Below are 230,686 nucleotides of genomic sequence, written 5' to 3' on the forward strand. Positions count from 1 at the left end.
TATAGACGTTCCCTTCACCGAATCCTTTCCCTTCCATACCTCCACTACCTACAGCTAAAATCGATTGCTGTGTTTGATAGCCTTGATCTGTATGTTCAAATGGATCTAACCAACCTAAAATTCGTGATTGTTGGTGAGGTTTTAACAAAGTAACTAATTTATTAAAGAAGAAATCTGGATATTTTACGTAAATAAATATTAACGTAGATAATATGGTCACCGGAATGACTGTACATAACGCAATCAACTTCTTTTGAATCCCAGACATAAATAAAATACACGCAATAGCAGCGGCATATAAGAACACCATACCTGTATCTGGTTGGCTATATACAACTGCCGTAGGAGGAATAGATACTAGCATAACCTTTCCTACTAATGTTAAGTCTGTTTTAAATGTTCGAACCATATACTGTGCATTATGCTTTACTGCTAAATTTGCTACTAACATAACCAGTGCAATTTTGAAAAACTCCGACGGTTGAATAGATCCAATTAGTGGAAATCTAAACCATCTTTTTGCTCCTAGTATCTCCGGTGTCAAGGTTGAAACCGGTAATATTTTCAGTAGAATAATTGACAAAAACGTTGCAATATACAATGGCCATGATAATTTTTGTAGCTGATCTGAATCAACACTTGCAACAAGAAGCAACATTACAATCCCAATTATATAGTTAACCCCTTGTTTCAAAGCAAAATTTTCAGCTCCATATTGTCCAGTTTGCTGACTGCTATATATAGCGGCTATACTCGTAACACATAGTGCAAACAAAATTAAAATTAATTTTACATCTAAGCTTTTTAGAAACTCGGTACTTCTTTTCATGACATCCTCCTGAAACATTGGTACGGCAAAATAAAAAACCAGGAGTCAACACTCTTCATGTTTTGACGACTGATTACACATTATCTATAAAACACTAATATAGAATAACTCTCTTTTTCATACAATACAATATATTATACTACAGTTTCGTCAGTAAGATTTGCCAAAAAAATTATTCTTTTCTTATTTTATATCTATATACCATATATCAGCAATGTATTTTCGCAAATTCCTTATACATGATTATTCATTGTAAGATTAATGGGAAAGGTTTGTACATATTGTAGGATGCAAATGAAGAAATAAGATGATAAAAAGCTCGCATAAGCGAGCTCTTTATTAATATACAGATGTATTATTTTCTGACATGTTTTCTAAAATTTCTTTTACACGTCCTAAGAACTTACCACAAATTAAACCGTCAAGCACACGGTGATCAAGTGATAAACATAAGTTAACCATATCACGTGCACCGAACATACCGTTATCCATAATTACTGGGCGTTTTACAATTGATTCTACTTGTAAAATAGCCGCTTGTGGGTAATTAATAATACCCATAGATTGAACAGAACCGAATGATCCTGTGTTATTAATTGTAAATGTTCCGCCTTGCATTTCATCAGCTTTTAATGATTTCGTGCGTACTTTTCCTGCAAGTTCTGTAATTTCGCGAGCGATACCTTTAATTGTTTTTTCGTCCGCTTGCTTAATTACTGGTACAAATAGTTCTTCCTCTGTTGCAACAGCGATAGAAAGGTTAATGTCTTTCTTCTGAACGATTTTATCGCCAGCCCACATTGAGTTAATTTGAGGATATTCTTTTAACGCTTGTGCTACTGCTTTTACGAAGAAAGCAAAGAACGTTAAGTTAAAGCCTTCACGCTTTTTGAAATCGCCTTTAATTGAGTTACGGTATGACACAAGGTTTGTCACATCTACTTCAATCATCATCCAAGCATGAGGTGCCTCGTGTTTACTGCGTAACATATTTGCTGCAATTGCTTTACGCACACCTGTTACCGGAATCTCGATATCTCCAGGCATTGTCGGCACAGAAATTGGTTTTGCAGCTTCTACTTTTTGCGCTACCGGTGCTACTGCCACTGATTTTGGTGCTTCTGGACGCTCTGCTACTGCAACAACTTCCTCTTTCTTCGCACCTGCTTGCGGAATATTTCCAGATTCCACTAGCTTTAAAATATCTTTACGAGTAATACGGCCATTTGATCCTGTACCTTCTACTAGATCTAAATCAACATTATGCTCACTCGCAAGTTTTAACACAGCTGGTGAAAAACGTGGTTTTCCATCAGTTGGTTGTTTCGCTTTCGGTGCTTTTTCAGGCGCAGTTACTTCTGTCTTTGATTCTTCTTTCGTTTTTTCCTCTACAGCTGTTGCAGCTACTTCATCTGCACCTTCTACTTGAATGACACAAACAACTTCACCTACAGCTAACGTATCACCTTCACCAGCGATTAACTCTTTCACAATACCAGTGAAAGAAGATGGTACTTCTGCATTTACTTTGTCAGTCATTACTTCTGCAAGCGGATCATATTTATTTACGTGATCGCCAACATTAACGAGCCATTTGCTAATTGTACCCTCTGTAACGCTCTCCCCGAGCTGAGGCATTGTGATATTTTCTACAGCCATGTATAGTCCCCCCGATTAAAATTCCGCAAGTTCACGCATTGCTTTTTCAACTTTATCTGGATTTACCATAAAGAATTTTTCCATTGTTGGTGCATATGGCATTGCTGGAACGTCTGGACCTGCAAGACGTGCGATTGGCGCATCTAAATCAAACAGGCAATTTTCAGCGATAATAGCTGCCACTTCACTTATAATACTTCCTTCTTTATTGTCTTCTGTTACAAGAAGAACTTTACCAGTTTTTGAAGCTGCTTCAATAATTGCTTCTTTATCTAATGGATATACCGTTCTTAAATCAAGAATGTGTGCAGAGATGCCATCTTGTGCTAACTTCTCAGCTGCTTGAAGAGCAAAGTGAACACATAATCCGTAAGTGATAACAGTAATATCATCACCTTCGCGTTTCACATCTGCTTTTCCGATTGGTAATACATAGTCATCTTCTGGCACTTCACCTTTAATTAAGCGATATGCACGCTTGTGCTCAAAGAATAATACTGGATCTTCATCACGAATTGCAGCTTTTAATAAGCCTTTTGCATCATATGGTGTAGAAGGGATAACAATTTTTAAACCTGGTTGGTTTGCAAACATCGCTTCTACAGATTGTGAATGATACAACGCACCGTGAACACCGCCGCCAAATGGCGCACGAATTGTAACTGGACAAGTCCAATCGTTGTTAGAACGATAACGAATTTTTGCTGCCTCAGAAACAATTTGGTTTACTGCTGGCATGATGAAATCAGCAAACTGCATTTCAGCGATTGGACGCATACCATACATTGCCGCACCAATTGCTACCCCAGCAATTGCAGATTCTGCAAGCGGTGCATCAAGCGCACGATCTTCACCAAATTGATCATACAAACCGTGTGTTGCTTTAAACACGCCGCCTTTTTTACCAACATCTTCTCCTAATACGAATACTTTCTCATCGCGTTCCATTTCTTCGCGCATTGCTAATGTAATAGCATCAATATAAGACATTACAGCCATGAAAAGTTCCCCCTATTCTGCGTATACGTGCTTCAATGCATCTTCAGGTGCTGCATACGGAGCATTTTCTGCATATTCTGTTGCTTCATTTACGATATGCATAATTTCGTCTAACATTTGTTTTTCAAATTCCTCAGTTAACACGCCAATTTCTTTTAAATAAGCTGCAAATGTTATAATGGAATCTTTTTTCTTCGCTTCTTCTACTTCTTCTTTATCACGATAAACACGATCATCGTCGTCACTAGAATGTGCTGTTAAACGATATGATACTGCTTCAATTAAAGTCGGACCTTCACCACGACGGCCACGGTCTGCGGCTTCTTTTACAGCTTTATATACTGCAAGCGGATCGTTTCCGTCTATTGTATATCCAGGCATACCGTAACCAATTGCACGATCTGATACATTTTTACATGCTAATTGTTTTTCAACTGGAATAGAGATTGCATATTTGTTATTTTCACACATGAAAATAACAGGTAGTTTGTGTACACCAGCAAAGTTTGCCCCTTCATGGAAGTCACCTTGGTTTGAAGAACCTTCTCCAAATGTAACAAACGTTACTAAATCTTTCTTCTCCATTTTTCCAGCTAGTGCAATACCAACTGCATGTGGTACTTGTGTTGTTACTGGAGATGACCCTGTAACAATGCGATTTTTCTTTTGACCGAAGTGACCAGGCATTTGACGACCACCAGAGTTTGGATCTCCAGCTTTCGCGAAAGCAGACAACATAAGCTCTTTAGCGGTCATACCAAACGCTAGTACAACACCCATATCACGGTAGTATGGTAATGCATAATCTTTCTCTCTATCAAGAGCGAACGCTGCTCCAACTTGTGCAGCCTCTTGTCCTTGACAAGAAATTACGAATGGAATTTTACCTGCACGGTTTAATAACCACATACGTTCGTCGATTTTTCGCGCAAGTAACATCGTACGATACATTTCTAATACTTGCTCATCACTTAAGCCAAGCTCTTCATGGCGCTTTTCTTTTACTTCTGCCATTTTTCATAACCTCCTAAATCCACATTTTTATGCGTGTAACGCTCTTCCATCTACAGCTAATGCAGCTTCACCAATCGCCTCAGATAATGATGGATGCGGATGAATTGTATGTGCTACTTCCCAAGGTGTTGCATCAAGTACTCTTGCAAGACCAGCTTCAGAAATCATATCTGTTACATGTGGTCCGATCATGTGAACACCAAGAATGTCATTTGTTTCTTCATCAACTACAAGTTTTACAAAACCGTCTGATTCTCCGTATACAAGTGCCTTTCCGATTGCACGGAATGAGAATTTACCTACTTTTAACTTATAGCCTTTTTCTTTCGCTTCTTGTTCTGTTAAACCGACAGAAGCAACTTCTGGACTGCTATATACGCATTTCGATACCATAGAATAATCAATTGGTGTAACTTCTTTACCAGCAATATGTTCTACAGCAACAATTCCTTCATGCGAAGCAACGTGAGCAAGCTGCAATCCACCGATTACATCTCCAATTGCGTAAATATGAGATTCCTTCGTTTGATAAAACTCATTTGTTTGAATGTATCCTTTTTCCACAACAATATCTGTGTTCTCTAAGCCCATATTTTGCGTATTCGCTTGTCTTCCTACAGATACAAGCATTTTTTCTGCTTTAAATGCTTTATTCTCACCGTTATGTTCAGCTTGAATTGTTACTCCATTATCTTTTACCAATGTTTCTGGTAATACTTTTGCACCAGTTACCACTTTAATACCTTTTTTCTTGAATAGACGCTGCATTTCTTTTGAAACGTCATTATCCTCTAGTGGTAATATGTTTTTCGCATACTCTAATACTGTAACTTCTACACCGAAGTCAGCAAGCATAGATGCCCACTCAATACCGATTACACCGCCACCAACGATAATGATCGAACTAGGAAGCGTTTCCATTTTTAGGGCATGATCCGAAGACATTACATACTCTCCGTCTAACTCTAATCCTGGTAATGAATTTGGACGAGAGCCTGTTGCAACAAGTACATTTTTTGGAATTAACATTTCATTCTCTTCTCCACTTGCAAGTTCAACTGAAATTGTACCTGGCATTGGAGAGAAAATAGATGGGCCAAGAATACGGCCAATACCTTCAAACACATCAATTTTACCTTGTTTCATTAAATGCTGAACGCCTTTATGAAGCTGCGTTACAATCTTCTCTTTACGCTCTTGTACTTTAGCAAAGTTTAGTTCTACATTACTTGCAATAACTCCGAACTCTTCTCCTTTTTTAGCAGTTGCGTATACTTCCGCACTACGTAAAAGAGCTTTACTAGGAATACACCCTTTGTGTAAACAAGTACCACCAAGATTTTCTTTTTCAACAAGTGCAGTTTTTAACCCTAGTTGTGATGCACGAATAGCAGCAACGTATCCACCAGTACCCCCGCCAACGATGACTAAATCATATTCTCTTGCCATTATCTCAACCCCTAGCTACTGTTTGTTTTTCTCGTACAACATACTCTTTCGGCGCTTCTTCTTCACGTAATACACGAAGTGCTCCCTCTGCTAACGCTTGTAATTCATCTTCTCCTGGATGTACGATAACATCTGCAATCCAGTGAACACGTTCTTTTATTTCATCGACAAGAATTTTACTGTACGCAAGTCCACCAGTTAATACGATTGCATCGATTTTTCCGTGAAGTACAGCACTAGCTCCGCCAATCTCTTTTGCAACTTGATATGCCATCGCTTTATAAATAAGAGTTGCTTCAGGATCACCTTTTTCAACCATTTGTTCTACTTTAATTGCATCGTTTGTACCGATAAGACTTACAAGTCCACCTTGTCCGACAAGTTTTTTAACCATTTCGTCTCGGTAATACTCACCAGAGAAACACATTTCAACTAATTGTCCTACTGGTACTGTACCAGCACGCTCTGGACTAAATGGTCCTTCTCCGTTTAAGCCATTATTAACATCGATAACTTTTCCTTTTTTATGAGCACCAACTGTAATACCGCCGCCCATATGTGTAACTAATAAATTTAAATCCTCATATTTGTGATTTAATTCGTCAGCTACTTTACGAGCAACCGCTTTTTGGTTTAATGCATGGAAAATACTTTTACGTTCCATACCAGCAATACCGCTAATACGAGCAATCGGCTCCATTTCATCTACAACGACAGGATCCACAATGAATGCAGGAATATTTAATCCAGAAGCGATTTCATAAGCTAGAATGCCTCCGAGATTTGAAGCGTGATGACCGCTAAATCCGTTTTTTAAATCTTCTAACATTGCATTGTTTACTGTGTACGTACCGCCTTCAATCGGACGAAGCAATCCGCCACGACCGCAGACAGCGTTCAATTTTGAAATATTGATACCGTGAGAATGTAGAACTTCTAAAATTGTTTCTTTTCGAAACTCATATTGATCGATAATTCGCTTATATTTTCCGATTTGTTCTTCATCATGACGAATTGTTTCTTCTAAAACGGGTCTTTCATTATCAAAAACACCAATTTTTGTGGATGTACTACCCGGATTAATAACAAGAATTCGATTTAAGGACAATGTTGCTACCTCCACTAATAAATTTAAAAGGAAGTGGAAACCTCATAAGAGGTAACCACACCTTTCTTAAAAGTTGCATATGAATGATTAGCGACGGCTAATAATATCGTGACCGTTGCGTAAGTATGTGCTACGAGTGTTTTTCAAGCTTGCAATGCGCTCTTCAGCTAGACGATCCGCTGCTACATAAGTTGCTATGCCATCGCGTTTTGAAATTTCGATTACTTTTGCAATTGTGTCATAAATAGACTCAACACGTTTTAATGCACGTTCTCTATTGTATCCATATAATTCGTCTGCTACGTTAATTACGCCACCTGCATTAATAACATAGTCTGGTGCGTATACAATACCCATTTCATGAATTGTGTCACCGTGATGGTTTTCTTTTAATTGGTTATTTGCAGAACCTGCGATTACTTTTGCTTTAAGTTGCGGAATAGTTTCATCATTAACTGTTGCGCCTAATGCACATGGTGCGTAAATATCACATTCAACACCGTAAATTTCATTTGGCTCAACTGCTGTTGCACCAAATTCTTCTACTGCACGTTGTACAGCTTCTTTATTAATATCTGTAACGATTAATTTTGCCCCTTCAGCGTGTAAATGTTTGCATAGGTGATATGCTACGTTACCAACACCTTGAACAGAAATTACTTTTCCTTCTAGATTATCTGTACCGAACGCTTCTTTTGCAGCTGCTTTCATACCACGGTAAACACCGTATGCAGTTACTGGAGATGGGTTACCAGAAGAACCGAATGATGGTGAAATTCCTGTTACAAAATCAGTTTCTTCATGGATAATATCCATATCATCTACTGTTGTACCAACATCTTCAGCTGTAATGTAACGTCCGTTTAGCCCTTGAATATAGCGTCCTAATGCACGGAACATCGCTTCGCTTTTATCTTTACGTGGATCACCGATAATTACTGTTTTTGCACCACCTAAGTTTAAACCAGCTGCTGCATTTTTGTATGTCATCCCTTTTGCAAGACGCAATGCATCTTCAATCGCCGCTTCTTCAGAATCATATGTCCACATTCTTGTTCCACCAAGAGCTGGTCCAAGTGTTGTATCATGAATTGCAATGATTGCTTTTAAACCAGATTCTTTATCTTGACAAAATACCACTTGCTCATAATCATATTTCTCTAAGTATTCGAAGATTTCTAATGTCATTATCGTTTCCCCCTAATTGTTTTACCCTTTTGGTTTATTTTGAAGCAGTCGCAACTGCCAATGCTAATGAATATACTTTTGTTTCTGCTGAATCAGCACGTGATGTTAAAACAATCGGTGCTTTAGCGCCAGCAATCATCGCTCCTACCTTTGCATTTGCAAAATAGACGAGTGATTTATATAGCACATTTCCAGCTTCAATCGTTGGGACGAGTAAAATGTCTGCCTTACCTGCCACATCACTTACTATGCCTTTATGTTCTGCTGCAATTTGTGATACTGCATTATCTAAAGCAAGTGGCCCATCAACGATACAGTTTTTAATTTGTCCGCGGCGATTCATTTGTGTTAACATCGCTGCATCAATTGTCGCTTGCATCGCAGGATTAACAACCTCTACCGCTGCAATTGGTGCCACCTTTGGCAACTCAATTCCTATTGCCTGAGCAACTTCTACAGTATTTTGTATAATAGCAGCTTTTTGTGTTACATCAGGTGCAATGTTCATCGCTGCATCTGTAACAAAAATAAGACGATCGTAATTTGGAACTTCAAACGCTGCAACGTGTGAAAGTACGCTACCTTTACGAAGTCCCCACTCTTTATTTAATACAGCTTTCAAAATATTCGCTGTCGGGATATTCCCCTTCATAAGCACATCTGCTTCGCCATTTCTTACAGCTTTAACAGAAAGTTCTGCAGCCTCAGCACTTGACGCTGCTGCAATCACTTCAATATGTTCTGAAGTTTGTAACCCATGTTCTTGTAGCATCCCTATTATTTTCTCTTGATTTCCATATAGACGAAATTGAGCTAGCTGTAATTTGATTGCTTTCCCTACAGCTTCAATTACTTCATGATCTTCAGCTACTGCTACAGCCACAGTTTTTTTAGACTGTCCTGCTGCTTGATCAATTAAGTGTTCTAACTTCATATTCTGTAATCAACCCTTTCCGTCGTCCCTCATCTATTTATAAAGCAAATACCGTGCCAACTTTTAAAAGTGGTCTTACCAATAATGAAAACGCATTCAAAACGCAGTAAAATCAATACTTTAGGAAACAACGCAATATTCTGTCTTGTTTTGTCGCTTTTTGTATACCATGCAATAAATTGCATGGTACGCAATTTATTGCATGCTATTTTTTGCACAGTCGTACTTTTCTAGCTTGTAATATAAGTTTCGAACTGAAATTCCTAACGCTTTTGCAGTCTTCGTTTTGTTCCCATCAAATTTCTCTAGATATTCACGGATAATATTCCCCTCAAATTCTGTCACTAGGTGTTCAAGGGCCTTCTCTTCTAATTCAGGTAATAACTTATTTTGTTTCGTCTCTACTTGTTCTTCTTTGTGTAACGGCGGTAAATGATGTACATCAATATATATCTCGTTATAATTCATAAAGATAATAGCTCGTCCTAAAATATTTTCAAGTTCCCTAACATTTCCTGGCCACTCATATGATTGTAAAAACGCAACGGCTGAATCGGTAAGTCCTTCTATATTACGACCATAATCTTGGTTGATTTTTTGAATTAACCTTTCTGCAATCGCTGGTATGTCTCCTTTGCGCTGACGAAGGGAAGGAATTTGAATTGGGATTTTATTTAAACGATAATATAAGTCCTCTCTGAACTTCCCTTCTAAAATAGCTTTTTCTAAATTCACATGCGTCGCCGCGATTACTCGGACGTTAATAGGTATCGCTTTCGTTCCCCCTACTTTCACAATCTCTTTTTCTTGTAACACACGAAGGAGCTTCGCTTGCGTATTTGCAGATAACTCTCCAATTTCATCTAAAAATATACTTCCATTATTCGCTTCTTCAAAAAATCCTCGTTTCCCGCCTCTTTTCGCTCCAGAAAACGCACCTTCCTCATAACCGAATAATTCACTTTCTAATAAGGTCTCAGAAATAGCTGCACAGTTTACTCGCACGAACTTATTGTATTTTCGATTACTACCGTTATGAATAGCGTGTGCAAATAACTCTTTCCCCGTACCAGATTCCCCTCTAAGTAATACTGTTGCTGGTGTATTCGCTCCAAGCTTTGCCTGTTCAATAGCCGCCGTCGTTTCATCTGAATCGCCAACAATATCATCAAATGAATATTTCGCTTCTAACGTGCGAATAATCTGTCTTGCCCTATTCAATTCATTTGTTAATTTTTGAATTTCTGATACGTCGCGAATTACCCCGACGCTTCCTTTCAATATTCCATCAACAATAACCGGTGCTACATTTACAATTACATCCCGCTTCTTTTGCCCAATCTTCATATGTATTCCTCGTACCGCTCGGCGCGTCCGAAGTACTTTCATATGCATACTTTCACCTTCTACAATATCAGTTGTAGCCGGCTTCCCTATAATATCCTCTTCGGTTAAACCCGTTAACTTCGTATAAGCAGGGTTTATGACTAACCCTCGTCCTTTCTCATCTACAACTGAAATAGCTTCCTCAGATGAGTTGATAATCGCCTCAAGTAGCGTTTGAATTTCTTTTAAATCTGTAACTTCTTCCGCCAAATCTACAACTTCTGTAATATCTTTAAAAATCGCAAATGCGCCTTGAACTTCTCCATCTTCTTTTAATATCGGGATACGCGTTGTAATAATCTTTTTTTCATTCTCTAACGTCAGTTCATGATTCACTTCTATTTTTTTCGTGCGTATAATACGAAGCAACTTACTCGTTGGAATAACTTCTAAAATATATTTTCCTATCGCCTCTTCTTTCTTATATCCGGTAATACGCTCTGCACTTTTATTAAACAGACGAACTTGTCCCTCTTGATCTATAACAATCATACCGTCATGCGTTGAATTTAAAATTAAATTCCCTTGTTGCGTCTGTTCTTCCAGCTTTCCAATTAAGCCTTCCTTCTCATGCGCTAATCCCGTAACAATCTTCGCAATATCCCCCGGAATAAGAAGGGTATCTTTATGCTTGTTCTCCAATAAAACTTTATGTAAATTGTAATCACCTGTCATATCAAACATTACATCAATATGCATAGAAAGAAATGGAGCTACACTCTCACCAATCGGAATCCCATATTCCTTAGCAATTTGCAGTCCTTTCGCCATTGGATTAATATCAATAATCCCTATCATTTGAAATATATTCGAATTTTGTAACAGACTCAGCAGTGTACTTCCACCTTCACCCGCTCCAACAATTAAAACTTTTTGTTTCATACATTACACTTCCTCTCGAAGTATCTCTGCAAAATTTTTCACACCCTTATCTTACTCGTTCAGCAACCTCTTGACAAACCCCCTTTTCATATAACATCATTGAAATAAACAAAAAAATCTGAAAAGGAGCGTTATGTATGCAGCGTTACCTCGCTCTATTATTAGCACTCATCCCGATTTCATTAGCCGTGCTTGGTATTAAACTAATGAGAGATACTCTATTTGGGATTTTATTCTCCCCAATCCCTATATTATGGTTACAATTTTTAATCGGCGCTCTTTGCTTTGCACTAGGGTTTTATATCTTCGGTGGCTTCGTCTTACACAGAGATCGTAAGAAAAATAAAGTACAAGCCCGCTTTAGAAGATAGCACAAAGTTTTCGCAAATCTATAAATAAAAAAATGAGACCGTTATATTCGGTCTCATTTTTTTATTGGTAATAAAGTTCTTGCTGTTTCAGGATAATCAGTAATAATCGCCGATATGTTCATATCAAAATATTTACGCATAAGCGTTTCTTCATTTATCGTGTAAGGACGAACCTCTACACCACTTTCCATTGTTAATTCAGCGACGGCATCTTGAAGATAATGATAATTCGGATGCACTGCAGTAGCACCCATCTTTTTTGCATATGCCCACGGGCTATGCAAACCTTCGCGATACAAAATAGCTGTTTGAATATCAGGAGCCATCATATGGCACTTCTTCATACTGTAGTGATTAAAAGAAGAAAAAATAGTCCGATTCTCTAAACTAAACTTACGTACAAGTGTTATAACCTCTTCTTCTAAACCTCTGTATGGAATTTTATTATTTTTAAGCTCAATATTGAGTAGCAATTGCGTTTTTGCGAGCCATTCTAATACCTCTTCTAGAAGAGGTATTTTGCAAAAACCTACTTTGTCACCGAATTTATAACTCGCATCCAACTTACATAAATCCTCATATAAATAATTTCGAACCGCACCTTTTCCATTTGTTGTCCGATCCACCGTTTCATCATGAATGACGACAACTTTTCCATCTTTCGTTAATTGAACATCGAGTTCAATTCCGTCTGCCCTAAAAGCCTCCGCTGCTTCAAATGAAATCATTGTATTTTCCGGATACGTTCCCGCCGCACCACGATGTGCAAATATAAGAGTCATCCTCACTCCCCCAATCTTATGCTATACTATACGAAAAAGGAGGTACTTCTATGAGACCATTACAAATTTCTCCAGACACTGCAGTCCGCCTATCAAAAGCGTTAGGTGTTCCACTTGAACAACTCATGCATATGCCACAGCATATTTTAATCCAAAAGTTAGTTGAATTAGAAAAACAAAATAAAGACGAAGAATAATATAGTCCTGTTTTGCAGGGCTTTTTATTATCACCTATTATATCACGGATAACTTACCCACTAAAATTATGAATACATGGAACAACAAAATAAAAAGCCCCTATAGAGAAGCTGACGAACTAGAAAGAGCTGCGGAAAAATTTCGCACGGCAGATGCTGAATACGACGGCAATCTAGTTGAAGGTGAGATCGTAGCTAATGCGTCTTCTTCAGAAAAAGGCGAGCCAACAGTCAATGCATCTTCTTCAGATCAATGTACTCTCTCAATAAAACGGATGTTTCATGAAACGGAAGAATGCGCTCATCTTGGCGCTTTTCTTTCCGTTTTTTCATGGGTACAGACGTTAATATGTAATTGGCGTATGATTTCACTCATGCGATTATACGAGCCCTTTTGCATCTTTCTTAATAAGCTTATAGTTCAAATCGAACGTAAGTAACATATAAGACTCAGTTCCATTTCCGTTACCTATATAATTGAACACAATCTCTTTCTTATAATCCGCTATAGTACGCGGGGATGTTTCGACAATCTGAGTTACCTGATCGGCTGTCATTCCGATCTTTATCGATTCGAACATATCTAGAGAAACTGGATGTGATTGCTTATTGACATCTGTGTTATACGGGGAATGGTCGTCTGATTGATGACGAAGTCAGACAACAAAAAACCCCCTAACTATTGGAATCAAAATTTCAATCCAATAAATAGAAGGTTTTTAAATTAACCGCCAATTACCTATGTACTTTATTGCCTACATACGTAATTCGTTGGTTATTAAATTTTGTTGTGAAATACGCTTAATACCTTAATACTACAGCGTTTACGAAGCCTTATGTTCAAGTCTCAGCTTATCCGCAACCATTGCAATGAACTCGGAATTCGTAGGTTTTGCTTTTGACATCGATACAGTATAACCAAATAAGGACGAAATAGAATCAATATTCCCACGGCTCCAGGCTACTTCAATTGCGTGACGGATTGCGCGCTCGACACGACTTGCTGTTGTATTATATTTCTTTGCGATATCTGGATATAATACTTTCGTAATAGATCCTAGTAATTCGATATCATTGTACACCATAGAGATTGCTTCTCGTAAGTACATGTACCCTTTAATATGAGCGGGTACACCAATTTCATGAATGATACTTGTAATACTCGCATCTAAGTTTTTCGGTTTTCCATCGATCGTTGTTGCTGATCGGAAAGATGGTAATGGACGTTTAATAGTAGTACTTTCCTTACCACTAACTTGACGAATATGACTTGTTAAATTCTCCATATCAAATGGTTTTAATATGAAATATGATGCCCCTAAATCAACCGCTTTTTTCGTCACATCTTCTTGTCCGAATGCTGTCAACATAATAACGCTAGGTTGTCTTAACCTTTCAATATGTCGCATTTTCTCTAGCACAGCTAGACCATCTAAATGTGGCATAATAATGTCTAAAACGAGTATATCAGGCTGCTTTTCTTTCAATAAGTTTAAACATTCTTGACCATTGTAAGCAGTTCCGATAACTTCCATATCATCTTGGGCAGCAACATAGCTCTCTAGCATCGATACCAATTCTTTATTATCATCCACAAGACATACTTTAATTTTTTCCACAGTTTTTCCTCCCTTACCGAATCGATCCTTCCGACATGTGTAAGCTTCTAGGCTACATGAATTGTTCGACAATTGTGTGAAAATTCCCTTTAAAGTTTCTTACTTTCCGATAAAATCACAAAAAAATATGTTTATCGTTCATTTTTTTCCTTTCGCAACACATTCCATCATAGAATTACAGCGAAACGTTCAACCCTTTTCTTATATCTTACAACAAAAAACAGCTCTTGCGGAGCTTTTACAAAATTTCAACGAATTTTTCAAAAGAAAAGCGAGCTAATATGTATTAGCTCGCTTTTTTCTCTTGATCATAAATATTAATTCCAGCCTCATGTAACATCCATTCAATATGAACACCATATCCTGACGTTGGATCATTTACAAATACATGTGTAACCGCACCAATTACTTTCCCATTTTGTACAATCGGACTTCCACTCATTCCTTGTACAATACCACCCGTTTTTGCTAGTAAACGTTTATCTGTCACTTTTATAACCATACCTTTTGTAGCCGGGAACTTTTGTGGTACCGTACTAACAACTTCAATATCAAACGCTTCCACCTTATCTTGATCAATAACTGTTAATATTTTCGCTGGCCCTTCTTTTACTTGATGGGATAATGCGATAGGCATTGCTTTATCCATTATGCCGTTTGTCATATTTGTGTTTAATTTCCCAAAAATACCATACGGGCTATTTATTGTAATATTACCAATCACTTCACGATCCGGTGAAAATCTTGCTAATTTTTCTCCCGGGCTCCCGTGACTTCCTCTTTCAATAGACGTTACTGTCGAACGCATAATTTGTCCATCTTCTACTTGAATTGGCTTTTTTGTATCATTATCGGAAATTACATGACCAAGCGCTCCATATTTCATAGAATCTGGATGTACAAATGTCATCGTTCCAATACCAGCTGCTGAATCACGAATATACAGTCCAATTCGGTAAGAGGATTCACCATTGTCTTTTTGTGGTGTTAGCTTAGCACGAATATATTTTCCATCTCTTAATAAAACAAGATTAAGCGGTTCACCTGTTTCTCCACTATTATGAATAAATGGTGCTACATCATTCATTCTTTCAATTGTTTTACCATTGATTTCAGTAATCATATCTCCAATCTGTACACCAGCTGTTTCACCAGGAGATACTTTACCCTTTTCAGTTTGAATTAAATGATGGCCTACAACAAGTACACCTTTTGTGTTCAATTTTACACCAATCGATTGTCCACCTGGAATAACTTTAAAATCTTTTAATACTTTCACATTTACTTTTTTCACTGGAAAACCAGCAAGTTGAAACACCATATCAGCTTCACCATTTTGGTGAGAATTTACCATAAGCTCTTGTTTATTTGAACTTACAGTAAATACATTACGATTTGTAGATGCAGCCTTAAAAACTGGTAATGATGCTATTTCTGATTGTTGTCCTTCAAAAACAACAAGTTGCTTCGGCGATGAAATAAACGTTCGAAGCGGTTTAAAACATCCAATAAAAACTAGAGAAACAAGGAGACAAAGACCTATTATTTTTCGAAATCTTTCTAATTTCAATTTGTTCACTCTCCTCGCTCCTACCCCACATTCAGCCTCTTGGCTTCACTTTTTAATCTCTCCTTGCAGTGCTTTATTTATAACCGGAAGAATTAAGAAATCGTCATTTGAGAAAAAAAAGCTATCCATTACTGGATAGCCTCTGCTGTCTGTTTGAAATGATGCGCTTGCGTAAGTAACTCTTTCGCATGCTCTGTCGTTAAATCTGTAATTTCAACACCAGAAATCATCCGAGCAATTTCTGTTACTTTTTCATCCGTACTTAACACAGTAACCGATGTAATCGTCCGATCATTCGCCACTTGTTTTCTAATAAATAAATGAGAGTCCGCCATTGAAGCTACTTGAGGTAAGTGCGTAATACAAAGTACTTGTGAGTTTACTGATACACGATAAATTTTTTCCGCAATAGCCTGTGCAACCCGACCACTCACACCCGTATCCACTTCATCAAAAATAACAGATGCAACACCTTGATGCTTAGAAAAAATACTTTTTAAAGCTAAAATAATACGAGATAACTCTCCGCCAGAAGCGACCTTTGAAAGTGGCTTTAACGGTTCACCCGGATTCGTTGAAATATAAAATTCCACATGATCGTAGCCATCCGCCGTAAGTTTTACCGGTGTTCCTTCCACGAGAGGTTCTTCTACATTTCCTACCCTCTTCATAATTCTCACTTCAAATTTCGTTTTTTCCATATATAGTTCTTTTAATTCTTGATGAATAGCGCTTGTAAGATGATTTGCAAGCTCATGACGCATAGTACTTAACAACGTTGCTTCTTTTACAATAACACCTTCTAATTTCGTTAACTGCTTTCTCGTCGTTTCAATATGTACGTCTTTATTTTCAATCGTAAAAATTTCTTGTTCAATTTTATCAGCATACGCTAAAATCTCTTCTACAGTATTTCCATACTTTCTCTTTAACATACGGATTTCATTCAAACGTGTTTCAATTTCATCTAGACGTTTCGGATCATATTCCATCATATCTAATTTTTCTCTAAGCTGGTATGCAACTTCTTCTAATAAGTAATAACTATTTGCAATAGAATCATGATTTTCTTGATACGCTTCATCTAAGTGCGTAATACTCTCCATTTGTCCCATTGCATTTCTTACGTGATCTAATCCCTGTCCGTCTCCACTTAACGAACGATACGCATCTCCTAATGCTTTATAAATCTTTTCAAAATTGGAGATTTTTAATCGTTCCTCAGTCAATTCATATTCTTCATCCATTTTTAAATCCGCCTTACGAATTTCTTCATGCTGGAATTGAATTAAATCTAGACGATGGGCCATTTGTTGTTCATTTTCACTTAAAGATTTCAGCTGTTTTTTTAACTTCTCATAGTCTGTATATACATTTTGATATATGTTCAATTGTTTAACAATTCGATTTCCATCAAAATGATCAAGCATAAACATATGACGCTCTTCATTCATTAAATCTTGTGTTTCATGCTGTCCATGAATATCAACTAGCGTTTTTCCAATCTCTTTTAATATGCTGAGTGTAACAAGTTTCCCATTTACACGACAGACACTTTTTCCGTTCGCAGCGATGTCACGCTTCAAAATAATCATGCCATCTTCTATTTCTATATCTAACTCTTCTGCCTTTGCGATACATGGATGCTTGTCATCTTCTACATAGAATAATCCTTCTATCTCAGCCTTTTCTGTTCCATATCGAACAAATTCTGCTGAACCACGGCCACCAACAAGCAAACTAATTGCATCAATAATAATGGATTTTCCAGCTCCTGTTTCACCACTTAAAACGGTTAAACCTTTTTGAAAAGAAATATTTAATGCCTCAATAATAGCAAAGTTTCTGATCGATAATTCCGATAACAATGCCCCATTCACCTCGTTATAAACTAATCCCCTATTAAGGGCTTTTCTCAGTATTCTTCATTCAAATAGTTATACTATATGTTTGTATGTATAAATTACTCTTCTAACCCGCTCCATTGTACCAAACATTCGTTTTACGGGTCAATCCACCTATTTTCTAACTTCATTCAAAAAAAATAATGTATTGTATTTGAAAATCCGTATTTTTCGCCAATAAAAATATCTTGTTTACTTTCCACTTTACAGAGGAAAGTAAACAAGATTTTTCTGTTACAGCATATTTAAGAAACGATCAGAGACAACACCTGTATCTTCAGGTGTACGGCAAATAATTAAGCAAGTATCATCACCACAAATGGTTCCGACGATCTCATCCCACTCTAAATGATCAATAAGTGCCCCAAGTGAATGAGCGTTACCAGGCAATGTTTTTAGCACAAGCATATGTCCTGCCGTGTCTAATTTTACAAATGAATCCACTAGATTTCGTTTTAATTTTTGCAACGGATTAAATCGTTGATCTGCTGGCAAGCTATATTTATAGCGACCATCATGTAACGGCACCTTCACTAAGTGCAGTTCTTTAATATCGCGCGATACTGTTGCTTGCGTTACATTAAACCCCACATTACGTAAAATATCAACTAGTTCATCTTGTGTTTCAATTTCTTTGTTCGCAATAATTTCCCTGATTTTAATATGGCGCTGACCTTTATTCATACATTTGCACCTCACACTATCTCTTACCATAGTTTAAACATTGGTATACTTCATTTATTTATGTTAACGTATAATCCGTTACTTGTACACAATTGTTTTTACAATTGTTTTTACAATTATAAAAACAATCATTATACGATTACAACAAAAAGAGGAACAACATATGTTATTCCCCTTTCCCTTTTTGTTTTAGAACATCATGCGCTTCTGTAACAACTTGCTCAATAGAAACCGGAGAATGATTTTCGCCATTCTCACGCTCACCGTGCCACTTTAGATGAATTAAAAATTCAATATTTCCATCCCCGCCCGTAATTGGTGAGAATGTTAAACCTTCGACATTATAGCCTTCCTTAAGAGCAAAATCGACAATCATTTCCACGACAGCTTCATGTACTTTTCTATCACGAACAATGCCTTTTTTCCCGACTTGTTCTCGTCCAGCTTCAAACTGAGGTTTAATCAATGCAGCTACATCACCATTTGGCATAAGCATTGTTTTTAAAACCGGCAATATAAGCCTTAATGATATAAATGAAACATCAATACTTGCAAACTGCGGTAAACCACGCTCTAAATCTGCCGGTGTCACGTAACGGAAGTTCGTTCGTTCCATCACAACAACACGCTCATCTTGACGCAATTTCCACGCAAGTTGATTATATCCTACATCTAATGCATAGGATAACTTCGCCCCATTTTGAAGCGCACAGTCTGTAAAACCACCAGTTGATGAACCAATATCTATCATAACTTTATCTTGTAAATCAAGTTGAAATGTTTCTAATGCCTTTTCAAGCTTATAACCACCACGGCTTACATACGGCATAACTTGCCCTTTCACCGTAATCTCTGTATCTTGCGGGATTTTCTCCCCTGGCTTATCGAGTCTCATTTCATTCGCATATACGAGCCCTGCCATAATAGCACGTTTCGCTTTCTCACGCGTTTCTATAAGTCCTTGCTCTACTAATAGTACATCTACTCTTTCTTTTTTTACGCTCATTTGTTACGCCCTTTTTTGTTTTGATGGAATCATTGTATGAATACGGTCTACAACAGCATCTGTCGTTAAACCAATTTCTTCTAACAGTTTTGTTACACTACCATGCTCTATGAAGCGATCAGGAATACCCATTCGTTCAATTAAAGCACTATGGTATCCGTTCTCAGAAGCAAATTCAACTACTCCCGTTCCAAAGCCACCGATTAAACAAGCCTCTTCAATCGTTAAAATCGGTATATTTTTCTCTAAAAGCTCATGTAAATATGCTTCGTCCATCGGCTTAATAAAGCGAGCATTCACTACTTTCACTGATACTCCAGCTTGTTCAAGACGCTCAGCTGCTTCCATTGCCATCGGGATTGTCGTACCAAACGTTAAAATTGCTGCTTGTGTGCCTTCTTTTAACGTTTCCCATGTACCGATTGGAATCGCCTTTAATTCTTCATCCATTTGAACGCCAAGTCCATTGCCGCGTGCATAACGTAAAGCAATCGGTCCATCTTCGTATTGCATCGCTGTATATACTAAATGTTGTCCTTCATTTTCATCTTTCGGCATCATAAGTACCATATTCGGCAAATGACGTAAAAACGAGATGTCAAATACACCTTGATGCGTTTCACCGTCTGCTCCAACTAATCCAGAACGATCTATTCCAATGAAAACATTTAAATTTTGGCGACAAATATCATGAACAACTTGGTCATATGCTCTTTGTAAAAACGTTGAATAAATTGCTAAGAATGGCTTCATTCCTTGCGTTGCCATACCAGCCGCCATTGTTGTAGCATGCTGTTCTGCAATACCTACATCAATCATACGATTCGGAAATTCTTTTTGGAATTTCTCAAGTTTCGATCCAACAGGCATTGCAGGCGTAATTGCAACGATACGTTCATCCGTTCTCGCTAGCTTAAGCACTGTTTCACTAACAACAGTACTCCATGCTGGTGCAACTTCCTTCGGTTTAACGAAGTCACCTGACTCAATTTTATACGGTCCTGTTCCATGCCAAGTTCCAATAACGTCACTCTCAGCTGGTTTATAACCTTTTCCTTTTTTCGTAATAACATGGACAAGTACTGGGCCTTTTGTTTTCTTTGCATATTGCAACGTTTCGAATAACTTTTCATAATCATGCCCATCGACCGGACCTAAATATGTAAAGCCTAATTCTTCAAAAAAGACGCCTGATACTAGTAAATATTTTAGACTATCTTTTATTTTCTCTGCTGTCGCAGCAACTTTCCCGCCGACTGCTGGGATTTTCTTCAATATATACTCTAGTTCATCTTTTACCCAATGGTACTTCCCTGCGGTACGTAAACGACCAAGTACATTATGAAGTGCACCGACGTTTGGTGCAATTGACATTTCATTGTCATTCAAAATAACAATCATGTCCGTTTTTTCATGCCCAATATGGTTCAATGCCTCTAAAGCCATTCCGCCTGTTAATGCACCATCGCCAATGATTGGTATAACGTATTCTTCCGTTTTCTTTAAATCACGTGCTAGAGCCATTCCCATTGCAGCAGATAACGACGTCGAACTATGACCAGTTTCCCAAACATCATGCTCACTCTCACAGCGTTTTGGAAAACCACATAGACCTTGGTATTGCCTTAATGTGCCGAATTCTTTCGCACGCCCTGTTAAAATTTTATGTACATAGGATTGATGTCCTACGTCCCATAAAAACTTATCTTTCGGACTATCAAATAATTTATGCAGAGCAATTGTGAGTTCTACTACACCTAAATTAGGTGCAATATGTCCACCTGTTTGAGAGAGCTCTTCAATTAAAAACTTACGAATATCCTCACTCAACCCCTCTAGTTCACTGATAGACATATCTTTCAAAAAACTAGGGTTTTGAATTTGCGTTAGATCCACATGGATCACTCACTTTCATTTCATAATCTGTCAACATGTCAAATATTATAAGAAACATTTACACAACACAAGAAATTATCTTTTCTATTCTTTTTATCTTGTCCTGCTTTCAGAAAACACTTCCATTTTTTCACTTATCATATTATACATCATATTTCTTTACGTGATGAAAAAAATAGCCGCTAACACGAAGTGATAACGGCAATGTAATCTACATATATTTTTGCCAATAACAAGAAAAGAAAAACCTTTTCCTACATTTATATCATAAAATGATGAATGACTCAACAAATGAAAACGCTGTTATATTAGTTATTACGTTTTGCGATTAAATCACAAATAGATAGTAAATATTCATCTTGTAATTGTAAGGAGCTAATAGAATCTTTTGCTTTTGCAATTTTCTCCTCTAAAATAGATTTTGCTCTATCTACAGTAAATAACGTCGTATATGTGCTCTTTTCGTTGGAAGCATCACTACCAATCGGTTTTCCAATCTCTTCTTCTGTTCCTTCTACATCCAAAATATCATCTCTAATTTGGAAAGCTAGACCGATATATTTCGCAAATGCAAGTAACTTCTCTTCTTGCTCTTCTGTAGCATCAGAAAGTATCGCTCCTGCAAGTACAGCAAACTCAAGTAGTTTACCTGTCTTATGATTATGGATGTACTCTAATTCATTAATTGTAAGTCGTTTTCCTTCAGCTTCCATATCTGCGACTTGTCCAGCAACCATTCCTTCAGGTCCTGCTGCTTTCGCAAGCTCAAGTACAAGTCTTACTTTTTTTTCAGCAGAGATTTCTTTTTGCTCATATGCCATAATAACTTGAAAAGCATATGTCAACAAACCATCTCCCGCTAAAACTGCCATTGCTTCACCAAATACTTTATGATTTGTAGGCTTTCCTCGTCTTAGATCATCATCATCCATACAAGGTAAATCATCATGAATTAACGAATATGTATGAATCATTTCAAGGGCACAAGCTGCACCCACTCCAAGATTTCTTTCTTTCCCAAACGCTTGTAACGTTGCAAATAAAAGTAACGGGCGGAGACGTTTCCCACCCGCTTCCAAAGAATATGCCATCGCTTCACGAAGCACATTTGGACATTGTAATTCATTTGCATAGCTTACAAGCTTTTCTTCTACGAAAGTTTTACTCTCTTTCAAAAAAGCATCAAAAGCTATATGTGTCACTATGCTTCATCTCCTAAAGCAGTAAACGGTTTAAGCTCTCCATCTTCCCCAAGGATAACTGCCATTTGTTCTTGTACATCTTTCAATTTCTCATCACAAAGCTTAGATAATTCCATGCCTTCCTTAAAATAAGAAATCGCTTCCTCTAAAGGTACATCACCTTGTTCAAGCTTAGAAACGAGATGCTCAAGCTGCGAAATTGCTTCTTCAAAGCTTAACTTATTTTCCATTATTCAATTCACGCTCCTCTATGCTTGATACGCTACAATCTAGTATTCCATCTTGTAATTGAACCGAAACAGCATCTCCAAGGCTAACATCTTTCACGCTTTTTAATACTTGTTTCTCTTCATCGTATACAAGCCCATACCCTCTCATCATTACTTTAAGCGGGCTTAATACCTCAAGCTTTTGAGCCGCTCTCACAAATACGAACTCCTTCGTTTGAAGTAATGTTTGCATTTCACGTTGCAACTGCTTTTGCAACGTTTCAATTGCCGTTTTCGTTTGTATAATTTTTTGAGATGGGTGGTGCTTTTCTAAATAAAATGAAAGTTGCTTTAATTGATTTACTTTTTTATCTATATAACGCTCTTTCGCTAAAACAAGTTGTTCAAGAGCCCTGTCTAACTGCTCTTCTTTTTGCTCGTACACTTGCCTTGGATAACGGAACGCATAAGATTTTTGTAACACTTGCAGTTTTTCTTCTTTTTTATGTACTCTCTCTCTCATTGCTCTTTGCAATCTCAGAGTTCTTTGCAATACCTTTTCTTGTAACTCTATAGTATTAGGTACCGCCAGCTCAGCTGCTGCAGTCGGTGTTGGCGCACGTAAATCCGCGACAAAATCTGCAATTGTAAAATCTGTTTCATGGCCTACAGCCGAAATAATCGGAATCTCACTTGTAAAAATTTCTCTTGCAACTACTTCCTCATTAAAGGCCCATAATTCTTCAATAGAGCCTCCACCACGTCCAACAATTAAAACATCAATATCTCCCATTGCATTCGCTGTACGAATTGCTTGTACAATCGAGGGAGCTGCTGACTCCCCTTGTACAAGTACAGGAAACACAATAACATTTCCAATTGGATAACGACGTTTAATTGTTGTTATAATATCGCGAATCGCTGCTCCTGTTGGCGACGTAATAACACCAATCGTTTTTGCATATGCAGGGATTGGACGCTTATAAACTTGAGAAAACAGTCCTTCTTCTTCTAAACGAACCTTTAATTGTTCATAAGCTAAATGAAGATTTCCAACTCCATCAGGCTGCATGTCTTGAATATAAATTTGATAAGAACCACTCGCCTCATAAACGGAAATTTTCCCTTTCACAAGTACTTTCATTCCATTTTCCGGTCTGAATTTAATGTTACGATTATGACCCGCAAACATAACCGCTGCAATTCTCGCATTTTCATCTTTCAATGTAAAATACATATGACCACGACTATGATATTTAAAGTTGGAAATTTCTCCTTTTAACCAAACAGACTGTAAATGCGGATCATACTCTATTTTTGTTTTAATATAGCGTGTTAATGCTGTAACGGTTAAATATTGTTTCTCCATTGCTCTCTCCTCATAGCCGATTCAAATTATTGACAAACAACACCTGCACGCTTTGCAGACTCCACAGTGTTGTGAAGAAGCATTGTAATAGTCATTGGGCCGACCCCTTTTGGCACAGGCGTAATGTAACCTGCAACGTCTAATACATTGTCAAAATCAACATCACCACAAAGTTTGCCTGTTTCTAAACGGTTAACACCAACATCAATTACAACCGCACCTTCTTTAATATAGTCAGCTGTTACCATTTTCGGTCGTCCAACGGCTACGATTAAAATATCAGCTAACTTCGATAATTCTTTTATATTTTGCGTCTTAGAATGACAATATGTGACAGTTGCATTTTCATTTAAAAACAGTTGCCCCACTGGTTTACCAACAATATTACTTCTTCCAATTACAACAACATGCTTTCCAGAAATATCAAGATTCGTTTCTTTTACTAATTCTAAAATGCCATGCGGTGTACATGGAAGGAATGTGTCTTGTCCCGTCATCATACGTCCTACGCTGATTGGGTGAAATCCATCTACATCCTTTTCCGGTGAAATTCTTTCAATGATAGCTTTTTCTTCAATATGTTTTGGTAAAGGTAATTGTACCAATATGCCATTAATGCGGTCGTCTCCATTTAAGCGATCGATTTCAGCAACCAAACGCTCCTCAGTAATCGTTTCAGGAAGTTCAATTAGCTCTGAATAGATTCCTACTTGCTCACAGCCTTTTTCTTTTCCTTTTACATAAGAACGAGATGCTGGATCTTCTCCAACTAAAATAACTGCTAATCCTGGTACAATCCCTTGCTCTTTTAACTTCACAACTTCTTCTTTTAATTGTGCTCGTTTTTTCTCCGCAACTTCATTTCCTTTGATGATTACTGCTACCATTTTAAGTTTCCCCCTTAAAGAAATTACAGTGTATCTTTTATATTAGATAAAACGCCGTTAATAAAACGACGAGATTCCTCATCCCCAAATGTTTTTGCGATTTCAATTGCTTCGTTAATTGTTACATTGTGCGGAATTTCTTCCATGTATTTCATCTCACACACAGCTACACGTAAAATACTGCGATCAACAATACTAATACGTTCCAACTTCCACTTTTTTAAATTTTGACGAATTGCTGCGTCAATCTCTTCTTTGTTGTCTACAAATCCTACAACAAGTGATTCTAGAAACTCATTTGTTTCTTCACCTTCATCTAGCGTATTTTCCACCGCTACTTTCGGTTCTAATTCTCCTGTAATATCCATTTGATATAATGCTTGCATTGCTCTTTCTCTAGCCGTCCTACGTTTCATTGTAACTCTCCTTTATACTTCAAGTCTTTCCTTATGCTTTGTTATATTATTATAATTTATAAGCCGTCAATTCACTTACTCTTGCAGTTTTCATTGATTTTCCAACCTTATAATACAATGATAATAACACAATTTATCGTTTCACACACGGGGTACAAGGCTGAAAAATAATAAAAAGATTAACTTCAAGTTCCATATCTTATCACAATGTACGTTTTTTGGAAAAATGAAACATTCCCTTTTACATTTCTTATTTTTTGAAATAGTATAATAATTAGAGGGTTTTAATTTGTGAAGAAATGAAACGATAAAAAAGATGCCTATTTTACTAGGCACCTTTTTTCACTCTTACACTGGTTCGATTTCTGTTTTTTGTGTTTCGAATGTTACGCCAACGATGTGAACGTTCACTTCTTTTGGCTCAAGTCCTGTCATTGTAAAGAGTGCTTGGCGAATATTGTCTTGAATTTTTTGTGCAACAACCGGAATTGCTACACCAAAATACATCACAACATAAAGGTCAACAATAATATCTTCGTTTGCTAATTCAACCTTTACACCTTTACCATGATTTTTCTTACCTAACTTCTCAACAACATCTGTAGCAAAATTACCACGCATTGCCGCTACACCTTCTACTTCAGCAGCTGCAATACCTGCAATTACTTCGATTACTTCTGGTGCAATTTCTACTTTTCCAAGAGTTGTATCTTGACCCATATCTAACATATGTTCAGCCATGAAAAAAACCTCCTTTAATGTATCACTGCGTCACAAGTTCATGCTCTTCCAAAAATTTCGTGTTAAACTCACCTTTTACAAAATCAGGATGATCTAGCAATTGCAAATGGAACGGGATTGTTGTATGTACGCCTTCAATGACAAACTCACTGAGCGCTCGCTTCATTTTTGCAATTGCCTCTTCACGTGTTTTTCCGTGAACAATTAATTTAGCAACCATCGAATCATAGAAAGGTGGTATTGAATATCCCGGATATACAGCTGAATCGACGCGAATACCAAATCCGCCTGGTGGTAAGTACATTTCTACTTTACCTGGAGATGGCATAAATTTTTTGGCAGGGTTTTCCGCATTAATTCGACATTCCATTGCCCAACCATTAAATTGTACTTCTTCTTGCTGTAACGATAACTTTTCTCCAGAAGCAACAAGAATTTGTTCTTTAATTAAATCCATCCCTGTTACCATTTCAGTAACTGGATGTTCAACTTGGATTCTCGTATTCATCTCCATGAAATAAAAGCTTTTCGTTTTATATTCATAAATAAACTCAACCGTACCAGCACCTGTATAATCAACCGCTACCGCCGCTTTAACTGCTGCGTCACCCATTTGCTTGCGAATATTCTCATCAAGTGCAGGTGATGGACTTTCTTCTAATAGTTTTTGCAGACGGCGCTGAATTGTACAATCACGCTCTCCTAAATGAATGGCATTTCCATGTGTATCTGCCATTATTTGAATCTCAACATGGCGGAAATCTTCAACGTACTTCTCCAAGTATACACCAGGGTTCCCAAAAGCGGTACTAGCTTCTTGCTGTGTAATTTGAATTCCTTTTACAAGCTCTTCTTCATGGCGCGCAACACGAATACCTTTTCCGCCGCCACCCGCAGTCGCTTTAATGATAACTGGATATCCAATTTGATTAGCCAGCTCGATCGCTTCTTCGGTATTTTTAATAATCCCTTGTGAACCTGGTACAATTGGAACCCCTGCTTCTTTCATTGTATCACGTGCAACGTCTTTTGTGCCCATCTTTGAAATCGCTTCTGGGCTTGGACCGATAAAAATCAAGTTACACTCACGGCATAATTCTGCAAAATCTGCATTCTCTGCTAAAAATCCATATCCCGGATGAATTGCATCACAACCTGTTAATTTCGCAACACTAATAATGTTCGTCAAATTTAAATAGCTTTCTTTTGAAATCGTTGGTCCAACACAATACGCTTCATCTGCAATTTGCACATGAAGTGACTCTTTGTCTGCTTCTGAATAAATTGCAACTGTTTCAATATCCATTTCTTTACAAGCACGAATAATTCGTACAGCAATTTCCCCACGATTGGCTATTAATACTTTTTTTATCATCACAAAGACTCCCTTATTACGCTTTTACAAGAAATAGCGGTTGTCCATACTCAACAAGCTGTCCGTTATTAACAAGAATCTCAACAATTTCTCCATCTACATCTGCGTCAATTTCGTTAAATAACTTCATAGCCTCAACAATACATACGATAGAATCTTTCGATACTCTGTCCCCAACACTTGCATACGGAGGTGTATCAGGCGAAGCAGAAGAATAAAATGTCCCTACCATGGGCGATGTAATTTTATGTAGATTTTCATTTTGAACAGCTTTCTTCTCTTCTTGTTTTGGCGCTTCTACTTGCGCTGCCGCTGCCGCTACCGCTGTTTCCACTTCTACAGCTGCTGGTTGTACTACTTGTTTCGTTACCGGTGCTTGCACAGTAACGACCTCATTACCGCGTTTTTTCATTTTGATTGTTGTACCATCTTTTTTGTATTCAAATTCATCAATATTAGAGCTATCAATTAATTTAATTAATTCACGAACTTCTTGAATTTTAAACATGTAAAATCCACTCCCATACTCTTGTTTGTCCCGTTTTTACAGATTGTTATCAATAAAACTAGATTGACTGTAAAAATACGATGCATTCTATTAGAAAATTTATTCCTATGACATTTACTAATAGAAATATTTACTATTCCTATCTTACGCTAAATTTTTTAAACATTCCAATTTATATTTCTTTATAAGAAATCAAAACTCCTGTAAAAATATTATTCCACTAAAAATTTATTACCTAGTAATAATACCAAGTTTCACACAAAATTGGCAAGACCACTTCCTAAAAAACATTCTTTACTTTTTCAAAACTGTACACCGTAAACACATCATTCCCTCTCTGCTCTTCATTTTATCTTCTGTAAAAAACATATTTTTACCAAATATTATTTTTTTGTTTACACGCCGTTCATTCTTCCTTCATATAAGAATAGTATGTTCAAAGTGTAGAAAATATATTGTAATGAGGTGTGGACATATGATATGGCTCATCCTGTTCTTGCCTGCCGTAATGATTTGGACATTGGTCCTCTTCATCCACGTCAAATCTGGAAAAAGTAATCATCATTATCATGAACCATTAATCTTTTACTCGCAGCGTATTTCCCCGTTCCCAATTGAAAATACTAAAACCAACTACAAAGACGAAATAGAAAAAGGCTATCGAAAACGATAGCCTTTTTCTACTATTCTTTTTATCTAATTTGAAGGGCAAAAACCTCTTACAATTATCCCGCGTTAACGAACAGTAAAACTCCTACCTCAAAATACAGCGTAAGCGGGAGGGCCAAATACCCGTATGGTTCAACTAATAATCAGTGGGGGGATGGCCCCCACTGATTAAAGTTTCATTTTATTTTACTGATGGATCAAATTTCACACCTACATCTTTTGAACCACCTTCACTTCTTACGAGCTGAATAATTTTATTCGCTTCTTTTTGTGAATGCTTTGCCGATTTAACTGTTACTTTAATGTCCGTTCCATCAGCTCTTACAAGAGCATCCTTATATCCACCTTGAGATTTAATCACTGTCTCAAGTAATTGTTGCTTCGTTTCCATTGTAGTAATTGCATCAAGATTATCTTTCGCTTTACTCTTTTCTTGTGCTGAAGAATTTGATGACTTCATTACATTTTGCAACTTTTCTTTCTCTACACTACGTTGATCTTCCATTTGCATACGTAACGCTGTGAAATTCTCATCACTTGATTGAACTGATACGCTAGCCTCTTTTTTACTTGTTTCTTTTTTATCATTCTCTTTTTTGTCTGTTTCTTTATTTGTAGTTTCCTTGCTTGTACTTTCTTTTGTTGTTTCTTTCGTTGTTTCTTTTGTAACTGCTTTATCAGCACCTTGCTTTTCTTGTCCCATCTTTTCACCCGTTGCCGGTGCTGCTGTATTCATTTTTTCAGGAGTTGTTACGTAATAAACAGATAGTACAACCACTAAACTTAACATCGTTAATAGCCAAACCGTTTGTTTTTTTAACACTTTATTTCCTCCCTATCAATTTTTCGGTGATACTGAAACGCGATGAGCTGGCACATCTAATAATCGCGTCACAGCTTCTTTTACCATTGCTTTTATTTGTATATTATCCACTCCCTTTGCTACGACCAGAACACCTCGTACTTTCGGTTTCTCTGTTCGCAAAACAATTGGAGTTTCTTTATCACCTTCGCGTATAATGACGGTCTTTTCATCAAGAGACTCGTCTTCTACTTCCCTTTTACCGCCTGCTTTATCAGTTTCACCTGTCGTTTGTGAACGTTTTACTGTATTTTTCTCGAGTATTTTTTCTTCAGATGAATCTAAATTCACTTTAATCGTTACGTCTTTTACTCCGGCTATCTCTTCTAAAGAAGCTTTCAATTCTTGTTCATACGCTTTTTCATATTTTTCTACATTTGACATATTATCATTGTTTTTTTGTCCGAAAGTTGGTACATCTTTATCTTGGCTTTGACTTGTCTTTTCTTTAAACACAGGCACTTCTTCTTTTTTAGGTGATAAGAAATTACTAGAAAACATAAGCGCAATCCCAAGTATAAGTAGGACAAGCAAAAACTTAGGTGTTACCTTTTTCCCCTTCTCATTACTTTCTTTTCCATCCCCATTTAATAGGTTTCGAAAAAATGAGAACCTCGAATTTTTATCTTTATTGTCCATTTACGCTACCTGTCCTCCCTTCCATCTGAACTTGGATTTGTTTATCCTCTAGTTGCCACCTGCTTGAAAAGAAATCTTTCATTTCTACATTCGTTTCTTCTATTTTTTTTGGAGGTTCTTTCATATTAATTTCAATTGGCTTTACTGTTTCGATTGCATCATTTTTACTACGTTCTTTTTCTTTCAACGTCACAACAACAGATTGAATATCTTTCGCTGACTTTACTTCTCCTGCATGTTCCACTGCGACTATTTGTATTTCAGAGACTGTCATACCATACTTTTTCTCAAACTCTTTTCCAACTTCTTTTTTCATTTTGGTAGCCATCTCTTCTAAACTATATGCACGTGTTAGAGCTTGTATTTCTTTTTTCTTCGAATCTATCGAATTTTTTACAGATCCATCTGCTACGTACTTTTCTTCATTGAAATTTGCGATAACTTCATTTACATCTGTTTGTAACAACTTAAATAGAGGCGTTAAAATTAATACGACTAACAATAGACTTACAACGAATTTAACGTATTTTTGCAAATTTGAATTTGGAAGAATAAGATGAAGCATTGTCGCTAAGAGTAAAAAAACGATAATATTTCTAATCCACTCTGTAACAAATTGCACACTCTTCACCTCCTACCGCATCATGAGCGTAATGTTCCCGGCAGCAATAATAATTGTGATACTTAAAAAGAACATAAATGATACGATCGCTAAGCAAGCAAATACGTAAATGATACTTCGTCCAATGATATCTAAACATTGAATAATTGCTCCGCCGCCTACTGGTTGCAATACTGCTGCTGCAAATTTATAAATAAACGCGATACAAAAAATTTGAATCGCTGGGAAAGCGACAATTAAGCATAAAATAACGAGCCCGATAATTCCGACTGTATTTTTTAATAATCCAGATGCACTAATAACAGTATCCGCCGCCTCAGTAAACATCCTTCCTACTACAGGAATGAAGTTTCCTGTTACAAATTTAGCCGTTTTCACAGCTATACCATCAGCAACGGCTGACGCTGTTCCCTGTACAGATAATACGCCTAAAAAAATCGTCAAAAAGATACCAATAATCCCAACACTAACGTTTTGCAAAAGCTTGGACAATTTCGTAACTTTATATTGATCACTCATCGTGCTTACAATACTTAATATAGTTGCAAGTAATAAAAGTGGTAGAACGATATAGTTCATAAGAAGCCCACTCGTATTCATTAAGAAAATGATGATTGGATGAAAAAATGATACAGAAACAACACCGCCGCCTGTTGCTATGAGTGCAAGTAAAATTGGTAATAACGCTAGTATGAAATCTACCATTGTTTGTATCGTCTCTCTTGCATATGTCATGACGACATAAAAACTATTTAAAGCGAAAATAATAAGTACCATATATACGACTGCGTCCGCAATTTTACCTACACTACTCTTTGAAAAAGCAGATTGCAGTGATTGCAGCAATGCACTAAAAATTGTGAGCATAATGAGCGTTCCAAGTAACTTTCCATTTGCAACGAGTTCGTGAAATAAATATTTTAATAAACCTATCATCCACTCTTTTATGGAGAATTCTTTTTCTCCCTTTACAAACTCCATAAAGCTTCCTTTTTGACTCTCTGGTAAATAACCCCCATATTTTGTAACAAGTCCGTCCCAAAACTGCTTCACATCTTCAATTCCTAGCTTATCCAATTGTTGATCAACGACGTTTGTTTCTATAGGAGAAGCTTGTACAACAATCGGTAAAGAAAAGAAAAGGAAGCAAGCAAATAATAGCTTAGCTCCAAACTTCCTCAACATTCACTCCCCCTTATCCCGTAGGTAAAAAACCGAGAATTGTTTCAATTACAACCGTCAAAATAGGAATTGCCATGACGAGAATTAAGATTTTCCCAGCTAATTCAATTTTCGAAGCGATTGCACCTTGGCCAGCATCCTTTGTAATTTGCGCACCAAACTCAGCGATATAAGCAATCCCTATAATTTTCAATAACGTTTCTACATATACGTTGCTAACCTTGGCTTCACTCGCCACTCTCTCAATCATTTGTAAAATAGAATGAATTTGATCGATTAAGAGAAGAAACATCATGCTACCAATGAACACAATAAATAACGATGTAATACTAGACTTATGCTGATTTAAAACAGCAGCTAAAAATGTAGCAACGAGGCCTAATCCGACAATTTGTATAATTTCGATTCGAACCGCCTCCTTTACTGGAAGAGAAAGACACTTTTAATCTTGTCGAATAGAGTATTAATTAAAAATGCAACATGAAACAAAATAACGACAAAACCGACAAGGATAACCCAATTTGCAATATCCTCTCGCTTTAATTCTTTTAGTACAGTATGAATGAAAGCTAAAACAATGCCGATTCCGGCGATTTGAAATATTAACCCTACATCAATGGACATCGCCTTTCTCCCCCCCTATAGCAGTAAAATTACGATAAGTAGCCCTGCTAGTACCCCTAAACTCTTTATCATTTTTTCATATTGTAGTTGTAATGCTTTCGCTTCTCCTTCTTCTCTCTCCAAGTGTGTAATACATAAGCGAATATGCTTTTGCTGTGATTCACGATCATGTTGTCCAAGTGTTTCACCAAATTGTTGCAGTATTTCATACTCGGTTTGTTTAAACGCCGTTAACGTCCAGTTCTCCTTCAAACTATCAATCCAAGCTTCTCTAACTGTTTGTTCCCCGTCCTCTAGCCGTTTCGAAAAGCTTTGAAATATCCAATTTAACGGCTTCGGCATTTGTTTGACTAAACGCTCTGCAGCCTCAGATAACGGCGTGTGTCCATACATAATTTCAGCTTCTAATGATTGCAATGCTGCCTTCAATAACCTAAGCTGCCGCGGTCTCTCACTGTACCTTTTAGCGTATGAAAATCCGAAAAAAGTGCTAACAGCAACTATTAATACCGCACCAAATATTTTCACCATACGCCTTGAACCTTTCTATGGGATAATACTGGTTTTCCATCTCTATCTTTCACTTGCATAACTGTTCCTGGCCCTCTCGCTTTTGATAATTCCACAAACCTATCAAATACACCAAGTTCCAACACCGCCTGCAGCGATGGACGTTTCACAACATCATCATAAGAAAATCCGTGTGCACTTATAAAAAGCTGAACACCTGCATGTACCGCCTCCATAATCGCTTCACTATCTTCTTTACGTCCAATTTCATCTACGATTAATACGTCTGGGCTCATAGAACGAATCATCATCATCATTCCTTCAGCTTTTGGACAAGCGTCTAATACATCTACTCGCACGCCAAAGTCATATTGCGGGATTCCTTTCACACAGCCCGCAATTTCTGATCGTTCATCAACAATCCCCACTTTACATGAAGGAATTTTCGAAGCACTTACACCTTGACTCATACAGCGTGCTACATCTCTTAAAAGTGTTGTTTTCCCAGTTTGCGGTGGGCCAATTACCATCGTGTTTAACCATCGTGACTCATAAAGATATGGCAGAAGCGGCTCAGCAATCCCTATTTTTTGACGGGCAATACGAATATTAAAAGAAGAGACATCTCGAATCATTTTCACTGCACTTTTTTCTGTAATGACTTTTCCAGCTAGGCCAATTCTATGTCCTCCTCGTAGTGTCACATATCCACGTTTCAATTCCTCTTCCATCGTATAAATTGAAAATTGACTTAATTTATTCAATAAATGGATTGCATCTTCCGCTGTAGCGATATAGTCATAGAAAAACACTTCTCCATGTGCAATACACTCTAGTGGCCTTCCAATTCGAACACGAATTTCCTCTAAAGTATCATATTGCTTACAACCTTCAACTAACTGTTTCATCGTTTTCGGTAAAACTTCTAATACTTCTTTCATAAGCTTCTCCCCACTATACTCGACTTACTATTTCAACAACGCGATAAAAATGCAGCCAATTCCAAGTGCTAGAAAAAAGAGTTTCAAGAAAGAAATCTCACTTGCTACACTCGCTATGCCAATTGTCATTGTTAAAATTAATACGGTCGGTCCAACAAACGCCAACATACCATTTATAAACAATGCTTTCTTCGCATCATTCACGTAAAGCATAAGCAAAGCGGCGAATATTTCCGCGCTACCTGAAAACAACCGAAGTAACCCCATAACAAGCACGGATGTTTCCATGGCCGCTAGCCACTGTTTCATTCTCCCACCTTCTCCCATAACAGTTACTACTTCCTTATTCTGAAAAAGAATATATTTGTACAACCATATGCAGAGGTTGTCTATTTCAGAAGTAAAAACATAATTTTTCTCTATCGACTTTATTAAAATCTGAATATTCTCATTAATTTACGGTATATTTAATAGAAAAGGAGCATAGACGATGAAGCAAGTTACTTTATTACCACTCGATTTACGATATGCAAATGTGATTTTTGAGCTATCCAGCAATCCACATGTAAAAAATGCATTAGGGATAAAAGTAGAATCAGTGGGAGATACAAAGGCATTCATTCTTTTTGCAATTGGAGAGGAACGAAAAAAACACTCCTTATCAAGAGTGATTGTAAGTGAGGAAAATGAAATAATTGGCCTCACGACACTTAAACATATTAATTACGAACAAAAGCACTCACATATTGGAAGTTGGCTCGGCTATCAATATTGGGGAAGAGGATATAACGAAGCTGCTAAAAAAGAGATCTTTAAAATCGCTTTTTTAGACTTGCAACTTACATACGTATTTGCCGGTGCTAAAACGAATAACATTCGCTCTTTAAAAGCACAAGAGAAACTACCTTACATTTCATTACATGTGGAAAATCAATTTCCAGACGAACATGTCGCTTTGGAGAAAGAAGTAAAATCACCTTGCGTACTGCATGTTGTATCATGCGAAAAATTTTCAAATTGGTTGGAATTACAAAATGAGGGGGGAAAATATGAAGGGATTGAAAATTAGCTTAACAATTGTAGTAGAATTAGCCATTATTTATCTTTTTTCAAAAATGGTCGACTGGTCATTTATGGAGAGCTTTTTCCTTGGCAGTCTAGCAATATTTGCAATTACGTGGTTAATTATTATGAGTACCTTTAGAAATAACAATATGGATCATGCAACGAATAAAACTTTTACCGGTGTTGAAACTGGTGAAATACGACCATTTCAAATTGTTTTGACTCCATATATTATGGGTACCCTTTCACTCGTCACAGTTAGTTTTGTTATAACCGCAATTTACTATCTTCCCTATTTCCTATAAAAAAAAGCACTCGTGATAATCACGAGTGCTTTTCTACTATGCACGAGAAACGTATTTACCTTCACCAGTGTTGATGATAAGCATTTCGCCTTCGTTGATGAAGATTGGTACTTGTACAACAAGACCAGTTTCTAATGTAGCTGGTTTTGTTACGTTAGAAGCTGTGTCACCTTTAATACCAGGTTCTGTTTCTGACACTTTTAATTCAACTGTGTTCGGAAGTTCAACACCAAGTACTTCATCTTGGTATGTCATAATAGATACTCCCATATTTTCTTTTAGGAATTTAAGTTCGCGCTCGATTTGGTTTTCGCCAAGTTCGATTTGCTCATAAGTTTCGTTATCCATAAATACGTGAGACTCACCGCTCGCGTATAAGTATTGCATACGACGGTTTTCGATGTGTGCTTTTTCTACTTTTTCACCTGCACGGAATGTTTTCTCTTGAACAGATCCTGTGCGAAGGTTACGTAGTTTAGAGCGAACGAATGCAGCACCTTTACCTGGCTTTACGTGTTGGAAATCCATTACTTGCCAAAGGGCATTGTCCACTGAAATTGTTAAACCTGTACGAAAATCGTTTACTGAAATCATGTAAAAAAATCCTCCTGTGTATTACAAAATAATAAGTTCTTTTGGTGATTTCGTTATTACTTCATTACCTTCACTTGTTACAATGATATCATCTTCAATACGTACCCCGCCAACACCTGGAATATAAATACCTGGTTCTACTGTTACAGCCATACCTGGTTCAAGTACTGTATCAGAACGGAACGCTAAACCTGGTGCTTCATGGATTTCAAGACCGATTCCATGACCAGTAGAGTGTCCGAAGTATTCACCATATCCTTTTTCCGTTATGTAATCACGCGTTAATGCATCAGCCTCACGACCCGTTAAACCAGCTTTAATACCGTTCACACCACGTAGTTGTGCTTCTAAAACGATATTATAAATTTCTTTTAATTTATCAGATGGTTCACCGACTGCAATCGTACGAGTAATATCAGAGCAATATCCTTTGTAATAAGCGCCGAAGTCTAATGTAACGAAATCTCCTGTTTCTATCACTTTTTCAGATGCCACGCCGTGCGGTAATGCCGAACGAAGACCTGAAGCAACGATAATATCAAACGAAGAAGATGTTGCTCCTTGTTTTCTCATGAAAAATTCAAGTTCATTTGACACTTCAATTTCAGATACTCCCGGGCGAATGAATGATAGAATATGCTCAAAGGCAGCATCTGCAATCTGTGCAGCTTCCTTTAATATCTTAATCTCTGAATCAGTCTTTATCAAGCGTAACTTTTCTACAAGCCCAGAAGTTGGGATGAATTCAGCTTCGATCGCTTCATTATGCGTTACGTAAGAGCTATATGTAAGAGTATCTTGCTCAAAGCCTAGCTTTTGAATTCCAAGTTCTTTAACTTGTTTCGCAACTTCATCAAGAATTAATCCTGTGTGCTGCACGATTTCGTATCCAACCGCTTGCTTACTAGCTTGCTCTACATAACGAAAATCTGTAATAAATAGAGCACGCTCTTTTGAAATTAGTACAACACCAGCTGTTCCTGTGAAATTCGCCATATATCTACGGCTATGTTCATTCGTTAATACGATACCGTCAATACCAGCCTCATCAAACGCACTTCTTAATCTCTCGATCTTTTCCATTACTTTATGCCTCCCTCAATTTCTCCATTAATGCAAATAACGCTAGCTTATAACCGTAAAAACCAAATCCAACAATTTGTCCCGCACAAACAGCCGCTGTCACAGATTCATGACGAAACGACTCACGCTCGTGAATGTTAGAAATATGTACTTCAATAACTGGAATCGAAACACTTGCTATAGCATCTCGAATCGCGTAGCTATAATGCGTAAATGCACCCGGATTTAGAATGATTCCTTCATATATGTCATCAGCCTCATGAATAATATCAATAATAGCTCCTTCATGATTCGATTGAAAACATTCTAACTCCACTCCCATTTTCTCTGCTTCTTGTTTCATATCTGTTTCAAGCGTCGCTAACGTTCCTTTTCCGTATACATTTACTTCCCTAACGCCAAGGCGATTTAGGTTCGGACCGTTTACGAGGAGTAACTTTTTCATTTTCTTAAAACCCCTTAATATTAAAGAATGTCTATACGACATTTTAACATAGGAATCACTTATTTGAATAGTTTGTCTTCTCGAGCCCTTCTCCTCTATTTGTATTATTCGATTCGAATGCTACAGAATACGAAATAAAAACACCATATAATATAAAGATACATACTGTCGTTACAATTGTTTCTTTTGGTAAATGGAGTGCACTTTTAATAACAGGTGCCATTAGCCCCATCCCCAGAAATAATAATGCCCACCAAAACAAACCGTATAGTACGCCAGGTAATACTCCTTCAAACTTTTTAAAAAGAGCTTTATAGAGAAATGCCACTAAAATTGAAAGAAGTCCCATACAAACGATACCTAGTACATTTCCCCAAACCCCTTCTTTCCAATCTCCAAATGCAAACGGTAAAAGTAAATAGTTAGGGCCAGCTTCTGTAAATGAGAATATATGAAGGAAATACCATATACCTCCCCAAAATAAGCCACCAAATAAACCGATTTGTACAAAGTTTCTTATTGTTGATTGCTCTTGATTCACATTGACACCTCCGCTCAATAGTATGCCCGAAACTATTTTGAAGCATGTTTAAATCCTGCAAAATTTGTCTATAAAAAGAATAAGAAATGTCCGACTCTCGTAACATTTTCCCTTGTCATCTACCTGTATTTGTCGATAAAATAAAGGAAACTCGGTGATTGTCTTATTTCAAGATGACAGAACCAAGTATGACAATTGCCTCTTTTTCTACATAAGAGAGAAACAAATACAGGTTGGTGTTAACATGGCAGAAGAGTCAAAACAAATATATGGCGGGCAGGCAGTCATAGAAGGAGTTATGTTTGGCGGTAGAGAATATACTGTTACAGCGGTTCGTCGTAAAGATAAATCGATTGAATTTTATCGTTTACCACGCGTTCGTAATAAAGCATTGTCTCTACTAAAGAAGATTCCATTTTTACGAGGTATTGCCGCTATTGTGGATGCAAGTGCGAATGGAGCGAAACATTTAAACTTTGCTTCAGAACGATTTGATGTCCACCCAGAAGAAGATGAACAATTTGCAAATAAAAAAGAAGAACAATCAAAATTAACGATGGTATTAGGAGTTGCAGCAGTTGGCGTTTTATCGTTCATATTCGGTAAAGTAATTTTCACAGCAGTTCCTGCACTTTTAGCTGAATTAACCAGACCGATTTTCCCATCTCATACAGGGCAAATCATTGTCGAAAGTGTCATTAAGCTCATGCTATTATTGAGCTATATATACTTCATTTCTTTAACCCCACTTATTAAGCGGGTATTTCAGTACCACGGTGCGGAACATAAAGTAATCAATGCTTATGAGAATAATCTCCCACTGACTGTAGAAAATGTTCAAAAGCAAACTCGCCTCCATTATCGCTGTGGCAGTAGCTTTATTATATTTACGGTCATTATTGGAATGTTTGTCTATTTCCTCGTCCCTACAGATCCGCTTTGGGCAAGGGTAGTAAACCGAATTTTATTAATTCCAGTTGTTCTCGGTATTTCTTTTGAGGTATTACAATTTACCAATCGATTACGAGATGTCCCTGTTTTACGAGTACTTGGATATCCAGGATTATGGCTGCAGCTATTAACAACGAAAGAACCAACAGATGATCAAGCGGAAGTTGCAATCGCATCGTTTGAAGAATTATTACGTTTAGAAAACAAACAATAATTATTTAAAAATGGTGTTCAACTCCTTTCCTCATCGTTAATATACTAATTTTAATATATGTTTTTAGGAGGTGTCCCTTATGAACGGTCGTTCGTTTACATTCGCTATATTTGTGCTTATTATCGGATTAGCAATATTCGGCCTTGTTTCATCTGTTATTACAAATCCAATGGAAGTATTGAAAAACATTGGTATCATGTTGGCTGTCGCTGGTATCTTTTACTTACTCTACAAAATGTTTACAAACTCTAGTGGTTCTGCAAATTCGCAAAGCTCATATAAGCGTGCAGCGAAACAATCGAACCGCAAACACGGGAAACAAAATGTAGCACCCCTAAGCAATTCTTTCTTGAAACGAAATGCTTCTGATGACAAGGGGAAAAAGGGTAATTCTCCATCGTTGAAAAGAAAAAGAAAACAATCTCATTTAACTGTCATTGAAGGTAAAAAAAACAAAAAGAAAGACCGTGCTTCCTTTTAGGAAATACGGTCTTTTTTTATCCCGGTTGGTACGGGGCTAATAATCAGTGAAAGATGAGAAAAACCCTTACTGATTAAAGTTTCACTTTATATGTTGAAGCACTTCTTTCAAACTTTTTTCTTTCATACTTTCGATACGAAGGTGATGATTTTCAAATTGTAAATTTCTTGTCACATCATTAGGCACGACGACACACTTTAATCCTGCTGCAATCGCTGCTCTCAATCCATTTAATGAATCTTCAAATACAACAGCTTCTGACAGTTCAATTCCTAATTCCTCTATCGCAACTCTATAAAGTGCTGGATCTGGTTTTACCTTCTCGACATCTTCTCTCGTTTTAATCACTTCAAAATAATCTCTAATTTGTAGCTCTTCTAAAAAACGAACAACCCACTCTCTAGATGAACTAGAGGCTAATGCGATTTTCAATCCAAGTTCTTTCGCTTCTTCTAAATATTCTTTTACCCCGTCACGCGCTTTTGGTATTTTCATTTTCTCTTTATGTAAATTTGTTACTTTTCCCTTTAATTCATGCTCGTTAAATTTTTCTTTTAATTGCTCTTTTAAATATGCATAAAGCACTTCATCTGTCGTTCCAATACATTTTGCAAATTCCTCTAAAGGTAACTCTCCGCCGTATTCACGAACAGCATCTCTGAAAGAGTGAAACCATATTGTTTCTGTGTCCACAATTAGTCCATCAAAATCAAAAATAATTGCTTTCATTATTCTCCCATCCTTTTCGATTGAAATAAAAAAGGAAACGCCATACGTTCCCCTTAATTACTTTTCTCTTCATTTGCTTTTTGAACACCACGAAGTGTTTCTACTCGGACTTCATCTTGTTCAAAGTATTGTACTAAATCACCGATACGGTCAATTGATTCCCAACTTAAATGATGTTCAATTCCTTCTACATCATTATAAATTTTACTTTCATCCACACCGATAATGCGCATAAACTGTTCTAACAATTCATGACGATATACGAGACGTTCTCCGATTTTTTTACCTTTTGATGTTAATACAAGCCCTCTATATTTTTCATAAATTAGATATTCGTCTTTGTCTAATTTTTGTACCATTTTTGTTACAGAGGATGGATGTACACTAAGCGCTTCAGCAATATCAGATACACGGGCATAACCCTTTTCATCAATCAACAAATAAATTTGTTCAATATAATCTTCCATACTAGGGGTTGGCATCGGTTTCCTCCATCCAATTTCATTTTGCTTATTCCGTACGAAGCAATCAATAAAATGATACACCAGAAAGAATAACGTGACAAGGTAGAAACAAGCCTAAATCTGCAAAAGAGAAAAGAACCTGCATTCAAATACAAGTTCATTTCATGTAAAATATTGAATTTCTGCGTCATCTTTTTATAGACGTATTTCCCAATGCCGTATCGTCCCCATTTATATTTCCGCTTCTCTTCATCCATTTCAAGCTTCGTATTCGGATACCGCACTTGAATGACCTTTTTTGCCGGTTTCGTAAAGCGATGCTGAATTAATTCGAACGTTAAATTGGGTATCATCATGTCTTTCAACGCATTGTACAATCGTTCAAATAATTCGCGGTATCCTTCTTCCCACCCTTCATGCATATAAATTGGCGCAACTATAAACCCAAGCCGATATTCGAGTGCCTTCGGTTCAAAGTAAACGAGTTTTGGCATAAACGGTTTCATACGCTTCCCTCCTTTCGTTAGTATGGGAAGCAAAGAAGAATTAACACCGATTAAAGTTTTCCACGTTTTAACAGCCTTTCAAAAGGCTGTTTTTCTTTTGTCTAATTTTACAAATTGAAAAATTTCATAAAGAAAATAAGAAAAATGCAAAATAATTAAAGTTAATTGTTGACGTGATGCTTTTATTATCGGTATCATAAATCTTCGTGAGCAATTATTTTTCGTTATACGATTTTTTTATTATTACTGAATTTTTGAGAGGAGAAATTTGATGTCAGTTAAGAAGAAAACGCAAGTACGCACCGGCAAAATGGTACGTGAACTAATGTTAGCAGACGAAGATGTAAATGCTTCGCTAATTATGGTATATAGTGAAAACGGTGTAAACGCAGAAATTAAAATCGAGGGCTTAACGCCGAAATGTAACGAAGAATTATTTTTGAGCGGAAACGTGGATTGGAACAAGAGTGTTATTTATAAAATTGTTGATTTCACTGGGAACGCGGAAGTTGGTAAAGTTACATTAACAGCGATGAATAAGAACAATGTTTCTCTAGAAATTGAACGCGTTATGTGGAGCAAAGAAAATAAAGAAGCTGCTGAGCAAGAAGAAACAGTTGTAGAAGCTACTCCGAACAAAGAAGTAGTTGTAGAGGCTCCTAAAGCAGTTACACCTGCTCCAAAACCTGTTACGCGTGTAGAAACACCTGCTGTAACACCTAAACCTACTCCGGTACCAACGCCGAAGTCAGTAAGTGTTGAAGCAGCTGTAGAACTATCTACTCCAGCACCTGTGAAAAAAGCAGTACCTACTCCAGTTACAAAGCAAGAGACAGCACCGGTTACTCCTGCAAAACCGAAGCAACCTGCTTTGACTGAAACAAATACAAAACTACAAGAAAATTATGTTAAACTTGTGAAAAAGACAATTGAAGTTTGTCAAGATTACGAGCTTGGCATCGACATAGATGATTCTATTGAAGGATTAAAAAAAGAGCTACAAAGCCAAGGTATTAGCGTTACATTCGACAAAGAAATTATGGACGTTGTAAATCGCCTTCGTTCTTTACAAGATAAAGGAATCAAAGTAGAAAAAGTACTTAATTTACTATAAAAATAAGGAGATGGCGGTCGCCATCTCCTTATTTTTTATAATTCCATTCATTACTTTCATACTTCTCTTTTGCTAAAGTTTGAACTTCATGAAGCTGTTCTTCTGTTAGTTCATACGGCACAAGCTCTATATCTAAACCTTTTTCAAATCCAGTTTCAAATGCTTTAATTAACTGTTCAATCGTAAATGTACGGTCTGTCAATTCATTAATTGCTACCGCTTTAGAAGAAAACATGTTTTTCATACGCTCTTTTACACGTTCATTTGGGAATAAAAATAGGTCGTATAATTCATCTAAATCTATTTCTAACGGAATCGATCCATGCTGTAAAATAACACCTTTTTGACGTGTTTGAGCACTACCTGCGATTTTTCTTCCTTCAACTACAATTTCATACCAAGATGGTGCATCAAAACATACTCCTGAACGCGGATTTTTTAAATTCTCACGATCCGCTTCTGTTTTCGGAACTGCATAATACGCTTCTAATCCTAATGCCTTAAAACCGTCTAATAAGCCTTGCGAAATAACGCGGTATGCTTCTGTAACTGTTTTTGGCATATTCGGATGATCTTCAGACACAATAACACTGTACGTTAATTCTTTGTCATGTAGTACACCCCTGCCGCCTGTTTGACGACGAACGAATCCATATTTCTTTTCGTTAACTACATCCATATTTATATCTTTTTCAACACGCTGGAAATACCCGACTGTTAATGTTGGTACTTCCCATTCATAAAAACGAATTGTTGGTGGCATTTTCTTTTCACTTTGCCAATTTAATAAACATTCATCTAACGCCATATTAAATGCTGGTGAACATTGACCAGAGTTAATATAACACCATTTTTCTTTTCCCATCCTGCACCTCATATAACCAATTATTTTTCACATTCTCTAGTCTACCAAATTCGACAAAATTTGTGAAAGAATACGAAATTTCTTCTTATATACAAATGAATCTGTTGCATAAATACATATGGGCATTATAATATTGAAAGTAGGATAAGAAAAAAGGGAGCGATAGAATCGTGTCAACAAACTTGATTATTATACTAGCCGCAATTGCAGCATTCATCGGCTACACTGTATGGATGTATTTCTATCAGAAAAAATTAATTAAAACACTTTCAGAAGAAGAATTTCGCGCTGGCTACCGTAAAGCACAGCTTATCGATATTCGCGAAGCAGATGAATTTAACGCGGGACATATTTTAGGTGCGCGTAACATTCCATTATCACAAATTCGCCTTCGCTACAAAGAACTTCGCCAAGATCAACCGGTTTATTTATATTGCCAAAGCGGATTCCGTACAGGTCGTGCAGCTCAATACTTAAAAAAACAAGGCCACCAAGATTTCTACCAATTAAAAGGTGGATTTAAATCTTGGTCAGGCAAAATTAAAAAGAAATAATATACAAAAAACTAGCTGCACGATACAGCTAGTTTTTTCATTCCATATTGTTCGCAATGTACAGTAGATTTTGTTTAATCACATCTTCATCTTTCTCATCTACATTACGATATAATAGCTGATATTCAATCCCCTTCTCTTTCCATATAAGCGTAGCAAATTCGTCCCCTCGCTCGTAATCATCCTTATTTTTAAAATAAGCAGGTGCTCCATTATTCAATTTCATTTGTTCTTGAAATCGATTCTCTTCTACGAGGTATGGAAAGCTGTAAGAAAAGTTGGCCACTGTTAATTCTATATAATCGTGCCTTCCTTTCTCTTGTTGCTTATATTTAATCGTTAAGACAGCATTTTTCTTTCCCATCGTTCTTACCTCTCCCTTCACATCACTCGTAATGTCATAAGGTAAAAACGTTGGAACTTTAAACTTCGCCGGAAAATATTTTGGAAGTTCCTTTAGCGGAATCGGATCAGTAACACGGTCCTTAGCCCCTCCTGTTGTTCCTACAAATGTTTTTTCTTCTTGCATCGTTTGCTGAAATGAACATGAGCTAAGTATTACACTAGAAAACACGAAACAAATGATTCTTTTTTTCAATTTGTTTCCGCCCTTTCATACCGCTCTCTTAACGAGCGAAGCGTTTATACTCTCTTCTATTCGCTTCGTTATCAAACACCTCCTCCGAAAACTTTCCACGTTATTCTCACACATTTTGACAAAAACTCTTTGCAGACATACAAAAAAGACCTCGCTATTCTTACGCCCAAATAAAAAGGTTACGCGAATAACAAAAGTCATGCTTATAACATAGATTGTGAAAAGCTTTTCAGGTCAAGATTTTTTCATTCTTATTATTTTCCCCTTATAATTAAGTAAAGAGGTGATACATATGGCCAATATAAAACAAATTGCAAAAACTGCTGGTGTATCCATATCAACGGTTTCCCGTGTCCTTAATAATCATCCTTACGTAAAAGAAGAAAAACGTAAGCGTGTTCTAGATGCAGTTGAAGAATTGAACTATGCAAAAAATATAAATGCTGTCCATTTAATAAGAGGTAAAACATATACAATTGGCGTTATGCTACCTTTTATTAATCTTCCGTACTTTAGTACAATCATTGAAGGAATCGGAAACGAAGCGTTAGCAGCTGGATATCATATTAATTTATGCCAAACGAATTACGATAGTATTGAAGAAATTCGCGTTCTTGAAATGATGAAAATGAAGCAATTTGACGGGATGATTATTTGCTCTCGAACGAGTTCATGGGAACAAATTGAACCATTCGCAAAATTCGCCCCTATTATTTCATGTGAAAAAATGAACCATCCCCTCATTTCATCTGTCTATGTAGATCATTATGAAGGATTCCGTCTCGGTACTGCATTTTTACTAAGTAAAGGTCATGAAAAAATCGGCATTTGTTTAGCAAGAAAAACAAGTGTTAATTCAATCGAGCGTGAAAAAGCTTTCGCCGATACTCTTCGTCGCGAAGGAAAAACAGTGCACCCTGATTGGATTTTTCATCAATGTTATACGATGCAGGACGGGGCAAAAATACTTCATCGTATTTTAAACATGAAAAATCGTCCAACCGCTATTTTCACAGCGAACGATCAAGTAGCTGCTGGTTTATTAACAGAGGCAAAAAAACATAGCATTCGCATACCTGAAGACCTCGCTATCCTGGGATTTGATAACCATGAAATTTCAAAAGCATTAGAAATTACAACTATTGAACACCCTGGTCTCACGATGGGATCACGTGCTTTTTCTTTATTTCATAAACAGATGCAAAACGAACACATTATTGGAAACTCAGAAGAACTTTCATTCCATTTAATTGAGCGAAAAACAGTCTGAAAAAGGAGCGTTAATTATAGTGCTCTTTTTTCAACTCTTCACCTATTGACTTTATATTTTGCATCTCATATAATTAACCTAACGAACGGTAGGTAGGGGATGAAAATGACAGCAAACCGCATTAAAGCTGTAGCACTTTCTCATTTCGCGCGCTACGGCTATGAAGGAACTTCATTAGCAAATATTGCTCAAGAAGTTGGGATTAAAAAACCATCGATTTACGCACACTTTAAAGGAAAAGAAGAGCTATATTTTACATGCTTAGAATCAGCTCTTCAAAAAGATTTGCAGAGCTTCACAGACGATATCGATTTTTTTTCAAATTCGTCCACTGAAGAATTGCTCTTACATTTGTTAAAAGGCTATGCAAAACGATTTGGTGAAAGTGAAGAATCAATGTTTTGGTTACGAACTTCTTATTTTCCGCCGGATGCATTTCGCGAACAAATTATTGATAAAGCGAATACACACATCGAAAACGTCGGAAAGCTTTTATTCCCTGTGTTTAAAAGAGCAAGCGAACAAGATGAACTGCATAACATTGAAATAAAAGACGCTTTAGAGGCTTTTCTATGCTTACTTGACGGTCTTATGGTTGAACTATTGTACGCAGGTTTAAATCGCTTTGAGACTCGTTTAGACGCTTCTTGGAAAGTATTTTGGCGCGGCCTTTCAAACTGACGGATTGCACCTTTGCAATGCGTCAGTTTTAAGCCCTTTACCTAACGACTGGTAGGAAGGAGAAATGACATATGGCATGGATTTATGTAATCTTAGCTGGTATTATTGAAATTTTTTGGGTGATTGGACTAAAACACGCGGAGACACCACTTGAGTGGATAGGTGTCGCTCTATTAATTACAGTAAGTTTCGTCTTATTATTTAGAGCTTATAAAGATTTACCTGTTGGCACCGTGTACGCTGTATTTACAGGTATCGGAGCAGGCGGAATCGTTCTTACCGAAATTTTTGTTTTCGGAGAACCTTTCTCTATCGTAAAAGTTTTATTAATTGGTTTAATCTTCTTCGGAGTAATCGGCTTAAAACGAGTAACAGAAGAAAAAGAAGCGAAGGAGGCTGCATAAAATGGCTTGGGTATTTTTAATTCTAGCTGGTATTTGTGAAATTATTGGTGTACTCTTTATGAAAGTAGCCACTGAAAAGAAAGGCTGGGCACCAAAAGTTATTTTAATCGCTAACTTCGGCGTAAGCTTCTTCTTCTTATCACTTGCAATGGACACATTACCGATGGGAACTGCTTACGCAATTTGGACTGGAATCGGAACTGCCGGAAGTGCACTTCTAGGCATTCTTATTTTCCGCGAATCAGCGGATTGGCGCCGCCTTGCCTTCTTAAGCTGCATTCTATGCGGTGCTGTTGGCTTAAAATTATTAGGCTAACGTGAGGTGAATGTCATGTGGAAAGAAAAAGGAAAACAAATCTTAACATGGATCACACTCGGGATTATCATTCTATTGCAAATAAGTTTTCATATAATAGAGTGGTTGTTTCATAAAGTATTATCCATTCTTACATTCCTTCCGAACATGGCGCTTGAAATTGCCTCTATCGCTTGGTCAATTATCGCTTCCATTACGATCATAATTATATGGAGTATCGCCAAGCTTTGGAATAAGTTATTTAAAAAGGACAGTTACTCTGAAAAAGAGTAACTGTCCTTTTTATGTCTATTTAGATTTTCTATAGAAATTTGATGCAATAAGACAAAGCAGGCCAATTATGGCAACACTCATACCGATCCCTTTATGCAAATTAGGAAATAGTGGTGGTATATCCGAATAAAAATTTGCTAATATGAGACCGATAGAAAATAAAAGTACCCCTATTCTATATAACCATTTTCTTTTGTTCATCATTCTCCCTCCTAAAATTTTTCATACCCTCCTTTCTTTTGGACATACTATCTAAAAAAGGAGTGGATCATATGCAAAATTCTATACATAAGCAGATCCTATTTTTATTTTTCCTCTTTCTCATTTTCGTTATCGTTTTCAGCTTTATATTACATACTCCGAAAGATGTACCTAATAGTGTTTCTTTTTATAAACTTTTGCTCTCGTATTGCCGTTATTGAAGAAGGTGCCTTTTACGAGGCACCTTTTAAAATTCTCTCTTCTCGTATAATTTTACTGAAACGAAGAAAGATGCTATGAACATGCATATTGAACTAACGAACAATAAGCTATTATATAGTTGAATTTGTTCCAGGTTGATTTGAAAGAACGTCTCCAAAATAACAATCGGTGCCATAAATATTAATATCGTAATAAAAACAGTTTTTTTATACCCTAGCCAAAACGATATCGGTAAGACAACGCTTAAATATACTAAAATAAAGCTAATACTAGCAACCACTGTCGTTTCAATAAATTCAAATACATTAGCTCCATTCTTCATTCCCATCGTGAAACAACCGATTGTTACGCTTATAAAAAGAATACTAATCGCTACGACATATTTTGCAAATACAATTTCTCTTTTCAATATTGGTAAACTATTTAATATAACTTCACTCTCATTTTTATTATCCTCATTAAACGTTTTAACGGTTGCCATAACTGTAAAAATGACTGACATAATTATGAATAAATTTTTCGTATCTGTTAAGGCCATATAAAAGAAAACAGGGTACAGTATATACCAAATTAAAAATTTCCATTGGACGATGAAATCTTTTAACATTAGCTGTTTCAACGCTATTTCCCCCCTCTCATAAATCACGCTCATTATACAAATGAATTGAGAATACCATCGACATAATATATAAAAGAAGCAGCCCTGCTATAAAACAAATATTTATGACTAGACTCGTGTTCCAAGCATTCTCTACATCTAACCATACGTTACTAACAATCAGTCCGCTTAAATACCCAAATGCAATTCCGATAAAAGGAGCAATTTGTTTTGCACTACTATAACCTACTGAAAATTCAATAGGAAGTACGATCATGCTATAAACAAAACCACCTGTTATTCCTCCGAGAATCGCTCCCCACAACATAAATACAGTTGTATGTTCATTTTGTAACTGAAGTAAACTAACGGCAAATGAGAAAATCCCACCTACAGTAACTAACATGCTTGAAAATATGTATTTGGCTATGACAATTTCTTTACGCTGAAACGGTAAACTATTTAATACCATTTCACTTTTATTTTTCTCCTCATAACTCATTGACAGCATCATGCCAAGAATAGGCATAAACATGCAAAACGTCATAAGGAAACTATCGCTACTAAAATCAACAATGACAAGAAAAAACAAACATATAAGATAAACAAAACTTAACTTTCTTTGCAACATCATATCTTTTAAGACTAGTTGCTTGATCATTTATTACACCTCCTAGTATTAAAAGAACCTCTTCTATAAATCACGCGTTTCATAAATTTTAATTGTAAGAAACATAGAAGCAATATATACACTAGCTAATATCATGCCTCCAACTATAAACACACCAAGATGTGATAGATTCATAATCCAATCAATGAATGATACAGTAGTACTTTCTCCGTCACCAATAAACATTCCAGTAATAACACCTATTCCAGCGGCCCCACCTGAAAATATTCCACGTGCTATTTTTGATTTTGTCCCATAATAACTAGGGAACAATGCTGTAATATAAACTAAAGAATATATAGCCCCTCTGACTACTCCATACCAAGGAATTTCGATATACAAATTAGGATGATTAACTCCAATATCACCAATGACAGTGATGCCTCTTATAAGAAAAACAACTAGCATAGTAGAGATCATGCCACCTACAATGAATATTGCACTGGAAATATATCTAGCAATAATGATATCCTTTCGTCTTACAGGTAAACTATTTATCATAACATCACTTTTATTTTTTTCATCCATCGCTATTAATATCATAGAAGATGATATCGTTATGAGTAAGCAACTCAACGGAAATAACAATTCACCATCTGGCTCTAACCCAAAGAAAACAAGGGGCATAATAAAATACACTAACCAAGTTACTCGAAAAAAGAATAAATCTTTATATATGAGCTGACGCATAGGCACCTCTCCCTTTCGCAGTGTAAACGATGATATCATCCAAAGTCGGTTTTTCTAATACCACTTCTTGCCCAAACCAATCTACAATTGCTTGTTTGTCCTTCGTCAGCCCTTCAAATCCGAATTTATTTTTGCGTAAGCCAACGAATAACTCTTTTCCTTCCGGATCTAATAAATCATTACTTCCCTTTACGATTACATAGTTCTCCATTAATTCGTCTTTCTCACCAGTAAATATAATTTCTCCATCATTGATAAACGTAATATAATCTGCGATGCGTTCTAAGTCTGTAGTAATGTGCGTTGAGAATAATACAGATACTTCATCCTCCATTACAATTTCTTGCAACATATCAAGTAATTCACTCCGTACAACTGGATCTAATCCCGCCGTTGGTTCATCCATAATGATAAACTCTGCGTGGTGCGACAATGCAATTGCAATCGCAAACTTCATTTTCATCCCTTTAGATAGTTCTTTAATTTTTTTATACTTCGGAACTTGTAATCTGTGCATATACGATTTGTATTGCTCTTCGTCCCACTTTTTATATAACGGTGCAATAATACGCTTCATTTGTTCACACGTTAAATCTTCATAATAATGATTTTCATCATATACAAAACCGATATTTTGTTTTATTTCTTTTTCGGATTTCTTATTGTCCTTGCCAAAAATTTTTATATCGCCGCTATCTTTTCTTATTAAATTCATAATCATTTTGATTGTTGTACTTTTCCCGGAACCATTCGGTCCGACAAACCCCATAATATATCCACGTGGCAATGTAAAGCTTACACTTTTCACAGAAAAATCCAAATAATTTTTACAAACGTTTTTTATCTCTAACATCTTCCTTACTCCCCCTTATATAAAAACGCTATCATTTGTTGTAATTCTTCAAGCGAAAGCTGTAATAGCTTACTTTCATTCACAATATCTTCTGCTTTACTTTCTAATAAACGTAATCTCTGTTCTCTTATAAGTTCATTGTTTTGCTTTGAAACATACGTCCCCTTCCCAGCAACGGTTTCAATATACCCTTCTTTTTCAAGTTCTTCATACGCACGCTTCGTCGTAATTACACTAATTTGTAATTCCTTCGCTAAGCTACGAATAGACGGTAATTGATCTCCACCCTTTAAACCACCATTTAAAATGAGTTGGCGTAATTGCTTCCTTATTTGCGCATAAATAGGGTCTTGGGAAGAATTTGAAATAATAATATTCATGTTTTCCTCCAGTGTGTATATACTGTGTATACTTTATATACACAGTATATACACGATATCCTATTTTTGGCAAGAAAAAAAGACCAACATTTTCCTGTTGGTCTTTCGTATATGTATCACTTTTCAAAGCGATCTAACATTTCGTCTCTCATTCCGAAACTAACAACCGCAATTCCTACATACATAAAAAGAAGGAATGCTGGATGAACTGTATTGTACCAGCTGCTATCAACAATTAAATAAATTGTTAATGCCACAACAAGAACAAACGCTAAAATAAACATATAAAAGTGTCTTGTATTACCCATGATAAACTCCTCTCTTCTCTCTTCACCATTCAACAGTATATTGTATCGAATAATTCGATATGACTCAAGGTTAACTTTCTGTTATGTAATCAAGTTCTACCTTTACAATGTCCTCACACGCTATTGAAATGATTGTTCCTTGTTTATCAATCGCTGTCACTTCTCTATTATCCATTACACGATGTGCTACTCTTTCTAGCACTTTTCCTTGGTCTCGATAACAAAATTCTTTTATATCTTTAATTGTCTCTCCATTTTCTAAATGGTATACCATTCTATAACATCGATATCCCACACTTCCACCCCCACCTTGTTCGCTTTTTCACATATACATAAAATGAGTAATTTTTGCCTCATCACATCTTCTTAATTTCAATAAAATTCTAACAAAAATAAATACTTTTATCAAACCGACTTTTTCAACAAAATCACCCATGAAACTGCATCATTACAGCAATATGAAACAAAAAATATTAATTTTTAACATTTTTTTCATTCTATCTGCACCAATTTTACAAAAAAAAGAACTCGCATGTAGCGAGTTCTTTTTGCTTTATTCCAATCAGACTTGTACAGGTGCTAGCTTTTCATAACGTAAAACTGGTTTACGAGCAGCCAATGTTTCATCCAAACGTTTAATTACCGTTGTATGTGGCGCTTCTTGTACAACTTCTGGATTTTCTTCTACCTCTTTAGCAATTTGAATCATCTTATCAATGAAACCATCTAATGTTTCTTTTGATTCTGTTTCTGTTGGCTCAATCATAATACATTCTTCCACATTTAATGGGAAGTAAATTGTTGGTGGATGGTAACCGAAATCAAGCAGACGTTTTGCAATATCTAATGTACGTACACCAAGTTTCTTTTGACGACGACCTGATAATACAAATTCATGCTTGCAATGTCTATCGAACGGAAGATCATAGAATGGTGCTAATCTTCTCATCATATAGTTCGCATTTAATACAGCGTATTCAGTTACTGCACGTAGTCCATCTGGACCCATAGAACGAATATATGTGTATGCACGAACGTTAATTCCGAAGTTACCATAGAATGGTTTCACACGCCCAATTGCTTCTGGACGATCATAGTTGAAGTGATAGCCATTTTCCGTTTTCTCTAAAATCGGTTTTGGTAAGTACGGAATTAAATCAGCTTTCACACCTACTGGACCAGAACCTGGGCCACCGCCGCCGTGCGGACCTGTAAATGTTTTATGAAGGTTTAAATGCACAACGTCAAATCCCATATCTCCTGGGCGTGCTTGGCTTAATACAGCATTTAAGTTTGCACCATCATAGTATAATTTACCGCCTGCGTTATGGACGATTTCTGCCATTTCTAAAATATTTTCTTCGAATAGGCCTAATGTATTTGGATTTGTTAACATAAGTGCTGCTGTTTCTTCGTTTACAACACGTTTTAAATCATCTAAGTCAACAAGACCATGTTCGTTTGATTTTACTGTAATTGTTTCAAAACCAGCTACTGTTGCAGACGCCGGGTTTGTTCCGTGAGCAGAGTCAGGAACAATTACTTTCGTACGGTTAAAGTCACCATTTGCTTCATGGTATGCACGAATCAACATTAAACCTGTCCATTCGCCGTGTGCACCAGCTGCTGGTTGTAATGTAACAGTATCCATACCTGTAATTTCAATTAAATGTTCTTGTAAATCGTACATTAATTCCATTGCACCTTGCACTGTTTTTTCATCTTGAAGTGGATGAATATTTGCAAAGCCTGCGAAACGAGCTACATTTTCATTAATTTTCGGATTATATTTCATCGTACAAGATCCAAGTGGATAGAATCCAGAATCCACGCCGTGGTTACGGTTTGAAAGCGCTGTGTAATGGCGCATAATATCAAGTTCAGATACTTCTGGAAGCTCTGCATCTTCAACGCGAATATAATCACTCTCAAATACATCTTCTAATTTCACTTCTTCTACATCTAATTTGGGTAAGCTATATCCTACGCGTCCTTCTTTAGTCACTTCAAAAATAAGTGCTTGGTCTTGGTTCTTCATTGGATAGCCCCCATTTCGTTTACAAGTGTGTCAATTTCCTCTTTTGTACGAAGCTCTGTTACTGCTACAAGCATATGGTTTTCATGCTCTTTATAATCACGGCCTAGGTCGTAACCACCGATAATATTCTTTTGTAATAATACATCATTTACTTCTTTAACTGGACGTTTACAGTCTACAACAAATTCATTGAAGAATGGTCCAGTGAATGTTACTGTGAAACCTTTCGCTTCGAATTGACGTTTTGTATATTGTGCTTTAGAAATATTTTGACGTGCCATTTCTTTCACACCTTGTTTTCCAAGTGCAGTCATTGCAACTGATGCTGCTAATGCATTTAACGCTTGGTTTGAACAAATGTTAGACGTCGCTTTATCACGGCGAATATGCTGTTCACGTGCTTGTAACGTTAATACAAACCCACGTTTACCATCTGAATCTACAGTTTGTCCAACAAGACGTCCTGGAATTTTACGCATAAATGCTTTCGTTGTTGCAAAATAACCACAATGAGGTCCACCAAACTGCGTTGGGATACCAAATGGTTGTGCATCACCGATTACAATATCAGCACCAAATTTCCCTGGTGGTGTCAATGCGCCTAATGATAATGGATTTGAAGAAACGATAAATAATGATTTTTGTTGATGAACGATTTTTTCGATATCAGCTAACTTTTCAACTTGTCCGAAGAAGTTTGGATATTGAACGATTACACAAGCAACTGTATCATCTACTTCACTTTGTAATACGTCTAAATCTGTTACACCGTTTTTATGATCAATTTCAACAACTTCAAGATTTTGACCTTTTGCATATGTTTCAAGTACTGCTCTTGATTCTGGATGAACTGCTACTGATACAAGAATTTTCTTTTTGCGAGTATGACCAGCCGCTAACATTGCCGCTTCAGCTAAAGCTGTACCTCCGTCATACATAGAAGAGTTTGCTACGTCCATTCCAGTTAATTCACAAATCATTGTTTGGAATTCAAAAATTGCTTGTAATTCCCCTTGTGAAATTTCTGGTTGGTATGGCGTATAAGCTGTATAAAATTCTGAACGAGAAATAACATGATCAACAATTACTGGAGCGTAATGATCGTATACACCTGCTCCTAAGAAAGAAGCGTATTCTTTTAAGTTCGCATTTTTACTAGCCATATGAGATAGCTCTTTTAAAAGCTCTGTCTCTGATTTTGCTTCTTTAATTTTTAAATCCCCTTTAAAACGAACACTCTCTGGAATATCAGAGAATAACTCATCAATCGTTTGAACGCCGATTGTTTGTAACATTTCTTTTTTGTCTTCTTCTGTCATTGGAAGATAACGATGCAACATGAAATCTACCCCTCTCCCCGTTACTTTGAACGTTTATAAAATGGTGTTGGAACAACTACTGCTTTGACGCGTTTATTACGAATTTCAATTTCTACTTCTGTATCAACTGCTGCGTATTTTACATCAATTAGTGCTAAACCAATGCTTTTCTTTAACGTTGGAGATTGTGTACCACTCGTTACTTCCCCGATTTTTTCTTCTCCTATAAATACAGGGTAATGCGTACGAGGAATACCGCGTTCGATTACTTCGATGCCGACTAATTTACGAGATGCACCGTTTTCTTTTTGCTCTTTTAACGTTTCTTTTCCAAAGAAGTCTGCTTCTTTATTTGGTTTTACCGCAAAGCCAATTCCCGCTTCAATCGGTGTAATATCTTTTGATAACTCTTGTCCGTATAACGGAAGTGTTGCTTCGAAGCGAAGTGTATCACGAGCACCTAAACCACATGGTTTTAAGCCCTCTTCTGCTCCCACTTCAAGAAGTTTCTCCCAAAGTTTTGCTGCATCTTCACTCTTACAGTAAATTTCGAATCCATCTTCACCTGTGTAACCTGTACGAGATACAAGTGCAGGAATTCCATCTACAAGAATATTATTTTTAAATTTAAAGAACTTAATTTCTTTCAAATCTTCTGACACAACTTTTTGTAAAATGCCTTCTGCTTTTGGTCCTTGAATTGCAAGTTGCGCAACTTCATTAGAAACATTGACTACCTTTGCATCGCCTATTACATGACTTGCTAACCATTCGTAATCTTTCTCGATATTTGATGCATTGATTACTAATAAATAGTCTTCTTCACCACGTTTGTAGATTAATAAATCATCTACTGTGCCACCATTTTCATAGCACATAGCTGTATATTGTGCGCCTCCTACCTTTAAGGTAGATACGTCATTTGTAACAACACGTTGTAAAAATGCTAAACTATCTACACCTTTTACCTCTACTTCTCCCATATGAGATACATCGAACAAACCTGCTCCTGTACGTACAGCTTCATGTTCTTCTTTAATGCTTGAAAATTGAACTGGTAATTCCCAACCACCGAAGTCGACTGTTTTCCCACCATACTTCGCGTATACATCAAATAACGGTGTACGTTGTAATGTAATCATGCTCTTTCCCCCTTATGCTCTGACAAATCAATAAAAGTTGCTTCCCATATCTAAACATTCTCATTCTGAAAAGATAGGATATACGGAATCTCACTATATTTTTTTATGAAAGCGTAAATAAAAAAGTGCTTTCTTGGATAAAATACGAAAGATTCCACACATTTCACACCATTATCCTAACATCATTCGCTATATTTCATCAATATTCTAGCATAAAAAATAATTTAGAATTTTTTATTCTTAATCTTATTAAACACAACTTTTGAGATTTAGATCTTTATCGTTGCTTTTTCTTTATCTTTTAGTAATTGTGATAGCGCCTTATTACAAGGCTTATAATAAAGGTTTTTTTAATAATCACTTTAATTTATAAAAGGTGGGAGAGTCTTAATGAATGTCGATATTTCCGTAGATCGAACGTGGCAAAACAATTTTTTAAAAAGAATTGATGAAGATGGTCCTTGGACAAATTGGGATTTATATCATTTAGCTTATAAAACAGAGAAATCGTTACTCGTCCCTACTTTTGATGGATTGCAAGCACCGAAACACTTATCACATTTCACCCCGCTTCCACATCAATTAGAGGTCGCTCAAAATGTCATTGAACAAATGAATGGTAAAGCGATTCTAGCAGACGAAGTCGGACTTGGAAAAACAATCGAAGCTGGCCTTATTTTAAAAGAATATATGGTGCGCGGACTTGTAAAAAAAGTACTCATTCTCGTTCCAGCTTCTCTCGTTTCTCAGTGGGCGTATGAATTAAACACAAAATTTTTTATTCCTGCGGTCGCTCAAAAGAAAAGTTATTCTTGGGAACAAGCTGATGTCATCGTTTCATCAATCGATACTGCGAAACGCTCGCCGCATCGCGATATCGTTTTAAACTTAGAGTATGATCTTATTATTATCGATGAAGCACATAAACTAAAAAATAATAAAACAAAAAACTATGAATTTGCACAGCGATTAAAAAAGAAGTTTTGTTTATTGCTTACCGCAACTCCTGTTCAAAATAAAATTGATGAAATCTTCAACCTCGTTTCTTTATTAAAACCAGGTCATTTAGGCAATCAATCTAATTTTGACGAATATTACGCTTCAAAAAATCGTTCAGCTGAATCCGATGAAGATTTAAAAGCTCTTATCAATAAAGTAATGGTCCGAAATAGACGCCATAACACTGGCATTGATTGGCCTAAGAGGCATGTACGAACAATCTTCGTTGAATTTAATAAAGAAGAACAAGCTTTGTATAATGAAATTGAAAATTGGCGTGGACAAGATGCCGTCACATCTGCTTTCTCATCCTTAACTTTAAAACGGGAAGCATGTAGTAGTCGTGAAGCTGTTTACTATTCGTTAAAAAAACATGTAGAAAAAAGGCAGAAAGAAAATGAGCATTACATAAAGGACCCACATATTGATGTGCTGATGGATAAAATTAATCATATTCCGTTCAACTCAAAAGCAAATAAAGCACTAGAGCTTATAAAAGAAATTGACGATAAAGTCATTATTTTTACTGAATATAGAGCTTCACAAATGTATTTACAATGGTTCTTACAACAACATGGCATTTCCTCTGTCCCATTTCGCGGTGGATTTAAGCGCGGGAAAAAAGATTGGATGAAGGAGCTTTTCCAAACTCATGCCCAAGTATTAATCGCGACCGAAGCTGGTGGTGAAGGAATTAACTTACAATTTTGTAGCCATATGATTAATTACGACTTACCATGGAATCCAATGCGACTTGAGCAAAGGATTGGACGTATTCACCGCCTTGGACAAAAAAATGATGTTCATATTTATAACTTAGCAACAAAGCATACTGTTGAAGAGCACATTTTAAAACTACTGTATGAAAAAATTAATTTATTTGAACGTGTAATCGGTGAACTCGATGAAATTTTAACGAGAATCAACATGAAAAATATTGATGCGCATATTCAAGAGATTTTCGCGCAGTCAAAAAGCGAAGGTGAAATTCGAATCAAGATGGAAAATTTAACATCTATTATCGACTTTGCGAAGCGAAGTGAAGCTGAGGTGCAGGGCTATGCAGCAAAATGAAATTCATAATTACTTATACAACTTTTTTGAGGCGAATAACTGCGAAATTTTAGAGCGTTCCTCTCACCTATTAGACGTGCAGTTAACAATTGAAATGGATAAATTATTAATGAACCGCCCTTTCTATTGGCACTATCTTGAAAAAACAGGAGGCGTTCCGAACCCGATGCGCCTTACTCTTATTACAAATCCAGAAAACGAAGAAAACGACGGTGAACTTATTCATTACGGTTCACCACGTTTGCATCAAATATTTGAAACAACAAAAGAACTAGGTTCATATATACGTTTATATGAGGAAGTGAAACATAGCGGGGCAACTCATACCCCCCTTCATCCTTGGCTTGGTGTAAATATAAAAGTATCTTATCAATGCGACCGAAAAAAAGACATACTTCATTCCATCGGTATTCATCTTATTTCCGGGACAATGATTGCAAACTTTCATGACACTTTAGCAGAAATCAAACTCACACCGAAAATACCTGATTTTTGTTTTACGCTCTCACCTATCATTAAGCCACAAAGTGGCTTACAACGTATAGAGGATGCTTTAAAAAGTATAATCGCTGAAGATGACCACACGTGGGCAAAAGAAGCGAGAGTGCGTTGGAATCACGATTTAGACCTTTTAAATCGATTTTACGAAGATAGCGATGAACTTCCAGAAAGCTATGAAATTGAAAAGCAAGCATTACAAGAACAATACGAACCACGCATTACAATGCAAATTATAAATGGTGGTCTCTTCTATATTACGGCAAATCATTTTCTATCTTAAAGAAAGCTCCTTCAGATTGAAGGAGCTTTCTTTTAAGATATGTTCCCAGCCTATTCTCTATCGTCATTACGCTCTTGTTGTTTTTTCTCTGTCATACGTTTTTGATATGCACGATCCTTTGCGCTTACATGGTTTGCATCAGTTGGAAGATTCTCTTTTGAACGACCAATTCCATTACTCATCTTTTTCGCCTCCTTTTTGCATGTTTCAAAATGCATCTTTATTTTCAGCTAGAGGCACAATCCTTATACAAAAAAATAAGAGCAGCAATTGGCTGCTCTTACTCACTCACGTATTTTTGAAACATATCATGGATGCCTTGATTTACGAGGTTCGAGATCTGTTCGTCAGATTTATTCGGATAACGATCACGTAATCTGATAGATGCCTTCACCATTAAATTTTCTAATACAGAACGGCCACCTTCTCCATAAATAATTTCAGCATACTTAACAAGCCTTCCATCCTCTAATGTTGCTGGATTATGATTGAAGAAAAATTTACTCATTGTCTCCACCTCTCTTTTTTGATAACGTTTACATTTATATATTTTATTTATGTTATTTATTTCACAATATTGTATGCATGTATATATAATTAGTTTCATTATAAAGCAACATATCGATAGTAAATATGTGATTTTCCGTCCATTTTGTGAACAAACTCAAAAAAATGAAAGCGTTTCCTTTATTATATACTAAAAAAACTTACTACGCTAGGGACAATTTTTTAAATCTACTAATCATCTACTTTTCTTTTTTTTATTAAACCTTATACAATTTTCAGAAATTATATTATAAAATATATGTATGACTTAAGGAGGATTTGTATGAATCAAAATAAAAAAGCTATATTAGATCTTGTCTTTTATCTCGTATTCCCATTCCTTATTTGGAAATTTGCAAAACCTTATATCGATCCTTATTACGCAATGTTAATTTCCTCTGTTCCGGGGATTATTTATACACTGTATACCTTTAAAAAAGAAAAACAGTTTAACGTTACAGGGTTCTTTATTTTAATTACACTCATTTCTAATACAACGGTAGACTTAATATCTGGATCAGCGGAACGAATGTTATGGAACGATGCTTATTATCATATCTTGCTCGGCATTATCGTCATATGTACAATTTTTATAAAAAAACCACTCATGTTATATTTCGCAGCTGATATCGCAGCGCTGCAAGGCCATGACCGCGATAAAAGTCGTGAGCTTTACCGGGATAGTCGCATATATCCAGCACTGCAATATTTAACACTATTTTTCGGTCTTCAATTTATATTAAAAAGTTTCTTGAAAATCTATTTCATCTCTGTTTTCGGTGTAGATGGATATGGTGAAATGAGAGCGATTATGACCGCTGTTGGCTGGGGGATTTCTATTTGTATCGGAATAGGGTTTGTATGGGTAAATAATAAGATACATGCGGTTACTGAAGAAAAAGAACCTGTGCAACAATAAATAAAAATCCCCTAGCAGCTTGTTGCACTAGGGGATTTTTGTTTTGCGAGACATATTACGAAAAAGTTAGCTTGATTTTTTTCTTTTATTTTTTACATTTCGATAAAACAAAGCAGCGCTCAGTGGCATAACACCAAACCATTTGTTTAAGAATGGCTCTTTCTCCGCACGACGTTGTTGTTTCTGTTGTTTTCGATCCTCTTTTGGAGCATCCATATATGACACAAATTGCTGTGTCACAAAGCGTACATAATCATTAGTAGACATATTATCATCACCTCTACTTGATTAGTATGTCCACTTTTCTATTCATTAATCTTTTGCTTTAATTCATTCATAATTTGCTTTACCGACTTATTTGTCGTATCGATATGAATATCCGCCTCTTCATAATAAGCTCGGCGCGATTCAAATTTCGTTACAAATGCCTCTATATCTTTCTTCTGAAATAGTGGACGTGTCGTATCTTCACGAAGCCTTTCTGCAATTACATGTGGATCACAATATAAATACACAACAGTTCCATTTTCCTTCATCCACTTTCGATTTTCCTCTCGTTCAATAATCCCTCCACCAGTTGTAATAATTACATTCTGAACCGGTAGTGAACGTAACATTTCACTTTCATATTCCCGAAAAATCATTTCGCCTTCTTCTGCAAAAATATGCCGAATCGCTTTCTCTTTCTGCTTTTCAATTTTTTGATCTGTATCTACAACTTGCATATGGAGTTCTTTACTTAACGCTCTCCCTATCGTTGTTTTCCCAGCTCCCATATAGCCGGTTATGTATATAGATTTCATTTTCGTTCCTCTCAATCGTCATTTATTAATTGTTATTATAACGAAAGTTATTACTTTGTTTAATAAAAAAACGTTTTGTTCTTCTTGTGCTATGAAGAACAAAACGTAACATACTCGCTTTTACTTATAAGTACCTCTTCTCACCCACTGCGTTGCAATCCATTTCTCACCTTTCGTTACAGGTGCTCCTCCATGTAACGTAAGCTCATTTAGTGATTGATCTTGATAAAAATACTCAAAGTATACTGCCATTCCCTTTCTAGGGTGTACAGAAAGATTTAATTTCGGAAAGAATGTTTCCCCGCCTTCTTCTACATCATTTAAGTACATCACAAGAGTACTTATACGATTATTAGCAGCTGATCTACTATGTTCCGCAAAATAATCATAGTGCGCCTTATATTCTTGATCCACTTCATAATTTAAAATGTGCAATCCTTCTCCATGCGCCACAGGAACATTCATGATAGATGAAATTCGTTTTTCAATCTTCGAAGTAAGTTCATTCTCTTCCAAAAATGCACCACTACTTGTTCGAATATCATTTACATTACGTGATGAACCAATTGTAGAACGTTTTATTTTATTTTTAGACAATTCGATTAATTCATCGCATTCTTCATCACTTAATACATTTGCTAATACGACAATAAGAGGTTCTTCGAATTTTGAAATAATTTGTATTTCCCTATCCTCTGTCATAATCGTATTTCCTTTATGATCAAAAATAGTTTGTTCCTTATTTTCATCTATTTGATTGTTATTTGTCATTTCCTTATCTCCCTAGAAAAAATGATTGGATAGCCTGAATATATCATATTCTTCCTACCTTTCTCTTTTTTGAGAAAATTTAAACTTTTGATCATCGTTTTTATCCCTCTCCACAAAGAAATCGACTCACTCCACAATAGAAGTTCATGGTTCTTCCCCATATATTTTACATACTATCCTTCTACCCAATCCAATATTTTATTATCCCTTTTCCTATAGCGAAAGCTCACTGTATAGAAACCTCTCTGTTTTGTAACACATTGCAACGAAATGATAATACCATCATTTTCAAAAACGTACTTTCCACTCACTTCTCCTCTTTCATACTGAAATAAAAAAACATCCCCTTTTTCTTTTTGCTGTAAGTCTCTTTTTATATCTGAAATCGCTCGATCAATAAGTTCCTCCATGAAAAAACTTTGTTCTATTTCAGAATAGAATTTTTTATCCGAAAGTAACATATTCGTTTCGTACATCAAAAAAGAAATGAATAAAATAAGAAAAATAATTGTTCCTGGCATTGCAAATCCATCTTGTTTTCTCATGTTTCTATCTCAATTTCACTATAGCGCACAGCCACGCCTTCATATATTTCACCACTTATATCTTTCACATATATATATAGCAAATGAGGTGTTAATTTATACGAAATCGCTTCAATCCTTTGTAATATAAATTCCCTTCCGCGCATATTTACTTTTCTTATTAAATTACTATTCACTTTTTCATACGTCACCTGATCACCATTACGAAGTTGGAAGCGCAAAATATTCCCACCATTTTCTAGCGCTATCTTCCTCCCACTTGATACTTCACGAAACTCGAGTTGCATTTGTCCTAAAAACACATCCCACTCCCAGTCATTTAATCCTTTTGAATGTGTATTTTCTATCCCCATAATATGAAGACGTGGTAAAAGTAAAAAGAACATTGATAAAAGCAACAAACATGCAATCATTTCTATTAATGTAAATCCCGCTTCTTTTTTATTTTTCCTTTGCATAAAGGCATTGCTCCATCGCTTTTCCTCTCATATCTTTCCACATCGTACAAACTTCATCTCCTCTCCAATATGTGTAATATACAATTCCTTTTATGACTTTCTCTTTTACTCGCTTTTCCTCATTCTCATACTTAAATAAGGCCGCTTCTTTTTTTAATACTATTAATGCTTTATAGCTCATTTTTATATTTTTTCTTTCTTGCATAATTAATAATGTTTGCGGGAGCAATAACGATACCGCCATCATTATTAAACTTAACGCTACAACCATTTCAACCATTACTGATCCTTTTTGACACTTCACGATACGTAAATCTCCCTCTTCCAAGCTGAAATACAATCTCATACTTATACCCCCGATAGGAAAGTAGAATCGTACCACCTCTATTAATATTTCCACTCGGATTATATGTCATTGGATTTGGAAAGGTATGCAAATCAATTTGGACATCTTTATCATATTCTCTCTTAGCAATTAAAAAGTCCGTCTCTGATTCCGAAATATAATACATATGTTTCTCTTTAAACCAGCGTAACGTATAATGTTTTTGACGCTTAATCGCTAACTGTTGCATATACAAAATATCATTTGAAAACTGTTTCAAAAACTGCTCAACTTTTTGCCTTTCATGTAATGAAGTAACGTTAAAATGCGTAACAACACTCAGTACAGAAATAGCAAATAAGACAAGTAGCATTTCTAAAAGCGTAAAACCTTTTTGCTTCACGATTTCCCAGCTGATACCGTGCCATCATCGGAAATATGGATTGGTTCACCTTTCGGGCAAGTTTTAGACGTAATATACTTTCCTGTTTCAAGTTCCTCTATTGATGGAATCTTATTATGTTGCAAGTGATATGCTTGTATTTGTGCTTCTATAGATTTCACATAGGCTGCACATCCTTTTCCTTGGACGGACGAGCGCTGCGTAACTACATTTGGAATAATTAATAGTAATAATACAGTTATGACAACCATAACTAATAACATTTCTAAAAGAGTAAAACCCTCCTCATTCTGCATGTAAATGCCCCCTAAATAGAATTCATCATTTGAAACATCGGCATAATCATCGCTAAGTACATCAAAATGACTATAACACCAAGGCATGTAAATAAAATGGGTTGAATCACAAATAACATACGTTTAATTTTTTGTTCTACCTTTTCAATAATGAGCTCACTGTAATCACCAAGCTCATTTGCTAAATTACCGTTTGCTTGTCCATGCGTAATGATATAAGAAAGTTCTTTCTCGTAATAACCGCTTTTATCAATAATAGATTGTAACGGTTCTCCTGCAATTAATTGCCGCTCAATTCGAGCTGCTTCATACTGAAAAAACGGATGATACTTTTGCTTCATCATTATTGTTAATGCTTCGTGTACCGACAATCCACCGTGTAATAAGCCACTTAATTGAGCGGAAAAATAATGCGAATGCTTTAAAATAAGAAATGTTTTCATAAGGGGAATACGGATCATAATCTTTACCTTTTGAGTAGGTGGAAGTTTTCGGAAATAAAATATATATAAACTAAATCCCGTTATAACGATAAGAAAAATGATATAAATGAAGTAGGGTAATAATTTAATTGCAACTAAAATTTGCTCCGTAAGTGGTGGTGCTGTAGAACGTAAAGAACTATACATCATTTCAAACTGAGGCAATAAAATGAGGTTAAAAACAGAAAGCATAATCATTAAAAAAAATGATAAAAACATAGGATATTGCATTACTTTCATCATATCTTTCCTATATTTATCTTTCTTGTAAAGAAGTACGCTCCCTTGTTGCAAAGCAAAAGAAATGTCACCGTGTCGCTCTGCATAAAACAAATAACTTAGCACCTCTGGATGAAACATTAATTGGTGAAAAGAAGTGTGCAAGCTTTGTCCATTTTTCAATCCCTCGATCATACGCTGTAACTGTAATTTCTTCCCTAATGGTAGTTGAAACTGCAAAAATTCTAACGCCTGTAAAAGTGAGTAACCTTTCTCTAATAAATCACTTAATCTTTTCCATAATGATACTTGATCACTTAAACTCCATTTTCTCTTAAACATATACATCTTCTTCTAAAAAGCCTAAAGCATACCCTTTTCGCACCGACGATTCCAACGTTTCATAGTGATACGTAACATGTTCTCCACTTGCTTCTTTAATCGCTTGTTTTAATTCATATCCATATAACAGTTCATAAATGCTTGCCTGTCTCACTTGCCTCATTGATTTACATAAAGTTGAACACTTCCCTCTGCAAAACGGACATTTTAATTCAACGAGTCGCTGAGCAGCTACAGCCAATAATGATTGTTCAATTTCTTGCCTTGTAATACCATAATCCATAAATCGTAGTATCGCTCCTTTCGCATCATTTGTATGCAAGGTTGTCATCACTAAATGTCCCGTCAAACTGGCCCTTACAGCTACTTTTGCTGTTTCTTCATCACGAATTTCGCCGACTAAAATAATATCTGGATCATGACGCAAAATAGCCTTTAATCCCGTTTCATATGTGATACCAGCTTTTTCATTTATTTGAATTTGTAATAAACCGTCTTTTCTTCTCTCAACTGGATCTTCCAGAGTAACGATGCGACGTGTTTCTCCTTTTCTAGCTACTTCTAATAACGCATACATTGTCGTCGTTTTTCCAGAACCAGTCGGCCCAGTAAACACGAGTAACCCATGCGAATGCTTTAAAAAAGAAAGTAATTTTTCCGCTGTACTTGGAAATAACGAAAGATGCGACAATGGCTGAACAGATGCTTGCAAATGGAGACGAATAACTAGACTTTCTTGATATACTGTTGGAAGGGTTGAAAGGCGTAAATACACTTCTGATCCATCAATTTGCAAATATAATGAACCATTTTGAGGCTTTCTCCTCTCTCCTATATCCATTGATGCTAAAAATTTAAAGTGCGAAACAAGCTTTTCTCCAAATTCCTTTTCAATACACCGTTTCGTAATTAAATCTTTTCCTATACGTAATTGAATCGCCACATCCTTCTGCCTGGGCACAATATGTAAGTCTGATGCTTGCACCCTACAAGCTTCTTTCATAATCATATTTGCAAAAAGCTCGACACTATTCATCAAGTTTCCCTCCTCACTATGTATATATCATGAAAAAATGCACAAGAAAAATTAGGGATTTTGTATTTTCACTAAGAGAAATAGGAAAAATATGTTTGTGAAATTATGAACAATTTCTGAACTATTGTCTGAAATTACCTATATAGAAGTTTATCTGTATTATAATGTTAATATCTTGGATAAAGTGATAAAGGTGGAGATCCTCATGGAACAAGCTTTAAAAATTACAGGTGTGTTATCTGACCCTACTCGTTATTACATTTATAAATATATTTCTCAAAAGCATAATTACGTAACTGTACAAGAAATTGCAGATGAGTTTAACATTCATCCAAACGTAGCGCGTTTACATTTATCTAAATTAGAAGATGTTAATATGCTCAAATCAGAAACAAAAAAAACTGGGAAAGGCGGCAGACCAAGCAGACTATACGTCTTGTCTCAAGATGTCATCCAGTTACAATTCCCATTTCGCGATTATCAATTATTAGCACGGATAGCATTTAATTCACTGCTAAGCTTAGGTAGCGCTGGTGAAAAAGCGCTATATGAAACTGGGAAACAATTCGGCAAAGAATTAATGCAACAACATATGCATCGCTTAAATGTAAGTGCAGAAGCATTGACGATAGAACAAAAAATGCAAATCGCAAAAGAAGCATTCTCAACAGCTGGTTTATCTCCTGCTTTTGAATTAAGTACAGATGGCACAAAAATTTTCTATGATGTACACAATTGTCCGTTTAAAGAAGTTGCTGCGCATCATCCGACTGAAATTTGTAATATGCACGGAGATATGATGAAAGGGATTTTTGAAATCCTATTCCCTAACGTGGAATTAACACGAAACGATAGTCTACTAGATGGATGCAAATCTTGTAACTATAAAGTTCAAATTTAGTTTTTCAACTAAGAAGAAGTCAATATTATAATTGGCTTCTTTCTTTTATATGAATGAATATTTACAATAGTTAGAAAAATAAACTATAATGAAGAGAGGTTTTACTTTTTCAAGAAAAGGAGGGAGATGGCATGGAGCGCATGTTTCGCGTTCTCGGCTTTTGGACTGGAATTTTCTCGGTTATGTTTTACGTAGGGGATATGCATTCGACCGCACTATTATTTTTAGGACAAACAGGATTCTTCGTACTTTTAAGTTATTTAAAATTAACAGAGCGTATGTATATATACGTATTCGGGGCATATTTAACCGTTTTCTTCATCGGATTTACATGGTACACAACATTTTTACTTGTCCCTGGGGCTGGGCATTAAGAGATGGCAATTTGCCATCTTTTTTTAATTCCGCAATTCCCTAGTTGACTTATAGGTTTTATTACCTTATATTCTATATAACAGATTGGAATTAGGGGGAATTATCATGAATACACTGCTTGTCGGAATTAACGTTGCAGTCATGCTCATTTTAGTTGGCGTATTATATTATATGCAACGTAAGCATGTATCTTTTAATAAACGTGTATTTACTGCTTTAGGAGTCGGAATTATTTTTGGTCTTATATTACAATTTATTTATGAGCCTACTTCTAAAGTAATTATTGAATCAAATACTTGGTTTGGCTTAATCGGTAACGGTTATGTAAAATTACTTCAAATGATCGTTATGCCACTTATTTTAGTATCTATTATTTCAGCATTTACAAAATTACAGTTAACGAAAAATCTTGGTAAAATCAGTGGTCTTATTATCGGAATTTTAATTCTTACTACAGGAATTGCCGCAGCTGTCGGTATCGCTGCAAGTGCAGGATTTGATGTATCAGCAACAGGTTTACAACAAGGTGATGCAGAATCTGCTCGTCTGAAATTAGTAGAAGAAAGATTTACTTCTATTGAAAAGACAACAATTCCAGACAAATTATTAGAATTGTTGCCTACAAATCCATTTCTTGATTTAACAGGCGCTCGTCCAACATCAACAATTTCTGTTGTAATATTTGCAGCCTTTATCGGTATCGCCTTTATCGGTGTAAAACGAAAATATCCAGAACAAGCAGAGCTATTTAAAAAGATGCTTGATGCTGTATATGCAATCGTAATGCGCATGGTAACATTAATTTTACGCCTTACTCCATACGGCGTATTAGCTCTTATGGCAAAAACAGTTGCTGGTAGCGATATTAACGCTATTTTAAAACTTGGTAACTTCGTGTTAGCATCTTACGTAGCACTTATCGTAATGTTTATCATTCACTTATTATTAATCGCGCTATCTGGTTTAAATCCAATTCAATATTTGAAAAAAGTGTTCCCTGTATTAACATTTGCATTTACATCTCGCTCTAGTGCTGGTGCAATGCCATTAAATATTGAAGCACAAAAAGAAAAGCTTGGTATTTCTGAAGGAATTGCAAACTTCGCAGCTTCATTTGGGGTATCTATCGGACAAAACGGTTGCGCAGGTATTTATCCAGCGATGCTTGCAATGATGGTCGCTCCAACTGTAGGAATTGATCCATTACAACCTCAATTTATTTTAACTTTAATCGCTGTTGTAGCTATTAGCTCATTCGGCGTTGCCGGCGTTGGTGGCGGTGCAACATTCGCAGCGTTAATCGTACTATCTACAATGAACTTACCAATCGGCATTGTCGCTCTTGTTATCTCAGTTGAACCATTAATCGATATGGGCCGTACAGCTCTTAACGTAAGTGGTTCTATGACAGCAGGTCTTATTTCAAGTAAATGGCTTGGTGAATTAGATCAAGATACGTACAATCAAGATGAGACAAAAACTGGCGAAATTGCTTCATAATAAAAAGGACGCTAACAATTTATACTGTTAGCGTCCTTTTTTATTATGCGCCACCACTATACAACTTATCTTGAAAGTTATCACTCCAAGTATTCTTCTAGTTGCTCTTTTAACTCCTCCTCAATCTCACAGCAGGATTCATCAACAAGTTCCCCTATTTTCTTACTCCCAAAAATTCTCAATTGAATTGGCATTCCTAAAAAAATATTTTCGCATTTCCAAATTGGAATTGTGTAAAATTCAATCATCTCACCTTCTGCATCTAATACCGCTATGGAAACTGATGAATAATAGCCCATTTCAAAGGGATTCTCTTTTTCTCTTTCAAATCGCATATCTAATTTCATGTTTTTTTCTATGTATAAATGCGAATAATCTTTATAAAGTTTAAATGTTACTCGTTCTATTTCCTTTTCCATACATTGAATTTTCTCTTTCAATTCCAATGTAAAATCTTGTTCTTTATACTTCATCTCCATCTCCTTAAACATAGAAAAAGAGAATACAATAACATATTCTCTTTTCTCAAATATATTTCATTATCTCACAGCCCGTCCTTTTACAAATAACCATTTTGCTCGCACCATTTATGAAATTGTCCTACATCTACTCCAACTAACACGATATCCTTTAGCTCTACAGCAATACTTTGTTCCCCAATTACAATAGCAAAGTGGGATTCTAATTGTTTTTCATTTTTCTTTACAGTTCCAATTCGGTTCCGATGCGGTCCATCTTTTATATATGCTTTTTGTCCTACAATATCAAAGTTCAAGATCATCACCTCTTTTACTGCGCTCAAATTGGAAATACGAATTCAACTTCGGAAAATTTCCTTTCATTGCACTATTTCTCTATATATATGACGAAACAATAAAAGAGTCCTTCCTTCTTTACAATTATTTTTTCTTTGTTTCATTTTTATGATTGAAACGTAAAGTTTATAATAAAATACACTTGGAAGCGCTTTCTACGTAATTTTTTATGTTATAATATATAAGTAGAACTTCGTAAAGAGGGTTAAAAAATGAATACAAAAATGATTGAAAAAGTAATTGAAGCATTAAAAGTATATGGCTTTCAGGATGTATCATTCTGTGAAGAAACGAAGCAATTTTTATTTCATAACGAAACAGATATTATGAGCGGCTATGCAGAAATAACATATAGTAGTCAATTCGAAAAATTCAACGTACAAATTCACCCAATTGAAACGCATCACCAAGCAGAGTTACAAGAGGTTGAAAGACATATACAAGCTTGCATACGGAAAGTAGAGTATTTAAATGCACTTCTTACTGGACAAACAAAGCTAGATGATAAAATTATTATTATGTAAAAAAAAAGAACGTGAAGCTATCACGTTCTTTTTTTTAAACACCCATCTTTTCTTTTAAATGTAAACCTGTTACAGACTCTAATACATCCATTGTTTCTTCAAGCTTCATATCAAAAATTGTCTTCTCTTCTATATATGGAAACTGTCTAAAACGCTTTTCTAACATTTTCACCGCATCCGATGTGAAATTTGCGCTATCAACGCCAAATTCTGTTTCAAGAAGCACGATCCAATCTAACACATGAAAACCTAATCCATTTACAAATGAAATAAGTTTTTCTTCTGGCTGTGAAGATAAGAATACGTTTCGCTCCATCTCACTAAAAAGTTCTTCTCCTAAAATTCCTGCTAACTCATCATCATGTCCGCGTTCAATAATCTCTTCATAACCGTAATCATCAACAAGCTCTTCTACTTCTTCACTATCCGCAAAAAGCAATTGACTAAGAATTGCATCTTTCTTAAATTCACTGTTTTGTACAACCTCTAAAAAACTCGTTTCCCAACCATTTTCTAATTTCATATTTAATAACTCCTTTATATACTTTACTTATAATAACTGTGCCCAAAATAGACTAATGGTAACCTTCACTCTTTTTTGCAAGAAATATTTCTGGCTATATTCCCACTTCTAACATTCCACTTTATTCAATATATATGAGACAAGCCCCTCAATTTCTCCTTCAAAAACATCAACTTCTTGTAAATGGTAAAACGTAGTTTGCAATTCATTGCTCTTGTGATATATATAAATTTTCTTTTCTAAAGCAATTGCCATCCCTAACTCTGTATGACTTCCATTCCCACCCTCTAGTATGAGTAAGAAGACATCAGCTTCTCGTATCGCCTTTTGTTCTTCTTCACCAATCTTTTGCAATTGTTCTCTATTGGTTGCTCTTTCATTTTTCGTCCAATCATATGTATGCTGCCATCCCACTTCTTTCAACTGGCTTGATACGAAACGTACAAGATGTTTATTTTGAAATCCCGAAGCAATATAAAACTTCATTTATATCCACTCCTTAAATATGTATGGGGAAACTCCTTTTTTAGCGTTAATGGGATTTTTTCAAAAAAAAACCCATCTTTAAAACTTATTTGCGTTTAAATGATGGGGTGCCTCATGATCTTCTTTTATTTTTTGTTTTTTATAACTTTCATCAGCTAACATTTCTAATTCAGCTGTTATTTCTGATTTTTCAAGCTCTCGTTCTTGTGAAAATTTCCGTGAAATATAAACAATAACACTACCAACGTACAACACAAAGCATATAATAAGTGCAGTATTTTCATAGAGACTTAGCTCCAACACAGTCACTCCTAATCCATTCGTATTTTCACGCTTAATCAATTGGAATTTCCCTATTAACCATTTGTTATTGTAACATAAAAATATCAATTCTTGGAATCTTTCATCCTATTAAAAAAGACATGATTGTTTCATCATGCCTCTGAAATATGGTGAATGATAGTTTTAATCGCTTCTTTTCCATTGTATTTTTTTAATGCCGTTTTATACGCCTCATTATTTTGATGCAACTCTTCGATATGCTTTATAAGAGATTTCACAGTTACATCTTCTTCATACAACACGGAGGCATACCCTTGTTTTTCAAAGGACTCTGCATTTAAAATTTGATCTCCACGACTGGCAAATTTCGATAACGGAATTAAAACCATTGGCTTTTGCATTGTTAAAAATTCAAAAATCGCATTGGATCCCGCACGTGAAATAACAAAATCTGTTGCTGCTAATATATCCGGCAACTCTCCATGTACATATTCAAATTGTCTATATCCTTCTTTATTTTGTAAGGATTCATCAAGATTCCCTTTTCCGCAAAGATGCACAATTTGATAATTTTTCAGAAGATCTGGAAGTGCCGATCGAACAGTTTCATTAATTTTCTTTGCTCCTAAACTTCCTCCCATAACAGTAATAACTGATTTCTTACGGGAAAACCCTAGAAACTTTAAACCTTTTTCAAGATTTCCTCTTAGTACTTCTTCACGTACTGGTGATCCTGTATATACTACTTTCTCTTTCGGTAAGTGCTTCGCAGCTTCTTCAAATGTAACAAATATTTTCGAGGCAAAACGGAGCGCAATTTTATTTGCTAGTCCAGGTGTCATATCAGATTCATGTAGCAAAACTGGCACCCTATTTAACCATCCTCCAATTACAACTGGTACAGATACGAAACCACCTTTTGAAAAAATCACATCCGGTTTTAGTTTTCGAATCCTTACATACGCATCCATAACACCTTTCATTACAAGAAAGGGATCTTTTATATTTTTTAAATCAAAATAACGACGTAGCTTTCCGCTTGCAATACTATAATACGGAATGCCTTCCTTTTCTATAATCGTTTTCTCGACCCCTTGATGAGAACCAATATAAGAGATGTCCCAATTTTCTTCCTGTAAATGTGGAATAATGGCTAAATTAGGCGTTACATGCCCTGCCGAACCGCCACCTGTAAAGACTATTTTTTTCATACGTCTCCCCCTTCAACACTATAATACACTAAAATATCTTGCCTCAGGGTGAGAAAATACCATAGCCGTTACAGATGCTTCTGGCTCCATCATAAATCCTTCTGTTAATGAAATACCTATTTCTTCTGGATGAATTAAGCGAAATAATTTTTCTTGATCAGCCAGTTCTGGGCATGCTGGATAACCAAATGACACGCGTATTCCTCTATATTTCGTGCGGAAGCGTTCTTCCATCGTCAGTTCAGGTGAATCTGGAATTCCCCAACGATCACGAATGAGCATATGTGTTTTTTCAGCAAGCCCTTCTGCTAATTCAAGTGCTAACGATTGAATTGCATGACTGCGTAAATAATCTCCCTTCGCCTTCCATTCCTCTGCAATATCTCGAACCCCTTCTCCAACGGTAACAGATAAGAAAGCAACATAATCCATCTCATCTCCAATAGGGCGTATATAATCTCCTAAAGTACGGTATGGTACTTTCCCTTGTCTCGGGAATGTGAAACGCTCTATAATACGCGTATGATCTTCTGGGTCATATATTACAATGTTTTGTCCGTCGCTTTGCGCTGGGAAAAATTGATACACCGCTTTTGGGCGTAACCAAGATTGTCCTTCTTGTAATAATTCATCAATTAAATCATTTAGCTCATGCGCTCTTTTATCCCCTTCTTGCAGGAGTTTTTTTACGTTTCCTTTTAACCCAAGATGGTGTCCAATTAACATTTGTCTATTTAAAAACGGTGCAAGATGAGAAACAGGAATATCTCGTAATACAACTCGTTTCGTCGAATCTGGTATCATAACAGTTGCTTTTGGCAACGGCTCAATAACTGCTGGAATTTCTATTTTTTTCTCCTCTTGTTTCACAATATGAAGATGGCGTTCCTTTTTATCTCGCTTCATCTTCTCACGTTCTTCTTCTTTTTGTAATTTGTTAATAATATCAAGACCTGTCATTGCATCACTTGCATAGCATACGAGCCCTTTATATGATGGAGAAATACGATTATCTGTGAACTTTCTCGTTAGTGCTGCACCACCTACAACAATTGGAATATCAATATTCGCTGCTTTTAAATCTTCGGCAGTCGTTACCATTTGTTGTGCGGATTTTACTAACAAACCAGAAAGACCAATAATATCAGGTTTCTTTTCTTGTACTTCTTGAACAATTCGATCCGAACGAACATTAATTCCTAAATTAATAATTTCATATCCGTTATTTGATAAAATAATTTCAACGAGATTTTTCCCAATATCATGTACGTCCCCTTTAACGGTCGCTAATAATACTTTCCCTTTTTTCGCACTATCACTAGATTCCATATGTGGCTCTAAATAGCTTACAGCAGCTTTCATACTTTCAGCACTTTGCAATACTTCAGCAACGATGAGCTCATTACCATTAAATAATCGCCCTACCTCATCCATTCCTGTCATAAGCGGCCCGTTAATAATATCAAGAGGTTTTCTTCCTTCTTCAAGTGCAAGGCTTAAATCTTCGTGTAGTCCTTGCTTCGTACCTTCTACAATATAGTTTGCCAGTCGTTCATCAAGCGTCAGCGTTTCTTGTGTAGCGACTTCTTTCTTTTTAGCAACACGATAAAAGTTTGTAAATTTTTCTAACGTCTCTTTCGTCGTTTCAAATAATAATGCATCGGCAAGACGTTTTTCTTCCTCTGGAATTGACGCATAGCGCTCTAATTTTTCCGTATTAACAATTGCATAATCTAATCCTGCCTTCGTTGCATGGTATAGAAAGACTGAGTTTAATACTTCCCGTCCAGCTGGTGGTAAACCAAAAGATATGTTACTCACACCTAGAATCGTTAAACATTCTGGTAACGCTTCTTTAATAAGACGAATTCCTTCTATCGTCGCTGCCGCTGAACCGATATATTCTTCATCACCTGTTCCTACAGGAAACACAAGCGCATCAAAAATAATATCAGATGGGCGTATACCATACTTCTTCGTTAGCAATTCATAGCTTCTTTTAGCAATTTCTATCTTTCGTTCTGCACTAACCGCCATACCATCTTCATCAATTGTTCCTACAACTATAGCGGCACCGTATTTCCGAAGAAGAGGTGTCACTTTTTCAAAACGTTCTTCTCCATCTTCTAAATTAATAGAGTTGATAACAGCTTTTCCTTGAATATAAGTAAGAGCTCTCGCCATAACATTTTCATCTGTTGAATCAATCATAATCGGTACTTTTAACACTTTCGTAACTTCTGCCAAGAATTTTTCCATATCTTCTATTTCATCACGGTCAGGGTCTGCCATACAAATATCAATAATATGAGCATTTTTCTTCACTTGTGCTCTTGCCACTTCAGCAGCCTCTTCGAATTTCCCTTCTGCTACTAATCTTTTAAACTTACGCGATCCAATTACATTCGTCCTTTCTCCAACAAATAGGGGCCTCATAGAATCATCGTATTGCAACGCTTCTAGTCCACTAATTCCATGTCCAACTCGCTTATGATGCTCACGAGGATTAATCGAGGCAAGCGCCGATTTCATTGCACTTATATGTTCTGGTGTTGTGCCACAACAACCACCAATAATATTAATCCATCCTTCTTCAGCAAAACGTTTTACTTTTTCAGTAAGTGACGCCGGAGATTCGTGATAATGCCCATCTTCATCAGGAAGACCAGCGTTTGGATAACAAGAAATATAACACTCCGATAAATCAGATAGAGAACGAATATGTTCCCTCATAAATTCTGGACCAGTAGCACAGTTTAATCCAACCGATAATGGCTTCATATGCTCTACCGATAAATAAAAGGCTTCGATCGTTTGACCCGCTAACGTCGTTCCCATCGGTTCAATTGTTCCGGAAATCATAATAGGTACTATTTTGTTTAGTTCTTCAAACGCCGATTGAATTCCAAGGTACGCAGCTTTCACATTACGCATATCTTGACTCGTCTCAACGAGCAATACATCAACTTCTCCTCTTAATAATCCTCTCGCTTGCCTTGTATAGGCTTCGATTAACTCTTCAAAAGTCACACCGCCTGTAACACTAATTGCTTTCGTCGTTGGTCCCATTGCTCCCGCAACATACACTTCTTTCCCGCTTTCTTTAACCGCTTGCTTCGCCAAAAGCGCTGCCCTTTCGTTTAACTCTTCATCTAAATGAGACAATGCATAATCACTTAATACAATATTCGTTGCGCCAAATGTATTCGTTTCAATAATATCTGCGCCAGCCTCAATATAGGCTTTATGAATATTTAAAATAACGTCTGGTCTTGTTTTCACTAAATATTCATTACAACCTTCGTATTCTTCTCCTCCGAAATCTTCCGCTGTTAAGTCTTCTTGCTGAATCATCGTTCCCATTGCACCATCTAATATTAAAATTTCATGTTGTAATCTCTCTTCTATTCGTTTCATCAATTAATACCTTCTTTCACTTCTTGCTTTTCTCTCACATATTTCACGAGATGTTCTGTAATTTCATATTTTAAAAACGGTGTAATAAGATAAATACCGTTAAAGTATTTCATCGCCGCATCTATCAACTCTTGTGAAATACGAATTCCTTCCTCTATGGCTGCCTCTTTCGTTTCATGTCCATCCATTCTTTGTCTTATCTCTTCAGGGAGCGTAATACCCGGTACTTCAAAATGAAGAAAATCTGCATTCCGCTTACTTACTAACGGCATAATTCCAATAAAGATAGGTTCTTCCAAATGCTTTGTCGCTTCATATACTTCTTCTATTAAAGCAACATCATATATCGGCTGTGTTAAGAAATATTCTGCTCCAGCATCAATTTTTCGTTCCATTCGTTTTACCGCTGCTTTTAAATGCCTTACATGAGGATTGAATGCCCCTCCGACAGAAAACCTTGTTGCCGGACCAATTGATTTCCCTAAAATAGAGCGACCGTCGTTCATCTCTTTAATCATTTTAATTAGTTCTATCGATGACAAATCATATACAGAAGTTGCACCTGGAAAATCACCAACGCGCGCTGGGTCACCAGTTAAAGCTAACACTTCCTCCATACCTAATGCTGATAATCCAAGCAAATGAGACTGCAGTCCAATGACGTTATGATCTCTACACGTTAAATGCGTCAATACTGGAATATCATGCTTCGTTAATAATGCACCCATAGCCATATTCGAAACGCGAGGAGATGCTAATGAATTATCTGCTAGAGTAGTAGCATCCGCTCCAGCCCTTTTCAGTGCTCTTGCCCCTTCAAAAAACCGCTGCGTGTCTAACGTTTTCGGTGGATCTAATTCCACTACAACTGTCGTTTGTTTCTTTGCCTTCTCTGCGAGAGTAACATGGGCTCTCGAACGCTTCTCATGTGTATGGACCACTTTAGGCCTTTGAATCGTCTCCTTTGCTATTACAGGTACAACATTTGCAATAGCACGTTTCATTCCTTCAATATGTTCCGGGGTAGTACCACAACAACCACCTAATAAACGAATACCTTGTTCAATAAAGTTTGGTGTCATCTCTTCAAAATACGCTGGACTTCCCTCGTATACGTAACGCCCCTCCACATAATTCGGGAGACCTGCATTCGGATATGCTGATAAATAGCCATTTTGAGGAATCGATATCATTTTGAAAGCTTCCGTCATATGAAGTGGCCCTAGTTGACAGTTCAATCCAACAACATTGGCACCGTAATCTAAAAGCTGTTTTAATATTTCATTGACATCATTCCCATTTTGAGTCGTACCTGCCTCATGTAACGCTAACTGAGCAACAATCGGAATATTCGTTTGTTTACGCAATACTTTAACGGCATGCAATAATTCAAATTCATCATAAAAAGTTTCTAGTAGTAATCCATCAACCTGTTCTTCTAGTAAAGCACCTGCCTGCTCAAGTAACATAAACTCTCGCTCTATATCAGTCGTTGTAACAGCACCAATATGTTTCATACCTCCAATTGTCCCTAAAATTGCATTCCGCTCTGTTACTGATGCTTTCGCAATATTCACTGCCGCTTTATTAATTTGGACAACTTGATTTTCTAATCCATACATACGTAATTTTGCTTCATTTGCCCCATACGTATTCGTTTGAATAACATCCGCTCCAGCAGCTACATATTGTTTATGGATCGATATAATTAAGTCTGGATCAGACAAATTCAATTCTTCAAAACTACTTTGTAAACCATGAGAATGTAATAAAGTTCCAACCGCACCATCACCTATTACAATTCCTTTTGATAATAAATCTAGTAATTTCACGAATCCCCCTCATTTCTATCAATATAAAAACCCCCTCTTCACTTTGAAGAGGGGGACATAATTGTTCCTCCTCTTATTATGCAAAACACACGTTTTGCAGGTTTTAGCACCGTTTCAAACATTTAGTTTGAAGGTTGCCGGGTTTCACAGGGCCTTTCCCTCCACCGCTCTCAATAAGAGTTTGTCTTTATTATTTTATTTATGTAGCTAAAAGGAAATGCGTTCCCCTTTTAACAATGTTTGTTAATTTTTTATAAATTTAGCACGCACTAAAATAAAAGTCAATGACACTTGCGGAAAAATAAAAATTATTTAAAATAAAGTTGCAATTCAATTATCTTTTGTTGTAAAGTTAAAAACATAATAAAAATTTCATACGAACATTCTTATCTAGAGAGGTAGAGGGACTGGCCCTATGACGCCTCAGCAACCATTAACATTCATTCGTTAATAAGGTGCTAATTCCAGCAAATTGTGAAAGATTTGACAGATGAGAAGAAGACTCTATTCAAACCAAAAGCCTTCTTCTTAGAAGGCTTTTTTTATTTTACATTCACTTAGTCGTTCACTTTAAAAAGGGGGAATTTTCACATGTCAACAATCGAAACAAAACTAGCACAAATCGGGAACCGTAGCGAAGCTACAACAGGAACTGTTAATCCACCTGTTTATTTCTCAACTGCTTATCGTCACGAAGGAATTGGTAAATCTACTGGCTTTGACTATTCAAGAACTGGAAATCCGACTCGCGGTCTTTTAGAACAGGCAATTGCAGACTTAGAAAGCGGTGAGCAAGGGTATGCCTGTAGTTCAGGAATGGCGGCTGTTCTCCTTGTCCTTTCACTATTCCGTTCCGGAGATGAACTTATCGTATCCGAAGACTTATACGGAGGAACATATCGTCTATTTTCCGAACATGAAGGCAAGTGGAATATTCGATGTAAATACGTAGATACACAATCTATTAAACAAATTGAGCAAGCAATCACATCTCAAACGAAGGCTATTTTCATAGAAACACCGACTAATCCATTAATGCAAGTAACTGATATCGTAAGTGTAGCAAGTGTAGCCAAAAGGCACGGACTACTTCTTATTGTAGATAACACGTTCTATACACCTTATATACAGCAACCATTAACAGAAGGTGCAAACATCGTCCTTCATAGCGCAACTAAATATTTAGGCGGACATAACGATGTACTAAGCGGACTTGTCGTTGCGAAAGGGAAATCTCTTTGCGAGGAGCTTGCTCATTATCATAATGCCTCTGGTGCTGTCTTAAGCCCGTTTGATTCATGGCTATTAATTCGAGGCATGAAAACTTTAGCACTTCGCATGAAGCAGCATGAAGAAAATGCTCATGCAATTGTTGCTTATTTAAATGATGAAGATGGTGTGACAGATGTATTTTATCCAGGAAGAGGTGGTATGATTTCATTTCGCCTTCAAGATGAAACTTGGATTAATCCTTTCTTACAATCTTTATCCTTAATTACATTTGCTGAAAGTCTTGGCGGCGTCGAAAGTTTAATGACTTATCCAGCAACGCAAACCCATGCCGATATTCCTGAAGAAGTTCGAACAGCACGTGGTGTGTGTAATCGTCTTCTCCGTTTTTCAGTCGGCATCGAAAATAGCAATGATTTAATTCAAGACTTAAAGCAAGCAATTAAAATTGTAAAAGAAGGTGTAAGAATATGAGTTATTCCATAGATACGCTTTTACTGCATAATCAATACAAGCATGACACACACACAGGAGCTGTTAACGTTCCCATCTATAACACATCAACATTTCATCAGTTTGATGTAGATGCTTTCGGAAAGTATGACTATAGTCGCTCAGGAAATCCAACGCGTGAAGCTCTTGAAGATATCATTGCTTTATTAGAAGACGGGACAAAAGGATTCGCCTTTGCATCAGGAATTGCAGCAATTTCTACTGCATTTCTCCTTCTTTCACAAGGCGATCACGTACTCATTTCAGAAGACGTATATGGAGGCACTTACCGAATTATAACTGAAGTTCTCTCTCGTTACGGTGTTTCACATACATTTGTTGATATGACAAATGTGGAAGAAGTAAAAGAAAACATTAAACCAAATACGAAGCTCTTTTATGTAGAAACACCTTCTAACCCACTTTTAAAAGTGACAGATATTCGTGCTGTTTCTAATCTTGCAAAATCTATTGGTGCTCTTACTTTTGTTGATAATACATTTTTGACACCACTATTCCAGAAGCCACTTAATCTTGGCGCCGATGTCGTTCTTCATAGTGCAACAAAATTTATTGCTGGTCATAGTGATGTCACCGCCGGATTAGCTGTCGTAAAAGATGAAGAACTCGCTCAAAAGCTCGGCTTTCTACAAAATGCTTTTGGTGCTATTTTAGGACCGCAAGATTGTTCTCTCGTGCTTCGCGGTCTGAAGACATTGCATGTACGTCTCGAACATTCAGCTGCAAATGCCAACAAAATCGCACATTTTTTACAAGAGCACTCTAAAGTTCAAAATGTCTATTACCCTGGATTACAATCACATCTTGGCTATAGTATTCAACAAAATCAAGCAACATCGGCTGGGGCTGTTTTATCTTTCACCTTACAATCAGAAGATGCACTGCGCCAATTCTTATCAAAAGTTAAACTGCCCGTTTTTGCGGTTAGTCTAGGAGCTGTTGAATCTATTCTTTCATATCCAGCAAAAATGTCACATGCAGCCTTATCACAGGAAGCACGTGATGAAAGAGGGATTTCCAATTCATTACTCCGTTTATCGGTTGGTCTTGAAAATGTTAACGATTTAATATCCGATTTCGAAAATGCTCTTTCTTATGTAGAAGAACCTATAAATGCATAAATGGAAGAAACGAAGATTCATCAGTTAAAATCAAACAACTTTATTGCCATTATAAAGAAGCTGATCATAATCAGCTTCTTTTCTTTTAACCTGTTATATATTCTATATATAACATTATGATTCCTTTTTCATATTATTTTAAAAATTTTGTATATTCATTTGAAAGAATAAGAAAATCATGATAAAATTGTGTTACGAATATATCTATATCTTTCAATTTTTGAAACGCATCAAAATTTTCACCCAAAAATGTCATTTTACAAAACTGTGCAAATTTATCTATTTTATTTACATCAGGGTCTCTTTTCTTACAATTTCTTTACTTTAGGACTTTTTTTCTGCAACAACTGTTTTCTTTTCTTTGATTTTTTGGTATGTATAGTATGGTATAACAGCTCACACGGAGGTGGAAAAGAACATGTTAGAAACCTTTCAAAAAGAAATAGAACTATATGAAAGCAATGCAGAATTATTGAAAGTGCTTGCTCATCCTGTTCGCTTATGTATTGTAAAGGGATTAATTGAACGTGGCCCAAGCAACGTTTCTACAATGTACACAGGCTTAAACATGCCACAATCTACAATTTCACAGCATTTAGCAAAGTTAAAAAGTGCTAAAATCGTTTCTAGTGAAAGAAAAGGATTGGAAATTTACTACAAAGTAGAAAACGAAACAATTATTCAACTCGTTCGCGTATTATTAGGTTAGGGACCTATAGACAGAGAAAAAGAGCGTATTCTATATTTTCCATCTCATATCTTTAATATAAATATATATCATGAGAGAAAATATATAATGCTACATAATTAAAAGTCGTATTAAAAAACAAGACACAGAAAATACTGTGTCTTGTTTTTTTCATATGGTTAAATATTGATTCAAAAGTAAATTCTTCATATCTTTCGTGTGTATAACAACATCGAAAGCATTACCTAATCCTCCGTTCAAAATCATAGAGCGAATAGCTCTATTTAGTTTTTGAGTTTCAGAAAAAGGGTTGGTATCTTGATGACTAGCAAGCTGATCTAATATTCCTGCTGCTAACAAAAACTCTGATTGCTTCCTATGCCATATCGTATTAATTCCTTGTAGCTCAAAATTCATCTTCAACTCATCCCAATGAACATGCGTAGTAAGGTCCATTTCTCCTGGATATGCAAGCGGATTATGAATTAACTTATGCTTATAATATCCTCTTAAACTTCCTTCATGATGTGCAGGATGCATCCATTCTTCTTTTGTATATCCATAATCAACTGTAATACATATACCTTTCTGAAACCATTTCGCAATCTCTTCTATATACTCTTCCATTGCAATAGGCACTTCAAAGCGCTGTCCCTCAGCAATATGAATGTTATATTTCAATAAGTAACGGCCGACTCTTTTCTCTATCGGTCTAAATACTTCTGTAAGGTTTCCCTCATCTGTATATGTGATACGTACTTCATACAAAATTCCATTTCTTTTCTCAACTATCTCAACAGGAAACGCATCAAATAATTCATTCGAAAAAATAATTCCTTCGAAAGACTCTCCCATTTCAATATAAGATGTATAATACGACACATTATCAAATAAGCAAAGCCTCTCCTGTTGTAATCTTCTATGAAAAGGGCTCACTTCAATAATTGAATAGTTTAAATTGATAAAGGTTTCCGGAGATAATTGTTTCCATTCTTGTAAAACATCATAGGCAAACTTTCCTGTTCCCCCACCAATCTCACAAATATTTGGAGAAACTTCTCCCTTTTCAACAAGCCGAATAAAAAACTTAGCAAAAGTCTTCGCAAATACAGAAGATACATTGCTACTCGTAAAAAAATCTCCCTGTCTTCCAATTTTTTCACGTTCTCTCATATAATACCCATGTTCCTCTGCATATAATACGAGGTTCATATACGTACTATATGAAATCGAATGATCCTTTTCTTTTCCCATCCATTCTCTTAAATTGAGCTCCATCCCCATAATGACTCCTTATTGTAAAAATGGATTATTTTCTTTTTCAAAACCAATGCTTGTTTCTGGACCGTGTCCACATAGCACCGCTGTTTCATCTGGTAATACAAATAATTTCTCTTCAATACTTCCAATTAATTCAGCAAAACTTCCACCAGGTAAATCCGTTCTTCCAATACTCATTTGGAACAATACATCTCCAGAAAATACAGCATTCGCCTCTTTACTGTAATAAGAAATACTTCCTGGAGAATGTCCTGGTGTCTCAAAAATTTCAAAACTAAAAGAACCGATCGTTAATGTACCCTCTTCGTCAACAATATGATCTGCTGGTTTTGCTGTAATACTGCGGTTCATCATAAAAATTTGCGAGCCATTCACAGTTGCATCGCCTAACCAATCCGCTTCTTCTTTATGTACGTATACAGGAATATGAAAAGCGTCCCTCACCGCATCAACAGCACCGATATGATCGAAATGAGCATGTGTTAATAAAACCGCAAGTGGTTTTAACTGTGCTTCTTGTAAATATGTAACAAGTTTCTCTCCTTCATGGCCAGGATCAAAGATAATACACTCATTTTGATCATTCGTTAAAATATAAGCATTTGTTTGTAATGGGCCTAACGGCATTTGTATCCATTTCATATGAAAATCTCCTCCAGTTATTTAATTTACTTTTAATGATACAACATTTCTTTCTCTTAGGAAAAGAAGGGGTGTTATCTCGACAATCATTTTTAAAACATGTACAATATAAAAGAGTAAATATTCTAAAAACTCATCCTACGGAATGAGTAGACAGAGGAGGATATTGTATGGGCCTTGTTATTATTTTTACGCTAGTCACTCTGTTAGCTGTATTTGCTACGCTTAGAACACTTCGCGAAAAAAACTTATTCGCGGGCGGCTTCGCTATTGCAACTGTACTTGTTTTCGGATGGTTTACAATCATGACTGTTCTATATAATGGGTACCCACCAACAGCTTAATCCATTTACATTTTTATTCTCCAACAAGATCTTGCATAAAAAGAGGAAGGGGGCCCCTTCCTCTTCTCATTATTCACAACTTATATCATCTTCGCCTCGTATTTGTGCTTCTTTACAAGCCACGCTCCTCCAATTACACCTGCATCATTACCAAGTATTGCAATTGCTAACTTTGTGCTCTTTACAGCACGAGAGAAAGCATATTGCTCGAAATAACGTTGAATTGGCTCTAATAGTGCATCTCCAGCTTTAGATACGCCACCACCAATTACGATTTTCTCTGGGTTCAACGTACTAGCAAGGTTCGCTACAGCTAATCCTAAATAAGAAGCTACTTTTTCCACTACTTCACCTGCTAGTTCGTCACCTTGTCCAAGCGCTTCAAACACATCTTTTGATGTAATAAGCCCTTCTTCTGCTAACATAGAACGTAAAACACTTTCTTTATCTGTCTCTTGTATTTTTTGCATAGCAACACGCACAATACCTGTTGCAGAGGCTACCGTTTCTAAGCAACCCGACTTCCCGCAATTACATGGAAAAGCGTTCTCTGTAACAACTGTAATATGTCCAATCTCACCAGCAGCACCGCTTATACCATGTACAATCTCACCATTGGCGATAACACCACCACCAACACCAGTGCCAAGTGTCATACAAATTAAATCTTTTGCTCCTTCACCAGCACCTTTCCACATTTCACCAAGCGCCGCTAAGTTTGCATCATTATCAATAACAACAGGTAATCCCGTTTCTACTTCTAGTAAATCTTTTAACGGATAGTTTTTCCATCCTAAATTAACCGCTTCATAAATCATTCCAGATGCCACATGTACAGGACCAGGAGCTCCCATACCAATACCAATTAACTTGCTTTTTAATTCACCTAATTCTTCTAACTTTTTATCAATAGCTTTCGCTACATCAAGTGTAATATGTTTTCCTTGTTCATTTGTATTCGTAGGGATTTCCCACTTATGTAAAATTTCACCGTACACATTAATAAATGCTAATTTAATCGTTGTACCACCAAGGTCAACACCAACTAACCATTTCTCTTCCATGTTACGTACCTACCTTTATCTAATTCTTATTTATCTCTTTTTGAATTTCTTGCTTCAACAAAAATAAAGCTGTTTGATAGTCTTGTGGATCGATTAGTTGTGATTGATTTAATTCACGCAATTCATCTTGCATTAATTGTAAATCGGCGATTCGATCACCCGTATAAATAATCGTACCAAATTTCTTTAGCAATTGCTGAATATCATAAATGGATATCATTTCATCACCCTCTATGCTCACTTACTATAAAAAAATTATAATAAGAAAACGTTCACATATTTTATTATAATCAAGAAGAAAAAGTCTCGTCAATTTTTATTTGTCTATACAAGCCCATTTATAACCATTGTTCCTTTTTCTGTAATAATTTTTTCTACATTTTTATCAAATGGCTCTACCGGAATATGTTTTACAATTTGAAAATCATAAGCTAATGATAGCGTTTTCCCTTTATAGTGCACGAGATAACGATCATAGTAGCCACCGCCATATCCAATCCGTTCCCCTCGCTGTGTATAAGCTACTCCTGGCACGATAAGAAGATCAATTTCACACGCATTCACTTCTTCCGTAAGTGCTGGAATCGGTTCACGTAAATTCATATATACTGTTTCTAATTGATTTAAATTACTAATTTGTCGAAAAGACATCGTTCTTGTCCCTTTATTACACTTCGGAACAACAATTTTCTTTCCTGCTTCCCAAGCTTTTTCGATAATAGGATATGTATTCACTTCATGCTCCATCGAGAGAGTGATTCCAATTGTTTTAGCTTCAACCCACTCTTTTTGTCCATACACCGAAACTGCAATTTGTTCCGATAAAGTTGTATACTGTTCTTCAGATAAAGAATTCATGTGTTCTATTACTTGTTTGCGTAAACGTATTTTCTCTTCTTTCACACACTTTTCCCCCTTGCAGTGACACTTTACTCTACGAAGATAGTGTATCACTTTTACGTAGGAATCGCATAAAAAAAAAGAAACAGTAGGAAAATATTCCTACTGCTTACTTTGTTTCACGGTGTAACGTAGACTTCTTGTCACGCTTGCAATACTTTTTAAGCTCGATACGCTCAGCGTTGTTACGTTTATTTTTCTTTGAGATATAGTTACGATCTCCGCATTCTGTACATGCTAGAGTAATATTCACACGCATTCTTATTTCCCTCCAGTCACTAATAACTTAAATCAGACTATACTATAATACCACTTTTAAAATAAAAATTCTACACCTTTTGATATTGTCTAATTTTTTCTATAAGATTTTTCATGTTTTCCCTTGCTATTACTGGGTTTCTAGCATGTGAATACACCAAAAATTTTGGTTGTTTTGTATCAGAAACGATATAAGACCACTCTTTTTCTGTATATTTGAACTGTATTCCTTCAAATATACCTTCTTCTTTTCTTTCCATATCGGCCAATAATTTCCTCATTACTTTCCCTTTTTCCTTCCATGAACATACAACTTCATCATAAAGTAGATACAGTGGCGGTGATTGCTCTGCTATGCTAAGTAATGTTTTTCCTTGCAATGCTATTAATTCAAATAATTTTCCAATTCGATATAAAATATCTCGCTTCCATCTTAATTGAAAAGAGTTTTTTTCATTATGCATATAAAAGAGGAGATAACATTCCCCTAATTTCAAAGACATCGGGTAAACATTATCTGCTGATTCGAGTAATAAATCTGGAATATCTACTTCTTCAAAATCAGTTCCTTGGTAAATATTGCTGTGAGTGTCATATAATTCGAAGCGATTTCCGTGTTCAGAAAACATAAGCGCCATATTTGCTTTACTCGATTTCATCAAAGCTTTCACATGATCTTTTTGTTCACTCGCATAAATCCATGTAACTGTGCATCCAATCCTTTGTAGAAAGAGCATAAGTAAATGTTGTAACATATCATTTCTCTTATTAATAAGAAGATGAAACTTCTGTTTTTGTATCGTTTCAATATCAATACGCTCTAACACAGCTTCTACATAATTATTTACAGAAACGTGAACTAGCTTATTTCGCCCCATTTCTTTCTCACAAGCGTAATAAAACGACTCAGACATATATACTTGTTCTATCGCTTTTTGCTGCTTATACGTTAAAAACGAGCCCTCCTTACCATACAGTTGTATAACAATCCCTCTTTCGTTTTCCACTTGAACGAAAACTCCACCTGCACATTGCAAATTATGAATGGCATACTGAAAAAGCGACTCATTCATTTCTTTACATTCCATCGTATGAATCCCGCTGCCATGAATGGCATGGAGGAATAAATTTTTAAAGGACGTTGTTTCTATATTTTCCTGACTTCCAATCAATATACTCTCTCCTTTGGCAAAAAGAGATCCATAAGCCATTGCAACTTTCACAATAAATTGAGGAGTAATTTCAACATTACCCCTTCCTACAATCCGGCTTTTTTGTAACCATCCTGCACTCTTTTCACTCTCTTTAACACCGGCAGAACCTACTATCGAATGACTATCTATCTCCTTATATGGCCATATTTTTCCTTTTTGCTTAATTACTGTACTTTTCCCTATATGACAATGATCCGCTACAATACTTTTTTGAAAAAGTGTAACATCATCTTCGACCATTGTATGATCTCCTATTGTTGTTTCTAACAACTCACAATTTTTTCCTATATGAGAGTTTGCAAAAATGATGCTTTTTTGAAGATGAGAATAACTTGAAACGATACTATTTTTCCCGATAATAGAGTACGGTTCAATTACAGCCCCTGCACCAATCATTGCTCCTTCTCCAATAAAAGAAGGACCATGAATTTTCGTCCCTTTTCCTATCGTTACACCTTCTCCCATCCACACCATTGGTAATACTTCTGTATATGGAATAGGCACCTTCAATTTTTTCGTCAACAAATCGAATTGAGCTTGCCGATATTGATCAAATGTACCAATATCTAGCCAATAGTCTTCTGATAAATATGCAAATAAAGCATTTTTATTCGCCAATAACGGAAACACATCATGACTGAAATCCGAAAATTCCATGGATGGTATGTAAGAAAAGATTTCTGGCTCCATTATATAAATACCTGTATTCACAATATTAGAAACTACCTCATTCCAGCTCGGTTTTTCTATATATCGTATAATTTCTTGTTCTTTATTCATTACAACTAACCCAAATGAGAGTGGGTTTTCTACTTCTTTCGCAAACATCGTTACCATTCTCTTCTTCTGTTCATGAAATGCAATTCCTTCTGATAATTGAAAGTCAGTTAATGCATCCCCACTAATAACAACAAATGTTTCATCTAAAAAACTTTCCGCTTGCTTAATGCTCCCTGCTGTTCCAAGCGGAGGAGAATCTTCAAAATAATACAAGTTAACTCCCCACTTACTACCATCACCAAAGTATTGCTTAATGGCAGTACTCATATATTGAACTGTAATTGCAATTTCACGAATACCATGCTGACGTAATAATTCAATATTATATTCAAGAACTGGTTTTTCTAACAATGGTAACATCGGTTTTGGAGTATTACATGTTAATGGTCTAAGACGTCTCCCTTTTCCTCCAGCTAAAATAACCCCCTTCATATACTTCAGCCTCCACTTATATAATGTTCAAGAACTCCGTATATCATTTATCCCACATTAACTGCAGGAAAATTCCGGTTTGGTAAATCTAACAATCAGTGAGAGGCAGCCCCACTAATTAAAGCCTCACTTTATGAATAAATGTACCTTTTAACTCCCGATAAAAAAAGAAAGCGCTTACCATTAACTTAGTAAAATAATTAATTAGACGTAACTAACACATATGTACTTCTTTTTCCATTAATTATGATACATCTTATCATCATAGACTAAAGGAAACAACGAGCTTTTTTTGTCATGTTTTGACAAAAAAAGTAGGTGATTTCTCATCACCTACTTTTTCCCCTACTCATTCAATAAATAATGCTTTCCTTTTACTAAATAAAATACATTCTCAGCAATATTTGTAACATGGTCTGCTACACGCTCAATATATCTTGCAACAAAGGATAGTTGTGTAATTTGTGTAATCGCTTCTGGTTGTCCAGGGACAGAGGAAATAAATTCACGAATCGCTTTCCCATAAATTTCATCAACTGAATCATCCATTTCAGCAATTTGTTTAGCAAAAGTTAAATTTTCTTGCTCATATGCTTCTAATGCTAAATTTAACATCTTATGAGCAATCTCAAACATTTCCTCAAGATTACGCAAGCTAACGACCACTTCTTTTTCACCAAGACGAATTGTTGATTTCGCAATATTAACAGCATGGTCTGCAATACGTTCTAAATCTGTCGCTGTTTTAATTGAAATGAAAATCCTTCTTAAATCACTTGCTACAGGCTGCTGCTTTGTAATAAGCATAAGCGCAAGGTCATTTATTTCCTCTTCTAAATTATCCATGCGATAATCCCCATCAATGACTTCTAACGCTTTCTCTACATCCCTGTGGTGAAGACCTTCCATAGCAATCAATAAAGCTTCCCTTGCTAACTCACCAAGCTCGATCACCTTTTGCTGTAACGTTTTTAAATCACATTGAAACTGTTCTCTTACCATCGTTTCTTCCCCCTCAATATTATGTGCCATTATATATAAAGTGAAACTTTAATCAGTGTGGGGTTTTTTCATCCCCCACTGATTATTAGTTGAACCAATCGGGCGTTTATGGGCAGTTGATCTCCCAACTAACTTCTTTGTTCCAGCCGAGTTTTGAGTTGGGAGTTTTACTGCCCGTTAATGCGGGATAAATCCCCTACCCAGCCTCTTGTACGTTTATTAAGCCTTGAGAAAAGAGAAATATTACTCCCCTATTAGAATGAGGTGAAAGTGAGAAATGCCCTCTGTTAAGGGGGCATTTCCTCTTAGCCTTACAACAATATCAACCAAATCGTCCTGTAATGTAGTCTTCTGTACGCTTATCTGTAGGTGTTGTAAATAATTTGTTCGTATCTGTATATTCCACAACTTCTCCACTTAAGAAGAAAGCAGTTTTATCTGAAATACGTGCTGCTTGTTGCATGTTGTGCGTCACGATAACAATACTAAAGTCTTTCTTTAACTCCTGAATTAGCTCTTCTACTTTTGATGTTGAAATTGGATCTAGCGCCGATGTTGGTTCATCCATTAAAATTACGTCTGGCTCAATCGCTAAGCAGCGTGCAATACATAGGCGCTGTTGCTGTCCACCTGATAAACCATATGCGTTATCGTGCAAACGATCTTTTAACTCATCCCAAATCGCTGCTCCGCGCAAGCTCTTTTCAACGATTTCATCAAGTGTTTTTTTGTCACGAACACCATGGATTTTCGGGCCATATGCTACATTTTCATAAATAGATTTTGGGAATGGATTTGGCTTTTGGAATACCATACCCACATGCGTACGTAATTCTTCAACCGGATATGACTTTTCGAATATGTTTCGTTCTCTATATTCGATAACGCCCGTAGTTCGAACGATAGGCACTAACTCTACCATACGATTTAGTGTTTTTAAGTACGTTGATTTACCACAACCACTTGGACCGATAATCGCTGTTACTTCATTCTCATGAATACTTAAGTTGATATCTTTTAAAGCGTGGTCTTCTCCGTACCATAAATTTAAATTTTTCGTATCAAATACCACTTTTTTTGGTTCTGTCTCAATCTTTTTCTCGTTTTTCACCTGTACATTTACTACTGTTGCTACCATTTGAATTCCCCTTTCATCCACTTCCAACTTATTTTCGATTTCGTAACCATAAGACAAATATATTTATAAAGAGCAGCAACCCTAACAAAACAATCATCCCAGCTGCTGCTACATACTGAAATTCTTCTTGTGGTCTACTCATCCAATTAAAAATTTGAATTGGTAAAACCGTAAATCTATCAAACATGCTGAACGGAACATAATTTGCAAAGGCAAGAGCCCCAATGACTAATAATGGTGCTGCCTCACCAATTGCTCTCGATACCGCTAACGTACATCCCGTTACAATCCCTGGTAAAGCTACTGGCAATACAATTTGATACATCGTTTGCCACTTCGTAGCACCTAATCCGTAAGAAGCCTCTAGTAATGAGCTCGGCACAGTTCGAATCGCTTCTTGACTAGCTACAACAACAGTTGGTAAGACGAGTAAACTCATCGTCAGTGCCGCTGCAATTATGCTCTCTCCTAAATGGAGAGCGTATACGAAAATAGTTAACCCGAGTAAACCAAACACAACGGAAGGTACCCCTGCTAATGTTTGATTATTTAATTCAATTAACTTTTTAAAAACGGACTCCTTCGCATAATGCTCTAAATAAAGAGCTGTTCCGACTCCAAATATAAAAGAGACCGGTATAACAATGCTCATAAATAGTATTGTTCCTGACAAAGCAGCGACAATCCCAGCTTCTCTCGGATTACGTGAGGCGAAGTTTGTAAAGAAATCTATTGAAAGATAACTTATACCTTTTTCAAAAATTTGAAAAAGCAATATAAAAAGTATTACTACCGAAAACAAAATTGCTATATAAAACAAACACTTGTAAATCCGATCCTTTAAAAAACGCGATGCCATATTTTCTTGTATTTTTTTATGGTTTAACATTCTCATATTATGTCACCCTCCTAAAACGGCGCATAATATATTGCGAAATGATATTCATAATAAAAGTAAACATAAATAACGTTGCACCTACAGCATACATGCTGTAATAAGTAATCGTTCCATGCGGAGCATCACCTAAACTCACTTGTACAATATAGGCTGTTAATGTTTGAATAGAATGAGTCGGATCTATCGATACATTAGGTGTGGATCCAGCTGCAATAACAACAATCATCGTTTCACCAATCGCTCGAGAAGCTGCTAATATAATCGCTGCCATTATGCCCGTAAAAGCCGATGGAAACACCACTTGTTTTACCATCTCAAAACGAGTCGCTCCTAGCGCTAATGAGGCTTCTTTAATTCCTTTTTCTACAGCTCTCATCGCATCTTCAGAGAGAGACGCAATCGTCGGGATCATCATGAACCCTATAACAATCCCCGGACTAATAGCATTAAAAAACTGCAAATCTGGTATAACGCGTTGTAAAAGTGGTGTGACAACTGTTAACGCGAAAAAACCATATACAATTGTCGGGATGCCGGCTAGTAGCTCTAACAACGGTTTTAATATTTTCCGAGCGCCATTCGAAGCGTATTCGCTTAAAAACACGGCACAACCTAAACCAATAGGAATTGCTACGAACATGGCAATTGCTGTTACAAGGATTGTTCCACATATAAGTGGTAATATACCGAATTTCGGATCTTCAAAAAAAGGTAACCATTCTTTCTCTGTCAAAAAAGAATACAATGATATCTTTTGAAAAAACATGATTGTTTCATTTGCCAACGTAATAATAATTCCAAGTGTCGTTACAATGGACACGCTAGCAATGACTTTTAGTATTAACGGAACAATTCGATTGATTCGCTGCGTTTTTTTTCTTCTATTTGTATTTCTCTCAATCAAATGTTGTACAGAAAATGTAATTTGACTTTTGTCATTATGAGCCAAAGATGAAAACCCCTTTCCACCCTGACATTACCTTTTTATTTCTGTTAACATTCGCAGTTGTTCATTATATTTTTCTTTTGGTAATTTTACATATCCGACCTCTTCAGCAAGGCTTCCAACATGCTTAATCATAAACTCAACATAATTTGCTACATTAATTTTATTTCTGATAGATGCATGATTCACATACGTAAATAGCGGCCTAGATAATGGCTTATACGTACCCGATTGAATGGTCTCTTTCGTTGGAAATACACCATCCACCTGTATTGCTTTTACCTTATCTCGATTGGCCATATAATAAGCATATCCTACAAAAGCAATGGCATTTTTATCATTCATTACCCCTTGCATAATAACTTGATCGTCTTCAGACAAAGAAACCGTTTTTACAAGGCGATTATTTTGTAAGACAACATTTTGAAAATAATCATAAGTACCAGAGTCTACGCCTGGCGCATAAAATTTAACTTGTTCACGTGGCCATGATGAATGAATTTGTGACCATCGTTTCAATCTTCCATTTTCACTCCATAATAGACGTAACTCGTCTATCGTCATATTGTTTACCCACGTGTTTTGACGATTCACAACAATCGTTAGACCGTCATAAGCAACCTCAAATGGTGTAAATTGAATGGAGTTTTTCTGCATTACATTTTCTTCTACCGGTTTCATCAATCTCGAAGCATTGTTTATATCTACTTCTCCTTTACTGAAACGATTAAATCCTCCTCCTGTCCCAGAAATACTAATAGAAATTTTCACGTTTGGATGGGCCTTTGTATATTCCTCTGCTACTGCCTCTATAATAGGAAAAACCGTTGAGGATCCATCAACTCTCACTTCTCCCATTTCATTTGTAGCGAATGCAGTAGACATATTAAAACAAAGGAAACATGTCGATAATGTCAAAACTTTAATCGATGCGCTCATCCATTTCACGTGTTCTTCCTCCTAGAAGTAACCGGAAATAACAGGATTACAGATATAAGAATACTGCTAAACTATTAATTCGGTTTTAATTGTTTGTAAAAGTTTTGTAAAGTTCCACAAAAACAACTGTATACACAAACTTTATTTTCACTTTTGTACTTTAGATGCAGGAAATTTTCTAATCATCCATAAAGTGAAACTTTAATCAGTGGGGGTTTTGTTCATCCCCCACTGATTATTAGCCTTCACCAATCGGGCGTTTACGGGCAGCAGGGCTCACACCTAACTTCTTTGCTCCAGCTGAATTTTGAGGTTGGAGTTTTACCGCCCTCAAATAGCGGGATAAAGCTGCTATCTCCTATCACACAAGACAAACTTAGAGCGTATGCACTAATCTTATTGTGTTCATCGTTTTTGAAACTACATGTTTTTTCAATATTTTACGCTTGTCCACATTTACTAGACCATATGCATAAAGCATAAAAAAAAGTACACTATCTTTTCAGATAGTGTACTTTTTTTACAACTTTTTTATTCATCATCTTGATTTTTATTTTTTTTCTCTTTTTCATCTTTTGGAGCTTCACCAGTTATTGCTTGTTGTTTTAACTCAAAATAAGCATCCATAATTTCACGACCAATATATCCGTTAATTCCTGTTTTATCATCATGTACCCATGGTACAACAACAGAAAATGCTACTTCTGGATCTTCAAGTGGCGCATAACCTACTAATGTTAAATTATATGTTTCACGACGCTCACCTTTTGCATTTCTACCAATCTCTTTATCTCCGCCATATACAGTTTGAGCTGTACCTGTTTTCCCAGCGGCTTTATATGGTGCGCCTGCAAAGTATTTTGTAGCTGTACCACCTGAATCATTATACACTTGTCTAAATCCTTCTTGAACACGTTTAATTTGCGATTCAGGCATATCAATGCGATTTAATACTTTCGGTTCCATTGATTGAACAACTTTTCCAACTTCCTCTGGCTTCGTAGCTGGCTCGCGGATTTCCTTTACAACTTGCGGTTGCATACGATATCCACCATTCGCAATCGTCGAAATATATTGTGCTAATTGAAGTGGTGTATACGTATCATACTGTCCAATTGATAAATCTAATAAGAAACCTGGTATCTGATCTGTTCTACCTCTTTGTCCAGCCGTTTCATTCGGTAAATCAATGCCAGTTTTTACACCAAGTCCAAATTGACCGAAATAGTAACGCATAGTATCATATGATTTTTGTGGTATATCTAACGTACCGCCTCGCACATATGGAACCCCAGCGATATTCATCGCTGTTTTAAACATATAAACGTTTGAAGACATTTTTAACGCTGTCAGGTCATTAATGTATCCCATCGTTTTCCATGATGATTTTGTTTGTGTACCTTTTAATTTAATTGGTTCATCTAACTGTACAGATCCAGGTTGAATCGCGCCAGTTTGATATCCCGTAAGTACTGTCGCACCTTTTACAGTTGAACCCATCGGATAAGAACTCGTCATCGTTCCTAATGCAAAATCTTCTACTTTCGTTTCGCCGTCTTTATCCACTAATTGTTTCCCCGCCATAGATAAAACTTCACCATTTTTCGGGTTCATCATTACAACGAATGCACGGTCTAAAAGAGGTTCGCTCCCTTTAAATCTCATTAAGTTTTTCGTAAGAATTTCTTCTACGCGCTTTTGTAATTCCATATCGATTGTTAAATTCAGGTCGTTACCTCGTTGTCCTTGTGACACATTAATAGTTTCTAAAATATTACCATCTTTATCTGTAACATTTCTAACTTCAGCTTTTGTACCGTGTAAACTATCTTCGTACTGTTGCTCAAGGTAACTTTTCCCTACGCGATCATTACGATTATAATCACGAACAAGATAGTAATCTAATCTTTCTCTCGGCAACCCTTCATCAGAAGAAGTTACACCACCAAGTACACTTCGGAACGTATCGTCATACTTATATTTTCGCTCCCAGTCAACATTCGTATCTACGCCTGGTAATTTCGCTAAATTTTCACTAATAATCGCATATTCTTCCGGGGTTGCATTTTTTTTAACGATTTGCGGCGTCATTGCATATCCGCTTTCCATCTTACTTTTAATCGCCAATATTTCTAGATCTTTTGCTGACAGTTGATTAATCTCTTCTTCTGTTACACGATTTCGTTGACGTTCATCTAGTTCTTTATCGTCAATTTTATTCACTTTAAACTCTTCACGATCTTTTTTTGTGATTTTTGCTTCTGCTTCTTCTTTATGTAAAGCAAGCCAATAATCTTTTTTATCGCGATCTGTTAACTTATCTGTTGGGACTTCAATTAAATCTGCTAACTTTTTCGCCGTTTCTAAGCGATCTGCTGCAGTTGATCCCTTCATTTTTGTAAATGTAATTGTACGAATAGGCTCATTATCTACGACCGCTTCTCCATTACGATCAAATATTTTCCCGCGTGGTACAGGATTACTTATCGTTGAATTTTCTTTTTTCTCAACTTCATTTTTATATTCCTCACCACGAACAATTTGTACGTATCCAAGCCTTACAATAACCGCGGAGAACATTAAAAACACGCAAAAAAACAACACGTTTAACCGAAAGGGAACGTGGGTCTTTATCTTTGTCTGGTTCTTTTTCTGCTTCTTACTCATACAAACCCCCTCTACCAACAGCTATGTAATGTGAAAGGGACACCTTCATACAGGTGCCCTCACTGCTGTCTTACATCTTTTTCTATTCTAGCATAAAACAAACGATAAGTTAACCTTCTGGTTCAGTTTGATTCTGCGTGGTTCCTTGCGCTACAACGCTGGTTTTGTTCACATTTCCCTCATCATATTTGACATTTTTAACTGCAAAATAAATAAGAAAATGTCCAGCTCCTAAAATACATAGTAAGAACGGTAAACTTTTTTCAGGAGGAAAAAATATGACAGCACATAAAAAACTTAAAATGGAACAAATTCTTCCGGCATTTAACCATAATTCCCTGACAACTACATATTCTACACGCCATTCTCTCGCCTGTTTTGCTCTACCAATTACATCGTATGTCATGGATCCGTACGGAACGAGTAAAATGGGATATGCAACCGCGATACATGCTGCATAAATAAGTAATTTCGTATATGTAACATTGAAAATAACTAAGAATACGACCGCATATAAAATAATGCCACCAAGTAAAATTGCTTTTTTTCGCCATTCTTTCTTTAACAGACGAGCAACTAAATAATAGCATACAAATGATACTGCAGAATTCACTAAACTATACTTCCCTAGTGCTAACTCGCTACCAGATGCTAAATAGACGTATACCGAAATAACGAAAATAAACGTTCCCTCTCTCAAACCTTGGAAGAAATGAGCACGCGTAATTCTTCCCCAGTTTTCATCAACTTGCCGCTCTTTCAATACTTGCACAATTTCATAGCGTCCTTCACATTCCCTCTTCGATAAAAAAAAGCTTAGAACGACTGCAACCGCAAATAGCATTAACGAGAGGAAGAAAACGACAGTATAACCGCTCCATTTTTCCATACGTGAAATTGTATATCCTGCAGCTATCGGTCCAATCATTCCAGAGAAAGATGTAAGAAGTCCGAGAAAACCGTTAAAAAAATCTCTTGTTTCTGGTTCTGTAATCTCAAATGTCAACAAGTTAAAAGCGAGCCAATAGAAACCATAACCAACTCCTAAAAGGGCTCCCATTAGTAAAATATAGTGAGATGCACTTTTTCCCGCTACTAAAACGACGATAAAAAAAACAGCTAACGTGCCTACACCTATTCGTAGTAAAACCGAGCGATCAATACGTTTCGCTAATTTCCCGCCCACAAGAAATGTTAGAGGCTGCAATACAACGCTGGCCAAATTATACAAGCCCAGATTTACATAATTTTGTGTTTGCTTCCATAAATAAATGTTTACAAACGTATTCGATAAAGAAATTGCGAGCGTGTATAAACCTCCTATAACGAGCAATAATACTAAATCCCGATTCACTTCAACATCACCAATTACATGTTTCCACTTCATACACAACTCTCCTTTACTTCATGTTCTAGTCTTCCAAAGACAAGCTCAATTATGTAAAAGGAGAGCATAGAAAAAAGCTAGGAGAAAACTCCTAGCTTTTTTCTAGCTGTATTAACTTTAATTATTTTGCTTCTTGATAAAGTTTTTCAGCAACGTTCCAATCTACAACGTTCCAGAATGCACCGATGTAGTCAGGACGACGGTTTTGGTAATTTAAGTAGTAAGCATGCTCCCAAACATCTAAACCGATAACTGGAGTTTTACCTTCAGTTAGAGGAGAATCTTGGTTTGGAGTGCTTGTTACTTCTAACTCACCATTGTTTACTACTAACCAAGCCCAACCAGAACCGAAGCGAGTTGCGCCAGCTTTTGCGAATTCTTCTTTGAATGCATCAAAGCTACCGAATTTCGCTTCAATCGCAGTTGCAAGTTCGCCTACTGGTTGTCCCCCGCCGTTTGGAGATAGGATTGTCCAGAAGAATGTATGGTTAGCATGTCCGCCACCATTGTTACGTACTGCTGTACGGATTACTTCAGGTACTTCGTTTAAGTTTGCAACTAATTCTTCAACGCTTTTGTCAGCTAATTCTGCATGACCTTCTAAAGCAGCGTTTAAGTTTGTAATATACGTGTTGTGATGTTTTGTATGATGGATGTTCATTGTTTCTTTATCAAAGTGAGGTTCTAAAGCATCATACGCATAAGGTAAATTTGGTAATTCGTGTTTTGCCATTGTTATATTCCTCCCGGTTTATGTATTGTCACTACATATGTGACCTACAACTTCATTCTACCCTAATTGCCATAGGGTGCAAACAAATAAATCGCTTTGTCTTGCTATCATTAAAGTAGCAAAATTCCCACTTCTTTTCAATTAAAATGCTCATATATCCCGTAAAAAAAGCTTCCTTCTACAAGGAAGCTTCCAACTGACACAATAAACATGTGAAATGGATATGGACCCTGTAGGACTCGAACCTACGACCGGACGGTTATGAGCCGTCTGCTCTAACCAACTGAGCTAAGGGTCCACGATTATGTATGTAACATTAAAAACAACTAAATTCCCATCGAATATATCGTTTGAAAAATGTAAGATAAATTTACCATATACAAAAGAAAAGTGTCAATTGTATTTTTCTCTACTAAAAGAAGTAAATTAATAAGAAGAAATTTAGTCCTCTCTACTATATGTAAATATAATATATCTTGAGCTTCTCTCGATTCGTACGTTACAATGATTTTATACATACATAAAGGAAGTGAATCTATGTCCATTTTTACACAGCTAGCAAAAAGCGTTTATTCGCCTAAAGATATGGCGCTTTTCCGTTTTCAAAAAATTGGTAAAACCATTTTGTATATTATGCTTCTTTGCCTAATCACTACTATTCCAAGAACTTTCTTGTACGGTAGCGTCATCCAAGATGGTGTTAACATGGTAAATAAAGTAATCGAAAAAGATTTACCTGATTTTAAAATCGAAAACGGCGAGCTACAAGCTGATATTGATCAACCTATCGAAAAAGAAGATGGAAATGCCCTTTTCGTATTTGATCCAAATTCGACAGACTTAGAAAAATATCAAAATAAAACAGGTTTATTTGTTTTAAAAGATAAAGTAGTCTCCATGGGGAACGGTCAAACACAAACATACTCCTATAATGACTTATTAGGCGCATCTCTTGAGAAAAAAGATTTACAAGATTTCATTTCGTTATTTGACAGTATTTATCCAATCTTATTATTCGTTATTGGGTTCTTACTGTACTTGTTCCAAGTATTTATTACCTTTGTAGGAGTTACATTGCTTGCCTTCATCGGTTCTGCGATGAGCGGTCAACGCAAATTATCTTATAAACAAATTTGGACATTAACTGCTTACAGCTACACAATTCCAACAATCTTCTTTATGATTATGGATTTATTCAAAATAAACGTACCTGGTGCAACATTCATTTACATTGCAGTTGTTTTAATCGTTCTATACTTAACAATTAAAGAAGTTCCAAAACCAAAAGATAAACAAGAACTATAAAAAAAATGCCTAAATAGGCATTTTTTTTTTGGACAAGCATATATTCCTAGCAAAGGAGTGAAGGATATGAAGAGATTAGGTGTACTCTTATTCGTGCTTGTCCTCGGTTATATATTTTATTACGACATAAAAATCGGTACTTTACCGATGTTAAGTTCATACAAAAAAACCTCTGCTGCCCAAGCGATAAAACAAGAAAATACAGATACAAAACAAAATAAAGAGAAAGAAACAGAAAAAGAAACGGATACAGCTTATAAAGCAATCGAAGTAAAAACTGGCGATACAGTTCTTTCTATTACAGAAGCGATTAATAAGAAAAAAATTCCTTCTATTGAAAAAGTAATTGATGATTTTAAGCAATTAAATAAAAATACATCTGCTACAAAAATCCAAGTTGGAAAGTCTTATAAATTCCCGTTATATCAATAAGCAATCACTTAATCCTTGTCAATTACATAAAGGCGCTGATACAATAGTAAAAGTGAAACCAAGTACTTTGGTTTCTATAGCCCTTTCTCACACATACTATCATTGATGTAAGGGACTAAAATAAGAAACTTCTTTTATAAGGAGAGCGATCAATTCGTGAATGAAATGACTCAACGCACAAAAACACGTCCAGTTAAAGTCGGTAATTTAACAATTGGCGGTAACAATGAATTAATTATACAAAGTATGACGACAACAAAAACACATGATGTTGAGGCTACAGTTGCTGAAATTAAACGTTTAGAAGAAGCTGGCTGTCAAGTTGTTCGTGTTGCTGTTCCAGACGAACGCGCAGCAAATGCTATTGCTGATATTAAAAAACAAATCAACATTCCACTTGTTGCTGATATTCATTTTGATTATCGCCTTGCTTTAAAAGCAATCGAAGGCGGCATTGATAAAGTACGTATCAATCCAGGTAACATTGGACGTCGCCATAAAGTAGAAGCTGTTGTAAATGCAGCGAAAGAGCGTGGCATTCCAATCCGTATCGGTGTAAATGCCGGTTCATTAGAACGTCATATTTTAGAAAAGTATGGATATCCAACTGCTGATGGTATGGTCGAGAGCGCACTGCACCATATTAAAATTTTAGAGGACTTAGATTTCCACGATATTATCGTATCAATGAAAGCCTCTGATGTTAACTTAGCAATTGAAGCATACGAAAAAGCTGCTCGCGCTTTTGATTATCCACTACATTTAGGTATTACAGAATCAGGAACATTGTTTGCTGGGACTGTAAAAAGCGCCGCCGGTCTTGGAGCAATTTTAAGTAAAGGCATCGGAAATACACTTCGTATTTCTTTAAGTGCTGATCCAGTTGAAGAAGTAAAAGTTGCACGTGAACTATTAAAGTCATTCGGTCTTGCATCTAATGCCGCAACACTTATTTCTTGTCCAACTTGTGGTCGTATTGAAATTGACCTAATTAGCATTGCTAATGAAGTCGAAGAATACATCTCTACACTTAAAGTTCCAATTAAGGTTGCAGTACTCGGCTGCGCCGTAAACGGTCCTGGTGAAGCTCGTGAAGCTGACATCGGTATTGCCGGTGCACGCGGAGAAGGTTTATTATTCCGTAAAGGGCAAGTCGTTCGTAAAGTACCAGAAGAAACAATGGTAGAAGAACTGAAAAAAGAAATTGATGTAATCGCTGCTGAAATGGCTGCCGAACGAGAAAAAGAAAAAGAAAAAGAAAAAGAAAAAGAAAAAGAAAAACAAGAACAATAAAAAAGAAGGTTGCCCACAATTTTTGTGAGCAACCTTTTTTTACATTTAAATTAAAAACTCGTCAGTTATATAACCGACGAGTTCTCTTATTTTGCACATTTTGGACAACGACCATATATTTCGAACTTATGTCCCGTTACCTCATAACCTTTAAAATCTTTATTCATAAAATCCATTGGACAAGAAGTGATTTCTTTCGTACCACCACAATCTAAACAAATGAAATGATGATGATGTTCCATAATAGAGCACATAAAACGAAAATGTTTTTCACCATTTAATTCTGTTTGCTCTAAAACACCAATTTCAGCAAAAACCGTTAAGTTACGATAAATCGTATCGAAACTAAGTCCTGGATAATCATCCTTCATATGTTCTAAAACATCTTTTGCGGTTAAATAACGATTATTCGCCGCGAATAATCTTAGCATCTCTTCCCTTTTCCCCGTATGTTTATATCCTTTTTCCTTCATTAGGCGTAAAGCTTCTGTTAGATTCATACCTACCCCTACTTTATGCAGTTTTTTTCTTCTTCCATAAAATCGCACCGATTAAAATAAGAACCGCTATCATAACAATTGTACCACCTGGTGCTAAATCAAGTTGATACGAAGCAAACATTCCACCAATTACTGCAATTTCACCAAATAAAATGGAAAAGAAAATTGTTTGTTTAAATCCTTTTGCAATACGAATACTTGCTGCAACTGGTAACGTCATTAAAGATGATACGAGAAGAACACCTACAACCCGCATTGAGACTGCAATTACAAGAGCAACTAATATAATGAAAATAAAGTGAATCCACTTTGCACTCAAACCGGTTGATACAGCGTATTCCTCATCAAATGATAGTAAAAACAGCTCTTTGTATAATAAAACAATCGTTATAATAACTACAATTGCTACTACACCAATAATAATTAAATCCGCACTTGTCACAGCACTTACACTACCAAATAAATAACTAAATAAATCCGTATTGAATCCATTAGCAAGTGAAATGAAGATAACTCCAATCCCCATCCCTGCTGAAAGTATAATCGGAATTGCTAACTCTTGATAATGTTTATATACAGTACGTAATTTTTCAATTAGCAATGCTCCACCGATTGAAAAAAACATTCCCATATATAAAGGGTTTAAAAACCCACCAGTAAAGATTGTCTTTTCAAGTAATAAACTAGCTGCAATTCCTGATAACGTCACATGACTTAATGCATCTGCTATAAGCGACATGCGGCGAATTACAACGAACACGCCGATAAGTGGTCCGACAAGCCCTATTAAAACACCAGCGTATAAAGAATTACGTAAAAAATCATATTGTAAAAAATCCTGTATCATTATATCCTCCCGTGATGCCCATGTTCATGTTCTAAGCGATGAACATGATGTCCATATAAAATCGACATTTCTGCATCTTCTAACTCTCGGAATTTCTCTACATTCCCATGGAAATGTAGATGCTGATTTAAACATGCAACATGCGTCACCTTCTCTGTTACAGCGCCCATATCGTGCGTAACAAGAATTAAAGTGATCCCGAGCCTTTTGTTTAAATCCGCTAGTATCTCATAGAAGCTTTCCACATTTTTCACATCGATTCCAACAGTAGGTTCGTCCAAAATAAGCAATTCCGGATTACTTACAAGTGCACGAGCAATAAATACACGCTGTTGTTGTCCACCAGAAAGTTCTCCAATGTTGCGACCTTGAAACTCACTCATACCTACATCAGCAATCGCTTTTTCTACTTTCGCATTATCGTCTTTCGTAAAAAAGCGAAAAAGCCCCTTTTTCGAGACGAGCCCCATTGAAACAACTTCAAAAACAGTTGCCGGGAAACCTGAGTTAAAACTACTTGCCTTTTGGGATACATAACCGACTTTATTCCACTCTTTAAATTTCTTACTATCAATGCCAAACAATCTAATACTTCCTTGCTTTGGTTTTAAAACACCCAATAAACATTTAAGTAAAGTCGATTTCCCTGAACCATTTGGTCCAACTAAACCTAAAAAAGCTCCCTTCGGAACTTGCAAATTAATATCTTCTAACACGTTGCGATCTTCATATCGAAACGTTAATCCTTCTATTTCCAATATATTATTCATATCATCTCACCTATTTTAATTCAGAATGATTCCGATTTATCTCTATTTGAATTATAGTACAGCTTATTATAGTTGTAAACCAATCTGCCTAAAATATATTCTTTATTTCAAGAAACCATATTATTATAACAAAAAGCAGAGAAGAATTCTCTGCTTTCAAAAGATATTACAATTAACTTTTTAATGAATTGCTGATTTAAACTTACCACCATTTGTCTCTTGTGTATTCATAATCGTAACAAATGCGTTTTCATCAATTTCATGCACAATTGATTTTAACTTCGTCACTTCCAGACGTGTTACAACTGCATAAATAACTTCTTTTTCTTTATCTGTATAGCCACCTTTAGCAACAAGTTTTGTTGTTCCACGACCAAGGCGGTGTAAAATTGCATTTGATACTTCCTCATATTGATCGGATACTATTAAAACTGCTTTCGTTTCGTCCAATCCTTGAATTACCGTATCAATTGTTTTGAATGCGATATAGTACGTCATAACAGAATACATCGCTTGTTCAACACCAAAAACAAATGCCGCCCATGCAAAAATGAATAAGTTCACAAACATTACGAATTCACCAACAGAAAACGGTAATTTCTTCGTTAATAGAATTCCCATAATCTCCGTTCCGTCTAACGATCCACCATGACGAATAACAAGTCCTACACCAATCCCTAAAATAAGACCGCCAAAAACTGTTGCTAAAATTGGCTCTGTTGTAAATGGCGGGATAGCATGCAACGTTGATTCAATAAATGCTAAAGCTACAATTCCAAATGCTGAAGATAACATGAATGTTTTTCCAATTTGCTTATATCCAGAGTACATAAACGGAATGTTGAGGACAACAACTAAAGTAGAAAAACTTAGCCACCAAATATTAGGAGTAAGATAATCTAAAATAAGAGAAATACCAATAATTCCACCATCAATAATTTTATTTGGCATTAAAAATAGTTCAATCGCTACCGCCGCACACGCTGCCCCAAAGACAATCATAACTAAACGATATACAAGATGAATAACACTTTCTTTTCGATGTTGCTTTTTTTCCATAAGTCCTCCTTATACTCTTTATCTATAGTTTTGTTCTTATATTATAACATAAGCTTCTTTTCCCCATTGAAAAAATGCACCTTGATACGAATATGTACAAGCTATACGTACATATATTTCGATAGAAGAACGTGTGAAGGAGGACAACACGATGAACCTCATTAAACAAATTGTGAACAAAAAATTAAATCATATTTCTACAAAAGAGTTATTGAAATATAGTAAAGAATACGAAGTTCCAATCACAACTGCACAAGCTGATAAAATCGTTTTACTTATGAAAGGGAAAAACATTAACATTTACGATAATACCGAGCGACTAGATTTGTTAAAACAAATCGCTAAAGTAACTACTCCTGCCACTGCCCAACAAGTAAATATTTTATTTCAGCAGCTATTAAAATAAGGAGGGGAAAATCCCCTCCTTATTGCGCTTTAATTTTTTCAAGAATTCTTTCATCAAAAGTACCATTTTTCAGCATTTCGATTTCTAATTTATATGGTGGCTTCTTATCTTTTTTATCTTCACCTACATACGGTGTTTCAAGAATTTTTGGTACGTGCATAAGTTGTGGGTGATGCACAATGTGATGCAATGCCTTATAGCCAATATGACCAAAACCAATATTTTCATGACGGTCTTTTCCAGCTCCGCGTACATTTTTGCTATCGTTAATATGAAGTACTTGTAAACGATTTATCCCAACAATTTTATCAAATTCGTTTAACACACCGTCAAAATCATTTACAAGGTCATAACCTGCATCATGCGTATGACACGTATCAAAACATACAGATAGTTTTTCATTATATTTCACACCATCAATAATTTTCGCAATTTCTTCAAAGCTACGACCACATTCTGTTCCCTTTCCTGCCATCGTTTCTAGCGCAATATTAACCGTTTGTTCTGGCGTTATTACTTCATTAAGCCCTTTAATAATTTGTTGAATACCAGCATCGGCTCCTGCACCAACGTGAGCTCCTGGGTGAAGAACAATTTGTCTTGCTACCCCTAATGCTGCCGTTCTTTCAATTTCCATACGCAGGAAATCAACACCTAATTGGAACGTCTCAGGTTTCGTCGTATTCCCAACATTAATAATATACGGAGCATGGACGATAATTTCCTCGATACCGTTTAGTTCCATATGTTTTCTTCCTGCTTCTATATTCAATTCTTCAATTGGTTTTCTTCGTGTATTTTGTGGCGCACCTGTATAAATCATGAACGTTGTTGCACCGTATGAAACAGCCTCTTCACTTGCTGCTAATAACATCTTCTTACCACTCATTGAAACATGAGATCCAATCTTTAACATACAATCACCTCTTCAATATACAATAGATATAATGATAGCATAATTTGTAGAAATATGTAGCGAATTGTTTGTTCCCACAAAAGGCACTACACAAATTAAACTGACTATTTAAAAAGTCTGCACTCTACACTTAAATTAACTGGATAAAGTGAAACTTTAGTCAACGTTTTTTCTATCCCTCACTAATTATTAGTCCGAATTAATCGATTTCCTCTCAAGTAGTGAGATAAAAAAAAAATAAGGGAAATCCCTTATCTTTTTTTATCGCTATATTTTTTCTTCACTTTGTCACGTTCTGTTGCAAGTTTTCGTTTATAGTTTGGTTTTACTTTTTTCGGCTTTTTAACAACTTTTGTTGCCATAACATCTAGTCCATCATTTGGTTTTTTACGGCTCTTACGACGACGACGGTCACCTAAATCCGCCCACTCATCTCCGCGTAAATCTACATGCTTAAACTCGATATGACGTTGTTTTTCCAAACTATCTAACGCTTCTTCATTCGCTGGATCATAAATCGTCACAGCAATACCTGAATGACCCGCACGTGCAGTTCTTCCAACGCGGTGAACGAAGAAATCTAAATCTGGTGGAAGTTCATAGTTAATAACATGACTAATTCCTTCAATATCAATACCGCGTGCCGCTAAATCTGTTGCGACAATGTATTGGAACTCTAAATCACGAACTTGTTTCATCATTTTTCTACGATCACGTGGTGATAAATCACCGTGTATACGCCCTACTTTTAACCCACGTTCTGCTAATCCATCGGCTACTTCATCAGCCTTCTTCTTTGTGTTTGTAAAGACAATTGCTAAGTACGGTTTAAATTGAAGTAGCATATTTTTCACTAATTCAATTTTATTACGGTGTCTTGAAGGCACAAGGTAATGTTCAATATTTCCTGCTGCAACTTGCTTCGGATTAATATGAATATGTTCTGGATTTTCCATATATTTCTTCAAAAATGGTTTTAATTTTTGAGGAATTGTTGCAGAGAAAACTAACATTTGCAAGTTTTTCGGCATACGTGCTGCAATTTTATCTACATCTTGAATGAATCCCATATCAAGCATTAAATCCGCTTCATCGACAATAATAGTATCCGCTTTATAAACAAATAGCGCTTTTTCTTCTACTAAGTCTTTAATACGTCCTGGCGTTCCAACTACAATATGAGGTTGTTTTTTCAACTTTTCAATTGATCGTTGTTTATCAGTTCCACCAATTAAGCAACGTGCTGTAATCATTTGATCTTCTGCACAGAACTTTGTTAATTTCACAATTTCTTGATAAATTTGTTGTGCTAACTCACGAGTAGGCGCTGTAATAACAAGTTGTACTTCTTCACGACTTGCATCAATTCTGTTTAATGTAGGAAGTAAGTATGCATGTGTTTTCCCAGAACCCGTTTGGGATTGTCCAATTACACTCACACCTTTTTTCACGACTGGGAAAATTTTCTTTTGAATTCCTGTCGGCTCTGAAAAGCGTAGTTCACGAATTGCATCTATTAAAAATGGTTTAAAATCATACTGTGTAAAAGTTTGTAGTGCCATAAGTTACACCTTCTTTCTAAAATTTCTACTGCGTACAAATCAGTCAAGTCTACATTATATCGAAATCTACAAGTAAAAGCCATCTTTTCTTTAGTTTAGGTTTTCATCATAATAACTAACCTTCTTTCCTTCCATTGCATATTGTATGTGTATATACCTAACTGAAGAAAGGAGGATTTCTCATATGTATCCACAATCCCCTATAGGACAAATGTATCCGAATCAAAGACAACATCCTTACACACCATACCCAATTCCACAACTACCACCAATGGCACAAAAAAAGAAAGGTTTTCTTTCTAAACTCTTTAAAAAACACGATCCTACGGAGCCTTTCATGCAAATGGTCCCTCCCTATCGACAAACAGAAGGGCCACCGATGATGCACCAGCAGCAAGCATACCAACAAAGGCAATCATACCAGCAACCATACCAGCAACCGTACCAGCAACCGTACCAATCACAGCAACCATACCAGCAACCGTACCAACCATATCCTCAACAAATGATACCCCCTCAAATGTATGAAGCAAACGAAACGCGCGGCGCTGCAACAACTACAGCTGCGGCGACATCTAGCAGTGGCATCGGAAGTTTTTTTTCTAACCTAATTGCGAATCCAACTAATATGATAAATAATATCGAAAAAGTATCACAAGTTGTTCAATCTGTAGGACCTGTCGTTGAGCAATACAGTCCAATTATGCGTAATCTACCCAGCATTGTTAAAATCCTCACCTCTGGAAAAAACGCGGAAGAAAAGCAAAATGAAAACGCACCAGACGAAGTTAATGAGGTTAAAGTCGCCACTCCAACTCCTCCACAAAAAAAGAGAAAAAGAAAAAAAATTGTGATTGAACCAATAATAGAAAAAGAATTACTAGAAGAGCCTGTTCAACAAATAGCAACAAAACCAAAACTATATGTGTAACAATCCTTTGTTTTCTATCTCCTCCTCCTTTATAATGTAATGGACTATGCACAAAAGTATCCCTTGTTTAGAAGGAGAGGATTACTCACATGAAGATTGTTAAAATTTCCCCTCGTGGTTATTGCTACGGCGTTGTTGACGCGATGGTTATTGCACGTAACGCCGCATTAGATAAATCATTACCGAGACCCATTTATATTTTAGGTATGATTGTTCACAATAAGCATGTAACAGATGCTTTCGAAGAGGATGGCATCATTACATTAGACGGTCCAAGTCGATTAGAAATTTTAGATAAAATCGATTCTGGTACTGTTATTTTCACTGCACACGGTGTTTCTCCAGAAGTTAAACAACGTGCAAAAGCAAAAGGTTTAACGACAATTGATGCAACTTGCCCAGATGTTACAAAAACACATGACCTTATTGAAGCAAAGAAAGCTGAAGGATACCATGTCATTTATATCGGCAAAAAAAATCATCCAGAACCAGAAGGCGCAGTTGGTATTGCACCTGATATCGTTCATCTTATCGAAAGAGCTGACGATTTAAAAACATTAGAAATCCCAACGGATAAAATTTTAGTTACGAATCAAACGACAATGAGTCAATGGGATGTTCAACATTTAATGGAGGACATTCAGAAAAAATTCCCAACAGCAGAATTCCACAAGGAAATTTGTTTAGCAACTCAAGTTCGCCAAGAAGCTGTCGCTAAACAAGCTGATGTTGCAGATTTAACAATTGTTGTCGGCGATCCGAAAAGTAACAACTCAAACCGTTTAGCACAAGTATCACAAGAAATCGCTGGTACGAAAGCATACCGCGTTGCAGACGTAAGTGAAATCCAATTAGAGTGGCTACAAGGTATCGAAAATGTTGCAGTTACAGCGGGTGCTTCTACTCCAACACCAATCACAAAAGAAGTTATTGCTTTCTTAGAGCAATATGATCCGATGAATCCAGCTACATGGGACAGAACTCGAAATGTACCACTTCAAAAGATATTGCCACGTGTAAAAGTAAAAAAACAACAATAACAAAAACCGTTGCCTACATGAGCAACGGTTTTTGTTTTTCTTATACAAATGTGAACGGATCCGTATGTAACTGTGAAGCATGAATTTGTACATTGAAATTCTTTTCATCTACTTTGGCTTGCAATTGTTTTTGTACACCTTGCTTCATTACTTTTTCAACGTTATGTCCTGGATCGACTATATTTAAACCAATCATCATCGCATCGTGAGCAACATGATAATACATATCACCTGTTACATATACATCTGCTCCTTTAAATTTCGCTTGGTTTATATATTTATTACCGTCACCACCAAGTACAGCTACTTTACGCACTTTATCATCTAACTTTCCAACAACTCTTGCACCCTTTACATGTAATGATTGTTTCACATGTGAAGCAAACTGCTCAAGCGTCATTTCTTCTTGTAAATACCCTATTTTACCAAGACCTAATGTTTCACCTTTATTATCCAGCGGATATACATCATATGCGACTTCTTCATATGGATGGGCTTCCAACATCGCTTTAATAACTTTTCTTTGTAATGAAGCTGGAATAATCGTTTCGACACGCACCTCTTCCACACGTTCTAACTGTCCAGTTTCTCCGATATAAGGTTTTGTACCTTCTTGAGGGATAAACGTACCTACCCCTTCGCTACCGAACGTACAGTGGCTATAATTACCGATATGACCTGCATCCGCATCTCCAAGAGCTTTGCGCACTTCTTCTGCATTGGTTACTGGAACAAATACAACAATTTTTTTCATTTCTTCTGCATATGTAGGAGCTAATACTTCTGTATTTTGTAACCCTAACGCATCAGCAAGTAAATCATTTACCCCACCCTTAGCAATATCTACATTTGTATGTGCGGCATAAATTGCAATATCATTTTTAATACACGTTTCAATAATTCTTCCGTACGCCTTATCTGTATGAATCGCTTTTAATGGATTAAAGATTAAAGGGTGGTGCGCTATAATGATATTTGCTCCTAATTGGATCGCCTCGTCCACAACTTCCTCAGTTACATCTAATGCGATTAATACGTGCTGCACAGGTTTATTAAGCGCTCCAATCTGTAAGCCAATCTTATCCCCTTCCATCGCTAAATACTTCGGATACATACCTTCAAATAAAGAAATAATTTCATGACCATTCGGAATTTTACTCATGATAAAACCTCTCCTATCATTTTCATTTTCGCTTCTACTTCTGCATGCTTCGCTTTTGTCTCTTCAGACTCTGTTGCACGCTCTAACTGTTTTAAAATATTTTGGAAGTTTTTCAATTCCCCTTCCCACTTTTCAACAAAAGCTTCACTTTTTTCTTTTATTAAAAATGGACCCATAAACAATTCAGCTTGTTTATTTTCAGAGTAAGGTACTGCTATATCTCCTCGCTCTCCGACTAAAATCTCGTAAATCTTTCCGTCTTCTATTACAATTTTCTCATGGATAAGCTCCCATCCATTTTCAATAAACCATTCACGAATATGGTGTGCAGCAATATTCGGCTGTAAGATTAAACGTGTTACACCTTCTAATTTTTCTTTACCACTTTCTAAAATGTCACGAATTAACGCTCCACCCATACCAGCAATCGTAATAACATCTACTTCTCCTGGTGTAATAACAGCTAATCCACTACCTTTACGAACGTCTACTTTATCTTGCAAGCCACTTTCAGCTACAGTTGCTTGTGCAGAGCGAAACGGCCCATCTACAACTTCTCCTGCAACTGCTTTTGTAGCAATATTATTTATAATTGCATAACACGGTAAATACGCATGATCCGATCCAATATCAGCTACTGTAGACCCTACTGGAATCTCCCGTACTACTTCTAATAATCGTTTTGAAAGCTTTACTTCATTCATGTATTTCCATTACTCCTTCTCTTGTCAGTCTATCTCCATGATAATGAATTTATAGTAGTTGTTGCAAGTCCATAACAACACTTCAATTCTCTATTACTAATCGTATTTTAGAAAGTATAGAAAAACAAGCCTTTTGCAAAAAGCAAAAGGCTTGTTTTTCTATACTTTACCCCGCATTAACGGGCAGTAAGACTCCCACCTCAAAATTCGGCTAGAACAAAGAAGCTAGGTGGGAGACCAACTGCCCGTAAACGCCCGATTGGTTCAACTAATAATCAGTGGGGGATGCCCCCCACTGATTAAAGTTTCACTTTATTTTTTCTTCGATAACCAATCAGCTACTTTAGCCGCTTGGTCAGCTGGAACTATATTTGGTGGCATATTTCCTTTTCCTTTTGAAAGAACTTCTTTAATTTCATCTTTCGAAAGTTTCCCACCAATTTTTTGTAAATTAGGTCCTACCGCCCCTTGTAACTGATCACCATGACAGCTCGTACAGCTTTGCTTTACAATATCCTCTGGCTTTGATGCTGTTTGTGCTGGTTTCCCGCCATTTTTTGCATCAGCTAACTCTTTAGATTTATTTAGCCCCTGAAATGAAAATACAAACATAACGATAATACCTAATGCTGCAATAAGAGCGAACGGAATCAACGGATTACGTTTCATATCTCTTCTCCCCCCTCTATACCGCTAAATAGTTAGATGATTCAGTCATTTATATTGTACTTGAAAACGTTCTATCAGAAAAGAGCAAACTACTGATCGTTAAAAATATTCCGTAAATTCATTTTATTGATTTTCACTATTATATCGCATATTATTTCGATAATTACTAACGTTTCTCATCATATTTTTTACTTTTCTACATATTATTTTGTATAGAATAAACAAAATTAATCGAAAAATCGAAAAATGAGCATTTGCAAATCAAAAGACAATTCTGTAAAATAAATTACAAGAAATTGTAATCGTTGCCGACAGATAAATTTTAACAAAAATTAACAAAAGAAAAAAGTTTACTTCACAATCGTGAAGTAAACTTAAAATAACCTATTCTAAGAAATCCTTAAGACGTTTACTACGGCTCGGATGTCTTAATTTGCGAAGTGCTTTCGCTTCAATTTGACGAATACGTTCTCTCGTTACGCCGAATACTTTCCCAACTTCTTCAAGCGTACGAGTTCGTCCATCATCTAAACCAAAACGAAGACGCAGAACATTTTCTTCACGATCTGTTAGTGTATCTAACACATCTTCTAATTGTTCTTTTAGCAATTCATACGCTGCATGGTCCGCAGGCGATGTTGCTTCTTGGTCTTCAATAAAGTCACCTAAATGGGAGTCGTCTTCTTCACCAATTGGTGTTTCAAGAGAAACTGGCTCCTGTGCAATCTTTAAGATTTCGCGTACTTTTTCTGGCGCAAGATCCATTTCTTCACCAATCTCTTCAGGAGATGGTTCGCGTCCTAAATCTTGTAATAATTGACGTTGTACACGGATTAACTTATTAATTGTTTCAACCATATGAACTGGAATACGAATTGTTCGCGCTTGGTCTGCAATCGCACGTGTAATAGCTTGGCGAATCCACCAAGTTGCATACGTACTAAATTTAAAACCTTTACGATAATCGAACTTTTCAACCGCTTTAATTAGACCCATATTCCCTTCTTGGATTAAGTCTAAGAAAAGCATACCGCGGCCCACGTAGCGCTTTGCAATACTTACTACAAGACGTAAGTTCGCTTCTGCAAGACGGCGTTTTGCTTCTTCATCGCCTTCTTCAATACGTGTCGCAAGTCGAATTTCTTCTTCAGCGGATAGTAAGTCAACGCGACCAATTTCTTTTAAGTACATACGAACAGGATCATTGATTTTCACACCTGGTGGCACACTTAAATCATTGAGGTCGAATTCTTCTTCCGTTTTTGTAATTTGGCGATTATTAGGACCTTCGTCGTTGTCGTTGTCACCAACTAAGTCAATTCCTTGCTCACCTAAATATTCATAATATTCATCCATCTGGTCGGATTCAATTTCAAATCCATTCATGCGTTCTGCAATCTCTTCATATGTAAGAACGCCACGTTTTTTTCCAAGCTCAGTGAGTTGTTCTTTCACTTGATCAAGGGTCATTTCAGTTTCAATTTGTTTAGAACGAGCTGGTTTATCAGCCATCTGTTCCCCTCCTTACGCGAGATACAAACATTCATTATACTAAAATTTTATCGAAAAAGCTATTTTCTTGCTTTTTGACTTTGTAAATATGCCACATAATATTTAGCAGCCTCTACAGGATCTGTTTTTTCCATTTGTTTTACTTTAAAGATAATTTCTATCTTTTCAAGTTTCTCTTTATGGCGTCTTAACGCCTCCAAATGACCTTGTAACGCTTCTTCTGTGTACTCTGGATTAATAAATTCATCCGTCGAAATATCAGTGATAATATTTTTCAACTTTTCATCAGAGAGCCAGCTTAAAAACGTTCCGACTGAAGGTTCATTTCCCTTTTCATAATATGCGTATAGTTCATATAAAATCCCTTTATGTTCTTCTGTATAAAAATCTTCTATATGAGGTTCCATACGTACTGTCACTTCTGCACTTTGCAACATATGGTAAATAATTTCTCTTTCTGCCCTTTCAAAACCTGTTAACTTCGGCTTCGTTTGAACAATTTGAGATGGCTTAGAAACCTGCTTTATTTGTTTTTGCTGTACCTTTTGTTCTTTGCGATATTGGTGTAATTGATTCAAAAGTGTTTCCATTGAATACGAAAATTCTTGCGATAATGATTTTAAATATGATTCCGCCTGCATCGCATCCTGTAGCAATGATAACTCTTTTAAAACACTTTTTACATATTCTTCTTTGCCAGACTCATCTTGCAAATTTTTCCCTAAACGCAAATAATTTATTTTGAAACCAACAAAACTTATACTTGATTTCACAAGATTTTCAAAAGCGGTTGTCCCATATTGTTGCACATATTCATCAGGGTCAAGCTTATCTGGCAAGGATGTAACTTTCACTTGGCAACCAACTTGCAATAGTAATTGCCCTGCTTTCATCGTCGCTTCTCGCCCTGCTTTATCACCATCATAGCAAAGAACAACAGTTTCAACGTTACGTCGCAGAAGTTTCGCTTGTTCTTCAGTTAAGGCTGTTCCCATTGTCGCAACAGCTTCTTCCACACCACTTTTCACCGCGGCTAGTACATCGGCATAACCTTCAAAAAGGACAACCTGCCCACGTTTTCTAATAAACGGCCTTGCTTGGTGGAAATTATACAACAGCTTACTTTTGTAAAAAATCGGTGTTTCAGGACTATTTAAATATTTCGGAGTGTCATCTCCTAACGCCCTTCCACTAAACGCTATCACCTTACCTTGTAAAGTATAAATCGGAAACATAACTCTTCCGCGGAAGCGGTCATAATGACTGCCATCCTTCTCACTTCTTACAAGAAGGCCAGCCTGTTCCATACTAGATAGCGACAAACCTCTTTTTTGTAAAATTTTCGTTGCTGCATCCCAAGCTTGTGATGCATAACCAATTTCAAATTTCTCAATCATCTCTTTTGTAATACCACGTTTTAATAAATATGAAAGTGCTTCATTTCCTTCTTCTGTATTTACTAATAAATGATGATAATACTTTTTCAAAAGTTCATGAGCCTGTTGCATGATGACAGTGTCATCAGATATGTCTTCTTGTTGTTGTTGTCCTTGCCCTGATGTATATTCTGCAACTGCAATTCCATTTCTTTCGCCAAGCTTTTGAACAGCCTCGGTGAAAGCAAGTCCTTCCATTTTCATAAGAAAAGAAAAGACATTTCCACCTTCTCCACATCCGAAGCAATGAAAAATTTGCTTATCAGATGAAACAGAGAATGAAGGAGAATTCTCACCATGAAATGGACAAAGGCCGAAATAATTACGTCCCTGCTTTCGAAGTTGAACATACTCACCAATCACTTCTACAATATCAGATGATGTCCGAATCTGTTCAACAACTTCTTCTGGAATTCTGTTCCCCATAACTCCATCTCCGTGTCGTATTTTGTATTCGATATAAATTAAAAGATTCCTTTATAATTCGACAATTTTTTTCTAAATTTGTTAGAAAGTACTGTCGATCACATTGTGTAAACGATTTTGGACCTTTCGTATAAGTCCCCAGTCTGCGTAAATCCGCAGATACATACTACTATATAAAATTGTATCCATTTGCTCATCTGTTACAAATGTATCTCTTGGAGACAATACATATGCTCCTTTTTCACAAGAAGGCTAGCAAGCACCATATCCGGTATGGTCATGAGATCTGTAGCTTTTGCATGTTAATAAATATAACAGTCAACTTCATCTTGCTCAGAATCTACATAGACCCAGTTACCTTGCTGTTTTCTTGAACGATGGGCATAGGATGCGACAAACAAAATTTCGACATAAAATTTTGTTCCAACTTGCACAATTGCATTCTTCACGGGATACGCATCTGCATCAACTAATATCTTATCTGATGTTTTGCATATTTCTGTATTCTACATCCCTTCTGTGAATCCTTCCATAATGTGCGTTTTCTTGTCTAGATTTTGTCGATTTAACGTAAATACATGTCTTTTTCGAAAATCCTATCCCTAGTTTATTCTGAAAAATTAAAGTCTAAACGTAAAATATAGGTTTTTATCACAATTTTTTATTATAATATATTTTCTTCAACTACGCTACATATCCCTTTAATTTTCATCTTACATTTAAATATAACGAAATCGTTCCTTTAGCATAATTAAAAAACAGAAGAATATAAGTATAACCATTCCGCTATATTCTATTACTAAGCCGAAAGTTCATGCTCTACTTCGCATCTTCCTCTACCGCCTTCTCACGAGCGAAAAAAGCACATTCACCTTTGGTAAATGTGCTAAAACATTTTTTGGTTTTGCACTGCATTCACAATAATATTTGCTGTTTCTTCAATCGCCTTATTTGATACATCAATCACTTGACAATTTATTTTACTAATTACTTCCTCAAAATGATCAATTTCTTCTTGAATACGATTAATATTTGCATATGTTGCTCCATCACTTAATCCAAGTGATTTCAATCGTTCTTTTCGAATATGATTTAACTTATCCGGTATAATTTTCAGACCGAAACATTTCTCTTTTGCCACTTGATATAATTCCTCAGGCGGATCCACTTCCGGTACAAGTGGTACATTGGCAACTTTCAAACGTTTGTTATGCGCTAAATATTGTGAAAGTGGTGTTTTTGATGTACGTGAAATTCCAATCAACACGATATCAGCTTTTAAAATACCACGTGCATCTCTACCATCATCATACTTAACTGCAAATTCAATCGCTTCAATTTTTTTAAAGTACTCCTCATCTAATCTTCGAACGACACCTGGCTCATACCTTGGTACTTGCCCTGTAATTCCTTCAATTTGATCGATAAGAGGTCCGATAATATCGTATGCCTCTACCCCTTCTTTTGCCGCTTCTGTCAATAAATATTGACGCATATCAGGCTTTACTAACGTAAAACAAATGAGCGCTTGATTGCTCTTGGCAATCGATATTACTTCTTTTAATGTCCCTGTATCTTCTACATACGGTACACGCCTAATATCAGGAGCGAATGGGAACTGTCCCATTGCCGCTCTAACAACCAAATCAGCCGTTTCTCCTACAGAGTCAGATACGACATATACGATTTTATTATCCATTACATTACCTCACTTTAAACAAATTACACTTATTCGTTATTTACTAAATTTACAAACGCACGTGTAATATTTGTTTTTGTAATTCGTCCAATCACTTCTAAACCTTGTTTCGTATCCTTCACAACCGGCATCGCATCAATCTGTCTTTCTATTAATTCCATCGCAATATCATATAAAGAATCCTCCCTGCGACACATCGCAATGTTTGGCATCCTTGTCATGATAATATTAACCGGAAGAGAGGTTAAATCCTGCTTTCCTAAGCTAGCTCGTAATAAATCTTTACGAGATACAACGCCAACTAATAAAGTAGCTTGATCTACAACAAATAATGTACCAACGTCCTCTAGAAACATAGTACAGATTGCATCGTATACTGATACATTTTTATCAATTACAGCCGGTCTAGATTGATAATCTTGCACTTTAATTTTCTTAACAGCTTCAGATAATAGCTGTCCCCCGGTTTTACCCGTATAAAAATAACCTACACGTGGACGCGCTTCTAAATAACCAGCCATCGTTAAAATTGCTAAGTCTGGTCTTAGCGTTGCACGTGTTAAACCCAATTGCCCAGCAATTGACTCCCCTGTAATAGGACCGTGATCTTTTACAATCTGAATGATATGCTCTTGCCGTTTATTCAGCTCTATGATAATCACCACCTTTAATGCACAACGAAAAAAGTTATACTATCTCTTAAATATTATATACTAAATATGCTATTCGAAAAAGAAAGTATGTAAAAAGGACCGTATACGGCCCTTTTTATATTTGAAACTTATCAAGTTGTTCCAAGAAACGCCTTGTTTTCAAATAAATCCCACAATATTCATCATAATATGTATTCAATACTGTGCGCATTTGTTTTTTTGTACTATCCTTCACCGATACATTACCGAGCCGGTGTAAATCAAAGTGAAAAAAGAGACGTAATAATTTATGCACAGCCTCTCCCACCGGAATACGATACGGATCTTGCTCCGCATGACGCGAGCACAGAAAACCGCCTTCCCGGACAGAGAAGGCGACAAAATCTGTTTCTTGATGACAAATAGCACATGTATCAAAGTATGGGTGCATCCCTAATACCGGAAGCATTTTCGTTTGATAAATTAATGATAATGCTTCTGGGTCAACACCCTCACACATATAATGCAACGTTTGATATAACATTTCAAATAAATACGGATTATGCTTCTTATCTTCTGTTGCTTTATCAGTTAATTCGATAATAAATGATGCATAAGCAGTTAAAAATATATCCTCACGAATTTCTTTCATAGATGAAATAATCTCGCCTTGTTGCAAAGTTCCAAGTCCAGATCCAATTTGAATAAGAAAATGACCATGTGTCATAAGTTGCGAAATAGCTGCTAACCGACTCTTCGGCTTTTTCGCCCCTCTTGCCATTGCACTTACCTTACCAAATTCCCGTGAGTATATTGTAACAATCTTATTTGTTTCTCCGTAATCTGTCGTACGAAGAACAATGCCCTCAACTTTTTGAAACATGTTCGTCACCATCCAAGGTTTGAACAAAACGGGTCAAGAAATTGGAGAATCTAGATGCGCTAACTCCTCTTCATGTTGATCCATCTCATCGTTTACGTCTTTTTCCATTTCTTTCAAAAGCAAATACGTTTCAATGCTTCCTGTTTTGGAGAAAAACTTCCAGGTAAAATCTAGCATAAGAATCCACCTTTCTCAATAAGCGTAGCCTATAAACCAATTTCTTTTGTTGTTATTAAATTGACCCATTTTGTTCATTTTCATGTGAGAAAAATTTTTCCTAATTTATCAAGGTTCATAAAAACCAATGATCAGTGGATAAACACAACATCCACTGATCACAACTTTACTTCATATTAATACTCATCTTCACGGAAACCAAGGTCACGAAGCTGTGACATCTTATTACGCCAATCTTTTTGCACTTTCACCCATACTTCTAAAAATACTTTAGAACCAAGAAGTGCTTCAATGTCAAAGCGAGCTCGCTTACCGACTTCTTTTAACATCTTCCCTTGCTTACCTATAATAATTCCTTTTTGTGATGCACGTTCAACAACGATCGTTGCGTTTATATAAACCGCTCCGCCCTCACGCTTTTGAATTGCATCAATAACAACCGCTACAGAATGCGGTACTTCTTCTCGTGTTAAATGTAATACTTTTTCACGAATAAGCTCTGAAATAATAAATCGCTCTGGATGATCCGTTACTTGATTATCCGGGTAATATTGCGGTCCTTCTGGTAAATATTTTTTTATCGCTCCGATTAACGCTTCAACGTTATTACCGTCCAATGCAGAAATTGGCACAATCTCCGCGAACTCATATAATTTACGATATCGATCAATCAACTCCAGCAATTGCTCTGGATGAACTTGGTCAATTTTATTAATTACCAAAAATACCGGTTGTTTCGTTTCTTGTAATTTCTCAATAATAAATTCCTCACCACGACCATATCCTTCAGTTGCATTGACCATAAACAAAACAATATCAACTTCTTTTAATGTCGTTTGAGCCATCTTCACCATGAAATCGCCTAGTTTATGTTTAGGTTTATGTATTCCCGGTGTATCAATGAAAACTACTTGTGAGTCATTTTCTGTATATACACCTTGAATTTTATTACGAGTTGTTTGTGGCTTATCGCTCATAATGGCAATTTTTTGGCCAATAATACGATTTAAAAATGTAGATTTCCCAACATTCGGTCTGCCAATAATCGAGACAAAACCTGATTTATAACCTTTTCTATTCATGTAAATCCTCCGCTAAAAATGCTCCTGGTAACAATTCTCCGACTGTTGTCTCTTGAACATCACCATGTAAGTTTGATAGGTATACTTTCGTATCCTGTTTACATAATTCTACCATAACTTGTCGACATGCTCCACAAGGAGGTACTGGACGCTTTGTATCCGCTACGACTGCAATAGCTGCAAACTCGTTATCTCCTTCAGAAATCGCCTTAAATAACGCTGTTCTTTCTGCACAGTTACATAAACCATATGATGCATTTTCAACATTACATCCACGATATATTTTTCCATCCTGAGTTAGTAAAGCTGCACCTACTTGAAATTTAGAATATGGTACGTACGCTCGTTTACGCGCTTCGGTTGCTTCTTGAATTAATTGTTTACTATTCATATTCCCGCATCCTTTCCGTTCACAGATGTGAATAGATACACTCTTTCATTAAAGGCCTTCACGGCGCTCCCAAAGCTTAATAAAAGCTTCGGAATGCAACTATACCATATACGGTAAAAAGATAATAGCACCAATTACAGCAGCTATAATTGCAAACAATAAAACTGCCCCCGCTGCAACATCCTTTGCAATTTTTGCAAACGGATGAATATCGGCGGTGGCTAAGTCTACTGTTTTTTCAATAGCCGTATTCACCATCTCTAAACTCATTATAATCCCTATCACAATAAGTAATACAATCCATTCCGTTGTTGTAATATGGAAATAAAAGCCGCAGCATATAACAATGACTGCGGCTAAATAATGAATTTTCATATTTCGTTCATGACGAAGACAAAAGTATATACCAGCTATAGCATATCCAAAACTATCTAAAAGTTTTCCTTTTTTCATCGTCCTAATCCAAAGGCCTCTAAAATTTCTTTTTGTCTTCCAAACATTTCTTTTTCATCTTCTTCTGTCATATGATCATAACCAAGCAAATGCAAAAAGCCATGTAGTGCTAAAAACCCAAGTTCTCGATCAAAAGAATGTCCATATTCTTCAGCTTGTTCTTTTGCTCTTGGAATAGAAATAATAAGATCTCCTAACATACGCGGCATCTCCGCACCGACAATTTCCATTTCGCCTTCTCCCATTTCTTCCATAGCGAAAGAAATAACGTCCGTAGGCTGATCCTTATCTCGGTAATCACGGTTTATTTCACGAATACGTTCATTATCTACAAACGTAACCGATAATTCTGCTCCTTCTTCTATGTTTTCCATTTGAGCTGCTTTCTCTACCAGCCCTCGAATCAAGCTTATATACTCGTCTTTCACTTCTTCTGTTTCATCAATAAAATCAATTAATAAACTCATTCTTTCTCCTTTTCTTCCGGCGGTTCCGGATATGTAATACGGGAATGGAAAATACCATTTAACGTTTCACATAACGTTTTTCCAACGATTTGTAGTTCCTTAAATGTCAAATCACATTCACTAAATTGACCATCTTGCAAACGATCTCTAATGATACTTTGCACTAAATTATTGATTTGATCTGGCGTTGGATGATTCATTGAACGTACCGCCGCTTCTACACTATCAGCAATACCAACGATTGCCGACTCTTTAGAAGTTGCTTTTGATCCTGGATAGCGGAACATTTCCTCAGTATATTTCTCTTTATCTTCTTTAATCGCCTTATAGTAAAAATATTTAAGTAACGTTGTACCATGATGTTGTCCAGCGATATCGATAATTTCTTGAGGTATATGGTGTTCTTCTAGCATTCTCACCCCATCGGTTACATGAGCAATTATAATACCTTTACTCGTTACAGGGTCTAATCTATCATGCGGGTTTTCAATCCCCATCTGGTTTTCAATAAAAAACTGCGGTTGTACTGTTTTCCCTACATCATGATAATACGCCCCTACACGCGCTAATACTCCGTTTGCTCCAACTGCTTCACATGCAGCTTCTGAAAGATTAGCTACCATTACACTATGGTGATATGTACCTGGTGCTTCTAATAAAATTTTGCGCAAGAGCGGGTGATTCGGACTTGAAAGTTCCATCAACTTCATACTCGATACAATCCCAAGGCCACTTTCTAAATACGGTAAAATCCCCATAGCTAGAACAGAAGAGATAATACCCGAAACAGCAGCCATTAATAATTGCACCCCAATTTCAAGAGGCGAAAAATTCCCGTTACGTAATAATAGCAAAGCCGCTAATACGACTACATTTAATACAGAAACAAGTATACCAGCTTGTAAAATCATCGTACGACGATTTTTTTCTCTCAAGAAAATACTAACTGATAATGAACTTAATAAAACATAAATCCCCACACTATAATTCAGTGTACTCGTTACACCTTCATTAAACATAATACTTCCGCATACAGAAAAGATCATACTCGTTAAAAATACAAATCGATCACCAATCATTAATTTTACAAGTATTGTTCCCATGGCAACTGGAACAACATACGCAATTCCTGCATATTCAAGCTTTTGAAACAAACTAATGATTTTCATTAAAACAATCGTGATAGACAAAATTGTAATATACGCTAAGACATACGGCCTATCTTCTCTTTTCCGCTGTAAAAACACTTCAAACTGCTTATGCATAAAGTACAATAACACACAAATGAGTACCGCTAGACCAACATAAGGTTGGAAGGTATTGCCCTTCTCTAACAATCCTGCTAACTTCAACTGCTCATATGCTTCTCGTGAAATCGTATCGCCTTCTTTCACAAGAACTTGCCCTTGAAGGATAAAAACTGATGCAACTGAATCTTCCGCTATTTTTTTACTATCTTTCGTCGCAGCTGAATCATAAAAATAGTTCGCTGTAACCGCATACTTCCCTAGTGTATTCACCGCATCTTTTAAATCACTACTTATACTTACGCTACTCATTTCAGTAACGAATTGTTCTCTTGCAGCTTCTTCTTGATCCATCTTGATGTGTTCCCTCATAATTTTATTAACTGCTGTTACAGCCGCATCCTTTGCCAATGACAATTGACTTGAATCAGCATTAATAAATTTCAACAAAATCGAATCTGTTAAGCTTTTTGCTAAATCTGTTGGTAATTTCTTCTTTAACTTGTCCAATTTGTCCACATCAGAAATTTTTTTATACTCGTCTGGGCCAGTCGATTTAGCCTCTGCCTCTACTTCACTTACCGCATCAAAGACGGAAGTTACAATATCCACTTTATTTTGCTTATATTCGCTTTTATATGTATATTTATCCTCAACCTTTTGAGCGGCTTCGTTTTTCTTTTTCGCCGTTGCGGCTTTATCTTCAATTTTAATAGGAGAGTGAATTGTTTTTTTAGCAATATCGAGCTCTTTAACATCTAATTGCTCTGGTTTCACATTATTCATAAGTGCAAAAAACAGTACTGCTCCTAATAAAACGTAAGAAATCCAACTTAGTTTTTTCGAATGTTGTAAATTACGAAACCACTTAGAAATTTCTTGAGATCTTGACATGATTTCAATACCTTCTCCTCTCCAGAAATAAAGTGAAACTATTTATAGCTTTCATTTCTTCCAGCCAACGATGCTTTTTAGGACCATATTTTTATAGACCATCACCTATAGTTTATTTCCCTCATCTTTAATGATAGTAAAAAATATGTCATTCGCCAACCTTATCATACAAAAAGAAATGATCCTGACAAATAGGATCATTCCATTTTATCATATGCCTCAATAATACGTTGCACTAACGGGTGTCTCACAACGTCCGTTTGTTCCAATGTAATGAACGAAAGACCTGATACACCAGATAAAATATTAGCAGCAATAGAAAGACCTGACTTTACCCCTTTTGGCAAGTCTACCTGTGAGGGATCCCCCGTAATAACCATTTTAGAACTAAAACCTAATCGTGTTAAAAACATTTTTATTTGAACACCAGTTGTATTTTGCGCCTCATCTAATATAACAAATGAATCATCAAGAGTACGCCCTCTCATATAAGCAAGAGGTGCAATTTCAATTACACCACGTTCCATCATACGTTGTGTATATTCTTGTCCAAGAATATCATGTAACGCATCATATAGTGGACGTAAATACGGATCTACTTTTTCTTTCAAATCACCTGGTAAAAACCCTAAGCTCTCTCCAGCTTCTACAGCAGGTCTTGTTAAAATAATTTTCTTTACATACCCTTGCTTTAAAGCTCTCACAGCCATTACTACGGCTAAGTATGTTTTTCCTGTCCCAGCAGGTCCTATCCCAAATACAATATCATTCTTTTTCATTGCATGAATATATCGTCTTTGCCCCATCGTTTTCACACGAATGGATTTACCTTTTGCCGTTTTAAAAATTTCCTCTTCATATAACTCTTCGAATTGAGCAATTTTCCCTTGTTGCCCAAGCTGAATCGCATACGCAACATCTCTTTCCGAAATTGATACACCTTTACGGATAACAACAAGTAACTGTTGTAAGATTTTTTCTACGAGCACCACAGTTTCATCTGCCCCAGATACACGAACAGATTCTCCTCTAGTCACAATCGATACACTAAGTTCTCGTTCAATTACTTTTAAATGAGCATCATTTACCCCAAAAAGAGCGATTGCTTCGTTGGGATTTTCCAATTGTTGGTTCATTTCTACTAATTGTTCTGCCATCACTCAGTCTCCTTGAATATCGGATTCAGATATTGGTTGTGGCTCTGCAATATTTTCAATCACTGTATAATGTAATGTGACCTTTAGGTGATCCGCCTCAACCTCTTTACTCAAAATGTTATCACTTACAATCATAGCATGTTCATCCAATTTTTTCTTCAGTTCTTTTTCTGCCATCTCTTTCGCTACTTTCATTGCTTGTTTTTCGGTATATTCTCGGTTCGCTTCTTCCTCTTCTCGTACAATATCTTTCTCGTATGCAATTGGTAATGTAAATCCAAATAATTTCACATCATGTTTTGCACTTTCAGTACGAGAGCGCTTATACTTATCCTGTTGAAATCCCCATACTTTTATTTTAGCACTCCCAAATTTAAGGAAATATTCATTGTATGAATTACCAGTATACACTTGAAATTGTGTCTTTAACGGAACATCCACCTCAGATTTGTACCACGTTTCCCCATATACAATCCCTTTAGCCGAAACAACTGTCGGATTCTCCTCATTACCATACATCCCCGATACGAGAAGTTGCCCCTTTTCTACATGGTCATTTTTCATGACAACGGGCTTCCCAACTTCCACAAATGTTTTTGTAATAATCCCTTCTTTTTTTGCTACTAAGTTTTGTGGCTGTTGTTCACTTTCTTTTTTCGGTTCATTTTTTTCAACAATCTTAAAATGATATGTTGTCCCTCTTATTTCTAATCCCGCCCAAGTAATCGCATTAATATTGTCTGTCAAATGACGTTGAACATCTTCTACACTCGGCATTTGGAACTGTAATTTCCCTTTTTTTATACCCATTTTGTCCAATTCTTTCATCAATATATATTCTGTTTCAGGTTTTGCTCCTGTAATTTCAATTTTCCACACCATATTTGACAATGCGATCATTCCGAAAAAAAATATTAAAAACCCAATTAAAAATCCACTATTTTTAATTACACGCTTATTCCAAAACGGAAAACCGTAACGCCCAATAAAATATAATTTACATTCATTTTTTCTATAAATTGGTTTTATCTTTTTCACATCTCGTAATAACATACAAAAAACTAACGTTTCATCAGCTATCTTCTTTACATCCCAAACGAGTAATTCCCTCCGCACACACTCGTTAACAAAGCGTTCCGCTCCTCTACCTTCAATTCGCACCTTTACATACCCAAGCCATTTTATAAACCATTTATTTTTCATCGACTATCTCCACTACCTTTCTAAAAGTAGCTACACTACTTTTCAATTCGATTATCAAACTAGCTCGTACTAAAATTTTAATTAGCAGATTCCTTGATCCTCACTAATTATTAACCTTCACCAGCCAGTTTTTTTACGTGGAACTCACTTCCCACCTATCCTCTTTGTACGAACCGAATATTGAGGCCAGAACGTTACCACCCGTTAATACAGATAACGAAGAAAAACTTCACAAACGGAAGTTTCTCCTCACTCCTCTTTCTTTTCATTTTCTAAAAACGTCACTTGTTCAATAATCCCTTCAAGCAACAGTTCTTCTGGAAGGATTGTTTTAATAACAAAGGATTGACCTTTAATTAATAATTGACCATGTTTCAATAGCAATCTTACCTCTTTATCTGAAAACACTAATAATCCTCGATGATTTTCTATATAGATATGTACTTGCCCAACAAGCGTGATCCGAGGTAGATCCATTAACACATCCACTGGCAGGTCTATTTGCTTCGTTAACCAATTCTTCATTTGTTCTAATTTTTTCATCTCAAAAGACCCCCTCTCATCCCATATGTATGAAAAAAGAGCTTGTAATATCACGTCCAAACTGAAAAAAGCATAAAAAAACGTCTCATACGAAATGAGACGCTTTTTTATGCTAATAGCTGGATAACCAGCTTATTCACAAGTGATCCGTCTGTTTTACCTTTTACTTTCGGCATAACAGCAGTCATCACTTTACCCATATCTGCTTTAGATGTAGCACCAACTTCAGAAATAACTTGCTTAATTATATCCGCTAGTTCTTCTTCTGTTAATTGCTCCGGCAAATATGCGCTTAAAATCTGAATTTCACTTTGCAGTTTATCAACAAGGTCTTCACGACCAGCTTTTTTAAATTCAAGGAGGGAGTCCTTATACTGTTTTACTTCACGAGCTAAAACTGTTAATTCCTCTTCTTCAGTAAGAGTATGTTGCAGTTTAATACCTTCATTTTGTAAAGCAGCCTTAACCATACGAATAACGGTTAATTTTTCTTTTTGTTTATTCTTCATCGCTTGTTTCATATCATCGTTTAAACGACCGAGAAGACTCATAACTTACACCCTCTCTTAGAACTTACGCTTTCTTGCCGCTTCAGATTTCTTCTTACGTTTTACACTTGGCTTTTCATAAAACTCGCGCTTTCTTGCTTCAGCAAGTGTACCAGTTTTAGAAACCGATCTTTTAAAACGGCGAAGTGCATCCTCCAAAGACTCGTTTTTACGAACGACTGTTTTTGACATTCTCTTTCCCTCCCTCCGAAACATCACACTTACATACTAACTTCAGCATGCAAAAAGAAACACTTCTTCAGCATGTCTTTTACGATTATAATACATTTTATCACTTCAGGTCAACTATTTGGCAGAATAAAAGAAGAATTGATGCTCTTCCTTTTTCAAAACTATGTTGATAGCCGTTATCTCTTCCCCTAAAAATAAATATATTTTTATCACTGGATCTTTTTTATACAAGGATACGCTCAAAAATCACTCATTTAACGAACAACCCACTGCATCTTCTTTCAATACCTAACTTCTCCATGAACGAAAAAAGCATGCAAACCCTTGTCGTTTGCATGCTTTTTATTATGCGCTTGCTGATTCTTTTTTCACATCATCTTCAAGAACACGAACAAACTGCGCTTCGTTATATGGATAACCAGCTTTTGTAATTTTCACTTTTACTAGCTTACCAATCAATTCTTCAGATCCTTCAAACACAATTTTCAAGTAGTTATCTGTATAACCTACATATAAACCTTCACGGTCACCATCTTTAAATGTCTCTTCCGGAATGATTTCAAGTACTTCACCTTCAAATCCAGAAGCATACTCTTTCGCTAATTGATTAGATAGCTCAATTAGACGATGAACACGATCGTTCTTCACGTCTTCAGGAACTTGATCTTCCATACGTGCTGCTGGGGTACCTGTACGTTTTGAATAAGGGAAAACGTGTAATTCAGAGAAACGATTCTCTTTAATGAAATTGTACGTTTCCATGAATTCTTCTTCTGTTTCACCTGGGAATCCAACAATTACGTCTGATGTAATCGCAAGACCTGGTAACGCTTCTTTCAGACGATCTAAACGCTCTTGGAAAAATTCCATCGTATACTTACGGCGCATACGTTTCAATACAGTATTAGATCCTGACTGCAATGGAATATGCAAGTGACGTACAACTACTTCTGATTTATCTAACACTTCAATTACTTCATCAGAAATTTGACTCGCCTCAATAGAAGAAATACGAAGACGTTTCAATCCGCCTACTTCCGCTTCCATATCGCGCAGTAATCCAGCTAAGTTATACTCTTTTATATCTTCACCGTACCCACCTGTATGAATACCTGTTAATACGATTTCTTTATATCCCGCATCTACTAATTGCTGCGCTTGTTTAATAACTTCTTTTCCATCACGAGAACGCATTAAACCACGCGCCCAAGGAATGATGCAAAATGTACAGAAGTTATTGCAACCTTCTTGTATTTTTAAAGATGCACGTGTACGGTCCGTGAAATATGGTACATCCAGCTCTTCATATACGCGTGTTTTCATAATATTGCGGACAGCATTAATTGGTTGACGCTCTGTACGGAATTCTTCGATGTATCCTAACATCTTCTCACGATCTTGCGTACCAACAACAATATCTACACCTGGAATTGCCATAATTTCTGCTGGAGATGTTTGTGCATAACATCCAGTTACACAAATTACCGCATCTGGATTTTGACGTACAGCACGTCTAATTACTTGACGGCTTTTTTTATCTCCAGTATTTGTTACTGTACATGTGTTAATAACATATACATCAGATTTCTTTTCATATTCAGTTCTTTCATAACCACCTTGTTTAAACAATTGCCAAATCGCTTCTGTTTCATAGTGGTTTACTTTACAACCCAACGTGTGGAACGCAACAGTTGCCATTGATTATCACCCCATCAACTCAAAATGATACGAAGCGGCACTTAACGCATAAAGCGGCGCCGTTTCTGTTCTTAAAATTCTTGGTCCTAAACTACATGGTACAAATTTATGTTCACGAAGTGCAGTAATCTCTTCCTCCGCTAAACCACCTTCTGGTCCAAATACAATTAACAGCTTTTGACCTGGTTTAATCGTCGCTAAAGCTTTCGCAAAATTAGATTTCTCACCTTGTTTCGCTTCTTCTTCATACGCAACAAGACAAACATCATACTCGCTACTCATCGACAGCAATTGTTTAAACGATGAGGGCACGTGTACTTCTGGAATTTCACTTCTATGCGATTGTTCCGCAGCTTCTTTTACAATTTTTTTCAAACGCTCAACTTTTTTATCTGCTTTTTTCGCATCCCACTTTACAATAGATCGAGATGCTTGAAATGGTAAAAATGCAGCCGCCCCAAGCTCAGTTCCTTTTTGAAAAATTAACTCTAGCTTGTCTCCTTTCGGCAGTCCACTTGCAATCGTCACGAACACAGGAAGTTCGCTTGACGCCTCTACCCATTCTACAATAGTGGTATCCACAAATTCACTGGTAATTTCAGCAATTGAACACTCTGCTGTTTTACCATTTACACAGCAATAAATGTGGTCACCAGCTGACATACGCATCACTCTTGCGATGTGATGGACATCATCACCCATTATGCGCATACTTGTCTCATTTACATATTTCTCTTCTACAAAATAACGTTGCATATAATCACCTTAGTAGAGTTTCGTTCTTTTCGTAAGTGTTGACTTACGAAAAGAACGAAACGTTATCATTTTCATATAACAAACGGCAAGTCCCTCACCTTATACGGTGAGAGACTCCCCCTGTTCTTTATAGACTAAAATCTATATTACGCATTTCGTGCAATAATTGCTACCCAATCTTCCATTCGAAGCACTTCTTCAATTGTAAATCCAGCTTTTTCTAACGCTTCAGAAATTACTTTTTCTTTCGCCCCAATAATACCAGATGTAATAAATAATCCACCTGGCTTCACAACTCTCGCCGCGTCTTCAGGGAATAGAAGAATAATTTCCGCTAGTAAATTCGCTACGATTAAATCAACTGGACCTTCAATACCTTCTAATAGACTATTCTGTCCAACATTGACAATGTCATCTGTTTTATTTAAGCGCACATTCATTTCTGCACTTTCAACTGCAACTGGGTCTAGATCATACGCTTGAACAGAAGCCGCACCTAATTTTGCTGCTGCAATACTAAGTACCCCCGAACCTGTCCCTACATCGATCACAGTATCACCTGGCTGAACCGTTTTTTCTAACGCACGAATACACATCGTCGTTGTTGGATGTGTCCCTGTACCAAACGCCATACCTGGATCTAATTCAATAATTTTTTCATCTGGAGAAGACGGTGTATACTCTTCCCACGTCGGCACAATTGTGAATGTATCAGAAATTTGAACTGGATGATAATACTTCTTCCAAGCAGTAGCCCAATCTTCCTCATCGACTTCATTAATTGTAATATTTCCTGTACCAATTTCGATGTCGAAAGATGGTAGTGCATCAATAGATGATTTTACACCTGCAACCGTTTCCTGTAAAGAATCCGTTTGTGGGAAATATGCTTTTACCAAAACGCCCTCACTTGGATATTCATCTGGGTTAAGTGCATAAATCTCACCGTATTGTTGCTCGCGCTCTTTCGTCAATTCCGCTGGGTCCTCAATCGCAACCCCGCTAGCGCCTGCTTCATGCAAAATATGAGAGACAGCTTCTACTGCTTCTTCTGTTGTATGAATACTAATTTCTGACCATTTCACAATTTACCAACTCCATTTTTTATTTCCATTATTCCCCTTTGAAAGCACGTTTAAGCTTTCCGAATAAGCTATCATCCTGCTCTTCTTGCCCTGCAAATTCACGCAACAAATCTTTTTGATGTGAAGTTAATTTCGTCGGCACAACAACACGAACGACTACATATTGATCTCCTTGACCATATCCACGTACGTTCGGAGCACCTTTTCCTTTTAAGCGGAATTCGGTTCCTGTTTGTGTTCCTGCTGGAATTTTCAGCTTTACTTTGCCATGAACGGTAGGAACTTCTACTTCCGCACCAAGTGCCATTTGCGCAAATGTTAATGGCATTTCGCAAATAATGTGATCCCCTTCACGCTCAAAGAATTCATGACTTCTCACATGAACAACAACATATAAGTCACCTGCCGGTCCGCCATTTACGCCTGCTTCACCTTTTCCAGATACACGAATTTGTTGACCATTATCGATACCCGCTGGAATTTTGACATTGATTTTTTTACGTTTACGAACTTTACCAGAACCATGGCATGTCGTACATTTCTCTTTAATCATTTGACCTGTTCCTGAACAATGTCCACAAGCTTGACGGTTTACAATACGCCCAAATGGTGTATTTTGTTCTACACTTACTTGCCCTGATCCTGAACAATGTTTACATGTTTCTTTTGAAGTCCCTGGTTTTGCTCCACTACCCTTACAAGTATCACATGGATCCTCCACTGGAATCTCAACGTTTAATTCTTTACCAAAAATAGCTTCTTCAAACTCTAAAGTAACTTGATATTGTAAATCAGCACCTTGGCGCGGAGCATTTGGATCACGACGTCGGCCGCCACCACCAAAGAACGAACTAAAGATATCTTCGAAACCGAAGCCACCGCCGAAGTCTCCTCCGCCACCGAAGCCTTGATTTGCACCAGCATGACCAAATTGATCGTACTGCGCACGATTTTGATCATCGCTCAATACTTCGTATGCTTCTTGTACTTCTTTAAACTTTTCAATTGCATTTTCTTCTTTACTTACGTCTGGATGGTACTTTTTAGCCAAACGACGATACGCTTTTTTTATTTCATCTTTAGAAGCGCCCTTGCTAAGTCCAAGGACCTCATAATAGTCTCGTTTATTCATAAATTTGCAACCCCCGAATCTTTCACATAAACGTAATTTTAACACCGAAAGAAAGTGCTTTGCAACAAAGTTTCCTCACTTACAGTATGCAAAATGAAAAAATTAAGATCCTCACACATTTCTTCTTATTCGTGAAAAAAGCCAAAGTCAAGGCACGCTTGACTTTGACTTTTTGTCATCTTACTTATTTTATTTCACTGTATTACTTGTCTTCTTTTACTTCTTCAAACTCAGCGTCTACTACATTATCTTTTTTCGCGCCAGCGTCTTGTGCTCCTTGCGCACCTTCTGCTTGCCCTGCAGCCGCTTGAGCTTGCTCGTATAATTTAACAGTTAATTGTTGTACGATTTCTTGAAGAGCATCTTTTTTCACACGGATTTCTTCAAGTTCGTTTTTCTCGATTGCCGCTTGTAATGCTTCTTTCGCTTCCGTTGCTTTCGCTACTTCAGCTGCATCTACTTTACCTTCTAAATCTTTTACAACTTTGTCTGTTTGGAATACAAGTTGGTCAGCTTCGTTACGAAGTTCAACTTCTTCCTTACGTTTTTGGTCAGCGTCAGCATTTGCTTCAGCTTCTTGTACCATACGATCTACTTCTTCATCAGAAAGACCTGAAGAAGATTGGATTGTAATAGTTTGCTCTTTGCTTGTTCCTAAGTCTTTTGCACGTACGTTAACGATACCGTTTGCATCAATATCGAATGTTACTTCGATTTGTGGAATTCCACGTGGTGCTGGCGGAAGGTCTGTTAATTGGAAACGGCCTAATGTTTTGTTGTCAGCTGACATTGGACGCTCACCTTGTAGTACGTGAATGTCTACCGCTGGTTGGTTATCAGCAGCTGTTGAGAATACTTGTGACTTACTTGTTGGAATTGTAGTGTTACGCTCGATTAATTTCGTGAACACACCACCCATAGTTTCGATACCTAAAGAAAGTGGAGTTACGTCTAATAATAGAACGCCCTCTACATCACCAGTAAGTACGCCACCTTGAACTGCAGCACCTAATGCTACAACTTCATCTGGGTTTACACCTTTGTATGGTTCTTTACCAGTTTCACGTTTAATTGCTTCTTGTACAGCTGGGATACGAGTAGAACCACCAACAAGGATAACTTTATCTAATTCGCTTGGAGAAAAACCAGCGTCTTTTAATGCACGACGAGTTGGCTCTAACGTTCTTTCAACAAGACCAGCTGAAATTTCTTCGAATTTAGCTCTTGTTAACGTTAATTCTAAGTGTAATGGACCAGCAGCTCCAGCACTAATGAATGGTAATGAAATTTGTGTTTGTGTTACACCAGAAAGATCTTTCTTCGCTTTTTCAGCTGCATCTTTCAGACGTTGAAGTGCCATTTTATCTTGGCTTAAATCAATGCTATTTTCTTTTTTGAATTCAGCTACTAAATGATCGATGATAACTTGGTCAAAGTCATCTCCACCAAGACGGTTGTCACCAGCAGTTGAAATAACTTCAAATGTTCCATCTGCTAACTCAAGGATAGATACGTCAAATGTACCGCCACCTAAGTCATATACTAGAATTTTTTGTTCTTCATCTTGTTTTTCTAAACCGTAAGCAAGTGCCGCTGCTGTTGGTTCGTTAATGATACGCTCTACTTCTAAACCAGCGATACGACCAGCATCTTTCGTTGCTTGACGCTCTGCATCGTTGAAGTATGCAGGTACTGTAATAACAGCTTTCGTCACTGTTTCACCTAAGTACGCTTCAGCAGAAGCTTTTAAGTTTTGTAAAATGATTGCAGAAATTTCTTGAGGTGTATAATCTTTACCTTCAACTTCTACTTTATAGTCTGTACCCATATGACGTTTAACAGACATGATTGTATTTGGGTTTGTAATTGCTTGACGTTTCGCAACTTCCCCAACTTGACGTTCTTCATTTTTGAAAGCTACAACAGAAGGTGTTGTACGGTTTCCTTCTGGATTTGGGATAACCTTTGGTTCTCCACCTTCCATAACAGCTACACAAGAGTTTGTTGTACCTAAGTCAATACCGATAATTTTACTCATAGCGAATCCTCCTACATTTATGTAAATTATTGATTTACTTTTACCATTGATGGGCGAATCACACGGTCTTTTAGTTTATAACCTTTTTGGAATTCCTCCACAACCGCGTTTGATTCAAACTCACTGTCTTCTACTTGCATAACAGCTTGGTGCTCATGAGGATCGAACTGTTTACCAACAGCTTCAATCGCTTCAACACCTTCTTTAGTCAGCGCTTCTAACAATTGACGATGCACCATTTCCATACCTTGTAATAAGGACTTCATTTGATCATCAGTTGCTTCCACTTGCATTGCTCTTTCAAAATTATCAAGAGCTGGCAGAATATCTGACACAAGACTTTGTGCTCTATATTTTTCAGCTGCCTGTTTCTCCATTTGAACGCGGCGCTTATGATTTTCAAAATCAGCTTGTAGACGTAGTGTGCGACCTTCCGTTTCCGTTAGTTTCGCTTGTAACTCATCTACTTTTTCTTGTAAAAGAGCAGCTTCACTTTTTTCTTCTACAGCTTCTTCACTGTTGTTTGGCGTGACAGCTTCTTCAACTTGTGCTTCTTTCACTTCTTCTACCACTTGTTCGTTACGCTCTTCCACAATTTTCACCTCCTTAAAAGGTATTAGGTATCACGCTTAGCACGATTACCTAAGCATTATATATTACACACAGCAATGAAATTTCCATCACTTGAGCGAATGTATTACTCTCATTTATTTTTTAAGTCCATCAGTAAATTGCCTTGTAAATAACTGCAACAAACTAATTACACGAGAGTATTGCATTCTCGTTGGACCTAAAATCGCAATTGTTCCAAGTTGCTCTTCTCCAATCGAATACGTTGCAGAAATTAAACTACAATCTTCCATAGCTATCGAAGAATTTTCCCTGCCAATTTTCACTTGAATACCTACTTGTTTATGACGCAAAATATCATAAAACTCAGCTTCGTTATCAATCATCGTCAGCAAGGATCTTACTTTTTGAATGTCATGGAACTCTGGCTGCGAAAGCATATTTGCTTTTCCTCCAAAGTATATCTTTTCCGATAAAGGAACTTGAAATGTACCATCTAACATTTTTATTGCACTATCGTAATTATGAACATACCCACGCAAGACTGTAACAATCTCTTTAAAGATTTTATTATGAAGTTCTGCCATAGGTATACCAGATAGCTTTTCATTTAAAATATTAACCATTTTTTCTAAATCTGATAAATCAACAGATTCCGGAACGGTAATCGTTTTACTTTGCACATGCCCTGTATCTGTTACAATAATAGCGACTGCTGTTTGACAATCAAGCGGTACAATTTGTACATTTTTAAGTTTATTTGTGCTCAATTTCGGACCAAGAACAATGGCCGTATAATTCGTAAGCTCTGATAAAATTTGAGCTGATTGTTGTGCAATTTTTTCTGCTTCAAAAATTCTTTCAGCAAATAAATCTTTAATTTGTACAATTTCATCAGTCGGTAAGTTTTGTGGCGCTAAAAGATGGTCTACATAAAAACGATACCCTTTTTCAGAAGGAACACGCCCAGAAGAACTATGCGTTTTTTCAATAAATCCTAGTTCCTCTAAATCAGCCATTTCATTTCGAATAGTAGCTGAACTAAACGTAATTTCATCTTTCTTAGCCAACGTCCTCGACCCAACTGGTTGCGCTGATCCAATAAAGTCATCAATAATTGTTTGTAAAATTAAGAGCTGACGTTCCGTAAGCATCTCATCATCACCTCTGTTAGCACTCTTTGTCTTCGAGTGCTAAATCTATTAATAACTTACCAAAATTGACATTCAATTGTCAACGGAAACGTCACGAAATAATGAAAAATTTTCACGTTTATGGAACATTTAATTAGTCAATCAAAAATGACTGGAACACTTCATTCCCTAATAATTTTCCTTTTCGTGTTAAACGCACATATCTAGCTCTCTCTTCAAGCAATCCTTGTTCTTGATTGCTTTGTAACTGCTTCGCGAAAACTTGATCCATCTCCATGTTGAATTTCTTTTGGAACGCTATTTTAGACACACCTTTTGTTTTTCGAAGTCCTAAAAACAACTCTTCTTCCATTTTTTCCTTCTCAGTCACTTCATGAACATCTAAATAAGGAAATCCTGTTTCATCAATTTTCGTGAAATATCGCTTGAGTGGTCCTACATTTTGGATACGCTCTCCATTTACATAACTATGCGCTCCAGCTCCAAACCCATAATACTCTTCATTATTCCAGTATGTGAGATTATGTCTACTTTTATTGTCACCTTTTGAGAAATTACTAATTTCATACTGGTTATAACCATGTTTCTCCATTTCATCCATTACCATTTCGTACATTCTCGCTTCATTGTCTTCACCTGGAAGACGCAATTTCCCTTTATTCATTAAGTTATAAAACACTGTTTTCGGTTCCACAATTAATGAATATGCCGAGAAATGTTGTACACCAAGCGTAAAAGCAATGTCTAATGTTTCCTTCACATCTTCTATCGTCTGTCCTGGCAAAGAATAAATAATATCTACATTAATATTTTTAAAACCTACTTCCTGTGCTTCTCGAATTGCTACAAACGCATCTTCCCTCGTATGCTTGCGTCCAATTTTCTCAAGCAGTTCATCACGAAACGTTTGTACACCAAAACTAATTCTGTTCACTCCACCTTCTAACAATAAGTTTAACTTCTCTTTCGGTAAATCTCCTGGATTCGCTTCAAATGTTAGTTCGCAATTCGGAGCAAACGGACGTAAACGACGATTAATAATATCGAGTAGCTTTTTTGTCTGTTCCATATTTAACGCTGTCGGAGTTCCCCCGCCAACAAAAATCGTTTTCATACTATCAAACGGCACTTTTTGAACCGTGTTTATTATTTCCTTCTCTAAATACTCTAAATATTGATCAACCGGCTGGCGTTCAATAAATACTTTATTAAAATCACAATAGTGACAAATATGCTGACAAAATGGAATATGAATATATGCAGCTTGTACCAAATATAACTCCTACCTTTCTAAAAAGAAAACCTCCGAGCTCCGGAGGGTCCTTTACTTTTATAACGTGTTACGAATTTGTTCCATTCGCATTTTCCCCCAATCATACATCATTTCAACGATTGGCAAAAGCGACATACCTAATTCCGTCATATAGTACTCAACTCGCGGAGGGATTTCCGGGTATACTGTTCGATTAATAATCCCATCCTCCATCAACTCTTTTAATTGATTCGACAACACTTTATGAGAAATGCTCGGGAATAGTCGCTGTAATTCACTAAAACGATGAGGCCCTTCCACACCGAGGTGCCACAATATCACAACTTTCCACTTCCCACTAATAATAGAAAGCGTCAATTCCTTTTCACAATTAAAATTACCATTTTGTATTTTCTCTCGAATATCTTTTCGAATATTTTCGGACATTAATAATCTCCTAACTCTATATCACTCACTAAAAAGCTCTCTCACTATTGTAAATGAGAGATGCTAAGATGTCTAAAAAGTAGCATACAAAAAAAGAAGCCGAACGAACGGCTTCTACTTTTATCCCGATTGGTGCGGGCTAATAATTAGCGAAGAATAGAAAAATCCCCACTAATTATAGTTTCACTCTATTAGTTATCATCCATTTTCAGTACAGCCATGAATGCTTCTTGCGGCACTTCTACAGAACCAACAGACTTCATACGTTTTTTACCTTCTTTTTGCTTATCAAGAAGTTTACGCTTACGAGAAATGTCACCACCGTAACATTTTGCAAGTACGTTTTTACGCATCGCCTTAATTGTAGAACGAGATACAACTTTATTTCCGATAGTCGCCTGAATTGGCACTTCAAACTGCTGTCTTGGAATTAATTTCTTTAATTTCTCTACAATTACTTTACCACGGTCATACGCTGAATCACGATGTACAATAAATGATAAAGCATCCACTTGTTCATTATTTAAAAGAATATCCATTTTCACAAGTTTAGATGGTTTATAACCAATTAACTCATAGTCAAATGATGCATATCCTTTCGTATTTGATTTCAATTGATCGAAGAAATCATATACGATTTCTGATAACGGGATTTCATATGTCAATGTAACACGTGTTTCATCTAAATATTGCATATCGATAAACGTTCCACGTTTCCCTTGGCAAATTTCCATTACAGCTCCAACATAGTCATTCGGAACCATAATTGCAGCCTTCACAAACGGCTCTTCTACACGATCGATAGACTGTGGATCTGGCATATTAGATGGATTATCAACAATAAAATCTTCACCGTTTGTTAAATACACTTTATAAATAACGCTTGGCGCTGTTGTAATTAAGTCAATCTTGAATTCACGTTCAATACGTTCTTGAATAATCTCCATGTGAAGCAGCCCTAAGAAACCACAACGGAAACCAAAACCTAAAGCTTGAGATGTTTCAGGCTCAAATTCAAGAGCAGAATCATTCAATTCTAGTTTTTCTAACGCATCACGTAAGTCGTTATAACGTGCAGAATCGATTGGATATAAACCACAGAATACCATTGGGTTTAATTTACGATATCCTTTTAACGGCGCTGCAGCCGGACGCTTCGCATGTGTAATCGTATCACCAACACGTGTATCGCCTACATTTTTAATAGATGCTGCCAAGAAACCTACATCACCTACTGTTAACTCGTCACGTTGCGTTGTTTTTGGTGTAAACACACCTACTTCTGTTACTTCAAATTCTTTTCCAGTTGCCATCATACGTACTTTATCGCCAACTTTTACCGTTCCATTTACAACACGGATATATGCAATTACACCGCGGTACGGATCATATAAAGAGTCAAAAATCATACATTGTAACGGTTCTTCTGAATCACCTGTTGGAGCTGGTACCTTTTCAACGATTTGTTCTAAAATATCTTCAATACCAATGCCAGCTTTCGCTGAAGCAAGTACAGCTTCCGATGCATCTAAACCAATTACATCTTCTACCTCTTGACGTACGCGTTCTGGGTCCGCACTTGGCAAGTCAATTTTATTAATAACTGGTAAGATTTCTAAATTATTATCAAGCGCTAAATATACGTTCGCTAATGTTTGCGCCTCGATCCCTTGCGCTGCATCGACAACAAGAATTGCACCTTCACAAGCCGCTAAACTACGAGATACTTCATACGTAAAGTCGACGTGTCCTGGAGTATCGATTAAGTGAAGAATATATTCTTCACCGTCTTTCGCTTTATACGTTAATTGTACTGCATTTAATTTAATTGTAATACCGCGCTCACGCTCCAACTCCATAGAGTCAAGCAATTGCGCCTTCATTTCGCGCTGTGCCAACGCGTTTGTTTTCTCCAAAATACGGTCTGCCAACGTTGATTTCCCGTGGTCAATGTGAGCAATGATGGAGAAGTTACGAATTTTGGACTGTCTTTTTGCTCTTTCTTCTTTATTCATCTATGTTCTCAACTCCTAATAGTCTCGCCAATATACACTAGCACTGATTATATCAATAGAGCAGCAAAGATTCAATGAAAACTCGTGCTGCTTACAATACAAATCACTCTATCTATATCTTATGCGAACAAACCATAAGAGACAAACCCTTTTCAAATTAAAAAATGGCTGTCTTACAAACCGGTAAAACAACCGTCTCCCGTGTTACTCTTAGCTAAAAATCCCTTTTATTTTCCCAACAACTATATCCGTTCCGAATTTTGTCATTTCATAAGTAACATTTGCTATCGCCGTCCCAATACCTTCTACAACATTAAAACTTCTTAAGCTTTCTAACTGTTTTTGTTTTTCAATAGCCGAAAACGTCTCTCCCAAAATTTCCGATTCAGCCCCAGCGCCTTCTGTTCCTGTCATATGAGCAATTTGTTCATATGACAGTTGACGATACCCCTTCATACTTTTCAGACCATGATTAGCGAGTCCCACTCCAGCTATCATCATCAGCAAACATAAGACTGTACCGCATATACATAAAAGCGTAAATCGACTCAAACTATTTCTGCCTCTTTCCATCAATGTGTATATGCCCCTGTATTATCTTGATCAATCTGATGATGCAGTGCTGCATTTAAACCGCTTGCTATTACATTTGCCATATCCTCAATAAACGCATCTACTTCTTTTGGAGTTACCATTAAATTATGACCAAGAGGAGATAACACTTCATAAATCAACTTTCTCTTTTCTTCTTCTTCTAACGTACCAATAGCTCCTAAAAACATATTTCGACTCTTTTCATCCGGCATATCTTCTTCTGTTAATTTTTTCTTTTCTCCAAATGTAAAACCTGCTGGTAATAAAGAGCGTGACGGTTTGTTTCCTTCTTTCAATTCCCGGCCAAAATGTTTCAAAATAAAATCAATTGTATCACTCGTAATCGAAACGGCATCTACCACAGTTGGCACACCAATTGCGATAACGGGAATACCTAATGTTTCTTTACTTAGTTCCTTACGCTTATTCCCAACACCAGATCCTGGATGAATTCCTGTATCAGAAATTTGTATCGTACTATTTACTCGTTCAATAGAACGCGCTGCTAATGCATCAATTGCAATTACAAAGTCTGGTTTTGTCTTCTCAATAATTCCGTAAATGACATCGCTCGTTTCAATCCCTGTAATTCCCATTACCCCTGGACGAATAGCACTAACAGGTCTAAACCCTTCTTCCACACTTTCAGGCTGCAATTTAAACAAATGTCTCGTCACCAGTACGTTCTCTACAACTATCGGTCCGAGTGCATCCGGCGTTACATTCCAATTCCCAAGACCTACGATTAAACAACTCGCTTCTTTTGAAACACCAACCTCTTCTAAGAAATAAGAAAATTCTTTTGCAAAAATACGCTCTACTTTTTGCTGAAGTTCCGTATCTTGTTGTCGTATACCTTGCACCTCAAGAGTTAAATAACTCCCAGGTTTTTTCCCCATCGACTCAGATGCTATTTCATCAATCGTTACTTTTGTAATTGTAACTCCCTCTTCTTCCCTCTCTTTTACAATAACTCCCTGTATCCCTTTTTGTTCTTCTTGGCGCTCTTGCAGCATTTGGTGCGCCTCTACAGCCAGGTCAGTTCTAACACTATATTTACTTAAATCTAATGTTTCTTTCATCGTATCTCCTCCGTAATTCATAGTAAATATCGTTAGATTTCCCCAAGTTATATTAGGTCATTCTTTCCTTTACGTGAAATTTCATTGATATACTATTGCAATTCTCTTCACCGTTTGATAAAATATCACTTGTTCTATGTAAGAATCGAGTCATTCGATTGCACCAGGGAGGTGAAAAGTATGGCAAACATCAAATCTGCTATCAAACGCGCTAAACTTAGCGAAGAGCGTCGTTCACATAACGCTTCTATCAAGTCTGACATGCGTACTGCTGTTAAAACTGTAGAAACTTTAGTTACTAATAACGATCTTGAAAATGCTAAAGAAGCTTTCAAAACTGCTTCTAAAAAACTTGACAAAGCAGCTCGTAAAGGTCTTATCCACCAAAACGCTGCAGCTCGTCAAAAATCTCGCTTAGCGAAACAAGTAAACGCGTAAGGCGTTTAAAAAACGATCCATTCGGATCGTTTTTTATATACACAAAAAAGTTCACGTACTAAGTACGTGAACTTTTTTGTGTCACTACATATGATTTAACCGCATTAAGAAAAACTCAAGCACAAGTTTCTTATCCATCTTTCCAGTCTTCATACTATAATCAGCTTCCGCTAGTTCTATAATAACTTTTTTTAATTCTTCAAAAGAGAAAACCTTCGTTTGATTCATCGCCAACTTTACCCGGTACGGATGTACACCAATATGGGACGCGATTTGATTTTGTCCGTAACCACGCTGTTGCAACTCTTTCACTTGATGTAGCAAGCGGAACTGACTTACTAATAACGCGAGCAGTTTAATTGGTTCTTCCTGCTGTGTAAATAATCCGTCTAAAATTTGCATCGCACCAGCGATATCTTTTTTCACCACTTTTTCTGTTAAAGCAAACACATTTTGCTCAACAGATTTCGGCACAAGTTCCGTGACAAGTTTTGGCGTAATTTCTCCGCCCATACCGACGTATAACGTTAACTTGTCCATTTCCTTCGCCAACATTGTTACATTACTTCCCACAAGCTCTAACAACAAACTAACAGCAGCATTATCAATATGCACATGCACCTCATCCGCACGAGAAACAATCCACTTCTGAACATCCTGCACTTGCATCGCATGTGCTTCTATTACATCCGCTGTTTTCTTTAATAGTTTTGTAATTTTTTTTCGTTCGTCTAATTTTTCATAAGGCGCAACAAAAACAAGAATAGAAAAAGGAGATGGCTCCCCAATATATTCTTCTAAAATTTTTATATTTTGTTCTAATTTTTCTTTTTGTGCCGTTAAAAATAATGGTGATTTTATTAATATAACTTTAAGCTCTCCAAAAAAGGGAAGCGTACGCGCATCCTCAACTACCTCTTCTAAATACGCTTCTTCCAAATCGTATGTCACAACATTAAACTCTCGATCTTCCTCTTCAAGCGCTTCCGTTGTAATAAGTTTTATCGTTTCATTTATAAAATAGGCTTCCGTTCCATACAGTACATACAACGGAGCGAACTGTTTCTTTTTAATCTTCTTATGTATATCACTCATATTTTTTCCTACTCCCTAACTTGGCAATATATATTTATACTAATGCCCTAGCTTTTGTTTTACAAGTACAAAGGGACGGGCTTTATAACCCGCCCCTTTATTTATATAAAACGCCACGCAATAAGCCCCGGATTTCTTATTGGTGTGCGGTAATCACCTTCCCTTTATTATTTACAATAATAATCTTAGTATAAGTGCCAACTGTTAACATGATTGGAAATGAAAAATTCACGCTACTTAACTAACTAGAAAAAGTATACAAATACTCTATTTCACTTCATATGGAAATTGTAGATTTTTTTCTGACAATATTTTATACTAAAATGGAATGTTGGGGAGGGATTCTAAATGAATGATTTTGAACAAAACGTTCAAAGTAAACGCAATGACGCTATTGATTCAGGGGTAGGATTTATCGTCTCATTTGGTTTTTTCGCAACACTTTTCATTATTGCAACTGTTATTAAATTCATCGGTTCTTAAAGGCTGCCGCTTAACGGCAGTCTTTTTTTTCATCTTCTATGTGTTTCATCATATGTGATTTTACTTTGAAAGGTTCCTTTTTCTCCATTAAAAACATAGGAAATAGCACCTTGCTTATCCGTACGCCATATATCAATACCCATCTTCTTAAAACGCTCTATAACCTCCTTATGCGGGTGCCCATACCTATTACGCTCTCCCACAGAAATAATCGCTACACCGGGCTGTACAAGGCTTAAAAAAGGATCTGTAGACGATGTTTTACTCCCATGGTGGGCAACTTTTAAAATATCAGCCCGCAAATCAGGATATGTCGATACTATAAACTTTTCTCCTTCTTCTTCTAAATCACCCGTAAATAGCCATGTTAGTCCTCCTAGTCTGGCCCATAGTACAATCGAAGAGTCATTTTCTCCCTTTTCTTTCCCCTTTGGAGCTAATATGAAAAATTCCGCTTCATTTACCCTCCAACCTTCCCCTTCTCCTACTACACTTATCTTCATGCTCTTTTCTAACGCCTTTTTCTTCACTACTTTTTCCAATACAGCATCTTGTTCCTTTCTCCCAAATACAACTTCTTTTACAATAATAGATGACAGCAAATCCAGCGCAGCACCTATATGATCCGCATCTCCATGCGTTACAATTAATTTATCAATCGTTTTTATACCTTCTTTTTGTAAAAAAGGAACAAGAATATCATGCCCAACAGAAAATTCATGCTTTTTCTGTTGCCACGCCTCCTTCTTGACAGGAAGGGCTCCACCTGTATCAATAAGATAAACCTCTTTATCGTACGGGAGTCGAATTAATATTGCATCTCCCTGTCCAACATCAAGAAATGTAACACTCCCACTTTCGCGAAAATATGGATATACATAGTGACAAGTACTAATAAAAAGAAACACACCCACAACTATGCACAAAATTTTTTTCGTTATTACTCTTTCCCAAATCACAAATATACTAACGATACTAAAACAATATATAGCCACAAGAAATAAATGAGTTTGACCAAAAGTAAATCGGATGAGAGGGAAACTTTCACAGTAACTTAAAAAATCATTAGAAATGGTTAAACATAATGAAAGTATATATGCAATTCCTTTTGCGAAAAATGGAATAACCGGCATACATATAAGAATAATAATGCTACACGGCAATACAATAATGGATAGAAAAGGAACATATATAAGATTGAGGAAAATGCTATAAGGAGAAAAATAACCAAAATGATATAACAAGATGGGGGTACTAGCGAGCTGTGAAATTATAGAAATGTAAATAGAATTTCGAACTACCCCATTACTACGCCCTAATAATATCGGCGCAGATAGTAGTAAAGAAAAACTACCTACAAATGAGAATTGAAATCCAATGTTGAAAATAAGATACGGATCGTATATAAGCATACATATAGCTGTTATACTTAAGGCGTCTAGACTAGATAAGCGAACAGAGCACATGAAAGCTACCAACAATAAAACTCCTGTTATAGAAGCCCTCACAACAGATGGCGACGCCCCCGCTATGATCATATACAGAGGAATGCAAACGATAAGGCATACTGTTGCTGTCTCTTTCGTCACACCACTTCTTAGTAAAACAAAATACATTATAACCATTAATAATACGATATGCGATCCTGAAATTGCTAACAAATGTATAAGACCAAATTGTTGATATTGTTCTTCTACTTCAAACGTCATTTGTTGTCGATCTCCAAATAGTAATGCGTTCATAAATGCACCTGATTGTTCTGGGAACATTTCTGTAACTTTCGAGATTGTTTGTTGCCTGAGAAGGAAAATCCATTGCACGAGTGACAACGATGTTTTTTGACATTCAGAAATGTATGTCACATCAAATATAAAATGTATTTTTTGCTGATATAAATAATTACGATAATCAAAAACATGAAAATTCCGGGCAGTTTGTGGTTCTTTCATCTCCCCTTTAAATGTACACGATATACCTGCATGTAATTGTTGCAACTGCTTCTTTTCCGAAGCAGATTGTATTTTATAATTTAATTGCACTAAATTTTTATTCTGATCCTCAATTTGAAAAGAGAGACGATCCCCATTAATTAGAGGTGTATTTTGCACGACCCCTCTTGTAACTTCGTAGGACCCCCCTAGCGGCCTATTTAGACTCTGAACATACGTGGTGTACATAGCGCCACTAAAACACGCTATTATACAAAAAATGAAGGTTTTACGCGAAGTACGATATAAACAAAATAAAACATAACAAACGAAACAACAAGCAGTCAACAAATGCAATGCGGAAAAGGTAATTGCAATCCCAATTATAAACGAGATTGCAACATAGCCCCATTGTCCATTCAACTCATACTCACTCCTTATAGCATCATTTTCGCTTTAGTGAATACACGTTGTAATTCTTCCATTGATAAATTATCTTTTTCTAAAGATGTGAATAGTTCCTTTAGCTGCAAATGACGCTCTTGTTCCTCTAGCAATGTAATATCATATTCTAGCGGAACGTGCTTTACTGTTACACTCGCTTGTTCAAATAACTCTATGGCATACGGATGATTTTTATAATCCTGTGCATAATAAACTGCTGTAACACCACTTTGAATAATCGCCTTACAACACTGCAAACAAGGAAAATGTGTGACATAAATTTCCGCTTCCTCTGTTTTCACGCCAAACTTCGCACATTGTAATAAAGCATTCATTTCCGCATGAATTGTACGAACGCAATGATTATCAATGACATAGCAACCATCGTCTATGCAATGTACACCACCTTTAATTGAGCCGTTATATCCACCAGCAATAATTCGTTTATCACGAACGATTGTCGCTCCTACCGCAAGCCTTGTACATGTACTACGTAAAGATAGTAGATGGCTTTGCGTCATAAAATATTGATCCCATGAAATTCGTTCCATATTTTTCACCTTCTTTTTTGTCTACTTGTAGTGTAGCGAAAAAAGAAAAACTTCGTCAATCTTTTACGGAATAATAATTTGATCTTTTATTTTCTCTAAAGACTTCGCACCAATCCCATCAATTTCTAATAAATCTTCTATTTTCTGAAACGGACCATGTTCTTCTCGATATTTCAAAATACTTTCCGCTTTCCTAGAACCAATGCCTGTTATTTTTTCAAGTTGCTCTTTAGAAGCTGTATTTATTTGCACTTTACCCTCGCTTTTTGAAAAAGTAGCTCCTTCTTGTACTGGCTCATTCTTGTTAGGAACATAAAGAAGCATTTGGTCTTGAACCATTTGCGCCAAATTTACTTTCTTCCCATCTGCATCCGGCAACAAACCACCAGCTTTTTCAACCGCCTCCTTCACCCGGTCCCCTTCCTTCATTTCATACACACCCTCTTTAAAAACCGCCCCTTTCACATCAATTATAATTATTTTTTTCTGCTCCTTTGTATCCAATACTTTCGGTTTACTTTTTTTCTCCACATCTTTCGCTTGAACTTCCGTTGTAATGAGCGATTGCTCTGTTTGCTGATTCGTTTTCCAGAAAAAAAGAAAAATCAAAGTGCCAATAATAACCACTAATCCCAACCATTTTTTCGGAAAATCCCACATCATTTTACACCTCTAATCATAAATTTATAACATCATTCATATTGTTTAGGAGAAAGCTGTTACGAAGGAGGGATGAAACATTGAACATAGGAATTATAGGGACAGGGAACATGGGGAATATACTAATCGATGCATTTTTAGAAACCCGTGCTGTCAAACCTTCGTGCCTTACTATTATTAATCGGACGCCTGCCAAAGCATATCATATAAAAGAAAAATACCCTTCTGTTCACTTAGCCAAAACAATCCAAGAGGTAATCGAACAATCCCAGCTTATTTTCATTTGCGTAAAACCGATAGATATATACCCTATTCTACAAAAATACGCTGACCATTTTTCAGACGAAAATTGCTTGGTTTCTATCACAAGCCCCATATCTCCATCACAATTAGAAACACTTGTACCTTGCCACGTCGCTCGTATCATTCCAAGCATCACAAACCGCGCCTTATCCGGCGCATCACTATTTACATTTGGAAATAACTGCTCTGAAGAATGGCAACAAAAACTACTTCGTCTATTCAAAAACATTTCTACTCCCCTTGTTATAGAAGAAGATATAACGCGCGTTTCATCTGATATAGCAAGCTGCGGCCCTGCTTTTTTTAGTTATTTATTACAACGTTTCATTAACGCTGCCGTAGATAAAACAAATATTACACACGAAGAAGCCACTACTTTAGTAAGTGAAATGGTCATTGGAATGGGGAAATTACTTGAAAAAGAAATTTTTACATTACCTACTTTACAAGAAAAGGTATGCGTTAAAGGCGGTGTTACAGGAGAAGGTATTCGTATTTTAGAAGAACACGTTGGGGATATGTTTCATAAATTAATCGAACGGACACATGAGAAATTTGATGAAGATTTAAAATGCGTTGAGCAGCAATTCAATAAACACACATAATAAATACGCCATCATAATCCCAAACCCTTTTTATTAATACTTATCTTTTTCATGCTACATTTTCACTAAAACTAGCATTTTTACACTTTACACATATCATCTTTTTATTTTTCTAGAACTAAAACTACATCTTTTCTATAAAACAAAAGCAACCATATCGGTTGCTTTTGTTTTATCCATTCTTCTTCGCCATAAAAAAGATGCGCTCTGTTTGCTCTGTCACTTCAATTCGTTCAAAGTCACCTGTGACGCGAAGTACTGTAAACCCGGCTTCTTCAAGCCATTTTGTTAACACTTCAACCGAATATGCACGCTGCACGTGACATTCGTCAAAACGATGATACACATCTTCTTCTGAATCTTGTACAAAGAATGTCAAATCATGTTCCACACTATCTGATTCTTCTCCAGGGAAGCAGTTCCAAATAAGTGATATTTCTTCGCCGTTCACTGTATATGTTTCATTTTGAAATACGTGATGTATTTTATATAAAGAGTGTACATCGAATAAAAACAAGCCGTCCTGACGTAAATGGTGGAAAACTCTTCTAAATGTTTCTTGCACTCCATCTTCTTGCAATACATAATTTAATGAGTCACAAAAGATTGTCACACAATCAAATTCACCAGGAACATCGAGCTCTCTCATGTCTTGTTGGTAAAAAGGAATAAAATAACCTTCTCCCCCCAATTTTTGCTGTGCGACAGTTAACATTTCTTCCGAAAGATCTACACCAATTAAATCATAACCTTTTCGCACAAGCGGAAGTGTTACGTTACCAGTTCCACATGCTACGTCAAGAATTTTTGCCTCTTTCATAGATGCCTGTTGTAAACTTTCCTCTGTGAATTCCACCCATTTATCATAAGGGACATCATTCATCAGTTCGTCATACAGCAAAGCAAATTGTTCGTATTTCATTGATCTAGCTCATCTGCAATATCTTCACGCGGCACATCGCCCCATAGACGCTCTAAATTATAGTGATTACGCTCATCTTTATGGAATACATGAGCAACCACATCACCAAGGTCTACTAAAACCCAACGCGCTTCATCAAAGCCTTCCATACGTTGTACGTTAATTTCGAACTCATGTGCCTTCGCTTTAATTTCACGTGCAATTGCTTGTACTTGCTTGTCTGAATTTCCGTGACAAATAATAAAATAGTCTGCAATCGGTGAAATACCTTGCATATTTAGTACAACCATATCTTCTGCTCTCTTATCATCAGCTGCTTTTGCCGCTAATACTAATAACTCTTTATCTTTCATTTATTAATTTCCTCCTTGATAACTGCATTGTATGTTTGGAATGTTAATGGATAAATCGTTTGATCTTTTTCCATTAAAAATTGAATTGTTCGCTTTAAAGCAAACAGTAAAGCTTGATTTATATCTTTGTATGCGAGTTTCCTCGCTTCTTCCACACCAGGAAACTTACGTCCCGGTTCAATGTAATCTGCTACATAAATAACTTTATCTAACATTGTCATTTTTTCATGACCACTTGTATGATATGTAATAGCTTGTAGAATTTCAGGATCAGTAATGCCTACTTCTTTTTCTACTAAGTATGCCCCAACAGGTGCATGCCATAACTCTTTGTTATAGTGCAGTAGATCCTTCGGCAAAGCTTCTCTCTTAATAATCTCTTCCATTTCTGGAATCGCTCTACATTTTGCATAATCGTGAAATATAGCAGCCGTCTCTGCCTTTTTCTCATCTACACCATATAACCGAGCAAGTTCAATCGCTGTTTCCATTACACCAATCGTGTGTATATAACGTTTTTCATGCATTTGTTGTTTGACAATACTAAGTGCTTCCTCACGATTCATACAACCCATTCCTCTCGATATATACCTGTACTGTTTCAGGGAGTAAATATTTGCACGTTTTCTTCGTCATATATCTCTCCCGTAACAGAGAAGAAGAAACTGCAAACTCCGGAATTTCCACTTTTACGATATCATAAGGCGTATGTAATGTATAACCTGGTCTTGCAACTCCAACAAAAGTCACAAGCTTAAGTAACTTTTCAATGTTATACCACTTCGGCAAGTACTCAACCATGTCTCCGCCAATAATAAAGTGAAACTGCATATCCGGATACTTCTCCGTTAATTGTACCATAGTGTCGTACGTATAAGATGGGCCTTCTCTGTCTAGCTCTTCTAAACAAATTGAAAAGTATGCTTCTTCCTCAGTCGCTATTTGCAGCATGTTTAATCGACTTTTCACACTCGTAATGTTACGTCCTTGCTTGTGCGGTGGAATTTGATTCGGCAAAAACCATACCTCTTCCAACCCTAAAGCATGATACACTTCATTTGCAATTAACAAATGCCCATTATGAGGTGGATCAAACGTGCCACCAATAATGCCAATTTTTCTCAAAAGAAACGCCCCTTCCTTTTACATACAGCAACTCTCCCCATAAATATTGGAAGAGAGCCTACTGTTAATAAAAGTTCAATTGATTTCACTCTCTATCTATCAAGCGTCAATTATGGAAATAATTTACGTGATTTTTTATCCTGCTATTTGCCAACACCTCAAAAGTCACTGACAATAACTAGGTTAGATGGGAAATTAACTGCACACAAAAGCCCAATTGGTGACGGCTAAAAAACACAAATTAAAGTTTCAATTTATCGTGGAAGCTTAATTTGCTTATTTTCTCTTGATTCTTTGTATAAAACAATTGTGCTTCCGATTACTTGAACGATTTCAGCTCGTGCACCTTGTGCAAGCTCTTCTGCAACTTCACGACGATCAAATTCACAGTTTTGTAATACGCTCACTTTAAATAGTTCACGAACTTCTAATGCTTCTCCAATTTGTTTCACCATATTTTCATTCACGCCACCTTTTCCAACTTGAAAAATCGGTGTTAAATGATGTGCCTTTGCACGTAAAAATCTTTTTTGTTTTCCTGTTAACATATACTTAGCCTCCAAGCTCTCTCATTACTAATTGTTTCATTCTATCAATATTCGGCACACATCCTGTCCACATTTCAAATGCAAGTGCACCTTGATAAACGAACATATCGATTCCATTTTGAATTATTGCACCTTGTTCTTTCGCATCGCCTAAAATTTTCGTCTCAAATGGATTATAAATAATATCAGAAACAATCGTTCCTTGTTGCAATGAACGAATTTCCAGCGGCGTATACTCAACATGTGGATGCATACCTATCGTTGTTGTTTGGATGATGATATCATATTCCCCTTGATTTTCTGCTGCACATTCTAACGATAGAGCATGCGAATTAACATTTGCCATGCACCCAGCGATAAGATTTTCCGCCTTATCTCTCGTACGATTAGCAATATCAATTTCTTTCACACCTACATCTGCAAGCGAGAAGTAAATAGCTCGACTAGCACCACCTGCACCGATTAATAAAATACGTTTCTCTTGAAGTGGATCTTCACTAATTGACTGCAGGGCACGAACAAAACCAATTCCATCTGTATTATACCCAATCAATTTTCCATCTCGATGAACTACTGTATTTACCGCACCGATTTGCCTTGCTAGCGGGGCAACCTCATCCAAGTACTCCATAATTGCAACTTTATGCGGAGTCGTTACATTAAATCCTGAAATACCTAATGCTTTCAAACCTTTTACTGCTTCCCCTAGCGCTTCTTCTTCTACAAGAAACGCATGATAATGGGCATCCATATTCAAGTGTTCAAATGCATCGTTATGCATAACGGGTGATAATGAATGTCCAATTGGATTTCCGATTACACCATATAATTGTTTCATAAATCCCTCTCCATATTAAATTAAAGATTTACGTAATGAAACACTTACTCCTTTTGGTACATGAGCAACAATTTTCGCTCCTGATTCATTTACAGTAACCCAGCCCAATCCAGAGAATACAACATCCGTTTTCGGCTCACGAATATTAAATTCATATTTCACAAACTCAGGCATATTTTCTAATTCTTCTGGTGTCGGTGGATTCAATAATTCTCCAGCGTGTTTTTCGTACAATTCATCAGCCTTTTCAAGCTTTGTACGATGGATTGTTAAACGGTTTGAGAAATGACAAGTGAATGCACGACGGCCCCCACTTACATAATCAAATCGTGCTAATCCACCAAAGAATAATGTTTGTTCTTCGTTTAATTGGAATACCATTGGCTTAACTTCTGTAGTCGGTGTAATAAGCTTTAAGCTTTGTTTCCCAACATAATGAGCCATTTGATGATGATTAATAATACCTGGTGTATCGTATAAAGATGATGTTTCGTCTAATGGGATATCAATTAAATCAAGCGTTGTTCCTGGGAAATGTGATGTTGTAATTACATTCTCAGTCTCATCACTAAATTCTTTAATCATACGATTAATAAATGTTGATTTACCAACATTCGTACATCCAACAACGTATACATCCTTACCATCGCGATACTCTTCAATCGCCTCAGCAAGTTCCACAATACCTTGTCCTTTAGCAGCACTAATTAAAAAGACATCTTCGGGTTTTAGTCCCAACTGTTTTGCACTATAACGCATCCAATGTTTTACTTTATCAGGCTTTACTGACTTTGGAATTAAATCCGCCTTATTCCCAACTAACAACACTTTATTATTACCTACAAAGCGATGTAATCCTGGTAACCAGCTGCCATTGAAATCAAAAATATCTACGATTTTAACTACTAATGCGTCCGTTTGTCCAATTCCATTTAAAATACGAAGGAAGTCATCGTCTGTTAAAGATACATCTTGAATTTCGTTATAATGTTTCAAACGAAAACAACGTTGACAAATTACTTGTTCTTTCTCTAATGATGATGCAGGAGCGTATCCTACTTCATTTTTATTTTCTGTTTGAATTTCTACACCGCAACCAATACATTTAATTGTTTCAGTCAAACTTTATTCCTCCCAATTAATTAAGCCTTTTTTCTTCATGTTTCTCATAATTCTTCGTTCAATTTTTCGATTAAATCGTGTCACCAATCCGTCCGTTTGCGCTACCGGTACAACTAAAATTGTATGAAGTCCCACACGATTCCCGCCGAGCACATCCGTTAGTAACTGATCTCCAATTACTACAACTTCATCTGGCTGCAGGTGCATCTCTTGTATCGCACGCTTAAATGCGCGAACAAACGGTTTGCGCGCACTATGAATAAACGGAATACCTAATGGGTCAGCGAAGTCTTTAACGCGTTGCTCGTTATTATTTGAAACGACCGTTACTTGAATATCATTTTCTTTCATTTTCAAAAACCACTCTTCAAGCTGTGGTGTTGCGTTTGGACGATCCCATTCAATTAAAGTGTTATCTAGATCAGTAATAACTCCTTTAATTCCACGTTTTTTCAAATCTTCTGGTTGAACATGATATACATTTTTCACATATTCATTTGGTAAAAATAACTTCAATTTCTTTCACCTCTTTGAGGATTTTCTATAAAATTTTTCGACAACATTTTTCGATAGATAACCTGTGGATAAACTTGTACACACTTTCCACATTAATTTTTCAGCCAATTCGGAATTTACTAACATTCTATACACATTTTATCCACCGAGGTATGTGGATAACCTCTTGTTTGTGACTGTCCTATTTTTTTGGTACATTAAATGCAACAACGAATCAATCCTTATATTATTAGGAGGTGACTCACCTTGAAAACAAAACATATGGAACAGTTATCTACTGATTTACTCACTGAGTCTTATTATAAAGCAAAAGAACTAAAATTAAATCCCGACTTCATTTTACTTATAAAACAAGAAATTATTAGACGCTCGTTAGAGGACAAGCTCGTCAAATCTTCTTGAGTACATATAGATTGCTGATCGACCTGTAAAAAGAGCCATCCTGCGATGGCTCTCGAATAAACAAGTACTCCCATCTAGGGACTTCTTCATTAAGCATCTTTGTCCACATTTCTTAATTAGAGCTTCATAAGTATATTATAAAATCTTTTCTTTACTTATGAGATACTCGGGTTGCAATTTTTTCACCAAGACGCAGCTCTTGCCCACTTGTCAATTCCTGCACTGCTTTAATCATATCTTTTTCAAATAATAAAACAACTGTTGAGCCAAATGTAAAGTATGCCATCTCTTCACCTTTTTGAACAGTACTTCTTTCATGAAGGAGCTCGATACTATTAACAAACATAGCACCTACTTTTACAAGCGCCATATGTTCGCCTTCACTATTTACTTCTGTAACAGAGCGATAATTTTTTGACAATGGTTCTTTCCCATACTCCATACCCGCTGCATTTACCGGATATGATTTTCTGCCGAGTACAAATCTTTCAGTCACAGAGCCAGAGAGTGGGCTATGAATACGATGATAATGACTTGGACTCAAATAAATTACCATATATGTACCGCCTGCATATCGCTTTGCACGCTCTTCATTACCTAGCATATCCACAATTGAATAACGCTTTCCTTTTATATTGAATGTTTTTGTATCCTCAATAGGACCTTGATCAGCAAAAACACCATCAACAGGACTAACGATACTCGATGCATCAGTATCAATACTACGCTTTCCTTCTTTTAGCCTACGTGTAAATAAATCATGCAATGTTCGATATTCTTTCAAACCCTTTTCCATCTCATCTTGATTAATTTGAAAAACTTTCGCATACGATGGAATAATGATAGAGCTCAAACGAGATTGTGCAAATTTACGTAATATATAAGAAGTAAAACGACCATTTGTAAGTTCGATCATAAGTCGATATAATGTCCGTCGCAAATTACGAAACCTCCTAATCAGCCTATAACTTTAGTTTCCCCTTCTTTTCTCTCTATATCATATGTAAAATTGGTTCTTATTCCCACATATAGAATGGAGCCGCCTCGTTATACACGAAGAAAAACTAAGTATAATTTTTATTCTTAAATTGTTTAGCACCTTCTAATATTACAGATAGAACCCGCCATTTTCAACAGTGAACATGTATTTCTTCTTAGAACAGCTCGTTTTCTTTCCGTTTTTCCGAAAGAAAAGCAGCCACTTTTAGAGTGTAGCTGCCTACAATATACATTATTCTTTTGCCTTTTTCTCTTTCTCAGCCCGCACAAATTCGTGGAACATTTTCATTAAAGCACGCTTTTCAATTCGCGATACGTAGCTTCTTGAAATACCGAGTGCCTTCGCAATCTCTCTCTGTGTTTTCTCTTTATCAAGCCCCAGTCCAAAACGCTTCACAATTACTTCTTTCTCTCGTTCGTCTAAAATATCGATATACTCTTTAATTTTTTCTAACTCCATACTAAGCTGAATCATATCAATTACATCTTCAGATTCTGATTTTAATATATCAATAAGCGATATTTCATTCCCCTCTTTATCTTGCCCGATTGGATCATGAAGTGAAACGTCTTTTTTCGTTTTCTTCAGCACACGTAAATGCATCAAAATTTCATTTTCGATACAGCGCGCTGCATATGTTGCAAGCTTAGTTCCTTTCCCCGCTGAATAGCTTTCAATCGCTTTAATAAGCCCAATGGTACCAATTGAAATTAAATCTTCTGCATCTTCACCGGTGTTTTCGAATTTTTTAACAATATGAGCTACAAGCCGTAAATTATGTTCAATTAAAAGATTTCTCGCTTGAGCATCACCTTGCTCCATTAACTCTAAGTACTTTCTCTCATCATCTGATGATAACGGCTGCGGGAACGCATTGTTCTTCACATAAGAAACAAATACAAACACTTCTCGAACCATATATCCAATTGCGGCGAATAGACTCAAACCTTTCACCTCCGCCAAAATAGTGGTCTTTACTATGTGTATGTGGGCATGAGGTTGTTTGTGTCTGTACGATATCATTCCAACATGTTTTTAAGCATGATATTTGTCGCACAAAGCTTCGTTACGTATACTTAAACAAAAGATAGGAGGGTAAAATGTGAAACATTTTATTACCTTCTTGTACCAGAGTAGCTTGTAAGAGATGAACTCCTTGTACGCTCTTGCAAGCTGCTTGTACTACAAGGAGGGATTACAAATATGGAATTTGAAAGAACACGTGCTTATACAAGACACCAGCGTCAGCGTACAATGCGCCGAAAGATGAACATTGCAAAACACGCATGGGGATATACTCCTGAAATTGTCGGTATTTTTGCAAAAGGGAAAGTTCACTGTTCTTGCGGAATGTGTACAACAAAGTGGAGAACAGAAGGACCACCTGCTAGTGTACAGAAGTGGTTATACAAAATTGATACATGCGAAGAATAATTGTTCTTTCTAAAAAAGGTCTTCTCTCGAAGACCTTTTTCCCTATTTAAAGACTTATTTACTCCAAATCTTTCCCCCAGTGTGGGCATCAATATAACGAATTTCTCGACTACACTCGAAGGGTTCTTTATGATTTGCATCCGTCGTTTGTTTATACAGTAATTGATATGCCGTTTCCTCTGCATCATTATCTATATACCATTCTAATTTAACTCGGATGGCCTCTTTGTATATTTCTAACGCTTTTTCTTTTGTCACTTTTGGTGTTGTTTCATATGCAAGTAATTCTTTTATAATGTTGCTAGATTCTCCTGAATAGTGCATCACAGCACCATTTTCTGTATTGATGTTGATCATAAATTGCATATACTCTACTGGAATACCATTCACATATACGGAAAAGAAAAATCTTTCAACTCCATCTTTTTCCTCATCACGTTCATCCCAAAGACGAAGATATTGTGTAATATCCGGAATAACTCTTTCTAAAAATTGAAGTGCTTTCTGTAAGCATTCCTCTCTTGATAGTATTTGTTTTGCTTCTTTAGCTTCGGTCAGTTTTATAAAACCAATTAACTCATTGGTTGCTTTATTAATAGTAATGCCAACTAAATTATTATACTTTAACATCGGCAAATGTTTTTTAAAAAATTCATTCATTAAGTATGGATTTTTCTCTTCTTTTTCTTTTTGAAATTCCTCTTTCGGTACAAATTTCATCCTTATTTCAAATTCATTTTCCGTCTCATCTACTTTTGTAAAACTTTCTTTATCCCAATCAAACAAAGCAAATATATCATCTTGTTGACTACCTTTTGTCGGTTTGGTAACCCCTACTGTTGGAGGTAATTTATAGTGATCTGGTCCAAACAAATCCTTACCTGTACTCGCATGAATAGACGCATGGACAGGTTCAGGCTCATACAAAAGATGATATCCTTTTACTTCTCCTCCATTTTCATATACACATGATGAGAATGTTAAATTAGCAAACACTAACCTCATATCTTGTCTAGCTTTCAGATTTTCTAAAACGATGTTCCCCTCAACAATTTCAATTGGCCATAACGGCTTTTCTTGTATACTTTCTCGTCCGTTATAACGGAAATTCCCAACATTACCCGAAGGATGAACTCGCACAACACATCCTGTATCCGGCAATGGATATCCATTCACTTCCTGCATATAATTTATTTCTTTCCAACCACGCCAGTCATCCTTAATTGACACATATGTATAAAATTCTAATCCTTCTTCCACATATTTTTTTATAAATACATTTGCAATCTCTCTTGCCTTATTCTCCTCTATCACTTCTTCATCACTCGAAAAATAAGTTTCATCATCTATTCTTAATTCAAACAGCTTACCAGTATGTCTATTTAATGAAATTTGTATCTGTTTCTCCTCATCCTCTTTATGTCCCCACCATAATAAATGATGAGGATCATCCACCCCTTCTTGATCATCTACAACAAGCCTATATTCATCTGGAATTTCAATAATATGAGCCACTTGCTCTTTTCTTTCTTTATCTTTTGGATTCATCATACCCTCCCACTTATCACAATTTAAGGTAATTATAACAAACAAAACCAAAAGTCATTAGCAAAAAGACAAAAAGCTGAAACAATTAGTTCATACGAATTTCACATGAATCTATTACTATAAGAATTGTACATAGTGAAATTACTAACAATGACGTTTATTCATATATAATTTCATTTGAAAGGGGTTGAAAAGATGAAAACTAAATATCGTTTTATAATCTCATCATTTGCTGCTTGTGCCTACATGATTTGGTGTTTAGTATAATAACAACTTCACTTGTAAATAAGAAAAGGTGTGTATAGAAATGGAATATAACCAATCAACAGTTAACTACTGGAAAGCTTTTGTATTACCTTATACATTTGCTTTAGAAGAGTTAAAAACTAAATTTGAAATTATGAACCGGGAAGCTCAATTTTTAGAAGACTACAACCCGTTTGAACATATAAAAACAAGACTTAAACAACCCGAAAGTATCATTAGGAAGCTTGAGCGTAAAAACTTATCACCAACAGTTGAAAATGCTCAAACACAATTACAAGATATTATTGGCATCCGTATTACATGCTGCTTTGTAGAAGATATTTATCATTTAAAAGGGGTTATTGAAAATCGTGGAGACATGGAAATTGTAGAAGTAAAAGATTATATTGCTAATCCAAAAGGAAATGGCTATAAAAGTTTGCATATGATTATTAAATATCCATTGTCACTAAATTCTGGTACGAAAGATGTATTTGCAGAAATTCAATTACGTACACTTGCGATGGACTTTTGGGCAAGTTTAGAACATAAGCTTTACTACAAATATGAAGGAAACATACCTGATTATTTGAAGGATGAATTACACGATGCTGCTATGAAAGCTGAAGACCTCGATAATAAGATGGCAACAATCCGTCAAGATATCGATGACATTGAAGCATGTTCAAATCAAATTTTATTACCACTTTAAAAAGGTTCTCTCCTATGAGAACCTTTTTTTATTTCTGCTCTATCGTACGAACCTCTTCAATCTTCCACCCTTCTTCTTCTTTTCCAAGTGCGTACTGCATTTTCTTCTGAAGAGTAACCCCTCCATCTACTTCTTTTTCCGACGTTTCAACAATAACAAGCCCACCTTTAAGAGCTTTCATATTCATATGTTCTAATTCTATTTTCTTATTTCCCTTTTGAAATGCCGCTTCCTTTTGTGTTTTTAAGTCTTCAGCACTAGGCATCTTCTTTGAAAATAACTCCATATGTTCAGCAAGATTTTTTTCATTCGTCGTCCGTACAAATGCCTCAATAACATCTTGAATGGATTTCTCTTCTTCTTTCGTTATATGTACCTTTTCCTCAGTTTTTTCAGCAGATTTTTGTTCTATATTATTCTCTTGAGATTGACATCCAACTAGCAATAATACAAATACTAGAAGGAATCTTAATTTCCCTAAAAAAACCCTCATCTTTCCATCTCCTAAAAAGAAAAGTGAGGCATTTCGCCTCACTTTCATTTATAATTAGCGTCTTCCTTTATTCGGGTCGCCGCCGCCAACGATGTCAAAGACACGTTTAGCTATATTTGTATTCTCTTGAACGCCAGAGAATAAGTATTTACCTGGTCCGAATGCATATACGTTCACATCTTCACCTGTATGTCCACCCGTTGTCCAGCCTGTAACCGAGCGCTTATTGAAGATATCTTCAATTGCATTATCAATCTTTGTTACATCTTTTGATGGAGCTATATCATTTACAGCTTTAATTTCTTCTGGTGTTAATTGTAGATCAATATACTTTTTCAATGTTTCTTCTACATTTGCACCTTTTGCAATCTCATTTGCCATAAAGTCTGGTGTACGTTTCGCAGCTTTAATTGGCTCTACTTTAAAGTTATACTCACCATTCGCACCTAAAGATAAGCCGCCAGTAGAGTGGTCCGCAGTTGCAACGACTAATGTATTTTTATCTTTTTTCGCAAACTCAATTGCTGCTTTAAATGCTTTTTCGAAGTCTTCCATTTCACTCATTGCACCGACAATATCATTATCATGTCCAGCCCAATCAATTTGACTACCTTCGACCATTAAGAAGAAACCATCTTTATTTTTGTTCAAGCGCTCAATCGCTGCATTTGTCATCTCTTCTAATGACGGTGTTTTATCATTACGGTCAATCATTTTATCTAAACCACCTGGTGCAAATAAACCAAGAACTTGATCACTTTTATCATTTAATAATTGATTACGATCTGTTACATAACTATAACCGGACTTCTTAAACTCTTCTGTAAGATTGCGGTCTTTTCTAACAAAGTTATTGACGCCACCGCCAAGCATAACATCTATTTTATGCTTACCTTTAATTTTCTCATCAAAGTAATCATTTGCAATTGCATCCATATTTTTACGACTAATATCATGTGCACCGAAAGCGGCTGGCGTTGCATGCGTAATTTCAGAAGTCGCAACGAGTCCCGTTGACTTCCCTCTTTCTTTCGCTTGCTCCAATACTGTTTTTACTTCAGCTTTATCATTATCAACTGCAATTGCTGCGTTATATGTTTTTATACCTGCTGACATCGCAGTAGCTGCCGATGCAGAGTCTGTAATATTTTCATGTTCATCTTCCGGATATGTTTTTTGTGTTCCTACAAGATGCTTATCAAATTCTGTAGATTCCATCTCAAATGTTTTTGGATTATCTTTCATATAGCGATGAGCTGTCATATATGAAGGTCCCATACCATCCCCAATTAATACAATGACATTTTTAATCTTTGCATTACTTCCGTTTTCATCCGCATTAACCTCACTAGAACGCGTAAAATTCCATGTCGCTACCGAAGTAACTGCTAACGACGCCACAACTGCAAATGGCCATGCTTTTTTTACAAACTTTTTCACTGTCTTGTCCCCCTAATTAGGTTATTCATTTCCCTCTATTCAATTTAATAGAAGACTATTAAGATAAAAGTAGTTATATGTAAATTTTTTGTTAACTTATGTAAATATCAGTTATAATTTGTATAACTTTGTCCTTTCATATCAAGCATAATGCCCTTTACAAACTAAATATAAACAAATTGGATTTCTTTTAACGTAAATCTATTACTTTACATTTTGTAACATTCCGTTCTCTACTTTTTTTCTAATTTGAATAGAAATGTGGTGAATCTTTATGGAAACAGTAAAACTAGACAAATCTACCATTCCAGATTTACTCTCTCTTTGCGAATCTATCGGATGGTTACAACATGAAGCCTTTATGAAAGAACAATTCCATATGTATCTTTCAACTGGTACAATTTTTGGCTATATACATGAAAATAAACTTATTGCAGCTGGAGGGGTATTTCCATTTGATCGTGGATTTTCTTCTATCGGTATGTTAATCGTACATCCTGATTTTCAAAGACAAGGAATTGGCCGTATTTTGCTAAACAACAGTTTAACTCTAGCTCATTCATCGCTTCCTATTCTGCTCATTGCAACAAAAGCTGGTGAACCTTTATATGAATCTTATGGATTTCAATCAATAACAACAATTCATCGTTTCGAAAAACAAGCGACTTACAGAAATACAAATTCTGTTCCCATAAAACAAATTCAGCAAACAGATCTTCAATATCTAATTTCTCTTGATCAAACTGCGACTGGTGCACATCGTTCTAAGATTTATTCATCGCTACTATCGAGAGCAATTTACTCATTTAAAATAGAACGGGATAATCAAATAGATGCTTTTGCTTTATGCATACAAAAAGGAGATGTACTATGTATCACTCCGCTTATTTCAAAAAAAGAAAAAGACGCTATTCAATTATTAGAAATAATTTGTAATTCGTGGAATGGGACGATACGCATTGATGTTCCGCATTCACAATTCATTTTTCGCCAATTTCTTCAAACAGCAAATTTCCAGGAAACGCTCCTTTCACCTCTTATGATAAAGAATGGTAATCAACTTCCTGGAAATCGTAATATGCTATTTGCTATGATAGATGCAGCGTTATGTTAGAAAGGGGACACCTAATTGAAGCGATTTAGCTATTTTATGGTAGGTTGTCTTACTCTTACACTATTAGTAGGATGTAGTGCAGCAGAGAAGCCAGTAGAACAAGTAAAACAAGTTAAAAATACAATTACAGCGAAACTAGCTACCGAGGAAAAAATGGTAGCGATAGATGGTCAAACGATTTACTTTAAAAAGATTGGGGATGAAAAACCACCTTTACTTATGATCCATGGATTTGGGGGATCATCCGATGGTTTTCAAAAGATTTACTCAGATTTAGCAAAAGATCATACGATTATTTCTGTTGATGCTTTAGGATTCGGACGTTCCTCTAAGCCGATGGATTTTTATTATTCTTTCCCAACTCATGCAAATTTGTATTATAAGTTAATGAAAAAACTAGGGTATAACTCATTCGCAATACTGGGACATTCGATGGGCGGAGAAATTTCTCTTAATTTAACATATTTATACCCTGAAGCGGTTACCCACCTTATTTTAACTGATGCTACAGGCGGCCCTCATACGTTCGTTAATAAACAAGGTTCACCAAAACCAAAGTTGTCGACCGATTTAAGTGCCATTTCTTCTATTGCAGATTATGATGAGAGCAAAGTTAAATTCAAGCGTAATGATGAAGAGCATTATAATAAAATGAAATTATGGCCTAGACGTCTTCAAATCAATGCAAATGAAATCAAACAACCAACTTTAATTATATGGGGAAGAAATGATAGTAGCGTTTCTTGGAAAGAAGGAGAAACTTATCATCAATTCTTAAAAAATAGTACTTTCCATATTATCGAAAAAGGCTACCACGCACCATTTCGTCAAGAACCACAAGAATTCGTAGGGTATGTAAAAGATTTCTTTGAAAAAAATCCTATAAGTGCTGAAAAATAAACGGGTATCTCATTTTTGAGATACCCGTTTTCATATATTAAGCAGCTTGCTTTTGGCGTTTTTGAGTTTTGGATCCTAGTACTTTTGGAATAACGAAGCCATCAATTCCAAATTTTCCAGCATTCACACCCGAAACAAGAACGAACATGGATAAGATAACCATTTCAGGGTTTACACCAATTGACCCACTAAACATATAGGAAAAGTTCATTACAAGACCGAAAAAGACCGCTGTTTTTGTTAAACAGCCCACAATTAAACCAATTCCGACTAAAATTTCTCCCCACGTCACAAGTGTATTAAATAAATCAACGTTGGGAATTGCAAAATCTTGTAAGAATGATGCCCACCAAGATTGAACAGCTGGTTGTGCTCCTTTAGATTTTTCAATTGCACCTTGTAAATAACCAGTTGCATCGAATCCTTTTCCTTGTAGTTTACCGATTCCAGCCATTACCCATGTGTAACCAAGATACACTCGAATTATCGCTAATACAAAAGAAACTGCTTTGTTTTCTCTTAAAAATTGAATAATCATATCTTCCTCCTATAGTTGTAATTAATTCAGTTACAGGTAATATAATAACATTAGTTACTTATTTTTCAAACGTTAATTATGAATAATTTATGACATACCTATCAAACATTAAAAACTAACGTTTATATAGTAACTTTTATTACCTGTAAAAACTTGAACATATCATACCACAGGTGATAATCATTTTCATTGAAGAAAATGTAAAAAAAATGTGAGTTAAATGTGAAACGCATTTATTCGAATATGGAATAAATGCGTTTCATACTATTTATAGAATTGAAATGTATGTGTCTCCTCATCGGTTAATTTCACTTCTTGAAAAGCTTCTTCTAACTTTTTTTCGTGGTTAATAAGCCCATAAAATAAGCGTATTATAAACATAAGTGCTGCATTCCCATCTACATAATCTATCGATTTAGCATACGATTTTGCATCATTATGTAAAATAAATTCTACTAGTTTCAACTCCCCAAACTTACACCAACCATTTAAAATATGTGTAATATGCAATTTTGCATATTACTTAATTTCCGCCACGCCAAAGTACCCTCTCAGCTCATTTAAGTCGTACACATCTTCTCCTAAATCTTCCATTACAAATTCCCCCTCCTATAAGTCCATTTCATACATACCCGTTTCTTTCAAAAAATCAACTCTAGTTAAAGCGACTTTCTGTAAATATTGCCTATACGCTGTAATTGTTCCATCATGTGAAACGATACAAATTTTTTCTGCTTTTAACTGATAGCACCAGTGCAGAAATTCATCTACTATTTGCTGAAATGCCTTCTCCGAGATGATATTGACTCCCTCATTCCATAACAATTCATTTGTACTTTCTTCTAATGAAAAATGCGGAAATAGATTTTCAATTATCTTTCGACCTAACAATCGATCGCACGGCAATGTTTTGGCGGATTCCCGATAAGGGAAAATACGCGGGGATATATATGGATGAACAATTTTTTGACAAGCAACTTCTACACTCCATATTGCCGCAGTTTGTAAAGTTCGAAGTGTAGGACTAGCGATTAATATATCATTTCCTTGTAAGGGCATATTATGTTGAAGCAATTGAGCCTGCTCCTTTCCCACACTGGTCAATGGCGGATTCACAGCTTGCAAACTTAATGGTAAATCTTTCGTATGCTCACCTTCACCATGCCGAACAAAGACAAGTTTCATTCTCCTCTTCCTCTCACTATGAAATAGTCTCATAATTTCTTCCCTATTGTTTTCTTTATTCCTGCTATTTTAAAAGAAAATGTAGAGTTACAAGTTTTACTTATGTTATTCATTACGTATGGACTATTTCACTTATACTATCGAAGAAAACTAAGCGCTTAATTTTTATCTCATGATTATCCTCCTAAATGGTTATAGTAACTAGGACGCAATGAAAAAAGGAGAGATATAAAAATGAGTAACTCAAATGACTTTTTAGACACATTACATGAAAAACAAGCAAAAGATGAACAAAATAGAAAGCGCCAAGGGAACGGGAACCCTGCGAAAAAAAAGCCTAATAAAACACATAAATAACATTGAAAAACCTGCCTAAAAATTATATTTTAGGCAGGTTTTTTACTCGTCTTTAACCGAAACGACATCTTCCCAATTCCATTTCTCATAATACCACTCTGGCACATCTATATTTTCAATCCACTTCTTTTCATATTTCCCATCGCTATGAGCAAGCCATACATCAGCGTTCTTACGATTCGAACGGATCCATATTAATTGGGTGCTCTTCTTCATAAAAATAGGATTATAATCGCCTTCCTTATTAGATGGCTTTGTAATTTGATGTTGTTCATCGCTTATACTATTTACTTCATATAAAGATGGTAGTGGTCTTTTTTCTACAGGGACGGATAAATCTGCTTCCTTTACCCTTGAAACGATAATTACATTATCGTTCTTCCATGTGAAATCCCAATCAACATAGCCTTTTGGAGTAAATGTATTTTGCTGGAGGGCCGGCAATTCTTTTATTTTTAAATGTTTATTCTCTAATGCAACTCTCCCGCTTCCTTCAATATAGGCTAATATATTCTTTGATGGCGCCCATTTGAACCATTGTGTGTTTAATAACATTTGATCTACTGTTTCAAAACGACTGCCATCTGCTCGAACTAAGCAAAGCGTATTACTATCAGCCGACCAGGAAGCTGTCGGTACCGCTAAAAATGAGATCCACTTTTGATCTGGTGACCACTTAAATCCACTTGCAACTAACGCTAGAAAATCATCATGTTCATTTGGTAATGCATACAAATGTTTCATTTGATGCGGGTTCATGTGGGCATTCTTTTGCACCTCATATAGCTGGGCTCCTGTCCATCCGGTCGGAAGTAAATATGCCTCAGAAGATACAAGAAACTTCTTTCCATCAGGGTACCATGCATAATCCCCTACACCAGCCGATACATTTTCAAAATCTGCATTCTTTTTTTGGACGTCAAACGTATTTAATGTACGCGCATATACAAATGCAATTACATTCTCAGCCGGTGACCATTGATAGTTCGATACTTCAGATTGCAACGGCCTAACTTTCTTTCCATCTTTCAGCTGGTACAACTCAAGGTTGTTTTGCTTCGTTCCTTTTGCATATGCAATCCATTCTCCATCATGGGACCATTTTGGCCCCGTTATGTACTCACCTTGTGTTATTCGTTTTTCTTTCCCATCAACTTTAATCCAAAGGTCATGATGACGAATAAAAGCAACTTTTACTCCATGATGTTCCGCACTAGTACTAGAAATTGAAGATAAAAAAATGAACAAAACCACACTACTGCTCACGATAAATCCTTTCATACGCCCCCTCCATTTCCCTTATAGCATTCCTCATATTCTGCTTACTATATGCAATTTTCATCCCGCATTAACAGGCAATAAGACTCCCACCTAACCGCTTTACTTTAAAGCCGATTTTTGGATAGGATAAAATTATTGTTGACAACTTTTCAATAATAGTTTTATAATACAAAACATAGTTTAGTTGAACGAATTATATATCGGCTTTGAAGGAATACTAGTAGCGACTTATATCCCTGTCTCAGAGAACTGATGGTTGGTGCGAATCAGTACATATACAAGCGTGAATTACAATTCTGGAGCTTCTTTCCCGTAATGCTTTTTATGCATGAAGAGAAAGACGGATCTTTCCGTTATCTTAAAGTGAGTGGTAAACAATTTTTCTGTTTACAAATAGGGTGGTACCGCGATTTTTATCGTCCCTATCGGATTTTCCGATAGGGGCTTTTTTGCGCCTTTCCCTTTAAAATAAATTCATATATTATGCGTTGAAAGAATCGCAGTAGTATCTTATATCCCTGTTTCAGAGAGCTGATGGTCGGTGGAAATTAGCACATATATAAGTACGAATTACAATTCTGGAGCTTCTTTTTCGTAGTGCTTTTATGCATGAAGGAAAAGACGGAGTTTTCCGTTATCATTAGTTGAGATGTAAGTATATTTCCACTTACAAATAGGGTGGTACCGCGATTTTTTCGCCCCTATCGGATCTTCCGATAGGGGCTTTTTCTATTTCTCACACAAACAAATGTTAAATAGTTCCGAATATTGTGATAAGATTTTATAAGCGCTTACAATTATGAAAGGAGGTGGTACAAGCTATACGAAACCGGTATTCATTTTTATAGAGAAAAAGGAGGATGTCTAAATGACAAAGAAAACAGAAATTCCATCACATTTAAAACCATTCGTATCTACACAGCATTATGATCAATACACGCCGGTGAATCACGCTGTTTGGCGTTACATTATGAGACAAAACCATAGCTTTTTAAAAGATGTTGCTCATCCATCCTATGTTAACGGACTACAATCATCTGGTATTAATATAGATGCAATTCCCAAAGTAGAAGAAATGAATGACTGCTTAGCACCAAGCGGCTGGGGAGCTGTAACGATTGACGGACTTATTCCCGGCGTAGCATTCTTCGATTTTCAGGGGCACGGATTACTACCAATCGCAACAGATATTCGTAAAGTAGAAAATATCGAGTATACACCGGCTCCTGATATCGTTCATGAAGCAGCAGGACACGCACCGATTTTACTTGATTCTACATATGCAAAATATGTGAAGCGCTTTGGACAAATTGGAGCGAAAGCTTTCTCAACAAAAGAAGAACATGAGGCTTTTGAAGCTGTTCGTACATTAACAATTGTAAAAGAAAGCCCGACTTCTACACCTGAAGAAGTTGCAGCTGCTGAAAATGCTGTAATCGAAAAACAAAACTTAGTTTCTGGTTTATCAGAAGCAGAACAAATTTCACGTCTTTTCTGGTGGACAGTGGAATACGGATTGATTGGAAATATAGAAGATCCAAAAATCTACGGTGCTGGTCTCCTTTCTTCTGTTGGTGAAAGCAAGCATTGCTTAACAGATGCTGTAGAAAAAGTTCCATTCTCAATTGAAGCTTGTACAGGGACAACTTATGACGTGACAAAAATGCAGCCACAGCTATTTGTTTGTGAATCATTTGAAGAGTTGACTGAGGCACTTGAGAAGTTCTCTGAAACGATGGCATTCAAAACAGGTGGCACAGAAGGATTAGAAAAAGCAATTCGCTCCGAAAATCATGCTACAACTGAGCTAAGTAGCGGATTACAAATTACCGGTACATTTACAGAGACAATTAAAAATGATACTGGTGAAGTCATTTACATGAGAACAAATACACCAACTGCATTAGCAATTAATCATAAACAACTAGCAAATCATTCTACATCTGTGCACAGCGATGGATTCGGGACACCAATCGGATTACTAGATGGAGATATTGCATTAGAAAATTGTACAGAAGAACAATTACAATCATTAGGCATTATAATTGGCAATCTCGCCGAGCTTTCCTTCACAAGTGGAGTCCATGTAAAAGGAACAGTAACAGACATTGTAAAGAACGATAAAAAAATCGCCCTTATCTCATTTGCAGATTGCACAGTTACTCATAAAGATTGTTTATTATTCGACCCTTCATGGGGAGCTTTCGATATGGCTGTTGGTTCAACAATTACTTCTGTATTCCCAGGAGCGGCAGATGCAGCAGCATTTTTCCCAATGGATGAAGAAGTACAAGAAACTCCTGCTCCACTTACACTGACTGATCTTGAACGAATGTATCAAACAGTTCGCGACATTCGTAATGAAGGTACATTACAAGACGCTCATGTCGATCAACTAATAGCCATTCAAGACGTATTAAATAAATTCTATCCGAAAGAATGGTTACTTCGACTGGAAATTTTAGAATTACTTTTACAACATAACAAAGGACATGAAACATCAGCAGCATTATTAAAGCAACTTTCTACTTTCACAACTGACGAAGCTGTAACACGCCTTATTACTAACGGGCTTGCATTACTTCCAATAAAGGATGTGAAAAATGATGCTACGATTAACTGACGAAGAAGTTCAAGAGGAATTATTGAATGTAGATAAATGGATGGTAAAAGATGAAAAATGGATTGAAAGAAAATATATGTTTTCCGACTACTTAAAAGGAGTCGAATTTGTCTCTGAAGCCGCCAAACTATCAGAAGATCATAATCACCACCCATTTATCCTTATCCAGTATAAAGCAGTCATTATTACTTTGTCATCTTGGAATGCAAAAGGTTTAACGAGACTAGATTTTGAACTTGCGAAGCAATTTGATGAACTATTTTTACAAAACGAAAAAGCAATTATAAGAAAGTAAAAAAGAGAAGCCTTTTTTAGGCTTCTCCTTTTATTTTGAAATGGATACAATGTCCAAACGGATCCTTGGCCTGTAATATTCCATCTTTATACGTAGCAATCTTGCCAATATTTTTTAAGCTTTCACATACTTGCTCTTTTTGTTTTTCATCTGCTAGTACAATTGTGAAATACTTCAAGCCAACGGAATTCGGCATTTGCGGTGGTATCCCTTCACCTTGCCATGTATTTAAACCGATATGGTGATGATAACCACCTGCGGATACGAACAACGCTCCATTACGAGCGGGGATGGTTACTTCAAAACCAAGACCATCAACATAGAAACGTTTCGCTTCTTCCAAATCAGCTACATGGAAATGAATATGTCCCATCACAGTACCAGCTGGAAAGCCATTCCATGCACTTCCTTGCTGCAATAATTCTTCACCGGCTAACGGGTTACTAACAAATGGTAGCTCTCCATTCTCATCACGCCAAACTTCTTTTTGGCGATCATGATAAATTTCAATCCCGTTTCCATCTGGATCAGCTAAATAAAGGGCTTCACTAAAGTAATGGTCGGCTCCGCCGTGCAGTGGATATACCATCTCTACAAGATGACGAAGAATGTTTGCTAAGTCCTGTCTGTTTGGTAATAAAATTGCGTAATGATATAACCCTGTTCTCCCTCTTTGCTTTGGTAAAGCTTCTTTCTTTTCTTCAATGATAAGGAGTGGTTCTTCATTTTCATTCCCAAATGTAACGACTGTCTCCTCTTCTTTTAGCACTTTCATACTTAATACTTCTGTATAAAACTCTAGTGATTTCTTTATATTTGATACGTATAAATGAACAACACCAAGTGTTGTTTCGGGATGAAGTTGAAAGCTCATCTTGTTATACCCCCATTTAAATTAGTTCTTCTTTGACATTTTCTCTTTTAAGAAATTATCTACAAAACCATCAGCTTTCGCAACAAATAAGTACGCACCCATTGCTAACAATGCAAGTTCTAATTCGAAGCCAGGATTTTTTCCATCTCCTAATAAACCAGCTGACCATTTCACTTTTACAATTGCTCCAACCATAACAAGTGCAAATAATAATCCAATATATCTTACACCTAAACCTAGAATTAACAATAGACCACCAACTAATTCCACTGTTGCTACACCGTATGCAAGTCCTCCTGGTAAACCAATGCTTGTAAACCACCCTGCAATATTGTCAATTCCCGATTGGAATTTTGTTAAACCGTGCATAAAGAACGTTACTCCTAACACGATACGAATAATTAAGTTACCGATATGTTGATTCATTTCTTTCTCTCCTTTATAGTTTTCTTATACAAAACTTTTATTTACATTACAAAACATACACTAATTTTTTTTATTCGTCAATTCATTTTTCATGAGAAAAAATATATTTTTTTTGCTATGATACAAATAGTTGTTTACAAAAAAGGAGCTTGATTTTATGAATATCGGTTCTGCGATTCGTGAAATTCGTCAACGTAGAGGAATTACGATTGCCCAAATTTGTGAGGGAACAGGTCTTTCTAAAGGTTTTATGAGTCAGGTTGAAAACAATAAAACATCACCATCTATCTCAACTTTAGAAATGATCGCTAATTTTTTAAATGTTCCCCTTCCATATTTATTGTTAGAACAAAAAGATCGTTTGAAAATTGTTAAAAAAGAAGAACGCAGATACAGTGTGTATGGAAAAGACGAACAAAGAATTGAACATGTTGCGGAGCAAGGTGGTCTTCGCCTATCTTTAGTAGAAATTCCTGCCGGATTTCCGAAAGAAAATTCACCAAATGCTCATGAAGGTGAAGAGTGTCATCTTGTATTACGCGGAAAACTAGAAGTTCAACATGGTGAAGATATTGCGATTGTAGAAGAAGGTGATTCTTTCTCCTGGAATGCATGCGTTCCTCATATTGTACGCAATATAGGTGAGGAATCTGCGCTATTACTTATCTCTAGTCATGCGGAAAATCGAAAACGTGTTTATTAAATGATAAAAAAGAAGCCTGTTTCGTAACAGGCTTCTTTTTTATTCTCTTATAATTCCATAACTTGTCCCAACTAGTACGGTCTTTTCATGTTGATTGCGATAAACTGACTCAATTGAAACTTTTTTATATCCTTCCATTTGCTCAATATTTGTTAATGTTAATTCACAAGTAATCGTATCACCTGTAAAAACTGGTCTAATAAACTCACTTACTAATTCCCTCGCTATGTAATGTAACTCTTCTCCTACTTTCGTACCAATGCTAGCAGTCAATAGACCATGAACCATTAATCGTCCATTCTCATCATATTCCATATGATGTCTACCTTTATCGCCTGTAATATTTGCAAATTTAAAAACTTCTTCCTCGGTAAACCTTCTTTCGTATTTAAATACATCCCCAACTTTTACATTCATTTTTATCCCCCGTTTAATAAACTGAATTTTCTTTTATTTTATCACAAAATAAGTCTCAGTTCAGTTTATATTATTAAAATAGCGATCCTCTTTCTTCACTACCTTATAATTTCATCGATGCCCATCCTTTTTTGCCACTTGATACCCATAATACGCACATGTTCCATTTCTTGATAACTCTCTTACTTCAAAACCACAACTTCTATAAAAATCAAAATTGCTAGCGGATGTATGCGCAAACCAATCGCCATGCGGAAGCTTTTGTAAACAAAGAGCTACAAGTTTCTTACCTAACCCTTTTCCCCTATACTCACACTTCACAACTAAATTTACTATGTTAGCAACCATGATTTGATCAGAAATCACTCTAACCATCGCGACCATTTCTTCCTCATCCCAAATTGTGAAAGCCCATGTTGAATTTTCAAATGCTATCGTAAATTTTTCAATTTGCCAAGAAGGGATATTGTCATTACTCCAACCGGCATCTTCAAATAAAGTTTTAATTGCATATGCTGGTACACCGTTCGTTCCCTCACGGATAATAAGTCCATTATGGTAAATATACATGTAATCCCCCCTTTATTTTTTATATACCATTCTCCAAAAGACGCAATTCACCTTTTTTTCATCCAACCCGCTTAATAGAATAAACGAGAACATCCATCTCATGAAATGAAGTTGTTTTCTCATAACTAAGCCCTGTTTTTCTAGCAACAAATATTGAAGCTGGGTGGTTCGGATTAATAAGTGAAATTAATTTATTCATTTGTAATGCTTGAAAACCATAGTCTCGAAATGCTGCCGCAGCCTCTTTCGCATACCCTTTCCCCCAATACTTAGGAAGTAGCCAATAGCCAATCTCAATTTCCTCCTTTCCATCTACCTTCTGCTTGACAAGCCCTGCATGACCAATTCGTATCCCTGTTCCCCTTTCAATCATTACAAATAAACCGAGACCATTTTTATAATTTGGAAGTACCCTCTCCTCCAAACTTTTTTTACATTGCATATATGTTTTTAACGTTCCATTTCCAATATAGCGTATTACCTTCTCATCCCCCCATAAAGAAGCATAAAATGGTAAATCATCCATTGTATATTTGCGAAATTGTAAGCGATCTGTATGGAACATTCTTTTATTCACTCCCATCATTTTGAACCTCATTACATAACTATATATTTCAAACTACATAAGTGTTGAATAATTCATATCAAGAAAGGTTTCGAAAAGAAAGAAAATTCAATCTTATAAAGGTGTATTATATCAAAAAAAAGCAGTAGACAAAAGAGTGTCTACTGCTTCCATATCATAACTAGTATTAAGAAAACTACAATTGAGGGGGTGTAGGATTTTCATATATACTAGATACTTATCCCGTTCTAACGGGCGGTAAACCTTCCAATCTTTTGAGTGGAAAGTTTACCGCACATAAGAACTTTTACGGTCATTAAGAAAGCACTGTTAAGTATTCAAATACACGCTGAGCTTTTTCTCCACCCATGCGGGCATGTTGAAGTAGCGAGATGCCATGCGGGCCAGGTGCAAATAATGCTTCTGGTTGTACTACTAAAATAGCTTGTACGACTTCAAGTTTCCCAAGCATAGCCGCTGCAAAAATATCCATCCGAGCTCCCTTTTCCAGTAAATAAAGAGCAATATCTTTACGTCCTACATGGGCCGCTGCTCCTAAGGCACTTTCCCAATCTGAGCCACCCCAATTATAAGAAGCATGAAGTAAGCTAGGTGATTCGGCCAAAAGCTCCTGTACTATTTCTAGATCTCCATGAGCTGCCATAACAAATTCTCTTACTAATTCAGCGGTAATACGTTCCTCTGTTTGCATCGCTCTTCTCCCTTTTCACAAATTCGTTTCGGTGTAAAAAATGGCTTGTCACTCCCTTGGAATATATCAACTTCAATTCCAAATACACGCTGAAACATTTGATGACATAGTACTTCTTCTGGTACGCCGTCATACTGAATCTTCCCTTGTTTTAATACGAGTAAACGATCGCTATATTGAGCCGCTTGGTTAATGTCATGTAAAACCATTACAATCGTCATACCAAACTCTTCGTTTAATCGTTTAACAAGTTCCATTACTTCTAACTGATGGACGATATCTAAAAAGGTTGTTGGTTCATCTAATAGTAAGACATTTGTGCGTTGTGCAAGCGTCATTGCAATCCAAGCACGTTGCCTTTCTCCTCCTGATAAGGATTGTAAAAGACGATATTCATACCCTTCAAGATTTGTAACAGACAATGCCCAATCAACAATTTCTTCATCTTCTTTATTTAAGCGACTATTCCATGATTTATGGGGACCTCTTCCGAACTCTATTAGTTCTTTCACTGTTAAATCTAATTGATGATCGTGCATTTGTGGTAACATCGCTAATTGCTTCGCTACATCTGCACTCTTCATCATATGAATATTTTCCCCATCTAAAATGATATCTCCTTCGCTTTGTTTAAGTAGCCGTGCTATTAAACGAAGCAAAGTAGATTTCCCCGATCCATTCGGACCGATTAAACTAATGATTTCTCCAGCTTTAATATGTACATTCATATTTTGCATTTGAAATCTTTCAGAATGTGCGTAAAACACTTTGTTAACGGAAATCACGTCGTTTTCCTCCTCTATGAATTAAATATAAGAAGAACGGACCACCTAAGAAGGACAATAAAATACCAACTGGCAATTCGATTGGATCGAACCAACTTCGAGCTATCGCATCCGCGAAAACAAGTAATATCCCGCCGGCAAGGCATGATAATGGCAGCAAATATCTATAATCATTTCCGACTAATAAACGTAGCATATGTGGTACAACGAGACCGACAAATCCAATAAGACCAGAAACGCTAACTGCTATTCCAGCTAACATTGTACTTACTACTATTAAATAAAACCGACTTCTTTCCACGTTATACCCTAATAATTTCGCCATTTCATCTCCGAGCATTAATACTCGAATGTGTTTAATACCGAAGAAAGCTAATATAATAGCGAATATCGCATAGTAAATAATCATATTTAAATGTGCCCAACTCACACCACCAATACCACCCGCTAACCACGGTAGAACTGATTGTACTTTGTCGCTATGTAATAACATTAACGCTGAAGTCGCTGCACCAATTAAGGCGTTTATTGAAACACCTACTAATACAATTCGTGAAGGTGGCGCACCCTTTTGCCATGATAGTGCGTAAATGACCATTGCTGTAATAAAGGCTCCTAAAAACGCCCCTAGCGGTAAAAAAGCCATATGCTGAGGAAATAGAATCATGATTATAATTGCTACAAGACCCGCTCCAGATGAAACCCCGATAATACCAGGGTCTGCAAGAGGGTTTCTCATAACCCCTTGCAGTAATGCACCAGATGCTGCTAAACACGTTCCTACTATAAACCCAACGAGCACTCTCGGTATACGAAGGTCCCATACAATTCGATGAACTGTCGAACTTTCATCTTGCATCCCTACTAGAATCTCTCGTAAAGAAAAGGATAAACTCCCTGCGAAAAGGCCGTAAAAAAGAGCTAGAACAGTTAATACAACTAAAGTAACTGTTATCATCCATCTTTTCTTTGCAAAAGGATGTTCCTTTTCTCTTACTATTTCACTACTTTCCATACTTATCATTTCCTTACATCTTGTATACTTTTATACATAAAGTCCATCGCTTCTGTAACTTTTGTCCCAGGATTTGATCCAAATAAATCTGGTGGTAAAATAACTACACGATTTTGTTTTACTGCATCTAAATTTTTCCATGCTTCATTTTTCATCATTTCGCCTTCAAATGCTTTTTTCACACTATTAGGATCTCCATGTGTAATTAAATAAATCACATCTGGATTTGCTTCAATAATACGTTCTACACTTATCTGTGCATATTGCGGATACTCTTTCATTTCTGGAAAACCAGCTGCGATATTTTTCCCTCCCGTTTTTTCTAAAATATCCCCTGATAGAGATGTTGGTAATGCCGCTAAATAAGTGCCTGGTGCGCCATACACTAGCAACGCTTTAACGTCACTCTTTTTCTCATATTTCTTCATTTGATCATTAATTTTTTGATTAAGCTCTTTTGCTTTATCTTCTTTCTTCATTACTGTTCCATACATTTCAATACTCTTTTGAATATCTTCTACAGAGTTTGCTGAAGAAATGATTACTTTTGTTCCTTGCCCTTCAACCGTTGGAATATTCTTTTGGAACCCATTATTAGCAACAAGTACGTCTGGCTTTAAACTAGCAATTTGTTCAAAATTCGGTTGATGTGCATTCCCAATTACTCGTGCTTTCTTTAACTCCTCTGGAAGAGTTAATTTCGTATCCGGACGACCTACTATTTTTCCACCTAAAACATGAATAATATCCATGTCTCCCATACTTAATGTTGCAAAGCTTTCAGGCGTTTTATCGAATGTTACCTTTCTTCCTGACAGGTCGGTAATTTCGATTTTCTCTTTTCCTTTTTCCGTTTTTGTTGCAGATGCTTTTTCGTTTTCCTTTGCACTGCAACCTATTAATAAGAAAAAAATAGATAAGATCGCTGTGAACAGCGTAATGGATTTTTTCATTCTTTCACTCCTAAATGACAATGATAATCACTGACTACTATTCTACTTTAATTGATAAAGATTATCATTGTCAATATGAAACGCATACATTTTCTACAAAAATAAAAAAACGCTACAAAAAGATTTCTTCTTTTCGTAGCGCCCTATTTAACAATTTTCTTCATATTCGCTCTCCTCTAATTGGTCACGCATCGTTCTAACACGCTTAAAGAAGAAAAAAGAAAGAACTAAAAATACAATAATACTCCCCATCATAACAAAAGACTGCACCATATCTTTGACTCCACTTGGAATTAATAAACCAATCATTAAAAATGTACTTATAGACAAAAGTACTTGTCCGAAACGAGTATAATCTGCTATTTTTTCTTGTAATTCTTTCATCTATTTATCACTCCCCTCCTCACTGTATCATATTCTATCAAGCTTAAAGACAAGTAAATAGAGCCAATCTGGGAGATGTTTTCCAAGGTAAAAAAGAGCCGCTTCAATGGGCTCTTCCATAACTATTACATACCTTTATACGCTTCCATATAAATTTCTTTCAGCTCTGAAATGAGCGGCAATTTTGGATTAGCTGTTGTACACTGATCTTCAAAAGCTCTTTCTGCTAATATTCCAACAACCGCTTCAAATTGTTCTTTAGCGACTCCTTGTCCTGCAATACTCATATTAATATTCAATTTTTCCCCAAGCACAATAATTGATTGGATAAGTGATTCCACACCTTCTTCTGTTGAACTCGCTGGAAGCCCGAGCATTCTCGCAATATGTGCATAGCGTTCATCTGCCACAAAATACTCATATTTTGGGAACAATGCGTGTTTCCTTGGCTTAATCGCGTTATAGCGAACTACATGCGGCATAAGAATTGCATTTGCACGTCCGTGTGGAATATGGAATTCTGGTCCAATTTTATGTGCTAAACTGTGATTAATACCAAGGAAAGCATTAGCAAATGCCATCCCTGCAATCGCAGAAGCGTTATGCATTTTTTCTCGGGCCTCTTCATCATTTCCATCTTTATATGCTCTCGGTAAATATTTAAACACGAGATCAATTGCTTTTAACGCTAAACCATCAGTATAGTCATTTGCCATAACAGACACATATGCCTCAATTGCATGCGTCAATACGTCCATGCCAGTATCTGCTGTTACATGAGGTGGTACTGTCATTACAAATTGTGGATCAACAATTGCTACATCTGGTGTTAATTCATAATCAGCAAGCGGATATTTTATATTATTTTTCTTATCTGTAATCACCGCAAATGGCGTTACTTCTGAACCCGTCCCTGATGTTGTTGGAATGGCAACAAATTGCGCTTTATTTCCCAGATTCGGATACTTACATGTACGTTTTCTTATATCTAAAAACTTCTGCTTTATTCCATAGAATGTCGTTTCTGGGTACTCATAGAAAAGCCACATCCCTTTTGCTGCATCCATAGCTGAACCACCACCAAGTGCGATAATTACATCTGGCTTAAAGCTTTTCATCATGTCCGCACCTTTAAAAACAGTTTCATCTGATGGATCTGGCTCAACCTCGAAGAAAACTTCAACTTTCACATCATTTGCATGTTTACGTAAATAGTGCGTGACCGTATCTACATATCCATGCTCAACCATTCCTGGATCCGTTACAATAAATGCACGTGAAATATTGGGCATGTTTGCTAAATATGCTGTAGCATGTTTTTCAAAATAAATTTTTGGTGGTAATTTGAACCACTGCATATTCTTTTTTCTATTTGCCAGCCTTTTTATATTTAGTAAATGAGTAGCTGTTACGTTTTGGGAAACTGAGTTTTTTCCGTAGGAACCACATCCAAGCGTAAGTGATGGAATAAATCCGTTATATATATCACCAATTCCCCCTTGTGATGAAGGCGCATTTACAATGAGACGGCAAGCTTTCATACGCAATCCAAATTGTTTTTGTACTTCTTTATTTGTAGAATGGATGACTGCTGAATGCCCTAAACCGCCAAGGTCTAGCATTTCTTCGCAATATATAAATCCTTCTTCTAATGAATTTGCTTTTACACAAGCTAATACTGGACTCAGTTTTTCACGAGATAGTGGATACGCTGCTCCGATCCCTTTAATTTCAGCTACAAGCATTTTTGTATCTTCAGGCACAGTAATCCCTACTAATTCGGCAATATACTGTGCTGATTTCCCAACAATATCACTATTTACTGCACATGTATTTTCATTAATAACAAGCTTTTCTAATTTTTCTCTCTCTTCTTCTGTTACAAAATAACAATTATTTGCAATCATTTCTGTTTTAACATCATTATAGATTTCCTTATCTACAATGATAGCTTGTTCTGACGCACAAATCATACCGTTATCAAATGTTTTCGATAAAATCAAATCATTAACAGCTCGTTTTACATGTGCCGATTTCTCTATATAACATGGTACATTGCCTGGCCCTACACCTAACGCTGGTTTGCCAGTAGAATACGCTGATTTCACCATACCAGCGCCTCCAGTTGCTAGAACGAGCGCAACACCTTCATGATTCATTAATTGTTTCGTTGCTTCGACAGACGGTCTTTCAATCCATTGAATGCAGTGCTTTGGTGCACCAGCCTTCACTGCAGCATCGTATACTGTTTTCGCTGCTGCAATAGAACATTTTTGTGCAGAAGGATGGAAAGCGAAAATAATTGGATTTCTCGTTTTTATCGCGATTAATGCTTTAAACATCGTTGTCGACGTTGGGTTAGTTACTGGCGTTACTCCAGCTACTACACCAACCGGTTCCGCAATTTCTATTATTTCTTCATGAGGATCTTCGTGAATAATTCCTACCGTTTTATCTTTCTTTATACTATGCCAAATATATTCAGTGGCAAAAATATTTTTAATGCATTTGTCTTCATATACACCACGGCCCGTTTCTTCAACAGCCAATTTCGCAAGCTGCATATGTTGATCAACACCTGCAAGTGCCATTTCATGAACAATGTTGTCAATTTGCTCTTGTGTAAAACCTTCTAATGCTTGTAAAGCTTTTTGACCATTATCTACTAACGTATCAATCATCTCTTTTACCTCTTGCATTTCATTTACAACTTTCTCTTTGACTACCATGTAAATTTCCTCCTATTCTACTATCCGGGCCCTTATATATCCCTATAGGTCAAAATAAGTCCCAATTATCGTAAAAAAAATAGAGTTGCTTTTCTACATGAATCTCATTGTTTGTGAAATATTTCACAAGTTTATTCATGAGTAACATTTCATGAATTCAATATACATGAAATCATTTCGTTTGTGTATGTCCAATTTGTGAAATATTTCACAAATAAAGATAATAAAAATGCACTGCTCTATATTAGCAGTGCATTTTTATTATGCTAGCGCTTGTGCTAAATCTTCAATTAAATCTTCACCGTCTTCAATACCGACAGAGATACGAATTAATGTATCTGTAATTCCTAACTCTTTGCGGCGATCTGCTGGGATTGATGCATGTGTCATTTGTGATGGAATAGAAATTAAACTTTCTACTGCTCCTAAGCTTTCAGCAAGTGTGAAGTATTGTAACTTCTCAAGTACTCTATTTAATGTTTCCTCACTATCTACATCGAATGAGATGATTGCACCAAATCCATTCGCCTGTTCTGTTGCTAATTCGTGATTTTGATGTGATTCAAGACCTGGATAATATACTTTATTTACTTTCGGATGGTTATTTAAAAACTCAGCAATTGCGCGTGAATTTATTTCATGCTCTTCCATACGAATTCCTAATGTTTTTAAACCGCGAAGTAGTAAGAAGCTATCTTGTGGGCCAAGAATACCTCCTGTTGAGTTTTGTACAAAGTGAAGGTCTTCTGCTAGTTGCGGGCTATTTACAACTACTAGGCCTGCAACTACGTCACTATGTCCTCCTAAATATTTCGTTGCACTATGAAGCACAATATCTGCTCCTAAAGAAATCGGCGACTGCCAATATGGCGTCATGAATGTGTTATCAATAATTGTTAATAAATCTTTCTCTTTAGCAAGAGTGGATATCTTCTTAATATCAGTAATTTTCAGTAATGGATTCGTTGGTGTTTCCACATAGATCGCTTTCGTATTTGGACGAATCGCTTCTACAACTTCCTCTAGGTTTGTTGTATCTACAAATGTATGCTCAATACCGAATCGGTTTAATACTTTCGTAATAACGCGGTACGTCCCGCCATAAACATCATCTGTTAAAATGACGTGATCACCTTTTGAGAATAGCATAATAGTCGCTGTAATAGCAGCCATTCCTGAACCAAATGCAAATCCAGCATGACCATTTTCTAACACTGCAATCATTTCTTCTAAAGCTGAACGAGTTGGGTTACCTGTACGTGAATATTCATATCCTTGATGCTTACCAACTGCTTCTTGTTTGTACGTACTCGTTTGATAAATCGGCACGTTTACAGATCCAGTTGAAGGTTCTCCTATGCGAATACCATGAATTAACTTTGTCTTTGCTCTCATTTTTTATTCCCATCCTTTGTATATGTCTTTACTTAAATAGCGCTCACTACTATCAGGAAAAATCGTTACAATATTTGTACCTGGTGCTGCTTTCTCCGCCTCAAGTAAGCTTGCATGAAATGCTGCTCCTGAAGAGCTTCCAACGAGAAGACCTTCTTTTTTCGCTAATTCTTTCACTCGTAAAAATGCATTTCGATCAGAAATTGTATGAATTTCATCAAAATAAGATGTTTTCAAAAATGGCGGGATGAACTCAAGACCAATTCCTTCTGTTTCATGTGAACCAGCTTTACCCCCATTTAAAATAGATCCTTCTGGTTCTACAATAACCGTTTTAATATCAATGTTTTTCTCTTTTAAATAAGACGCAGTTCCCATAAACGTACCGCCAGTTCCTGCACCCGCAACAAATATGTTAATCTCTCCATTTAGTGCCAACCAAAGTTCAGGACCTAGTGTTTTGAAATAAGCACGAGGGTTTGCTTCATTAGCAAACTGACTTGGAGAGTATGAATTTGGTATTTCCTTTACTAATTCTTTTGCCTTTGCAATTGCGCCGGTCATTCCTTGCTCAGTCGGTGTATGTACGACCTTTGCACCTAGCGCTTTCATTAATTCTTGTTTTTCAATACTAAATTTCTCTGGTACACAAACAATGACGCGTAAATCATGTTCTAACGCTGCAAGTGCCAGTCCAATGCCGGTATTTCCAGCCGTCGGTTCAATAATTGTTCCGCCCTCTGCAACAAGCCCTTTTTCTAACGCATCTTCGATTAATTCTCTTCCTAAACGATCCTTAACGCTTCCGCCTGGATTGTAAAATTCAAGCTTTGCAAATAAACGGACTCCTTTCGGAAGTGAAAAACGAGTAATTTCTACGATTGGTGTATGGCCAATCAACTCATGAACTCCACGATATACATTCATCGTGTTCTCCCCCTTATTTGCCAATAAAGAAAAGGCAACTGTATGTATTTTCTTTATATGAGACAGTTGCCTTTTTGTTACATTACTTTAACTCTTCTAGTACTTTTACGATAAAGTTTGTAGAATGAAGAGCTGCTTGATCTAAAAATTGATCAAATGAAACATTCGATTCTTTACCAGCAATATCAGAAAGTGCACGAATAATAACAAACGGAACTTCATATTGGTGGCATACTTGCGCAACAGCCGCTGCTTCCATTTCTACTGCATAAAGATCTTCAAATTTATCACGAATGGCTGCAACGCGGTTCGGATCACTCATAAATGAATCACCTGTTGCAATCATACCCTTTACAACTTGAATATTTTCTTCTGCCTGCATACATTTCTCAGCTAATGCTACTAATGCCTCATCAGCTTTAAACCCTGGTGGCATTCCTGGCACTTGACCATATTCGTAGTTAAATGCTGTTACATCTACGTCATGGTGACGAACTTCTGTTGAAATAACTACATCTCCAACATTTAAAGAATGATGGAAGCCACCAGCTGAACCAGTATTAATTACTTTTTCAGGCTTATATTTTTCTAATAAAATTGTCGTTGACATCGCTGCATTTACTTTACCAATACCAGACTTTAGCAAGATTACTTCATGTCCTGCCAATAGCCCTTTCGTAAATTCACAACCTGCAACAGTTTCTGTTTCTGCTTGTTCTAGTTTGTCACGTAAAATACGTACTTCTTCTTCCATTGCTCCAATTACAGCAATTCTCAATCTAATCCCTCTTTCTATTGCTTAGTTGCCTCCATTACCCAAACGAAATGATTTAATCTCGTAAACGTTACATGGAAGCCATTGTTTTCAAAAATAGATTGCATGATAGGAATACGTGTATAGTATTCTGTTTGCAAATCATTTGCTAACTGATGAAAACCTCTTTGTTTTGCTACTTCGACAGTTTTATCATATGCATCTTGATCTGCAAATATCGTATCAGCAAACACTATTTTACCACCTTTGTTTAGCAATTGACTATATTTCGCAATTGCTACGTCTTTTTCTTCATCTGTTAAATGATGAAATGCGTAAGTGCTCACAATAGTATCGATTGAATTTGGGACTTCAAATGAAAGAAAATCACCCTCTGTAATTGAAAACTCTTTTGGTAATTTCTCTTTTGCAATAGTACGCATTTCGCGTGACGGTTCTATACCGTAAACTGTGCGACCAGCAAGTAATAATTTATTTGTTAAATTGCCAGTACCAACACCGAATTCTAATACGTTGCCAAATGACTTGTTAACTACATCCTCTAAAATGTCCTCATAATGGGCGAAAACTTCTTTATATTGTATATCTTCGCCTTGTACAAATGAGTCGTACGTATGAGCCCATTCATCAAATAAACCATTAAATTCTGTACCCATAACAATCCCCCTTTTTCTTATCGGTTTTATCAGTATGATATTCCCTCTTTCTAAAAATGTCAATTGAAATGTGCGTAGTATTTCCTTCTTTTCTTTGTTACACTATAGGTGATTATCATAGGAGAGGGGGCATCTTCGTGTCATTTACCTTTGAAATGTTAGAAGATAAAGTGGAATTTTTCGAAGCTGCAAACTTAGTTTCTCTAGAAAACAAAATTAACGAACAAATTGATAATAATAAAGCACTTATGCTCGAAGTACATCACATATCGCATCAAATGGTTATGGATCCTGAAAGCAAAAGACCTTATTATAGTGCGGTTGTTCATTTTAAATTAAAGAAATTACGCTAACTAAAAAAGAGAGGCTCTTAAGAGCCTCTCTTTTTTAGTTTAGAGTTTGAACAAGTACTGGTTTCCAGCCCTCATTGTCTACCCAATCAATATTTACATAATATTTTTTACCTGATTGCTTATCTTGGACATTACCGTACGCTTTATTCTTACCGTTATTTCCGATTCTATGAATAACTAATTGCTCTACTGGAACGTCAATTGCAGTGGAAATCGCTTGATTCATTTCATTCCAATCTGCTGAACCTTTTTTAAACGTCATCGCAGGTGTTGCACCTTGTTCTGTACCTACTGGCTTCCAAGAGGATTTCGTATACGCATCTGTTGCCTTTGGCTGTGTTTTTTCAGCTGGTTCTTTCTCGTTAGCCTTTGCTTCTTCTTCAGCCTTTTTCTTTTCTTCTTCAGCCTTTAGCTTCTCTTCTTCCTTCTTCTTAGCCTCTGCTTTCTCTTGCTCGTTCTTGTTCTTCTTCGTCTCTTCTTTACCTTTAGCTTTCTCAGCTTTATTCTCTTTTGTTGTTTGCTGAGCTACTTTTTTATCACTAGAAGACGCTTGCTCTTTTCTGTCAGGAACAAACAATTGATATGATACAATAGCTACTAATATTAATACAATTGCAATTGCAATATTTAAAACACCGTTTTGACGACGTTTTTGTTGTTTCTGTTGGAATCTAGATCCTCCTGCCATTCTTCAAACCTCCATGCAGTTTTTCATACTTGCTATTGTAACATTAAATCTAGAAAGGTTGAACATTTACAATAATATTTTCACGAAATGAAAACATTTCATAAATAATTGCAAGATTACTTTTCAATTTCTAATTGATGAATTGCTTCTACCATTTCTGCAAAAGCTGGTGTAACTACATTTACGTTATCTGTTTCTATATCAACTACAACTAAAGCATACCTTGGGTTTTCATATGGAAAATAACCTGCAAACCAGCGATTTACCTTCTCTCCTTTTCCTGTTTGTGCCGTCCCAGATTTTCCAGCGACAGTTAGTGGCAACGAACGGAATGCGGTTCCCGTTCCTTTCTCCATCGTTACAACGCCTCTTAACAACTGTTGTAATTTTTTCATCGTTTCATAAGAAAGCTGTTTCCCATTTAATTTATGATTTTCAAATGTAAAAAAGTCGGTTCCATTTTTATACACTATTTTTTTCACAGCTTTCACTTCCATCTTCTCTCCACCTCTAGCAATTGTCGCCATCATATTCGCTATAGCTAGAGGTGACACACGTACATCTTTTTGTCCGACCATCGTTTGAGCAATCGCTTTTCTACTCTCTTTATTTTCTTCGCTCCCCCAGATAATAGCACTCTTTTCTTCTGGCAATTGCTCAAATTCCGGTGTATGAAATACCGAACCTTTCCACCCTACCTTCTTACTTGCTCCTAAGGCCTCTAAATACGTTTCTAACACATCCCTATCCTTTTGCATTAGTTCATCACCTAATACGGCAAACGTTCGATTACAGCTTCTAGCAAAGCTTTCCTTAAAGTTTAATGACCCCATCATAACTTGCGGAAGATTTTCACCGTATAAATCCGTATTACAGTTAAATGTACGATTAAACCACACCAAATTCTCATCAATTTCTGCTGCTGCAACTACTGTTTTAAAAACAGACCCCGGAAAATGAGGAGTTAACATTTGATTTTCAAGTGTAGCTTTATATATCCTCCTATCATTCATCTGTAAAGAAGGCCTACTTACCATTGCTAAAACTTCACTATTCTTTATGTCTAGTAATACTAACCCACCTTTTTTTATTCCGTTTTCATCTATAATCTTTTCTGCTCGTCGTTGCAACGTTTTATGTATTGTTGTTTGAATAGTAACTGGATAAAATGGATTTCCTGGTGAAGTATATTTCGCCTGTTTCCCAAAAATCGGTTCTCCTTGTCGATCCACTTGATATAGTACTTTCGCTTCTCCATCAGTCAGTAAAAATTCATCAAATGATTGTTGCAATCCAGAAATACCAATTGGCGTTTGTTTCGAAGTTTTTTTCATTTCTCCATAGCGCTTTTGAAATTCCTGTTCATTCTCTCCCACATCACCAATTAAATGATTTGCCTCTCCCGTTTGCTTCAGTCGAACTTCTGCTGCTACAATACCTAAAATATCTAATTGATTTACCTTCTCCATCTGCTCGAGCGTTAATTGAAATGGGATATTCTCCCTTCGTAATATAAATGCTTGATTCTTATTTTTCATTTGCAGTCTTATCTCTTGTCTCGACACACCAATGATATGCGCAATTTTCTCTAACATGTCATTTTTTATTTGTAAAAATGGAAAAACAATTAAGACTGGATATTTCTCTTCACCAATTTCCTTACCATTTCGATCTGTAAAATGCCCTCTTCCATTATCTACTGTAAGTGATTGTGTTCGTTGCGTAACACTTTTTTCAATCAAATTGATATTGCGATCAGTAAATGATTCCGTATCTATAATCTGTATTTGGATTAAACGACAAAGTAATAAAAAAATCACACCCATAAAACAAATTAAAACAATTATAATTCTCCGTTTCATTTTCATAAAAAACACCTCGTCTATTGTAGTTTAGACGAGGTGTTTCACCTTTTATACAAATAAAAAATCACTCGTTTTCACACGAGTGATTTTTACGTTATTTTACAGAGATAATCTCTACTTGCATTTCTCCACCTGGTGTTTGGATTGCTACCTTCTCACCAATTTGCTTACCTAATAAGCTTTTTGCGATTGGAGAATCGTTAGAAATTCTTCCTTCAAATGGATCGGCTTCTGCGCTACCTACGATTGTGTACGCTTCTTCGTCTCCACCTGGTAACTCTTTAAATGTTACTGTTTTACCTAATGTTACAACTGTAGACTCTTCACCATTGTCTTGAATGATAACCGCATTACGGATCATGTTTTCAAGTTGTGTAATACGTCCTTCTACGAATGCTTGCTCGTCTTTCGCTGCATCATACTCAGAGTTCTCAGAAAGATCTCCGAAGCTACGTGCGATCTTAATACGCTCTACAACTTCTTTACGTCTTACTGTTTTTAATTGTTCAACTTCGTTCTCTAGTTTTTGCTTACCCTCTTGCGTCATAGGGTATGTTTTTTCTGTTGCCATGTTTTCCACTCCTTTTATATACCAATCCCCCGAAAAAAAGAGGAGTTCCATATGAAAACTCCTCCGCTTATATATAGCGGAGGTTTCTAGCACACGTGCACTAGTGGAGTTGTCACATACAACCCCTTATTCTCCAATTCTTCCTTATATAAAGAAGGTATGTATGGAAAGTTGATATAAATATGCCCTCACCTATTGGTAGGTGAGGTTTCATGTTTCATTGTATTCGATAAGAAGGGAAAAAATCCCTTCCTATCGTATATCTTTTACTATGCTATTACAAATTTACTTTTTGTTCAAGAATTGTTGCAATTTTTGTCACCATAATATCAATTGCAACATGATTTTGTCCACCTTCAGGGATAATAATATCCGCGAATTTCTTAGAAGGCTCAATAAATTGATTATGCATTGGGCGTACAACGTTTACGTATTGGTCAATAACTGAATCCATTGTACGACCACGCTCTTCAATATCGCGCTGCATGCGGCGTAAAATACGAAGGTCTGCATCTGTATCAACGAACACCTTAATATCCATTAACTCACAAAGACGCGGGTCTTCTAAAATAAGAATTCCTTCTAAAATAATTACATCTTTCGGCTCAACTGGAATAATTTTTTCCGAACGCGTATGCAATGTATAGTCATATACAGGCTTTTCCACTTGCTCATATGCAAGCAACTGCTTCAAATGTTCGATTAATAAATCATTATCAAACGCTAACGGATGATCGTAATTTGTTTTTAAACGTTCTTCCATTGGTAAATGGCTTTGATCTTTGTAATAATAATCTTGCTCCAAGATTAAAATGGAATGACCTTTAAAATGGTCAAAAATCGCTTTCGTTACACTTGTTTTTCCTGACCCTGAACCACCAGCGATTCCAATTACAACAGGCTTATTCGTCCCCATTCGACTACCACTCTTTCTTATTGAAGTATGTTTTTGCGCATCATATTATTCACATACACTGGTTGATCCACTTTGAATTTCACGATTTGCAACGGATGTCTCGCTGCATCTAATTCGTTTCCATCCTCATCCCAAATTTTCTCCACCGTCTGCGTAAAGTTTTCTATTTCTGGCCCAAAGAACTCCACTTCATGTCCTGGCTTGAAGTGATTACGTTGCTCAAGCGTTACGATACCCGTTTCTTCATTATAATCTAACACTAAACCAGCAAAATCATACGTTGTTTTCTTACTATGATTTCCAAACATTTGCTCTTGATGTCCTGGAACCCCTTCAAAGAATGCGGGAGCTGTATCACGATTTGCACATTTATCAAGCTCATCTAACCATTCTTGTTTAAACGCAAAGTTATCCGGATCCGCACAATACGCATCAATTACTTTACGATATACAGTTGCTACAGTCGCTACGTAATGGATAGATTTCATACGTCCTTCAACTTTTAAGCTATCAATTCCAATTTCAATCATTTTCGGAATTGATAAGATTAAATTTAAATCTTTTGGGCTCATCGCAAAGTGAGCATCTTCTTCTTGGAATAGAGGAAGCTCTTTTGCATCTTTATGTTGTGATACCGTTTGAACTAAATCATAATCCCAGCGGCAAGATTGACAACAACCACCACGGTTAGAGTCACGCGCTGTCATATGGTTACTTAATGTACATCTCCCTGAATACGCGATACACATTGCACCATGGACGAATGCTTCAATTTCAATATCAACTTTTTCTTTAATTTCTTTCATTTCTTCATAGCTTGCTTCACGAGCTAATACAAGACGATGTAAACCTTCTTCTTTCCAATACTGTGCTGCTTTCCAGTTGGATAGTGATTGTTGTGTACTTAAATGCACCTCAACAGAAGGCGCTACACGTTTACATGTCTCAATAATAAGCGGATCGGCAACGATAATTCCCGTTACGCCAGCTTTTTCAATCCCTTTTAAATATTCCTCTAGCCCATCCATATTTTCATTATGTGCAAAAATATTTGTTGTTACGTATATTTTTGCTCCATATTTCTTTGCAAATTCAACGCCTTCTGCCATGTCTTCCAGCGTAAAGTTACCTGCATTAGAACGAAGACCAAATTCTTGTCCACCTAAATATACAGCATCTGCCCCATAATGGATAGCTACTTTTAATTTTTCTAAGTTACCCGCAGGGATTAACAGTTCAGGTTTTTTCACAATAACGCGTTTGCCATCGATCACTCGTGAAATTTCTTGTACAGTCATTTCCTACACCCTCCTCGTTTAGTAAACCGTTTCTTTAAAGAAGAATCCTGTATCTAACGGACGATTTACCGGTTGTATTTCTTCTATCTCTTTAAATAAATCATCTTTCACGTCATAATACGCATCACGATCTTCTACACATAAATCAATCGCCTTACGATATTTCTTCGTTACCTCAATAATGTATTCAGAACTTTTTAGGACACCATCAATTTTTAAGCTATCGACTTCAGCATCGATTAGTTCCTCTAACTCATCGATGAAACAAATATCATTCGGGCTCATAATGTGAGTACCATTTTCATCTTCATAAATTGGATATTTGTTATTACGTTCTGGGTCGTATAAGAACATATTCTCTTCATACTTTTTCTTTTCGATGTCGAGATTACGCCCTTGATACTCAAAGTAGTTTCCTACTAGTGAACGCTTCGATTGGAACATGCAAGTCATACCGTGAACTTGTACTTCAAGTTCCACTTCAGCATTTTCTTTTAATTCAGCAATTTCATCTAAACTAAGCTCACGAGCTAATACAGCGCGTTTCGCTCCTCTTTGCCCCCAATAGTTACAAGTAAACCAGTTTGTTGCTGTCGTTTCTGTATTCCAGTGCAGTTGCATATTTGGTGCAACTTCACGAACAGCCATTAATACCGCTGGATCTCCGAAAACAATCGCATCTACATTTATCTCATTTAAAAAGGCAACGTAGTCCGTTAATTCTTCCACTTTATCATTGTGGAACATCGCATTCATTGCAACGTATACTTTCACACCATTTTCATGTGCAATGTTTACAGCTTGTTTCACATCTTCACGTGAAAACTCTCCTGCCAAACGTAAACCAAACTTTTGTTCACCAACCATTACTGCATCTGCCCCTGCTTTCACAAGAGGTTCAATATCCGCCACCGCTCTAGGCGTTACTAACAATTCAGGTTTCTTCATACTTTTGTCACCCTCTCTTTTTACTTACAGCCACTCCATCGCCAATTGGGAAAATCGTTGTATCATATCCTTCATGGTTCATAAGCCATTCATTGTACGTCTTAATACGACGAATCAAACCACGCGTACGTCTATTTTCAATTTTCTCTTTTGTCGTCACAAGACCATGGTACATAACGTTATCTGAAATAATAACGCCACCAGGATTTAATAACGGTTCGTATAAGTCAAAAAAGCGGCGATACTGCCCTTTCGCTGCATCAATAAAAATAACATCAAATGTTCCATGTTCTTTCACTTGTTCGCCCGTTTCTAAAGCATCACCGTAAATAACAGCAATACGGTCTGTTACCGAGGAACATTCTATATATTCAAGTGCCTTTTCATATCGTTCACGATTGCGCTCTACTGTCACAATGCGAGAGTTCGGAATAGCTTGCATCATACGAATACTAGAATAACCGATTGCTGTTCCAAGTTCTAAAATACTTTCCGGTCCAATTAAACGTAAAAATTGCAGCATAAATTCCATTCCAAGTCGATCCATAATCGGCACATGGTTTTCAGTTGCATACTCTTCCATTTCAAGAATTAATTTATCTTTTGGATCAATAAATGATAATAGGTACTCGTTAACTGTATCCTCCATAATTGGTCCTCCTTATTTATATGGAGAAGCGCCTCTATGACGCGTCAACCTTTGTCTTTTCACACATAGAATGCAATAAAAATACAAGCCAGTTTCACCCTTAGCTTGTACGTCCCGTTTTGATATTAAAAACGATTCTTCTGCCAGTTTTTAACCCGATATATTTTACCACAAAAAAGAGGGATGTGCGACCTTTTTCGCTATCCCTCTCCATTTCACTGTTTTTTCGTAATGTATTTTTGCTTTAATGCATTATGTTCTTCTAATGTTTTCGCATAATACACTTCACCACTTGGTGCAGCTAAGAAATAATAATAATCTGTTTGCGCAGGATCTAACGCTGCTTCCACTGAATGTTTACCAGAGTTTGCAATCGGTCCAACCGGCAACCCTTTCACAACATACGTATTGTACGGTGAGTTTACTTTCAAGTCTTCGTATAATACACGTTGTTTATGCTTTCCAAGCGCGTATAATACCGTCGGATCCGTTTGAAGCGGCATACCTTTCGCTAAACGATTATAGAAAACACTAGAGATTTTCTGGCGATCTGTAAAGCCAGTGGCCTCTTCTTCAATAAGTGAAGACAACGTGAGAAGTTGATGAACATCCCAGTTCTTCGCTTTCATTTTCGCCTCATTTTGAACAATAATTGCATTTGTTTTCTCAAGCATCGGGATTACAATTTCTTCTAATTTCGTATCCTGTTTATAGAAAGAATACGTCGCTGGATATAAGTATCCTTCTAGTGGATATTTAATGTTGCTATCAAAAATTTTATCCGTTAATAGCTTCGGATACTTTTGCTGCATTTTTTGAATAAATGCTTTATCGTTTAATTGACGCACAACATCATCTTTATTCCACTTTAATTCTGCCGCAATCACTTCAGCAATTTCAGTTACTTGCGCTCCTTCTTTAATCGTCACTTTATAAAGAGCCGGACGATGTACGTTGCCAGATGACATTTGTTCAATGACATCTTTAGCACTCATCGAAGGATTTAATAAATATGTACCTGCTTGTAAGCTTTTTGACTTAAATTTCGTATAAAAACTAAAAACTGTACCGCTTTTCACAGTACCTTTTTCTTCTAAAATCTCACCGATTTTACTTGTAGATGACCCCTTTGGAATCTCTACCTCAATCTCTTTTTTATTTCCACTATCAACTGGTCCTAATGCAGATGAAATATACGCATAGACTGATCCACAAACTAAAAGCAGTGCGATAATCGAAATTAAAAAAATGCGTCTACGCTTCTTCTTCACTTGATTCTCTACCAAAATTCTTCCTCCTTATTCAATTGCAGACCATATACACTTCCTCTATACAATGCCCTACAAACATAAAGCAAAACCAATCATTTCTAAATAATTGGTGACAGCTACTCATTTAAAGCCTTTTTTCATACAACCCGTCTTATTATACTATAAACAATTAAGTAGTTTCGACAAAAAATCTGTCATTTTGCATATGAATACAAAAAAGGCGGACTGTGTACACAGTCCGCCTTTTTATCCATTACTATTCTTCGTCTTGCTCATCAGCAAGAGTGTTAAACATTTCTTGTACCATTTCCCACTCTTCTTCAGATTCAATTGAAAGTAATGTTCCGCCCTCTTCTTCACTTTGCTCGTATGCCATTGCATCGAAGATTTGGTCTCCATCTTCGTCTACTTCACCGATTGGAGAGAAGACTACGTAAGATTTTTTGCCGAATTTTTCAGCATCAAAAGTGAAAATAATTTCACATAAATGTTCGTTTCCTTTTTCGTCTACAATTGTAATTTGATTTTCTTCCATTTTGGTCACCTCTTATTTACTATCTAAAAATCCTTGTAAGATCACGACTGCAGCCATCTTATCGATTACCTGCTTTCGCTTCTTACGGCTTACATCAGCTGAAATGAGCAGACGTTCCGCCGCCATTGTCGACAAACGCTCGTCCCACATTACAACTTCTAATTGTAACAGATTTCGTAGGTTTTCTGCAAATTGCTGGCATGCCTCACCACGCGGGCCAATTGTACCATTCATATTTTTAGGTAAACCTACTACTATTTTGTCCACATCGTACTGTTTTACTAACTCAGAAATACGGTCAAAACCAAAGTGGCCTCGTTCTTCGTTAATCCTGATTGTTTCCAGCCCTTGTGCTGTCCAGCCCATTTCATCGCTCATTGCAGCACCGACTGTTTTAGTACCAACATCTAAACCTAATATCCGCATAAACTACTCCTCACGATGATGTTTCAAGTAAGACTTCACAAGCTCTTCGATTAACTCATCACGTTCAAGCTTACGAATGACGCTTCGTGCATCTTTATGGCGAGGTATGTATGCTGGATCTCCACTTAATAAATAACCGACAATTTGGTTAATCGGATTATAGCCTTTTTCTTGAAGTGCATCATACACAGTTAAAAGTACATCATTTACATGGACACTCTGTTTTTCATCTTGAATGCTAAACTTCATTGTTTTATCAAAACCGTCCATTTCAAGCACCTCACTTGTAAGTAGTAAGTATAGGGAGAAGAACTTCTCCTCTCCCTACCATTGTACACTACTATCTCTTTATTTTGAAACAGATTTAACGTACTCTTGTACAAATGCTAAAGCTTCCTCTACTTGCGCTGGGTTTTTACCACCTGCTTGAGCCATGTCAGGACGGCCGCCGCCGCCGCCGCCACAACGAGAAGCTACTTCTTTCACAAGTTTACCTGCATGGTAACCTTGACTAATTAAATCTTTCGTTACGCCAGCTAAAATATTTACTTTATCGTCACTTACAGACGCTAATACAACAACTGCAGACTCTAATTTATTTTTAAGGTCATCCATCATTGTACGTAAGTTGTTCATATCTGCAACATTTACTTTCGCCGCTAATACGTTCACACCATCAACTGTCATTACTGAATCAGTTAAGTTTCCAGCTTCGATATTGCTTAATTTCGCAGCAAGAGATTCGTTTTCTTTTTGAAGTTGTTTTACTTCAGCAAATAAACCATCAACTCTTGTTAAAATATCTTTCGGATTTGTTTTCATTTTTCCTGCTGCTTCTTTTAATAAACCTACTTGATCGTTCATTAATTCGTATGCAGACTTACCAGTTACCGCCTCAATACGACGAGTTCCTGCACCGATACCAGACTCAGCAACGATTTTGAAAATACCGATAGAAGCTGTGTTATCAACGTGACAACCACCGCAAAGCTCTAAGCTATAATCGCCTACTTGTACAACGCGTACAACATCACCGTATTTTTCACCGAATAATGCCATTGCGCCCATTTCTTTCGCTTCTTCGATTGCTTTTTGAGAAATCGCAACATCAATACTTTCCCAAATTTTTTCGTTTACAATACGCTCAATTTTTTCTAATTCGTCAGCTTGTACTTGACCGAAGTGAGAGAAGTCAAAACGTAAACGTTCAGATGTTACAAGAGAACCCGCTTGGTTAACATGCGTTCCAAGTACATCTTTTAATGCTTGGTGCAGTAAGTGAGTTGCTGTATGGTTTTTCACAACGCTACTACGGTTTTTCGTATCGATAAGAGCTTTTACAGCCGCTTCTTTCGTTAATGTACCTTCTTCAACAACAACTTTGTGTAAGTTTTGACCATTTGGTGCTTTTTGTACGTCTTTTACAACAACTTTCACGCCGTCAGCAAGAAGATAACCACGGTCTGCAATTTGCCCACCGCTCTCAGCGTAGAATGGTGTTACATCAAGCATTAATTGTCCTTCTTCACCTGCTTGTAAGCTATCTGTGTACTCACCATTTTTCACAAGTGCAACAACGTTACTTTCTGTTGCAACTGTACCGTAACCAACGAATTCGCTCGCTACTTTAACTTCACCAAGTACACCGCCTTGAACTTGCATAGAATCAACGTCTTGACGAGCAGCACGTGCACGCTCACGTTGTTTCTCCATCTCATTTTCAAAGCCTGCTTGATCAACTGTCATACCAGCTTCTTCCGCATATTCTTCTGTTAATTCAATTGGGAAACCGTACGTGTCGTATAGACGGAACGCATCTACGCCAGAAATAACAGTTGTTTTTTCTTCTTTCGCTTTTGCAATTACTTCAGCTAAAATTGATTCACCATCATGAAGTGTTTCATGGAAACGCTCTTCTTCATTCTTCACAACTTTTGCGATGAAATCTTTCTTTTCAAGTACTTCTGGATAGAAGTCTTTCATTACTTCTCCAACAACCGGTACTAATTCAAACATGAATGGACGGTTGATGTTTAATTTCTTAGAATAACGAACAGCACGGCGTAATAAACGACGTAACACATAACCACGGCCTTCATTAGAAGGCAGTGCTCCATCACCAACCGCAAATGTTACTGTACGAATGTGGTCAGCAATTACTTTAAATGCCATATCTTTTTCTAAGTCACCGTTACGATACTTTTCACCAGAAATTGATTCTGTCGCGCCAATCATCGGCATGAATAGGTCTGTGTCAAAGTTCGTAGGTACATCTTGAACGATAGATGTCATACGCTCTAGACCCATCCCTGTATCGATGTTTTTCTTAGGAAGCGGCGTATATGAACCGTCTGGATTATGGTTAAATTGAGAGAATACAAGGTTCCATACTTCTAAGTAACGCTCGTTTTCTCCGCCCGGATATAATTCTGGGTCACTAAAGTCATTACCGTAAGCTTCACCACGGTCATAGAAAATTTCTGTATTCGGTCCACTTGGTCCTTCACCGATATCCCAGAAGTTTTCTTCTAAACGGATGATGCGTTCTTTTGGAACACCCATTTTCTCATTCCAAATTGTGAATGCTTCTTCATCTTCCGGATGAATTGTAACAGACAGTAATTCTTTATCGAATCCGATCCATTTGTCGCTCGTTAGAAATTCCCAAGCCCAAGTAATTGCTTCTTCTTTGAAGTAATCACCGATTGAGAAGTTCCCTAACATTTCAAAGAATGTATGGTGACGAGCCGTTTTCCCAACGTTTTCAATATCGTTTGTACGAATTGATTTTTGTGCATTTGTAATACGTGGATTTTGTGGGATTACACGCCCATCAAAATATTTCTTTAACGTCGCTACCCCACTATTAATCCATAGAAGAGATGGATCCTCATGAGGAACTAGTGATGCACTTGGTTCTACTGCATGTCCTTTTTCTTGGAAAAAGTCTAAAAACATTTGACGAATTTGTGCGCCTGTTAGTTGTTTCATTGTATTTTCCTCCTTAAATATAAAAAACTCCCGCCCCTAATAAAAGGGACGAGAGTTAACTCGCGATACCACCCTAATTACGAATTGATTATTATAACAATCAATTCATCACCTCATGGTGCCGTAACGTGGCAAAACGGCAGTGATTAGCTGCTCTCTGGATTAGCTTTCTGTTACCCTTCATTTAAAGCTTCTTTCAGCCATTGGAAGCTTCTCTCTATAAATGGACTGTAACGTACTTGTTCCGTCATTGATTTAATGTATTATATGACTAAATATAATAGAATTCTCTTAAGTTTGTCAATGTAGATAATAATAATTATATTGTACTACACACATTTTCGTTAGCTACATAAGCATCTACTTTTCATTATAAACAGCCTTTATATATATTACGTATTTATTAACAAGTAGTAATATTTTCATACCTAAAATTAAACCTATAAATTTTTCTGAACATTACATCTTTTTGTTATAATTAAATTATTAATAATAAAGGAGCGATTACAATGACAACTTTATTGAATCAGGCTAAAGAAATATTAACTACTGACGAAAAAATCCTTTTTTATGCAGCATGCTCATTAGATATATTTATATATCGTTCCGTTGCAAGGCCAGGACTGTTAATCTTAACGAACAAAAGGCTCTTCTTTTACGGACCAGATTTAAGCAAAAACCCAATATTTGAAGAGTACTCTTTCACGAAAATTTCTAATCTAAAAGAACAGAAACGACTTTTCAGCAATCAAATTGTATTTATGTATGATGATGAATGGAAAAGAATAAAACACCTTCAAACAAATGATGTGAGCGGGATTGTTCAGCAAATAAAAGAACAACTCTCTAAATAACCATATTATTAGCCCTCTATCTCTATAGATAGAGGGCTTTCACATTAAATATCTTTTCTTTTCCAAAGAGGCCTCACATGAACAATTACTGTACGAATAACTGCTAAAATTGGAACCGATATTAGCAATCCTACAATCCCGCCTATCTCTCCTCCAACTAGTAATGCGAGCATAATAATAACGGGATGCATACGAAGCGACTTACCAACGATGTAAGGTGATAAAATGTTACTTTCCAAAAATTGCAAAATGGCAATCGTAATCCCCGCCTTAATGAGTAAACTCGTTGATACCGTTGCCGCAATCATCAACGTCGGAATCGCCCCTAAAATAGGACCAAAGTACGGGATTATATCCGTTACCCCAATAATAATGCCGAGTAATAACGGATATTTCATACCGATAAACCAAAAAGAAAGAACAGATACTCCCCCTAATACTAAGCAAACAAATAACTGTCCTCGAATATAACTTCCGAGTGACTTATCAATTTCTTTCGCAAGTATTTGACCCGTACTACGCCACTTACTCGGAACTAATTTCCAAAAAACATGATAAAACTCACCGTAATCTTTTAATATGTAAAATACAATGAACGGAATTAAGAAAATAATGAGCAATGAATCCAGTACACCACGGGCTGTGCTCATAACTTTATTTAAAAGCATTTGTATCTTCATTTCTACACCAACGAAAATTTGCTTTACCTTTTCATGAATAAATGATGGGAAATTTGCTGTTTGTTCTGTTACCCCATCCATCCAAGAATCGTACATTTTTGTAAACTGCGGAAATTGTTCATTAATCTCTTGTAACTGCTTAATAACAACTGGCGTTCCTTTATAAATTCCATAGCCAATTCCGCCAAAGAAAAGAACGTAAATGAGCAAAATAGCAAGTGTGCGTGGCATTCCTTCCTTATGGATTTTTTCAATTAAAGGGTGCAATAAATAAGCAATAAAACAAGCAATAAGAAACGGTGTGATCGCCACTTTAAATACAAAAATAATCGGTGCCCATAGTGGCTTAATTTTTAAAAAGACGAGCAAACAAAGAAAAACGAGTAACAATAATCCTAAACGATATATCCAAATGATTTTAAGATTCTTCACACGAAAAACCTCCTCCACCTTTATTTTGAAAATAAATAGGTTAGGTTATGTGCAAAAGTTTTAAAATCTTTTTATACAGACCATACTGTTTTTTAAAGACGTACATATATTTAGCATAACAAGGACAACCATCCCTTTGGAATACAGAACGTCAAAATATAATCAGGAGGGCTAATGATGGTTTTATCTATGCTCGTATTATCCGCACTTTTTATGCTTCTTGAATGGATTTGTATCGGGTTTGGTATTTGGAAAGGCTTCTTTATTCGTTCCTCGCGAAAAGAAAGAGCGAAGCACTTATGGCATTACGGAATGCTTGGCGTTGGATGTTATGGTTTATCTTATCTCTTCTCTGAAATCGGACTTTTATATTTGCATACAAGCGCATAAAAAAACTCCCTTATCATGAAGGGAGTTTTTTACGCCTTATAAATAAGACTTAATCATCTTACGTGCTTTTTTCACATTGCGTTTTGAGAATACATCTTGCTTGCGAGCATATTGATATGCTGCAGCTCCAACACCTAATGCGATTAATGAATTGCGTAGATTCAAAGTAAATCCCCCTTTTCGTTATCCGATCGTTCTTTCATTATCATCAAATAAATCATCAAGAGAGCTTAATGAACCATCTTCCTCTACTTGATGTGTATGGATTTTCCCCTTTGAAACCGATAATTCGATATAACAATTCCAGCAATAAAATTGGTTGACACCTATTTTTCCGATGTCTTTCCCTTTGCAATTTGGACAACTGAACATATGGCTTTCATCTCCTTACAGTCTCCCCGATTCTATTCGCCATTATGTCCAAACTGCATTCATTTATACATGCTAGAGCCTTTCAACGTTATACGTTTGAAAGTTTCACTATATAATTTCACCTTGTTACATGAAATCATACGGTGAAATGTTTTCCACGTCCATTTCTTCACCATTAACCGTTACCATCTGCACTTCTCCTTGTGATTCTTGCAATCGACCAGCTAAAGTCGTTTGACGCATTGCATCATCAAGGCGATTTACACCGGATTGAAAAGCTGCTTCCTCCCCGCAAATAATAAGGAATTTCTTACTCCTTGTAATACCTGTATAAATTAAATTACGGCGTAACATACGGTAGTAGCTCTTTACAATCGGCATAATAACTATCGGGAATTCACTACCTTGTGATTTATGAATCGAGCAACAATATGCATGCGTAATTTGATTTAAATCCGGCTTTGTATATGTTACTTCAATTCCATCAAATGAAACGATAATCATATCTTGTTGCTCGACATTTTCTTTCGCATAAAACACCGAAACAATTTCTCCAATATCACCATTAAAGACTTGGCTCTCTGGCTGATTAACGAGTTGCAGTACTTTATCACCTCTGCGGTATACAACATCACCGTAAGCAATTTCTTTACTCTTTTCTTTTTTCGGATTAAACACTTCTTGAAGAGCTTCATTTAACACATTAATACCTGCTGGTCCGCGGTACATAGGTGCCAATACTTGTACATCTCTTGCACTAAAGCCTTTTGTCTTAGCATTTTCACAAACCTTTTTAACAACCTCAACAATTTGAGCCCCTGCACAGCTGATAAATGAACGATCTTTTTTATTTTGTGCTAAATCTGGCGGGAGCGTCCCGTCTTTTATCGCATGGGCAAGCTGAATAACAGACGAACCTTCTGCCTGACGATAAATTTCTGTGAGTTTTACCGTTGGGATGGCACCTGCATTTAATAAATCTTTCAACACTTGTCCAGGTCCTACCGATGGTAATTGGTCTTCATCACCTACAACAATTACTTGGATGTTCGTCGGCAAGGATTTAAACAATTGATTTGCCAGCCAAATATCTACCATCGAAAACTCATCAATAATAAGGAGCTTCCCTTGGACAGGGTCTGTTTCATTGCGCTGGAAAGACCCTTCTGGTGTCCAACCGAGCAGACGATGAATTGTGCACGCCGGAAGCCCCGTCGATTCACTCATTCGCTTCGCTGCTCTTCCAGTTGGAGCCGTTAATAAAATCGGAAATGGATTATCATCACTATATTCATTTGGATTTAATGATACTCCGTGAAGTGATGCATACATTTCAACAATCCCTTTAATAACTGTTGTTTTCCCCGTTCCTGGTCCACCTGTTAATAACATCATCGGCTTATGAAGCGCAGTTTGAACTGCTTCTTGCTGAAGCGGCGCATACTGTACCTTTAGCTGTTCTTCAATTTCCCCTAATGTTTTTAACACTTCTGCTTCAGGGAATGCAGGGGTTTCTTCTTGATTCATAAGACGACGAATTGACTTTACAACGCCTTTTTCAGAGTAAAATAACGAAGCTAAATACACTCGCTCTTCTTCTATGATGACTTTCCCTTCACCTTGCATCATTTCAACGCAGCCTACAATATCTTCCTCAGTCACTCTTCCTTCTTGATTATTTAAAAGTGACATCGTTTCTCTGACAAGCTGACCTTTTTCCATATACACGTGACCCAATTGTAATGAAATATTCTCTAACGTATAAAAACACCCTGCACGTACACGGTCGTCGTGATTGCCGGTTATTCCTATTGCACGCCCTATATCATCTGCTCTTCCAAATCCAATTCCGTCCACTTCTTCAATAAGCTTATATGGATTATTACGAATCACTTCTAATGTCATCTCTTTATATTGCTGATAAATTTTAATAGAAAGTTTTGTTCCAAAACCGTAGCCATTTAAAAAACTCATCACTTTCTCTAGCCCTTGATGCTCAATAATCGTCTCATATATTTCCTGCGCTTTTTGCTTGTTTACAACGCCATTTAACGCATCGGGATCATCCATAATTTTAGAAATCGCATGCTCACCGAGATGATCAACGATTTTTTCGGCTGTACGCTTTCCAATCCCTTTAAATAAATCGCTCGCTAAATATTGCACCATACCTGCTTTTGTTTGTGGTAATTCTTTTTTAAACGTTTCCACTAAATATTGTTTCCCATACTTTGGGTGGTCTTTAAAATGACCTGTTAATGTAAACACTTCATCTTCATGCATACGGGGAAAATGACCGTTTATCATTACTTTTTTTTCGTCGTATGTTTCATTCGTTTCAATGACTTTCATACTGACAACGGAATAGAGGTTTTCTTCGTTGTGGAAAATGGTATGAAGAACTTGCGCTTTTATAAATTTTTTTTCTTCCTCAAACAAATCCATTGCATGTTGATTTCCCATATTTCCTCTCCTTTCCGAGTTCTTTTCACTTTAATGAGCAGTACATCCCCCACCTCTTTCATACTCTTTAGATGAGGGGTAACTACGCATTAAACTATAATTTCACTTTATTCAGCTTCTTGCTCTAATAAACGAACGCCATTACCAGCTAAAAAGTGATCTGGCTGAATTTCAGTTGCTTTCTTAAATAAAGCGAGAGCCTTCTCGTTATTTTCTTCGAATACGTACGCAACACCTAAATTATAATACGCATCTGCATGCTCTTCATCCATTTCTAATACCTTTTCAAAATAAGGTTTCGCCTCTTGAATATGTTCTAGTCGCGCGAAGCAAAGACCGCATTGGAAAACAGCTTCTACATCGTCTTCATCTAATTCCGTCGCTCTTTGTAAAAATGGCAGCGCAAGACGATCATTTCCAAGTTGCACATGTGTGATACCTAACATAAATGTTACATCAGCTGATTGTAAGCCCGCTTGCATCGCTTTTTCAAATACAGCCTTTGCCTCTGCAAATTGCTCTTGACCATAATATACGTTTCCTAAACCATAATAGGCAGCTGCAGATTTATCATCTAATTCTAATGCACGTTTGTAAAATAAAATTGCTCGCTCACTATCACCTAATACATCTAATAAATTCGCAAAGTTAATGTATCCAAGCGCATCTTTCGGATTTTCTTCGATTGCTTCTGTGAAATTTTTAGCTGCTTCTTCCCAGTTTCCTTCTTGCATATATTTAATACCTGTTTCAAGTTTGTTTGACATGTCCTTCACCTCTACAACAAATTATAACAAAGAATGTATTTTCCAAGCGAACGAAAATTCGCTTTATGTAAAAGAAACCTCTAACCGCTAATCGGCAGAGGCTTCTCTTGTTATCCTAAATAATCTAATTTCTTGCCACTATGATATACTTCATCAATTGTAGCGCCGCCTAAGCACTCATCTCCATCATAGAAAACAACTGCTTGACCTGGCGTAATCGCACGAATTGGCTCATCACAAAGAATACGAACTGTATTTTCATCAACGATTTGAACCGTTACTTTATTGTCTGCTTGACGATAACGGAATTTCGCTGTACACGTAAATTCTTTTTCCTTCGCTTTATTACTTACCCAGCCAACATTCGTAGCAATAACTTCATCACCATATAGAAGTTCGTTATGGAATCCTTGGTCAACATATAAAATGTTTTCTTTTAAGTTTTTCCCAACAGCAAACCATGGATCACCATTACCACCAATACCAAGGCCATGACGTTGTCCAATTGTATAGTACATTAAACCATCATGTTTCCCTTTCACTTCACCAGATAATGTTTGCATCACACCTGGTTGCGCTGGTAAATAGTTACTTAAGAAATCTTTAAAGTTACGCTCACCGATGAAGCAAATACCAGTACTATCTTTCTTCGCCGCTGTCGCTAAACCAGCTTCTGTCGCCATCTCGCGAATTTGTGGTTTCTTTAATTCACCTAATGGGAACATTGTTTTCGATAATTGTTCTTGGCTTAATTGATTTAAGAAGTATGTTTGATCCTTATTATCATCAACGCCGCGTAGCATTTTATATTCGCCGTCCATATAAGCAACGCGTGCATAATGACCTGTTGCTACATAATCAGCACCAAGCGCAATTGCATGCTCTAAAAATGCTTTAAATTTAATTTCTTTGTTACACATTACATCTGGGTTTGGTGTACGACCAGCTCGGTACTCATCTAAAAAGTACGTAAATACTTTATCCCAGTATTGTTTTTCAAAGTTTACTGCATAATACGGAATGCCGATTTGGTTGCACACTTCAATTACATCATTATAATCTTCTGTTGCTGTGCAGACACCATTCTCATCTGTATCATCCCAGTTTTTCATAAAAATTCCGATTACATCATACCCTTGCTCTTTTAATAAAAGTGCTGCTACAGATGAATCGACGCCACCGGACATCCCGATGACAACGCGTGTTTCGTGAGGTAGTTTGTTCATCATGTCACCTCCCATGCTAATTTTGTGTTAATCGCTTCACGATTTTCACTGTTTCGTACGCCGCTTTTTCAATTTGCTCTTTCGTATTTCCAAGTCCGAAACTAAAGCGTACGGATGAACGTATTTGATCGGAGTCTTTTCCGAACATCGCCACTAATACATGTGATGGATCAATCGAGCCAGCTGTACAAGCAGAACCACTTGATACTGCAATGCCAGCTAAGTCTAAGTTTACAAGAAACGGTTCAATGTTCATTCCTGTAAAGTTTATATTAAACACATGCGGTAAGCGATATTCCAAGCTTCCGTTTACCTCGAAATGAATGTCCTCTTTTTTGAAGACAGATACCATTATATCTTTAAACTCTTCATATTGGGCATTTTTTTGCTCACGAGTTTTTTCAGCTAGCGAGATTGCATGTTGAAGTCCGACAATACTAGGTACATTTTCAGTACCCGCACGGCGTTTTCTTTCTTGTTCTCCGCCTATTAATAACGGTTCAAATTTCACATTTGCGCCAGCATATAGGAACCCTACACCTTTTGGTCCGTTAATTTTGTGAGCTGAAATTGATAATAAATCAATTCCAAATTCTTTCACATCAATCGATAATAAACCGTAGGCTTGTACAGCATCTGTGTGGAAATAAGCTGGATGCTCTTTTAGCAGCTTTCCTATTTCCGCAATTGGTTGCATTGTCCCTACTTCATTATTCCCAAACATAACAGATACAAGAATCGTCTCTTCTGTTAATGCCCTTTGTATGTCAGAAACTTGAACACGCCCTGTTTCATCAACAGGTAAATACGTCACTTCAAATCCTTCACGCTCTAACAATTCACACGTATGCAAAATCGCATGATGTTCAATTTGCGTTGTAATAATGTGGTTACCTTTATGACGATTCGCGCGCGCTACACCTATAAGTGCTAAATTATCAGCTTCTGTACCACCGCTCGTGAATATAATTTCATTTGGACTCGCGTGAATGCTACGTGCACACACACGTCTCGCCTCATCTACCGCATGGCGCGTTTGACGCCCATAAAAGTGAATACTAGACGGGTTTCCAAATGTTTCTGTCATATATGGAATCATCTTTTCGACCACTTCTGGGTGAGTCGGAGATGTCGCAGCATGATCTAAGTAAATGCGTTCCATTAAATCTCCTTCTTTCCAAATCGTTTCACAAGGAATTAAATGTAAAACATATAGCCCCCATGATTTTCTTCCTCATAACGTACTAAATCTTCTAAAGTTGTACTATCTAATACTTCTTGCACCGCATCACGAACACGCATCCATAATTGGCGTTGTGCTGGTTCTTCTTCTTCTATCATTTCTACAACACTAATCGGACCCTCTAGTACACGGATTACATCTCCAGCTGTAATGTTGACTGGCTGATCAGATAATACATATCCGCCATATGCACCGCGCGTACTCTTTACAAGACGAGCGTTACGAAGTGGTGAAATTAATTGCTCTAAGTAATGCTCAGATAAGTCATGTGCCTGCGCAATTGATTTTAATGAAATTGGGCCTTCACCAAACTTTTTTGCAAGGTCGATCATAATTGTTAAGCCGTAGCGGCCTTTCGTTGAAATCTTCATCTATTTGCACCTCATTTCAAATTTTCACTTCTATTGGTTATATCTTATTTATCCCGCTATTTGCGGGCAGTAAAACTCCCACCTCAAAATTCGGCTGGAGCAATGAAGTTAGGCGGGAGTCGGGCTGCCTATAAACGCCCGATTGGTGAAGGCTAATAATCAGCGGGGGATGAACAAAACCCCCACTGATTAAAGTTTCACTTTATAAAAGAACACAATTTAAAATCCTATGAAATTATAGCATAATATAGTATTATAAGAAATTTCAACTTGTGTATCAAAATGATAACATAAAAACACATTGAAAAACTCGGAAATTATTACAATTGAAAGAAAAATGAAAATATTGATATTCATTTTTCCCACAAAACAGCATCCTATTTCAAATTCCATTAAAAAAAATGATACGATAGAATGAGATTACACATGAAGGGAGACGGTCAAAATGAAACAACCACTCGCACATCGAATGCGTCCAACAACTATTCAAGAAATTATCGGACAACAGCATTTAGTTGGTGAAGGCAAGATTTTATGGCGAATGGTCCAAGCAAATCATTTTCAATCAATGATTTTATATGGTCCTCCAGGCACAGGAAAAACATCAATCGCTAGCGCAATTGCAGGAAGTACTGGAACCCCGTTTCGCCTCTTAAACGCTGTTACTCATAATAAAAAAGATATGGAAGTTGTCGTACAAGAAGCGAAAATGCATCGACACCTCGTTTTAATTTTGGATGAAGTTCATAGACTAGATAAAGCGAAGCAAGACTTTCTTTTACCTCATTTAGAAAGCGGACTCCTTACTTTAATCGGCGCAACGACGAGTAATCCGTTCCATGCTATTAATTCTGCTATTCGAAGTCGTTGTCAAATCTTCGAATTACATTCCTTAACTGAGGATGATATTTTAATTGGATTAAAGCGCGCTCTAGAAGATAAAGAAAAAGGGCTTGGGGAATATGATGTAACTGTTACGGCTGAAGCATTACATCACTTTGCAAATGCATCAGGCGGTGATATGCGCTCAGCTTATAATGCACTTGAACTAGCTGTTTTATCTAGCTTTACAACTGACGACAAAGCCGCGGAAATTACACTTGAAATTGCTGAAGAATGTTTACAGAAAAAGAGTTTCGTTCACGACAAAGGTGGTGATGCTCACTATGACGTTTTATCTGCTTTTCAAAAATCAGTACGCGGAAGTGATGTGAACGCCGCACTTCATTATTTAGCACGCCTTATTGAAGCAGGTGACTTACAAAGTATTGGTAGACGGCTTCTTATTATGGCATATGAAGATGTTGGACTTGCTAGCCCACAAGCTGGACAGCGTACACTAGCAGCCATAGAATCAGCTGAACGAGTTGGATTCCCAGAAGCGCGCATACCACTTGCAAATGCCGTTATCGAGCTTTGCCTATCACCAAAATCAAATTCAGCTTATAAAGCACTTGATGCTGCATTACACGATTTACGTAACGGTCAAACAGGTGACATTCCAAGTCATTTAAAAGATAGTCATTACAAAGGCGCAGAATCATTAGGTAGAGGGATTGGATACTTATATCCACACGACCATCCAAATGGCTGGGTACACCAACAATACCTACCTGATAAAATAAAAAACAAGCAATATTATAAACCGAAAACGACAGGGAAATTTGAACAAGCACTTTCTACTGTTTATGAAAGATTACAAAGTTCGCATAAAACGAAGAATAAAGGGTAATATAAGCGAAAACGTCACCATTACGGAGGCTTCGCTTATGAAAACACGTCAAGATGCATGGACAAGAGAAGACGATCTCCTTTTAGCAGAAACTGTTTTACGACATATTCGCAGCGGAAGTACACAAATAAAAGCATTCGATGAAGTTGGTGATACATTAAACCGAACTTCAGCAGCTTGTGGCTTTAGATGGAATGCTGAAGTAAGAGCATATTATGAAGATGCGGTGCAACTTGCAAAAAAACAACGTAAAGAATTAAAGCGTTCGGAAGCTAAAATAGAAAAAGAACCGTTCACACAAACTCGGCAGCTCGTAATCGATGCCGAGTTTTCAGAAGATATTGTCCCAAATAAACAAGATCTTACAATGCAAAATGTCATCTCATTTTTGCAAAACTTGGAGCACAATAACCCTTCACTCGCAAAGTTACAAACTGAAAATGACGTATTACAAAATCAGCTCACTTCCCTGCAAAAAACGAACAATGAACTTGAAGCAAAATTAGCTGTTCTCACAAAAAAACAACAAGCAATCGAAGAAGATTATGCAATGCTTGTTAGAATTATGGATCGTGCTCGAAAACTTGTTTCGGTCGAAGAACAAGAAGAGCAAATTGCTCCGATTTTCAAAACCGATCAAAATGGAAATTTAGATATTATATATTCGGCAGAAAACTAAAAACAGGGATGTCACTTTTTAAACTTAGGGACATCCCTGTTTATTTTTCCATAGTGAAACATCACCACAGTAAATGAAATTATATTAACAATTCGACATCGATATTTCTTTAAAACATACAAAAAGCATATATCCTAAACGATATATGCTTCCTTTTTATTCTTGCCCTACACGCTTCACTTCTACGTTTTTAATACGCTCGCGAACAACGTGACTTGCCATAATTAAACCAGCCACAGATGGTACGAATGCATTTGAAGAAGGCGGTAATTTCGCTTTACGAATTTTTGCATTTTCGTCTGGTACGATTTCTTTACGTACTTCTTCACGAATTACGATTGGGTTTTCGTCAGAGAAGACAACTTTTACACCTTTTTTAATACCATCTTTACGAAGCTTCGTACGAATTACTTTCGCAATTGGATCTGTATGTGTTTTAGAAATGTCCGCAATACGGAAACGAGTTGGGTCCATTTTATTTGCCGCACCCATACATGAGATAATTTTGATTTTACGACGTAAACATTGTTTAATTAAATGAATTTTGAACGTAATCGTATCAGATGCATCCACTACGAAATCTAAACCGTGTTTAAAGAACTCTTCATATGTTTCATCTGTATAAAACATCTCTAGTCCAATTACTTCACATTCCGGATTAATGTCTGCAATACGCTCTTTCATTAATTCTACTTTTGAACGTCCTACAGTAGATACTAACGCGTGAATTTGACGGTTTACGTTTGTAATATCTACAACATCTTTGTCAACTAATACGAGACGTCCTACGCCAGAACGTGCTAACGCTTCTGCCGAAAATGACCCTACGCCGCCAATTCCTAAAATACCGACTGTACTATTTTTTAATATTTCAAGGCCTTCTTTTCCAAAGGCTAATTCATTACGTGAAAATTGATGTAACATTCAGCTCTACACTCCTATTACAAAAATGGTCTACCATGTATTCTAGCGTTTTTCCGACTATTTGTATAGAAAAAGTTATAGAATTCCTAAAAATACATATTTCAAACAAGGAAAACATAATATAGACCGGACTGGCTAAGCAACGACGAGATGCGACTGCCATCTGAACCGGACTTTCCCCTTAAATATCCGTTTAAAAAGGAGAATTCAGAGGGACGAGCAGATCGAGGCGCTGACGCCAGGAGGGGAGCGCAGTGTAGCCTTATTACTCGAGCATCGGACTGGCTAAGCAACGACGAGATGCGACTGCCATCTGAACCGGACTTTCCCCTTAAATATATGTTTAAAAAGGAGGATTCAGAGGGACGAGCAGATCGAGGCGCTGACGCCAGGAGGAGCGCAGTGTAGCTTTACTACTCAAGCACCGGACTAGCATACGTAACGATGAGATGCGACGGTTATCTAAACCGGACTTTTTAAACAACCTCTATAAAAAAAGCCTAGATGGGGTTAGTATAACCATCTAGACTCTATTCTTACTTCTCTTCTTTCAAGCTCAATTTTAAGCTTAGCTCTTCAAGCTGAGCTTCTGCAACTGGGCTTGGCGCTTCTGTTAATAAGCAGCTTGCGCTTGCTGTTTTCGGGAATGCAATTGTATCACGAAGGTTCGTACGACCTGCAAGTAACATAACAAGACGGTCTAAACCTAATGCGATTCCGCCATGTGGTGGTGTACCGTATTCGAATGCTTCTAATAAGAATCCGAATTGTTCTTGTGCTTCTTCTTGTGAGAATCCAAGTGCTTTGAACATTTTTTCTTGTACGTCACGCTCGTAAATACGAAGTGATCCACCACCAAGCTCATAACCGTTTAATACAAGGTCATATGCTTGTGCACGTGCTTTTTCTGGTGCTGTTTCTAATAGTTCAACATCTTCACGGAATGGCATTGTGAATGGATGGTGAGCTGCGAAGTAACGATCTGCATCTTCATCGTACTCAAGAAGTGGCCAATCAGTTACCCATAGGAAATTAAATTTACTTTCGTCAATTAGCTCAAGTTCTTTACCTAGACGTAAACGAAGTGCACCTAAGCTATCTGCAACAACGCTCTTCTTATCTGCTACGAATAGTAATAAGTCACCAGCAGTAGCAGATAATGTACTCATTAACACGTTTGCATCTTCTTCCCCGAAGAATTTCGCAATCGGTCCTTTTAAGCCGTCTTCTTCAACTTTAAGCCAAGCTAGACCTTTTGCACCGTATACTTTTGCGAATTCAGTTAATGCATCGATGTCTTTACGAGAGTATTTGCTCGCTGCACCTTTTGCGTTAATCGCTTTTACTTGTCCGCCGTTTTCTACAGCACTTGTAAATACTTTAAATCCACAACCTGCTGCAAATTCAGATAGGTCTTTTAGTTCCATTTCAAAGCGTGTATCCGGCTTATCAGAACCAAAGCGAGCCATTGCATCAGCATATTTCATACGAGGGAATGGTGCACTAACTTCTACACCTTTTGCATCCTTCATGACTTTCGTCATCATACGCTCCATCATTTCTAAAATTTCATCTTGTGTTAAGAATGATGCCTCGATATCAATTTGCGTGAATTCCGGTTGACGGTCCGCACGTAAATCTTCGTCACGGAAACAACGTGCTACTTGATAGTAACGCTCAAATCCACCGACCATAAGAAGCTGTTTAAATAGCTGCGGAGATTGAGGTAATGCATAAAATTCACCATCATGCACACGGCTTGGTACTAAATAGTCGCGAGCTCCTTCTGGCGTGCTCTTCGTTAAAATTGGTGTTTCAACTTCTAAGAACTCTTCTGTATCTAAGAAGTTACGAATTGTTTTCGTTACGTCATGACGCATTTTGAATGTGTTGAACATTGCAGGACGACGTAAGTCTAAGTAACGATATTTTAAACGCACATCTTCTGATGCATCTGTATCATCAGCAATAATGATTGGCGTTGTTTTCGCTGCGTTTAATACATTTACTTTCGATGCTTGTACTTCAATACGACCAGTTGCCATATTATCATTAATTGCGCCTTCACCACGTTCAACAACTGTACCTTCTACGTGTAATACGTATTCGCTACGAATCGTTTCTGCTACTTCTAACGCTTCTTTTGATGTTTCTGGATTAAATACAACTTGTACGATACCTGTACGGTCACGTAAGTCGATAAAGATTAATCCACCTAAATCACGGCGTTTTTGTACCCAGCCTTTTAATTGAACTGTTTGTCCAACCGCTTCTACTGTTACTTTTCCGCATGCATGTGTTCTTTCAGCCACTTTAAGTTCCCCCTATATTAATTTCTCTGCTACATATGAAGCAAATACATCTAACGCTACTTCTTCTTGTCCGCCTGTTGCCATATCTTTTAAGTTAATGATGCCTTTATCTAGCTCATCTTCCCCTAATACAGCTACGTATTTCGCATTTAAACGATCTGCAGATTTAAATTGTGCTTTCATTTTGCGATCTAAATAATCTTTTTCAACTGATAATCCAGCTTTACGAAGATCGAACGCAACTTTTGCAGCACGGTCTTTCGCTTTTTCACCAAGTGCTACAACGTAACAATCAATACTATGTTCAATTGGTAACTCAATATTTTCAGCCTTCAGCGCCATAATTAAACGCTCAATACTCATCGCAAAACCGATACCTGGCATTTCCGGTCCACCGATTTCTTGTACAAGTCCGTTATAACGGCCACCGCCACTTAATGTTGTGATAGCACCGAAACCTTCTGCCTCACTCATAATTTCAAAAACAGTGTGTTGGTAGTAGTCTAAACCACGTACTAAATTCGGATCTTTCTCAAATGGAACATCCATCATCGTTAGTAGTTCTTGTACTTTGTCGTAGTATACTGCTGAATCTTCGTTTAAGTATTCTGTAATAGATGGTGCCGTGCTCATTAATTCATGATTACGGTCCTTCTTACAGTCTAAAATACGAAGAGGGTTTTTTTCTAAGCGAGATTGGCAATCAGAACAGAATTCTCCAATGCGCGGCTCAAAGTGAGCAATTAACGCATCACGGTGTGCTTGACGACTCGCTGCATCACCTAAGCTATTTAATACAACTTTAATATTTTTCAAGCCCATACCGCGGTAAAACTCTACAGCAAGTGCAATTACTTCTGCATCAATTGCTGGATCGTTACTACCAATTGCTTCAATACCGAATTGTACGAATTGACGATAGCGACCTGCTTGTGGTCTTTCATAACGGAACATTTGGCCGATATAGTATAATTTTGTTGGTTGTGTTGCATCACCGAACATTTTGTTTTCAACGTAAGAACGTACAACAGGTGCAGTACCTTCTGGACGTAATGTTAAACTACGCTCTCCACGGTCTTGGAATGAATACATTTCTTTTTGTACGATATCTGTCGTATCACCAACACCACGTAAAAATAGCTCTGTGTGCTCAAAAATTGGTGTACGAATTTCTTTATAATTGTAACGACGGCAAATGTCGCGCGCTTGCCCTTCGATATACTGCCATAACTCAACACTACCTGGAAGAATATCTTGCGTTCCGCGTGGGATTTGAATAGACATATTCAGTTCCTCCTCAAATTGTTTTAATCTTAATAAAAATAAAAAAACTCCCGCCTCTACTGTTTGAACAGTAGGGACGAGAGTATTATACCCGTGGTGCCACCCTAATTGAAGCACGTATGCTTCCACTTTTTTAATAACGCTTAAATTTGCGTTCATCTCTACTAAGCGTATAAGCCTTTCAAGTTGAAACCTACAGAGTGTCATTCAATCAGTCATCATGTAGAAATGTTTTCAGCCTAGGACATTTCTTCTCTTTCCATGTGTATCTCATTTACTCTCCTCTATCAACGGCTATATTCATATGTAAATATAAAATTACTATACGTTTGTTGAGTAGGATTGTCAAGTGCTCTAAGAGCGCTCAATTTGCTTCTTTAGGCGCTTTACATCTTGTAGTGAAATTCCAAACTCAGAAGCAAGCTCCATTGAAGTATTGTTTTGTTCTTTTGAAATAAAATCATGTAAATTTACGTTAAACAGTTGATTTGCACCATTTGTAACAGAATGCCCTTTTTCATTCATACGCATACGTATATCCCTCACATTCAATATGGATGTTTTACTTTTATTGTTCCATATTGATGGGGTAGTTATACATAGCCGAAACAGTTATTGATTCCAAATAAACATAAGAATGCGATTAACAATAATAACGGTAGCCAATCCACTCGCAAGTAAAGGGTGCTTCAAATGATACAACGCTGCAACCCCTACTCCAAACACGATAATTTCTAACAATACATGCAATATACCACGCACTTCCCACTCTGCGTGTGGAGCTCCAAATAACCCCCATATGACAGCAACAACAATCGGAAGAATAATAGCCAGTGTAATTTTTACAACAGGTATTTCTCCTATTCGGAACCCCCAGTATCCAACAATCCCAAGAATGCATAACTCCAGCATAAAACGTAAAGCTATATTGAATTCTTGAAGCATGCTACACCTTCTTTTCCTTTTATTCCTCTTCAAATTAAATCCTATTGTAACTAAACAAAACATACCACAATGTATGAAAAAAGAGAGGATCCTATAATCCTCTCTTCTTGGGCAACACTATTTACTTTCTACAATTAAGGTCACCGGACCATCATTGATTAAAGAAACGTCCATCATTGCTCCGAACTGTCCTGTCTCCACATGTAGTCCTTGTTTACGAACTTCTTCATTAAAGAAATCATATAAATGCTCTGCATAATCAGGTTTCGCAGCATCCATAAAGTTTGGACGTCTTCCCTTGCGGCAATCTCCGTATAATGTAAATTGCGAAATAGATAGAACTTGTCCTTCTACATCAAGTACAGAGTGGTTCATCTTTCCGCTCTCATCTTCAAAAATGCGTAGGTTTGCGATTTTTTCTGCAATATAAGTTGCATCTTTTTCTGTATCTTCATGCGTAATGCCAACTAGTAATGTTAAACCGAATGGAATTTGTCCTACAATCTCACCATCTACTGTGACAGACGCTTCCTTTGATCGTTGTAAAACAACTCTCATCTTTTCTACACTCCCTATTAATGCATCATGCGTCGTACGGCATAAATTTCTGGAACACGTTTAATGCGCTCTACTACTTTTTTCAAGTGTTGTAAGTTTCGAATAGAAATCGACATGTTAATCGTTGCCATCTTATTACGATCACTTCTACCAGAAACAGCTGAGATATACGTCTTCGTTTCTGTAACAGCCTGTAATACTTCATTCAATAAACCACGACGATCATAGCCTGAAATTTCAATATCAACATTGTATTCAATTTCTTTTTCAGGACTACCTTCCCAATCTACTTCTAGTAAACGCTCTACCGCTTCTTCTGTATGCACATTGACGCAATCGCAACGGTGAATTGATACGCCTCGACCTTTCGTAATATACCCAACGATATCATCGCCTGGAACTGGGTTACAGCATTTTGATAAACGAATTAACAAATTATCAGCACCACTTACCTTTACACCAGAATCCCATTTTCGAATTTTCATCGGTTTACGAACTTCTTTAACTTCAACGATTTCTTCTTCTTCACGTTGCTTACGGAACTTGTCCGTTAATCGCGTAACAATTTGCGACGCTGTAATTCCGCTATATCCAACTGCTGCAAACATATCTTCTTCATTTGCAAAGTTAAACTTCTCAGCAACACGTTTTAAATTATCAAGCGCTAATACTTCTTTCATCTCATACTCTAAGCCACGCACTTCTTTTTCAACAAGCTCACGGCCTTTTTCAATATTTTCGTCTCTACGTTGTTTCTTAAAGAATTGACGTATTTTATTTTTTGCATGAGATGTTTGAGCAAGCTTTACCCAATCTTGACTTGGGCCATACGAATGTTTCGATGTTAAAATTTCAATGATGTCACCGGTTTTCAGCTTATAATCAAGCGTCACCATTTTTCCATTTACTTTTGCACCAATTGTTTTGTTTCCAATTTCCGAATGGACACGATACGCAAAATCAATTGGGACAGAGCCAAGAGGTAATTCCATTACATCGCCTTTCGGTGTAAAGACAAATACCATATCAGAGAACAAATCAATTTTTAATGATTCCATAAACTCTTCTGCATTAGAAGCTTCATTTTGCCATTCTAATATTTGACGGAACCATGTTAATTTTTTCTCTAATGTACCCGTTGTTTCTGCTGCTTTACCTTCTTTATACGCCCAGTGTGCTGCAATCCCGAATTCTGCAATTTCGTGCATTTCTTTCGTACGAATTTGCACTTCAAGTGGATCACCTTTCGGCCCAATTACAGTCGTATGAAGAGATTGATATAGATTTGCTTTTGGCATTGCAATATAATCTTTAAAACGCCCCGGCATTGGCTTCCAGCACGTATGAATAATTCCAAGTACCGCATAACAATCTTTAATACTATTTACAACGACACGTACAGCTAATAAATCATAAATTTCATTAAATTGTTTATTTTGCAGTGCCATTTTACGATAAATACTATAAATATGCTTTGGTCTTCCAGAAATCTCGGGTTGAATTGCAACTTCTTTTAATTTCTCACGAATGCCAGTCATTACTTCATCTAAATATTCTTCACGCTCTGCACGTTTACGTTTCATTAAATTCACAATACGATAATATTGCTGTGGGTTTAAATAGCGAAGTGACGTATCCTCTAGCTCCCATTTAATAGTATTAATTCCGAGTCTATGTGCTAAAGGTGCAAAGATTTCTAACGTTTCATTTGCAATGCGACGCTGCTTCTCTTGAGGCAAATGTTTCAATGTACGCATGTTATGAAGACGATCAGCTAGTTTAATTAAAATAACTCGAATATCTTGAGCCATTGCAATAAACATTTTGCGATGGTTTTCTGCTTGTTGCTGCTCATGGGATTTATATTTAATCTTTCCAAGCTTTGTAACACCATCGACAAGCATAGCGATTTCTTTATTAAATTCCCGTTCAATATCTTCTAATGTAATTTCTGTATCTTCCACTACATCATGTAAGAAACCTGCCGATACCGTAGCTGGATCCATGTGTAAATCAACTAAAATACCTGCAACTTGAATTGGGTGAATAATATATGGTTCACCCGATTTTCTATATTGTTCGCTATGTGCATCACGCGCATATTCATAGGCACGTGCCACTAGCTCAATATCTTCATCCGCTAAATATTGACTTGCTTTCTCGAGTACCTGTTCAGCTGTTAGTACTTGCTCATTTGCCATCGAATCACCTTTTATTGAAAATTGACTTTATCTTTATTGAATAGAATAAATTATATTCTATCATTATAACCCAATGATTGTGAATTGTGAAAAGGAAAAGATTTTACTGACATTTCACCATGTTTTTTTGTGCAATTATACAAAAGTACCCGCTCCTCTCCAAGAGATTCACGGGTACTTTTTTATCACCGTAGTTTCACCTATATAATGATTAGTATTTTTCTAACACTAATACATCGTAACCATCTAACATTTTACGACCATCTAAGTAAGTAAGCTCTACTAAGAATGCAATTCCTGCTACAACTCCACCAAGTTCTTCAACTAGTTTAATTGTCGCTTCAATTGTTCCACCTGTAGCTAAAAGGTCATCAGTAATTAATACACGTTGACCTGGCTTAATTGCATCTTTATGGATTGTTAAAACATCCGTTCCATACTCTTTACCGTAGTCAACTGTAATTACTTCACGTGGTAATTTCCCTAATTTACGAACTGGTGCAAACCCTACTTCTAATGCATAAGAAACAGGACAACCGATAATAAAGCCACGTGCTTCTGGCCCTACTACAACGTCGATATCTCTTTTTTGGGCATACGCAACGATTGCATCTGTTGCTGCTTTGTATGCTTTACCATCGTTCATTAAAGGTGTAATGTCTTTAAACACAATACCTTCTTTTGGATAATCCGGTACAATTGCGATATGTTGCTTGAAATCCATATTTCTGAATCCTCCTCAGATCTAAAAGGTTTGTAAATACAAATCCTTTACCCTAACTGTTCTACTTATTTATGATTACGAATCGTTTCAAACCATGTATATAGTTGCTGATATGTGCTATAAACCAATTCTTTTTCTAATTGTAAGTGGCTCATTTTCTCACGATATGTGTTCGATTCAATTAAATCACGCTTGTGTTTTTGTTCGGCCATAAAAATGACACCGTCTTTTATTGTAACAAATTCTAACTCAAAAAACACCTGTGTCATGAAATTTACTGTATCTTTTGACCAACCTTTATGACGACACAGTTGTTCCCCATATTGCCTTAAAGAAAATGGTGTTTTTTGGCTTAAGAAAGAATAGTACCATTTAAAGTGTTCCCTCGTTGGGACTGTACTAAATAAATGATTATTCTCTTGATAAAATAGTGTGTAAATTCGAGCTGGGAAGCCAGCCTTAAATACATCACCTAATTCATCTGTTCCTTTCGGCAAATCAAGTAGCACAATGTATTGATCATCTAAATGCGTTACCTCTGATGCATGCACGAGCTGTTCTTTATAGTCTTCTAAAGAAAATTTATTCAATACCTCTTCGGAAAAATACACCATTGTTATTTTTTCTTTCGGAAGTTCTGCTAAATTTGCTTCTACATTACGCATACTACGCCAGTCAAATAATTGCCATGCCTCTACAGCAATATCTTGCACCATTAATTGCGGCTTTTTAAAGTTATTCCATTCATTAATGGACACTTCTCCTACTACAGAAACCTTCGCAACTGGAGAGATTTCTTTCGCATAAGTACCAAATCCAAATCCAATCGTGTCCAGTGTTGCTTGTCCATCACGAAGAGCCATTTTCAAATGCGATCCATCTGACCCGATTGCACGAATACTTTCTAATTCCGCATCCCTAACTGCGATGCGCGGTTTTGGATTTCCAACACCAAATGGTGCTAACTTTTGCATTTCTTCGATTGAAGCAAGCGTTACATCTTCTACTTTACAAACCGCATCTACAGCTGTAATCGGAATAAAATCTTCCGGAGTTAAAATTACATTTGCCTGTTCATTTAAACGGCGGCGTAGCTCGTCCACATCATTCATATGAAGTGTCATCCCTGCCGCCATTGGATGTCCACCAAAATGAGGCAGTAATTCACGGCAATCTGATAAATTTGCAAATAAATCAAAGCCTGCAATACTACGCGCAGACCCTTTTGCTGTTTGCTTATCAGGGTCGATACTTAACACAATTGTTGGACGGTAATAACGCTCTACCAATTTAGAAGCGACAATTCCAATTACCCCTGGATTCCAACCTTCTTTTGCAAGGACTAATACTTTATTTTCTTCCGGCGGGAATTTATTTTCGACTTCAGCGATAGCTTCTTCTGTAATTTGCTTTACAATATCTTTTCGAAGTTTATTCAGCTCATCAATTTCTTCAGCTAGTTCTTTCGCTTCCTCTGGATCTTCTGATAATAGAAGGTGTACAGCAGGTGTTGCATCTTCCAAACGACCAACTGCATTAATACGAGGTGCGAGTGAGAATCCGATGCTTTCTTCTGTAATTTCGCTTTGCGAAACGTTAGCAACTTTAAATAACGCCTTTAAACCGATATTTCGAGTCATTCGCATATGCTTCAGTCCACGCTGTACTAACAATCTATTTTCACCGTGAAGCGATACTAAATCGGCTACCGTACCGATTACTGCAATTTCCAATAAATGCTCTGGTACACGACCTAAAAGTGCATGTGCAACTTTAAATGCAACACCAACACCCGCTAAATAATGAAACGGATAAACACCGCCTTCTAATTTCGGATGAATAATCGCAAGTGCCTCTGGTAACTCTGGTGGTGGCTCATGATGATCTGTAATAATAAGATCTATTCCAAGTTCCTTCGCTACCTTCGCTTCATGTACCGCTGCGATACCAGTATCGACAGTAATAATTAGTGAGAACCCTGCACTGTGCGCCCAACGAAACGCTTCTTCATTCGGCCCATAGCCTTCAGTAAAACGATTTGGAATATAAAACTCTACTTCTGCACCTAATTCTTGGAGAGCAAGATATAACACAGTCGTACTACTTACTCCGTCCGCATCATAATCGCCAAATATTAATATTTTTTCTCCATTTTCAATGGCTTTTTTCACACGTTCTACAGTTCGATCCATTCCTTCAAGTAAAAATGGATCATGAAATTCTTGATCTGCTGTATTTAAAAAGTCTACAATCTTATCTTCTGTATTTAAGCCTCTGCCGAGAAATAACGAAGTCACAAGAGGTGATAGTTGCAATTTATTTGCTAATTCACTCACTAGTTCCTCATTATATTCTTTTTCTTTCCAACGCGTCTTCGGTTGTAACACGAAATCACCCCTTAACCTATCCATTATACAAGACAGATTAAGGGGTGACAATATAATGCAAACTACGCTTTGATATCTATATAATTAAATATCTGTTATATTTAATTTGGAGAATACGGATTAATATGTACAAAAACATTTTGTACGTTATCTTGTTTCATAAGCTTTTCTTTTACATGTTTTCCAATGCGGTGACCTTCTTCTACAGTGATATATGGATCTACAGATATTTTAATATCAACAATAACATAGTAGCCATGTTCCCTTGCATATAAAGAGCCGATTTTTTTCACACCTTCCACTTGAAAAACTGCCTCCCTAAGCGGAACAACATCTTCTTCATGCAGAACATGATCGAGCGTTGCATGAATAGCTTCTGCTCCAATACTCCACGCCATCTTAGCAACGAGAATTGAAACAAATAATCCTGCAATTGGATCGGCATATACAAGCCAATCTATACCTAACTTACCGCCGATGATAGCTGCACAAATGCCGATTAAAGCTGCAATTGAAGAAAACACATCTGAACGATGTTCATATGCATTTGCAATAATTGCATCACTATTTATCCTTTTCCCTAATCGATATTTATACTGAAACATCCCTTCTTTCACTACAATCGAAAGAATAACTGCAAAAATCGTAATTCCTTTTGGTGGTTCTAAATCTTGTGAAAAAGCTTTTATAGACGAAATCGCTATCTCTAGTCCAACAATAAATAATAATACCGCAACAATAATCGCTGAAATCGATTCCGCTTTACCATGACCATACGGATGATCTTCATCAGGCGGTTGCTTTGCTGCTCGTAATCCAAAAAGTACAGCTAACGAGCCAATTACATCTGATCCAGAATGCACCGCATCTGCTAAAAGTGCCTTACTGTTTCCAATATAACCAATTACCGCTTTTACAATCGCTAATATAATATTACCAACGATTCCGACAATAGCACCAAACTCGGCCTGTTTAAAACGTTCATCTTTTTCCATAATTAAAATCCCTTCTTTTCTTAACCTATCTTTTTATTTTAACAAAAACAACGATAACATCACCACTTTCTTCCATTCACCTTTCCAAAAAGTCACCACTTTATTGTATCCACAAACGAAAAAAGAGATGCCTCATAAAGAGACATCATCTTTTTATATGTTTCGTTTTACTTGTTATACTTGCGGTTCAGATACTTCTTTTTCTACTTTTTTATTTCCTTTGCCCTTTTTCAAACGACGGTTTTCAAGCATTAACCAAATTTGAGAAGCAACGAAAATAGAAGAGTACGTACCTACAACTAATCCAATTAATAATGCAAGTGAGAAGTTACGCAGTGACTCACTACCGAAAATAAGTAGTGCAATTACTGGGAACAACACTGTTAAAACAGTATTAATTGAACGACCAATTGTTTGGCGAATACTTGAGTTTACGATTTCTTCTAAATCTTTTATATCACGAACCCGTTTTTTCTGTTTGTATAACTCACGGTTTCTATCGAATGTAACAATCGAGTCATTGATGGAATAACCGATGATTGTTAATATCGCCGCAATAAACGTTAAGTCTACTTCCAATTGGAAAATACTAAACACAACAATCATAACGAACGCATCATGTAACAATGCGATTACCGCAGATAATGCATATGTAAAGCGGAAACGAATACTTACGTATAAGATGATAACCAATGAAGCTATCAGAACCGCAATAAATGCATTTCGTGCAATCTCTTTACCGATTGTCGGTGAAACTGTACTTACATTCGGCTCTGTACCGTATTTATCATGGAAGAATGTTTTTGCTTTTGCAATTTCATCTTTCGATAAAACACCTAACGTGCGAACTGCAAATCCTTTATTGTCATCACCAGTCGGTACAATATCTTCTTCTTTCACATCAATTTTCAATTCTTTCAAATCTTTATGAACATCTGACACAGTAAGTGCTTGTTTTGATTGCAAGTCAATACGTGTACCACTTGCAAAGTCAATTCCAAGGTTCATTTTGAAAATCGGTAATATAATTGCCCCAGCAATTACGACTACAATTGAGAATAAGAAGAATTTATGACCGATATTTACAAAGTTAATACGATCAAATCTCGTTGGCGCATGTTCTAAACCTTTTGATAACGGAATAATTTCCTTCTGTTTCACACCAAAATAAGATAGTTTCTTATCGAAGTAGCGGCTCTTTACAAGTAATCCAAGTAGGAAACGAGTACCGAATACGTTCGTAACGAAACCAACTAAAATACTTACGATTAAACTTGTTGCGAAACCTTTTACAGAGCTATTACCGTAAGCGAATAAAACACCCGCTGCTGCAATTGTTGTAATGTTCGCATCTAAAATTGTTGATAATGAACGATGGTTACCAGCACGAAATGCTGACATCATGGACTTACCAATTCTGAGCTCTTCCTTCAATCTCTCGTACGTAATAATATTCGCATCAACTGCGATACCAACCCCGAGCACTAATGCCGCAATACCTGGTAACGTAAGAACTGCATGCATCCCCTTAAAGACAAGTAATGTAACGAAAATGTATAACCCTAACATAATAACCGCTACAAGTCCTGGTAGACGGTAGAATACAAGCATGAATAAGAAGATAATAGCAATACCGATCGCACTAGCGAAAATCGTTTGCTCTAATGCTTGTTGACCAAATTTCGCTCCAACAGATGTTGAATACATTTCTTTTAAATCAACAGGAAGTGCACCTGCATTTAATAAAGATGAAAGTTCTTTCGCACTTTCAACTGTGAAGTTTCCACCTACGATAGATACTTCAGCTTGGTTAAATACTTGGCTTACTGTTGCTGCTGATAAAAACTTCGGATTCGGTTTTGCAGCTTCTGCTTTATACGAATCTTTTCCTTCTTCAAAATCAAGCCAAATTACCATTAAATTCGTTGGTGGTGGCATTTTTGAAATCTTTTCAGTTACTTCACGGAATTTTTCAGCGCTTTTTAGTGTAAGACCTACGCTCGCACGGCCTTGCTCGTCAAATGTTTGCTTCGCTCCGCCGCCTTTTAAATCCGTTCCATCCATAAGAAGATTGTCATCCACATCACGGAATGTTAATTTCGCTTGTGTTGATAACATTTCACGTGCCTTTTGCTGATCTTGTACACCAGCAAGCTGTACACGAATTCGATCTTCCCCTTCGATTTGAATGTTCGGCTCACTTACACCGAGAACATTGACGCGATTTTCAAGAGCACCTACTGTACTTACAAGTGCATCACGATCGATTTTATCACCTTTTTTGGCTGGTTTTACTTCATACAGAATTTCAAAACCACCGCGAAGGTCTAGTCCTAGACTAATTCCTTTTGCTATGTCTTTTCCTGCCGCACCAATTACTCCACCAATTAATAAAACGATGAGGAAAAAGGCGGCAATTCTTGTACCACGCTTTGCCATATGTACCCTCTTTCTGCTACTAACACTTTAAATAAATCTCTGTTGATTCACTTATGATAGACAATTCTCTACACGTGTGTATATGTCTAGTTAGTAGACTTCCTTTCTGTAAAATACATGTATTTTTACTAGCTCATCACTAGCCGTGCAGGTGAATCTTTAGATTACACTCAAGTCATATAATCAAAAGCCTACACTTTTCTTATTTATTTTTCTTATTCGCTACCTCCTTTACATAGAATCTCTGACATAATTAACTCCTCTTTATCAATACCTATCATTATACTGCAAAAGGAAGAACAAACCAATTACAGTCGGTTATTTATTTTCATATTCATCAAATGACCAAAGTGGCGCTTGATACGCTTTGACAGTTAAATAATTCATATATTCATTAGTACTTACTCTTAATACATCATTTACTAATTCATATAATCTAACATCACTGTCTATCTTTTTCCATTTCTTCACTTTGAGAAACTTCCAAATATCATCATCTGTCACTCGGTCATAACCAAACAGTTGAAACTCTTCTACTTTACTTTCTAAAACGATTTGCAACTGTCCGCGGTATGATTCTACCAAAGCCTCTTTATCTAACATATATAACATCTCCTTCTTATTTCAGCACGAAAAGTCGCTTTTCATCCCGCTCTAATGGACAGCAATAACTACTTTCAAGAGTATCATTCATACTTCACTCTCTTAAATGCTTGTCATTCTTGTCTCATACGTGCATATAAATTATTGTAAATCATTCCATTGATTTTGAGAAGGTAGGAGAAGACCATGACGAGACAAAGCTTTTTAAAAGGCGCATTTATTTTAATGATAGCCGGTTTTATTACAAAAATCCTTGGATTTATTAACCGCATTGTAATGGCACGTATTTTAGGAGAAGAAGGCGTTGGCCTTTATATGATGGCTGTCCCCACCTTCATTTTAGCAATTACATTAACACAAATTGGCCTTCCTGTTGCAATCGCAAAATTTGTAGCAGAAGCGGAAGCAGTGAACGATAAACAAAGAGTTAAAAAAATATTAACTGTCTCCCTAGCTGTTACATCCGTTATTAGTATCATTTTAACAATTGGGATTATGCTACTCACACCTATTTTAGCAAAAACATTATTAACAGATGAAAGAACGTATTATCCATTAATAGCTATTTTACCTGTCGTTCCAGTTATTGCGGTTTCTTCTGTTTTACGTGGTTATTTCCAAGGGAAACAAAATATGAAACCGAGCGCTTACGCCCAAGTTCTAGAGCAAGTGGTCCGTATTACAATTATCGCTTTATGTATTCGTTTATTTTTACCTTACGGCGTAGAATATGCTGCAGCCGGTGCCATGCTATCAGCTGTTCTTGGCGAAGTTGCATCTTTATTATTTTTACTTACTTTATTCCAACGCGAAAAACATTTATCTATACGCTCTGGATTTTTCACTACTGTAAAGGAGAGCAAAAATACATTTTATTCCCTTATGGACATTGCACTCCCAACTACAGGAAGCCGTTTGATCGGTTCCATTTCTTATTTCTTTGAACCTATCGTCGTTATGCAAAGCTTAGCGGTCGCCGGCGTTGCTGCTTCTGTCGCAACTCAGCAATACGGTATGTTAAACGGTTATGCGTTCCCGCTTCTATCACTGCCAGCCTTTATTACATACGCTCTTTCTACAGCACTCGTCCCATCAATTAGCGAGGCAATGGCAAAGAGACAACACAAATTAGTGGAACACCGATTACAACAAGCACTTCGAATTTCCTTAATAACCGGCGGATGGTCAGTCGTTATATTATATGTATTTGCTTCTCCTGTTTTAACTCTCATGTACGGCTCAGACAACGCGGCCGCGTTCATCCAGCTTCTTGCACCTTGCTTTTTATTTCATTATTTCCAAAGTCCCCTTACATCTGTGTTGCAAGCTTTAAACTTAGCACGCGCTGCTATGATGAACACATTTATTGGTGCTATTGTAAAATTAATCGTTATCTTTGTACTCGCTTCACGCCCAGAGTTCCAAATGATGGGGGTTGCTCTCGCCATCGCAGCAAATATCGTAACGGTAACATTCCTTCACTACACCACTGTTTTAAAGAAAATTACATTTACCATTTATGCAAAAGACTATATTTTCGGCGGAATTGCTATCGGGATTGCTGGTACCTTCGGTTTTTATCTTCATAAGCATATCGTTTTTTCTCATTCACTTGGCGTACAAACATTATGGGAGATCACCTTAACAACAATCGTTTATATCGTTCTCCTCTTCGTTTTCAAACTCATTCGTAAAGAAGAATTAAGTCGTCTCCCAATCATTCGTAAACTTTCATTTTTCAAGTAAGCAGGCTTGCCATTCAAAATGGTAAGCCTCTAATTTCCTTTCAAGTCAACAAAAAATTGTCCGTTTTGAAAACTACAATATAAAATCTGGTTCGCATCTTTATAACCTAAGTTATTCAGTTTCTCAACGAGCCACTCATCTGTATGCTCAATCATTTGCAAATGATTGTATTGAATTTCTCCATCAATAATTAGCGGAAGTGTAAAAATTGGTGTATCATTTTTGCTCTTTTTACTTTTTTGTTTTTGAAAGACAGATAACTTTCCAGATGGTTCTAAAATAGCGTATTCTACATCACGCACATCTCCGATTCCTTGCTCACGTAGTTGCATCATTAAATCATCTATGCTATATCGCTGCTTCCGCATCTTTTTTTCATCAATTTTACCTGCATTCACAAGAATAGCAGGCTCCCCTTCTATTAAATGCCGAAAACGCTGAAACTTTAAAGAAATGACCGACAAAATGATTTGTATACACATTAGAAAAGTCATTGGAACTAATTGATGCCAAAGTGATTTATCTGTATTTTCAATTGCCACTACAGCCATTTCACCGAGCATAATGAATACAACCAAATCTAATACACTCAATTCCCCAATTTCACGTTTACCCATAAGACGAAAAATAATTAAAATGATTATGTACAAAAGCATTGTTCGTCCGATTATTGATACCCATTCCATTTCTACATCTCCTTTTTTTACTTATAGGCTCCCCTACAAAAAAGAAACTAGTCTAACTTAAACAAAATGAAAATATGCTTGTATTAAAAAGGGGGAATGCATAATGGATGGAACGAAAAAATTATCGGGCGCAATTGGCCTTGGTATTATTACCCTATTAATTCTCGCATCTATTACAAGTATGATCATGGCTCTTTTATTAAAATTTACGAATATTAATGAAGGTACATTAGTAATTACTATTTTTATACTAGCCCTCCTATCTATGCTTATGTCTGGATTTATTGCTGGTAAAAAGGCACAAGGAAAAGGTTGGCTAGTAGGTTTCACTACAGGACTTACATTCACTCTTCTCGTCTTTCTCGTTAACTATTTAGGCTTCTCTCAAACTTTATCGAACTCACAGTTACTCTACCAATTAGCATTAATGGGTGCGAGTACACTCGGAGGCATTTTCGGTGTAAATATGTCAAAACAAAATAATTAAAAAAAGGCCCTGCACATTTCATGCAGGGCCTTCATCATTAGTTTTTCACAACTTCACGAATCGCATTGCGATCGAAAGTTAAGTGTGAACCACCAGATTTAACAACGATTGAAGTTTCATCCACTGATTCGATTGTACCGTGTAAACCACCGATTGTTACGATAGCATCACCTTTTTTGATTTCATTTTGCATTTGAGCAACTGCTTTTTGACGCTTTTGTTGCGGGCGAATTAATAAGAAATAGAAAATCGCAAACATCGCAACGATCATAATGATATTCATCATACCTGGATTCATCTTTTTTTCCTCCTTTTAAATTATGTATTAGAAGTTTTTAGCATTCGGTTTATTAAAGCCATACTGTTCAAAGAACTCTTCGCGGAAATCGCCAAGACGGTCTTCACGAATAGCTTGTCTCACCTGCTCCATTAAGTTTAACAGAAAATGAAGGTTGTGATAAGACGTTAAACGAATTCCGAACGTTTCATCACATTTCATTAAGTGACGAATGTACGCACGAGAATAATTTTTACATGTGTAACAATCACAGTTCGGATCAAGCGGACCGAAGTCTCTTGCGAATTTCGCATTTTTCACAACTAAACGACCTTCACTTGTCATACATGTACCATTTCGAGCAATACGAGTTGGAAGTACACAGTCAAACATATCAACGCCGCGAATTGCACCATCAATTAATGAGTCAGGAGAACCTACTCCCATTAAGTAACGTGGTTTATCATCTGGAAGAAGTGGTGTTGTAAACTCAAGAACACGATTCATAATATCCTTCGGTTCACCAACAGATAGACCACCTATAGCATAGCCAGGGAAGTCCATTGAAACAAGATCTTTCGCACTTTGACGACGAAGTTCTTCAAACTCTCCGCCCTGTACTATACCGAATAAACCTTGATCTTGTGGGCGTTCATGCGCCTTTAGACAACGCTCTGCCCAGCGGCTTGTACGCTCTACAGATTTTTTCATGTATTCAAAAGTAGCTGGGAACGGTGGACACTCATCAAATGCCATCATGATATCTGAACCTAATGCATTTTGAATTTCCATCGCTTTTTCTGGTGATAAGAATAATTTATCTCCATTTAAGTGGTTACGGAAATGAACACCTTCTTCTTCAATACGGCGGAAGTCACTTAAGCTAAATACTTGGAAACCACCAGAATCCGTTAAAATTGCACGATCCCAGTTCATAAATTTATGCAAACCGCCTGCTTCGCGTACAATTTCATGACCTGGACGTAACCATAAGTGATACGTATTACTTAAAATAATGCCAGAATCCATTGCTTTTAGTTCTTCTGGTGACATTGTTTTAACTGTCGCAAGTGTACCGACTGGCATAAATGTTGGTGTATCAAATGAACCGTGCGGCGTATGCACACGACCTAAACGGGCACCCGTTTGTTTGCATGTTTTAATAAATTCATAACGAATTGCTGTCATAATTTACTCCTTTTATTTGTTTCTCATTTTGGCGTGAGATGCAACGAACATCGCATCACCAAAGCTAAAGAAACGATATTTTTCTTTTACTGCTTCATTATAAGCATGAAGTACATTATCTCTATTTGAAAATGCACTTACAAGCATAATTAATGTTGATTTCGGCAAATGGAAGTTTGTAATTAAACCATCAATTGCTTTAAATTCATATCCTGGGTACATAAAAATATCTGTCCAGCCAGAAGCTGCGCAAAGCTCACCACTATGATCTGTCGCAATCGTTTCTAACGTACGAGTTGATGTCGTACCTACAGTAATAATACGTCCGCCATTCTCTTTCACACGGTTTAATAACGCAGCAGTCTCTTCAGACATATGGTAATACTCTGCGTGCATATGATGCTCTTCAATCGTATCTGCAGAAACTGGTCTAAATGTTCCAAGTCCTACATGGAGTGTAATGAATGCTAACCCGACGCCTTTTTGCTTCAATTTCTCGAGTAACTCCTCTGTAAAGTGCAGTCCTGCTGTCGGCGCTGCTGCTGAACCAATTTCCTTCGCATATACCGTTTGATAACGATCGCGATCTTCTAGAGTCTCTTTAATATACGGAGGAAGTGGCATTTCTCCAAGTTCATCTAAAATTTCATAAAAGATGCCGTCATATGAAAACTCAAGTTGACGCCCACCTTGATCTGCTGTTCCAATGCAAGTTGCTTTTAACTTTCCTTCACCAAAAGAGATGACAGTTCCTTCTTTTACACGCTTCGCTGGCTTTACAAGCGTTTCCCACTTGTCGCCTTCTTCTTGTTTCAAAAGAAGTACTTCAATGTGTGCACCTGTATCTTCTTTCACACCGTGCAAACGAGCAGGCATAACTTTCGTTTCATTTAAAACTAAGCAATCCCCCTCATGTAAGTAAGAAAGAATGTCCGTAAAATGTTTATGCTCAATATCTCCTGTTTCACGGTCTAACATCATCAATCTTGATGTTTCACGCTCTTCAAGCGGAATTTGTGCAATGAGCTCTTCTGGTAAATGAAAATCAAACAGATTAATATCCATAACTGTATCCACCTATTTCTTATTTGAATCGATTTATTATATACATAATAAAAGATAATGCAATACTTAACACAATACATGTAATGATAGGAAAATAAAAGGTAACGTTACCTTTTTTCACAAAAATATCGCCTGGAAGCCTTCCTATGAACTTCCAAGCTAATCCAACAACAATGAGCAAAATACCAGCTGTAATAAGCAGCTTTGGCATATCCGTCATACTTTTGGCATCTCCATTCCGAAATGCTCATATGCGAGCGGTGTTACGATCCGGCCTCTTGGCGTTCTTTGTAAAAAGCCAATTTGTAATAAATACGGCTCATACACGTCTTCAATCGTATGAGATTCTTCTCCAATTGTTGCCGAAACCGTCTCTAATCCAACTGGACCACCGCGAAACTTTTCAATAATACCGAGCAGTAATTTATGATCGATATGATCAAGTCCTAATTTATCTACTTGTAATAATTCTAACGCCATTTGTGTAATTTCCATCGCAATCGTTCCATCACTACGAACTTGCGCGAAGTCACGTACACGTCGTAATAGGCGATTCGCAATACGAGGTGTACCACGGGCACGTCTTGCGATTTCTAGTGCGGCTAACGAATCAATTTCAACTTCGAACACTTCTGCTGTACGTTCGACAATTGCAGAAAGCTGATCTACTGTATAATACTCTAATCGTGAAAGCACACCGAAGCGGTCACGAAGTGGTGCTGATAATGCACCTGCACGCGTCGTTGCTCCAACTAGTGTAAATGGAGGTAAGTCTAGACGTACAGATCGAGCTGACGGCCCTTTCCCAATAACGATATCAAGGCAAAAGTCTTCCATCGCTGGGTATAACACTTCTTCAATAGATCTATGCAAACGATGAATTTCATCAATAAATAATACATCCCCAGGCTGAAGTGCTGTTAATACAGCCGCTAAATCTCCTGGTCTTTCAATTGCGGGACCTGACGTCGTTCGAATGTTAACCCCCATTTCATTGGCAATAATATTCGCAAGCGTCGTTTTACCAAGTCCAGGTGGTCCATATAAAAGTACGTGATCTAACGTTTCTTCACGCATTTTCGCCGCTTCAATAAACACTTCTAAATTATGTTTCGCTTTATCTTGGCCAATATACTGACGGAGCGTCTGTGGCCGTAATGAATACTCTAAATCCGCATCTTCGTATCCAGATTCCCCTGAAAGGAGACGTTCGTCCATTATACTCACCTCTTACCATTTAGTAAAAGACTAAGTGCCTTTTTAATATATTGATCCGTCGTTAGTGATTCTTTTAATAGCTCTGGTACAACGCGAGAGACTTCTCGTTCTGCATAACCAAGTGCACGCAGTGCTTCCAGTGCTTCATCAAGTTCAACTGATGAACCTTTCTTCGCATCAAAACTTTCAGTATCTGAGAACAAATCAACAAACGCATCTGGTACAACATCTGCTAGTTTTCCTTTTAAGTCTAAAATCATTTGGCGTGCCGTTTTCTTTCCGACACCTGGGAATTTCACTAAAAACTTCTCATCTTCATGTTCAATCGCTTGAACAACCTGTCCTGTTTGACCAGAAGCTAAAATTGCAAGAGCGCCTTTCGGTCCAATGCCCGATACACCTAACAATTTTGTAAATAATGAACGCTCTTCACGTGTTTTAAATCCGTAAAGTGCCATAATATCTTCTCTCACATAATGATATGTATAGACACGAATTTCTTGCTTACTTCTTTGAAATACATACGGATTTGGTGTGAAAATTTGATAACCAATTCCATTATGATCAATTACGACATATTCCGGTCCTACATACTCCACGTAACCTGTAACATATTCAAACAAAATACGATCTCTCCCTCTCAAATCATGTATTCCATTTTAACATATTTAACAATAGAAAAGCGAGACTACCCCAACAAATGTTCCCTGTTTACAATTTCCGTTTTTTTCTATTGACATAAATACAAAAAGAACATTACTATACAGAAGTCGATAATGATTATCAATATTAATTAAAGGGGTTACATCAGGATGAAACAAAGGCTATTTATTCTATTTACTATCATGCTAGTTGTTCTTTCTATCGTTGGCTGCTCTTCTCAAAAAGAAGAGTCAAAAGCAAAAGAACAACCGAAAACAAAAGTTGTACAACATGCTAAAGGGGAAGCAATAATTCCAGTTAATCCAAAGAGAATTGTTGACTTATCAGGATCAACAGAGGAATTATTAATCCTTGGACATAAACCTGTTGGCACAGCAAACACATATAAAGATAAAATCCAAAATCACTTAACAGACAAGCTAGACGGAGTAAAAGCAGTCGGCTGGTACTGGGCGCCTAAAGTTGACCTAGAGGCTGTTACTGCTTTAAAACCAGACTTAATTATTTTAAACAATCGTCAATTGAAAATTTATGATCAACTAGAAAAAGTTGCACCGACAGTTGTTCTAGAAACAAATCTAGAAGACTGGCACGGTAAGTTTAAAGAAGTAGGTAAACTATTTGACGAAGAGAAGAAAGCTGACAAATGGATTGCAGACTACGATAAAAAAGCTGAGTCTTTATCTAAAAAAATTAAAGAAAAAACAAAAGATGAGAACTTTATGTTCGTTGCAGTAACACCACAAAACTTCCGTGTATACGGTAGCTTCGGATATGGTGACATACTCTTTAACGATTTAAAGCTTCCAGCAACAAAAGGTACAGATTTAAAACAAACGATGGCACAAGTATCACTAGAAGGTCTTGTTGCATTCCAGCCCGATCAAATGTTTATTGTAAACTTTGGCGGAGAAGCTGATAAAGTTTACGAAGACTATAAAAACAGTGCCGTTTGGAAAGATAATAAAGCAGTAAAAAACAATCACGTATATGAAGTATCGAATGAGGTCTTCAATACGAAAGCATTCAATCCAATCGGAAAAGATATGCTAATTGATGAAATCGCAAAAGAGATTTTAGCTAAGAACAAATAAGAAAAAAAGCAGCTCACCCTGAGCTGCTTTTTTTCTTATTTTGCACTGCGTATTGCTTCATTTTTTCAATCGTCTTCACAAAACCTTCTTTTGATTTGATACGAATACCACGCTTCAATTTCGCACGCTCATAACTCTCAAGCTTTTTCATATCAATTTGAAAGAAGGAATGAATCGCATTATCACTTTTTGGCACACCTTTGAAAATTTGTAATATCCCTTCTTCTGAAACACCAAAATAACCGCTCGTTTTCAGTAAAGGAGAAATATCATCAACTTTCTTTTGTAATACAATTTGCACATCATCACGATCAACGAGTTGCCATTCTTTATATTGCTGTAAAAACTTTTCTAAATCCGCTACTTTTTCTGTAAATATTTCCTCACTTACTTCTCCATCAACATACATACGTTCTAATAAAATTGTAACTTGAGGTTCTTTTTCTGTTGTTTCTGCCCTCACATCGGATCCATAAGCTAAGCAAAACATCATAACGAAAGCTTGCACTGCAATTAGTATCCATTTCATTTCCGTTCACCTCTTCTAGGCAAAATCATACTTTCATTTGTAGCTTTTCCGGAAATGGGGGTTTTATCCATATAAACAATAGCATTAAATTTCTAAGGAAAATAAAAAATGCAGATAAGAATTAATCCTCATCTGCATGTATCATTTACTTTTATATAAAATGAAAGACGCCTGCAAAGCAGGCGTCTTGATGCGTTTACGGCGAAAGACCAGGCGACCACATTCGCGTGTTTAGCACTTAAGCATATCTCTCGACTTACGTAAATTAGCTCATCGCTTTGCTAATATAACATTAATAAAGGATAAGCGCAACATGTTCATAAAAATATTTTATTTACTCTTTCATCCAAATGAAATATTTGTAAATTATAAATTGATAATTGTAATATATATGTTACAATTAATATAACAGCGAAATCGTAATAAACAGGGGATGGATATTGTGAAAAAAATAAAGGATGAACGCCTCATTCTTCAAACGTTAAAAAACATACGTATTGCCTTTCTTTTTCAATACATTGGCGTAATTGGAATTTTAGGCTATATCGGATTTACTAAAGGAATGGATCAAATTACGAAATCTCCATTATGGCTATTATTTATGCTTACGAGTATTTTACTTGCTTATTTACAGTTAAGCGTTTCTATTGATGTAGAAGAAAGTGAAAAGGAAATAAAGTTAACTCCTTATTACAAACTTGTCTTACGCTCTCTTATTGTAGGAATTATTATGGCTATCATTTATA

At 36.6% G+C, this 230,686-nt stretch carries 255 protein-coding genes, 1 tRNA gene, 3 pseudogenes, 2 riboswitches and 4 other annotated features (2 of these 265 running past the window's edge); of the genes and pseudogenes, 54 read left to right on the plus strand and 205 right to left on the minus strand.

What is annotated here, in order from left to right:
• From FT637_RS02975 to FT637_RS03015, 9 genes are all read right to left on the minus strand, one after another.
• A protein-coding gene (locus tag FT637_RS02975; RefSeq protein ID WP_193645072.1) for an FtsW/RodA/SpoVE family cell cycle protein crosses the window boundary here: on the minus strand, positions 1-829 show its 5' portion. 350 nt of this gene lie to the left of the window's left edge; the window shows 829 of its 1,179 coding nt (coding positions 1-829); its start codon is at positions 827-829; its stop codon lies off the left edge, out of view.
• Between the two features lie 339 nt (positions 830-1,168).
• On the minus strand, positions 1,169-2,488 hold the full coding sequence (locus FT637_RS02980) for a dihydrolipoamide acetyltransferase family protein (protein ID WP_193645073.1): 1,320 nt from the start codon (positions 2,486-2,488) through the stop codon (positions 1,169-1,171).
• Between the two features lie 15 nt (positions 2,489-2,503).
• Positions 2,504-3,487 (minus strand): 3-methyl-2-oxobutanoate dehydrogenase subunit beta, encoded by a 984-nt coding sequence (bfmBAB, locus tag FT637_RS02985; RefSeq protein ID WP_000290070.1) that lies wholly within the window; start codon positions 3,485-3,487, stop codon positions 2,504-2,506.
• A gap of 12 nt (positions 3,488-3,499) precedes the next feature.
• Positions 3,500-4,501: a 3-methyl-2-oxobutanoate dehydrogenase subunit alpha gene (gene bfmBAA, locus FT637_RS02990; protein ID WP_193645074.1), complete on the minus strand. Its 1,002-nt coding sequence runs from the start codon at positions 4,499-4,501 to the stop codon at positions 3,500-3,502.
• A 27-nt stretch (positions 4,502-4,528) separates the two neighbouring features.
• The gene (gene lpdA, locus FT637_RS02995; RefSeq protein ID WP_002033960.1) at positions 4,529-5,950 is read right to left on the minus strand and encodes a dihydrolipoyl dehydrogenase; all 1,422 of its coding nucleotides are present in this window, start codon (positions 5,948-5,950) and stop codon (positions 4,529-4,531) included.
• A 4-nt stretch (positions 5,951-5,954) separates the two neighbouring features.
• Positions 5,955-7,058: a butyrate kinase gene (gene buk, locus FT637_RS03000; protein ID WP_193645075.1), complete on the minus strand. Its 1,104-nt coding sequence runs from the start codon at positions 7,056-7,058 to the stop codon at positions 5,955-5,957.
• Positions 7,059-7,145: 87 nt separating this feature from the next.
• Positions 7,146-8,246, minus strand: coding sequence for a leucine dehydrogenase (locus tag FT637_RS03005; protein ID WP_193645076.1), 1,101 nt, complete (start codon positions 8,244-8,246; stop codon positions 7,146-7,148).
• A 34-nt stretch (positions 8,247-8,280) separates the two neighbouring features.
• On the minus strand, positions 8,281-9,180 hold the full coding sequence (gene yqiS / locus FT637_RS03010; RefSeq protein WP_193645077.1) for a phosphate butyryltransferase: 900 nt from the start codon (positions 9,178-9,180) through the stop codon (positions 8,281-8,283).
• Between the two features lie 195 nt (positions 9,181-9,375).
• Positions 9,376-11,448 carry a sigma 54-interacting transcriptional regulator gene (locus FT637_RS03015; RefSeq protein ID WP_193645078.1) on the minus strand — a complete coding sequence of 691 codons (2,073 nt, stop codon included), beginning with the start codon at positions 11,446-11,448 and terminating at the stop codon, positions 9,376-9,378.
• A gap of 137 nt (positions 11,449-11,585) precedes the next feature.
• Here FT637_RS03015 and FT637_RS03020 point away from each other — a divergent pair, with 137 nt between their 5' ends.
• Positions 11,586-11,819, plus strand: a complete 234-nt coding sequence (locus FT637_RS03020) for a DUF2627 domain-containing protein (RefSeq protein ID WP_193645079.1) — start codon at positions 11,586-11,588, stop codon at positions 11,817-11,819.
• A 53-nt stretch (positions 11,820-11,872) separates the two neighbouring features.
• Here the strand turns inward: FT637_RS03020 and FT637_RS03025 are convergent, their stop codons facing one another.
• Positions 11,873-12,601, minus strand: coding sequence for a glycerophosphodiester phosphodiesterase (locus tag FT637_RS03025; protein ID WP_193645080.1), 729 nt, complete (start codon positions 12,599-12,601; stop codon positions 11,873-11,875).
• Between the two features lie 50 nt (positions 12,602-12,651).
• Here FT637_RS03025 and FT637_RS03030 point away from each other — a divergent pair, with 50 nt between their 5' ends.
• The gene (locus tag FT637_RS03030; protein ID WP_001247671.1) at positions 12,652-12,798 is read left to right on the plus strand and encodes a YycC family protein; all 147 of its coding nucleotides are present in this window, start codon (positions 12,652-12,654) and stop codon (positions 12,796-12,798) included.
• Between the two features lie 100 nt (positions 12,799-12,898).
• On the opposite strand, the gene FT637_RS30285 is transcribed toward FT637_RS03030, so the two are convergent.
• The 16 genes from FT637_RS30285 to accB all read right to left on the minus strand — a co-directional run bounded on the left by FT637_RS30285 (position 12,899) and on the right by accB (position 28,184).
• Entirely contained in the window at positions 12,899-13,033 is a 135-nt protein-coding gene (locus FT637_RS30285; protein WP_264675728.1) for a hypothetical protein, read from the minus strand.
• A gap of 145 nt (positions 13,034-13,178) precedes the next feature.
• Entirely contained in the window at positions 13,179-13,379 is a 201-nt protein-coding gene (locus FT637_RS03035; RefSeq protein WP_193645081.1) for a hypothetical protein, read from the minus strand.
• Positions 13,380-13,622: 243 nt separating this feature from the next.
• Positions 13,623-14,417, minus strand: a complete 795-nt coding sequence (spo0A, locus tag FT637_RS03040; RefSeq protein WP_193645082.1) for a sporulation transcription factor Spo0A — start codon at positions 14,415-14,417, stop codon at positions 13,623-13,625.
• A gap of 286 nt (positions 14,418-14,703) precedes the next feature.
• Positions 14,704-15,996 (minus strand): SpoIVB peptidase, encoded by a 1,293-nt coding sequence (gene spoIVB / locus FT637_RS03045; RefSeq protein ID WP_193645083.1) that lies wholly within the window; start codon positions 15,994-15,996, stop codon positions 14,704-14,706.
• A gap of 119 nt (positions 15,997-16,115) precedes the next feature.
• Positions 16,116-17,855 (minus strand): DNA repair protein RecN, encoded by a 1,740-nt coding sequence (recN, locus tag FT637_RS03050; protein ID WP_193645084.1) that lies wholly within the window; start codon positions 17,853-17,855, stop codon positions 16,116-16,118.
• Between the two features lie 270 nt (positions 17,856-18,125).
• Entirely contained in the window at positions 18,126-18,575 is a 450-nt protein-coding gene (gene argR, locus FT637_RS03055; protein WP_002015076.1) for an arginine repressor ArgR, read from the minus strand.
• A gap of 166 nt (positions 18,576-18,741) precedes the next feature.
• Positions 18,742-19,581 (minus strand): TlyA family RNA methyltransferase, encoded by an 840-nt coding sequence (locus tag FT637_RS03060; protein ID WP_193645085.1) that lies wholly within the window; start codon positions 19,579-19,581, stop codon positions 18,742-18,744.
• Between the two features lie 3 nt (positions 19,582-19,584).
• Complete coding sequence (dxs, locus tag FT637_RS03065; protein ID WP_193645086.1) at positions 19,585-21,477, minus strand: 1-deoxy-D-xylulose-5-phosphate synthase; 1,893 nt, start codon at positions 21,475-21,477, stop codon at positions 19,585-19,587.
• A 308-nt stretch (positions 21,478-21,785) separates the two neighbouring features.
• Positions 21,786-22,679 carry a (2E,6E)-farnesyl diphosphate synthase gene (gene ispA / locus FT637_RS03070; RefSeq protein ID WP_002015072.1) on the minus strand — a complete coding sequence of 298 codons (894 nt, stop codon included), beginning with the start codon at positions 22,677-22,679 and terminating at the stop codon, positions 21,786-21,788.
• Positions 22,679-22,909, minus strand: coding sequence for an exodeoxyribonuclease VII small subunit (gene xseB, locus FT637_RS03075; RefSeq protein ID WP_000428422.1), 231 nt, complete (start codon positions 22,907-22,909; stop codon positions 22,679-22,681). The genes ispA and xseB overlap by 1 nt, the downstream gene beginning before the upstream one ends.
• Positions 22,899-24,257: an exodeoxyribonuclease VII large subunit gene (xseA, locus tag FT637_RS03080; RefSeq protein ID WP_193645087.1), complete on the minus strand. Its 1,359-nt coding sequence runs from the start codon at positions 24,255-24,257 to the stop codon at positions 22,899-22,901. Before xseA ends, xseB begins: the two co-directional genes overlap by 11 nt.
• A 26-nt stretch (positions 24,258-24,283) precedes the next feature.
• The gene (folD, locus tag FT637_RS03085) at positions 24,284-25,144 is read right to left on the minus strand and encodes a bifunctional methylenetetrahydrofolate dehydrogenase/methenyltetrahydrofolate cyclohydrolase FolD (protein ID WP_105584550.1); all 861 of its coding nucleotides are present in this window, start codon (positions 25,142-25,144) and stop codon (positions 24,284-24,286) included.
• Positions 25,145-25,167: 23 nt separating this feature from the next.
• Entirely contained in the window at positions 25,168-25,560 is a 393-nt protein-coding gene (nusB, locus tag FT637_RS03090) for a N utilization substance protein NusB (RefSeq protein ID WP_002067080.1), read from the minus strand.
• A 348-nt stretch (positions 25,561-25,908) separates the two neighbouring features.
• Complete coding sequence (locus tag FT637_RS03095; RefSeq protein WP_000807630.1) at positions 25,909-26,301, minus strand: Asp23/Gls24 family envelope stress response protein; 393 nt, start codon at positions 26,299-26,301, stop codon at positions 25,909-25,911.
• Between the two features lie 22 nt (positions 26,302-26,323).
• Positions 26,324-27,676, minus strand: a complete 1,353-nt coding sequence (gene accC / locus FT637_RS03100; protein WP_002122429.1) for an acetyl-CoA carboxylase biotin carboxylase subunit — start codon at positions 27,674-27,676, stop codon at positions 26,324-26,326.
• 16 nt (positions 27,677-27,692) lie between these two features.
• Complete coding sequence (gene accB / locus FT637_RS03105) at positions 27,693-28,184, minus strand: acetyl-CoA carboxylase biotin carboxyl carrier protein (RefSeq protein ID WP_193645088.1); 492 nt, start codon at positions 28,182-28,184, stop codon at positions 27,693-27,695.
• 475 nt (positions 28,185-28,659) lie between these two features.
• Between accB and FT637_RS03110 the strand changes: the two genes are divergently transcribed.
• Positions 28,660-28,857 carry a DNA recombination protein RecO gene (locus tag FT637_RS03110; protein ID WP_193645089.1) on the plus strand — a complete coding sequence of 66 codons (198 nt, stop codon included), beginning with the start codon at positions 28,660-28,662 and terminating at the stop codon, positions 28,855-28,857.
• A gap of 177 nt (positions 28,858-29,034) precedes the next feature.
• On the opposite strand, the gene FT637_RS03115 is transcribed toward FT637_RS03110, so the two are convergent.
• The 9 genes from FT637_RS03115 to FT637_RS03155 are packed head-to-tail and all read right to left on the minus strand — an operon-like array spanning position 29,035 to position 34,542.
• Entirely contained in the window at positions 29,035-29,676 is a 642-nt protein-coding gene (locus tag FT637_RS03115; RefSeq protein ID WP_193645090.1) for a SpoIIIAH-like family protein, read from the minus strand.
• Between the two features lie 15 nt (positions 29,677-29,691).
• Entirely contained in the window at positions 29,692-30,354 is a 663-nt protein-coding gene (spoIIIAG, locus tag FT637_RS03120) for a stage III sporulation protein AG (RefSeq protein WP_002088572.1), read from the minus strand.
• A complete protein-coding gene (gene spoIIIAF / locus FT637_RS03125; RefSeq protein WP_193645091.1) occupies positions 30,344-30,976 on the minus strand; it encodes a stage III sporulation protein AF in 633 nt (210 codons plus the stop codon). Before spoIIIAF ends, spoIIIAG begins: the two co-directional genes overlap by 11 nt.
• Positions 30,977-30,988: 12 nt before the next feature.
• Entirely contained in the window at positions 30,989-32,161 is a 1,173-nt protein-coding gene (gene spoIIIAE / locus FT637_RS03130; RefSeq protein ID WP_105584547.1) for a stage III sporulation protein AE, read from the minus strand.
• 10 nt (positions 32,162-32,171) lie between these two features.
• Positions 32,172-32,555, minus strand: a complete 384-nt coding sequence (spoIIIAD, locus tag FT637_RS03135) for a stage III sporulation protein AD (RefSeq protein ID WP_078172833.1) — start codon at positions 32,553-32,555, stop codon at positions 32,172-32,174.
• 23 nt (positions 32,556-32,578) lie between these two features.
• Entirely contained in the window at positions 32,579-32,782 is a 204-nt protein-coding gene (gene spoIIIAC, locus FT637_RS03140) for a stage III sporulation protein AC (RefSeq protein ID WP_000020914.1), read from the minus strand.
• Between the two features lie 15 nt (positions 32,783-32,797).
• Positions 32,798-33,313, minus strand: a complete 516-nt coding sequence (gene spoIIIAB / locus FT637_RS03145; RefSeq protein ID WP_002088574.1) for a stage III sporulation protein SpoIIIAB — start codon at positions 33,311-33,313, stop codon at positions 32,798-32,800.
• Complete coding sequence (spoIIIAA, locus tag FT637_RS03150) at positions 33,307-34,233, minus strand: stage III sporulation protein AA (protein ID WP_193645092.1); 927 nt, start codon at positions 34,231-34,233, stop codon at positions 33,307-33,309. The genes spoIIIAB and spoIIIAA overlap by 7 nt, the downstream gene beginning before the upstream one ends.
• A gap of 27 nt (positions 34,234-34,260) precedes the next feature.
• The gene (locus FT637_RS03155) at positions 34,261-34,542 is read right to left on the minus strand and encodes a YqhV family protein (RefSeq protein WP_000816054.1); all 282 of its coding nucleotides are present in this window, start codon (positions 34,540-34,542) and stop codon (positions 34,261-34,263) included.
• A 181-nt stretch (positions 34,543-34,723) separates the two neighbouring features.
• Between FT637_RS03155 and FT637_RS03160 the strand changes: the two genes are divergently transcribed.
• Positions 34,724-35,302 carry a GNAT family N-acetyltransferase gene (locus FT637_RS03160; protein WP_193645093.1) on the plus strand — a complete coding sequence of 193 codons (579 nt, stop codon included), beginning with the start codon at positions 34,724-34,726 and terminating at the stop codon, positions 35,300-35,302.
• Positions 35,283-35,603, plus strand: coding sequence for a hypothetical protein (locus tag FT637_RS03165; protein ID WP_131230522.1), 321 nt, complete (start codon positions 35,283-35,285; stop codon positions 35,601-35,603). Before FT637_RS03160 ends, FT637_RS03165 begins: the two co-directional genes overlap by 20 nt.
• Positions 35,604-35,639: 36 nt before the next feature.
• Here the strand turns inward: FT637_RS03165 and efp are convergent, their stop codons facing one another.
• Genes efp through FT637_RS03185 form a run of 4 tightly spaced genes read right to left on the minus strand, consistent with a single transcriptional unit; the run spans position 35,640 to position 38,266 of the window.
• Positions 35,640-36,197: an elongation factor P gene (efp, locus tag FT637_RS03170; RefSeq protein WP_193645094.1), complete on the minus strand. Its 558-nt coding sequence runs from the start codon at positions 36,195-36,197 to the stop codon at positions 35,640-35,642.
• A gap of 21 nt (positions 36,198-36,218) precedes the next feature.
• A complete protein-coding gene (gene pepQ, locus FT637_RS03175) occupies positions 36,219-37,280 on the minus strand; it encodes a Xaa-Pro dipeptidase (protein WP_193645095.1) in 1,062 nt (353 codons plus the stop codon).
• A gap of 4 nt (positions 37,281-37,284) precedes the next feature.
• Entirely contained in the window at positions 37,285-37,725 is a 441-nt protein-coding gene (gene aroQ, locus FT637_RS03180; protein ID WP_193645096.1) for a type II 3-dehydroquinate dehydratase, read from the minus strand.
• 55 nt (positions 37,726-37,780) lie between these two features.
• Positions 37,781-38,266, minus strand: a complete 486-nt coding sequence (locus FT637_RS03185) for a YqhR family membrane protein (protein ID WP_002122457.1) — start codon at positions 38,264-38,266, stop codon at positions 37,781-37,783.
• Between the two features lie 244 nt (positions 38,267-38,510).
• Between FT637_RS03185 and FT637_RS03190 the strand changes: the two genes are divergently transcribed.
• Both FT637_RS03190 and FT637_RS03195 read left to right on the plus strand, forming a co-directional pair.
• Positions 38,511-39,431 carry a DUF1385 domain-containing protein gene (locus FT637_RS03190; protein WP_193645097.1) on the plus strand — a complete coding sequence of 307 codons (921 nt, stop codon included), beginning with the start codon at positions 38,511-38,513 and terminating at the stop codon, positions 39,429-39,431.
• Positions 39,432-39,510: 79 nt separating this feature from the next.
• On the plus strand, positions 39,511-39,912 hold the full coding sequence (locus FT637_RS03195) for an SA1362 family protein (RefSeq protein WP_193645098.1): 402 nt from the start codon (positions 39,511-39,513) through the stop codon (positions 39,910-39,912).
• An 81-nt stretch (positions 39,913-39,993) separates the two neighbouring features.
• On the opposite strand, the gene FT637_RS03200 is transcribed toward FT637_RS03195, so the two are convergent.
• The 3 genes and pseudogenes from FT637_RS03200 to FT637_RS30545 all read right to left on the minus strand — a co-directional run.
• Positions 39,994-40,641 carry an HAD family hydrolase gene (locus FT637_RS03200; protein WP_193645099.1) on the minus strand — a complete coding sequence of 216 codons (648 nt, stop codon included), beginning with the start codon at positions 40,639-40,641 and terminating at the stop codon, positions 39,994-39,996.
• A gap of 53 nt (positions 40,642-40,694) precedes the next feature.
• Complete coding sequence (mntR, locus tag FT637_RS03205) at positions 40,695-41,123, minus strand: transcriptional regulator MntR (protein WP_001143080.1); 429 nt, start codon at positions 41,121-41,123, stop codon at positions 40,695-40,697.
• A pseudogene (locus FT637_RS30545) lies at positions 41,075-41,560 on the minus strand (spore photoproduct lyase family protein); the annotation flags it as partial. The gene mntR and the pseudogene FT637_RS30545, both read right to left, overlap by 49 nt.
• Positions 41,561-41,882: 322 nt before the next feature.
• Here FT637_RS30545 and FT637_RS03215 point away from each other — a divergent pair.
• Positions 41,883-42,725, plus strand: a complete 843-nt coding sequence (locus FT637_RS03215) for a hypothetical protein (RefSeq protein WP_193645100.1) — start codon at positions 41,883-41,885, stop codon at positions 42,723-42,725.
• A gap of 28 nt (positions 42,726-42,753) precedes the next feature.
• Here FT637_RS03215 and FT637_RS03220 read toward each other — a convergent pair whose 3' ends face one another.
• The gene (locus tag FT637_RS03220; RefSeq protein ID WP_002122474.1) at positions 42,754-43,590 is read right to left on the minus strand and encodes a biotin/lipoate A/B protein ligase family protein; all 837 of its coding nucleotides are present in this window, start codon (positions 43,588-43,590) and stop codon (positions 42,754-42,756) included.
• Positions 43,591-43,760: 170 nt separating this feature from the next.
• On the opposite strand from FT637_RS03220, the gene FT637_RS03225 reads away from it, so the two are divergent.
• A complete protein-coding gene (locus FT637_RS03225; RefSeq protein ID WP_193645101.1) occupies positions 43,761-44,144 on the plus strand; it encodes a rhodanese-like domain-containing protein in 384 nt (127 codons plus the stop codon).
• Positions 44,145-44,181: 37 nt separating this feature from the next.
• On the opposite strand, the gene FT637_RS03230 is transcribed toward FT637_RS03225, so the two are convergent.
• Positions 44,182-44,718, minus strand: coding sequence for a DNA polymerase III subunit delta (locus FT637_RS03230; RefSeq protein WP_078181004.1), 537 nt, complete (start codon positions 44,716-44,718; stop codon positions 44,182-44,184).
• 316 nt (positions 44,719-45,034) lie between these two features.
• Between FT637_RS03230 and FT637_RS03235 the strand changes: the two genes are divergently transcribed.
• The 5 genes from FT637_RS03235 (at position 45,035) to FT637_RS03255 (ending at position 47,686) form a co-directional block, all read left to right on the plus strand.
• Positions 45,035-46,012 (plus strand): LacI family DNA-binding transcriptional regulator, encoded by a 978-nt coding sequence (locus FT637_RS03235; protein ID WP_193645102.1) that lies wholly within the window; start codon positions 45,035-45,037, stop codon positions 46,010-46,012.
• A 99-nt stretch (positions 46,013-46,111) separates the two neighbouring features.
• On the plus strand, positions 46,112-46,693 hold the full coding sequence (locus tag FT637_RS03240) for a TetR/AcrR family transcriptional regulator (RefSeq protein ID WP_193645103.1): 582 nt from the start codon (positions 46,112-46,114) through the stop codon (positions 46,691-46,693).
• Between the two features lie 71 nt (positions 46,694-46,764).
• Positions 46,765-47,097, plus strand: a complete 333-nt coding sequence (locus FT637_RS03245) for a DMT family transporter (protein ID WP_070144834.1) — start codon at positions 46,765-46,767, stop codon at positions 47,095-47,097.
• Between the two features lies 1 nt (position 47,098).
• The gene (locus FT637_RS03250) at positions 47,099-47,413 is read left to right on the plus strand and encodes a DMT family transporter (protein WP_105584530.1); all 315 of its coding nucleotides are present in this window, start codon (positions 47,099-47,101) and stop codon (positions 47,411-47,413) included.
• 15 nt (positions 47,414-47,428) lie between these two features.
• Positions 47,429-47,686: a DUF3975 family protein gene (locus tag FT637_RS03255; RefSeq protein WP_193645104.1), complete on the plus strand. Its 258-nt coding sequence runs from the start codon at positions 47,429-47,431 to the stop codon at positions 47,684-47,686.
• Positions 47,687-47,701: 15 nt separating this feature from the next.
• Here the strand turns inward: FT637_RS03255 and FT637_RS03260 are convergent, their stop codons facing one another.
• From FT637_RS03260 to gcvT, 11 genes are all read right to left on the minus strand, one after another.
• A complete protein-coding gene (locus FT637_RS03260) occupies positions 47,702-47,887 on the minus strand; it encodes a hypothetical protein (RefSeq protein ID WP_193645105.1) in 186 nt (61 codons plus the stop codon).
• Positions 47,888-48,134: 247 nt separating this feature from the next.
• Positions 48,135-48,728: an ABC-2 transporter permease gene (locus FT637_RS03265; protein ID WP_193645106.1), complete on the minus strand. Its 594-nt coding sequence runs from the start codon at positions 48,726-48,728 to the stop codon at positions 48,135-48,137.
• Between the two features lie 16 nt (positions 48,729-48,744).
• Positions 48,745-49,368 carry an ABC-2 transporter permease gene (locus FT637_RS03270; RefSeq protein ID WP_193645107.1) on the minus strand — a complete coding sequence of 208 codons (624 nt, stop codon included), beginning with the start codon at positions 49,366-49,368 and terminating at the stop codon, positions 48,745-48,747.
• A 33-nt stretch (positions 49,369-49,401) separates the two neighbouring features.
• The gene (locus tag FT637_RS03275) at positions 49,402-50,067 is read right to left on the minus strand and encodes an ABC-2 transporter permease (protein ID WP_193645108.1); all 666 of its coding nucleotides are present in this window, start codon (positions 50,065-50,067) and stop codon (positions 49,402-49,404) included.
• Positions 50,048-50,920, minus strand: a complete 873-nt coding sequence (locus FT637_RS03280) for an ABC transporter ATP-binding protein (RefSeq protein WP_193645109.1) — start codon at positions 50,918-50,920, stop codon at positions 50,048-50,050. Before FT637_RS03280 ends, FT637_RS03275 begins: the two co-directional genes overlap by 20 nt.
• 5 nt (positions 50,921-50,925) lie before the next feature.
• The gene (locus tag FT637_RS03285) at positions 50,926-51,300 is read right to left on the minus strand and encodes a GntR family transcriptional regulator (RefSeq protein ID WP_193645110.1); all 375 of its coding nucleotides are present in this window, start codon (positions 51,298-51,300) and stop codon (positions 50,926-50,928) included.
• Between the two features lie 116 nt (positions 51,301-51,416).
• Positions 51,417-51,608, minus strand: coding sequence for a hypothetical protein (locus FT637_RS03290; protein ID WP_002088608.1), 192 nt, complete (start codon positions 51,606-51,608; stop codon positions 51,417-51,419).
• 70 nt (positions 51,609-51,678) lie between these two features.
• Positions 51,679-51,882, minus strand: a complete 204-nt coding sequence (locus FT637_RS03295; protein ID WP_000262494.1) for a DUF3929 family protein — start codon at positions 51,880-51,882, stop codon at positions 51,679-51,681.
• Between the two features lie 288 nt (positions 51,883-52,170).
• A complete protein-coding gene (gene gcvPB, locus FT637_RS03300; RefSeq protein WP_002122485.1) occupies positions 52,171-53,646 on the minus strand; it encodes an aminomethyl-transferring glycine dehydrogenase subunit 2 in 1,476 nt (491 codons plus the stop codon).
• Complete coding sequence (gene gcvPA, locus FT637_RS03305; RefSeq protein ID WP_193645111.1) at positions 53,643-54,986, minus strand: aminomethyl-transferring glycine dehydrogenase subunit 1; 1,344 nt, start codon at positions 54,984-54,986, stop codon at positions 53,643-53,645. Before gcvPA ends, gcvPB begins: the two co-directional genes overlap by 4 nt.
• A gap of 20 nt (positions 54,987-55,006) precedes the next feature.
• Positions 55,007-56,107: a glycine cleavage system aminomethyltransferase GcvT gene (gene gcvT, locus FT637_RS03310; protein WP_193645112.1), complete on the minus strand. Its 1,101-nt coding sequence runs from the start codon at positions 56,105-56,107 to the stop codon at positions 55,007-55,009.
• Positions 56,108-56,497: 390 nt separating this feature from the next.
• Here gcvT and FT637_RS03315 point away from each other — a divergent pair, with 390 nt between their 5' ends.
• Together FT637_RS03315 and FT637_RS03320 are read left to right on the plus strand one after the other, a co-directional pair.
• Positions 56,498-58,180: a DEAD/DEAH box helicase gene (locus FT637_RS03315; protein WP_193645113.1), complete on the plus strand. Its 1,683-nt coding sequence runs from the start codon at positions 56,498-56,500 to the stop codon at positions 58,178-58,180.
• Positions 58,167-58,961, plus strand: a complete 795-nt coding sequence (locus FT637_RS03320; RefSeq protein WP_193645114.1) for a YqhG family protein — start codon at positions 58,167-58,169, stop codon at positions 58,959-58,961. Before FT637_RS03315 ends, FT637_RS03320 begins: the two co-directional genes overlap by 14 nt.
• Positions 58,962-59,011: 50 nt before the next feature.
• Here the strand turns inward: FT637_RS03320 and FT637_RS30290 are convergent, their stop codons facing one another.
• Both FT637_RS30290 and FT637_RS03325 read right to left on the minus strand, forming a co-directional pair.
• Positions 59,012-59,143: a hypothetical protein gene (locus tag FT637_RS30290; protein WP_000064671.1), complete on the minus strand. Its 132-nt coding sequence runs from the start codon at positions 59,141-59,143 to the stop codon at positions 59,012-59,014.
• A 98-nt stretch (positions 59,144-59,241) separates the two neighbouring features.
• On the minus strand, positions 59,242-59,469 hold the full coding sequence (locus tag FT637_RS03325) for a hypothetical protein (protein ID WP_193645115.1): 228 nt from the start codon (positions 59,467-59,469) through the stop codon (positions 59,242-59,244).
• Between the two features lie 73 nt (positions 59,470-59,542).
• On the opposite strand from FT637_RS03325, the gene FT637_RS03330 reads away from it, so the two are divergent.
• Positions 59,543-59,662 carry a GTP pyrophosphokinase gene (locus FT637_RS03330; RefSeq protein ID WP_193645116.1) on the plus strand — a complete coding sequence of 40 codons (120 nt, stop codon included), beginning with the start codon at positions 59,543-59,545 and terminating at the stop codon, positions 59,660-59,662.
• A gap of 128 nt (positions 59,663-59,790) precedes the next feature.
• Positions 59,791-60,426, plus strand: a complete 636-nt coding sequence (locus FT637_RS03335; protein ID WP_193645117.1) for a VC0807 family protein — start codon at positions 59,791-59,793, stop codon at positions 60,424-60,426.
• Positions 60,427-60,492: 66 nt separating this feature from the next.
• Here the strand turns inward: FT637_RS03335 and FT637_RS03340 are convergent, their stop codons facing one another.
• The 10 genes from FT637_RS03340 to comGA form a co-directional block, all read right to left on the minus strand.
• Positions 60,493-60,693, minus strand: a complete 201-nt coding sequence (locus tag FT637_RS03340) for a YqzE family protein (RefSeq protein WP_002015009.1) — start codon at positions 60,691-60,693, stop codon at positions 60,493-60,495.
• Between the two features lie 38 nt (positions 60,694-60,731).
• Positions 60,732-61,229, minus strand: coding sequence for a shikimate kinase (locus FT637_RS03345; RefSeq protein ID WP_193645118.1), 498 nt, complete (start codon positions 61,227-61,229; stop codon positions 60,732-60,734).
• Between the two features lie 120 nt (positions 61,230-61,349).
• Positions 61,350-62,000, minus strand: a complete 651-nt coding sequence (locus FT637_RS03350; RefSeq protein ID WP_193645119.1) for a 2OG-Fe(II) oxygenase — start codon at positions 61,998-62,000, stop codon at positions 61,350-61,352.
• Positions 62,001-62,173: 173 nt separating this feature from the next.
• Entirely contained in the window at positions 62,174-62,545 is a 372-nt protein-coding gene (comGG, locus tag FT637_RS03355; RefSeq protein ID WP_193645120.1) for a competence type IV pilus minor pilin ComGG, read from the minus strand.
• Entirely contained in the window at positions 62,542-63,003 is a 462-nt protein-coding gene (comGF, locus tag FT637_RS03360) for a competence type IV pilus minor pilin ComGF (protein WP_193645121.1), read from the minus strand. Before comGF ends, comGG begins: the two co-directional genes overlap by 4 nt.
• Positions 62,987-63,283 carry a type II secretion system protein gene (locus tag FT637_RS03365; RefSeq protein WP_193645518.1) on the minus strand — a complete coding sequence of 99 codons (297 nt, stop codon included), beginning with the start codon at positions 63,281-63,283 and terminating at the stop codon, positions 62,987-62,989. Before FT637_RS03365 ends, comGF begins: the two co-directional genes overlap by 17 nt.
• Positions 63,276-63,731, minus strand: coding sequence for a competence type IV pilus minor pilin ComGD (comGD, locus tag FT637_RS03370; protein ID WP_193645122.1), 456 nt, complete (start codon positions 63,729-63,731; stop codon positions 63,276-63,278). Before comGD ends, FT637_RS03365 begins: the two co-directional genes overlap by 8 nt.
• Positions 63,728-64,027, minus strand: a complete 300-nt coding sequence (comGC, locus tag FT637_RS03375; RefSeq protein WP_002088623.1) for a competence type IV pilus major pilin ComGC — start codon at positions 64,025-64,027, stop codon at positions 63,728-63,730. The genes comGD and comGC overlap by 4 nt, the downstream gene beginning before the upstream one ends.
• 11 nt (positions 64,028-64,038) lie before the next feature.
• Positions 64,039-65,076 carry a competence type IV pilus assembly protein ComGB gene (gene comGB, locus FT637_RS03380; protein ID WP_319805937.1) on the minus strand — a complete coding sequence of 346 codons (1,038 nt, stop codon included), beginning with the start codon at positions 65,074-65,076 and terminating at the stop codon, positions 64,039-64,041.
• Positions 65,063-66,106: a competence type IV pilus ATPase ComGA gene (comGA, locus tag FT637_RS03385; RefSeq protein ID WP_016106153.1), complete on the minus strand. Its 1,044-nt coding sequence runs from the start codon at positions 66,104-66,106 to the stop codon at positions 65,063-65,065. Before comGA ends, comGB begins: the two co-directional genes overlap by 14 nt.
• A gap of 205 nt (positions 66,107-66,311) precedes the next feature.
• Between comGA and FT637_RS03390 the strand changes: the two genes are divergently transcribed.
• From FT637_RS03390 to FT637_RS03400, 3 genes are all read left to right on the plus strand, one after another.
• Entirely contained in the window at positions 66,312-67,007 is a 696-nt protein-coding gene (locus FT637_RS03390; protein WP_193645124.1) for a helix-turn-helix transcriptional regulator, read from the plus strand.
• 131 nt (positions 67,008-67,138) lie between these two features.
• Entirely contained in the window at positions 67,139-67,381 is a 243-nt protein-coding gene (locus FT637_RS03395; RefSeq protein WP_002015110.1) for a DUF2626 domain-containing protein, read from the plus strand.
• Positions 67,382-67,487: 106 nt separating this feature from the next.
• Positions 67,488-68,882, plus strand: a complete 1,395-nt coding sequence (locus FT637_RS03400; protein WP_193645125.1) for an L-cystine transporter — start codon at positions 67,488-67,490, stop codon at positions 68,880-68,882.
• 80 nt (positions 68,883-68,962) lie between these two features.
• Here the strand turns inward: FT637_RS03400 and FT637_RS03405 are convergent, their stop codons facing one another.
• Entirely contained in the window at positions 68,963-69,355 is a 393-nt protein-coding gene (locus tag FT637_RS03405) for a hypothetical protein (protein WP_193645126.1), read from the minus strand.
• A gap of 86 nt (positions 69,356-69,441) precedes the next feature.
• Positions 69,442-69,657: a DUF3912 family protein gene (locus FT637_RS03410; RefSeq protein WP_113935582.1), complete on the minus strand. Its 216-nt coding sequence runs from the start codon at positions 69,655-69,657 to the stop codon at positions 69,442-69,444.
• Positions 69,658-69,909: 252 nt separating this feature from the next.
• Here FT637_RS03410 and FT637_RS03415 point away from each other — a divergent pair, with 252 nt between their 5' ends.
• A complete protein-coding gene (locus FT637_RS03415) occupies positions 69,910-70,221 on the plus strand; it encodes a hypothetical protein (protein WP_193645127.1) in 312 nt (103 codons plus the stop codon).
• A gap of 34 nt (positions 70,222-70,255) precedes the next feature.
• Here the strand turns inward: FT637_RS03415 and FT637_RS03420 are convergent, their stop codons facing one another.
• The 6 genes from FT637_RS03420 to FT637_RS03445 form a co-directional block, all read right to left on the minus strand.
• Positions 70,256-70,744 carry a hypothetical protein gene (locus tag FT637_RS03420; RefSeq protein WP_193645128.1) on the minus strand — a complete coding sequence of 163 codons (489 nt, stop codon included), beginning with the start codon at positions 70,742-70,744 and terminating at the stop codon, positions 70,256-70,258.
• Between the two features lie 108 nt (positions 70,745-70,852).
• Entirely contained in the window at positions 70,853-71,230 is a 378-nt protein-coding gene (locus tag FT637_RS03425) for a nucleoside 2-deoxyribosyltransferase (RefSeq protein WP_193645129.1), read from the minus strand.
• A gap of 78 nt (positions 71,231-71,308) precedes the next feature.
• Entirely contained in the window at positions 71,309-71,569 is a 261-nt protein-coding gene (locus FT637_RS03430) for a DUF3966 domain-containing protein (protein WP_083596079.1), read from the minus strand.
• A 95-nt stretch (positions 71,570-71,664) separates the two neighbouring features.
• Positions 71,665-72,723: an undecaprenyldiphospho-muramoylpentapeptide beta-N-acetylglucosaminyltransferase gene (locus FT637_RS03435; RefSeq protein ID WP_193645130.1), complete on the minus strand. Its 1,059-nt coding sequence runs from the start codon at positions 72,721-72,723 to the stop codon at positions 71,665-71,667.
• Positions 72,724-72,741: 18 nt separating this feature from the next.
• Positions 72,742-76,140 (minus strand): methionine synthase, encoded by a 3,399-nt coding sequence (gene metH, locus FT637_RS03440; protein ID WP_193645131.1) that lies wholly within the window; start codon positions 76,138-76,140, stop codon positions 72,742-72,744.
• A complete protein-coding gene (locus FT637_RS03445; protein ID WP_193645132.1) occupies positions 76,140-77,972 on the minus strand; it encodes a bifunctional homocysteine S-methyltransferase/methylenetetrahydrofolate reductase in 1,833 nt (610 codons plus the stop codon). Before FT637_RS03445 ends, metH begins: the two co-directional genes overlap by 1 nt.
• Before the next feature lie 70 nt (positions 77,973-78,042).
• Positions 78,043-78,152, minus strand: a riboswitch (SAM riboswitch).
• 203 nt (positions 78,153-78,355) lie between these two features.
• A riboswitch (SAM riboswitch) is annotated at positions 78,356-78,469 on the plus strand.
• 94 nt (positions 78,470-78,563) lie between these two features.
• Between FT637_RS03445 and FT637_RS03450 the strand changes: the two genes are divergently transcribed.
• The 3 genes from FT637_RS03450 to FT637_RS03460 all read left to right on the plus strand — a co-directional run bounded on the left by FT637_RS03450 (position 78,564) and on the right by FT637_RS03460 (position 81,545).
• Entirely contained in the window at positions 78,564-79,676 is a 1,113-nt protein-coding gene (locus FT637_RS03450; RefSeq protein WP_193645133.1) for a methionine biosynthesis PLP-dependent protein, read from the plus strand.
• On the plus strand, positions 79,673-80,836 hold the full coding sequence (metC, locus tag FT637_RS03455; protein ID WP_193645134.1) for a cystathionine beta-lyase: 1,164 nt from the start codon (positions 79,673-79,675) through the stop codon (positions 80,834-80,836). The genes FT637_RS03450 and metC overlap by 4 nt, the downstream gene beginning before the upstream one ends.
• A gap of 418 nt (positions 80,837-81,254) precedes the next feature.
• Positions 81,255-81,545 carry an ArsR/SmtB family transcription factor gene (locus tag FT637_RS03460; protein ID WP_000894375.1) on the plus strand — a complete coding sequence of 97 codons (291 nt, stop codon included), beginning with the start codon at positions 81,255-81,257 and terminating at the stop codon, positions 81,543-81,545.
• Between the two features lie 150 nt (positions 81,546-81,695).
• Here the strand turns inward: FT637_RS03460 and FT637_RS03465 are convergent, their stop codons facing one another.
• The gene (locus FT637_RS03465; protein ID WP_193645135.1) at positions 81,696-82,808 is read right to left on the minus strand and encodes a class I SAM-dependent methyltransferase; all 1,113 of its coding nucleotides are present in this window, start codon (positions 82,806-82,808) and stop codon (positions 81,696-81,698) included.
• A gap of 9 nt (positions 82,809-82,817) precedes the next feature.
• Complete coding sequence (locus tag FT637_RS03470; protein WP_193645136.1) at positions 82,818-83,447, minus strand: MBL fold metallo-hydrolase; 630 nt, start codon at positions 83,445-83,447, stop codon at positions 82,818-82,820.
• 170 nt (positions 83,448-83,617) lie between these two features.
• Here FT637_RS03470 and FT637_RS03475 point away from each other — a divergent pair, with 170 nt between their 5' ends.
• Positions 83,618-83,791, plus strand: coding sequence for a DUF2759 domain-containing protein (locus tag FT637_RS03475; protein WP_002015138.1), 174 nt, complete (start codon positions 83,618-83,620; stop codon positions 83,789-83,791).
• A gap of 80 nt (positions 83,792-83,871) precedes the next feature.
• Here the strand turns inward: FT637_RS03475 and glcK are convergent, their stop codons facing one another.
• The 14 genes from glcK to FT637_RS03545 form a co-directional block, all read right to left on the minus strand.
• On the minus strand, positions 83,872-84,855 hold the full coding sequence (glcK, locus tag FT637_RS03480) for a glucokinase (RefSeq protein WP_002145726.1): 984 nt from the start codon (positions 84,853-84,855) through the stop codon (positions 83,872-83,874).
• 19 nt (positions 84,856-84,874) lie between these two features.
• Positions 84,875-85,075: a YqgQ family protein gene (locus FT637_RS03485; RefSeq protein WP_002173470.1), complete on the minus strand. Its 201-nt coding sequence runs from the start codon at positions 85,073-85,075 to the stop codon at positions 84,875-84,877.
• A gap of 104 nt (positions 85,076-85,179) precedes the next feature.
• The gene (locus FT637_RS03490; RefSeq protein ID WP_193645137.1) at positions 85,180-85,758 is read right to left on the minus strand and encodes a 5-formyltetrahydrofolate cyclo-ligase; all 579 of its coding nucleotides are present in this window, start codon (positions 85,756-85,758) and stop codon (positions 85,180-85,182) included.
• Positions 85,759-85,864: 106 nt separating this feature from the next.
• Positions 85,865-86,014 (minus strand): 50S ribosomal protein L33, encoded by a 150-nt coding sequence (gene rpmG / locus FT637_RS03495; protein WP_001265616.1) that lies wholly within the window; start codon positions 86,012-86,014, stop codon positions 85,865-85,867.
• 70 nt (positions 86,015-86,084) lie between these two features.
• The gene (locus FT637_RS03500) at positions 86,085-88,439 is read right to left on the minus strand and encodes a sugar phosphate nucleotidyltransferase (protein ID WP_193645138.1); all 2,355 of its coding nucleotides are present in this window, start codon (positions 88,437-88,439) and stop codon (positions 86,085-86,087) included.
• 345 nt (positions 88,440-88,784) lie between these two features.
• Positions 88,785-89,441 carry a phosphate signaling complex protein PhoU gene (gene phoU, locus FT637_RS03505; RefSeq protein ID WP_193645139.1) on the minus strand — a complete coding sequence of 219 codons (657 nt, stop codon included), beginning with the start codon at positions 89,439-89,441 and terminating at the stop codon, positions 88,785-88,787.
• A gap of 322 nt (positions 89,442-89,763) precedes the next feature.
• Complete coding sequence (gene pstB, locus FT637_RS03510; RefSeq protein WP_193645140.1) at positions 89,764-90,579, minus strand: phosphate ABC transporter ATP-binding protein; 816 nt, start codon at positions 90,577-90,579, stop codon at positions 89,764-89,766.
• A gap of 28 nt (positions 90,580-90,607) precedes the next feature.
• Complete coding sequence (gene pstA / locus FT637_RS03515; protein ID WP_002145719.1) at positions 90,608-91,474, minus strand: phosphate ABC transporter permease PstA; 867 nt, start codon at positions 91,472-91,474, stop codon at positions 90,608-90,610.
• 1 nt (position 91,475) lies between these two features.
• Positions 91,476-92,426, minus strand: coding sequence for a phosphate ABC transporter permease subunit PstC (gene pstC / locus FT637_RS03520; protein WP_002199339.1), 951 nt, complete (start codon positions 92,424-92,426; stop codon positions 91,476-91,478).
• 27 nt (positions 92,427-92,453) lie between these two features.
• A complete protein-coding gene (locus FT637_RS03525; protein WP_193645141.1) occupies positions 92,454-93,371 on the minus strand; it encodes a PstS family phosphate ABC transporter substrate-binding protein in 918 nt (305 codons plus the stop codon).
• Positions 93,372-93,893: 522 nt separating this feature from the next.
• Positions 93,894-96,029: a peptidoglycan D,D-transpeptidase FtsI family protein gene (locus tag FT637_RS03530; protein WP_193645142.1), complete on the minus strand. Its 2,136-nt coding sequence runs from the start codon at positions 96,027-96,029 to the stop codon at positions 93,894-93,896.
• 109 nt (positions 96,030-96,138) lie between these two features.
• A complete protein-coding gene (locus tag FT637_RS03535) occupies positions 96,139-97,416 on the minus strand; it encodes an MFS transporter (protein WP_193645143.1) in 1,278 nt (425 codons plus the stop codon).
• A 121-nt stretch (positions 97,417-97,537) separates the two neighbouring features.
• Positions 97,538-98,149, minus strand: a complete 612-nt coding sequence (sodA, locus tag FT637_RS03540) for a superoxide dismutase [Mn] (RefSeq protein WP_193645144.1) — start codon at positions 98,147-98,149, stop codon at positions 97,538-97,540.
• Positions 98,150-98,373: 224 nt separating this feature from the next.
• Positions 98,374-98,447 (minus strand) — tRNA-Ile (locus FT637_RS03545).
• Between the two features lie 239 nt (positions 98,448-98,686).
• Here FT637_RS03545 and FT637_RS03550 point away from each other — a divergent pair.
• The 3 genes from FT637_RS03550 to ispG all read left to right on the plus strand — a co-directional run bounded on the left by FT637_RS03550 (position 98,687) and on the right by ispG (position 101,179).
• Entirely contained in the window at positions 98,687-99,454 is a 768-nt protein-coding gene (locus FT637_RS03550; protein ID WP_193645145.1) for a DUF1189 domain-containing protein, read from the plus strand.
• A 66-nt stretch (positions 99,455-99,520) separates the two neighbouring features.
• Complete coding sequence (locus FT637_RS03555) at positions 99,521-99,886, plus strand: hypothetical protein (RefSeq protein ID WP_193645146.1); 366 nt, start codon at positions 99,521-99,523, stop codon at positions 99,884-99,886.
• A 165-nt stretch (positions 99,887-100,051) separates the two neighbouring features.
• On the plus strand, positions 100,052-101,179 hold the full coding sequence (ispG, locus tag FT637_RS03560; protein ID WP_193645519.1) for a flavodoxin-dependent (E)-4-hydroxy-3-methylbut-2-enyl-diphosphate synthase: 1,128 nt from the start codon (positions 100,052-100,054) through the stop codon (positions 101,177-101,179).
• Positions 101,180-101,265: 86 nt separating this feature from the next.
• On the opposite strand, the gene FT637_RS03565 is transcribed toward ispG, so the two are convergent.
• From FT637_RS03565 to FT637_RS03580, 4 genes are all read right to left on the minus strand, one after another.
• Entirely contained in the window at positions 101,266-101,679 is a 414-nt protein-coding gene (locus FT637_RS03565) for a Fur family transcriptional regulator (RefSeq protein WP_193645147.1), read from the minus strand.
• A gap of 13 nt (positions 101,680-101,692) precedes the next feature.
• A complete protein-coding gene (locus FT637_RS03570; RefSeq protein ID WP_193645148.1) occupies positions 101,693-102,526 on the minus strand; it encodes a metal ABC transporter permease in 834 nt (277 codons plus the stop codon).
• Entirely contained in the window at positions 102,526-103,296 is a 771-nt protein-coding gene (locus FT637_RS03575; RefSeq protein ID WP_193645149.1) for a metal ABC transporter ATP-binding protein, read from the minus strand. Before FT637_RS03575 ends, FT637_RS03570 begins: the two co-directional genes overlap by 1 nt.
• Positions 103,297-103,476: 180 nt before the next feature.
• Positions 103,477-104,355, minus strand: a complete 879-nt coding sequence (locus FT637_RS03580; RefSeq protein WP_105584480.1) for a YitT family protein — start codon at positions 104,353-104,355, stop codon at positions 103,477-103,479.
• A 151-nt stretch (positions 104,356-104,506) separates the two neighbouring features.
• On the opposite strand from FT637_RS03580, the gene FT637_RS03585 reads away from it, so the two are divergent.
• Positions 104,507-104,761: a DUF2624 domain-containing protein gene (locus FT637_RS03585; RefSeq protein WP_002088657.1), complete on the plus strand. Its 255-nt coding sequence runs from the start codon at positions 104,507-104,509 to the stop codon at positions 104,759-104,761.
• Between the two features lie 19 nt (positions 104,762-104,780).
• Here the strand turns inward: FT637_RS03585 and FT637_RS03590 are convergent, their stop codons facing one another.
• Positions 104,781-105,677 carry a deoxyribonuclease IV gene (locus FT637_RS03590; protein WP_193645150.1) on the minus strand — a complete coding sequence of 299 codons (897 nt, stop codon included), beginning with the start codon at positions 105,675-105,677 and terminating at the stop codon, positions 104,781-104,783.
• A gap of 251 nt (positions 105,678-105,928) precedes the next feature.
• Positions 105,929-107,239, minus strand: coding sequence for a DEAD/DEAH box helicase (locus FT637_RS03595; protein WP_193645151.1), 1,311 nt, complete (start codon positions 107,237-107,239; stop codon positions 105,929-105,931).
• A gap of 184 nt (positions 107,240-107,423) precedes the next feature.
• Between FT637_RS03595 and vrrA the strand changes: the two genes are divergently transcribed.
• Positions 107,424-108,170 carry a VrrA/YqfQ family protein gene (gene vrrA / locus FT637_RS03600; RefSeq protein WP_193645152.1) on the plus strand — a complete coding sequence of 249 codons (747 nt, stop codon included), beginning with the start codon at positions 107,424-107,426 and terminating at the stop codon, positions 108,168-108,170.
• An 89-nt stretch (positions 108,171-108,259) separates the two neighbouring features.
• Positions 108,260-109,210, plus strand: coding sequence for a 4-hydroxy-3-methylbut-2-enyl diphosphate reductase (locus tag FT637_RS03605; RefSeq protein WP_070144884.1), 951 nt, complete (start codon positions 108,260-108,262; stop codon positions 109,208-109,210).
• 40 nt (positions 109,211-109,250) lie between these two features.
• On the opposite strand, the gene FT637_RS03610 is transcribed toward FT637_RS03605, so the two are convergent.
• The 32 genes from FT637_RS03610 to gpr all read right to left on the minus strand — a co-directional run bounded on the left by FT637_RS03610 (position 109,251) and on the right by gpr (position 140,510).
• A complete protein-coding gene (locus FT637_RS03610; RefSeq protein ID WP_193645153.1) occupies positions 109,251-110,372 on the minus strand; it encodes a Nif3-like dinuclear metal center hexameric protein in 1,122 nt (373 codons plus the stop codon).
• Positions 110,369-111,076, minus strand: a complete 708-nt coding sequence (locus FT637_RS03615; RefSeq protein ID WP_193645154.1) for a tRNA (adenine(22)-N(1))-methyltransferase — start codon at positions 111,074-111,076, stop codon at positions 110,369-110,371. Before FT637_RS03615 ends, FT637_RS03610 begins: the two co-directional genes overlap by 4 nt.
• 312 nt (positions 111,077-111,388) lie before the next feature.
• Positions 111,389-111,745: a cytochrome c550 gene (gene cccA, locus FT637_RS03620; protein ID WP_002111879.1), complete on the minus strand. Its 357-nt coding sequence runs from the start codon at positions 111,743-111,745 to the stop codon at positions 111,389-111,391.
• Positions 111,746-112,129: 384 nt separating this feature from the next.
• On the minus strand, positions 112,130-113,257 hold the full coding sequence (gene rpoD / locus FT637_RS03625; protein WP_193645155.1) for an RNA polymerase sigma factor RpoD: 1,128 nt from the start codon (positions 113,255-113,257) through the stop codon (positions 112,130-112,132).
• Between the two features lie 59 nt (positions 113,258-113,316).
• Positions 113,317-115,119: a DNA primase gene (gene dnaG, locus FT637_RS03630; RefSeq protein WP_193645156.1), complete on the minus strand. Its 1,803-nt coding sequence runs from the start codon at positions 115,117-115,119 to the stop codon at positions 113,317-113,319.
• 81 nt (positions 115,120-115,200) lie between these two features.
• Positions 115,201-115,344, minus strand: a complete 144-nt coding sequence (locus FT637_RS29800; RefSeq protein WP_227493659.1) for a hypothetical protein — start codon at positions 115,342-115,344, stop codon at positions 115,201-115,203.
• Between the two features lie 661 nt (positions 115,345-116,005).
• The gene (locus FT637_RS03640) at positions 116,006-116,818 is read right to left on the minus strand and encodes a pyruvate, water dikinase regulatory protein (protein WP_070144890.1); all 813 of its coding nucleotides are present in this window, start codon (positions 116,816-116,818) and stop codon (positions 116,006-116,008) included.
• A gap of 29 nt (positions 116,819-116,847) precedes the next feature.
• Entirely contained in the window at positions 116,848-117,480 is a 633-nt protein-coding gene (locus FT637_RS03645; RefSeq protein ID WP_002015181.1) for a helix-turn-helix transcriptional regulator, read from the minus strand.
• Positions 117,481-117,586: 106 nt separating this feature from the next.
• Complete coding sequence (gene recO, locus FT637_RS03650) at positions 117,587-118,333, minus strand: DNA repair protein RecO (protein ID WP_193645157.1); 747 nt, start codon at positions 118,331-118,333, stop codon at positions 117,587-117,589.
• A 33-nt stretch (positions 118,334-118,366) separates the two neighbouring features.
• Positions 118,367-118,510: a YqzL family protein gene (locus tag FT637_RS03655; protein ID WP_000883924.1), complete on the minus strand. Its 144-nt coding sequence runs from the start codon at positions 118,508-118,510 to the stop codon at positions 118,367-118,369.
• Positions 118,511-118,686: 176 nt separating this feature from the next.
• Positions 118,687-119,592: a GTPase Era gene (era, locus tag FT637_RS03660; protein ID WP_193645158.1), complete on the minus strand. Its 906-nt coding sequence runs from the start codon at positions 119,590-119,592 to the stop codon at positions 118,687-118,689.
• Positions 119,585-119,983 carry a cytidine deaminase gene (locus FT637_RS03665; protein ID WP_193645159.1) on the minus strand — a complete coding sequence of 133 codons (399 nt, stop codon included), beginning with the start codon at positions 119,981-119,983 and terminating at the stop codon, positions 119,585-119,587. Before FT637_RS03665 ends, era begins: the two co-directional genes overlap by 8 nt.
• A 99-nt stretch (positions 119,984-120,082) precedes the next feature.
• Positions 120,083-120,436, minus strand: coding sequence for a diacylglycerol kinase family protein (locus FT637_RS03670; protein ID WP_193645160.1), 354 nt, complete (start codon positions 120,434-120,436; stop codon positions 120,083-120,085).
• Entirely contained in the window at positions 120,433-120,903 is a 471-nt protein-coding gene (gene ybeY / locus FT637_RS03675; RefSeq protein WP_002088675.1) for an rRNA maturation RNase YbeY, read from the minus strand. Before ybeY ends, FT637_RS03670 begins: the two co-directional genes overlap by 4 nt.
• Complete coding sequence (locus FT637_RS03680; protein ID WP_193645161.1) at positions 120,900-123,044, minus strand: HD family phosphohydrolase; 2,145 nt, start codon at positions 123,042-123,044, stop codon at positions 120,900-120,902. Before FT637_RS03680 ends, ybeY begins: the two co-directional genes overlap by 4 nt.
• A 197-nt stretch (positions 123,045-123,241) precedes the next feature.
• On the minus strand, positions 123,242-124,201 hold the full coding sequence (locus FT637_RS03685; protein WP_002015189.1) for a PhoH family protein: 960 nt from the start codon (positions 124,199-124,201) through the stop codon (positions 123,242-123,244).
• A 3-nt stretch (positions 124,202-124,204) separates the two neighbouring features.
• Positions 124,205-125,404, minus strand: a complete 1,200-nt coding sequence (gene yqfD / locus FT637_RS03690) for a sporulation protein YqfD (RefSeq protein ID WP_193645162.1) — start codon at positions 125,402-125,404, stop codon at positions 124,205-124,207.
• A gap of 249 nt (positions 125,405-125,653) precedes the next feature.
• Complete coding sequence (gene yqfC / locus FT637_RS03695) at positions 125,654-125,947, minus strand: sporulation protein YqfC (RefSeq protein WP_002088680.1); 294 nt, start codon at positions 125,945-125,947, stop codon at positions 125,654-125,656.
• A gap of 107 nt (positions 125,948-126,054) precedes the next feature.
• Positions 126,055-126,498, minus strand: coding sequence for a GatB/YqeY domain-containing protein (locus FT637_RS03700; protein WP_000054578.1), 444 nt, complete (start codon positions 126,496-126,498; stop codon positions 126,055-126,057).
• Between the two features lie 15 nt (positions 126,499-126,513).
• The gene (gene rpsU / locus FT637_RS03705; protein ID WP_000048061.1) at positions 126,514-126,687 is read right to left on the minus strand and encodes a 30S ribosomal protein S21; all 174 of its coding nucleotides are present in this window, start codon (positions 126,685-126,687) and stop codon (positions 126,514-126,516) included.
• Between the two features lie 345 nt (positions 126,688-127,032).
• Complete coding sequence (mtaB, locus tag FT637_RS03710) at positions 127,033-128,385, minus strand: tRNA (N(6)-L-threonylcarbamoyladenosine(37)-C(2))-methylthiotransferase MtaB (protein ID WP_193645163.1); 1,353 nt, start codon at positions 128,383-128,385, stop codon at positions 127,033-127,035.
• A 6-nt stretch (positions 128,386-128,391) separates the two neighbouring features.
• On the minus strand, positions 128,392-129,141 hold the full coding sequence (locus tag FT637_RS03715) for a 16S rRNA (uracil(1498)-N(3))-methyltransferase (RefSeq protein WP_193645164.1): 750 nt from the start codon (positions 129,139-129,141) through the stop codon (positions 128,392-128,394).
• Positions 129,142-129,287: 146 nt separating this feature from the next.
• Complete coding sequence (gene prmA, locus FT637_RS03720; protein WP_193645165.1) at positions 129,288-130,226, minus strand: 50S ribosomal protein L11 methyltransferase; 939 nt, start codon at positions 130,224-130,226, stop codon at positions 129,288-129,290.
• Positions 130,227-130,254: 28 nt separating this feature from the next.
• The gene (gene dnaJ / locus FT637_RS03725; protein WP_193645166.1) at positions 130,255-131,358 is read right to left on the minus strand and encodes a chaperone protein DnaJ; all 1,104 of its coding nucleotides are present in this window, start codon (positions 131,356-131,358) and stop codon (positions 130,255-130,257) included.
• A gap of 202 nt (positions 131,359-131,560) precedes the next feature.
• Complete coding sequence (gene dnaK / locus FT637_RS03730) at positions 131,561-133,396, minus strand: chaperone protein DnaK (protein ID WP_193645167.1); 1,836 nt, start codon at positions 133,394-133,396, stop codon at positions 131,561-131,563.
• A gap of 26 nt (positions 133,397-133,422) precedes the next feature.
• Positions 133,423-133,989, minus strand: a complete 567-nt coding sequence (gene grpE / locus FT637_RS03735; protein ID WP_193645168.1) for a nucleotide exchange factor GrpE — start codon at positions 133,987-133,989, stop codon at positions 133,423-133,425.
• Positions 133,990-134,103: 114 nt separating this feature from the next.
• Positions 134,104-135,120, minus strand: a complete 1,017-nt coding sequence (hrcA, locus tag FT637_RS03740; RefSeq protein ID WP_193645169.1) for a heat-inducible transcriptional repressor HrcA — start codon at positions 135,118-135,120, stop codon at positions 134,104-134,106.
• Between the two features lie 133 nt (positions 135,121-135,253).
• Positions 135,254-136,393 (minus strand): radical SAM family heme chaperone HemW, encoded by a 1,140-nt coding sequence (gene hemW / locus FT637_RS03745; protein ID WP_193645170.1) that lies wholly within the window; start codon positions 136,391-136,393, stop codon positions 135,254-135,256.
• 57 nt (positions 136,394-136,450) lie between these two features.
• On the minus strand, positions 136,451-136,819 hold the full coding sequence (locus FT637_RS03750; RefSeq protein WP_193645171.1) for a winged helix-turn-helix transcriptional regulator: 369 nt from the start codon (positions 136,817-136,819) through the stop codon (positions 136,451-136,453).
• Positions 136,820-137,010: 191 nt separating this feature from the next.
• A complete protein-coding gene (gene lepA, locus FT637_RS03755; RefSeq protein ID WP_193645172.1) occupies positions 137,011-138,834 on the minus strand; it encodes an elongation factor 4 in 1,824 nt (607 codons plus the stop codon).
• Positions 138,835-139,044: 210 nt separating this feature from the next.
• Positions 139,045-139,407: a YqxA family protein gene (locus tag FT637_RS03760; protein ID WP_193645173.1), complete on the minus strand. Its 363-nt coding sequence runs from the start codon at positions 139,405-139,407 to the stop codon at positions 139,045-139,047.
• The gene (gene gpr / locus FT637_RS03765; RefSeq protein WP_193645174.1) at positions 139,407-140,510 is read right to left on the minus strand and encodes a GPR endopeptidase; all 1,104 of its coding nucleotides are present in this window, start codon (positions 140,508-140,510) and stop codon (positions 139,407-139,409) included. The genes FT637_RS03760 and gpr overlap by 1 nt, the downstream gene beginning before the upstream one ends.
• Positions 140,511-140,690: 180 nt before the next feature.
• On the opposite strand from gpr, the gene rpsT reads away from it, so the two are divergent.
• On the plus strand, positions 140,691-140,948 hold the full coding sequence (gene rpsT / locus FT637_RS03770) for a 30S ribosomal protein S20 (RefSeq protein ID WP_002088694.1): 258 nt from the start codon (positions 140,691-140,693) through the stop codon (positions 140,946-140,948).
• An 84-nt stretch (positions 140,949-141,032) separates the two neighbouring features.
• Here the strand turns inward: rpsT and holA are convergent, their stop codons facing one another.
• Positions 141,033-142,043: a DNA polymerase III subunit delta gene (gene holA / locus FT637_RS03775; protein ID WP_193645175.1), complete on the minus strand. Its 1,011-nt coding sequence runs from the start codon at positions 142,041-142,043 to the stop codon at positions 141,033-141,035.
• Positions 142,044-142,391: 348 nt separating this feature from the next.
• Here holA and FT637_RS03780 point away from each other — a divergent pair, with 348 nt between their 5' ends.
• Positions 142,392-142,526: a YqzM family protein gene (locus tag FT637_RS03780; RefSeq protein WP_000997609.1), complete on the plus strand. Its 135-nt coding sequence runs from the start codon at positions 142,392-142,394 to the stop codon at positions 142,524-142,526.
• Between the two features lie 29 nt (positions 142,527-142,555).
• Here the strand turns inward: FT637_RS03780 and FT637_RS03785 are convergent, their stop codons facing one another.
• The 3 genes from FT637_RS03785 to FT637_RS03795 form a co-directional block, all read right to left on the minus strand.
• Positions 142,556-144,877, minus strand: a complete 2,322-nt coding sequence (locus FT637_RS03785) for a DNA internalization-related competence protein ComEC/Rec2 (protein WP_193645176.1) — start codon at positions 144,875-144,877, stop codon at positions 142,556-142,558.
• A 14-nt stretch (positions 144,878-144,891) separates the two neighbouring features.
• On the minus strand, positions 144,892-145,449 hold the full coding sequence (locus tag FT637_RS03790; RefSeq protein WP_193645177.1) for a ComE operon protein 2: 558 nt from the start codon (positions 145,447-145,449) through the stop codon (positions 144,892-144,894).
• A 63-nt stretch (positions 145,450-145,512) separates the two neighbouring features.
• On the minus strand, positions 145,513-146,112 hold the full coding sequence (locus tag FT637_RS03795; RefSeq protein ID WP_193645178.1) for a helix-hairpin-helix domain-containing protein: 600 nt from the start codon (positions 146,110-146,112) through the stop codon (positions 145,513-145,515).
• 77 nt (positions 146,113-146,189) lie between these two features.
• Between FT637_RS03795 and comER the strand changes: the two genes are divergently transcribed.
• Positions 146,190-147,017: a late competence protein ComER gene (gene comER, locus FT637_RS03800; protein WP_193645179.1), complete on the plus strand. Its 828-nt coding sequence runs from the start codon at positions 146,190-146,192 to the stop codon at positions 147,015-147,017.
• A gap of 172 nt (positions 147,018-147,189) precedes the next feature.
• On the opposite strand, the gene FT637_RS03805 is transcribed toward comER, so the two are convergent.
• From FT637_RS03805 to FT637_RS03840, 8 genes are all read right to left on the minus strand, one after another.
• Complete coding sequence (locus FT637_RS03805) at positions 147,190-147,939, minus strand: class I SAM-dependent DNA methyltransferase (RefSeq protein ID WP_002111917.1); 750 nt, start codon at positions 147,937-147,939, stop codon at positions 147,190-147,192.
• On the minus strand, positions 147,936-148,292 hold the full coding sequence (gene rsfS, locus FT637_RS03810) for a ribosome silencing factor (RefSeq protein ID WP_000653209.1): 357 nt from the start codon (positions 148,290-148,292) through the stop codon (positions 147,936-147,938). The genes FT637_RS03805 and rsfS overlap by 4 nt, the downstream gene beginning before the upstream one ends.
• Positions 148,289-148,858: a bis(5'-nucleosyl)-tetraphosphatase (symmetrical) YqeK gene (yqeK, locus tag FT637_RS03815; RefSeq protein ID WP_193645180.1), complete on the minus strand. Its 570-nt coding sequence runs from the start codon at positions 148,856-148,858 to the stop codon at positions 148,289-148,291. Before yqeK ends, rsfS begins: the two co-directional genes overlap by 4 nt.
• Positions 148,848-149,417 (minus strand): nicotinate-nucleotide adenylyltransferase, encoded by a 570-nt coding sequence (locus tag FT637_RS03820; RefSeq protein WP_193645181.1) that lies wholly within the window; start codon positions 149,415-149,417, stop codon positions 148,848-148,850. The genes yqeK and FT637_RS03820 overlap by 11 nt, the downstream gene beginning before the upstream one ends.
• Before the next feature lie 254 nt (positions 149,418-149,671).
• Positions 149,672-149,965, minus strand: a complete 294-nt coding sequence (gene yhbY / locus FT637_RS03825; RefSeq protein ID WP_000955223.1) for a ribosome assembly RNA-binding protein YhbY — start codon at positions 149,963-149,965, stop codon at positions 149,672-149,674.
• A 4-nt stretch (positions 149,966-149,969) separates the two neighbouring features.
• The gene (aroE, locus tag FT637_RS03830) at positions 149,970-150,803 is read right to left on the minus strand and encodes a shikimate dehydrogenase (RefSeq protein ID WP_193645182.1); all 834 of its coding nucleotides are present in this window, start codon (positions 150,801-150,803) and stop codon (positions 149,970-149,972) included.
• A 15-nt stretch (positions 150,804-150,818) separates the two neighbouring features.
• Positions 150,819-151,925 carry a ribosome biogenesis GTPase YqeH gene (yqeH, locus tag FT637_RS03835; RefSeq protein WP_193645183.1) on the minus strand — a complete coding sequence of 369 codons (1,107 nt, stop codon included), beginning with the start codon at positions 151,923-151,925 and terminating at the stop codon, positions 150,819-150,821.
• Positions 151,926-151,928: 3 nt separating this feature from the next.
• Positions 151,929-152,441: a YqeG family HAD IIIA-type phosphatase gene (locus FT637_RS03840; protein ID WP_097830635.1), complete on the minus strand. Its 513-nt coding sequence runs from the start codon at positions 152,439-152,441 to the stop codon at positions 151,929-151,931.
• A 246-nt stretch (positions 152,442-152,687) separates the two neighbouring features.
• On the opposite strand from FT637_RS03840, the gene FT637_RS03845 reads away from it, so the two are divergent.
• A complete protein-coding gene (locus FT637_RS03845; protein ID WP_002015226.1) occupies positions 152,688-152,843 on the plus strand; it encodes a sporulation histidine kinase inhibitor Sda in 156 nt (51 codons plus the stop codon).
• A 151-nt stretch (positions 152,844-152,994) separates the two neighbouring features.
• Here FT637_RS03845 and FT637_RS03850 read toward each other — a convergent pair whose 3' ends face one another.
• Positions 152,995-153,783 (minus strand): phosphatidylserine decarboxylase, encoded by a 789-nt coding sequence (locus FT637_RS03850; protein WP_070144915.1) that lies wholly within the window; start codon positions 153,781-153,783, stop codon positions 152,995-152,997.
• A 291-nt stretch (positions 153,784-154,074) separates the two neighbouring features.
• On the minus strand, positions 154,075-154,788 hold the full coding sequence (sigK, locus tag FT637_RS03855; RefSeq protein ID WP_000051382.1) for an RNA polymerase sporulation sigma factor SigK: 714 nt from the start codon (positions 154,786-154,788) through the stop codon (positions 154,075-154,077).
• Between the two features lie 258 nt (positions 154,789-155,046).
• Between sigK and FT637_RS03860 the strand changes: the two genes are divergently transcribed.
• Positions 155,047-155,277 (plus strand): hypothetical protein, encoded by a 231-nt coding sequence (locus tag FT637_RS03860; protein ID WP_193645184.1) that lies wholly within the window; start codon positions 155,047-155,049, stop codon positions 155,275-155,277.
• A gap of 54 nt (positions 155,278-155,331) precedes the next feature.
• Here FT637_RS03860 and FT637_RS03865 read toward each other — a convergent pair whose 3' ends face one another.
• Complete coding sequence (locus FT637_RS03865; protein WP_193645185.1) at positions 155,332-156,828, minus strand: YcdB/YcdC domain-containing protein; 1,497 nt, start codon at positions 156,826-156,828, stop codon at positions 155,332-155,334.
• A 304-nt stretch (positions 156,829-157,132) separates the two neighbouring features.
• Here FT637_RS03865 and FT637_RS03870 point away from each other — a divergent pair, with 304 nt between their 5' ends.
• Positions 157,133-157,783 carry a GTP pyrophosphokinase family protein gene (locus FT637_RS03870; RefSeq protein WP_113734195.1) on the plus strand — a complete coding sequence of 217 codons (651 nt, stop codon included), beginning with the start codon at positions 157,133-157,135 and terminating at the stop codon, positions 157,781-157,783.
• A gap of 28 nt (positions 157,784-157,811) precedes the next feature.
• Here the strand turns inward: FT637_RS03870 and FT637_RS03875 are convergent, their stop codons facing one another.
• On the minus strand, positions 157,812-158,276 hold the full coding sequence (locus tag FT637_RS03875; protein ID WP_193645186.1) for a hypothetical protein: 465 nt from the start codon (positions 158,274-158,276) through the stop codon (positions 157,812-157,814).
• 54 nt (positions 158,277-158,330) lie between these two features.
• Complete coding sequence (locus FT637_RS03880; RefSeq protein WP_193645187.1) at positions 158,331-159,716, minus strand: alkaline phosphatase; 1,386 nt, start codon at positions 159,714-159,716, stop codon at positions 158,331-158,333.
• A 274-nt stretch (positions 159,717-159,990) separates the two neighbouring features.
• Between FT637_RS03880 and FT637_RS03885 the strand changes: the two genes are divergently transcribed.
• Positions 159,991-160,830 (plus strand): GNAT family N-acetyltransferase, encoded by an 840-nt coding sequence (locus FT637_RS03885; RefSeq protein WP_193645188.1) that lies wholly within the window; start codon positions 159,991-159,993, stop codon positions 160,828-160,830.
• Between the two features lie 15 nt (positions 160,831-160,845).
• On the plus strand, positions 160,846-161,730 hold the full coding sequence (locus FT637_RS03890; protein WP_193645189.1) for an alpha/beta fold hydrolase: 885 nt from the start codon (positions 160,846-160,848) through the stop codon (positions 161,728-161,730).
• A 37-nt stretch (positions 161,731-161,767) separates the two neighbouring features.
• On the opposite strand, the gene FT637_RS03895 is transcribed toward FT637_RS03890, so the two are convergent.
• The 3 genes and pseudogenes from FT637_RS03895 to FT637_RS03905 all read right to left on the minus strand — a co-directional run bounded on the left by FT637_RS03895 (position 161,768) and on the right by FT637_RS03905 (position 163,453).
• The gene (locus FT637_RS03895) at positions 161,768-162,268 is read right to left on the minus strand and encodes a DoxX family protein (RefSeq protein ID WP_193645190.1); all 501 of its coding nucleotides are present in this window, start codon (positions 162,266-162,268) and stop codon (positions 161,768-161,770) included.
• Positions 162,269-162,532: 264 nt separating this feature from the next.
• Positions 162,533-162,877, minus strand: a pseudogene (locus FT637_RS03900) (delta-aminolevulinic acid dehydratase); the annotation flags it as partial.
• Entirely contained in the window at positions 162,878-163,453 is a 576-nt protein-coding gene (locus tag FT637_RS03905; protein ID WP_193645192.1) for a histidine phosphatase family protein, read from the minus strand.
• Positions 163,454-163,510: 57 nt separating this feature from the next.
• Here FT637_RS03905 and FT637_RS03910 point away from each other — a divergent pair.
• Both FT637_RS03910 and FT637_RS03915 read left to right on the plus strand, forming a co-directional pair.
• Positions 163,511-163,615 (plus strand): annotated as a pseudogene (locus tag FT637_RS03910) (phosphoglycerate mutase); the annotation flags it as partial.
• Positions 163,616-163,687: 72 nt separating this feature from the next.
• Positions 163,688-163,810 carry a DUF4023 domain-containing protein gene (locus FT637_RS03915; protein ID WP_000071861.1) on the plus strand — a complete coding sequence of 41 codons (123 nt, stop codon included), beginning with the start codon at positions 163,688-163,690 and terminating at the stop codon, positions 163,808-163,810.
• Positions 163,811-163,852: 42 nt separating this feature from the next.
• On the opposite strand, the gene FT637_RS03920 is transcribed toward FT637_RS03915, so the two are convergent.
• The gene (locus FT637_RS03920) at positions 163,853-165,091 is read right to left on the minus strand and encodes a TolB family protein (protein WP_193645193.1); all 1,239 of its coding nucleotides are present in this window, start codon (positions 165,089-165,091) and stop codon (positions 163,853-163,855) included.
• A gap of 197 nt (positions 165,092-165,288) precedes the next feature.
• Positions 165,289-165,518, plus strand: a binding site (T-box leader).
• Positions 165,519-165,570: 52 nt separating this feature from the next.
• Positions 165,571-165,797: a binding site (T-box leader), on the plus strand.
• A 162-nt stretch (positions 165,798-165,959) separates the two neighbouring features.
• On the opposite strand from FT637_RS03920, the gene FT637_RS03925 reads away from it, so the two are divergent.
• Positions 165,960-167,714 (plus strand): aromatic amino acid hydroxylase, encoded by a 1,755-nt coding sequence (locus tag FT637_RS03925; protein ID WP_193645194.1) that lies wholly within the window; start codon positions 165,960-165,962, stop codon positions 167,712-167,714.
• Complete coding sequence (locus tag FT637_RS03930) at positions 167,695-168,009, plus strand: 4a-hydroxytetrahydrobiopterin dehydratase (protein WP_193645195.1); 315 nt, start codon at positions 167,695-167,697, stop codon at positions 168,007-168,009. The genes FT637_RS03925 and FT637_RS03930 overlap by 20 nt, the downstream gene beginning before the upstream one ends.
• Before the next feature lie 16 nt (positions 168,010-168,025).
• Here FT637_RS03930 and FT637_RS03935 read toward each other — a convergent pair whose 3' ends face one another.
• Together FT637_RS03935 and FT637_RS03940 are read right to left on the minus strand one after the other, a co-directional pair.
• Complete coding sequence (locus tag FT637_RS03935; protein ID WP_193645196.1) at positions 168,026-168,883, minus strand: VOC family protein; 858 nt, start codon at positions 168,881-168,883, stop codon at positions 168,026-168,028.
• Between the two features lie 21 nt (positions 168,884-168,904).
• Positions 168,905-169,309 carry a DoxX family protein gene (locus FT637_RS03940; RefSeq protein ID WP_001071557.1) on the minus strand — a complete coding sequence of 135 codons (405 nt, stop codon included), beginning with the start codon at positions 169,307-169,309 and terminating at the stop codon, positions 168,905-168,907.
• Positions 169,310-169,466: 157 nt separating this feature from the next.
• Between FT637_RS03940 and FT637_RS03945 the strand changes: the two genes are divergently transcribed.
• Positions 169,467-170,012, plus strand: a complete 546-nt coding sequence (locus tag FT637_RS03945; RefSeq protein WP_193645197.1) for a helix-turn-helix domain-containing protein — start codon at positions 169,467-169,469, stop codon at positions 170,010-170,012.
• A gap of 39 nt (positions 170,013-170,051) precedes the next feature.
• Here the strand turns inward: FT637_RS03945 and FT637_RS03950 are convergent, their stop codons facing one another.
• From FT637_RS03950 to FT637_RS04010, 13 genes are all read right to left on the minus strand, one after another.
• Positions 170,052-170,429 (minus strand): MaoC/PaaZ C-terminal domain-containing protein, encoded by a 378-nt coding sequence (locus FT637_RS03950; protein WP_193645198.1) that lies wholly within the window; start codon positions 170,427-170,429, stop codon positions 170,052-170,054.
• 111 nt (positions 170,430-170,540) lie between these two features.
• Entirely contained in the window at positions 170,541-170,999 is a 459-nt protein-coding gene (locus FT637_RS03955) for a GNAT family N-acetyltransferase (protein ID WP_002160411.1), read from the minus strand.
• 58 nt (positions 171,000-171,057) lie between these two features.
• Entirely contained in the window at positions 171,058-171,585 is a 528-nt protein-coding gene (locus tag FT637_RS03960) for a GNAT family N-acetyltransferase (RefSeq protein WP_193645199.1), read from the minus strand.
• Between the two features lie 295 nt (positions 171,586-171,880).
• On the minus strand, positions 171,881-172,276 hold the full coding sequence (locus FT637_RS03965) for an ankyrin repeat domain-containing protein (protein ID WP_193645200.1): 396 nt from the start codon (positions 172,274-172,276) through the stop codon (positions 171,881-171,883).
• The gene (locus tag FT637_RS03970) at positions 172,243-173,061 is read right to left on the minus strand and encodes an ABC transporter ATP-binding protein (protein ID WP_193645201.1); all 819 of its coding nucleotides are present in this window, start codon (positions 173,059-173,061) and stop codon (positions 172,243-172,245) included. Before FT637_RS03970 ends, FT637_RS03965 begins: the two co-directional genes overlap by 34 nt.
• Positions 173,048-174,076: a FecCD family ABC transporter permease gene (locus FT637_RS03975; protein ID WP_193645202.1), complete on the minus strand. Its 1,029-nt coding sequence runs from the start codon at positions 174,074-174,076 to the stop codon at positions 173,048-173,050. The genes FT637_RS03970 and FT637_RS03975 overlap by 14 nt, the downstream gene beginning before the upstream one ends.
• Positions 174,077-174,081: 5 nt before the next feature.
• Positions 174,082-175,029: a helical backbone metal receptor gene (locus FT637_RS03980; RefSeq protein ID WP_193645203.1), complete on the minus strand. Its 948-nt coding sequence runs from the start codon at positions 175,027-175,029 to the stop codon at positions 174,082-174,084.
• A gap of 147 nt (positions 175,030-175,176) precedes the next feature.
• The gene (locus tag FT637_RS03985) at positions 175,177-175,413 is read right to left on the minus strand and encodes a YrhC family protein (protein WP_193645204.1); all 237 of its coding nucleotides are present in this window, start codon (positions 175,411-175,413) and stop codon (positions 175,177-175,179) included.
• Between the two features lie 125 nt (positions 175,414-175,538).
• Entirely contained in the window at positions 175,539-178,142 is a 2,604-nt protein-coding gene (adhE, locus tag FT637_RS03990) for a bifunctional acetaldehyde-CoA/alcohol dehydrogenase (RefSeq protein ID WP_193645205.1), read from the minus strand.
• 261 nt (positions 178,143-178,403) lie between these two features.
• Positions 178,404-179,537, minus strand: coding sequence for a bifunctional cystathionine gamma-lyase/homocysteine desulfhydrase (locus FT637_RS03995; protein ID WP_193645206.1), 1,134 nt, complete (start codon positions 179,535-179,537; stop codon positions 178,404-178,406).
• Between the two features lie 3 nt (positions 179,538-179,540).
• Entirely contained in the window at positions 179,541-180,464 is a 924-nt protein-coding gene (locus FT637_RS04000; RefSeq protein WP_193645207.1) for an O-acetylserine dependent cystathionine beta-synthase, read from the minus strand.
• Positions 180,465-180,546: 82 nt separating this feature from the next.
• Positions 180,547-181,242, minus strand: coding sequence for a 5'-methylthioadenosine/S-adenosylhomocysteine nucleosidase (mtnN, locus tag FT637_RS04005; RefSeq protein WP_002015266.1), 696 nt, complete (start codon positions 181,240-181,242; stop codon positions 180,547-180,549).
• Positions 181,243-181,256: 14 nt separating this feature from the next.
• Positions 181,257-181,895 (minus strand): class I SAM-dependent DNA methyltransferase, encoded by a 639-nt coding sequence (locus FT637_RS04010; protein ID WP_144504035.1) that lies wholly within the window; start codon positions 181,893-181,895, stop codon positions 181,257-181,259.
• A gap of 137 nt (positions 181,896-182,032) precedes the next feature.
• On the opposite strand from FT637_RS04010, the gene FT637_RS04015 reads away from it, so the two are divergent.
• Positions 182,033-182,248: a YrzA family protein gene (locus FT637_RS04015; protein WP_193645208.1), complete on the plus strand. Its 216-nt coding sequence runs from the start codon at positions 182,033-182,035 to the stop codon at positions 182,246-182,248.
• A 34-nt stretch (positions 182,249-182,282) separates the two neighbouring features.
• Here FT637_RS04015 and FT637_RS04020 read toward each other — a convergent pair whose 3' ends face one another.
• From FT637_RS04020 to alaS, 12 genes are all read right to left on the minus strand, one after another.
• On the minus strand, positions 182,283-182,936 hold the full coding sequence (locus tag FT637_RS04020) for a YrrS family protein (protein WP_193645209.1): 654 nt from the start codon (positions 182,934-182,936) through the stop codon (positions 182,283-182,285).
• Positions 182,937-183,052: 116 nt separating this feature from the next.
• On the minus strand, positions 183,053-184,804 hold the full coding sequence (locus FT637_RS04025; RefSeq protein WP_193645210.1) for a peptidoglycan D,D-transpeptidase FtsI family protein: 1,752 nt from the start codon (positions 184,802-184,804) through the stop codon (positions 183,053-183,055).
• A 91-nt stretch (positions 184,805-184,895) separates the two neighbouring features.
• Complete coding sequence (gene greA, locus FT637_RS04030) at positions 184,896-185,372, minus strand: transcription elongation factor GreA (RefSeq protein WP_131232081.1); 477 nt, start codon at positions 185,370-185,372, stop codon at positions 184,896-184,898.
• Between the two features lie 277 nt (positions 185,373-185,649).
• A complete protein-coding gene (udk, locus tag FT637_RS04035; RefSeq protein ID WP_193645211.1) occupies positions 185,650-186,288 on the minus strand; it encodes a uridine kinase in 639 nt (212 codons plus the stop codon).
• A gap of 17 nt (positions 186,289-186,305) precedes the next feature.
• Positions 186,306-187,586, minus strand: coding sequence for a peptidase U32 family protein (locus FT637_RS04040; RefSeq protein ID WP_193645212.1), 1,281 nt, complete (start codon positions 187,584-187,586; stop codon positions 186,306-186,308).
• A gap of 18 nt (positions 187,587-187,604) precedes the next feature.
• Positions 187,605-188,534, minus strand: a complete 930-nt coding sequence (locus FT637_RS04045) for a peptidase U32 family protein (RefSeq protein WP_193645213.1) — start codon at positions 188,532-188,534, stop codon at positions 187,605-187,607.
• A 7-nt stretch (positions 188,535-188,541) separates the two neighbouring features.
• Positions 188,542-189,183 (minus strand): O-methyltransferase, encoded by a 642-nt coding sequence (locus FT637_RS04050; protein WP_193645214.1) that lies wholly within the window; start codon positions 189,181-189,183, stop codon positions 188,542-188,544.
• Between the two features lie 215 nt (positions 189,184-189,398).
• Positions 189,399-190,469 (minus strand): endolytic transglycosylase MltG, encoded by a 1,071-nt coding sequence (gene mltG / locus FT637_RS04055; RefSeq protein WP_193645215.1) that lies wholly within the window; start codon positions 190,467-190,469, stop codon positions 189,399-189,401.
• 241 nt (positions 190,470-190,710) lie between these two features.
• Entirely contained in the window at positions 190,711-190,989 is a 279-nt protein-coding gene (locus tag FT637_RS04060) for a DUF1292 domain-containing protein (protein ID WP_002111975.1), read from the minus strand.
• Between the two features lie 12 nt (positions 190,990-191,001).
• Positions 191,002-191,415, minus strand: a complete 414-nt coding sequence (gene ruvX, locus FT637_RS04065) for a Holliday junction resolvase RuvX (RefSeq protein ID WP_193645216.1) — start codon at positions 191,413-191,415, stop codon at positions 191,002-191,004.
• 3 nt (positions 191,416-191,418) lie between these two features.
• Entirely contained in the window at positions 191,419-191,685 is a 267-nt protein-coding gene (locus FT637_RS04070) for an IreB family regulatory phosphoprotein (RefSeq protein ID WP_105584413.1), read from the minus strand.
• A 78-nt stretch (positions 191,686-191,763) separates the two neighbouring features.
• On the minus strand, positions 191,764-194,406 hold the full coding sequence (gene alaS, locus FT637_RS04075) for an alanine--tRNA ligase (protein ID WP_193645217.1): 2,643 nt from the start codon (positions 194,404-194,406) through the stop codon (positions 191,764-191,766).
• 41 nt (positions 194,407-194,447) lie between these two features.
• Positions 194,448-194,666 (minus strand) — a binding site (T-box leader).
• A 249-nt stretch (positions 194,667-194,915) separates the two neighbouring features.
• Between alaS and FT637_RS04080 the strand changes: the two genes are divergently transcribed.
• The gene (locus FT637_RS04080; protein ID WP_193645218.1) at positions 194,916-195,260 is read left to right on the plus strand and encodes a PH domain-containing protein; all 345 of its coding nucleotides are present in this window, start codon (positions 194,916-194,918) and stop codon (positions 195,258-195,260) included.
• Positions 195,261-195,304: 44 nt separating this feature from the next.
• On the opposite strand, the gene FT637_RS04085 is transcribed toward FT637_RS04080, so the two are convergent.
• Entirely contained in the window at positions 195,305-196,372 is a 1,068-nt protein-coding gene (locus tag FT637_RS04085; RefSeq protein WP_193645219.1) for an AI-2E family transporter, read from the minus strand.
• A gap of 177 nt (positions 196,373-196,549) precedes the next feature.
• Here FT637_RS04085 and FT637_RS04090 point away from each other — a divergent pair, with 177 nt between their 5' ends.
• Positions 196,550-196,762 carry a hypothetical protein gene (locus tag FT637_RS04090; RefSeq protein ID WP_193645220.1) on the plus strand — a complete coding sequence of 71 codons (213 nt, stop codon included), beginning with the start codon at positions 196,550-196,552 and terminating at the stop codon, positions 196,760-196,762.
• 36 nt (positions 196,763-196,798) lie between these two features.
• Here FT637_RS04090 and FT637_RS04095 read toward each other — a convergent pair whose 3' ends face one another.
• The 7 genes from FT637_RS04095 to cymR all read right to left on the minus strand — a co-directional run bounded on the left by FT637_RS04095 (position 196,799) and on the right by cymR (position 203,204).
• Positions 196,799-196,927, minus strand: coding sequence for a YrzQ family protein (locus FT637_RS04095; protein WP_002015286.1), 129 nt, complete (start codon positions 196,925-196,927; stop codon positions 196,799-196,801).
• 18 nt (positions 196,928-196,945) lie between these two features.
• Positions 196,946-197,134: a hypothetical protein gene (locus FT637_RS04100; protein ID WP_002015288.1), complete on the minus strand. Its 189-nt coding sequence runs from the start codon at positions 197,132-197,134 to the stop codon at positions 196,946-196,948.
• A gap of 126 nt (positions 197,135-197,260) precedes the next feature.
• Positions 197,261-199,597: an ATP-dependent RecD-like DNA helicase gene (locus FT637_RS04105; RefSeq protein WP_193645221.1), complete on the minus strand. Its 2,337-nt coding sequence runs from the start codon at positions 199,595-199,597 to the stop codon at positions 197,261-197,263.
• Between the two features lie 107 nt (positions 199,598-199,704).
• Positions 199,705-200,364, minus strand: a complete 660-nt coding sequence (locus FT637_RS04110) for a tetratricopeptide repeat protein (RefSeq protein ID WP_193645222.1) — start codon at positions 200,362-200,364, stop codon at positions 199,705-199,707.
• A 110-nt stretch (positions 200,365-200,474) separates the two neighbouring features.
• Entirely contained in the window at positions 200,475-201,590 is a 1,116-nt protein-coding gene (gene mnmA, locus FT637_RS04115) for a tRNA 2-thiouridine(34) synthase MnmA (protein WP_193645223.1), read from the minus strand.
• 16 nt (positions 201,591-201,606) lie between these two features.
• Entirely contained in the window at positions 201,607-202,752 is a 1,146-nt protein-coding gene (locus FT637_RS04120) for a cysteine desulfurase family protein (RefSeq protein WP_193645224.1), read from the minus strand.
• A gap of 35 nt (positions 202,753-202,787) precedes the next feature.
• Positions 202,788-203,204: a cysteine metabolism transcriptional regulator CymR gene (cymR, locus tag FT637_RS04125; protein WP_000704117.1), complete on the minus strand. Its 417-nt coding sequence runs from the start codon at positions 203,202-203,204 to the stop codon at positions 202,788-202,790.
• A gap of 445 nt (positions 203,205-203,649) precedes the next feature.
• On the opposite strand from cymR, the gene FT637_RS04130 reads away from it, so the two are divergent.
• Positions 203,650-204,936 carry a replication-associated recombination protein A gene (locus FT637_RS04130; RefSeq protein WP_193645225.1) on the plus strand — a complete coding sequence of 429 codons (1,287 nt, stop codon included), beginning with the start codon at positions 203,650-203,652 and terminating at the stop codon, positions 204,934-204,936.
• 37 nt (positions 204,937-204,973) lie between these two features.
• Positions 204,974-205,615, plus strand: coding sequence for an RsfA family transcriptional regulator (locus FT637_RS04135; protein WP_193645226.1), 642 nt, complete (start codon positions 204,974-204,976; stop codon positions 205,613-205,615).
• A 156-nt stretch (positions 205,616-205,771) separates the two neighbouring features.
• Here the strand turns inward: FT637_RS04135 and FT637_RS04140 are convergent, their stop codons facing one another.
• The 12 genes from FT637_RS04140 to FT637_RS04195 all read right to left on the minus strand — a co-directional run bounded on the left by FT637_RS04140 (position 205,772) and on the right by FT637_RS04195 (position 220,987).
• Entirely contained in the window at positions 205,772-206,539 is a 768-nt protein-coding gene (locus tag FT637_RS04140; protein WP_000903181.1) for a ThiF family adenylyltransferase, read from the minus strand.
• Positions 206,540-207,075: 536 nt separating this feature from the next.
• Entirely contained in the window at positions 207,076-208,851 is a 1,776-nt protein-coding gene (gene aspS, locus FT637_RS04145; RefSeq protein WP_193645227.1) for an aspartate--tRNA ligase, read from the minus strand.
• A 12-nt stretch (positions 208,852-208,863) separates the two neighbouring features.
• Positions 208,864-210,135 (minus strand): histidine--tRNA ligase, encoded by a 1,272-nt coding sequence (hisS, locus tag FT637_RS04150; protein WP_012261743.1) that lies wholly within the window; start codon positions 210,133-210,135, stop codon positions 208,864-208,866.
• 69 nt (positions 210,136-210,204) lie between these two features.
• Positions 210,205-210,435: a binding site (T-box leader), on the minus strand.
• A gap of 54 nt (positions 210,436-210,489) precedes the next feature.
• Positions 210,490-210,666, minus strand: a complete 177-nt coding sequence (locus FT637_RS04155; protein WP_002015300.1) for a hypothetical protein — start codon at positions 210,664-210,666, stop codon at positions 210,490-210,492.
• Positions 210,667-210,747: 81 nt separating this feature from the next.
• Positions 210,748-211,080, minus strand: coding sequence for a YrdB family protein (locus tag FT637_RS04160; protein WP_193645228.1), 333 nt, complete (start codon positions 211,078-211,080; stop codon positions 210,748-210,750).
• Positions 211,081-211,197: 117 nt separating this feature from the next.
• The gene (locus FT637_RS04165; protein WP_193645229.1) at positions 211,198-211,638 is read right to left on the minus strand and encodes a D-tyrosyl-tRNA(Tyr) deacylase; all 441 of its coding nucleotides are present in this window, start codon (positions 211,636-211,638) and stop codon (positions 211,198-211,200) included.
• Positions 211,639-211,655: 17 nt separating this feature from the next.
• On the minus strand, positions 211,656-213,839 hold the full coding sequence (relA, locus tag FT637_RS04170; protein ID WP_193645230.1) for a GTP diphosphokinase: 2,184 nt from the start codon (positions 213,837-213,839) through the stop codon (positions 211,656-211,658).
• Between the two features lie 211 nt (positions 213,840-214,050).
• Entirely contained in the window at positions 214,051-214,563 is a 513-nt protein-coding gene (locus tag FT637_RS04175) for an adenine phosphoribosyltransferase (protein WP_193645231.1), read from the minus strand.
• Positions 214,564-214,628: 65 nt separating this feature from the next.
• Positions 214,629-216,950: a single-stranded-DNA-specific exonuclease RecJ gene (recJ, locus tag FT637_RS04180; protein ID WP_193645232.1), complete on the minus strand. Its 2,322-nt coding sequence runs from the start codon at positions 216,948-216,950 to the stop codon at positions 214,629-214,631.
• A 101-nt stretch (positions 216,951-217,051) separates the two neighbouring features.
• A complete protein-coding gene (locus FT637_RS04185) occupies positions 217,052-217,945 on the minus strand; it encodes a cation diffusion facilitator family transporter (RefSeq protein ID WP_193645233.1) in 894 nt (297 codons plus the stop codon).
• 174 nt (positions 217,946-218,119) lie between these two features.
• A complete protein-coding gene (gene secDF / locus FT637_RS04190; RefSeq protein ID WP_193645234.1) occupies positions 218,120-220,384 on the minus strand; it encodes a protein translocase subunit SecDF in 2,265 nt (754 codons plus the stop codon).
• A gap of 318 nt (positions 220,385-220,702) precedes the next feature.
• A complete protein-coding gene (locus tag FT637_RS04195; RefSeq protein ID WP_193645520.1) occupies positions 220,703-220,987 on the minus strand; it encodes a post-transcriptional regulator in 285 nt (94 codons plus the stop codon).
• Positions 220,988-221,173: 186 nt separating this feature from the next.
• On the opposite strand from FT637_RS04195, the gene spoVB reads away from it, so the two are divergent.
• Positions 221,174-222,733 carry a stage V sporulation protein B gene (gene spoVB, locus FT637_RS04200; protein WP_193645235.1) on the plus strand — a complete coding sequence of 520 codons (1,560 nt, stop codon included), beginning with the start codon at positions 221,174-221,176 and terminating at the stop codon, positions 222,731-222,733.
• Positions 222,734-222,762: 29 nt separating this feature from the next.
• Here spoVB and FT637_RS04205 read toward each other — a convergent pair whose 3' ends face one another.
• Positions 222,763-223,419, minus strand: a complete 657-nt coding sequence (locus FT637_RS04205) for a DUF421 domain-containing protein (protein ID WP_193645236.1) — start codon at positions 223,417-223,419, stop codon at positions 222,763-222,765.
• 103 nt (positions 223,420-223,522) lie between these two features.
• Here FT637_RS04205 and FT637_RS04210 point away from each other — a divergent pair, with 103 nt between their 5' ends.
• Positions 223,523-223,906, plus strand: coding sequence for a TIGR04086 family membrane protein (locus FT637_RS04210; RefSeq protein ID WP_193645237.1), 384 nt, complete (start codon positions 223,523-223,525; stop codon positions 223,904-223,906).
• A 37-nt stretch (positions 223,907-223,943) separates the two neighbouring features.
• On the opposite strand, the gene yajC is transcribed toward FT637_RS04210, so the two are convergent.
• Genes yajC through ruvA form a run of 6 tightly spaced genes read right to left on the minus strand, consistent with a single transcriptional unit; the run spans position 223,944 to position 228,277 of the window.
• Positions 223,944-224,204, minus strand: coding sequence for a preprotein translocase subunit YajC (gene yajC, locus FT637_RS04215; RefSeq protein ID WP_193645238.1), 261 nt, complete (start codon positions 224,202-224,204; stop codon positions 223,944-223,946).
• A 27-nt stretch (positions 224,205-224,231) separates the two neighbouring features.
• A complete protein-coding gene (gene tgt, locus FT637_RS04220; protein ID WP_000125368.1) occupies positions 224,232-225,371 on the minus strand; it encodes a tRNA guanosine(34) transglycosylase Tgt in 1,140 nt (379 codons plus the stop codon).
• 12 nt (positions 225,372-225,383) lie between these two features.
• The gene (gene queA / locus FT637_RS04225; RefSeq protein ID WP_193645239.1) at positions 225,384-226,436 is read right to left on the minus strand and encodes a tRNA preQ1(34) S-adenosylmethionine ribosyltransferase-isomerase QueA; all 1,053 of its coding nucleotides are present in this window, start codon (positions 226,434-226,436) and stop codon (positions 225,384-225,386) included.
• 19 nt (positions 226,437-226,455) lie between these two features.
• Positions 226,456-226,656, minus strand: a complete 201-nt coding sequence (locus FT637_RS04230) for a DUF2905 domain-containing protein (RefSeq protein WP_002145613.1) — start codon at positions 226,654-226,656, stop codon at positions 226,456-226,458.
• Positions 226,653-227,654 carry a Holliday junction branch migration DNA helicase RuvB gene (ruvB, locus tag FT637_RS04235; protein ID WP_000344470.1) on the minus strand — a complete coding sequence of 334 codons (1,002 nt, stop codon included), beginning with the start codon at positions 227,652-227,654 and terminating at the stop codon, positions 226,653-226,655. Before ruvB ends, FT637_RS04230 begins: the two co-directional genes overlap by 4 nt.
• 5 nt (positions 227,655-227,659) lie before the next feature.
• Positions 227,660-228,277, minus strand: coding sequence for a Holliday junction DNA helicase RuvA (gene ruvA, locus FT637_RS04240; RefSeq protein WP_193645240.1), 618 nt, complete (start codon positions 228,275-228,277; stop codon positions 227,660-227,662).
• A 189-nt stretch (positions 228,278-228,466) separates the two neighbouring features.
• Here ruvA and FT637_RS04245 point away from each other — a divergent pair, with 189 nt between their 5' ends.
• Positions 228,467-229,411: an iron-hydroxamate ABC transporter substrate-binding protein gene (locus FT637_RS04245; protein ID WP_193645241.1), complete on the plus strand. Its 945-nt coding sequence runs from the start codon at positions 228,467-228,469 to the stop codon at positions 229,409-229,411.
• 13 nt (positions 229,412-229,424) lie between these two features.
• Here the strand turns inward: FT637_RS04245 and FT637_RS04250 are convergent, their stop codons facing one another.
• Complete coding sequence (locus FT637_RS04250) at positions 229,425-229,940, minus strand: BofC C-terminal domain-containing protein (RefSeq protein ID WP_193645242.1); 516 nt, start codon at positions 229,938-229,940, stop codon at positions 229,425-229,427.
• A 433-nt stretch (positions 229,941-230,373) separates the two neighbouring features.
• On the opposite strand from FT637_RS04250, the gene FT637_RS04255 reads away from it, so the two are divergent.
• A protein-coding gene (locus tag FT637_RS04255; RefSeq protein ID WP_193645243.1) for a branched-chain amino acid ABC transporter substrate-binding protein crosses the window boundary here: on the plus strand, positions 230,374-230,686 show its 5' portion. 131 nt of this gene lie beyond the right edge of the window; the window shows 313 of its 444 coding nt (coding positions 1-313); it begins with the start codon at positions 230,374-230,376; the stop codon falls past the right edge of the window.

The sequence above is a fragment of the Bacillus cereus genome, assembly GCF_015071065.1.
GTDB classification, from domain to species: domain Bacteria; phylum Bacillota; class Bacilli; order Bacillales; family Bacillaceae_G; genus Bacillus_A; species Bacillus_A cereus_BA.

What these genes read in the sequence shown, in the direction of transcription:
- FT637_RS02980 (WP_193645073.1), bottom strand. Translation starts at nt 2,488, where the DNA reads ATGGCTGTAGAAAATATCACAATGCCTCAGCTCGGGGAGAGCGTTACA.
- bfmBAB (WP_000290070.1), bottom strand. Translation starts at nt 3,487, where the DNA reads ATGGCTGTAATGTCTTATATTGATGCTATTACATTAGCAATGCGCGAA.
- bfmBAA (WP_193645074.1), bottom strand. Translation starts at nt 4,501, where the DNA reads ATGGCAGAAGTAAAAGAAAAGCGCCATGAAGAGCTTGGCTTAAGTGAT.
- lpdA (WP_002033960.1), bottom strand. Translation starts at nt 5,950, where the DNA reads ATGGCAAGAGAATATGATTTAGTCATCGTTGGCGGGGGTACTGGTGGA.
- FT637_RS03005 (WP_193645076.1), bottom strand. Translation starts at nt 8,246, where the DNA reads ATGACATTAGAAATCTTCGAATACTTAGAGAAATATGATTATGAGCAA.
- yqiS (WP_193645077.1), bottom strand. Translation starts at nt 9,180, where the DNA reads ATGAAGTTAGAACACTTAATTGATCAAGCAGCAGGACAGTCTAAAAAA.
- FT637_RS03015 (WP_193645078.1), bottom strand. Translation starts at nt 11,448, where the DNA reads ATGAAACAAAAAGTTTTAATTGTTGGAGCGGGTGAAGGTGGAAGTACA.
- FT637_RS03020 (WP_193645079.1), top strand. Translation starts at nt 11,586, where the DNA reads ATGCAGCGTTACCTCGCTCTATTATTAGCACTCATCCCGATTTCATTA.
- FT637_RS03025 (WP_193645080.1), bottom strand. Translation starts at nt 12,601, where the DNA reads ATGACTCTTATATTTGCACATCGTGGTGCGGCGGGAACGTATCCGGAA.
- FT637_RS03030 (WP_001247671.1), top strand. Translation starts at nt 12,652, where the DNA reads ATGAGACCATTACAAATTTCTCCAGACACTGCAGTCCGCCTATCAAAA.
- FT637_RS03035 (WP_193645081.1), bottom strand. Translation starts at nt 13,379, where the DNA reads ATGTTCGAATCGATAAAGATCGGAATGACAGCCGATCAGGTAACTCAG.
- argR (WP_002015076.1), bottom strand. Translation starts at nt 18,575, where the DNA reads ATGAATAAAGGTCAGCGCCATATTAAAATCAGGGAAATTATTGCGAAC.
- FT637_RS03060 (WP_193645085.1), bottom strand. Translation starts at nt 19,581, where the DNA reads ATGAGCGTAAAAAAAGAAAGAGTAGATGTACTATTAGTAGAGCAAGGA.
- xseB (WP_000428422.1), bottom strand. Translation starts at nt 22,909, where the DNA reads ATGGAAAATAAGTTAAGCTTTGAAGAAGCAATTTCGCAGCTTGAGCAT.
- xseA (WP_193645087.1), bottom strand. Translation starts at nt 24,257, where the DNA reads ATGGAGAAACAATATTTAACCGTTACAGCATTAACACGCTATATTAAA.
- folD (WP_105584550.1), bottom strand. Translation starts at nt 25,144, where the DNA reads ATGGTAGCAGTAATCATCAAAGGAAATGAAGTTGCGGAGAAAAAACGA.
- nusB (WP_002067080.1), bottom strand. Translation starts at nt 25,560, where the DNA reads ATGAAACGTAGGACGGCTAGAGAAAGAGCAATGCAAGCATTATATCAA.
- FT637_RS03095 (WP_000807630.1), bottom strand. Translation starts at nt 26,301, where the DNA reads ATGGCTGAACATATGTTAGATATGGGTCAAGATACAACTCTTGGAAAA.
- accC (WP_002122429.1), bottom strand. Translation starts at nt 27,676, where the DNA reads ATGATAAAAAAAGTATTAATAGCCAATCGTGGGGAAATTGCTGTACGA.
- accB (WP_193645088.1), bottom strand. Translation starts at nt 28,184, where the DNA reads ATGTTTAAAATTCAAGAAGTTCGTGAATTAATTAAATTAATTGATAGC.
- FT637_RS03110 (WP_193645089.1), top strand. Translation starts at nt 28,660, where the DNA reads ATGATATGGCTCATCCTGTTCTTGCCTGCCGTAATGATTTGGACATTG.
- spoIIIAG (WP_002088572.1), bottom strand. Translation starts at nt 30,354, where the DNA reads ATGGACAATAAAGATAAAAATTCGAGGTTCTCATTTTTTCGAAACCTA.
- spoIIIAE (WP_105584547.1), bottom strand. Translation starts at nt 32,161, where the DNA reads ATGTTGAGGAAGTTTGGAGCTAAGCTATTATTTGCTTGCTTCCTTTTC.
- spoIIIAC (WP_000020914.1), bottom strand. Translation starts at nt 32,782, where the DNA reads ATGTCCATTGATGTAGGGTTAATATTTCAAATCGCCGGAATCGGCATT.
- spoIIIAB (WP_002088574.1), bottom strand. Translation starts at nt 33,313, where the DNA reads ATGGTGAAAATATTTGGTGCGGTATTAATAGTTGCTGTTAGCACTTTT.
- spoIIIAA (WP_193645092.1), bottom strand. Translation starts at nt 34,233, where the DNA reads ATGAAAGAAGTATTAGAAGTTTTACCGAAAACGATGAAACAGTTAGTT.
- FT637_RS03155 (WP_000816054.1), bottom strand. Translation starts at nt 34,542, where the DNA reads ATGAAACAGTGGCTAGCGGCCATGGAAACATCCGTGCTTGTTATGGGG.
- FT637_RS03160 (WP_193645093.1), top strand. Translation starts at nt 34,724, where the DNA reads ATGAAGCAAGTTACTTTATTACCACTCGATTTACGATATGCAAATGTG.
- FT637_RS03165 (WP_131230522.1), top strand. Translation starts at nt 35,283, where the DNA reads ATGAAGGGATTGAAAATTAGCTTAACAATTGTAGTAGAATTAGCCATT.
- efp (WP_193645094.1), bottom strand. Translation starts at nt 36,197, where the DNA reads ATGATTTCAGTAAACGATTTTCGTACAGGTTTAACAATTTCAGTGGAC.
- pepQ (WP_193645095.1), bottom strand. Translation starts at nt 37,280, where the DNA reads ATGGAAAAGATCGAGAGATTAAGAAGTGCGTTTGATGAGGCTGGTATT.
- aroQ (WP_193645096.1), bottom strand. Translation starts at nt 37,725, where the DNA reads ATGAAAAAGTTACTCCTCGTAAACGGTCCGAACCTAAATCGCCTTGGC.
- FT637_RS03190 (WP_193645097.1), top strand. Translation starts at nt 38,511, where the DNA reads ATGGCAGAAGAGTCAAAACAAATATATGGCGGGCAGGCAGTCATAGAA.
- FT637_RS03195 (WP_193645098.1), top strand. Translation starts at nt 39,511, where the DNA reads ATGAACGGTCGTTCGTTTACATTCGCTATATTTGTGCTTATTATCGGA.
- FT637_RS03200 (WP_193645099.1), bottom strand. Translation starts at nt 40,641, where the DNA reads ATGAAAGCAATTATTTTTGATTTTGATGGACTAATTGTGGACACAGAA.
- mntR (WP_001143080.1), bottom strand. Translation starts at nt 41,123, where the DNA reads ATGCCAACCCCTAGTATGGAAGATTATATTGAACAAATTTATTTGTTG.
- FT637_RS03215 (WP_193645100.1), top strand. Translation starts at nt 41,883, where the DNA reads ATGTCAGTTAAGAAGAAAACGCAAGTACGCACCGGCAAAATGGTACGT.
- FT637_RS03220 (WP_002122474.1), bottom strand. Translation starts at nt 43,590, where the DNA reads ATGGGAAAAGAAAAATGGTGTTATATTAACTCTGGTCAATGTTCACCA.
- FT637_RS03235 (WP_193645102.1), top strand. Translation starts at nt 45,035, where the DNA reads ATGGCCAATATAAAACAAATTGCAAAAACTGCTGGTGTATCCATATCA.
- FT637_RS03240 (WP_193645103.1), top strand. Translation starts at nt 46,112, where the DNA reads ATGAAAATGACAGCAAACCGCATTAAAGCTGTAGCACTTTCTCATTTC.
- FT637_RS03245 (WP_070144834.1), top strand. Translation starts at nt 46,765, where the DNA reads ATGGCATGGATTTATGTAATCTTAGCTGGTATTATTGAAATTTTTTGG.
- FT637_RS03250 (WP_105584530.1), top strand. Translation starts at nt 47,099, where the DNA reads ATGGCTTGGGTATTTTTAATTCTAGCTGGTATTTGTGAAATTATTGGT.
- FT637_RS03255 (WP_193645104.1), top strand. Translation starts at nt 47,429, where the DNA reads ATGTGGAAAGAAAAAGGAAAACAAATCTTAACATGGATCACACTCGGG.
- FT637_RS03260 (WP_193645105.1), bottom strand. Translation starts at nt 47,887, where the DNA reads ATGAACAAAAGAAAATGGTTATATAGAATAGGGGTACTTTTATTTTCT.
- FT637_RS03270 (WP_193645107.1), bottom strand. Translation starts at nt 49,368, where the DNA reads ATGATCAAGCAACTAGTCTTAAAAGATATGATGTTGCAAAGAAAGTTA.
- FT637_RS03275 (WP_193645108.1), bottom strand. Translation starts at nt 50,067, where the DNA reads ATGCGTCAGCTCATATATAAAGATTTATTCTTTTTTCGAGTAACTTGG.
- FT637_RS03280 (WP_193645109.1), bottom strand. Translation starts at nt 50,920, where the DNA reads ATGTTAGAGATAAAAAACGTTTGTAAAAATTATTTGGATTTTTCTGTG.
- FT637_RS03285 (WP_193645110.1), bottom strand. Translation starts at nt 51,300, where the DNA reads ATGAATATTATTATTTCAAATTCTTCCCAAGACCCTATTTATGCGCAA.
- FT637_RS03290 (WP_002088608.1), bottom strand. Translation starts at nt 51,608, where the DNA reads ATGGGTAATACAAGACACTTTTATATGTTTATTTTAGCGTTTGTTCTT.
- FT637_RS03295 (WP_000262494.1), bottom strand. Translation starts at nt 51,882, where the DNA reads ATGGTATACCATTTAGAAAATGGAGAGACAATTAAAGATATAAAAGAA.
- gcvPB (WP_002122485.1), bottom strand. Translation starts at nt 53,646, where the DNA reads ATGAAGAACCAAGACCAAGCACTTATTTTTGAAGTGACTAAAGAAGGA.
- gcvPA (WP_193645111.1), bottom strand. Translation starts at nt 54,986, where the DNA reads ATGTTGCATCGTTATCTTCCAATGACAGAAGAAGACAAAAAAGAAATG.
- gcvT (WP_193645112.1), bottom strand. Translation starts at nt 56,107, where the DNA reads ATGATTACATTACAACGTACACCGTTATTTGATGTATACGCGAAGTAT.
- FT637_RS03315 (WP_193645113.1), top strand. Translation starts at nt 56,498, where the DNA reads ATGAATGTCGATATTTCCGTAGATCGAACGTGGCAAAACAATTTTTTA.
- FT637_RS03320 (WP_193645114.1), top strand. Translation starts at nt 58,167, where the DNA reads ATGCAGCAAAATGAAATTCATAATTACTTATACAACTTTTTTGAGGCG.
- FT637_RS30290 (WP_000064671.1), bottom strand. Translation starts at nt 59,143, where the DNA reads ATGAGTAATGGAATTGGTCGTTCAAAAGAGAATCTTCCAACTGATGCA.
- FT637_RS03325 (WP_193645115.1), bottom strand. Translation starts at nt 59,469, where the DNA reads ATGAGTAAATTTTTCTTCAATCATAATCCAGCAACATTAGAGGATGGA.
- FT637_RS03330 (WP_193645116.1), top strand. Translation starts at nt 59,543, where the DNA reads ATGCATGTATATATAATTAGTTTCATTATAAAGCAACATATCGATAGT.
- FT637_RS03335 (WP_193645117.1), top strand. Translation starts at nt 59,791, where the DNA reads ATGAATCAAAATAAAAAAGCTATATTAGATCTTGTCTTTTATCTCGTA.
- FT637_RS03340 (WP_002015009.1), bottom strand. Translation starts at nt 60,693, where the DNA reads ATGTCTACTAATGATTATGTACGCTTTGTGACACAGCAATTTGTGTCA.
- FT637_RS03345 (WP_193645118.1), bottom strand. Translation starts at nt 61,229, where the DNA reads ATGAAATCTATATACATAACCGGCTATATGGGAGCTGGGAAAACAACG.
- FT637_RS03350 (WP_193645119.1), bottom strand. Translation starts at nt 62,000, where the DNA reads ATGACAAATAACAATCAAATAGATGAAAATAAGGAACAAACTATTTTT.
- comGG (WP_193645120.1), bottom strand. Translation starts at nt 62,545, where the DNA reads ATGAGAAAACAAGATGGATTTGCAATGCCAGGAACAATTATTTTTCTT.
- comGF (WP_193645121.1), bottom strand. Translation starts at nt 63,003, where the DNA reads ATGCAAAGGAAAAATAAAAAAGAAGCGGGATTTACATTAATAGAAATG.
- FT637_RS03365 (WP_193645518.1), bottom strand. Translation starts at nt 63,283, where the DNA reads ATGGTTGAAATGGTTGTAGCGTTAAGTTTAATAATGATGGCGGTATCG.
- comGC (WP_002088623.1), bottom strand. Translation starts at nt 64,027, where the DNA reads ATGCAGAATGAGGAGGGTTTTACTCTTTTAGAAATGTTATTAGTTATG.
- comGB (WP_319805937.1), bottom strand. Translation starts at nt 65,076, where the DNA reads ATGTATATGTTTAAGAGAAAATGGAGTTTAAGTGATCAAGTATCATTA.
- comGA (WP_016106153.1), bottom strand. Translation starts at nt 66,106, where the DNA reads ATGAATAGTGTCGAGCTTTTTGCAAATATGATTATGAAAGAAGCTTGT.
- FT637_RS03390 (WP_193645124.1), top strand. Translation starts at nt 66,312, where the DNA reads ATGGAACAAGCTTTAAAAATTACAGGTGTGTTATCTGACCCTACTCGT.
- FT637_RS03395 (WP_002015110.1), top strand. Translation starts at nt 67,139, where the DNA reads ATGGAGCGCATGTTTCGCGTTCTCGGCTTTTGGACTGGAATTTTCTCG.
- FT637_RS03400 (WP_193645125.1), top strand. Translation starts at nt 67,488, where the DNA reads ATGAATACACTGCTTGTCGGAATTAACGTTGCAGTCATGCTCATTTTA.
- FT637_RS03405 (WP_193645126.1), bottom strand. Translation starts at nt 69,355, where the DNA reads ATGAAGTATAAAGAACAAGATTTTACATTGGAATTGAAAGAGAAAATT.
- FT637_RS03415 (WP_193645127.1), top strand. Translation starts at nt 69,910, where the DNA reads ATGAATACAAAAATGATTGAAAAAGTAATTGAAGCATTAAAAGTATAT.
- FT637_RS03420 (WP_193645128.1), bottom strand. Translation starts at nt 70,744, where the DNA reads ATGAAATTAGAAAATGGTTGGGAAACGAGTTTTTTAGAGGTTGTACAA.
- FT637_RS03425 (WP_193645129.1), bottom strand. Translation starts at nt 71,230, where the DNA reads ATGAAGTTTTATATTGCTTCGGGATTTCAAAATAAACATCTTGTACGT.
- FT637_RS03435 (WP_193645130.1), bottom strand. Translation starts at nt 72,723, where the DNA reads ATGAAAAAAATAGTCTTTACAGGTGGCGGTTCGGCAGGGCATGTAACG.
- metH (WP_193645131.1), bottom strand. Translation starts at nt 76,140, where the DNA reads ATGAAACGAATAGAAGAGAGATTACAACATGAAATTTTAATATTAGAT.
- FT637_RS03450 (WP_193645133.1), top strand. Translation starts at nt 78,564, where the DNA reads ATGTCAACAATCGAAACAAAACTAGCACAAATCGGGAACCGTAGCGAA.
- metC (WP_193645134.1), top strand. Translation starts at nt 79,673, where the DNA reads ATGAGTTATTCCATAGATACGCTTTTACTGCATAATCAATACAAGCAT.
- FT637_RS03460 (WP_000894375.1), top strand. Translation starts at nt 81,255, where the DNA reads ATGTTAGAAACCTTTCAAAAAGAAATAGAACTATATGAAAGCAATGCA.
- FT637_RS03465 (WP_193645135.1), bottom strand. Translation starts at nt 82,808, where the DNA reads ATGGGGATGGAGCTCAATTTAAGAGAATGGATGGGAAAAGAAAAGGAT.
- FT637_RS03470 (WP_193645136.1), bottom strand. Translation starts at nt 83,447, where the DNA reads ATGAAATGGATACAAATGCCGTTAGGCCCATTACAAACAAATGCTTAT.
- FT637_RS03475 (WP_002015138.1), top strand. Translation starts at nt 83,618, where the DNA reads ATGGGCCTTGTTATTATTTTTACGCTAGTCACTCTGTTAGCTGTATTT.
- glcK (WP_002145726.1), bottom strand. Translation starts at nt 84,855, where the DNA reads ATGGAAGAGAAATGGTTAGTTGGTGTTGACCTTGGTGGTACAACGATT.
- FT637_RS03485 (WP_002173470.1), bottom strand. Translation starts at nt 85,075, where the DNA reads ATGATATCCATTTATGATATTCAGCAATTGCTAAAGAAATTTGGTACG.
- rpmG (WP_001265616.1), bottom strand. Translation starts at nt 86,014, where the DNA reads ATGCGTGTGAATATTACTCTAGCATGTACAGAATGCGGAGATCGTAAC.
- FT637_RS03500 (WP_193645138.1), bottom strand. Translation starts at nt 88,439, where the DNA reads ATGAAGGGGGTTATTTTAGCTGGAGGAAAAGGGAGACGTCTTAGACCA.
- phoU (WP_193645139.1), bottom strand. Translation starts at nt 89,441, where the DNA reads ATGGTAAGAGAACAGTTTCAATGTGATTTAAAAACGTTACAGCAAAAG.
- pstB (WP_193645140.1), bottom strand. Translation starts at nt 90,579, where the DNA reads ATGGTAGCAACAGTAGTAAATGTACAGGTGAAAAACGAGAAAAAGATT.
- pstA (WP_002145719.1), bottom strand. Translation starts at nt 91,474, where the DNA reads ATGAGAATGTTAAACCATAAAAAAATACAAGAAAATATGGCATCGCGT.
- FT637_RS03530 (WP_193645142.1), bottom strand. Translation starts at nt 96,029, where the DNA reads ATGAGTAAGAAGCAGAAAAAGAACCAGACAAAGATAAAGACCCACGTT.
- FT637_RS03535 (WP_193645143.1), bottom strand. Translation starts at nt 97,416, where the DNA reads ATGAAGTGGAAACATGTAATTGGTGATGTTGAAGTGAATCGGGATTTA.
- sodA (WP_193645144.1), bottom strand. Translation starts at nt 98,149, where the DNA reads ATGGCAAAACACGAATTACCAAATTTACCTTATGCGTATGATGCTTTA.
- FT637_RS03550 (WP_193645145.1), top strand. Translation starts at nt 98,687, where the DNA reads ATGTCCATTTTTACACAGCTAGCAAAAAGCGTTTATTCGCCTAAAGAT.
- FT637_RS03555 (WP_193645146.1), top strand. Translation starts at nt 99,521, where the DNA reads ATGAAGAGATTAGGTGTACTCTTATTCGTGCTTGTCCTCGGTTATATA.
- ispG (WP_193645519.1), top strand. Translation starts at nt 100,052, where the DNA reads ATGACTCAACGCACAAAAACACGTCCAGTTAAAGTCGGTAATTTAACA.
- FT637_RS03565 (WP_193645147.1), bottom strand. Translation starts at nt 101,679, where the DNA reads ATGAATCTAACAGAAGCTTTACGCCTAATGAAGGAAAAAGGATATAAA.
- FT637_RS03570 (WP_193645148.1), bottom strand. Translation starts at nt 102,526, where the DNA reads ATGATACAGGATTTTTTACAATATGATTTTTTACGTAATTCTTTATAC.
- FT637_RS03575 (WP_193645149.1), bottom strand. Translation starts at nt 103,296, where the DNA reads ATGAATAATATATTGGAAATAGAAGGATTAACGTTTCGATATGAAGAT.
- FT637_RS03580 (WP_105584480.1), bottom strand. Translation starts at nt 104,355, where the DNA reads ATGGAAAAAAAGCAACATCGAAAAGAAAGTGTTATTCATCTTGTATAT.
- FT637_RS03585 (WP_002088657.1), top strand. Translation starts at nt 104,507, where the DNA reads ATGAACCTCATTAAACAAATTGTGAACAAAAAATTAAATCATATTTCT.
- FT637_RS03590 (WP_193645150.1), bottom strand. Translation starts at nt 105,677, where the DNA reads ATGTTAAAGATTGGATCTCATGTTTCAATGAGTGGTAAGAAGATGTTA.
- FT637_RS03595 (WP_193645151.1), bottom strand. Translation starts at nt 107,239, where the DNA reads ATGGCACTACAAACTTTTACACAGTATGATTTTAAACCATTTTTAATA.
- vrrA (WP_193645152.1), top strand. Translation starts at nt 107,424, where the DNA reads ATGTATCCACAATCCCCTATAGGACAAATGTATCCGAATCAAAGACAA.
- FT637_RS03605 (WP_070144884.1), top strand. Translation starts at nt 108,260, where the DNA reads ATGAAGATTGTTAAAATTTCCCCTCGTGGTTATTGCTACGGCGTTGTT.
- FT637_RS03610 (WP_193645153.1), bottom strand. Translation starts at nt 110,372, where the DNA reads ATGAGTAAAATTCCGAATGGTCATGAAATTATTTCTTTATTTGAAGGT.
- FT637_RS03615 (WP_193645154.1), bottom strand. Translation starts at nt 111,076, where the DNA reads ATGAATGAAGTAAAGCTTTCAAAACGATTATTAGAAGTAGTACGGGAG.
- cccA (WP_002111879.1), bottom strand. Translation starts at nt 111,745, where the DNA reads ATGAAACGTAATCCGTTGATTCCGTTCGCTCTTATTGCAGCATTAGGT.
- rpoD (WP_193645155.1), bottom strand. Translation starts at nt 113,257, where the DNA reads ATGGCTGATAAACCAGCTCGTTCTAAACAAATTGAAACTGAAATGACC.
- dnaG (WP_193645156.1), bottom strand. Translation starts at nt 115,119, where the DNA reads ATGGGGAACAGAATTCCAGAAGAAGTTGTTGAACAGATTCGGACATCA.
- FT637_RS03640 (WP_070144890.1), bottom strand. Translation starts at nt 116,818, where the DNA reads ATGGATAATAAAATCGTATATGTCGTATCTGACTCTGTAGGAGAAACG.
- recO (WP_193645157.1), bottom strand. Translation starts at nt 118,333, where the DNA reads ATGTTTCAAAAAGTTGAGGGCATTGTTCTTCGTACGACAGATTACGGA.
- FT637_RS03655 (WP_000883924.1), bottom strand. Translation starts at nt 118,510, where the DNA reads ATGCTAGATTTTACCTGGAAGTTTTTCTCCAAAACAGGAAGCATTGAA.
- era (WP_193645158.1), bottom strand. Translation starts at nt 119,592, where the DNA reads ATGAATAGAAAAGGTTATAAATCAGGTTTTGTCTCGATTATTGGCAGA.
- FT637_RS03665 (WP_193645159.1), bottom strand. Translation starts at nt 119,983, where the DNA reads ATGAATAGTAAACAATTAATTCAAGAAGCAACCGAAGCGCGTAAACGA.
- FT637_RS03670 (WP_193645160.1), bottom strand. Translation starts at nt 120,436, where the DNA reads ATGAAAAAAGGAAAACTTTTAGATAGTTTTGGATATGCTATAGCTGGT.
- ybeY (WP_002088675.1), bottom strand. Translation starts at nt 120,903, where the DNA reads ATGAGTTTATTAATTGATTTTATTGATGAAACAGAAGAAGTGAAAGAC.
- FT637_RS03680 (WP_193645161.1), bottom strand. Translation starts at nt 123,044, where the DNA reads ATGTCAAGATCTCAAGAAATTTCTAAGTGGTTTCGTAATTTACAACAT.
- FT637_RS03685 (WP_002015189.1), bottom strand. Translation starts at nt 124,201, where the DNA reads ATGGCAGAACAATTAGTAGAAATGAACCAACAATTGGAAAATCCCAAC.
- yqfD (WP_193645162.1), bottom strand. Translation starts at nt 125,404, where the DNA reads ATGAAAAATAAATGGTTTATAAAATGGCTTGGGTATGTAAAGGTGCGA.
- yqfC (WP_002088680.1), bottom strand. Translation starts at nt 125,947, where the DNA reads ATGAAAAAATTAGAACAAATGAAGAATTGGTTAACGAAGCAAATAGAC.
- FT637_RS03700 (WP_000054578.1), bottom strand. Translation starts at nt 126,498, where the DNA reads ATGAGTCTTCTCGGTCGTTTAAACGATGATATGAAACAAGCGATGAAG.
- rpsU (WP_000048061.1), bottom strand. Translation starts at nt 126,687, where the DNA reads ATGTCAAAAACAGTCGTTCGTAAAAACGAGTCTTTGGAGGATGCACTT.
- mtaB (WP_193645163.1), bottom strand. Translation starts at nt 128,385, where the DNA reads ATGGCAACTGTTGCGTTCCACACGTTGGGTTGTAAAGTAAACCACTAT.
- FT637_RS03715 (WP_193645164.1), bottom strand. Translation starts at nt 129,141, where the DNA reads ATGCAACGTTATTTTGTAGAAGAGAAATATGTAAATGAGACAAGTATG.
- dnaJ (WP_193645166.1), bottom strand. Translation starts at nt 131,358, where the DNA reads ATGAATAAACGAGACTATTATGAGGTCCTTGGACTTAGCAAGGGCGCT.
- dnaK (WP_193645167.1), bottom strand. Translation starts at nt 133,396, where the DNA reads ATGAGTAAAATTATCGGTATTGACTTAGGTACAACAAACTCTTGTGTA.
- hrcA (WP_193645169.1), bottom strand. Translation starts at nt 135,120, where the DNA reads ATGCTTACGGAACGTCAGCTCTTAATTTTACAAACAATTATTGATGAC.
- FT637_RS03750 (WP_193645171.1), bottom strand. Translation starts at nt 136,819, where the DNA reads ATGTCCGAAAATATTCGAAAAGATATTCGAGAGAAAATACAAAATGGT.
- lepA (WP_193645172.1), bottom strand. Translation starts at nt 138,834, where the DNA reads ATGAATAAAGAAGAAAGAGCAAAAAGACAGTCCAAAATTCGTAACTTC.
- FT637_RS03760 (WP_193645173.1), bottom strand. Translation starts at nt 139,407, where the DNA reads ATGGAAAGAGGCAGAAATAGTTTGAGTCGATTTACGCTTTTATGTATA.
- gpr (WP_193645174.1), bottom strand. Translation starts at nt 140,510, where the DNA reads ATGAAAGAAACATTAGATTTAAGTAAATATAGTGTTAGAACTGACCTG.
- rpsT (WP_002088694.1), top strand. Translation starts at nt 140,691, where the DNA reads ATGGCAAACATCAAATCTGCTATCAAACGCGCTAAACTTAGCGAAGAG.
- holA (WP_193645175.1), bottom strand. Translation starts at nt 142,043, where the DNA reads ATGAGTGATATACATAAGAAGATTAAAAAGAAACAGTTCGCTCCGTTG.
- FT637_RS03780 (WP_000997609.1), top strand. Translation starts at nt 142,392, where the DNA reads ATGAATGATTTTGAACAAAACGTTCAAAGTAAACGCAATGACGCTATT.
- FT637_RS03790 (WP_193645177.1), bottom strand. Translation starts at nt 145,449, where the DNA reads ATGGAACGAATTTCATGGGATCAATATTTTATGACGCAAAGCCATCTA.
- FT637_RS03795 (WP_193645178.1), bottom strand. Translation starts at nt 146,112, where the DNA reads ATGATGTGGGATTTTCCGAAAAAATGGTTGGGATTAGTGGTTATTATT.
- FT637_RS03805 (WP_002111917.1), bottom strand. Translation starts at nt 147,939, where the DNA reads ATGAAATACGAACAATTTGCTTTGCTGTATGACGAACTGATGAATGAT.
- rsfS (WP_000653209.1), bottom strand. Translation starts at nt 148,292, where the DNA reads ATGAAAGATAAAGAGTTATTAGTATTAGCGGCAAAAGCAGCTGATGAT.
- yqeK (WP_193645180.1), bottom strand. Translation starts at nt 148,858, where the DNA reads ATGAATCGTGAGGAAGCACTTAGTATTGTCAAACAACAAATGCATGAA.
- yhbY (WP_000955223.1), bottom strand. Translation starts at nt 149,965, where the DNA reads ATGTTAACAGGAAAACAAAAAAGATTTTTACGTGCAAAGGCACATCAT.
- aroE (WP_193645182.1), bottom strand. Translation starts at nt 150,803, where the DNA reads ATGAAACAATTATATGGTGTAATCGGAAATCCAATTGGACATTCATTA.
- FT637_RS03860 (WP_193645184.1), top strand. Translation starts at nt 155,047, where the DNA reads ATGGAATTTGAAAGAACACGTGCTTATACAAGACACCAGCGTCAGCGT.
- FT637_RS03865 (WP_193645185.1), bottom strand. Translation starts at nt 156,828, where the DNA reads ATGATGAATCCAAAAGATAAAGAAAGAAAAGAGCAAGTGGCTCATATT.
- FT637_RS03870 (WP_113734195.1), top strand. Translation starts at nt 157,133, where the DNA reads ATGGAATATAACCAATCAACAGTTAACTACTGGAAAGCTTTTGTATTA.
- FT637_RS03875 (WP_193645186.1), bottom strand. Translation starts at nt 158,276, where the DNA reads ATGAGGGTTTTTTTAGGGAAATTAAGATTCCTTCTAGTATTTGTATTA.
- FT637_RS03885 (WP_193645188.1), top strand. Translation starts at nt 159,991, where the DNA reads ATGGAAACAGTAAAACTAGACAAATCTACCATTCCAGATTTACTCTCT.
- FT637_RS03895 (WP_193645190.1), bottom strand. Translation starts at nt 162,268, where the DNA reads ATGATTATTCAATTTTTAAGAGAAAACAAAGCAGTTTCTTTTGTATTA.
- FT637_RS03905 (WP_193645192.1), bottom strand. Translation starts at nt 163,453, where the DNA reads ATGAAACTTGTCTTTGTTCGGCATGGTGAAGGTGAGCATACGAAAGAT.
- FT637_RS03915 (WP_000071861.1), top strand. Translation starts at nt 163,688, where the DNA reads ATGAGTAACTCAAATGACTTTTTAGACACATTACATGAAAAACAAGCA.
- FT637_RS03920 (WP_193645193.1), bottom strand. Translation starts at nt 165,091, where the DNA reads ATGAAAGGATTTATCGTGAGCAGTAGTGTGGTTTTGTTCATTTTTTTA.
- FT637_RS03925 (WP_193645194.1), top strand. Translation starts at nt 165,960, where the DNA reads ATGACAAAGAAAACAGAAATTCCATCACATTTAAAACCATTCGTATCT.
- FT637_RS03930 (WP_193645195.1), top strand. Translation starts at nt 167,695, where the DNA reads ATGATGCTACGATTAACTGACGAAGAAGTTCAAGAGGAATTATTGAAT.
- FT637_RS03935 (WP_193645196.1), bottom strand. Translation starts at nt 168,883, where the DNA reads ATGAGCTTTCAACTTCATCCCGAAACAACACTTGGTGTTGTTCATTTA.
- FT637_RS03940 (WP_001071557.1), bottom strand. Translation starts at nt 169,309, where the DNA reads ATGAATCAACATATCGGTAACTTAATTATTCGTATCGTGTTAGGAGTA.
- FT637_RS03945 (WP_193645197.1), top strand. Translation starts at nt 169,467, where the DNA reads ATGAATATCGGTTCTGCGATTCGTGAAATTCGTCAACGTAGAGGAATT.
- FT637_RS03950 (WP_193645198.1), bottom strand. Translation starts at nt 170,429, where the DNA reads ATGAATGTAAAAGTTGGGGATGTATTTAAATACGAAAGAAGGTTTACC.
- FT637_RS03955 (WP_002160411.1), bottom strand. Translation starts at nt 170,999, where the DNA reads ATGTATATTTACCATAATGGACTTATTATCCGTGAGGGAACGAACGGT.
- FT637_RS03960 (WP_193645199.1), bottom strand. Translation starts at nt 171,585, where the DNA reads ATGATGGGAGTGAATAAAAGAATGTTCCATACAGATCGCTTACAATTT.
- FT637_RS03965 (WP_193645200.1), bottom strand. Translation starts at nt 172,276, where the DNA reads ATGCAAACAGAGGAACGTATTACCGCTGAATTAGTAAGAGAATTTGTT.
- FT637_RS03975 (WP_193645202.1), bottom strand. Translation starts at nt 174,076, where the DNA reads ATGGAAAGTAGTGAAATAGTAAGAGAAAAGGAACATCCTTTTGCAAAG.
- FT637_RS03980 (WP_193645203.1), bottom strand. Translation starts at nt 175,029, where the DNA reads ATGAAAAAATCCATTACGCTGTTCACAGCGATCTTATCTATTTTTTTC.
- FT637_RS03985 (WP_193645204.1), bottom strand. Translation starts at nt 175,413, where the DNA reads ATGAAAGAATTACAAGAAAAAATAGCAGATTATACTCGTTTCGGACAA.
- adhE (WP_193645205.1), bottom strand. Translation starts at nt 178,142, where the DNA reads ATGGTAGTCAAAGAGAAAGTTGTAAATGAAATGCAAGAGGTAAAAGAG.
- FT637_RS03995 (WP_193645206.1), bottom strand. Translation starts at nt 179,537, where the DNA reads ATGAGAGCAAAGACAAAGTTAATTCATGGTATTCGCATAGGAGAACCT.
- FT637_RS04000 (WP_193645207.1), bottom strand. Translation starts at nt 180,464, where the DNA reads ATGAATGTATATCGTGGAGTTCATGAGTTGATTGGCCATACACCAATC.
- FT637_RS04010 (WP_144504035.1), bottom strand. Translation starts at nt 181,895, where the DNA reads ATGGGTACAGAATTTAATGGTTTATTTGATGAATGGGCTCATACGTAC.
- FT637_RS04020 (WP_193645209.1), bottom strand. Translation starts at nt 182,936, where the DNA reads ATGGCAGGAGGATCTAGATTCCAACAGAAACAACAAAAACGTCGTCAA.
- FT637_RS04025 (WP_193645210.1), bottom strand. Translation starts at nt 184,804, where the DNA reads ATGAAAATGAAACGGAGAATTATAATTGTTTTAATTTGTTTTATGGGT.
- greA (WP_131232081.1), bottom strand. Translation starts at nt 185,372, where the DNA reads ATGGCAACAGAAAAAACATACCCTATGACGCAAGAGGGTAAGCAAAAA.
- udk (WP_193645211.1), bottom strand. Translation starts at nt 186,288, where the DNA reads ATGGGGACGAATAAGCCTGTTGTAATTGGAATCGCTGGTGGTTCAGGG.
- FT637_RS04040 (WP_193645212.1), bottom strand. Translation starts at nt 187,586, where the DNA reads ATGACTGTACAAGAAATTTCACGAGTGATCGATGGCAAACGCGTTATT.
- FT637_RS04045 (WP_193645213.1), bottom strand. Translation starts at nt 188,534, where the DNA reads ATGAAGAAACCTGAATTGTTAGTAACGCCTAGAGCGGTGGCGGATATT.
- FT637_RS04050 (WP_193645214.1), bottom strand. Translation starts at nt 189,183, where the DNA reads ATGGAGGATACAGTTAACGAGTACCTATTATCATTTATTGATCCAAAA.
- FT637_RS04060 (WP_002111975.1), bottom strand. Translation starts at nt 190,989, where the DNA reads ATGGAAGAAAATCAAATTACAATTGTAGACGAAAAAGGAAACGAACAT.
- ruvX (WP_193645216.1), bottom strand. Translation starts at nt 191,415, where the DNA reads ATGCGGATATTAGGTTTAGATGTTGGTACTAAAACAGTCGGTGCTGCA.
- FT637_RS04070 (WP_105584413.1), bottom strand. Translation starts at nt 191,685, where the DNA reads ATGGACGGTTTTGATAAAACAATGAAGTTTAGCATTCAAGATGAAAAA.
- alaS (WP_193645217.1), bottom strand. Translation starts at nt 194,406, where the DNA reads ATGAAACAACTAACAGGCGCACAAATTCGTCAAATGTTTTTAGACTTT.
- FT637_RS04080 (WP_193645218.1), top strand. Translation starts at nt 194,916, where the DNA reads ATGACAACTTTATTGAATCAGGCTAAAGAAATATTAACTACTGACGAA.
- FT637_RS04090 (WP_193645220.1), top strand. Translation starts at nt 196,550, where the DNA reads ATGGTTTTATCTATGCTCGTATTATCCGCACTTTTTATGCTTCTTGAA.
- FT637_RS04100 (WP_002015288.1), bottom strand. Translation starts at nt 197,134, where the DNA reads ATGTTCAGTTGTCCAAATTGCAAAGGGAAAGACATCGGAAAAATAGGT.
- FT637_RS04105 (WP_193645221.1), bottom strand. Translation starts at nt 199,597, where the DNA reads ATGGGAAATCAACATGCAATGGATTTGTTTGAGGAAGAAAAAAAATTT.
- FT637_RS04110 (WP_193645222.1), bottom strand. Translation starts at nt 200,364, where the DNA reads ATGTCAAACAAACTTGAAACAGGTATTAAATATATGCAAGAAGGAAAC.
- mnmA (WP_193645223.1), bottom strand. Translation starts at nt 201,590, where the DNA reads ATGAACAAACTACCTCACGAAACACGCGTTGTCATCGGGATGTCCGGT.
- FT637_RS04120 (WP_193645224.1), bottom strand. Translation starts at nt 202,752, where the DNA reads ATGGAACGCATTTACTTAGATCATGCTGCGACATCTCCGACTCACCCA.
- cymR (WP_000704117.1), bottom strand. Translation starts at nt 203,204, where the DNA reads ATGAAGATTTCAACGAAAGGCCGCTACGGCTTAACAATTATGATCGAC.
- FT637_RS04130 (WP_193645225.1), top strand. Translation starts at nt 203,650, where the DNA reads ATGAAACAACCACTCGCACATCGAATGCGTCCAACAACTATTCAAGAA.
- FT637_RS04135 (WP_193645226.1), top strand. Translation starts at nt 204,974, where the DNA reads ATGAAAACACGTCAAGATGCATGGACAAGAGAAGACGATCTCCTTTTA.
- FT637_RS04140 (WP_000903181.1), bottom strand. Translation starts at nt 206,539, where the DNA reads ATGTTACATCAATTTTCACGTAATGAATTAGCCTTTGGAAAAGAAGGC.
- hisS (WP_012261743.1), bottom strand. Translation starts at nt 210,135, where the DNA reads ATGTCTATTCAAATCCCACGCGGAACGCAAGATATTCTTCCAGGTAGT.
- FT637_RS04155 (WP_002015300.1), bottom strand. Translation starts at nt 210,666, where the DNA reads ATGCGTATGAATGAAAAAGGGCATTCTGTTACAAATGGTGCAAATCAA.
- FT637_RS04160 (WP_193645228.1), bottom strand. Translation starts at nt 211,080, where the DNA reads ATGCTTCAAGAATTCAATATAGCTTTACGTTTTATGCTGGAGTTATGC.
- FT637_RS04165 (WP_193645229.1), bottom strand. Translation starts at nt 211,638, where the DNA reads ATGAGAGTTGTTTTACAACGATCAAAGGAAGCGTCTGTCACAGTAGAT.
- relA (WP_193645230.1), bottom strand. Translation starts at nt 213,839, where the DNA reads ATGGCAAATGAGCAAGTACTAACAGCTGAACAGGTACTCGAGAAAGCA.
- FT637_RS04175 (WP_193645231.1), bottom strand. Translation starts at nt 214,563, where the DNA reads ATGGATTTCAAGCAACATATCGCAATTGTACCGGATTATCCAAAAGAA.
- FT637_RS04185 (WP_193645233.1), bottom strand. Translation starts at nt 217,945, where the DNA reads ATGGAAAAAGATGAACGTTTTAAACAGGCCGAGTTTGGTGCTATTGTC.
- secDF (WP_193645234.1), bottom strand. Translation starts at nt 220,384, where the DNA reads ATGGCAAAGCGTGGTACAAGAATTGCCGCCTTTTTCCTCATCGTTTTA.
- FT637_RS04195 (WP_193645520.1), bottom strand. Translation starts at nt 220,987, where the DNA reads ATGTTAGATAAAGAGGCTTTGGTAGAATCATACCGCGGACAGTTGCAA.
- spoVB (WP_193645235.1), top strand. Translation starts at nt 221,174, where the DNA reads ATGACGAGACAAAGCTTTTTAAAAGGCGCATTTATTTTAATGATAGCC.
- FT637_RS04205 (WP_193645236.1), bottom strand. Translation starts at nt 223,419, where the DNA reads ATGGAATGGGTATCAATAATCGGACGAACAATGCTTTTGTACATAATC.
- FT637_RS04210 (WP_193645237.1), top strand. Translation starts at nt 223,523, where the DNA reads ATGGATGGAACGAAAAAATTATCGGGCGCAATTGGCCTTGGTATTATT.
- yajC (WP_193645238.1), bottom strand. Translation starts at nt 224,204, where the DNA reads ATGAATCCAGGTATGATGAATATCATTATGATCGTTGCGATGTTTGCG.
- tgt (WP_000125368.1), bottom strand. Translation starts at nt 225,371, where the DNA reads ATGACAGCAATTCGTTATGAATTTATTAAAACATGCAAACAAACGGGT.
- queA (WP_193645239.1), bottom strand. Translation starts at nt 226,436, where the DNA reads ATGGATATTAATCTGTTTGATTTTCATTTACCAGAAGAGCTCATTGCA.
- FT637_RS04230 (WP_002145613.1), bottom strand. Translation starts at nt 226,656, where the DNA reads ATGACGGATATGCCAAAGCTGCTTATTACAGCTGGTATTTTGCTCATT.
- ruvB (WP_000344470.1), bottom strand. Translation starts at nt 227,654, where the DNA reads ATGGACGAACGTCTCCTTTCAGGGGAATCTGGATACGAAGATGCGGAT.
- FT637_RS04245 (WP_193645241.1), top strand. Translation starts at nt 228,467, where the DNA reads ATGAAACAAAGGCTATTTATTCTATTTACTATCATGCTAGTTGTTCTT.
- FT637_RS04250 (WP_193645242.1), bottom strand. Translation starts at nt 229,940, where the DNA reads ATGAAATGGATACTAATTGCAGTGCAAGCTTTCGTTATGATGTTTTGC.